This is a genomic window from Flagellimonas lutimaris (assembly GCF_051494225.1).
GTDB lineage: Bacteria > Bacteroidota > Bacteroidia > Flavobacteriales > Flavobacteriaceae > Flagellimonas > Flagellimonas lutimaris_A.
This window is the reverse complement of record NZ_JBNPYE010000008.1, coordinates 1-197,941: the sequence shown is the minus strand read 5'-3', so window position 1 is coordinate 197,941 and position 197,941 is coordinate 1. Positions and strand designations below refer to the sequence as shown.

General features: G+C 39.0%; 183 protein-coding genes and 4 pseudogenes. 95 read left to right on the top strand and 92 right to left on the bottom strand.

Translation table 11 applies throughout. The annotated features are described in order from the left end of the window. Positions 1-139: 139 nt before the first annotated feature. The 23 genes and pseudogenes from ACQQ5U_RS15235 to ACQQ5U_RS15125 form a co-directional block, all read left to right on the top strand. A pseudogene (locus ACQQ5U_RS15235) lies at positions 140-2,320 on the top strand (efflux RND transporter permease subunit); the annotation flags it as partial. 206 nt (positions 2,321-2,526) lie between these two features. Then, positions 2,527-3,108: a Crp/Fnr family transcriptional regulator gene (locus ACQQ5U_RS15230; protein WP_288977673.1), complete on the top strand. Its 582-nt coding sequence runs from the start codon at positions 2,527-2,529 to the stop codon at positions 3,106-3,108. Positions 3,109-3,175: 67 nt separating this feature from the next. Further along, positions 3,176-4,117, top strand: coding sequence for a 2-dehydropantoate 2-reductase (locus ACQQ5U_RS15225; protein ID WP_288977675.1), 942 nt, complete (start codon positions 3,176-3,178; stop codon positions 4,115-4,117). Between the two features lie 409 nt (positions 4,118-4,526). Continuing rightward, the gene (locus tag ACQQ5U_RS15220; RefSeq protein WP_288979516.1) at positions 4,527-5,114 is read left to right on the top strand and encodes a Crp/Fnr family transcriptional regulator; all 588 of its coding nucleotides are present in this window, start codon (positions 4,527-4,529) and stop codon (positions 5,112-5,114) included. Between the two features lie 99 nt (positions 5,115-5,213). Further along, positions 5,214-5,867: a peroxiredoxin-like family protein gene (locus ACQQ5U_RS15215; protein ID WP_288979514.1), complete on the top strand. Its 654-nt coding sequence runs from the start codon at positions 5,214-5,216 to the stop codon at positions 5,865-5,867. Between the two features lie 76 nt (positions 5,868-5,943). Next, positions 5,944-6,633, top strand: coding sequence for a hypothetical protein (locus ACQQ5U_RS15210; protein WP_437371290.1), 690 nt, complete (start codon positions 5,944-5,946; stop codon positions 6,631-6,633). Then, positions 6,605-7,042 (top strand): hypothetical protein, encoded by a 438-nt coding sequence (locus ACQQ5U_RS15205; protein WP_437398792.1) that lies wholly within the window; start codon positions 6,605-6,607, stop codon positions 7,040-7,042. The genes ACQQ5U_RS15210 and ACQQ5U_RS15205 overlap by 29 nt, the downstream gene beginning before the upstream one ends. Next, a complete protein-coding gene (locus ACQQ5U_RS15200) occupies positions 7,024-7,530 on the top strand; it encodes an SRPBCC family protein (RefSeq protein WP_437398791.1) in 507 nt (168 codons plus the stop codon). Before ACQQ5U_RS15205 ends, ACQQ5U_RS15200 begins: the two co-directional genes overlap by 19 nt. Beyond that, on the top strand, positions 7,520-8,356 hold the full coding sequence (locus ACQQ5U_RS15195) for an oxidoreductase (RefSeq protein WP_437398789.1): 837 nt from the start codon (positions 7,520-7,522) through the stop codon (positions 8,354-8,356). The genes ACQQ5U_RS15200 and ACQQ5U_RS15195 overlap by 11 nt, the downstream gene beginning before the upstream one ends. A gap of 125 nt (positions 8,357-8,481) precedes the next feature. After that, complete coding sequence (locus tag ACQQ5U_RS15190) at positions 8,482-8,817, top strand: GNAT family N-acetyltransferase (protein ID WP_437398787.1); 336 nt, start codon at positions 8,482-8,484, stop codon at positions 8,815-8,817. Between the two features lie 285 nt (positions 8,818-9,102). Beyond that, entirely contained in the window at positions 9,103-9,636 is a 534-nt protein-coding gene (locus ACQQ5U_RS15185; protein WP_437398785.1) for a GNAT family N-acetyltransferase, read from the top strand. 552 nt (positions 9,637-10,188) lie between these two features. Further along, positions 10,189-10,599 carry an SRPBCC family protein gene (locus tag ACQQ5U_RS15180; protein ID WP_437398783.1) on the top strand — a complete coding sequence of 137 codons (411 nt, stop codon included), beginning with the start codon at positions 10,189-10,191 and terminating at the stop codon, positions 10,597-10,599. A 4-nt stretch (positions 10,600-10,603) separates the two neighbouring features. Further along, positions 10,604-11,506, top strand: coding sequence for a YybH family protein (locus ACQQ5U_RS15175; protein WP_437398780.1), 903 nt, complete (start codon positions 10,604-10,606; stop codon positions 11,504-11,506). Further along, complete coding sequence (locus ACQQ5U_RS15170) at positions 11,503-11,922, top strand: DUF1761 domain-containing protein (protein WP_437398777.1); 420 nt, start codon at positions 11,503-11,505, stop codon at positions 11,920-11,922. The genes ACQQ5U_RS15175 and ACQQ5U_RS15170 overlap by 4 nt, the downstream gene beginning before the upstream one ends. A 56-nt stretch (positions 11,923-11,978) precedes the next feature. Then, positions 11,979-12,812: an RNA polymerase sigma factor gene (locus tag ACQQ5U_RS15165; protein WP_437398774.1), complete on the top strand. Its 834-nt coding sequence runs from the start codon at positions 11,979-11,981 to the stop codon at positions 12,810-12,812. 93 nt (positions 12,813-12,905) lie between these two features. Continuing rightward, the gene (locus tag ACQQ5U_RS15160) at positions 12,906-13,325 is read left to right on the top strand and encodes an ester cyclase (RefSeq protein WP_437398771.1); all 420 of its coding nucleotides are present in this window, start codon (positions 12,906-12,908) and stop codon (positions 13,323-13,325) included. A gap of 105 nt (positions 13,326-13,430) precedes the next feature. After that, on the top strand, positions 13,431-14,009 hold the full coding sequence (locus ACQQ5U_RS15155; RefSeq protein ID WP_437398768.1) for a TetR family transcriptional regulator C-terminal domain-containing protein: 579 nt from the start codon (positions 13,431-13,433) through the stop codon (positions 14,007-14,009). 57 nt (positions 14,010-14,066) lie between these two features. Next, positions 14,067-14,948, top strand: a complete 882-nt coding sequence (locus ACQQ5U_RS15150; RefSeq protein WP_437398766.1) for a carboxymuconolactone decarboxylase family protein — start codon at positions 14,067-14,069, stop codon at positions 14,946-14,948. Beyond that, positions 14,941-15,777, top strand: coding sequence for an acetolactate decarboxylase (budA, locus tag ACQQ5U_RS15145; RefSeq protein ID WP_437398764.1), 837 nt, complete (start codon positions 14,941-14,943; stop codon positions 15,775-15,777). Before ACQQ5U_RS15150 ends, budA begins: the two co-directional genes overlap by 8 nt. Before the next feature lie 33 nt (positions 15,778-15,810). Continuing rightward, positions 15,811-16,683, top strand: coding sequence for an SDR family oxidoreductase (locus tag ACQQ5U_RS15140; protein WP_437398762.1), 873 nt, complete (start codon positions 15,811-15,813; stop codon positions 16,681-16,683). Between the two features lie 200 nt (positions 16,684-16,883). After that, complete coding sequence (locus ACQQ5U_RS15135; protein WP_437398761.1) at positions 16,884-17,150, top strand: hypothetical protein; 267 nt, start codon at positions 16,884-16,886, stop codon at positions 17,148-17,150. A 10-nt stretch (positions 17,151-17,160) separates the two neighbouring features. Next, positions 17,161-17,598 (top strand): DUF6503 family protein, encoded by a 438-nt coding sequence (locus tag ACQQ5U_RS15130; protein WP_437398759.1) that lies wholly within the window; start codon positions 17,161-17,163, stop codon positions 17,596-17,598. Positions 17,599-17,796: 198 nt separating this feature from the next. Then, positions 17,797-18,114: a hypothetical protein gene (locus ACQQ5U_RS15125; RefSeq protein ID WP_437398758.1), complete on the top strand. Its 318-nt coding sequence runs from the start codon at positions 17,797-17,799 to the stop codon at positions 18,112-18,114. On the opposite strand, the pseudogene ACQQ5U_RS15120 reads toward ACQQ5U_RS15125, so the two are convergent. Both ACQQ5U_RS15120 and ACQQ5U_RS15115 read right to left on the bottom strand, forming a co-directional pair. Next, positions 18,057-19,238 (bottom strand): annotated as a pseudogene (locus ACQQ5U_RS15120) (IS3 family transposase). The gene ACQQ5U_RS15125 and the pseudogene ACQQ5U_RS15120 sit on opposite strands and share 58 nt — an antisense overlap. 50 nt (positions 19,239-19,288) lie before the next feature. After that, positions 19,289-19,498 (bottom strand): transposase, encoded by a 210-nt coding sequence (locus ACQQ5U_RS15115; protein WP_437398757.1) that lies wholly within the window; start codon positions 19,496-19,498, stop codon positions 19,289-19,291. A 14-nt stretch (positions 19,499-19,512) separates the two neighbouring features. Between ACQQ5U_RS15115 and ACQQ5U_RS15110 the strand changes: the two genes are divergently transcribed. Next, positions 19,513-19,938 carry a hypothetical protein gene (locus tag ACQQ5U_RS15110; protein ID WP_437398756.1) on the top strand — a complete coding sequence of 142 codons (426 nt, stop codon included), beginning with the start codon at positions 19,513-19,515 and terminating at the stop codon, positions 19,936-19,938. Positions 19,939-19,969: 31 nt separating this feature from the next. Here ACQQ5U_RS15110 and ACQQ5U_RS15105 read toward each other — a convergent pair whose 3' ends face one another. The 6 genes and pseudogenes from ACQQ5U_RS15105 to ACQQ5U_RS15080 all read right to left on the bottom strand — a co-directional run bounded on the left by ACQQ5U_RS15105 (position 19,970) and on the right by ACQQ5U_RS15080 (position 24,723). Continuing rightward, positions 19,970-20,698: a DJ-1/PfpI family protein gene (locus ACQQ5U_RS15105; RefSeq protein WP_437398807.1), complete on the bottom strand. Its 729-nt coding sequence runs from the start codon at positions 20,696-20,698 to the stop codon at positions 19,970-19,972. A 411-nt stretch (positions 20,699-21,109) separates the two neighbouring features. After that, positions 21,110-21,349 (bottom strand): annotated as a pseudogene (locus ACQQ5U_RS15100) (ATP-binding protein); the annotation flags it as partial. A 268-nt stretch (positions 21,350-21,617) separates the two neighbouring features. Continuing rightward, positions 21,618-22,007 carry a hypothetical protein gene (locus tag ACQQ5U_RS15095; RefSeq protein ID WP_437398755.1) on the bottom strand — a complete coding sequence of 130 codons (390 nt, stop codon included), beginning with the start codon at positions 22,005-22,007 and terminating at the stop codon, positions 21,618-21,620. A 211-nt stretch (positions 22,008-22,218) separates the two neighbouring features. After that, positions 22,219-22,698 (bottom strand): hypothetical protein, encoded by a 480-nt coding sequence (locus ACQQ5U_RS15090; protein ID WP_437398754.1) that lies wholly within the window; start codon positions 22,696-22,698, stop codon positions 22,219-22,221. A 335-nt stretch (positions 22,699-23,033) separates the two neighbouring features. Then, positions 23,034-23,690, bottom strand: coding sequence for a hypothetical protein (locus ACQQ5U_RS15085; RefSeq protein ID WP_437398753.1), 657 nt, complete (start codon positions 23,688-23,690; stop codon positions 23,034-23,036). A 157-nt stretch (positions 23,691-23,847) separates the two neighbouring features. Next, complete coding sequence (locus ACQQ5U_RS15080; RefSeq protein ID WP_437398752.1) at positions 23,848-24,723, bottom strand: helix-turn-helix domain-containing protein; 876 nt, start codon at positions 24,721-24,723, stop codon at positions 23,848-23,850. A 105-nt stretch (positions 24,724-24,828) separates the two neighbouring features. On the opposite strand from ACQQ5U_RS15080, the gene ACQQ5U_RS15075 reads away from it, so the two are divergent. Beyond that, positions 24,829-25,254, top strand: coding sequence for a nucleotidyl transferase AbiEii/AbiGii toxin family protein (locus tag ACQQ5U_RS15075; RefSeq protein WP_437398805.1), 426 nt, complete (start codon positions 24,829-24,831; stop codon positions 25,252-25,254). A gap of 494 nt (positions 25,255-25,748) precedes the next feature. Here the strand turns inward: ACQQ5U_RS15075 and ACQQ5U_RS15070 are convergent, their stop codons facing one another. From ACQQ5U_RS15070 to ACQQ5U_RS15010, 13 genes are all read right to left on the bottom strand, one after another. Next, complete coding sequence (locus tag ACQQ5U_RS15070) at positions 25,749-26,108, bottom strand: TfoX/Sxy family protein (protein WP_437398751.1); 360 nt, start codon at positions 26,106-26,108, stop codon at positions 25,749-25,751. Between the two features lie 3 nt (positions 26,109-26,111). After that, positions 26,112-26,783: a DUF2461 domain-containing protein gene (locus ACQQ5U_RS15065; RefSeq protein WP_437398750.1), complete on the bottom strand. Its 672-nt coding sequence runs from the start codon at positions 26,781-26,783 to the stop codon at positions 26,112-26,114. A 32-nt stretch (positions 26,784-26,815) separates the two neighbouring features. Next, positions 26,816-27,337, bottom strand: coding sequence for a dihydrofolate reductase family protein (locus ACQQ5U_RS15060; protein ID WP_437398749.1), 522 nt, complete (start codon positions 27,335-27,337; stop codon positions 26,816-26,818). A gap of 87 nt (positions 27,338-27,424) precedes the next feature. Beyond that, a complete protein-coding gene (locus ACQQ5U_RS15055) occupies positions 27,425-27,787 on the bottom strand; it encodes a nuclear transport factor 2 family protein (RefSeq protein ID WP_437398748.1) in 363 nt (120 codons plus the stop codon). An 80-nt stretch (positions 27,788-27,867) separates the two neighbouring features. After that, complete coding sequence (locus tag ACQQ5U_RS15050; RefSeq protein WP_437398747.1) at positions 27,868-28,194, bottom strand: DUF1905 domain-containing protein; 327 nt, start codon at positions 28,192-28,194, stop codon at positions 27,868-27,870. A 7-nt stretch (positions 28,195-28,201) separates the two neighbouring features. Beyond that, a complete protein-coding gene (locus ACQQ5U_RS15045) occupies positions 28,202-29,044 on the bottom strand; it encodes an RNA polymerase sigma factor (RefSeq protein WP_437398746.1) in 843 nt (280 codons plus the stop codon). A 7-nt stretch (positions 29,045-29,051) separates the two neighbouring features. Beyond that, entirely contained in the window at positions 29,052-29,480 is a 429-nt protein-coding gene (locus tag ACQQ5U_RS15040) for an SRPBCC domain-containing protein (RefSeq protein WP_437398745.1), read from the bottom strand. 241 nt (positions 29,481-29,721) lie between these two features. Continuing rightward, positions 29,722-30,447 carry a GNAT family N-acetyltransferase gene (locus tag ACQQ5U_RS15035; protein ID WP_437398744.1) on the bottom strand — a complete coding sequence of 242 codons (726 nt, stop codon included), beginning with the start codon at positions 30,445-30,447 and terminating at the stop codon, positions 29,722-29,724. Then, the gene (locus tag ACQQ5U_RS15030; protein ID WP_437398743.1) at positions 30,416-31,630 is read right to left on the bottom strand and encodes a multidrug effflux MFS transporter; all 1,215 of its coding nucleotides are present in this window, start codon (positions 31,628-31,630) and stop codon (positions 30,416-30,418) included. Before ACQQ5U_RS15030 ends, ACQQ5U_RS15035 begins: the two co-directional genes overlap by 32 nt. Positions 31,631-31,682: 52 nt before the next feature. Then, positions 31,683-32,258, bottom strand: coding sequence for a Crp/Fnr family transcriptional regulator (locus tag ACQQ5U_RS15025; RefSeq protein WP_437398742.1), 576 nt, complete (start codon positions 32,256-32,258; stop codon positions 31,683-31,685). A gap of 24 nt (positions 32,259-32,282) precedes the next feature. Then, positions 32,283-32,717 (bottom strand): DUF6624 domain-containing protein, encoded by a 435-nt coding sequence (locus ACQQ5U_RS15020; protein ID WP_437398741.1) that lies wholly within the window; start codon positions 32,715-32,717, stop codon positions 32,283-32,285. Positions 32,718-32,736: 19 nt separating this feature from the next. Further along, on the bottom strand, positions 32,737-33,270 hold the full coding sequence (locus ACQQ5U_RS15015) for a RidA family protein (RefSeq protein WP_437398740.1): 534 nt from the start codon (positions 33,268-33,270) through the stop codon (positions 32,737-32,739). Positions 33,271-34,007: 737 nt separating this feature from the next. Next, positions 34,008-35,423 (bottom strand): serine hydrolase domain-containing protein, encoded by a 1,416-nt coding sequence (locus ACQQ5U_RS15010; protein WP_437398739.1) that lies wholly within the window; start codon positions 35,421-35,423, stop codon positions 34,008-34,010. A gap of 58 nt (positions 35,424-35,481) precedes the next feature. Between ACQQ5U_RS15010 and ACQQ5U_RS15005 the strand changes: the two genes are divergently transcribed. After that, positions 35,482-35,694 (top strand): DDE-type integrase/transposase/recombinase, encoded by a 213-nt coding sequence (locus ACQQ5U_RS15005; RefSeq protein WP_437398803.1) that lies wholly within the window; start codon positions 35,482-35,484, stop codon positions 35,692-35,694. A gap of 416 nt (positions 35,695-36,110) precedes the next feature. Here the strand turns inward: ACQQ5U_RS15005 and ACQQ5U_RS15000 are convergent, their stop codons facing one another. The 10 genes from ACQQ5U_RS15000 to ACQQ5U_RS14955 form a co-directional block, all read right to left on the bottom strand. Beyond that, a complete protein-coding gene (locus ACQQ5U_RS15000) occupies positions 36,111-37,295 on the bottom strand; it encodes an alpha-hydroxy acid oxidase (RefSeq protein WP_437398738.1) in 1,185 nt (394 codons plus the stop codon). After that, positions 37,292-37,639: an L-rhamnose mutarotase gene (locus tag ACQQ5U_RS14995; RefSeq protein ID WP_437398737.1), complete on the bottom strand. Its 348-nt coding sequence runs from the start codon at positions 37,637-37,639 to the stop codon at positions 37,292-37,294. Before ACQQ5U_RS14995 ends, ACQQ5U_RS15000 begins: the two co-directional genes overlap by 4 nt. Further along, positions 37,627-38,940: an L-fucose:H+ symporter permease gene (fucP, locus tag ACQQ5U_RS14990; RefSeq protein WP_437398736.1), complete on the bottom strand. Its 1,314-nt coding sequence runs from the start codon at positions 38,938-38,940 to the stop codon at positions 37,627-37,629. Before fucP ends, ACQQ5U_RS14995 begins: the two co-directional genes overlap by 13 nt. 11 nt (positions 38,941-38,951) lie before the next feature. Next, positions 38,952-39,731: an SDR family oxidoreductase gene (locus tag ACQQ5U_RS14985; protein WP_437398735.1), complete on the bottom strand. Its 780-nt coding sequence runs from the start codon at positions 39,729-39,731 to the stop codon at positions 38,952-38,954. Positions 39,732-39,774: 43 nt separating this feature from the next. After that, a complete protein-coding gene (locus tag ACQQ5U_RS14980) occupies positions 39,775-40,608 on the bottom strand; it encodes an amidohydrolase family protein (protein WP_437398733.1) in 834 nt (277 codons plus the stop codon). A gap of 1 nt (position 40,609) precedes the next feature. Then, complete coding sequence (locus tag ACQQ5U_RS14975; protein ID WP_437398732.1) at positions 40,610-41,464, bottom strand: fumarylacetoacetate hydrolase family protein; 855 nt, start codon at positions 41,462-41,464, stop codon at positions 40,610-40,612. A 46-nt stretch (positions 41,465-41,510) separates the two neighbouring features. Further along, positions 41,511-42,290, bottom strand: coding sequence for an SDR family NAD(P)-dependent oxidoreductase (locus ACQQ5U_RS14970; RefSeq protein WP_437398730.1), 780 nt, complete (start codon positions 42,288-42,290; stop codon positions 41,511-41,513). A gap of 2 nt (positions 42,291-42,292) precedes the next feature. Next, entirely contained in the window at positions 42,293-43,630 is a 1,338-nt protein-coding gene (locus ACQQ5U_RS14965; protein WP_437398729.1) for an alpha-L-fucosidase, read from the bottom strand. Positions 43,631-43,641: 11 nt separating this feature from the next. Continuing rightward, positions 43,642-44,940 carry an L-fuconate dehydratase gene (locus tag ACQQ5U_RS14960; RefSeq protein ID WP_437398727.1) on the bottom strand — a complete coding sequence of 433 codons (1,299 nt, stop codon included), beginning with the start codon at positions 44,938-44,940 and terminating at the stop codon, positions 43,642-43,644. 92 nt (positions 44,941-45,032) lie between these two features. Further along, positions 45,033-45,908, bottom strand: a complete 876-nt coding sequence (locus ACQQ5U_RS14955; protein WP_437398726.1) for an AraC family transcriptional regulator — start codon at positions 45,906-45,908, stop codon at positions 45,033-45,035. Between the two features lie 1,097 nt (positions 45,909-47,005). Between ACQQ5U_RS14955 and ACQQ5U_RS14950 the strand changes: the two genes are divergently transcribed. From ACQQ5U_RS14950 to ACQQ5U_RS14895, 12 genes are all read left to right on the top strand, one after another. Beyond that, positions 47,006-47,230 (top strand): hypothetical protein, encoded by a 225-nt coding sequence (locus ACQQ5U_RS14950; RefSeq protein ID WP_437398724.1) that lies wholly within the window; start codon positions 47,006-47,008, stop codon positions 47,228-47,230. Between the two features lie 25 nt (positions 47,231-47,255). After that, positions 47,256-48,269, top strand: a complete 1,014-nt coding sequence (locus tag ACQQ5U_RS14945; RefSeq protein ID WP_437398723.1) for an interleukin-like EMT inducer domain-containing protein — start codon at positions 47,256-47,258, stop codon at positions 48,267-48,269. After that, positions 48,266-49,189: a hypothetical protein gene (locus ACQQ5U_RS14940; protein ID WP_437398721.1), complete on the top strand. Its 924-nt coding sequence runs from the start codon at positions 48,266-48,268 to the stop codon at positions 49,187-49,189. Before ACQQ5U_RS14945 ends, ACQQ5U_RS14940 begins: the two co-directional genes overlap by 4 nt. A gap of 9 nt (positions 49,190-49,198) precedes the next feature. Then, positions 49,199-50,290 carry a hypothetical protein gene (locus tag ACQQ5U_RS14935; RefSeq protein ID WP_437398719.1) on the top strand — a complete coding sequence of 364 codons (1,092 nt, stop codon included), beginning with the start codon at positions 49,199-49,201 and terminating at the stop codon, positions 50,288-50,290. Next, entirely contained in the window at positions 50,287-51,213 is a 927-nt protein-coding gene (locus ACQQ5U_RS14930) for a hypothetical protein (protein WP_437398718.1), read from the top strand. Before ACQQ5U_RS14935 ends, ACQQ5U_RS14930 begins: the two co-directional genes overlap by 4 nt. Position 51,214: 1 nt before the next feature. Further along, positions 51,215-52,075 (top strand): hypothetical protein, encoded by an 861-nt coding sequence (locus ACQQ5U_RS14925; RefSeq protein ID WP_437398716.1) that lies wholly within the window; start codon positions 51,215-51,217, stop codon positions 52,073-52,075. Next, entirely contained in the window at positions 52,075-52,983 is a 909-nt protein-coding gene (locus ACQQ5U_RS14920; protein ID WP_437398714.1) for a hypothetical protein, read from the top strand. The genes ACQQ5U_RS14925 and ACQQ5U_RS14920 overlap by 1 nt, the downstream gene beginning before the upstream one ends. Before the next feature lie 2 nt (positions 52,984-52,985). Next, entirely contained in the window at positions 52,986-56,297 is a 3,312-nt protein-coding gene (locus tag ACQQ5U_RS14915; RefSeq protein WP_437398713.1) for an RHS repeat domain-containing protein, read from the top strand. Between the two features lie 13 nt (positions 56,298-56,310). Beyond that, positions 56,311-60,303: a DUF6443 domain-containing protein gene (locus tag ACQQ5U_RS14910; protein ID WP_437398711.1), complete on the top strand. Its 3,993-nt coding sequence runs from the start codon at positions 56,311-56,313 to the stop codon at positions 60,301-60,303. A 1-nt stretch (position 60,304) separates the two neighbouring features. Further along, positions 60,305-61,144, top strand: coding sequence for a hypothetical protein (locus ACQQ5U_RS14905; RefSeq protein WP_437398710.1), 840 nt, complete (start codon positions 60,305-60,307; stop codon positions 61,142-61,144). Between the two features lie 168 nt (positions 61,145-61,312). Continuing rightward, positions 61,313-61,870 (top strand): REP-associated tyrosine transposase, encoded by a 558-nt coding sequence (locus ACQQ5U_RS14900; RefSeq protein ID WP_437398801.1) that lies wholly within the window; start codon positions 61,313-61,315, stop codon positions 61,868-61,870. A 181-nt stretch (positions 61,871-62,051) separates the two neighbouring features. Next, positions 62,052-62,861 (top strand): CPBP family intramembrane glutamic endopeptidase, encoded by an 810-nt coding sequence (locus ACQQ5U_RS14895; RefSeq protein WP_437398708.1) that lies wholly within the window; start codon positions 62,052-62,054, stop codon positions 62,859-62,861. A gap of 299 nt (positions 62,862-63,160) precedes the next feature. Here ACQQ5U_RS14895 and ACQQ5U_RS14890 read toward each other — a convergent pair whose 3' ends face one another. Beyond that, a complete protein-coding gene (locus ACQQ5U_RS14890; protein WP_437398706.1) occupies positions 63,161-63,301 on the bottom strand; it encodes a hypothetical protein in 141 nt (46 codons plus the stop codon). An 81-nt stretch (positions 63,302-63,382) separates the two neighbouring features. Here ACQQ5U_RS14890 and ACQQ5U_RS14885 point away from each other — a divergent pair, with 81 nt between their 5' ends. After that, positions 63,383-63,898: a DUF4348 domain-containing protein gene (locus ACQQ5U_RS14885; protein ID WP_437398704.1), complete on the top strand. Its 516-nt coding sequence runs from the start codon at positions 63,383-63,385 to the stop codon at positions 63,896-63,898. Positions 63,899-64,302: 404 nt separating this feature from the next. On the opposite strand, the gene ACQQ5U_RS14880 is transcribed toward ACQQ5U_RS14885, so the two are convergent. The 6 genes from ACQQ5U_RS14880 to ACQQ5U_RS14855 are packed head-to-tail and all read right to left on the bottom strand — an operon-like array spanning position 64,303 to position 70,561. After that, positions 64,303-64,818 carry a hypothetical protein gene (locus tag ACQQ5U_RS14880; RefSeq protein WP_437398702.1) on the bottom strand — a complete coding sequence of 172 codons (516 nt, stop codon included), beginning with the start codon at positions 64,816-64,818 and terminating at the stop codon, positions 64,303-64,305. Next, entirely contained in the window at positions 64,805-66,097 is a 1,293-nt protein-coding gene (locus ACQQ5U_RS14875) for a hypothetical protein (RefSeq protein ID WP_437398701.1), read from the bottom strand. The genes ACQQ5U_RS14880 and ACQQ5U_RS14875 overlap by 14 nt, the downstream gene beginning before the upstream one ends. Next, complete coding sequence (locus ACQQ5U_RS14870) at positions 66,019-68,223, bottom strand: type II secretion system protein GspD (RefSeq protein WP_437398699.1); 2,205 nt, start codon at positions 68,221-68,223, stop codon at positions 66,019-66,021. The genes ACQQ5U_RS14875 and ACQQ5U_RS14870 overlap by 79 nt, the downstream gene beginning before the upstream one ends. A 4-nt stretch (positions 68,224-68,227) precedes the next feature. After that, a complete protein-coding gene (locus ACQQ5U_RS14865; RefSeq protein WP_437398697.1) occupies positions 68,228-69,652 on the bottom strand; it encodes a GspE/PulE family protein in 1,425 nt (474 codons plus the stop codon). After that, positions 69,642-70,118, bottom strand: coding sequence for a hypothetical protein (locus ACQQ5U_RS14860; protein ID WP_437398696.1), 477 nt, complete (start codon positions 70,116-70,118; stop codon positions 69,642-69,644). The genes ACQQ5U_RS14865 and ACQQ5U_RS14860 overlap by 11 nt, the downstream gene beginning before the upstream one ends. Positions 70,119-70,126: 8 nt before the next feature. Further along, positions 70,127-70,561 carry a hypothetical protein gene (locus tag ACQQ5U_RS14855; RefSeq protein WP_437398694.1) on the bottom strand — a complete coding sequence of 145 codons (435 nt, stop codon included), beginning with the start codon at positions 70,559-70,561 and terminating at the stop codon, positions 70,127-70,129. A 653-nt stretch (positions 70,562-71,214) separates the two neighbouring features. Between ACQQ5U_RS14855 and ACQQ5U_RS14850 the strand changes: the two genes are divergently transcribed. The 17 genes from ACQQ5U_RS14850 to ACQQ5U_RS14770 all read left to right on the top strand — a co-directional run bounded on the left by ACQQ5U_RS14850 (position 71,215) and on the right by ACQQ5U_RS14770 (position 91,499). Beyond that, positions 71,215-72,093, top strand: coding sequence for a hypothetical protein (locus ACQQ5U_RS14850; RefSeq protein ID WP_437398693.1), 879 nt, complete (start codon positions 71,215-71,217; stop codon positions 72,091-72,093). Beyond that, positions 72,090-73,010, top strand: a complete 921-nt coding sequence (locus tag ACQQ5U_RS14845; protein WP_437398692.1) for a hypothetical protein — start codon at positions 72,090-72,092, stop codon at positions 73,008-73,010. The genes ACQQ5U_RS14850 and ACQQ5U_RS14845 overlap by 4 nt, the downstream gene beginning before the upstream one ends. Then, positions 73,007-74,002 (top strand): hypothetical protein, encoded by a 996-nt coding sequence (locus ACQQ5U_RS14840; protein ID WP_437398691.1) that lies wholly within the window; start codon positions 73,007-73,009, stop codon positions 74,000-74,002. The genes ACQQ5U_RS14845 and ACQQ5U_RS14840 overlap by 4 nt, the downstream gene beginning before the upstream one ends. Continuing rightward, positions 73,989-74,909 carry a hypothetical protein gene (locus tag ACQQ5U_RS14835; protein ID WP_437398689.1) on the top strand — a complete coding sequence of 307 codons (921 nt, stop codon included), beginning with the start codon at positions 73,989-73,991 and terminating at the stop codon, positions 74,907-74,909. Before ACQQ5U_RS14840 ends, ACQQ5U_RS14835 begins: the two co-directional genes overlap by 14 nt. A 1-nt stretch (position 74,910) precedes the next feature. Continuing rightward, on the top strand, positions 74,911-75,786 hold the full coding sequence (locus ACQQ5U_RS14830) for a hypothetical protein (RefSeq protein ID WP_437398688.1): 876 nt from the start codon (positions 74,911-74,913) through the stop codon (positions 75,784-75,786). 28 nt (positions 75,787-75,814) lie between these two features. After that, the gene (locus ACQQ5U_RS14825) at positions 75,815-76,657 is read left to right on the top strand and encodes a hypothetical protein (RefSeq protein WP_437398687.1); all 843 of its coding nucleotides are present in this window, start codon (positions 75,815-75,817) and stop codon (positions 76,655-76,657) included. A 1-nt stretch (position 76,658) separates the two neighbouring features. Beyond that, on the top strand, positions 76,659-77,786 hold the full coding sequence (locus ACQQ5U_RS14820; protein WP_437398686.1) for a hypothetical protein: 1,128 nt from the start codon (positions 76,659-76,661) through the stop codon (positions 77,784-77,786). Positions 77,787-77,792: 6 nt separating this feature from the next. After that, positions 77,793-81,674, top strand: a complete 3,882-nt coding sequence (locus ACQQ5U_RS14815) for a DUF6443 domain-containing protein (protein WP_437398685.1) — start codon at positions 77,793-77,795, stop codon at positions 81,672-81,674. After that, on the top strand, positions 81,649-82,335 hold the full coding sequence (locus ACQQ5U_RS14810; RefSeq protein ID WP_437398683.1) for a hypothetical protein: 687 nt from the start codon (positions 81,649-81,651) through the stop codon (positions 82,333-82,335). Before ACQQ5U_RS14815 ends, ACQQ5U_RS14810 begins: the two co-directional genes overlap by 26 nt. Next, positions 82,332-86,237, top strand: a complete 3,906-nt coding sequence (locus ACQQ5U_RS14805; RefSeq protein WP_437398681.1) for a SpvB/TcaC N-terminal domain-containing protein — start codon at positions 82,332-82,334, stop codon at positions 86,235-86,237. Before ACQQ5U_RS14810 ends, ACQQ5U_RS14805 begins: the two co-directional genes overlap by 4 nt. Before the next feature lie 205 nt (positions 86,238-86,442). Then, on the top strand, positions 86,443-87,171 hold the full coding sequence (locus ACQQ5U_RS14800; protein WP_437398679.1) for a hypothetical protein: 729 nt from the start codon (positions 86,443-86,445) through the stop codon (positions 87,169-87,171). Between the two features lie 3 nt (positions 87,172-87,174). Beyond that, the gene (locus tag ACQQ5U_RS14795) at positions 87,175-87,867 is read left to right on the top strand and encodes a hypothetical protein (RefSeq protein ID WP_437398677.1); all 693 of its coding nucleotides are present in this window, start codon (positions 87,175-87,177) and stop codon (positions 87,865-87,867) included. Beyond that, the gene (locus tag ACQQ5U_RS14790) at positions 87,864-88,331 is read left to right on the top strand and encodes a hypothetical protein (protein ID WP_437398675.1); all 468 of its coding nucleotides are present in this window, start codon (positions 87,864-87,866) and stop codon (positions 88,329-88,331) included. The genes ACQQ5U_RS14795 and ACQQ5U_RS14790 overlap by 4 nt, the downstream gene beginning before the upstream one ends. After that, positions 88,318-89,580, top strand: a complete 1,263-nt coding sequence (locus ACQQ5U_RS14785; RefSeq protein ID WP_437398673.1) for a hypothetical protein — start codon at positions 88,318-88,320, stop codon at positions 89,578-89,580. Before ACQQ5U_RS14790 ends, ACQQ5U_RS14785 begins: the two co-directional genes overlap by 14 nt. Continuing rightward, a complete protein-coding gene (locus ACQQ5U_RS14780; protein ID WP_437398672.1) occupies positions 89,568-89,912 on the top strand; it encodes a hypothetical protein in 345 nt (114 codons plus the stop codon). Before ACQQ5U_RS14785 ends, ACQQ5U_RS14780 begins: the two co-directional genes overlap by 13 nt. Beyond that, positions 89,890-90,360, top strand: a complete 471-nt coding sequence (locus tag ACQQ5U_RS14775) for a hypothetical protein (RefSeq protein ID WP_437398670.1) — start codon at positions 89,890-89,892, stop codon at positions 90,358-90,360. Before ACQQ5U_RS14780 ends, ACQQ5U_RS14775 begins: the two co-directional genes overlap by 23 nt. Beyond that, positions 90,360-91,499, top strand: coding sequence for a type II secretion system F family protein (locus ACQQ5U_RS14770; protein ID WP_437398668.1), 1,140 nt, complete (start codon positions 90,360-90,362; stop codon positions 91,497-91,499). The genes ACQQ5U_RS14775 and ACQQ5U_RS14770 overlap by 1 nt, the downstream gene beginning before the upstream one ends. A 499-nt stretch (positions 91,500-91,998) precedes the next feature. Here ACQQ5U_RS14770 and ACQQ5U_RS14765 read toward each other — a convergent pair whose 3' ends face one another. Together ACQQ5U_RS14765 and ACQQ5U_RS14760 are read right to left on the bottom strand one after the other, a co-directional pair. Continuing rightward, entirely contained in the window at positions 91,999-92,589 is a 591-nt protein-coding gene (locus ACQQ5U_RS14765) for a Crp/Fnr family transcriptional regulator (protein ID WP_437398667.1), read from the bottom strand. 636 nt (positions 92,590-93,225) lie between these two features. Further along, entirely contained in the window at positions 93,226-93,735 is a 510-nt protein-coding gene (locus ACQQ5U_RS14760; protein WP_437398666.1) for a DUF1440 domain-containing protein, read from the bottom strand. A gap of 581 nt (positions 93,736-94,316) precedes the next feature. Between ACQQ5U_RS14760 and ACQQ5U_RS14755 the strand changes: the two genes are divergently transcribed. Beyond that, positions 94,317-95,702, top strand: a complete 1,386-nt coding sequence (locus tag ACQQ5U_RS14755; RefSeq protein ID WP_437398665.1) for an MGH1-like glycoside hydrolase domain-containing protein — start codon at positions 94,317-94,319, stop codon at positions 95,700-95,702. Positions 95,703-96,801: 1,099 nt separating this feature from the next. Here ACQQ5U_RS14755 and ACQQ5U_RS14750 read toward each other — a convergent pair. After that, positions 96,802-97,551 carry a dienelactone hydrolase family protein gene (locus ACQQ5U_RS14750; RefSeq protein ID WP_437398663.1) on the bottom strand — a complete coding sequence of 250 codons (750 nt, stop codon included), beginning with the start codon at positions 97,549-97,551 and terminating at the stop codon, positions 96,802-96,804. Positions 97,552-98,264: 713 nt separating this feature from the next. On the opposite strand from ACQQ5U_RS14750, the gene ACQQ5U_RS14745 reads away from it, so the two are divergent. Beyond that, positions 98,265-98,852 (top strand): Crp/Fnr family transcriptional regulator, encoded by a 588-nt coding sequence (locus ACQQ5U_RS14745; RefSeq protein WP_437398661.1) that lies wholly within the window; start codon positions 98,265-98,267, stop codon positions 98,850-98,852. Between the two features lie 112 nt (positions 98,853-98,964). Next, the gene (locus tag ACQQ5U_RS14740; RefSeq protein WP_437398659.1) at positions 98,965-99,561 is read left to right on the top strand and encodes a YceI family protein; all 597 of its coding nucleotides are present in this window, start codon (positions 98,965-98,967) and stop codon (positions 99,559-99,561) included. Between the two features lie 362 nt (positions 99,562-99,923). Here the strand turns inward: ACQQ5U_RS14740 and ACQQ5U_RS14735 are convergent, their stop codons facing one another. The 5 genes and pseudogenes from ACQQ5U_RS14735 to ACQQ5U_RS14715 form a co-directional block, all read right to left on the bottom strand. After that, positions 99,924-100,175: a hypothetical protein gene (locus ACQQ5U_RS14735; RefSeq protein WP_437398657.1), complete on the bottom strand. Its 252-nt coding sequence runs from the start codon at positions 100,173-100,175 to the stop codon at positions 99,924-99,926. Between the two features lie 21 nt (positions 100,176-100,196). Further along, a pseudogene (locus tag ACQQ5U_RS14730) lies at positions 100,197-100,401 on the bottom strand (helix-turn-helix domain-containing protein). A 181-nt stretch (positions 100,402-100,582) separates the two neighbouring features. Then, entirely contained in the window at positions 100,583-100,972 is a 390-nt protein-coding gene (locus ACQQ5U_RS14725) for a response regulator (protein ID WP_437398656.1), read from the bottom strand. Further along, on the bottom strand, positions 100,944-102,359 hold the full coding sequence (locus ACQQ5U_RS14720; RefSeq protein WP_437398654.1) for a PAS domain-containing protein: 1,416 nt from the start codon (positions 102,357-102,359) through the stop codon (positions 100,944-100,946). The genes ACQQ5U_RS14725 and ACQQ5U_RS14720 overlap by 29 nt, the downstream gene beginning before the upstream one ends. Positions 102,360-102,785: 426 nt before the next feature. Further along, positions 102,786-103,034: a DUF983 domain-containing protein gene (locus tag ACQQ5U_RS14715; RefSeq protein WP_437398800.1), complete on the bottom strand. Its 249-nt coding sequence runs from the start codon at positions 103,032-103,034 to the stop codon at positions 102,786-102,788. A gap of 193 nt (positions 103,035-103,227) precedes the next feature. Between ACQQ5U_RS14715 and ACQQ5U_RS14710 the strand changes: the two genes are divergently transcribed. The 13 genes from ACQQ5U_RS14710 (at position 103,228) to ACQQ5U_RS14650 (ending at position 124,535) form a co-directional block, all read left to right on the top strand. Beyond that, positions 103,228-104,100: an AraC family transcriptional regulator gene (locus ACQQ5U_RS14710; protein WP_437398652.1), complete on the top strand. Its 873-nt coding sequence runs from the start codon at positions 103,228-103,230 to the stop codon at positions 104,098-104,100. 286 nt (positions 104,101-104,386) lie between these two features. Beyond that, positions 104,387-104,950, top strand: coding sequence for a TetR/AcrR family transcriptional regulator (locus ACQQ5U_RS14705; protein ID WP_437398650.1), 564 nt, complete (start codon positions 104,387-104,389; stop codon positions 104,948-104,950). A gap of 69 nt (positions 104,951-105,019) precedes the next feature. Beyond that, positions 105,020-105,583 (top strand): carboxymuconolactone decarboxylase family protein, encoded by a 564-nt coding sequence (locus ACQQ5U_RS14700; protein WP_437398648.1) that lies wholly within the window; start codon positions 105,020-105,022, stop codon positions 105,581-105,583. A gap of 226 nt (positions 105,584-105,809) precedes the next feature. After that, positions 105,810-106,742: a ketopantoate reductase family protein gene (locus tag ACQQ5U_RS14695; protein WP_437398647.1), complete on the top strand. Its 933-nt coding sequence runs from the start codon at positions 105,810-105,812 to the stop codon at positions 106,740-106,742. Positions 106,743-107,038: 296 nt separating this feature from the next. Next, on the top strand, positions 107,039-109,795 hold the full coding sequence (locus tag ACQQ5U_RS14690) for a Two component regulator three Y domain-containing protein (protein ID WP_437398646.1): 2,757 nt from the start codon (positions 107,039-107,041) through the stop codon (positions 109,793-109,795). A 235-nt stretch (positions 109,796-110,030) separates the two neighbouring features. Next, a complete protein-coding gene (locus ACQQ5U_RS14685; protein WP_437398644.1) occupies positions 110,031-113,069 on the top strand; it encodes a SusC/RagA family TonB-linked outer membrane protein in 3,039 nt (1,012 codons plus the stop codon). A 25-nt stretch (positions 113,070-113,094) separates the two neighbouring features. Then, on the top strand, positions 113,095-114,630 hold the full coding sequence (locus tag ACQQ5U_RS14680; protein ID WP_437398642.1) for a RagB/SusD family nutrient uptake outer membrane protein: 1,536 nt from the start codon (positions 113,095-113,097) through the stop codon (positions 114,628-114,630). A gap of 12 nt (positions 114,631-114,642) precedes the next feature. Next, positions 114,643-117,018, top strand: a complete 2,376-nt coding sequence (locus ACQQ5U_RS14675; protein ID WP_437398640.1) for a LamG-like jellyroll fold domain-containing protein — start codon at positions 114,643-114,645, stop codon at positions 117,016-117,018. Positions 117,019-117,068: 50 nt separating this feature from the next. After that, a complete protein-coding gene (locus tag ACQQ5U_RS14670; protein ID WP_437398638.1) occupies positions 117,069-118,427 on the top strand; it encodes a glucoamylase family protein in 1,359 nt (452 codons plus the stop codon). Between the two features lies 1 nt (position 118,428). Further along, positions 118,429-119,805 (top strand): glucoamylase family protein, encoded by a 1,377-nt coding sequence (locus tag ACQQ5U_RS14665; protein WP_437398636.1) that lies wholly within the window; start codon positions 118,429-118,431, stop codon positions 119,803-119,805. Position 119,806: 1 nt separating this feature from the next. After that, the gene (locus tag ACQQ5U_RS14660; RefSeq protein ID WP_437398634.1) at positions 119,807-120,601 is read left to right on the top strand and encodes a prolyl oligopeptidase family serine peptidase; all 795 of its coding nucleotides are present in this window, start codon (positions 119,807-119,809) and stop codon (positions 120,599-120,601) included. Between the two features lie 26 nt (positions 120,602-120,627). Then, entirely contained in the window at positions 120,628-122,895 is a 2,268-nt protein-coding gene (bglX, locus tag ACQQ5U_RS14655) for a beta-glucosidase BglX (RefSeq protein ID WP_437398632.1), read from the top strand. An 11-nt stretch (positions 122,896-122,906) separates the two neighbouring features. After that, the gene (locus ACQQ5U_RS14650) at positions 122,907-124,535 is read left to right on the top strand and encodes a sulfatase family protein (protein WP_437398630.1); all 1,629 of its coding nucleotides are present in this window, start codon (positions 122,907-122,909) and stop codon (positions 124,533-124,535) included. Positions 124,536-124,804: 269 nt separating this feature from the next. Here the strand turns inward: ACQQ5U_RS14650 and ACQQ5U_RS14645 are convergent, their stop codons facing one another. Continuing rightward, positions 124,805-125,935 (bottom strand): sensor histidine kinase, encoded by a 1,131-nt coding sequence (locus ACQQ5U_RS14645; RefSeq protein WP_437398628.1) that lies wholly within the window; start codon positions 125,933-125,935, stop codon positions 124,805-124,807. Between the two features lie 2 nt (positions 125,936-125,937). Continuing rightward, positions 125,938-126,714 (bottom strand): LytR/AlgR family response regulator transcription factor, encoded by a 777-nt coding sequence (locus tag ACQQ5U_RS14640; protein WP_437398626.1) that lies wholly within the window; start codon positions 126,712-126,714, stop codon positions 125,938-125,940. 376 nt (positions 126,715-127,090) lie between these two features. Between ACQQ5U_RS14640 and ACQQ5U_RS14635 the strand changes: the two genes are divergently transcribed. The 8 genes from ACQQ5U_RS14635 to ACQQ5U_RS14600 all read left to right on the top strand — a co-directional run bounded on the left by ACQQ5U_RS14635 (position 127,091) and on the right by ACQQ5U_RS14600 (position 139,674). After that, positions 127,091-130,342, top strand: coding sequence for a SusC/RagA family TonB-linked outer membrane protein (locus ACQQ5U_RS14635; RefSeq protein ID WP_437398624.1), 3,252 nt, complete (start codon positions 127,091-127,093; stop codon positions 130,340-130,342). 27 nt (positions 130,343-130,369) lie between these two features. Further along, positions 130,370-132,031, top strand: a complete 1,662-nt coding sequence (locus tag ACQQ5U_RS14630) for a SusD/RagB family nutrient-binding outer membrane lipoprotein (RefSeq protein WP_437398623.1) — start codon at positions 130,370-130,372, stop codon at positions 132,029-132,031. 18 nt (positions 132,032-132,049) lie between these two features. After that, complete coding sequence (locus ACQQ5U_RS14625) at positions 132,050-133,012, top strand: hypothetical protein (protein ID WP_437398622.1); 963 nt, start codon at positions 132,050-132,052, stop codon at positions 133,010-133,012. A 173-nt stretch (positions 133,013-133,185) separates the two neighbouring features. Beyond that, complete coding sequence (locus ACQQ5U_RS14620) at positions 133,186-133,755, top strand: hypothetical protein (RefSeq protein ID WP_437398621.1); 570 nt, start codon at positions 133,186-133,188, stop codon at positions 133,753-133,755. An 18-nt stretch (positions 133,756-133,773) separates the two neighbouring features. Further along, positions 133,774-135,540, top strand: a complete 1,767-nt coding sequence (locus ACQQ5U_RS14615) for a S41 family peptidase (protein ID WP_437398620.1) — start codon at positions 133,774-133,776, stop codon at positions 135,538-135,540. Between the two features lie 241 nt (positions 135,541-135,781). Further along, positions 135,782-136,795 (top strand): helix-turn-helix domain-containing protein, encoded by a 1,014-nt coding sequence (locus ACQQ5U_RS14610; RefSeq protein ID WP_437398618.1) that lies wholly within the window; start codon positions 135,782-135,784, stop codon positions 136,793-136,795. A gap of 1,098 nt (positions 136,796-137,893) precedes the next feature. After that, entirely contained in the window at positions 137,894-139,324 is a 1,431-nt protein-coding gene (locus ACQQ5U_RS14605; protein ID WP_437398617.1) for a hypothetical protein, read from the top strand. Between the two features lie 47 nt (positions 139,325-139,371). Further along, positions 139,372-139,674, top strand: coding sequence for a carboxymuconolactone decarboxylase family protein (locus tag ACQQ5U_RS14600; protein ID WP_437398614.1), 303 nt, complete (start codon positions 139,372-139,374; stop codon positions 139,672-139,674). Between the two features lie 113 nt (positions 139,675-139,787). Here the strand turns inward: ACQQ5U_RS14600 and ACQQ5U_RS14595 are convergent, their stop codons facing one another. Together ACQQ5U_RS14595 and ACQQ5U_RS14590 are read right to left on the bottom strand one after the other, a co-directional pair. After that, a complete protein-coding gene (locus ACQQ5U_RS14595; RefSeq protein ID WP_437398612.1) occupies positions 139,788-140,708 on the bottom strand; it encodes a lipase family protein in 921 nt (306 codons plus the stop codon). Between the two features lie 70 nt (positions 140,709-140,778). Continuing rightward, positions 140,779-141,462: a hypothetical protein gene (locus ACQQ5U_RS14590; RefSeq protein WP_437398610.1), complete on the bottom strand. Its 684-nt coding sequence runs from the start codon at positions 141,460-141,462 to the stop codon at positions 140,779-140,781. 440 nt (positions 141,463-141,902) lie between these two features. Here ACQQ5U_RS14590 and ACQQ5U_RS14585 point away from each other — a divergent pair, with 440 nt between their 5' ends. The 5 genes from ACQQ5U_RS14585 to ACQQ5U_RS14565 all read left to right on the top strand — a co-directional run bounded on the left by ACQQ5U_RS14585 (position 141,903) and on the right by ACQQ5U_RS14565 (position 147,500). Continuing rightward, entirely contained in the window at positions 141,903-142,469 is a 567-nt protein-coding gene (locus ACQQ5U_RS14585; protein WP_437398609.1) for a hypothetical protein, read from the top strand. An 88-nt stretch (positions 142,470-142,557) separates the two neighbouring features. Continuing rightward, complete coding sequence (locus tag ACQQ5U_RS14580; RefSeq protein WP_437398608.1) at positions 142,558-144,252, top strand: sensor histidine kinase; 1,695 nt, start codon at positions 142,558-142,560, stop codon at positions 144,250-144,252. Between the two features lie 12 nt (positions 144,253-144,264). Then, positions 144,265-145,023, top strand: coding sequence for a LytR/AlgR family response regulator transcription factor (locus ACQQ5U_RS14575; RefSeq protein WP_437398606.1), 759 nt, complete (start codon positions 144,265-144,267; stop codon positions 145,021-145,023). 367 nt (positions 145,024-145,390) lie between these two features. Continuing rightward, entirely contained in the window at positions 145,391-146,761 is a 1,371-nt protein-coding gene (locus ACQQ5U_RS14570) for a glycoside hydrolase family 113 (protein WP_437398604.1), read from the top strand. 244 nt (positions 146,762-147,005) lie between these two features. Next, positions 147,006-147,500 (top strand): GNAT family N-acetyltransferase, encoded by a 495-nt coding sequence (locus ACQQ5U_RS14565; protein WP_437398602.1) that lies wholly within the window; start codon positions 147,006-147,008, stop codon positions 147,498-147,500. Positions 147,501-147,744: 244 nt separating this feature from the next. Here ACQQ5U_RS14565 and ACQQ5U_RS14560 read toward each other — a convergent pair whose 3' ends face one another. The 3 genes from ACQQ5U_RS14560 to ACQQ5U_RS14550 form a co-directional block, all read right to left on the bottom strand. After that, positions 147,745-148,602 (bottom strand): hypothetical protein, encoded by an 858-nt coding sequence (locus ACQQ5U_RS14560; RefSeq protein WP_437398600.1) that lies wholly within the window; start codon positions 148,600-148,602, stop codon positions 147,745-147,747. 102 nt (positions 148,603-148,704) lie between these two features. Next, positions 148,705-149,175 (bottom strand): DM13 domain-containing protein, encoded by a 471-nt coding sequence (locus tag ACQQ5U_RS14555; RefSeq protein WP_437398598.1) that lies wholly within the window; start codon positions 149,173-149,175, stop codon positions 148,705-148,707. Between the two features lie 290 nt (positions 149,176-149,465). Next, positions 149,466-150,188 carry a DUF547 domain-containing protein gene (locus tag ACQQ5U_RS14550; protein WP_437398595.1) on the bottom strand — a complete coding sequence of 241 codons (723 nt, stop codon included), beginning with the start codon at positions 150,186-150,188 and terminating at the stop codon, positions 149,466-149,468. Between the two features lie 315 nt (positions 150,189-150,503). On the opposite strand from ACQQ5U_RS14550, the gene ACQQ5U_RS14545 reads away from it, so the two are divergent. After that, a complete protein-coding gene (locus ACQQ5U_RS14545; RefSeq protein WP_437398594.1) occupies positions 150,504-150,989 on the top strand; it encodes a toxin-antitoxin system YwqK family antitoxin in 486 nt (161 codons plus the stop codon). Between the two features lie 173 nt (positions 150,990-151,162). Here the strand turns inward: ACQQ5U_RS14545 and ACQQ5U_RS14540 are convergent, their stop codons facing one another. The 25 genes from ACQQ5U_RS14540 to ACQQ5U_RS14420 all read right to left on the bottom strand — a co-directional run bounded on the left by ACQQ5U_RS14540 (position 151,163) and on the right by ACQQ5U_RS14420 (position 172,568). Continuing rightward, a complete protein-coding gene (locus tag ACQQ5U_RS14540; RefSeq protein WP_437398592.1) occupies positions 151,163-152,590 on the bottom strand; it encodes a sensor histidine kinase in 1,428 nt (475 codons plus the stop codon). Positions 152,591-152,673: 83 nt separating this feature from the next. Beyond that, complete coding sequence (locus ACQQ5U_RS14535; protein WP_437398590.1) at positions 152,674-153,384, bottom strand: response regulator transcription factor; 711 nt, start codon at positions 153,382-153,384, stop codon at positions 152,674-152,676. A 282-nt stretch (positions 153,385-153,666) separates the two neighbouring features. Next, positions 153,667-154,782 carry a serine hydrolase domain-containing protein gene (locus ACQQ5U_RS14530; RefSeq protein WP_437398588.1) on the bottom strand — a complete coding sequence of 372 codons (1,116 nt, stop codon included), beginning with the start codon at positions 154,780-154,782 and terminating at the stop codon, positions 153,667-153,669. Between the two features lie 255 nt (positions 154,783-155,037). Beyond that, complete coding sequence (locus ACQQ5U_RS14525; RefSeq protein ID WP_437398586.1) at positions 155,038-155,418, bottom strand: nuclear transport factor 2 family protein; 381 nt, start codon at positions 155,416-155,418, stop codon at positions 155,038-155,040. Between the two features lie 14 nt (positions 155,419-155,432). Beyond that, positions 155,433-156,179, bottom strand: coding sequence for an SDR family NAD(P)-dependent oxidoreductase (locus ACQQ5U_RS14520; RefSeq protein ID WP_437398584.1), 747 nt, complete (start codon positions 156,177-156,179; stop codon positions 155,433-155,435). Between the two features lie 119 nt (positions 156,180-156,298). Further along, the gene (locus ACQQ5U_RS14515) at positions 156,299-156,862 is read right to left on the bottom strand and encodes a Crp/Fnr family transcriptional regulator (RefSeq protein WP_437398583.1); all 564 of its coding nucleotides are present in this window, start codon (positions 156,860-156,862) and stop codon (positions 156,299-156,301) included. A gap of 296 nt (positions 156,863-157,158) precedes the next feature. Then, positions 157,159-157,977, bottom strand: coding sequence for a PhzF family phenazine biosynthesis protein (locus ACQQ5U_RS14510; protein ID WP_437398581.1), 819 nt, complete (start codon positions 157,975-157,977; stop codon positions 157,159-157,161). 95 nt (positions 157,978-158,072) lie between these two features. Then, positions 158,073-158,933: an alpha/beta fold hydrolase gene (locus tag ACQQ5U_RS14505; protein ID WP_437398579.1), complete on the bottom strand. Its 861-nt coding sequence runs from the start codon at positions 158,931-158,933 to the stop codon at positions 158,073-158,075. Between the two features lie 12 nt (positions 158,934-158,945). Further along, entirely contained in the window at positions 158,946-159,149 is a 204-nt protein-coding gene (locus ACQQ5U_RS14500; RefSeq protein ID WP_437398577.1) for a tautomerase family protein, read from the bottom strand. A gap of 173 nt (positions 159,150-159,322) precedes the next feature. Then, the gene (locus ACQQ5U_RS14495) at positions 159,323-159,724 is read right to left on the bottom strand and encodes a hypothetical protein (RefSeq protein ID WP_437398576.1); all 402 of its coding nucleotides are present in this window, start codon (positions 159,722-159,724) and stop codon (positions 159,323-159,325) included. Positions 159,725-159,796: 72 nt separating this feature from the next. Beyond that, positions 159,797-160,543, bottom strand: coding sequence for an SDR family NAD(P)-dependent oxidoreductase (locus ACQQ5U_RS14490; RefSeq protein WP_437398575.1), 747 nt, complete (start codon positions 160,541-160,543; stop codon positions 159,797-159,799). Between the two features lie 98 nt (positions 160,544-160,641). Further along, positions 160,642-161,730 carry an NAD(P)H-dependent flavin oxidoreductase gene (locus ACQQ5U_RS14485; RefSeq protein WP_437398573.1) on the bottom strand — a complete coding sequence of 363 codons (1,089 nt, stop codon included), beginning with the start codon at positions 161,728-161,730 and terminating at the stop codon, positions 160,642-160,644. Positions 161,731-161,782: 52 nt separating this feature from the next. Continuing rightward, positions 161,783-162,541 carry a type 1 glutamine amidotransferase domain-containing protein gene (locus ACQQ5U_RS14480; protein ID WP_437398571.1) on the bottom strand — a complete coding sequence of 253 codons (759 nt, stop codon included), beginning with the start codon at positions 162,539-162,541 and terminating at the stop codon, positions 161,783-161,785. Positions 162,542-162,965: 424 nt separating this feature from the next. Next, positions 162,966-163,352 carry a group III truncated hemoglobin gene (locus tag ACQQ5U_RS14475; protein WP_437398570.1) on the bottom strand — a complete coding sequence of 129 codons (387 nt, stop codon included), beginning with the start codon at positions 163,350-163,352 and terminating at the stop codon, positions 162,966-162,968. A 33-nt stretch (positions 163,353-163,385) separates the two neighbouring features. Continuing rightward, entirely contained in the window at positions 163,386-163,820 is a 435-nt protein-coding gene (locus ACQQ5U_RS14470) for an RrF2 family transcriptional regulator (protein ID WP_437398798.1), read from the bottom strand. A gap of 143 nt (positions 163,821-163,963) precedes the next feature. Then, positions 163,964-165,166, bottom strand: coding sequence for a hypothetical protein (locus ACQQ5U_RS14465; protein WP_437398569.1), 1,203 nt, complete (start codon positions 165,164-165,166; stop codon positions 163,964-163,966). A gap of 22 nt (positions 165,167-165,188) precedes the next feature. Then, positions 165,189-165,971, bottom strand: a complete 783-nt coding sequence (locus tag ACQQ5U_RS14460; RefSeq protein WP_437398567.1) for an ABC transporter permease — start codon at positions 165,969-165,971, stop codon at positions 165,189-165,191. Then, positions 165,964-166,677, bottom strand: coding sequence for an ABC transporter ATP-binding protein (locus ACQQ5U_RS14455; RefSeq protein ID WP_437398565.1), 714 nt, complete (start codon positions 166,675-166,677; stop codon positions 165,964-165,966). Before ACQQ5U_RS14455 ends, ACQQ5U_RS14460 begins: the two co-directional genes overlap by 8 nt. Next, a complete protein-coding gene (locus ACQQ5U_RS14450) occupies positions 166,674-167,879 on the bottom strand; it encodes a nitrous oxide reductase family maturation protein NosD (protein ID WP_437398797.1) in 1,206 nt (401 codons plus the stop codon). Before ACQQ5U_RS14450 ends, ACQQ5U_RS14455 begins: the two co-directional genes overlap by 4 nt. A gap of 104 nt (positions 167,880-167,983) precedes the next feature. Further along, on the bottom strand, positions 167,984-168,277 hold the full coding sequence (locus ACQQ5U_RS14445; RefSeq protein WP_414458422.1) for a cupin domain-containing protein: 294 nt from the start codon (positions 168,275-168,277) through the stop codon (positions 167,984-167,986). Positions 168,278-168,303: 26 nt separating this feature from the next. Beyond that, positions 168,304-168,732, bottom strand: a complete 429-nt coding sequence (locus tag ACQQ5U_RS14440; RefSeq protein WP_437398563.1) for a nitrous oxide reductase accessory protein NosL — start codon at positions 168,730-168,732, stop codon at positions 168,304-168,306. Between the two features lie 10 nt (positions 168,733-168,742). Beyond that, positions 168,743-169,354, bottom strand: coding sequence for a hypothetical protein (locus ACQQ5U_RS14435; protein ID WP_437398562.1), 612 nt, complete (start codon positions 169,352-169,354; stop codon positions 168,743-168,745). A gap of 123 nt (positions 169,355-169,477) precedes the next feature. Further along, the gene (gene nosZ, locus ACQQ5U_RS14430) at positions 169,478-171,400 is read right to left on the bottom strand and encodes a Sec-dependent nitrous-oxide reductase (protein WP_437398795.1); all 1,923 of its coding nucleotides are present in this window, start codon (positions 171,398-171,400) and stop codon (positions 169,478-169,480) included. A gap of 68 nt (positions 171,401-171,468) precedes the next feature. Further along, entirely contained in the window at positions 171,469-172,050 is a 582-nt protein-coding gene (locus ACQQ5U_RS14425; RefSeq protein ID WP_437398560.1) for a fasciclin domain-containing protein, read from the bottom strand. A gap of 5 nt (positions 172,051-172,055) precedes the next feature. Next, positions 172,056-172,568 carry a c-type cytochrome gene (locus ACQQ5U_RS14420; RefSeq protein WP_437398558.1) on the bottom strand — a complete coding sequence of 171 codons (513 nt, stop codon included), beginning with the start codon at positions 172,566-172,568 and terminating at the stop codon, positions 172,056-172,058. A gap of 116 nt (positions 172,569-172,684) precedes the next feature. Between ACQQ5U_RS14420 and ACQQ5U_RS14415 the strand changes: the two genes are divergently transcribed. Both ACQQ5U_RS14415 and ACQQ5U_RS14410 read left to right on the top strand, forming a co-directional pair. Then, on the top strand, positions 172,685-173,116 hold the full coding sequence (locus ACQQ5U_RS14415; RefSeq protein WP_437398556.1) for an RrF2 family transcriptional regulator: 432 nt from the start codon (positions 172,685-172,687) through the stop codon (positions 173,114-173,116). A 196-nt stretch (positions 173,117-173,312) separates the two neighbouring features. Beyond that, positions 173,313-174,041, top strand: coding sequence for a nitroreductase family protein (locus ACQQ5U_RS14410; RefSeq protein WP_437398554.1), 729 nt, complete (start codon positions 173,313-173,315; stop codon positions 174,039-174,041). A gap of 190 nt (positions 174,042-174,231) precedes the next feature. On the opposite strand, the gene ACQQ5U_RS14405 is transcribed toward ACQQ5U_RS14410, so the two are convergent. From ACQQ5U_RS14405 to ACQQ5U_RS14355, 11 genes are all read right to left on the bottom strand, one after another. After that, the gene (locus ACQQ5U_RS14405; protein WP_437398553.1) at positions 174,232-175,098 is read right to left on the bottom strand and encodes an RnfABCDGE type electron transport complex subunit B; all 867 of its coding nucleotides are present in this window, start codon (positions 175,096-175,098) and stop codon (positions 174,232-174,234) included. 18 nt (positions 175,099-175,116) lie between these two features. Next, positions 175,117-175,974: a hypothetical protein gene (locus ACQQ5U_RS14400; protein ID WP_437398551.1), complete on the bottom strand. Its 858-nt coding sequence runs from the start codon at positions 175,972-175,974 to the stop codon at positions 175,117-175,119. A gap of 57 nt (positions 175,975-176,031) precedes the next feature. Next, the gene (locus tag ACQQ5U_RS14395; protein ID WP_437398550.1) at positions 176,032-176,241 is read right to left on the bottom strand and encodes a hypothetical protein; all 210 of its coding nucleotides are present in this window, start codon (positions 176,239-176,241) and stop codon (positions 176,032-176,034) included. 11 nt (positions 176,242-176,252) lie between these two features. Next, a complete protein-coding gene (locus ACQQ5U_RS14390) occupies positions 176,253-176,834 on the bottom strand; it encodes an electron transport complex protein RnfA (protein ID WP_437398548.1) in 582 nt (193 codons plus the stop codon). After that, positions 176,831-177,463, bottom strand: a complete 633-nt coding sequence (rsxE, locus tag ACQQ5U_RS14385) for an electron transport complex subunit RsxE (RefSeq protein ID WP_437398547.1) — start codon at positions 177,461-177,463, stop codon at positions 176,831-176,833. The genes ACQQ5U_RS14390 and rsxE overlap by 4 nt, the downstream gene beginning before the upstream one ends. Further along, positions 177,450-178,166: an RnfABCDGE type electron transport complex subunit G gene (locus ACQQ5U_RS14380; protein WP_437398545.1), complete on the bottom strand. Its 717-nt coding sequence runs from the start codon at positions 178,164-178,166 to the stop codon at positions 177,450-177,452. The genes rsxE and ACQQ5U_RS14380 overlap by 14 nt, the downstream gene beginning before the upstream one ends. Further along, entirely contained in the window at positions 178,163-179,182 is a 1,020-nt protein-coding gene (locus ACQQ5U_RS14375) for an RnfABCDGE type electron transport complex subunit D (protein ID WP_437398543.1), read from the bottom strand. Before ACQQ5U_RS14375 ends, ACQQ5U_RS14380 begins: the two co-directional genes overlap by 4 nt. Then, complete coding sequence (gene rsxC / locus ACQQ5U_RS14370) at positions 179,175-180,533, bottom strand: electron transport complex subunit RsxC (protein WP_437398542.1); 1,359 nt, start codon at positions 180,531-180,533, stop codon at positions 179,175-179,177. Before rsxC ends, ACQQ5U_RS14375 begins: the two co-directional genes overlap by 8 nt. A 15-nt stretch (positions 180,534-180,548) precedes the next feature. Next, on the bottom strand, positions 180,549-185,519 hold the full coding sequence (locus ACQQ5U_RS14365) for a 2-oxoacid:acceptor oxidoreductase family protein (RefSeq protein ID WP_437398540.1): 4,971 nt from the start codon (positions 185,517-185,519) through the stop codon (positions 180,549-180,551). 40 nt (positions 185,520-185,559) lie between these two features. Beyond that, entirely contained in the window at positions 185,560-185,931 is a 372-nt protein-coding gene (locus ACQQ5U_RS14360; protein WP_437398538.1) for a HEPN domain-containing protein, read from the bottom strand. A 301-nt stretch (positions 185,932-186,232) separates the two neighbouring features. Further along, the gene (locus tag ACQQ5U_RS14355) at positions 186,233-186,811 is read right to left on the bottom strand and encodes a Crp/Fnr family transcriptional regulator (protein ID WP_437398536.1); all 579 of its coding nucleotides are present in this window, start codon (positions 186,809-186,811) and stop codon (positions 186,233-186,235) included. A gap of 237 nt (positions 186,812-187,048) precedes the next feature. Between ACQQ5U_RS14355 and ACQQ5U_RS14350 the strand changes: the two genes are divergently transcribed. From ACQQ5U_RS14350 to ACQQ5U_RS14320, 7 genes are all read left to right on the top strand, one after another. Then, positions 187,049-188,053: an aldo/keto reductase gene (locus ACQQ5U_RS14350; RefSeq protein ID WP_437398534.1), complete on the top strand. Its 1,005-nt coding sequence runs from the start codon at positions 187,049-187,051 to the stop codon at positions 188,051-188,053. Between the two features lie 54 nt (positions 188,054-188,107). Beyond that, positions 188,108-188,854, top strand: coding sequence for an NIPSNAP family protein (locus ACQQ5U_RS14345; RefSeq protein WP_437398532.1), 747 nt, complete (start codon positions 188,108-188,110; stop codon positions 188,852-188,854). A 130-nt stretch (positions 188,855-188,984) separates the two neighbouring features. Then, positions 188,985-189,755 (top strand): outer membrane lipoprotein-sorting protein, encoded by a 771-nt coding sequence (locus ACQQ5U_RS14340; RefSeq protein ID WP_437398530.1) that lies wholly within the window; start codon positions 188,985-188,987, stop codon positions 189,753-189,755. Next, on the top strand, positions 189,752-190,975 hold the full coding sequence (locus ACQQ5U_RS14335; protein ID WP_437398528.1) for an ABC transporter permease: 1,224 nt from the start codon (positions 189,752-189,754) through the stop codon (positions 190,973-190,975). The genes ACQQ5U_RS14340 and ACQQ5U_RS14335 overlap by 4 nt, the downstream gene beginning before the upstream one ends. 2 nt (positions 190,976-190,977) lie before the next feature. Continuing rightward, entirely contained in the window at positions 190,978-192,195 is a 1,218-nt protein-coding gene (locus tag ACQQ5U_RS14330; protein WP_437398527.1) for an ABC transporter permease, read from the top strand. Positions 192,196-192,199: 4 nt separating this feature from the next. Next, complete coding sequence (locus ACQQ5U_RS14325; protein WP_437398525.1) at positions 192,200-192,898, top strand: ABC transporter ATP-binding protein; 699 nt, start codon at positions 192,200-192,202, stop codon at positions 192,896-192,898. Between the two features lie 5 nt (positions 192,899-192,903). Continuing rightward, positions 192,904-194,058 carry a hypothetical protein gene (locus ACQQ5U_RS14320; protein ID WP_437398523.1) on the top strand — a complete coding sequence of 385 codons (1,155 nt, stop codon included), beginning with the start codon at positions 192,904-192,906 and terminating at the stop codon, positions 194,056-194,058. Positions 194,059-194,176: 118 nt separating this feature from the next. On the opposite strand, the gene ACQQ5U_RS14315 is transcribed toward ACQQ5U_RS14320, so the two are convergent. Genes ACQQ5U_RS14315 through ACQQ5U_RS14305 form a run of 3 tightly spaced genes read right to left on the bottom strand, consistent with a single transcriptional unit; the run spans position 194,177 to position 197,660 of the window. Then, the gene (locus tag ACQQ5U_RS14315) at positions 194,177-195,874 is read right to left on the bottom strand and encodes an ABC transporter transmembrane domain-containing protein (protein WP_437398521.1); all 1,698 of its coding nucleotides are present in this window, start codon (positions 195,872-195,874) and stop codon (positions 194,177-194,179) included. Further along, positions 195,837-196,937 carry a hypothetical protein gene (locus ACQQ5U_RS14310; protein ID WP_437398519.1) on the bottom strand — a complete coding sequence of 367 codons (1,101 nt, stop codon included), beginning with the start codon at positions 196,935-196,937 and terminating at the stop codon, positions 195,837-195,839. The genes ACQQ5U_RS14315 and ACQQ5U_RS14310 overlap by 38 nt, the downstream gene beginning before the upstream one ends. Before the next feature lie 9 nt (positions 196,938-196,946). Further along, positions 196,947-197,660 (bottom strand): hypothetical protein, encoded by a 714-nt coding sequence (locus tag ACQQ5U_RS14305; protein WP_437398517.1) that lies wholly within the window; start codon positions 197,658-197,660, stop codon positions 196,947-196,949. Positions 197,661-197,941: the final 281 nt, after the last annotated feature.

Genomic DNA, 197,941 nt, shown 5'->3' with positions numbered 1-197,941 from the left:
CTAAGTTCTACAGCTTTTTCCTTAAACTCTGCAGTGTAATTTCTTTTTTCTCTTGACATTTTTCAAAGTTAATTTTAATAACTAAAACGCTCTTAACTCTATGTCCGGTTAAATATAGTAAGTCCAAAAAAAAGGTGGTAACATTTTAAAACTTTCTGAAGAGATTGGTAAAAAGGCCGACACGTTTAAAAAGTCGCTACCAAAATCTATAAAATTAGAAACACCATTTGAGCAAGCAACAGCTGTCAAATCAAGAATTAACGACTTCTTAAGCAATTTATTACAAGGTGTATTTTTGGTTGGATTAGTAGTCTTGGTTTTTCTTGGGTGGCGACCAGCTTCAATTGTCGTTACCGTTATTCCTTTATCAATACTTATTGCGATTGTCCTGCTCGATTTTACTGGGTATGCACTACACCAAATAAGCATTTCTTCTTTAGTAATTGCATTAGGTTTATTGGTTGATAATGCAATTGTAGTTGTAGAAAATATTATAAGATTTAAAAAAGAAGGCTACACTATAAGTGAAGCTGCAGCAAAGGGTACTTCAGAAGTTGGCTATGCAATTATTAGTTCTACAATAACAACTGTTTTGGCTTTTGCGCCATTAGCACTTTTAGAAAGTGGACCAGGTGCATTTTTAAGAAGTTTGCCCTTAACTGTAATATTTGTATTGATGGGTTCTTTATTATTAGCACTTGTCTTTACACCAATTTTAGCTCAAAAGCTTATTAAGAATAAAAAAGAATCTAAACCACCTGTAGTGTCCAAAGCGCTTGATGGCTTTATTGAAAATAGATATTCAAAAATCCTAACCTTCGCTTTGCGAAGAGGTTGGGCAGTTCTATTGGTAGGTGTGATAATCCTAATTGGTTCAATAATGCTATTCCCAAAAATTGGAGTAAGCTTTTTTCCAACAGCAGATAAACCAATGATTTTACTAAATATTGAGCAGCCATATTCCAGGAACATTAACCATACAGATAATACACTTCGTTATATTGAATCTGTTTTAGATACAACAGATTATGTAAAGAGCTACACCACAAATGCAGGTCACGGCAACCCGCAAGTATACTACAACAGAATTCCAGAAGAATATAAAACCTATCACGGTGAGGTATTGGTCAACTTTAAGGACTGGGAACAGGAAAAATTCTACAGAACATTAAATGCCTTCAGGAAAGTTTTCAGCAATAACCCTAACGGTAAAATTTCATTTAGGGAGTTGCAGAATGGAGCTCCCTTTGAAGCACCAATTGAAATTTTGCTCATTGGGGAAGATTTAAAAACACTTAAAAAAATCTCAAATGATATCGAAAATATTATTGCCAAAACTAAAGGCGTAATAGATGTTGAAAATCCATTAGCGAGAGCCAAAACAGATATCAAGGTGGATGTCAATAGGGATAAGGCGGCAATTTACAATGTACCATTACTTGATATTGACCAGACCGTAAGAGCAAGCTTAAATGGTTTAACAATTGATAAAGTTAAAATCAGCAAGGAGGATGAAGATTATCCGGTCGTTGTGAGGATTCCTTTCAAAGATAGACCGACAATCAATGATTTCAGCAAAGTATCAGTACCGAATGCAAATGGAGATAACATCTTGCTGAATCAATTGGCCTCTATTAACTTTGACCAAGATTATGCAAAAATAAACCATTATAACACCGATAGAAATACAGCGATTACAGCTAATGTTTTAAACCCAGAAGCTACCCGTACTGTTACAGAACAGATAATTACAGAATTGGAAGCGTACAATTGGCCCAGTGGATATACATATCACGTTGGAGGCGAATATGAATCACAATCGGAAAGTTTTGGTGATCTCGGTACACTTTTATTGGTAGCCCTAATATTAATTTTCGCGGTTTTGGTATTACAGTTTAGAAGCATAAGACAGCCGCTAATAATCTTTTCCGCTATTCCTTTGGCAATAAGTGGTTCATTCATCGCACTTTTCATTACGGGATGGTCATTTTCTTTCTTTGCTTTTGTTGGCCTTATAAGCCTAGTGGGTATTGTGGTGAACAATTCAATCATTTTGGTGGATTATACCAATCAATTAATAAAAGAAGGACACTCAAAAATAGAAGCTATTACAACAGCATCGAAAAGAAGGTTTACACCAATCGTCTTAACAACCTTGACTACAATTGTTGGATTGTTGCCACTTACAGTTTCTGGAACATCACTTTGGTCGCCTTTAGGTTGGACACTTATTGGAGGAATGATATCCTCTACACTATTAACTCTTCTAATAGTACCTCTCCTTTATAAATGGTTGACAAAAACTAAAAGAAAGTTATAGCCTAGATATATATTCAAAATAGCCAATTTATATTTAAGGTCATCAACAATTAGTATACTCAACAAGATGGACTATTTTTAAAGGTCCCGGAGATACGGCCCAGACACTCAAAACTAATATTGGAAGAAGAATGTTTTTTTATTGCTTTTCTAAAATTTAAAATAGTATGGGATGTTTGGCACAAACATTTATTAAACTACAGACTAATGGAGAAATCTTTATTAAACAATTATTTTCATTCGCTATTTCAAATAAGAGAGGGAGTCGTTAAGAAAATCACAGAAAAATTTAAACAAATCAATATAGATAAAAATATTGTTTTACTGGACAAAAATGTGATTAGCACCAAAACATATTTTTTAGAAAAAGGATATTTGCGGTCATATATACTGGATGAAGATAATCAGGAAATTACAACAAACATATATTCCGCCCCTTGCTTTGTGAACGATTTTTTATCCTTTTTTAGAAAACAGCCCACGAAGGAAATCTATCATACTTTAACTAAGTGTTCGTTTTGGGAAACAAGTATAGAAAATGTCCAGGAAAATTTTCATGCTATTTCTGAATTTAGGGAATTTAGCAGACTTTTATTCGTCATAAATTATTATGAGCTAAACGATAGAGTAATTGAAATGGCAAGTCAAAAAGCAGAAACAAGATACTTAAACCTTTTGAAACGGAAGCCCCATCTGTTTCAACATGTACCACTTAAAATAATTGCTTCTTATTTGGGAATTACTGATACTTCTTTAAGTAGAATCCGAAAAGAGATAAGTAAGATATAGTAATTTCTTGTCATATGATAAGTCCTTTAACAAATTTATAATTAGATATTAGCAGAAAATTATTAAAATGAACAAAAAGAATATTGTAATAATAGGACTTGGAGGTGTTGGAGGGTATTTTGGATTTAAAATAAACGAGACCAATAGAATTGAAAACCTCCATGAAGTTTCATTTGTCGCCCGAGGTGAAACATACCAGGTAGTAAAAGAAAAAGGGCTAACGTTAATTTCTTCTGAACATTCAGGTCAAAAAACTAGGCCAAACGCTTTATATCAAGATATATTAAACATAGCATCGCCTGATTTAGTTTTAATATGTGTAAAAGAATATGACTTGGAGCATGTATGCAAACAGTTAGTTAAAGTTATTTCAACAAGAACAATACTATTACCTTTGATGAATGGCGCAGACATTTATGAAAGAATAAGAATGGTAATTCCAAATAACACAATTTTACCTTCTTGTGTCTACGTTGCTTCACATATACAACAAAAGGGTATTGTCGAACATAAAGGAAAAAGAGGAAAACTCTTTTTAGGAAGAGATCCCGAAAATTTTTCCGAGAACATTGATTGGATTGTTGACTTTTTAAATAATTGCGGAATTGATTTTGATTTTAAGGACAGCTCCTTAACCGATATTTGGACGAAATTCATTTTTATTGCAAGTTTTGGATTGGTAACTGCAAAACATAACTCTTCCATTGGTGCAGTATGCAACGATGAAATACAGAAAAAAGAAGCCAAAGACATAATGCAAGAAATAAAGTTACTTGCAACCGCAAAAGGAATTTTATTGGACAAAAACATAATTCCCAAAACTTTTGAAAAAGCTTCTTCATTTCCACCAGAGACACCAACATCTTTACAACTTGACGTTAATTCCAAAAAGATGAATAATGAATTGGAATTATTTGCAGGTGCTATAATTACATATGGAGATAAATTAAATATCAAAACGCCTTCTACTCAAAAAATATATAAAGAAATAAGAGCTTATAATTATTAATTCGTATGGTTTGATAAGCCTCCTATCAAAACCTACAATATGAATAGTTAATTTTTAAAAAAACTCAATTATGTATTTTCAATAAAAATCTCACCTTTTTATGGTTAAAAATGTTTTTCCACCACAGTTAATTAGTAAAACACTGCCAAAATTTAAACCATATCTAAATCACTAGATTATACCAAAATGTATACAAATCAAATTTATACTAAAGTGATCATAAAAAACTAGTGAAAGTATGGAAAATTCCATCAAACGTGGTTATTAATCAATAATAAACTTTTTTTTAATCTGAAATCTTATTTTTTTAGATTAGGATAATGGTATATTTATTTCTTAATCTAGGTTAAGTTATACAGGTTAAATTAACTATACCTTTGTACAATATTTAATCTAGCCTTTATTTTTTTTGAACCAATACGAAAAAATACTACAAAATATTGATAGATATGTTTCTTTGACTTCCGAAGAGAAATATAAGCTTACCTCCATAATTCGAACAACGAAAATCAAGAAACGCCAATTTATAGACCAACCTGGTTATGTTTGTCAATATAGAAATTATGTTGAAAAGGGTGCATTTAGGTCTTATTTTATTGACAATGAAGGAAAAGAGCATACCGTACAAATTGCCATCGAAGATTGGTTTGTGAGTGACTTTTACAGTTATATAACACAAACTCCAGCTACTTTATATGTTGAAGCATTAGAAGATTCAACTATTTTTCAAATGACCTATAAAGACATTGAAGGGCTTTGTAAAGAAATCCATGGCTTGAGCGAATATTTTAGGATATCAACAGAAAAGGCCTTTGCTTTTTCACGAAAGCGAGCATTATCAAATTTAAGTATGACCGCAGAGGAAAGGTATTTAGAAATATTACAGCGTTATCCCAATATCGTTTTGCGTGTTCCACAAAAAGTAATTGCATCTTATCTAGGTATGACACCTGAATTTATGTCCAAGATAAGAAAGAATCTCTCCACACAATCTTAATCTAGTTCAAGAATATTTCTTAATACAGTTCATTTTTCAGAGCTTCAAATTACCGCAATTTTGTCTTGTCGATTTTGACGTAATTTAAAACAAAATAAAATGAATACTACATCTTATAAAGATAATCTAAAAGAGTTAAGAGAGAATTTGAAAAAAATGTTACCCGAAGATGCATTGAACGTTTTTGATAACGATGCCAAAGATTTACAATTTAAACATCAATCAGTTTTGAAGTTAAAAGTTGGTGATGAAGCACCAGACTTTGCTCTTTCAAATGCTAACGGTGAAACTGTAAAACTGTCCAATTTACTTAAAAAGGAAAGAGTTGTATTAGCTTTTTACAGAGGTACTTGGTGTCCATATTGTAATCTGCAATTAGCACATTACCAAAACGTTCTTGGTGATATTCATTCCTTGAATGCTCAACTCATAGCCGTATCTCCTCAAACTCCTGATGAGTCTTTGAATATTAAAGAGAAAAATGAACTCAAATTTGAGGTCCTTAGTGATAATGGCAACATTGTAGCAAGAAATTATACGACCGTTTTTAAAAATGGCGATATACCAGTAAATACAATGACATCTCTAGGGTTCGATTTTGACGGTCACTACTCAGATGATTCAAGAGAGTTACCAGTTCCCGCAGTTTTCATTATCGACAAAGATGGTACCATCATTTTCGCAAAAGCTGAAGGCGCTGATTATAGAAATCGAGTTGAGGCTTCTGAAATTATACAAACACTTAAGAATTAATACGATGAGAAAAATAAATTTAGTTCTTACATTTTGCATTATAACTTCATTTATGTGGGGTCAAACGGCAAAAGAAATGATTAGAGAAACAGTTGAAGCTACAGGCGGCAAGGAAAACTTTTATAAGCTAAAAAACGTTAACTACGACATTGAATATAGAACCCCACCGGGCGATAATTCGATAACTTTTGTTGGACACGAAACTTACGTATTTGACGGTGAACTTTCTTTAGGTGAATATAGTAAACAGACTATTTCGGGCGCAAGTGAAGAAGGGTATAATGGTAAAGAATTTTGGGTTAAAATTGATGGGAAAATTTCTCATAATGAACAGACGAATGGGGTGGCACGATTTTTAAGAAAGACCAACTATTATTGGTTTGCTATGTTCTTCAAATTATTGGACGAAGGTGTGGTTTATGAAAAACTTACTGGGCAAGAAGTTAACGGAAAAGTCTACGACCGCATAAAAATAACATTTGAAAATAATGTGGGCGATACACAGGATACCTATATTCTATATAGAAATAAAGAGACCAAACTGATAGACCAATTTCTATTTACTATAACAGGTTTTGGTATTACCGAACCAAATTTAATGACCTACGATTGGCAAACAATAGAGGGCATCAAAATCCCTAAGAACAGAAAGTATATTAAAGCTGATTGGGATGGTAATGTATTGGGTAAACAACATACAATTACGAATTGGACAAATATTCAATTTAACACAGATATTGATATCAGTATTTTCAATCCAAAATAAATTAGAAACTAATCTTATGAAAAATATATTTGAAAAAATAACACTATGGGCATTGGCCATAGTGATGGTCATTTTTGGACTCAATAAATTCTTTGGATTTATTCCGGTTGAACCGCCTATAGACCCAATTGCACAAAGTTTTATGGGTGCAATGTTCACATCCTACTTATTTATTGTAGTTGCCTTAGTAGAAATTGTTGGTGGAATATTATTGACAATACCAAAAACTAAGCTTTTTGGTTGGTTGATATTACTGCCCGTAATTTTCAACATCGTAGCTTTTCATTTTGCCCATGATTTTATTGGCAACGGATTTTGGCTATTGCCTACCCTTTTGTTTGTAATAATTACTTATTTCCAATTTGGAATTATCAAAAAAAGTTACAAGTTATGGATAAACATAAGATAATAATTTTATCCCTGTTCTTTGTTTCGGTATGCAACATAGGAATCGCTCAGTCGGTAGAGAAAGTCAAAGTTTTAAACAGTATTGAAATAACAGCCAATCCTGATAAAGTTTGGACGGCTATATCTAACCTATGTAATCTGGACAAACTAGTCCCTGAAATCATTGAACAAACTGAAATGGTTGGGAATGGAGAAGGCTCTATCGTTACTTTAACTCTTAAATCTAATGGTGCAAAAGTAGTTGAAAAAATTACGAATCTTGACAACAAAAAGAGGGTTTTAAGTTATGAAATGATAGAAACACCAATGCCTTTATCCTATTACAAGGCAACAATTAGTATGGTAACTCTAGATTACGACAAGTATAATATTAGTTTTGATTCTGTCTTCAAAGCAACTGAAGGGAACAATGAAATGATGACAAATACCATCGACAACTTTCAAAAAACATTTTTAACTAATGTAAAAAAAATATATAATGAAAAATAGAATTTGGTTCATTACGGGAATATCAAGCGGATTAGGAAAGGCACTCGCCGAGGGCGTTATGGCAAACGGCGATTTTGTTATTGGTACTTTTAGAAAAAAATCTCAGGTCGAGGAATTCAATCACAAATTTGCGACTACTGCCTATTCCATCCTATTGGATATATCGGAAGAAAAAAGCATTGAGGAAAATATAAAAAAGGTTATCACAAAATTTGGCCGTATCGACGTTTTAGTAAATAATGCTGGGATGGGATTTGTCGGGGCCATAGAGGAAACTTCATTAAAAGAGGTTAGAACGGTCTTTGAGGCTAATTTCTTTGGAACTCTAAAGTTGACTCAAACTGTGCTGCCTTTTATGCGAAAAGAAAATAAAGGACATATTATTCAAATCTCATCTCACGGTGGTATTAAAGCATTTGCAGGCTTTGGCATCTATAACGCTAGTAAGTTCGCTCTTGAAGGATTTAGTGAGGCCTTAGCGCAAGAAGTTGCGCCACTAGGTATTAAAGTCTCGATAGTTGAGCCAGGTCCATTCCGTACAAAATTTGCAGGTGACGGGCTTGGATTGGCAGAAAATATTATTGATGATTATTCAGAAACAGCCGGGGCTTTTAGGACCAAGCTTAAAGGTGTCGACGGAAAGCAAGAAGGTGACCCAATAAAAGCATCCAAAGCTATTATTGATTTAATAAAATCTGAAAAATCAACATTGCGTTTACCACTCGGCAAAGTTGCACTTATGACTATAGAATTAAAAATAAATAGTGTTAGAGCAGATATAGAAGCCAATAAGTCTATTGCAGAAAGTGTTGTTTTCAACCAATAGATAGCCTAAAGGCTTCCAAAAAGTATTTTATATTTAATACATTCGTTTTTTTAATGTTTCAGGAAATCTGTAAGGACTTTATTTTATAAACTACTACAAATTAAAAGAAACAGACTAACAACAATATGAAAACAATTGAATTTAAAAGACTAATTGAGGTTGATACATCAGATATTACTCTATTAATGAATCATAAATTAGTTAGGAAACAAATGCCTTTATTAACAAATATCATCTTCAATGAAAAAACTTGTGAGAAGTTTATAGACATCAAAGAATCTTTATGGATTAAGCATGGTTATGGACCTTGGGCCTTTGTGATCGATGGTAGGTTTGCAGGATGGGGTGGGTTACAGTCGGAAAATGGGGAAGCCGACTTGGCTATGGTACTACATCCAGATTTTTGGGGCATAGGCAAAACCCTATACAAAGAAATAATAAGAAGAGCTTTTATGAGATGAAATTAAGTTCAGTAACAGTTTTATTACCCCCTACGAGGACAAGAATCTCGGGTTTATTGCACCTTGGATTCAAAAAAGACAGCGAATTAGAAATAGAAAAACAACACTTTATAAAGTATCGACTAGAACAAACAGGGAAGTCTACAAAAAAGTAAAGCTACTTTGTCATTTATGAAAATTCAATCTCCTTAAGAGACAATATGTCTTACATTAAAAATCATTCAAATTTGTTCAAAAATAGATTGGCTTTGATACAGACTATAGGATACAACAGCAAATGACCAAATGAAAGTAATTAGGTTAAAAAACATTTCAAATGATTATTTCCAAATGGCTTGGAATCTTTATGAAGATGCTTTTCCTCCTGAGGAACGAAAGTCATTGAACGATCAAACCTACGTTTTACAAAATGAAAATTACCATTTTGATATTTTCTTAATGGATACAAATCAATTTATTGGATTTATCTTATGGTGGGATTTTGAATCATATATATATATCGACCACTTTGCAACGGTTAAAAAACAGAGGAACAAAGGCTTAGGAAATTTAATCTTAAATAAAATTATTGACAATAATGATAAGCCAATTCTTCTTGAAGTAGAACTACCAACATCTAGTATTAATGAGCGGAGGATAAAATTCTATAAGAGAATTGGTTTTAAAATAAATCAACATTATTATGATATCCCTATTTCAAAAAGTCACCAATCCCGACTTCAATTATTATTAATGTCATATCCAAACCTAATATCCGAAAATGAAATTGAACAATTTATCGAAAATTTTCATCCCATTATTTTCAAAACAAAAAAATGATATTGGCTCGACACTAATAAAGCTTATAAATGACATGGGATTTAGCGCTTAAAAGAAAAAACACTGTATATTAAAGTGCTGTCAATTCTTTAGGATTTAGCTTTTTGAAAAGCTAATTAAAGGCAAAAATATTATACATGAATATTTATTCAGTTTATATCAAAAAGGTAAGGTTACTGTAGCCTCATTTCGATGAATGAACATTATTTGAAACTTTTCTTCACATAAATGATTTAGTATTTTTTATTTAATAAATCATTGTTTTAAATTAAAATTTAAAACATAAAGAATTCCTTTTAAAACAGGGTAAATCCTACAAACCTAAGCATTTTATATTGACAATCAAGTAAACTAAAAAACTCAATTTGCGTTTGAGAATTGGTGGCTTACTTATATGAAAAGTTTTTTCAAGTAGAAAGGTTTTACTTTATCAATTCAAACAATAAACTGGCTAGGAAGGTTAAACCTCATTTAGAATTCCGTAAATCTTACAACTGTCACACTCATCTTTTTTCTGTGTCTAACTATAAATCATTTCAAAAATTTATAATTATGACAGAAAAAAATTATGATGTACAAAGCATCAACATTAATGCAACTCCAGAAAAAGTTTTCAAATTCTTAGCAGAACCTACGAACTTACCTAAATGGGCCATGGGCTTTTCAGAGGTAGATGAAACCTCTGCTTTAATGGAAACACCAAATGGCAAAATGAAAATTGGTTTAGTAAATATAATTAATAAGGAAGCTGGAACCATAGATTCAATTATGACCATGCCCGATGGTAGTATTGGCAAGGCATTTTCAAGAGTAACCGAAAACAATGATGGGAAATCTGCCGTTTACTCATTTGTGCTCATGGCGCCACCAGTACCACTAGAAAAGATTGAAGGCACACTAGAAATGCAAAAACAACAACTTGCTCAAGAACTGGTTCACTTAAAATCAATTTTAGAAAAATAACGGCATGAAAAATATACTTTTAACAATTTTTGTGGCAATATTCACCTTAAATTCTTTTGCTAATGATCTAAATACAACCAAGGATAATAAGATGAATGAAGAGCAAAAAAAAGTCTTGAAAGTCATCGAAAAAATGACGACTTCGGTTAAAAATAAAGATATCGAAGGGGTTATGTCCACCTATGAACCTAATGCGGTTATCTATTTTCAGCCAGAAATGCCTGTTAGTGATGATGCAACACAACGACAAATATTTCAAGGGTTATTTGCTGCAAATGCAGATTTCACCTTTTATGGACACGAAGTATATATAACAGATGATATTGCTACGCATATTAATCCTTGGTCTATGACAGCTACTGGACCAGATGGAAAACAAATGAGACAAGAAGGTCTATCCATCGCGGTACTCAGAAAGCAAAAAAACGGACAATGGCTTATGATAATAGATAATCCATACGGTACACATATTATGCAAACGCAGACAACAGGAAAAGAAACTGCCGAACAAAAGAAGGTGCAAAATAATATAAATAATATGACGGCCTCTTTTGCAAAAAAAGACTTGGATGGTATCATGGCTACCTACGAAGAAGGGGCAACCATTGTTTTTAAACCTGGCAAACCACTTACTGACGAAAAGAAAATACGTAAAATGTATAAAAAATTCTTTTCGGTGAATCCAACCTTCTCTTTTCATGGGCATGAGGTTATCATCAATGGTGATGTTTCCCTGCATTTAAATCCATGGAAAATGAAGGGTAAAATTTTCGGGATATTTAAAATAAAACAAGAAGGATTATCTGTGGTGGTATCAAGAAAGCAAGCCAATGGTGAATGGCGTATGATTTTAGATGAACCCAACGGAAATCATTTAGTTAGAAAAACAAAACTAGATATATTATGAAAAACAACGTAAAAATAAATCATTGGGCAGTTATTGGCTCAAGCGTACTCATTTTTGTATTGGCTTTTATTTGGTATGGCTCGCTTTTTGGCGATGCTTGGGCAAAAGGAGCGGAAATTGCTAATCCAGTAACGCCACCAGTTTGGGCTACCATAAGTTCATATATCGTTGGTCTATTTTCTTGCTATGGCATTTCCTATTTGTTAAAATGGACAAATCGTTCGGGGCTGAAAAATGGAATTACTATTGGTCTATTTGTGTCTATTGCCTTTCTATTACAAGTGGTTATTGGTCCTTGGCTTTTTTCTGGTAGGTTTTTACTCTTTGCTGTAAATATGCCCTATTTTACACTATCCGCAATACTAGCGGGAGCCATTATTGGTGCTACAATGAAACCAATTAACGCAGAATTATAAAATAAACTATATTGAAAGGGGTTTGGGTTTTAATCAAACTCCTTTTTAAACAAAATATGAAGGAAGATAAACAACTCATAGAAAAGAGCCTTGCAGGAGATAAAAAATCTTTGGAAGCATTAATTAAAAAGCATCAAAATTGGATTTACAATGCAGCCATTAACCTGACAAGCAATACCGAAGATGCGGCAGATTTAATGCAAGAAACACTCATTAAAATGATTACTAACTTGAGTAAATTTCAATTTAAGAGTGAGTTCAGAACTTGGCTATACCGTATATTAAAAAACACTTTTTTAAATACCATAAGAAAAAAAGAGTATCATCAAACTATTCCTTGGGAAGGGTATGCAGAGGGTTTAGATGCTATAAGAGACCAAGAGTTTGATGACGATAACAAAGCAGAAATAGTAGAAGAAGCGAAACTCAGTTGTATGAAAGGAATGTTGCTTTGTTTAACACCAGAGCAAAGGCTGGTTTATGTTTTAGGTGAACTTTTTGAACTACCAGATACCGTGGGTAGCGAAGTAATGGAAATCACCAAAGTAAATTTCAGAAAAAAATTGAGTAGAACTAGAGAGCAATTGTATGGTTTTATGAATAATAAGTGTGGTTTAATAAACACGAATAACCCTTGTCGTTGTTCTCGAAAAACAACAGGGTTTATTAAAAAAGGATATGTAAACCCAGAAAATTTACAATTTCAAAAAGAAGTTATTTCTAAAATAGATACTGTAGTCGTTGAGAAGTTAGATGTTTATGAGAACAACGGATATCGGGAATATCAAAGATTGTATCAAAACCATAATTTTCAAGAGCCAAAAGATAGATTAGCTTCCCTTAAAAAAATTCTTTCTTCTGATCACATAAAAGACACTTTTGAATTATAAAACCCGAAACAAAATTAACGTTCAAAGTTGAAAAAAATCAGCTAAGGATTCTATTGTACAAGAAAATCACAATTACGGTAAATTTATTTAAACATGAATATTTACGAAAAGCAGGTAAAAAAATTTTATTCTGAAATTTGGGATAAGAAAAACTTTGAGGAAATATCCAATATTCTTCAAAATGATTTTTCTTTTAGAGGTTCGCTCAATCAGGAAGGATGCGGTCATGAAGAATTCAAGGTTTACATAAATTATGTCCATTCAGCACTTTCATGCTATAAATGCATAATCAAAGATCTTGTTGCGCAAAATGAGAAAGTATTTGCAAAAATGATTTTTACTGGCGTTCATGACTTTGATTTTATGGGTTACCCACCAACAGGCAAACAGATATCTTGGTCAGGTGCAGCACTATTTATTTTTTCGGGCCAAAAAGTTTCTAGTTTATGGGTACTTGGTGATCTAAAGAAATTAGAAGAGGAGCTTGACGGTAAAACAAAGCTGATTACCTAACTATCTATCTAAATTAGTTCATAATTTAAAGGTGCTTTTATGAATAAATTAAATCTAATTGAAACATTATAGACGACCAGTCTATTTTTTTTATATATTTGTAATATGAAAACGGAAGTCAGGAATAGAATTTTGGATATTGGGGTAAATATTATTGCCAAGAAGGGTTATAATGGTATTGGCATACTGGAGGTTTTAAATGAAGCCAAAATACCAAAGGGGTCTTTCTACCACTATTTTAAGAATAAAGAAGATTTTGGTATTCAGGTTATAAAAAGACATTCTGAGAATTCTCTAATATATATAAATTCATTTCTTGAGGATTCGACCTTAAGTCCATTACAACGAATCTTTTCGCTTTTTGATGATGTTCAAAAAATATATGAAAAAAAAGAATTCAAGGAAGGTTGCTTGTTAGGGAATTGTAGTACGGAACTTGGGGGTCAAAAAGCCTGTTTTTCAACCGTATTGGAACTTGAATTCCTTAAAATGGAAAATGGATTTACTAAGTGTTTACAAGAAGCTAAAGATTTAGGTGAGTTTAAAACGGATGTGTCTACCAAGGAATTGACTAGCTTTATTGTAAATAGTTGGGAAGGAGCAATTATGAGAATGAAAGTTACCAAAAATTTAGAACCAATAAAAATATTTGTCAAATTTTTAAAAACACAAATACTGATATAAAAAAATTTGATCCAAAATTAGACGACCGGTCTATTAATATTAAATAATTAAAATGGAATGATCAATAAAATAACACACATTTTCCTTATTGCAATCCTCTTTATGGGAAATGCATTTGGACAAGAACAAAAGAGTAAAAACATGACTTTCATAAGCAAGGAAAAACATAAAGAGGGGATCCATAACCTAAAAATTATTGATGGTGTAGCAGGAGAAAAAGTGGTAGAATCATTAGAAGATATATCACCAGATCTAGCAACCTACATCATAGAGTTTGCCTTTGGTGAGATTTATGCACGGCCATTACTTGACCTAAAAACTAAAGAGATTGTGGTTGTAGCGGGATTAACGGCAATGGGAAATGTAGAACCACAACTCAAAGTCCATCTCAATGCGGCTTTAAATGTAGGCTGGGCCATTGTAGAAATTCAGGAAGTGATTTTACAAATGTCTGTGTATTCTGGGTTTCCATCCGCTGTTAACGGAATGAACGCTTTAAAGGAAGTGCTGGCCGAACGAAAAGAACGTGGGATAAATGACCCGAAAGGGATTAATCAACAAACTAAAATACCAAAAGACAAAACCAGATTAGATATTGGCATTGAACAGTTAGAAAAACTAAACGCGGTATCGATCGATAAACTTAATGAGGCTTATGAAAATGTTTCCCCCGATTTTATAAAGTATGTGCTAGAATATGGTTTTGCTGATATTTTGGCACGACCAGGGCTTGATTACAAAACTAGGGAAATCGTTACTATAGCAGCACTTACGTCATTAGGTATAACAAACCAACTCAAGCTTCATATTAAAGGAGCAATGACTCTTGGAGTAACAAAGGAAGAAGTCGCCGAGATAATGATACTAATGGGTGTATTCTCAGGCTTTCCTAAAGCCGTTAACGGTACTATAGTACTTAAACAAGTGATTAATGAATAGTACTACAGTCATAAAAACCATATGCCTAAAAGCACTATACCTGCTGTGTACATCCGTTTATGCTCAAAACAATATAGGTATCAATACTATTAAAAATAAAGCCATGATAGTAGATAGTATGGCCTTAGTCATTGGCCATACTATAAAGAAAGAAAGAGTTTTATTCCATTATAATTTTGTTGATGCTTTTTTAGCGGGAAATATGTATCAAAGCAATTATACCTATCAAGATTTGCTAGGCCATGGAAACTTTGGCCTCGCTGCTGCAAACAAAATAGATGGTGAAGTAACCATTTTAAATGGAACAATTTACCAATCTAAAGCAAACGGCACCACGGTTAAGGCAGGGTTAAAGGATAAAACTAGCCTGGCGTTTGTTACAAGCTTTACGGCTGATTCTTCTTGGGCTATTAATGAAATCTTATCCAAAGAAGGTTTAGAAGAATCGCTGAAAAAACATTTTAGAAGCACCAATCATATATATGCAATTATGGTAAACGGGACATTTAACGCTTTAAAAAACCGTACATATCCAATAGTGTCTTCAAAACCTTATCCAGAGTTCTCTGAAGTAGTAAAAACCCAAAAAGTTTTTGATTTACAATCTATCAAAGGAAGTTTAGTCGGTTTCTATATTCCTTCTTTTCTAAAAGGAGTGAACATTCCTGGTTTTCATTTTCATTTTGTTTCTAATGATGAAAAATATGGAGGTCATGTATTGGAATTGGAACTTGCCAATGCTAAAGTAGAGATACGCGAATTAAGTAGTTACGAAGTGAATTTTCCTGAGAATCCAGAATTTCAATTTATTGATATGAACAAAAAATAAAATTAATTATATAAACAAAGATAAAATAAGAAAATGATGAAAAAAACAGTATTAATTACAGGAGCAAGCAGAGGAATTGGCTTACTAACGACAAAAACTCTAGCAAAAGCAGGATTTCAAGTTTTAGCGGCAATTAGAGGCACAGAAGAGAGAAATGCAGCTGTTGTACAGTCGTTAAACGAATACGCAAAACAAAACAATGTGCAAATTAGTGCAATAGAAATGGACGTAACCAACGAAGTTTCTGTAAACAAAGCCATTGAGAAAATAGAACATACCAATGCTATAGATGTCGTTATAAATAATGCAGGAATCATGCCTGTGGGTTTAACCGAGGCATACACGATAGATGATTATCAAAAATGTATGGACGTAAATGTGTATGGCCCAGCACGTACTATGAGGGCTTCTCTCCCTTTTATGAGAAAGCGAAAATCAGGCTTATTTATAAATGTTAGTTCAAATGCGGGTAGAATTGCAATTCCATATTTCGGCGTTTATTGTGCCAGTAAATTTGCATTAGAGGCTTATACCGAAGCGCTTCATTATGAAGTTGAACCCTTTGGAATAGAAGCTGTTTTAATAGAGCCAGGGGGACATGGAACTGATTTGGTTTCAAATCCTCCTATCCCTTCTGATGAGAAAGTACTAACAGATTATGGTGATTTAGCACAAGGTAGAGATAAAATTTTGAGAATGTTTCAAGGAATGTTCGCACAGCAAGACGCTTCAACAGATGCTCAAAATGTGGCAAACAAAATACTTGAATTAATAGAAATGAAAAAGCAACGCCCAATGCGTACTACAGTTGGTCATAATATGGGAATCGATAAAATCAATCAAGAGAGCGACATTGCTCAAATTGGTCTTATAGATATGCTAAAACCCGTTTATTCAGGTAAATAGTAAATCTTTTGTTGAATTTAAAGCATATAGTAAGATTAAATTTTAAATAATGGAGTTCATCTCAATTCTCCCTTGGGGTGTTCTCCTTTATAAAAATTAATTAAAACCCAGTAACAATGAAAAATAAAGTTTTCAATCCGTATTTAATTTTAATTGCTATTTTCTTTTTGGTATAGCCCTTTACAAATAATAATTCCAGTTTGGATAAAAAATCGTTGGAGTTAATCCCAGCCTTAGAAAAAGTGAATGGCGGTTGGCATGCGCTATCAAAAGTGAAAGATGTAGAGTTTACTTATGATTATGATGACAAAAACAAGAAAGCAAAAGACATCTCAAAAGAACGCTTTATATTTAATGGAGAGCAGATATGGGGAGAATATAGTGAACATAAAGTAAATGTAATACCAGAAATAGAAGGCATAGTCCACCAAAGAGTTATTGACGGAAAACCTGAAGCCTCATTATAGGAAACCCCTAATGGATCAAAAGAGTATAGGAACTTCGGGTTTTTTAAGAGGAGCTAGCTATTATTGGTTCACCATGATGTACAAATTGAATGATTCTGAAACAATTCATAAATATTTAGGCACAGAAAAAGTGAACAACATTATGTATGATAAGAAAAGTCTCACTTTTGAAAACACGGGTAAAGCTTCGGATGACTCTTTTATCCTTTATTTTAATCCAAAGACACACCTTGTAGATCGTTTTTACTTTTCATTGCCCGCATTTGATGCAAACGACCCTGTTTTACCAATGGAGCTGGATTATGAAAAAATTGATGGTATTTATGTGAGCAACACGAGAAGAGGTGTTTTTCCAAATGCCAAGGGAGAATATGGACTAGCAATTGTGTTTACCTATTCAAATGTAAAATTCAATAACAGATTTACAAAAGAAGATTTGTCATTGTAAGTTTACTAAGGATGGTATATGATCGTTATTGTAACCTCTAAACAAAAGGTAAGTAAATTAAACTCTGTCCACCTTTTCAATTCCCTTGAATTATAAATATTAGGTTCATTTATTTAAGACAAAAACCAGCTATATATTACAAGTAGGTTTTTTGTAATTAAACCCCGATTCAACATTTAATTTAAAATTCATTAAAAATTGATGATAGATGATGAAACATTAGAAAAATTTGAAAGAACAATAGATATACTGGAATTTGAAGAAGTTGATATCCTCGTCAGAGCTGAAAAAGGAATTAAAATTATCAAAGAGGTTTTAAATAAAACACGAAACTCTGTAGTGAACCGCTCGTTTAAGTCCAGGCAAAAAGAAATTCATTTCTTTAAGGTAGTTAAACCAAAAGTATTTAGTAAACTCATCTTGGACTTGCAACAAAAAAGTGGACAATTAGATAAGAGTCATGCCGCTGATTTTTGGTTATACATTTCGTTTTCAAATTCCACTATGGTTTTATAACGCAATGTCGAGTGTATCCTCTTCCTATTGTACCAAGTCTCTATCCACTGGAATATCGATAGTTCCGCTTCGGACCTGAAGTTATAATTTTGATGGTACACCCATTCGACCTTCAAGCTCTTGAAGAAAGATTCCGCTACTGCATTGTCCCAGCAATTCCCTTTTCTGCTCATTGATTGTACCACTGGACCATTATGCTCTTTAAGGATATCGGTAAACTCGTAACTGGCATATTGTGAGCCCCTATCAGAATGGAAAATAAGCCTGTCCGTGATATTGTTCGACCTTACCGCCATCTTCCAAGCGGGAATTATGGTTTCTGCAGTGGCCAAGGTCTTGCCCATCGACCATCCAACGACCTTTCGATGGAACAGGTCCATGATCACCGTCAGGTACATCCACCCCCTCACCGGTCCTTATATAGGTCATGTCGGATACCCATACCTGGTTCTTCCTATGTACGGTAAAGTCACGGTCCAATATATTGGGTGCTATCGGATAATCGTGTTTGCTGTCCGTGGTGACCCTGAACTTTCTCTTTCTTTTGGCGAAAAGCCTGTTGGCCCTCATTATCCTGGCCACCCTGGGCCTTGAGGCCCTATATCCCCTTTTCAAGAGCTCCTCCCGAATCCTTGGCGCCCCGTAACTCCCAAAGCTGTCCTTGAAAATACCATGTATGGCCACCGTCAAGGCCTCGTTCTCCAACCATCTTCTGGAAGGGCCCCGGTCCAACCAGTTGTAATACCCACTTTTGCTTATCTTGAACATTTTGCACATCTTCCCGACAGGAAATTTGAACCTGTGGTGTTTTATAAACCTATATTTTTCCTGTCGCCCTAGGAGAAGATGGCTATCGCCTTTTTTAGGATATCACGCTCGATCTCCACATCCCTGAGTTTTTTCTTTAGTTCAGCTATCTCTCTTTGTTCATCGGTAAGTTTGGGGTTTCCCTTTCCAGGAAAACTGTTCTCCCCGTATTTTTTGGCCTCCCTGCGCCAGCGACCCAATACCGAGGGGTTAAGTCCCAGTTCCCTACATACCTCTGCGGCGTTGCCCCTGGCATAGCTCAGTTCGACAGCCTTTTGCTTGAACTCCGTTGTGTACTCTCTTTTTGGTTTTGACATGTTTTCAAAGTTAATTCAAACAGTCAACATGCTCCTATCTCATAGTCCAGTCAAATGTAGTAAGTCCACTCGTTGTGGGCATCCTTCTTGCCCGATTCGAACACCTGTTCGGCCCCATAGAGGAAATTGCGCTTCCATGCGCTGATCTGGGTCGGGTGTATCTCATACTTCTGGGAAAGTTCGGCAAGGCTATGCCGCTCCTTCAAGGCTTCCAGGACGGCTTTGGTCTTGAACTTCGGGGTGAATTTTCTTCGTGTCATATTCAGTAAATTTAATGATTAAACTTACTGCCCTAATTTTTGGGGTATCTACAAAAACAGGCGACCCCATTACTTTGGCCAGTGTTGAATTGTACGATGTAGAAATAGGACTTTTGGAAGCTGGAAAAACTGATGAAACAGGTTATTTTAAATTTGTCCTGCCCTGTGACAAAGAGAATAAAATGGTGTTTTTTAAACCCCGGTTTTCAAAAAAGGAAATATTCATCACCACTGGAGAAAACCCGGAGGAAGCCTCTGTCAACAATATGATTTATCTTACCCCATTTGAAAGTTTGGTCGTAAAAGATGAAGGTGTGGAAAAAATTAAAGTGAATCCCATCTATTTTGAATATGACAAATCTGATATTACACCACGAGCCGAATTTTTAAATTTGCGGTCTTCGCAAACACACATGAGCCTCTCGGAAAGCCTAAAATAGCTATGTTTTATATACGTTTTTGCCCACAATACTATTCTTTCCAATTTTGAAGTCGGTCGATATATAGATAACTTTCTACAAATTTTCTATGTTCAGGACTGGTCATTTTTTCCACTACATTCAATGCAGAAATATAACTCGCTAAATTTCCATTTGAGGAACTGAATTTTCCGTCCTCAACAAAAGTTACCAAACTATCATCTTGGACTTTTAAATTTGGATAATCTTTCTGTAATTGTTCGCCTCCACCAATCCACGTAACAATTTTGTGTCCGTCAGCAATTCCCGATTTTCCGATTAATTGCGCTCCTGCACAGTTGCTCACAGTATATTTAGTTTCCTTATTTTTCTCTTTTATAAAATCCACAATCTTTTCGTTGTGGACTTGAGCATACATATCATAAGCACTTGGTACAAAAAGAGCAGTCAGTTTTGGGCAATTTTCAAAAGTATAATCGGGAACGAAATGCATACCTTCTTCCGTTGTTATTGGATTTTCAGTTTCAGCTATTGTAATAACGTTAAAAAGTTGTTTTCCATCTTCGGCCGGTTTTGCAAAAACATCAGAAGTTGCAATTACTTCGCTTTGTAAAACTCCGTTATACATCAAAAGTCCGATTGTCGGCAATTCTGGATTAAACGATTTTAGGTGTTTTGTCAGCGTATCAATTTTCTGTTCGGTTTTTGTCAATTCTGAATTTTCTACTTTCGTTTTTGATTTGTCTGTGTTGCAACTCGTTAAAATAGTCGCAAAAATCATTGTTATAGTTCCTAATTTTCTCACTGTTTTCGGTTTTTCTTGTATTGTGGGCTAGTATATGGCAAGTAGGGCAGTAGAAAGCACTAAACTTTCAAGTTTGCATTCAGCCAAAGCGTTGTATTTTGTTTTCAATTTACTCATTCTTAAAAATCAAATCAACGATTTGGCGGTGTTTGCAAATAGGACTATACTTTCGTGAACCAATGAATGTGCTATTTGCATAGGATACTTTGTTGTGTGGCGTTTTTTCTTTGCCGATTTCAGGTTGATTCAAAACATTAAATTGAAAAAATATCATCTCCTGGGTAATGTCCAATAACTGGATGAGCCCGATAAACTGAGCCACCCGCGCCGGATTAAAGTGAGCAGTGTAAATCAACTGCTTGGATTTGACCTGTCCGTGGGTTAAACTTAGTTTTTATTTTTCAATTTTCTTCTCATTGATTCACCTTTTATGTCGATTCTGTGTGCTGTATGCATCAAACGGTCGAGTATGGCGTCGGCCAGTGTTCTCTCCCCGATGATGTCGTGCCATTTTGATACGGGCAATTGTGATGCAATTATGGTCGACCTCTGTCCGTGACAATCCTCGATGATCTCCATGAGCGTATGCCTGTTGATGGTGTCCAGTGGCTTGAGCCCGAAGTCATTCTGGGTGGTGGGATTGGTGCTCTTTTGGTTTAGCGCTCTGTTGTGAACAATTTACTTTAAGATGCATTGTAACGAAGTTGCGTAGATTAAAGTTCGCCCTTGGCGAATTGTTCACAACGGTTAGTATATGAAGAGTAGGCGATTACGGAGTACCAAACTTTCGGCTGATTACAGAGTTTGAAGCGAGCCAAAGACCTAGATTTTAGTACTATTTCGCCCATTTTTTGTATGCATTGTTAGTAGCTAGCTTATATTTTTAGGTCATTGATTAATCATCATCCTCGTCTTTTGTACTTGTAACTTCTGCTACGATTCTGTAGGATCCGTCATCCTGCAACTTCCATAGGTAGAAAAATTTACTTGAATTGTCAAAATGAAGGGAATCATATACTATAATTTCACTTTCCATATGGCCCATTTGGTGTATATATTCTCTGCTCCCGTTCACATAATCAGTCTTTAAATCAAGTTTGGAGAATTTGGCCATTTTCATTCCTTTTGAAAGGAAATTCTTTATATTTTCTTTTCCTTGAATTACCCCAAATCCATTGGGAGATGAAGAAGCTTCTTTATCATAAAAGTCCATTCGCTCTTCCAATTCACCCGAAATTAATACTTCTTGAAATTGGGCAGTTCTTTCGATTATTATTGATTCCATTTCTATTTGAGTCAGTTCTTGTTTATATGACTGACAACTAATCGTACATAAAATAATAAATGCGAGTAATGTATAATTATATTTCATAATGTTTATTTTTTCAGCTTGCCACTAACTTGTTTATATAAGCATAAAATACATCTACATACACCCAAAATGGAATATTATCAATGTATTTAATCATCTACTATTGGAATCGTTTATTTGAACTTTAATATACTGCTATTTGTTGTTTTATCTCCTTTAGTGCCTTAGTTGTTTCCTTTAAATCTACAAGGCTCCAACCTATAGTTTGATACTGTTTGAGTTTGGTTTGCCCGTTGTGTTCGATTCTCATATGATTGCTCACAAGTGAAGAAAATCCAATGCCATTTCCATAGTAATCAACTGTTAATTCGTTTACAGGAATTTGAATTGATTTTTCCACATTTTTATTGTTTAAATAGTATATTTTAAGGTCATTATCATCCAACTCAATCTTCATTAAATATTGCTGCATTGCATTGTAGTTCATGATTACAAATGTCAGGACTAGTATGATTGTTAATATCCATAGGTAAGTATTATAGAAAGACAGTACTATCAAAAATCCAAATATAAGATAAAACCATTGGGAAATTATTGACCTTTTAAATCTTGTTTTGAAGTCAATTGGCTTTCTGCTCAACATTACTTTTCTCTTACCCTTCAATATGTTTTAAAATTAATACTGACTTGATAGTTTATTCGAACTTTATAGTATGGGCCCTTTTGTTGTCTTCCTCCAAGAAAATATATTCTAAGGAAAGTCCATTGCTGTATTTGTATGGTCCAGACCCATGAAAACTTTTAAAATACCAGTGTACTTACCTAAAAAAGACCATTATCCGGCGTACCAAACTTTTCAAGAAAAGTTTTATATGTTAAAACCAAAGATTACCACCATAAGATTTTGAATGTTTAGAGAATGCCATTGCCCTTTTTATTATTCAGCACATGGAAACAATATATTGAATATAGTGCTAGTTGCCGCTCTGGTATTCAAAATTATAGCAGAATATTAAATAGAGTTTGTTTAAGAACCATAGCCACCAAAATGATAAGGTACGGTCTGAAATTCCTTCCATATTTCTTGTCAAGAAATATTAATCCCGTGAAGATTAAATAAATAATTATGAACTTAATGTTATTCATGATTTTAGGATGTATATCCAATACATAGGGACCTAACCTTCCAAATATTGGGCCAAGGAAAACCGCTGCTGTTCCAATCATATAACGCATATGTTTGGGAGTATTTTTCTTGTTGTAAATGGCCAATGAATAAAAAAGGACTAACAGCACACAATCTGAGATTGGGAGATAAGCAAGCATAGGGTGGCCCGCGTGCAATATTCTAAATATTAACGGGAAAGCAGAAAGAATCAGAAGAGGGAAAGCAAGGTAAGAAATCTTACCAATGACTCTGTGGACTTTATTTTTTCCAATTCCAATCAAGATAGGTTGAACAATAAGTAACAAAATCCACAAAAAAGCAAAAAATACATGGAGATGGTCGAATGTTGAAACTTTGCTTTGGGATAATGCGGAGGTACTTTCACTGAATTCTGGGAATTGACCAAAATATGTTTTGTAAAACGCCGCAAAAATCAATGGAACCAAAATTACCATTGTATAACCTATGTTCTTATATGTTTTTTCCATTTCCACCTGTTTTTATTTATGGCCCTGAACTTGCTCAACAATAGTTCACTGGACTTTTAAGTTGAAAACAAAGGTAGTATGGTTCGATCGATCCTATTTTTCTTAAAAGCTCATTTTTTTTTCTTTAAGGGGATTCTTGTGTTTTTTAGAAGTATTGTTATTCTGGAGCTGTCTGATTTTTTCTGAACTGTAGAGGGGATAGCCCAAATCTTTCCTTAAAAATTCTACTGAAGTGCGATGCATTTTTAAAACCAGAATTAAATACAATATCAGAAATACTTTGTTTCGTTGTATTCAACAACATACTGGCATGCTTAAGTCGTTTGTCCGTCAACCATTTTCCAGGACTTGTATGGTAATATTCAAAAAAATCTCTTTTGAATGCAGCTAGACTCCGACTTGATATATTGGCATATTCTTTTAGGGTTAGATTATAAGTGTAGTTTTTTTCCATGATCTGCCATATGGGAGGTTTGATTTCATCGTTTAGACGTAGAACGTATGCAAGTAGTTGTTTGTTCAATGGATTGGATAGAATATTTAGGAATAGTTCCTTAAATTTTAATTCAAGTAGTTTTGCTGAAGGCGGTACCTTTTGTTTAAAATAGGGAATCAAACCATAGAAGAAAGTTTTTGTTACCTCATTCAATTCTATTTTGATGAACATTTCACTAGTTGATTCAGGTAATTCCCCAATTGGTAAACTATCCATGAATTCATTTGCAAATTGTATCAGAAATTCATCGGGAACATGAAAGGCAAGTACGTGCCAATCTTGCGCATCTGGCAGCTCTTGGACATATCCAGATTTACGTTGAAAATATGAAGTTTGCGGTGTTATTTTCCATGACTTGTCACCCTGATGCAAAATCCTTTCACCTTCCAATGAAAAGGCGATAAGGTTGTAATGGTTATATAAATGTACTAACCTATCTATCTGTGGACACTTATAATATACGAAAAGTAAATCTCTGACAGAAAGTTGCTTAAAAATATCCGGATTAGCCAATCCTGCCTCATAAGTATTAATCATTACAGGTTATTCTATTTATTGAACAAGTTGGATAATCCATAATATCAAGGATATGATATTAAAGAAAAGAAAAAATATTAAATAATTTGGCCCTAAAAGAAGAATATCTCCAATATTTTTCCTGGAACGGGAAAGTCATATCTTATTGGTAAGGATAAGAACAATGCAATAAAATTGGATGTATTCCATACAGATGAATTTATCGATCAAATAAAGTTGGTGGATGACATTCGTTTGGCGTCCATCGAAGAAATCATTGCGATGAAGTTGGAAGTGATTCAGGATGAAGGCAGGAAAAAGGATTTTTGGGATATTCATGAATTGCTTTCAGCCTACAGCATTGACGATATGCTAAAATTGCATGAGAAAAGATATCCTTATGGCCATGACCGTGAACTGATAGTGGATAATTTCACTCATTTTGACAGGGCTGATGACGACTTTGATCCCATTTGTCTGAAGGGAAAGATTTGGGAGTTTATTAAAGAGGATATTGTCGAGTCCATTGAAAAGTTCAGGAAAGGCCAATAAAATATCTAATGTTTACTTCAATCCTAATCATTGGTTATGATGAGGTTTCGGTATTCAATAATGGGCTGGTTTGACAAACAGGTTCGAATCTGGGGGGCAACAACTTTTTTAGATTGATATAAAGATTGTAATGCTTAAGCTTGAAGAAGTATTTAGAGTGGATAGGACGTATAGAGAACCACTAAAAACGGATAAATTGAACCGCCTTAATTTTAGCAATAATTAAATCTGAATCGGTCACTTTTTTGTGATTTTACCATGCTCACTATTTTCCGTTTCGAGTGGTATACTACTACCACTTTTTGCACGTTTGGGACAGCGGGCCTATCTCTTCCTCCAGTTATGCCTGTTTTTTGCACTCTCGGCGCACATAAGAGTAGTAGCGGACTTTATTAGACTTACCTTTCACTTTATTACTAAATATTGAACAAGATACTATCTTTGATTTTAATACTAATACCGCTATTATTCTTATAGAGTGTTGGCAGTAGTAATTACTTTCTTTTGCTGCTTTTTGCAAACGGATTAAATTCCACTGCCAATTGCACCCAATATTCCAGGTCTTTTTCAAGGTCAAAACCTTCGGGGTCTATAAATACAAATCCCTTCATAGGCCGACCGGTAATATCCATCGGTCGGCACCCTTTCTTATTTAAAGCGTTCGGCATGGCTTCTCCTCCGATTCTTGCCATTAGACGGTTTTTGCCTGTTTTCTTGTCAATATCCAGACCAACGGTCATTTTGTCGTCTAGAAAAAAACAATAGCCGCCCATAAATTTTCTACCTTCAAAGTTTATGGATTTTTCTTTAAGGATTCTTTCTATCCGTTCTTTTTGATGTTCTGAATAGGCCATAATTTACGTTGCTTTTAATGCTTGCTTAAAAAAATCATTGAGCGGTTTTGCAATAAAATAGTATTCCATAACTTTTTCTAATAAATTCTCGCCTAACAATAATTCAGGTTCTCTTTCTGCTACAAAATACCATTGCTTGTTAAGAATCAATTTTTCCAATTCGGATATTTCTTTGAGTTCAATGGGAATACGCTTCATGGTTTCACCTTTTATGTTTCCGAATTTTTCAAAAAATGATTTGTTGGAATACAGGTTTTCAAATGCTGATAAATTTTCCGTAATATGGTCTCTGATGGCATTGATTTGTTCTTTGGATGGACAATAACACCCTCCCATAATGCCCACCATGTCAGGAGCAAAGCGAATAAATAATCCGGGAAAGCTTTTGTCCTTGCTGCCAAATGGAGTTATAAACGCATTAAGATGAAGGTTGTAAGGGGGCTTGTCTTTTGAAAAACGAATATCCCTGTTAATTCTACTAATGCATTGTTTTGCCTGAATAGTACCAAGGACTTCATGTTTGGAGATTTCTTTGGTGAGTCGTGAAACAAAATTTTCAAATGGAATTTTCACGAAGGTTTCATAGTCTTTTTTATGTGTATGAAACCAATCCTTGTTGTTGTTGAGGGACAACTGTTCAAAAAAGCGGATATACTCATGGGAAAAATAGATCATTTCAATTTTATTAATATATCGTGGTTTGGTTATTATTTATTCTCCATTTTATATAGAAGTTGAACTAATCCTGAGGAAAATGTTTTGGTATCAATCAATTCTAAATTTTGCCTGTTATGAATATCTATAAACAAGGGCTTTCCATTCCCAAGAATTAACGGATGTACCGATATCATCAATTTGTCAACAAGATTGGCATTAATCATATTCGTTGTTAAATCGGCACCTCCAAAAAGCCAAATGTCCTTTCCTTCTGATTTTGTTATTCTGTTAACTGATTCTTCGAAGTTATTTTTAATTATAGTCAGATTTTTATCAACGCTATTCAGGGTTTTGGAAAAAACTATTTTCTTTTTGTCAGCAAATGCATTGGGCATCTCCTTAATGAGCTGTTCATAGCTTTTTCGTCCAATAAAGATAGTGTCAATCCGATTAAGAAATTCTGTCATTCCATAATCCTGGTCCGTAAAGCACCAATCTATTTCTCCATTTTTCCCTTCAATGTAAAAATCCAGGCTTGTACATAAATTCAGTATTACTTTTCTTTTTTTCATAACATTTAAAGAGCTATTTAATACAACACGAACACAAATATTGTTTTTGCAAGTATTTGTGTTCGCATCTCATTTTTTTCAATTTGCTTAGCTTCCAAATTCCTTTCTAAATTCCTCAGCATCATAATACACACGAATACTTTTGATTTTTCCATCTTCAATGGTATAGACTTCTGCCATAAGTAGTTCAATTTCATTTCCTTTTGGCGTTGCTACTTTAAAAGTGCCTTCAAGACTTGCAAATTGATCGTTCCCAAAAGAATGTAAGTGTTCGTATCCTCTTACCATAGGAAAAAAGCTTTTGTTTAGTTGAATGAATGCTTCTTTTCCCTTAACCTCGTCCACAGGTCCTTTAAAGGTGATATTGTTATCAACAAGGTTTTCCCACTCGCTGGTGCCGCTGCCCATAGACATTTGAAATTTCTGCACGGTCTCTAATGCTTTGCTCATTTTTTTGCTTATTTTAATTGTTAAACATACCCTTTAGACAAATGAGCTGTAGAAAACGGACGGAAATTTTTGCTTTATTTTTATATTCTAATGGTAACGCTGGTTAATTCGTTAATTTCAATACATTCCTTTCTTCTGATTTCAGCCTTAAGAGGTAATACGTAAGCTTGGTGTTTGGTGTCGTACCAAATAGCTGTTTGCCAACATGTATTACCAATTTGAGCTTTACACTTTAGTCTGCCCCAACCTTCTTCCCATTGCTGAAACAAGTTTCTTATTTCTTTCGAAGTATCTTTTGGAACAGTTAAAAAATACCAAGAAGCTGGAGCGTTATGTTTCCAAACGTTCGCTTTGAATGAATAAGTTACTTTTCCAATTTCGTTATGTGATGTTTTTTGAGTAGCCATATTTTATTTAAAAATCACATCCGCGAATCACTTTTTGTTCATTTTCTCCAAACACTTTTTTCTGCTTTCCTTGTGTTACCCAATTGTCATTGTTCTCAAGCATATAATTGTTCAAAATTGAGTTGGGGGCACTTAAAGGGTCAATGGAAGAAGTGAGCTCAAAACGCAAGTTTAACAGATGTTCTTTATCCGGGTTATTTCCTTCTTTAACCATTTTAAGTTGAATGGCTTCTTTTTGTACATCATGCTCAGGATTGAGATTTCCCTTTAAAACCGTGCATTGGTGGCAAACCCCTTTTTTGCTTACAAAGGAACAGCGGTAGTCGAAAATGCGTATCATATTTTTTCTGCCATCTGCTATGGCATGTTTTACCTTACCTTCGGAAAGTTTGGTAATCTTCATTATTTCATTTACCTGGAAATGATAAACTTCCTTCAGCCACAAACAAATTTGTTGACGTAGCTCCAGGGTTTTAAAGATACAATTACAACAATAGGCTATATGCTCATTTATCTCGTAGGATTTATCTGGTGTTTGGGTAAAAACATCTCTCATCTTGTTCCAAAGATTTTCATCATTGGCATGAAGTTCGGCTCCGTAATCCTGAGCATTTTCAAGCCATCGGTTTTGTTTCTTCAAATGATTTTTTGAAAGATTCATGGCAATGGTATAAACCCAAGTCTTAAAAGTCGATTCTCCTTTAAAAGTATGTATGTTTTGATGAACTTTGATGTAGGTTTCCTGTACAATATCCTCAACATCTTCCTTATTTGTCAATAACCGGTACAGGAAGGATTGAAGCTCTGGTTTTAGTTGAAGGAAGCCTTGTATGTGATTATTCTGTAGCATTGTTTTTTTATTTTTCAACCAGTCGTTTAATTTTCAAGAGAGCTTCATTCCAAAATTCGTCCGAGCGACTTCTTTGTTTTTCACTCGGTATATTGTCTTCACTAATGGTCAATAAAGTTGTTCCGTTCTTTTCCGTTATATCAAAAGTCCAAGTCCGATAGTTTTCAGGTTCATCTGGTAGTCCATCGAAATGGCTCCAATGTGAGTATTGAAGTTGTGAATTGGGTTCAACATTTATAAGCACTCCTTTTTCTTCATAGTTATTTACGTTGAATTCGCCTTTAAATTTAATTGGACTTCCTACTTTCCAATCTGTCACAATTTCTGCTCCGAAGAAATATTCCTTTGCTATTTCGGGGTTAACTAAAGCTTCCCAAATTTCAGAAGAAGGAGCGTTTATGTCTATTGAAGATTTTGAAATTAATTCTTTACTCAAGTTATATTGTTTTTAATGTGTGGTAACTTCAGGGTTAAACCTGAAGATGAGAACAGATTTACTTTAAGCACGTAGTAATTAAAGTTCGCCTTTGGCGAATGTGTTCTCATCGTTTTGTATATGAGCAGTAACGGATTTTAAATCACAAAACTGTCAGATAGCAAGATACTTATTTAAAACGCAAAAACGGTTCAAGTTTGCACCTAAACCGCTATTGCTTTTATACACTGTTGTAACACGTTTACTTATTAATCGAATAGCTTTTTAAACTTCCTTGTGCTACAAACCCTAATTTAGAGTAAATATGTTCACCCGACTCTGAGGCAACTAATACCACCTGTTTACTTTTATTTTCGAACGATTCGAATAGCAACTTATTTGTCATGACTTTGCCCAAACCGAGTCCTTTGTATTCCGGAATAGTTCCAATCATGTGTAATCCCGAAATTCCTTTTTTGTCCAGTAAGACCATTCCGCAACTTACATAAAGGCCGCTATGTTTCCCGATAAATAATTTTAGTTGAGAAGAATTTATTGGAGAAATAATGGTAGATGAAAGGATTTCATAGCCGAAAGAAAGTGAAGCTATTTTGGCAAACTCTATCGCTTTTATTTCACTGTCAACTTTCTCAATAGAAGCAAAATTATTAATGAATTTGCTCTTTTCCTGCAGATCCAGACACATTCCTTTCACTGTGGATTTTAATTTGAAGTTGTGTGCCAGTAGTTGCGTTTCTAAAGATTCATTTTCAAGAATGGAAATAGACCCTGGAATGTTTCCATTCTCTACATGCTGATACAATTCCTTAAAATTTATCTCTGACTCCTTTAACCTAAAAACCGTATTTGGCCAGGAACCATTACCTGGACTTGTGTAACGGTATTGTGCTGTGTTATGCAGAAAACGGCCATTAACGCCAATGTGTTCCCATAATTCAAACAGGTTGTTGATGATATTTTTTTTCATTTTTTCGATTAACAGCGTTGAATATTAATGTAGAAATTGTCCCTACCACAAAAAAACCAATCACAATAGGTAATGTAGAGTTGTTATAAAAATTCCCTATAATAATTGATAAGGGAACAGATATAAGCGTTGATACAGCACCTACTACAGATGCACCCAGTCCGGCAATATGCCCCAAAGGCTGCATAGCCAAGGAGCTTAAGTTCCCTATTAATAATCCATAACTGAACAGCTGAACAAACATAAAAGCTACAAATGCCCAAAATGGTGGAGTGGTAAAATAATGGACAAGTAAGTAGGGTATTACCACGTATACACTACCAGTAATGGCTGATTTTGTTAGCCTTTCCATGCCTAGCCGGTTGACCAGTTTTCCATTAATAAACGAAGCTAAGCCGATACTTAAAGCTAAAAAGGCGAAATAATAAGGGTATCGTTCTTCTAAATGATATTGGAACTCGAAAATTGCTTGCGATAGATTTAAGTAGGTAATGAAAACACCAGAATAGAGGCCGAGAATAAGGATGTAGCTCAATGAGCTTCTGTTTTTAAATACTTCATTGGTTGCCTGTGTCAGATGTGTTAAGGTTAATGCTTTTTGATGTTCTTTAGCTAAGGTTTCAGGCATCCTAAACTTGAACAACAGGAATATAAACGCCCCAAAAATGATATAAATTAGAAATAGAACCCTCCAGCTTGAAGCCACGATTATTGATTTTCCCAAGATGGGCGATATGACAGGCGTAAGCACGTAAATGACCATGATAAATGACATAACCCTTGCCATCTGACGCCCATAAAATTTATCCCTGACAATGGCTACACTTATAACCCTGGGGGCCCCCAGTCCAATTCCCTGCAGGATCTGACCGGCCAATAATATACTGAGGCTGTTTGATTGATAAGAAATGATGCAGCCTAAAATAAACAGGGAAAGCCCCAAATAAATAGTCTGTTTTCGCCCAATATTATCTGAGAGCGGGCCGTAAAATAATTGACTAATTCCTAGCCCCAAATAAAGTAGAGAGACACTTAACTGTACCTGGTTTTTATCTTTTAGTTGAAAATCGTTTGTGATGTTTTGAAAAGCAGGTAATAGCATATTAATCGCAACAGATACCAGTGCCATTAACAATGCTACCAATAGTATGAATTCAATAAAACCTATTTCCTTTCCTTTCATAAGACAAAGGTCAGGATAGATTTAATCAATGTCCTTAATCTGAATTAAGAAATCATTTTTGGGTCAAATGTTTTCTGACTTTGCTGAGATGCTCAGGACTAATGTTAAGGTACGAAGCAATCATATATTGGGGAACACGGTTTTCAATCTGTCCATACTTATTTCTAAATTCTAAATAACGTTTTTCTGCTGAATCATTAAGCTGATTAAATACCCTGTTGTGCAATCTGACGTACGACTGTTCTAGCTTTAATCGAATAAAACTTTCCATTGCGGGGACTTCTTTAAAAAGCTTTTTTAAATCATTCCTGTGTATTTGAAGTAAGGTTGTGGACTCCAATACCTCTATATAATTTTCACTAGGGGATCGAGTGATATAACTATAAAGGTCATTTATCCACATGTTTTCAATTCCTATTTGTATTGTTATTTCTTTTGCTTGTTTATCAATTGTATAAACTCTAACCAGTCCATTTTGTATAAACTGCATATGATTAGATGTTTTCCTGATGGATGGAATTATATCAGATTTATTGAATGTTTTGGAGTGAAATTGCCCAATTATTTTCTCCAAATCTATATCACTTACTTCAATAGTTGCTCTTATGTCTGTTATGAGATTTTGCATTTTAATGTGTTACAACGGTCTCCTTTACTTTGAATTCATAACTTGATTAGGATTCATTTTGCCATTATTGTCCCAATCAAATTGAGTTCCATAGAGTTGGGGTTTATCTTCAAATACCGCTATTCGGTCAGCTAAATATGCAAGACTAATTGGGTCAGCTTTATTTTCTTGAACAGATTTTTTAAGCATTTCTGCCGATTTCTTCATAAATTCGGGCTGCCCGATAGAATGTTGAATAATCAACCAAGCTGCTTCACTTGCTTCTTTGCCAACTTTATCTATTGTCGGATATCCAATTTCATCAATTATTTGACTTAATTCTTTCGCATTAGCATTGTGTAATGCTTCCATTTCTTCATTATATCCATTGGAAAGTTTTTCTTTTTTTATGAGTTCATTTCTAAGTTTTAAGTCCTTGTTTTTTAAGTCAATAATCTTCTTAGCGATGACAGTGTCCATATACAGGGAAATTGTTTTATTAATTCGGATTGGTTATTTCTGCAATTAAATCTACTTCTAATTTGGCGTTTGGTTCGTATAGCCTACTAACTTGAACCCAACTGGCTGCTGGATAGTCGCCTTGATAGAAACTTTTTCTTGCATTATTGTACTTTTTCATTTCCTCAATATCAGTCGTGTAGAGTGTTTCTTTTACAACATCCTTTGGGGTCGCTCCAAAGGCGTTCAAACATTGTTCAAGAGTTTTGTATAGTTTTGTTATTCCTTCTGGACTTAAATCAGATGTTGGAACTCCCGATATATAGATTGTATTATCAACTTTTACCACTTGAGCATATCCCGCACTATCGCTTTGTTTGGCAGAATTGTCCCAATGCCATTTTTCCTTGATTATAGTATTTTTTTCAGGTTTGCCAATTACTTTCTGATGGCTATTACTTTTATCTTGACATCCAAAATTGACATTCAAAATTAGTAGAATGAAAAAGAACCATAACTTTGTTATTATACCTTTAAAGCTGATTTTGTTTTTCATTTTTTTCTTAGGTTTCATTTTATTTCAAAGGTTGGTTTAAATTGCCCCTAACGCCACGCGGATATGGCGAGTTGCGTTGGCAGCTTGCTGCCATTAGCAATGGTAGCCATTAGACGCATATTCGCTATTAGGTACAGTGGCAAAGGCAATTTAGTGAATATATGATTGGTTTGGTCCCGGAGGTGTGGCGAATGTGCAGTCGTACTGCGTGGCGTTAGGAACATTTAGTGTTTGCAGGTGGCACTTGGTGCCGCAAACACGTGCCGCAGGCATTGTTCCTAACAGAGCGCTAAACGCAGTGCTGTGATTTCTACGGAAATATAACGAAATCCGTTCAACCATGTCAAAAGAGCTTTCCTTCTTATAATCTTATGGCATGGTTTGCCAAGGAGTCCGCGTGAGCGGACGTACCCTTGTTGGATTGCGCGTTATTGGGTGTATAAATTACAGGGCCAAATTGCTTTTAGCATGAGTTGTGTACTGTTTTGGCTCGATGCCCGCACAAGGGCGATATTCTGGGTCGTGCGATTGGTGCAATTTGGTTGAGCGCTCTGTAGTGAACAATTTACTTTAAGATGCATTGCAACGAAGTTTCTCAGATTAAAGTTCGCCCTTGGCGAATTGTTCATAGCGGTTTCGGCTATAAGTTGCGTGGTTTAGCACTGAACTTTGCAAGTACACACCAAACTGAAAATCCGCAAGGATTTTCCAGATAAGCTCTGACCAAGCAATGGCTCATACGGTAGTGGCAGTAGTTATTTTTTTATAAACTCTCCAAAATCATCATAAATTAATTTTACTTTTCCTTGATTCTTCGAAATTGTAAAATGCTCTTCAATTCCAGGTGTCCACTCGATTATTATTCCATTATTTTCATTATCTAAATATGCAAAACTTTTTAGTCTGCCCAAGGAGAATGTATATCCACCACTATTTTTATCCACCATTAAATTACCATATTTTGGACTATAATATGTCCCAGTTAACTCATCTACATTTTCATAGCTGAACAATGTTCTTTCTTTTTTCGGTTTCTCATACATTGGGTCAATGAATTGACTGAACATCTGAATCTTACTGTCAGCATTTGAATCATTCGACATAATTGAATAGAAATAGGCAGAGAGCATTGCAGAAATCCTTTGCCCACCTACTCGCTCATTGACAAATACAAAAACACCTGTTTTGTTTTCGGGTTGAAATGACATTATAGACTCATAGCCATTAAAACTACCGAAGTGGAAGAATAATTTTTCTCCCATTAAAGTTCCATAAATCCAACCATTACCATATTCATCCATTGTAAATGGTCCCATACGGTTTTCTACTATAGTTCTATCACTTAAATAGTCAACTAATAATTTGGGATTAATTGATGTTTGATTTTCATCAGTAAAAATGCGTATCCATTTTCCCATATCGCCTAAAGTTGAATATAAGCCACCAGCACTGTGCAAAGTGTTTTCAGATTTTCTTGATGAAATAGGTTCAGTGGAAAAATGTTCAAAAGGCAAGGCTTCTAAACTTTGTTTAAAGTCTATATGTGCAGATGTTTCAGTCATGCCGATTGGTTTGAAAATGTTGTCAGAAACATACTCTTTCCAGTCTTGACCTGTAACTTCTTTTATGATTATGCCGCCAAGTAAATAACCAAGATTACTATATTTAAAATCATATGATAGTGTGTCATTTCTATAAACGGTAAATTTTAATAATGCTCTTAAATCATATGGAAATTCTCCCGAATAAGCAGTTCTAAAAATCATTGGGTCGTTGGATAAGCCGTGTGTATGTTGCATTAAATTCCGAACGGTTATTTTATCGACTTCAATTTTTTCTGGAAAATAAGAGGATGGAATATATTTTGAAATTGGGTATGAATAATCAATTTTCTTTTCAATTGCCAATTTTGATAGCGCCAGACCAACAAATGCTTTGGTGTTAGAAGCGATGTATATTTTTGTTGAATCGGAAAAATTAATGGTTTGGTTCGTTTTCCCAAAAGAGTTTTGATAAATAACCTTATTGTTTTGTACGCCTACAATGCCAATACCTTGCAAATTGTACTTTTCAATTAAGTGAGCACTTAATGAGTCAATTTTTTTATAATTCTGTGATTTACCAATTATTGTGGTTGAAAGTAGAATTAGAGTTATTATAGTTCTGTTCATTGTCCATAAATTTTTATGTTTATTGTAAGACGACAATTTTGGCTTTAAGGTTACAAGGATTAAGATTCGACAATGTAAGTATCTGAACAATATAGTGGACCAGGACCACCGTAGTATCAAGCGACGTATCATCATTAGTTGTGGGTTTAAAGAATTGGAATCCGCACATCGGACGTTGGCGGGCAAGGGAGTTGTGAACATGATCAGGAAGGGTCAAATCATAGATTCTAAATTGACGGTGTTTAAAACATTATGTTCATTGGCAGCTTAATGCAAAAATTCTATTGAATTAATAGAATTGTAATGGATTCATGCAACAGAACCACTTTTTTCCGTTTCGAGTGGTATACTACTACCACTTTTTGCACGTTTGGGACAGCGGGCCTACCATGAACCCCTGTATCTCGGCTGGTAAGATATGGATGCCATGATTTCAGGTTGATACCAAAAAGCACATCCCCTTGGTTCTTCCAAGGGGATGCTTTATATTATATAGTCATTCCACCCACTATAAATCCGGTTTATTGATAAAGGAAGGATAACAGTTAGGGTTGTTTTTCTGAAGTGCTTGGGCATCGGATATGATCTTGCCGGTTTGGACCATGATAGGGGTAACGATGGTTTTGTCCGGTATCACGAAATAGGCACCGGTTTTATTGGACTTGCAAGAAAAAGTCGGACAGTTTTTTACCGCTTCATCCGTGGACTTCCATTGTTTTTCTTGAAATCGGGGAGTTGGTCGATACGTTCACAACCCAACTGTTCCATAATTTGGGATAGCTGCAACTTCAACAATGAAATGGTATGGTCTCCGCCAGTATTGCCCAAAGCCGCAGTGCCGTACATAAATGGGCGTCCCATAAAGGTAAATTGGGCACCACTTGCCAAAACCCTCGCAATATCTGGTCCTGAACGTATACCACTGTCCATCATCACAGTTATCCGACCTCCATAGTTTTCCACAATGCGTTGTAAGGGTTTGACGGTGGATTCCCCAGCGTCCAGTTGTCGCCCACCATGGTTGGAGACTATGAGGCCATCCAATCCCAATGAGATTGCCTTTTCAGCATCGGGTTCTGTTACGACTCCCTTCAGTACGAGTTTTCCTTTCCACATATCCCGTATGGATGCAATTTTGTCCATATCCATCCTCTTACTGAAGGTTTGGTCCATAAAATATCCTAGTTGCTTTAGATTTAAACCTTTGGGCATGTATGGTTTCAATACTTCAAAATTTGGTTGGCCATGACGTAAGGTTTCAAATGCCCATTGGGGTTTGCCCAAAATTTGTAGTATGTTGTTCAAGTTCATTTTTGGGGGCATGGACAGTCCATTCCTTATTTCTTTGGGTCGAAAACCAAAAACAGGTGTATCGCAGAGCAATACCAATACTGGACATCTGGCAGCTTCGGCACGTTTGATCAAATCATTGCGGACGGATTCCTCCGTGGGGTGGTAAAGTTGAAACCAGGCATTACCTTCGGTTATTTCACTGATGCGTTCTATGCTCGAAGTTGTTACCGTACTAAGGATAAAGGGAACGTTATGGTCAAATGCAGCTTTGGCCAATATCTCTGGGGAGTTGGGCCACATAAGGCCCTGTAATCCAACAGGAGCTATTCCAAAAGGGGCGTCATAGGTCATGCCGAAAAGCTCGGTAGTGGGATTGGCACCTAGGTAGCTGTCCAGATAGCGGGGAAGGAGTTCCACTTCTCGTATTTCCGAGGTGTTTTTTCTGATGCAAACCTCTTCATTGCATCCCCCATCCAAATACTCAAAGGCAAATTTTGGGATGCGTTTCCGTGCTTTTTCCCTTAAATCCTCTATAGAAGGGTATTTTGGGTTGAACTGTATTTGTTTTTGATTTCTCATACGGTGGGTAAATCGAAAATTTTATCCATGAGAGCCCATTTTTCACCCAGTTTGGCAAAAGGCAATGCCTGTTGATATTTCCACATGAGTTTCTCCCATTCCTGCACTTTGGGATTTTGGACATCGGCCTGCTGCTTACTTTCAAAAGAGAATGAAGCATCCACTTCCATAATCATAAACATTCTATTTCCTATCCTGTAAATTTCCATTTCTTGAATACCAGATTCCTTAATACTCTCCACTATTTCAGGCCATACTTTTTTATGGTGGGCTTCATAAGCCTTGATGCTCTCCTCATCATCCACCAAATCCAAGGCCAAACAGTATCTTCTTAGATTTCCCATTCTTGTCCTTCAAATTGATTTTTTGTCTTTAACCCAAACCATGCGATGTAGACAAAGCAACATAGCGGTAGCAAAAAAGAAAAATTCACCTCAGAAACACCTAAAAGTTTGGTGTCAGCTACGCCATTGCCTCCTACATCTATGATCATCCCCTGTATCTTGGGCATCAAAGCGCCTCCCACAATGGCCATGACTAGTCCTGCCGCGCCCAATTTTGATTCTTCTTCGGTCAAACCATGTAGGGAGATACCATAGATGGTAGGGAACATGAGCGACATGAAGAATGATATGCCCACAAGCGAATAAAGTCCCAAGTGCCCTTCAATAAAAATGGTACCCAAAGCACAGGCCCCTGCCAGTACGGCAAACCACATCAATAGTTTCCCCGGACTAATGAACCGTAGCATGTATGTACCGATGGCCCTGCCCACCAAAAAGAAGACAAAGGCCACAAATTGGTAGTTTGCCGCGGTATCACTTGTCATACCAATAGCCTCTGCATATTGGTATATGTAAGTCCAGCACATGATCTGTGCCCCAACATACAGAACTTGTGCCAATACACCTAACACATACTTAGGCTTATGAAAAAGGGCGTTGCTTGTCTCTTTTAAGGAGGGTATTTTACCATCGCCTTTGGCTTGGGGCATTTTGTTGACCAATATCAGCACAAATACCGCTATAATTACCAACCCTAAAATTACATAGGGATCTCGTATGACCATAAGGTCCGATGTGCGGATCAAGGCTTTTTTGGCAGTATCCAATGCGGCGTAATCCAAAATATCATCAGACTGTAGATTCTTTAGCACAAATTGTTGGGCAATCAATAGCCCTAATAACAATCCCACCGGATTAAACACTTGGGCAAGATTCAAACGTTGTGTGGCAGTTTCTTGAGAGCCCATGGCAAGGATATATGGGTTGGCCGTTGTTTCCAAAAAGGCAAGTCCAAAAGTGAGGACATATAAACCTAAACAGAAAAACCAGAATTTTTCGGTAATAGCAGCAGGATAGAACATGAGGGCCCCACCAGCATATAAGGCCAATCCAATCAAAACACCGGTTTTGTAGGAATATTTCCGAACAAAAAGGGCTGCGGGTAAAGCCATACAGCAATATCCGCCATAAAAGGCCATCTGAACCCAAGCGGCTTGGGAATTGGAAAGTTCCAGCACCTTTTTGAAAGCCTGCACCATGGGGTCGGTCACGGCATTCGCAAAGCCCCAAAGGGCAAAAAGAGAGGTAATCAGAATAAAGGGTAAAAGAACTTTTTTAGATACAATTTTTTGTTCAGCCATATGCATATTTGTTATAGAGAACGGTCTAAATGAGTATAGCCTCCGTCTACAAAAATCAGTTGACCAGTGGTATGACTGGATTTTTCTGAAAGGAGAAAGGCTACGGTATTGGCAATCTCTTCCGTGGTTGTCATTCTTTTTTCCAAAGGGATGTTGTCCGTGATTTCCTTGAGTTTTTCCTCTGGATTGTCAAATGTTTTGATCCATCGCTTGTACAAGGGGGTGAAAGATTCTGCGACGATTACGGCATTCACTCGAATGGAGTATGGTAGAAGCTCCACCGCCCATTCCCGGGTAAGAGCGTTTCTGGCACCATTGGCCGCAGCATAACCCGAGGTGTTGCCTTGCCCTGTCACTGAGGTCTTGGAGCCAATATTGACAATACTTCCTTTGCTTTTCTTCAGTTGGGGCAGCGCATAATGGGCCATCACGTAATAATGTCCCACATTTCGCTCTAAGGAACGTTTAAAATCCTGATAGTTTCCATGTTCCAGTCCAATACCATCATTGACTCCGGCATTGTTCACCAATCCATCTATTCTTCCATATTCCCTTATCACTCTTTCAATAGCTTTTCTACATTGCTCATGGTCCGTCAGCTCTGCTAGGGCATAAAAAGCCTTACCTCCTTTTTTGGTAATTTCCTCAACAGCGGCAAGTACATCTTTTTCCTTTCTCCCTATGATCACGGGTACCGCCCCTTCTTCCGCAAGAACATTGCTAATGCTATTCCCGATGCCTTTATCACCCCCGGTGACCAATACTACTTTATTTTTTAGTCCTAGATTCATGTTTGGTTGAATTCAAAGAGGGTAACTATCCCATGGGTTCATGTTAAACGGTTAAATTATAAAATGAAATGGCATTTTGCCCCATAATTTTACGGCGAATATCCTTATTGTATTTTGAAAGATACGTTTGGACTATATCCAAAACATTTTGGTATTCACCCGACAATAGGCACACGGGCCAATCGGAACCAAACATAATCCTTTCAGGAACAAAAGATTCAAACACTATATCCAAATAGGGTACGAAATCGGTTTTATACCATTTACCCCAAGTGGCCTCGGTCACCATACCTGAGATTTTGCAATATACGTTGTCTTGTTGCCCTAATTCCTTTATATAATGTGCCCAACAGTCATCAACAGCTCCATCTATTTTAGGTTTGGCAATATGATCTAATACAAAGGATTGGTTTGGAAATGTTTTTACAAGTTCCAATGTAGAGGATAATTGCTTCGGATAAATAAGGATATCATAAGTAAGACTGTATTTTTCCAATAGCGAAATCCCTCTTCTAAATTCAGGTCGGAGCATAAAGTACTCATCCGGTTCATCCTGTACAATATGCCGGAGTCCTTTGAGCATGGGATACTGCGAATATTCTTGGAGCTTCTCGTCCAAATCTTCAGCGCATATATCCAACCACCCTACCACTCCCTTTATGAATGGATGTTCTTTGGCGCATTCCAATAAAAAATCGGTTTCCTGTTCAGATTGGTCTGCCTGTACTGCAACACAGCCATCAATTTTGTTGTTTTGGAGCAACGGAGCTAAATCCGAAGGCATGAAATCTTTTTTAAGGATTTTCATGGAATCGTTGATCCAAGCGTGGGTGCTGGGATGGTATTTCCAAAAATGTTGATGGCTGTCGATGGTCATATCATTCAAATGCCTTTACATGTTGCTTGGAACTGCCCAGTCCATCAATACCCAACTCCACAACATCACCGGGCTTTAAGTAGCGGGGTGGGGTAAGACCTAATCCCACTCCAAAAGGAGTTCCTGTAGATATAATATCTCCGGGTAACAAGGTCATAAATTGACTGATGTAACTGACCAGTTTGGGAATACCGAACACAAAATCCGAAGTATTGCTATCCTGCATGGTCTCCCCGTTCAATTTGAGCCATAGGTTGAGGTTGTGTGGGTCTTTGATTTCATCCTTGGTCGCCAAAAAAGGGCCTAAAGGCGCAAAGGTGTCGCAACTTTTTCCTTTTACCCATTGGCCTTCCCGCTCCAATTGAAACTCCCGTTCGCTATAATCGTTGTGGAGTACATAGCCCGCCACATGGTCCATAGCCGAGGCTTCCTCCACGTAAGATGCTTTTTTTCCAATGACAAAGGCCAATTCCACTTCCCAATCGGTTTTTGCACTGCCCTTGGGAATGATCACATCGTCATTGGGCCCTACAATGGCCGAAGTGGCCTTAAAGAACAGCACAGGTTCTTTAGGAATGTCCATTCCGCTCTCTTGTGCGTGTTTTGCATAATTAAGGCCCACACAAACTATTTTGGAAGGACGTGCCAAAGGAGTTCCCAAACGCGTACCACGATCAATCACAGGACAATCCTGGCCATTTTCCATCAGCCATTCCTTAAGTTCGGCAATGCCATTGCCTCCAAAGAAGGCTTCGTCATAATCCTTTCCAAACTTACTGACGTCCATACGGGTGCCATTATCAAGTTCCACACCTGGTCTTTCTTCATTTACTGACCCAAATCGTATTAGTTTCATTACTTGTTCTTATTTTATTATCTACTTTTTATTATGCTGTTCTGCTCTAACCGTTCAGCTTAATGAAGCCCCCGTCTATGGGGAAATCGGTTCCAGTGATAAAAGATGCTTCATCGGAACATAGATAAAGAGCCAGTTGGGCTACTTCATCCGGTTTTCCCATACGGCCAATAGGTTGGGTTTTGGACAATTTTTCAAACATTTCTGCTTCATTACCTGGATAGTTTTTGGCAATGAAACCATCCACAAATGGGGTATGCACCCGTGCAGGTGATATGCTATTGCAGCGTATGCCATCACCAATATAGTCTTTGGCCACCGAATAGGTCATGGTCAATACCGCTCCCTTGGTCATGGAGTAGGCAAACCTGTCCGAAATGCCCACAGAAGAGGCTATGGATGCCATATTGAGAATGACTCCCGAGCCTTGTTCCTTCATTTTTCCGATAGCGACATGGATACAGTTATAGACTCCTTTGATGTTCACCTCGTAAAGTCGGTCCAAATCAGCCTCCGCTGTGCCCTCAATGTTTCCTACATGGGCAATGCCAGCATTGTTGATGAGCACGTCCAAGGTATGCTTGGCCGCAATATCGTTGATAACTTCCTTGACCTGTTCATGCTTGGAAACGTCGCATTGGTGTGCTTGTGCCTTATGACCTGCATTGGTGATTTCCTCAACAACTTGTTCTGCTTTTTCCAGTTGATAGTCCAAAATATGGACGTTGGCCCCGTTGAGAGCGAACTGTTTGGAAAGGGCTTCGCCTATTCCGCTGCCACCTCCTGTGATCAGCACGGTTTTATTACTGTAATTGAATGTCGCCATTTTTATTTTAGGGTTATTTCCACAATGGTGTCCACAGAATCCACTTTATCCTTTGGAACTTGTACCAGCAACCCAAATCCATTTTTTTGATGTTTCAAGGTAGATTTATCCTTGAAGAGCTTTACATTTTTTACAGTAAGATCAAAGTCTTTTATGAATACTTTGTCGCTTTGATCGAGTATGTGCAGATACAATTTTTTACCTTTTTGGGTGAATGCTATTTTTTCCGTTGGATGAACCGGCCCCGCAGAAGTGCCATAAATGGTTTCCCCGTTTTCACGCATCCAATTGCCCATTTGCTTCAGAGACTCCTTATGCTCCTCTTGAATTTTTCCATTGGGCATAGGGCCCACGTTGAGCAAAAGATTGCTACCGTACCCGGCGGCCTTCACCATATAGTGTATAAGCTCTTTTTCTGACTTGTGTTTTCTGTCCTGAAGATTGAACCCCCATGAACCATTGATGGTCTCGCATACCTCCATGGGTAATTGACCAATATCTGAAGCGGAGGTGCCAAAACCAGTGGTATTCTTTCCGGGGAGGTCTTTTTCGAACATTTGAAAATCCTCACCTTCAATAGGGGCCAGGTGGTGGTTGTTGCCTATAAGGCAGTGGGGCTGCAGGTCGTGAATCAATTGATAGATTTCATCATAATGCCAATCTACTTGTAGCTTTCCAAATTTTTTGCCGTCCCATTGTTTTTGGTCCCAATGACCATCGAACCAAATGCCGGCAATGTCCCCATAATTGGTCAAAAGCTCGGTGAGCTGGGTCTTCATAAAATCGATATACTTGTCCCAGTCACCATTGCCTCTTCCTGGGATGTCCTTCCCAGTCCTTCCCCTTGGGAAATAATCATCATGGTGCCAATCCAATAAGGAGTAATAGAAAAACAACTTAATGTCTTCTTTTCTACAGGCTTCGGCCAATTGTTTTAGTACATCTTTCCCATAGGGAGTACTGTCCACAATATCATAAGCGTTGGCTTTGGTATCGAACATGGAAAAGCCATCGTGGTGCCTGCTGGTAATGGTAATGTATTTCATTCCAGCGTCTTTAACCATTTTCACCCATTCATTTGCATCAAATCCAATGGGATTGAAAAAAGCGGGTAATTTTTCATAGGCGTCTATAGGGATATTTTGGTTGTTCATGACCCATTCGCCATCACCCAATATGCTATAGACGCCCCAGTGCACGAACAGTCCAAACTTGGCTTCTTTGAACCATTCTCTGGCTTCTTGGTTTTCTGGGGTTGGCTTGTAGCTTTTCTGTCCTTGACCATAGGTAAATATGCTGCAGAGCAAGGATAGGGCAATTAATGTTGATTTAAATTTCATGACATGGTTGTTTAGCTGTTTTTCCATATTTCTCCGTTGGGGAAGCTGTAATCTTGAATCGACCTTGGTTGCATTTGAATGCTGTATCCAGGCATGCTCGGAGGCATATAGGCCCCATTTTTAATAATCACAGGATCCAAAAAATGCTCGTGAAGGTGGTCCACATACTCAATAACTCGGTCCTCCATAATGCCACTTATACAAATATAGTCGACCATGGATAGATGCTGCACATATTCGCAAAGGCCAACGCCTCCGGCATGCGGGCATACGGGAATGTTGAACTTGGCTGCCATCAGCATAATGGCGAGGTTTTCATTTACACCGCCCACACGGCAACTATCAATTTGGCAAACTTGAAACGCATTGGTTTGCATCAATTGCTTAAAAATGACTCGGTTTTGACAATGCTCCCCAGTAGCCACCATGATTGGGGCAATGGCCTCTGCGATTTTGGCGTGCCCTATGATGTCATCTGGACTTGTGGGTTCCTCAATCCACCAAGGGTTGAATTTTTTCAATTTTGCCATGTTCTCAATGGCCTCTTGCACATCCCATTTTTGGTTGGCATCCATCATCAGTTTAAAATCGCTACCTATTTCTTCTCGAATTATGGCGGCTCTACGCATGTCATCTCCTAAATCGGAGCCCACCTTCATTTTAAGATGTTTAAAACCTGCTTCTTTGGCCTCACGGCACAGTCGCCTCACTTTTGCATCGGAATAGCCCAACCATCCAGCTGAGGTGGTGTAAGCTGGGTAGCCATTTTTTAAGAGGTAATCAATACGTTGCTGCTTGGTCTTCTCCTGTTTTTTCAAAAGTTCCATAGCTTCATTCGGAGTAATGGCATCCGTAATATAGGTAAAGTCGATACAGGACACCAGTTCCTCGGGTGTCATATCTGCCAAGAGTTTCCACAGGGGCTTTTCTTCCACTTTGGCATAAAGATCCCATATGGCATTCACCATTGCTCCCGTGGCCAAATGGATAACGCCTTTTTCCGGACCAAGCCAACGCAATTGACTGTCTCCCGTAATCATTCTCCAAAAGCCTGCCATATCCGATGTGAGGCTTTTCAAGCTCTTTCCCTCAATTAGGTGTGACATGGACTTTATGGCGGTGGCACATATTTCGTTCCCGCGACCTATGGTAAATGTGAGTCCATGTCCTTCATGCCCATCCGGTGAATCCGTTTCTAGGATAACATAGGCGGCAGAATAATCGGGATCGGGATTCATGGCATCGGAACCGTCCAAGGTCCTGCTAGTCGGGAACCGTATATCTTTTATAATGGCTTTGGTGATTGTCATAAAGGGGCTAGCTATTCAATTTTGTTAAAATTATGGGTATTGATGAACAACCCCCACCTGTTTTCTTACCTATTTCAATACTTTTTTTGCAGTTAGGCCCTAATGTTTCTATTGAAACGCTTTGAGAAGGATTTTGGGCTTTCCCCTTTGATCAACTTGAATTGCCTATTAAAATTGGATATGTTGTTAAAGCCACATGCATACCCTATGGAGGTGATGCTTTCCTGGTTTTCAAGTAAAAGTTTGCAGGCGTAGCCTATCCTTATTTCATTCAGAAACCTTGTGAATGGTTTTCTGTGGACACGTTTAAAATATCGGCTAAAGGCTGATGGGTTCATGTTTGTCAATTTAGACATATCCCTTGAGCTGATGGGATCATAAAAGTTTTGGAACACAAACTCGTATATAAGATTTAACCTTTGGTCCTCAGTTTGGTGAAATTTATTGAGAAAGACCCTGCTGGATAGCAGTTCATAATTCTTGACCTTTGTTAGTTGGACAAGGATTTCAAGTGTCTTAATTATTTTATAATCAGGGTCCAAAGTGTCTAAGTTTTCAAATATTTTTGTGGTTTTTGAGGGAACATTTGAAAATATGATGCCTTGTGACGCGGTATTGAACAGATGGACCAACGGCCGCATTTCGGAGAGGGTTAAAAATTCTTTTCCCATAAAGGATTCTTTAAAGTGAACGGCAATTGCTTCGGCTCTCAGACAACTGTCGTTTTGGAAATAGATATCGTCATTGAGCCACATATGGGGCAGATTTTTGCCCAAAAGGATGATTTCGCCTGATTGGAATTTTCCAATGTGATCTCCGACGAACCGTGTGCCCGTACTTTCAATTATTTGAACCAATTCCAACTCTTCATGAAAATGCCATACTTTCAAAAAGCTTTTTCCCTTGTTACGGGATACCGTTATCGAAGTATTGTCGGGGCTAGATCTGTTTAACCGATGCAGTTTCATTTTTGGAAGTCATTACGATAATTAGCAATGTATAAAAAGTATTGGAAATGTACAGTGAAGTTTTTTGAAATACGGTTGTTTTGGGAAATTTGCATTTTGTTACTGCTACTTTGATCTATGCACGGGTCCATATTCTTCTCAGTGTTTGTTTTGGTGTAAGGGAGTAAACCAAGGACACGGGAACGCCCAAGGTCGATTTGTTGAAACTCAGCCATCTCGAACAATTGAAGGTCAAATGTGCTGAGGTGGATAGGATGGATAATGAGAGCCACTTATGATGGATAATTTGACGCATTTATGTGTTTATTATAAATTAATGATAATAAGTGATTTATATGTAGTTTCACCATGCCCTCTTTTTTCCGTTTTGGGTGATATGATATGGACGTATATTTACACCCAGTTTCTAAAATATTATTTGGTATCTTCAATTTCTATAAAGCCATAATTGACTGAAAAAAAGACCAAAAAGGTGACCAAGTCTCACTATTTAATTGTAAATCACTGATTAACAGTTGAATATTTAGTGTTGTCGCACTCTGCCACCCCGACTTTAATATCTAAAGACCAATAATCAACGATTATTGGTCTTTTTTGTTTTTAGGCTAAAGGTCAAATAGTGGCAAATACAATTAAATTATGATGTGACCTAAAAGGCGACCTGTCCTTGGTCTGTTGGATGCAAAGGTTTTTACGGTCAATGGATTTGCTCTTCAGGTTCGAATCTGGGGGGGCGGTATGGTTGGATAGTGGCTTGTGACGATGGCAGCGCTTATCGATAGTCGAGATCGATTATTTCTCGGATTTGTACCTGGGTGGAATCTTGTCTTAAATAGCTAATATCTTGAATGTTGTGATTCGAACATTGGTTTTATTGTGGAAAAACCCCAGTTTTTTTAAGGTTTTAGTGTAATCGGATTAAAAAAATAAAGCCTATTTTTCCTACAAAAAACAACTACCATTGACTTTTGAATATTGTATTTACTTCTAGTAATAGTTATTTTTTCCTGTTAAAAGTACCTGCGTGGATTTTTTCAAAATCCTTTCAAAACTTCCGTTGGGAACACATTTTTGGGATTGGCGGGCCAATGGCGCCCATGAATGGCCATTTGCTGGCCCTTACCTCTGACCCCTCAAGCAATTCGTATTGGTTCAATTGGCCATCAACCCTTTATGATCCTCAATTGGCATCCAAGATAGACATTGAGGTCACTTCGAATGAGACGGACAGCACATCATTTTCATATAGGACCTTCAACATATTTTTTATCCAAGTATATGGTGGCAAAACAGCTTTGGGGAAAGGCCTTCGTATAAAATAATTGATGTTTCAAAAATTTAAGACAAATGAAAAATTTTTCCATTTCGATGTTCCTTTTTTTTATGGTGCTCAGCACCAACGCCCAAACCAGTCTATATGTGCGGGGTACAGGTTATAATTATTCCGGGAACAGGCAGGTGAAATTGGGCTCTGTATATGTGGTCAACGGCAGTGGCCGGGGATTGTGTCTGACCATCATCGACGCTGCTACCCACCAGCATGTGTCTTCCACGGTATACGACACCTACGGGAACGCATCGGCTTCAGATATCTTGGCCAATGCGTTGAATGGCTTAAAAAGATCACAGATTGGAGTGCTTTCTTCCTATGATGCATGGGAGGCAAACGTTACCCCTTCGTTACAGACTGCTGCCAGAAGGCTTGGGCTTTATAAGTTGGGAGGGGGCTTGAGTTCGGGGTCTAGGAGGCCCTATGCCGCTATTTTTAGGGGGTCGGGGACTTCTACCTCCAATGTGGTCCCCAATCACATTGCCTACGAGGTCATGCAGTCCCGGGATGCCAATTCGGAGCGTGCCATCATTGGAACATGGTTGATAGAGGACGCCTTTGTGGGCAACAATCTGACCAATGCCCTGATAAGTGGCGATGGGGAGGCCACGGGAGCTTCCCTGATGGTCGACCATTTGGGCAATCTCGGTGTTGGAACGTCAACCCCTGATTCCAAACTCACGGTCAAGGGAAAGATACATGCCGAGGAGGTCAAGGTCGATCTTTCCGTTCCAGGTCCTGATTATGTGTTTGAGGAAGGCTATGGGCTCCTATCCCTGGAACAGGTTGACGATTATATCCAGATCCATGGGCATTTGCCCAATATCCCATCGGCTGAACTCATGGAAAAGGAGGGCATAGATCTGGGGTCAATGGATATGAAACTCCTCGAGAAGATTGAGGAACTCACAATTTATATGATTGAAATTAAAAAGGAGAACAATCTTCTCAAATCAATGCTAACTGAATTGATGTTCCAAAATAGGGATATCAAAGAAAGCACATCCCATAATTTAAAACACGAAAAATGAAATTCAAAACTGCACTTTTACTTTTTGGCATTAACTTCTCTCTAGCTGCGCAGACCAATTCATTTCCAACAACGGGAAATGTCGGCGTGGGGACCACGAACCCAAGCAGTCCACTTGAAGTTTGGAGCTCCAATAATAATCGATTGCTCTTCAATCAATCCGCTACGCCATCCGTAAGTTTTCTTCCCAATAATGGAAATACGATTTTTCATTTATCCCACACCATGGACAATCGACTCACGATCTCCCAGGGAAGTTCGGTCAGCAGTGCAACGAGGATTTTGACGATAAGGAATACAGGTCAGATAGGGATAGGAACCCTCACGCCTGAGGAGAAGTTACATGTCAGTGGGACCGCGACCATTGTTGGTGATATTGGCGTTCCCACTGGCTCTTATTGGCAAACGGGAAGGCATACATTGGAACTTCAAAATCTCGATGCGGGGGATGTTGTCCTTTCATTCCATAGGGCTGGTTATACCAATGCTTCCATTCGGCATACCTCTCTAGGGGGATTGATATTATCAGGTACCGGCACCCCGGACCTTTATGTTGGCCAATCTGGCAGGGTTGGCATTGGCACATCGTCCCCAGATACCGAGCTTTCGGTAAAAGGAACTGTCCATGCCGAGGAAGTAAAGGTAGATCTTTCAGTTCCCGGGCCTGATTATGTATTTAAGGAGGGGTATGACCTGCAATCCCTACAGGAAGTTCAAAACTATATCAAGGCCCATGGGCATTTGCCCAATATCCCATCCGCCATGGATATGGAAGCGAACGGCATTGAACTTGGGGAGATGAACATGAAGTTGTTGGAAAAGATTGAGGAATTGACCTTGTACATACTTCAGTTGGAGGAGAAGTACAAAAAATTAGAAGATTTTGAAGCACGCCTTAAAAAAATGGAAAACAAATTCTAAAACAATTCAATGAAACAAAAACTTCTCCTTTCGTTCGTGGTAATAGCATTTTTGGGACTTTGTTCCGGGAATGCGCAGAATTATAATCCCGTCTCCTATTATTTCAATGGAACCCCAACCAATGGTATCAAAATCAAGACGAATTTACCCTTTCAAAATGGTTTGGGCATGCCTACCGTTATGCTGGAAGGCTATGAATATGGTGGGGCCAACACCATTGATATCAAGATCAACTGGTACATCTATAATAATCTTTTTCATATGTCCAATGCCAGTTCAGCTGGATCTTACAGTCCTCCAATAAAGCTGGCCAATGAAAATGGTTTGGTGGTCATTTTCATTGATGACCGTAAATACTACACCAGGTTCAATGTTCGGGTCTATGCCAATGGAAAGGGCGAAACTTCAACCATGTTCGATGGTTGGACCGTGGTGGATGAGGCATTGAACGGAACAGGTGTAAAGGATGTGGGCTACAAGACCAGCCTACCCGGTATGATTGTGGGGAATGTAGGGATCGGTACCGCCAATCCCACAAGTCCGTTGGATGTCAGGGGGGTAATTGCATCCACACATACTTTGGGGAACAAGATGGCCCTATTCACTTCCGGTGACGGTAATGGGTATTTGAATTACACAGGAGGCTCCCCATCTTCTCGAATAGGGTTCCAGATCGATGGCAGCAGCAAATTGTCAATTTACAACAATGGCAGCGTCGCTATCGGCACCAGTAGCACGGGATCCCATAAGTTGGCCGTGGAAGGTTCCATCGGTGCACGTGAGATTAAGGTCGAGGTAGGCACTTGGAGTGACTATGTCTTTGCCAAAGATTATGATTTGCCCACCTTGGAGGAGGTGGAACTTCATATCCGGGAGAAAGGACATTTGATCAATATCCCCTCGGCCAAGGAAGTCGAAGCCAATGGGATTGCCCTAGGGGATATGAACCGATTGTTGTTGGAAAAAATTGAGGAGCTTACCCTCTATGTCATTGCCTTGAAAAAGGAGAACGGTCAAATAGCAGAACTGAAGCGCGAGTTGATGCAGCAGAAAAAGGAAATGAAAAATCTTCAGATAGTTTTAAATAATCAGGAACGATGAAAAATTGTATACCCATTTTATTGTTTACAGCCACTTCCACCCTATTGGGACAGACCAATAATTTCCCGAGCAATGGCAATGTGACCATCAACGATGGACATTTAATACAAACAGGGGCATCCAATTTTATGTCCACACAGGGTCCCATAAAAATTAAAAATTATTTGTTGTTGGACAGTGACGGTGATTTTACCGGTGGGAACTACTTTACAATTCAGGATGACCCTACGGGCAATTTTCTTAGACTCGGGTATGGTTTTGCCAACAATCTTACTATAAGTCCATCAGGTAATGTTGGAATAAATACCAACTCTCCCAGTTCCAAACTCGATGTAAATGGAATTTTGAAATCACAGGCTTTGAGCATTAGCGGCTATAATCCAATTTCCTCCGTCAATGGATTTAGAAATAAAATTGAGGTTTTTGGAAGCAACGGGGCCATTGTATTTAATCCAGGACTATCGGATGAATTGATGTTTGGTATGCACAGCAATGGAAATTTCTATTGGGGAACTGGAGGAGCAAATGCCTCCAACCCCAATTATTATTCAATGTACCTAAATGGCAACAATGGAAATCTAGGAATCAGAGGTAAGCTAACGTCAAATGAAGTAATGGTGAAAGTTGGGGGCTGGGCCGATTATGTTTTTGAGGAAGGATATGACCTCCCCACTTTGGAGGAAGTGGAAAAACATATCAAGGAAAAAGGCCATCTCATCAATATCCCCTCGGCCAAGGAAGTAGAGGAAAATGGGATACAATTGGGGGAGATGAACAAACGGCTCTTGGAGAAGATCGAGGAACTGACCCTTTATATTTTGGAACAGGAAGAAAGGCTTAAAGAAATGAACAAGTTGAAAATGACAGTTGCTCGACAAGAAAAGCGGCTCAAAAAATTGGAACAACTTTTAAATCACAAATAAAATGAATAGAACACTGTGGACTTTTTTGACCTTATTGGTTTTTCCCTTGGGAATTTATTCCCAGAACCCTGCCTACTTTATCGCAGAAAAGACAGATTCTACAGCGGCGTACCTTAATTTGAAAAACACAAATGGGTTTTGGCATCTGAGTGGTCCCCGGTCCTATGAGGCTAATAACAAATTCTCCATTTTTTGGAACAATGGGACCTATCATAGATACTTTTCCATATTGGATGACGGTAAGATTGGCATAGGTACGGATAGTCCTTTGACACAATTTCATGTTAATGGAAGAGGAATTACACTAAATAGGGACGATTCCCAATATGGACAGTTCATTGATTTCACGCGTAATGGCATTTTGGCATGGCAGATTCATGCAGGTATTAACATCGACGAGTCTTTCAATATCAGGAATGGTACATCATCTTCTAAATTAACCATACTTCAGTCTGGTAATGTAGGCATCGGCACCACTTCACCAGATGCAAAACTTACCGTAAATGGCACTATCCATTCTAAAGAAGTAAAGGTGGATCTTTCCGTTCCCGGCCCAGATTATGTGTTCAAGGAAGGATATGACCTCAAATCCCTGGAAGAAGTCCAAAACTATGTCAAAGAATTTGGTCACTTGCCAAACATCCCTTCCGCCGAGGATATGGAAAAGAACGGTGTGGAATTGGGCGTAATGAACATGAAGCTATTGGAGAAGATCGAGGAATTGACCCTTTACACCTTGCAGTTGAACCGGGAAAACAAGGAACTGGCAAACTCCCTTGAACTCGAAAGGGGCAAAGTGGAAAAACTGGGCAAAAGATTGGAAAAATTAGAACAAGATATAATTATAAACCGAAACAAATAATGAGAACAAAACTATGTGCTGTATGGATGGCACTTGTTGTGGGAACTGCCATTGCACAAACCGTAAACACGAACTATTTAAACCCCAATTTTATCGATGCCAACTTTAAATACCTGCGCTTCGGTGATGCCACGAACTTTTATGCAGGGTTCATGTGGAACGATAACAGTTCGTTGTACGGTGATGGCGATGACTTCACAATCCTAACGTATGGTGGACGTGATATCACCTTTAGGCCGGGTTCGGGAAATGTCATTTTTTTTCCAAGTTCTGGAGGAAACGTTGGGATTGGGAATACCAATCCCTTGTCAAAACTCCACATATTCAATGGAGCTTCCGGTCAAAATCCCCACGGCTACGCTGACCTGGCCATAGAAGATGATGACGATGCCATGATTACATTGATGACTTATAATACAAAAAACGGATACTACGGTTTTGCGGACACCGACGATGGTTTTGTAGGAGGAATCCAATACAATCATCCCACTGATATGATGTACTTCAGGGTCAATAACCATGTTTCCGATATGGTCATCAATAAGGATGGCCATGTGGGTATAGGTACCACAACCCCCGGAATTTACAAACTGGCGGTGCTGGGCAAGATCAGAGCGGAAGAAATCAAAGTGGAAACCGGCTGGGCCGATTATGTTTTTGAGGAAGGATATGACCTCCCCACTTTGGAGGAAGTGGAAAAACATATCAAGGAAAAAGGCCATCTCATCAATATCCCCTCGGCCAAGGAAGTAGAGGAAAATGGGATAAAATTGGGGGAGATGAACAAACTGCTTTTGGAGAAGATAGAAGAGTTGACATTGTATGTCATCCAGTTGAAAAATCAAGTTGAAGAACAAGAAAAACGAATTAAGAAACAAGAAAGCGAACTAACCATAATTAAAAATTAAAGATGAAAAAGAAGCATATTCTGGCAGCCATTGGTCTTTTGACCTGTCTTAATATTTGGGCGCAGTTTACAATAACCTATCAGGCTCCTAAAACTCCGGAGGTAACCCAATTTGAAAGATATGGGAATGTCGCAATATCCATTTATAACGGCCGGATCAATTTCAATATCCCACTTCATACCATTAATTATGGGGATATCCAAATACCATTGAGCATATCCTATAACTCCAATGGGATTAGGGTGAACGAAGAAGCTTCTGAAGTGGGTCTGGGTTGGTATTTTGGGTCTGGGTTGATTACCCAAACCATTCAGGGAAAGGATGATCTACGACTAAACCATGATTTTAAATTTCCAGATTATTATGATACCCCATATGCGCAATATGTGTTTAATCCCCAGCCAGACTGGTATAACTCATGGGTCTATTACGATCAGTACAAGGCAGAAGACCCCTATGATACAGATAGGATTTTACTTAGCCCTACGATACCTACTAATGATACGTATTCAATGGTTCAAGCTGGCTCTGAAGGTGGTTTCGGAGGTAATATCGATGTCATGTTTCCCTACAATGGTAATCTGGAGCATTTCTATAAAGAGGATTTGACCATTACTAATCCAACCGTAGGTGATGATACGGAGAGGGACATTTTTAAGGCCAATTTTTTTGGACATAGCATTTCATTTTACAAGGCTGGTGAGGTATATAGAATAATAGATGATGATCGATACAAGATCAATCATTCGGTTGTGGAAACCACCGACGAGTTGAGTCATAAATGGGAAATCATAGCTCCTGATGGAATCACCTACGTTTTTGAGGAAGAATTGATATCAAGTTCACAAATACCTTTAAATGTTGGGACATCATCGGTTATTGATAGGGATAATGAATATGAGACTGGTACAGTAACCGCTACAATATTGCCAAAGTATAACAACAACCCCTATTGGCGTTATAGTAGGTCGTGGAAAATCACCAAGATTATAGACACAAAAGGGCATGAAGTTATTTTTCATTATGGAACGCTCTCCAATATTGAATCTAGATCATCTACCAGTGGTAAGGCGGAATTTATAGACTTAAACATTAATATATCCTCGCGACAGGGAGGATTCACAAGTACTGCCGATGGACCAATTAGTGACTCTTCTGGGGGATATAGTCAAGAGGGACCCATGGCTATATTTTCTAGACATAGCTCTCAGCTAACTACTGAAAGATCTAAACTAACTGAAATTGAATTTTCCAATTCAAAACTTGTTTTTGAACATACAACTAGGGATGATATTCCAGGAGGAACTAAAATATCCGGAATAAATCTTTATGAAGGCACGAGTTTGGTCCGGGAAATAGATTTTCAATATTCCTATTTTAATCCAAATCACACCGAAGCAATACAAAAAAGGTTGAAACTGGATGGAATACAAATAGCGGACAAAAGCTATCAATTCTTATATCATGGAAATACACTCCCGGATAAAAATTCCAATGATTTTGACTATTGGGGTTTTTACAATGGAATGTCCAATACGAGTGACTTAAATGATCCTTTTAGGCTTTTTGAAAATTCTAGCGCGATACCTTCTTGGGTAAATGGCCTAGTTGGTCAAATTAGTGGAAAGGCTAACAGATCGGCCCATCCAGACCATTCCAAAGCAGGAATCTTGGAAAAGATCATTTACCCCACAGGAGGTAGTACAGAAATTGTTTATGAGTTAAATGAGTTTGACAATTTCTTTTTTCCCAATCACGACAATAAATTAAATTTTAATGGAACTATCTATTTGACAGATTACGCACAGAGTACTAGCAAAGGCTATGGACTGCGGGTGAAAGAACTTATTGATAAAGTGGACAACGAAATTGCAAAACGAACAAGATATACATACACAGGAGGGAAACATATTGCTCCTTATATTCCCTATTATCAGGAACCTTTTAGAGATATAAAGTTTAGTGTTGGGGTTGATGGGGGCGGAAAATATGCCTATAAAACAGTGTCATCTGGATCCTGCGTTACGGCAAATTTTTCGAACATATATCAATCCAATCTTTTGGGAAATGGCGAAGGAGTAGGATATGACCAGGTCACCATTGAAACCATTGACCCAATCAATAGCTCAAACAATGGAAAAACAATCAACTTTTTCACTAATGTTCCAGATGCAAATGCAAGGACTAAATTTGGGCTTGGGGGTACAGTGCCATCTAGTTATAATGATCTGTTTGGTCAGGCCATACGCAATACCGATGAGGACAATGGATTGTTGACTACGAAAGTTGTATTGGATAGTAGTAATGATACGATACAAAAAACGGAATTTGAGTATAACTCCATTGTTCCTGAAATCAACTATACCTTAGGATCGCAAAGCTCATATAACTTTAATGTAAAAGTGGTCAGTATTGGTAAATGGGCCAATGCGGAATTAGGTAGTGGAACAAGTCCTATCTATCGTGAATTTGATCGCTATTTGTTTTTCTATTATCCCTTAAAGCAGACAAAGACGTTGACAAAAAGTAGAAAAGTGACCAACTATTTTGCTGAAGGTACGGTAGAGATTTCGGAGAACTATTTTTATGACGATGCCTATCGAAAAGTAAGGGAATATTCCTATAATTCTAAAGAGGGATATACCGAACGGGTGGAGGTCCAGACGAGTTATTTTAATTCCACTACTTTTTCCGCACCTTATGGAAATATGTTCCTACCAAGTATTGTTACAGATTATAGAGGTACAGATGAGATTGGTTATAAACAATATTTATATAGCTACCCAAATCCAGGGGGTAATTACATACAGCTTAATGAGGTAATATCCTGTAAGGATAATCCCAATACCACCAATTTGACTATTGCTGATTGTTCCCATCTGGAGTACACTGAATATGATGACAAGGGAAATCTAATAGAGTTCAGGGCCAATGATGGTGCTTATACCACAATTATTTGGGGATATGACCAACGATTTCCTATCGCCAAGATAGAAAATGCCAGTTATTCATCTGTACAGACCGCCTTGGGATCCAATAGTTCGAGTATTGCTACTCTACAGGCACTGTCAGATGCGGATGATTCCATTCCCGATGAAGATGCATTAAGATCCGCTCTGAATAATTTGAGGGATTACTTGCCATCAGCCATGATAACTACCTATACCCACGACCCTTTAATTGGGGTTACAAGTGTTACGGATCCCCGGGGTGATACCACATATTATGAATACGATGCCTTTAATAGGCTTGAATATGTAAGGGATGCCGATAACAATTTATTGACAGAAAATAAATACCACTATAAAAACTGATAAAAGAAGAAACATGAAAAAGTATCTATACACTTTAATGATAGTAGTGGTGGTTTATTTTGACGGCAATGCCCAAGCCACGAATGTTGTAATTGAAAACCAGACCATAACGGGCACCTTTTCGGTGGAGGCGACCAATTCCATAACCATAAAGCCTACAACACTCATACAGGCAGGAAGTAGTTTCAGCGCTCAGATCATTAATGGTTTGGAAGCAAGACCTGAGTTTCCTGCATACGCTCCGATTACCCTGAGCAATGAAAATTATGTGTTTACCCGTTCTTTTCAAGACGCCATGTCCAGTTTTTCAAGTGGTACTGCCGATGAGGATGATGTAATTGAGAATATTGTTTATTACGATGGGTTAGGGAGACCTATGCAACAGATTGCGGTCAAGTCCAGTGTCAATTACGAGGATATGGTCACCCATGTGGGGTATGATGGATATGGTAGGCAAGATAAGGAATGGTTGCCCTACGAGGAAACCACGGGAAGCTTGGGGGCCTATCGAGGAGATGTTTCGGCCAATGCACAGAGTTTCTATAAGAACAAATATCCAACAGACTTTCCAAATCTTACAGGAACTAATGTAAACGCCTATTCCCAAAAAGAATTTGAACCATCTCCCCTGAACCGTATATTATTACAAGGGGCACCGGGAGAGTCGTGGAAAGTTGGTGAAGATCATGAAATTGGATTTGGTTATGCAACCAATAGTGCCGATGAGGTTATGAACTTTAAGGTGGATGTGACATTGTCCAGCAATACCTATACCCCCACACTGATTGAAAACGGGTTCTATGGCCAAGGGATACTGTACAAAAATATCACCAAGGATGAAAACCATGATGGTAGTGCTTCCAAACTGCACACCACTGAAGAGTTTGTGGACAAGCAGGGACGAGTAGTCTTAAAACGGACCTATGCCCCTTTCGACCTGACCGGCGACGGGGATACCTTGGATGCAGGGGAAGCAGAGGTGAAACATGATACCTATTATATTTATGATGATTTTGGGAACTTGACCTACGTAATCCCACCAAAAGCCTCAACAACCACTACGACCACCACCCCATATCTGTATTCGCAATCCATTTATTTTTCTGATTTTGTATTCAGCGAACAAGGAAATCCAGTTCAAGGTGGGGGGAGCTTAACAATTAAGATAGAGAACTCCACTTTAAAGGTTATTTTTAGTGCTAGTTTTCAAGAGGGGATTATAGACGTTTCAAAAACGTATCCGATCAACGCCATTAGTCCTGTGCCCAACATGACGGTGGGATATTTGGATGTGGCTGGATCTACCAATAGATACACCATCTATGTGGAAAATGATGAACTCAAATTTTTGGACAATATCCCCACTGCTCCGGCATTTACGAGTTTTAGCCAAACATTGACCGCCGCATTGAACAGCAGTATTTTTGGAGATACCGTAGTAGAGGAGATGGATCTTTCCGCTACCAATAAGGAAAATCTATGGTATCAGTATGTGTATGATCATCGCAACCGATTGGTGGAAAAGAAGATTCCTGGCAAGGGCTGGGAGTATATTGTATACAATAAATTGGATCAGCCAATCATGGTACAGGATGCCATACAGGATGTGGCCAATGAATGGTTGTTTACCCAATATGATGCCTTTGGGCGGGTGGCCTATACCGGTATTGATACGGGGAATACAAGTACGAGAAGTACTTTGCAAACATCCGCGAATAGTACGGCGAACCAATATGTATCCAGAACTACATCAGCTAACAGCTATGCCGGAACCACAGTTTATTACACAAAGAATGCATACCCTACAAGTTTTGATCAAGTATATACGATCAATTATTATGATAGCTATGTGGACACGGATGGGTTAGCGGTGCCAACTATGGTGTTGGGACAACCAACCTCAAGTGCTACCCAGGGTTTGCCAACGGTAAACAAAGTAAGGGTATTGGGCACCAACGATTGGATAACCACCGTTACAGGATACGATGCCAAGGGAAGGACCATTTATTTGGCTACCAAGAACAATTACCTGAACACTACGGATGTGGTGGAAACCGAACTTGATTTTGGAGGAAAAATACTCCAGGTTAAAACCACACATCAAAGAACGGGAGATTCTGATATTGTGACCGTGGATTTTTTCACCTATGATCATGAAGGAAGGTTGGTATCGCAACAGCAGTCTATTGATGAGGGTAGTTATACTACCTTAATGGAGAATACCTACGATAATATTGGGCAACTGGCTTCCAAGGACGTTGGCGAGGGACTCCAAAATGTGGATTACACCTATAACGTAAGAGGATGGTTAAAACAGATCAACAATCCATCTAGTCTGGGCAGTGATCTTTTTGCCTTTGGCATCAATTACAATACGCAAGACCACGGTGGGGCAACCTTGTTCAATGGTAATATAGCTGAGACTGAATGGAAGACGGCCAATGACAACACTCTGCGTTGGTACAAATATGGGTACGACCCCTTGAACCGGATCACCTCCGCAACGGCCAGTAGTGCCAACTACCACCTGAACAGTGTGTCCTACGATAAGAACGGGAACATTATGACCCTGAGCAGAAAGGGGCATACCAACAGTGGGGCCACAACCTTTGGCACCATGGATAACCTGATATACACCTACGACAGTGGCAATAAATTGTTAAAGGTACTGGATAACGGCAATGACACTTATGGTTTTAAGGATGGCGTGGACCAAACCACGGAATATACCTATGATGCCAACGGCAACATGACCTCCGATGCCAACAAGGGGATCACGGGCATTACCTATAACCATCTCAACATGCCTACGGCTATTACCACGGCCCAAGGGACTATTTCGTATATTTATGATGCCGCGGGCACCAAGTTGCAAAAGACCGTGGGAGGTTCTGTGACACAATATGCGGGCAACTATATTTACCAAGATGGTAATTTGGAGTTCTTCACCCACCCAGAGGGATATGCTTACCCCAATGGCAATGGAGGTTATGACTATGTGTACCAGTACAAGGACCATTTGGGTAACATTCGGTTGAGCTATGTGGATAACAGTGGTACCTTGGAAATCGTAGAGGAAAACAACTACTACCCTTTCGGCCTTAAGCACAAAGGGTACAACGAGGTGGTGTCTTCCTTCGGCAACAGTGTGGCGCAGAAGTGGAAGTTTGGTGGTAAGGAGTACCAAGAAGAGTTTGATTTGAATTGGTATGATGTAACTGCTAGGAACTATGATCCTGCTTTGGGTAGATGGATGAATATTGATCCGTTGGCGGAGCAGATGAGAAGGCATAGTCCGTATAATTATGCGTTTGATAATCCGGTGTTCTTTATTGATCCGGATGGGATGGCGCCGTTTGAGAATGATGGTATATATGTGGATACAGATGGAAACAAAGTTGGCGAAGATTCGAAAGGAGCATCCGATGGCAAGGTATATGTTGTTGACGGATCTTCTAAAAGACAAGTTCAAAAAGCTACTGATCAAGGAAAAACTATAGAGAGAAATGAAATTGAGGAATCCTTTGAGCTACCATCAAATAGTGTTAAAAAAGAACATGCAACAATGGTAGCAAAAGCGAAAAGTGATGATACTAAAGAATTTTCTTCAACAAATATTGAGCAAAAGGATGGAACAACGTACAATCATAATGTAGAGGGGCCAGAATATGTCCCTGGAGAAAATGCACATGTTGATCCATTATCCAATTTGCCGAGTGATAAAAAAGGTATTGTTAAAGTTGTGGCACATACACACAATGTAGACCCAAGCAAAAATGATACGGAGGAAACTACTTATTCGGCTGGGAATAAACCTAGCCCAAATGATTATAATATAGCGGCATCATCACCTTATGCTATTAATGTTGTCATAAATACTCGAAAAGATCAAGTTTATGTGATAAAAGCAAATAGTAAAAGGATTAAGAGAGGGAAAACCAAAATCGTCAACAAGAGGTTCGTAAAATTGAAAAGCAGTACATATTTTAAAAAAACATATAACTAAAATGAAACCGGATAAATTGATACCATTATTAATATGTCATATATGTTTATTAATCACCTCTGGTGCTAATGGGCAAGAGCAATTAAATCTTGATTACCATTCTTATATTAAGAATCAAATCGAAGAATTTCAAGATACTAAAAGTTACTACATCGGTAATATATTAAATCATGAAATACAACAGGAGGACGTCACCAAGCTAATCATCACTAATAAAAAAGAAATTGATTTTTTATTGGAAAATGCAGCTAGTTTTACCAACCTTGTAAATCTCCATATTTATAGAGTCAAATTATTGGACTTTGATTTTTTAAATGTTCTTGGAAAGTTGAAAATTTTATCACTTGCTCAAAATCGTAAAATTAATTTTAACTCATTAACAAATTGTCTTAACAAGCATCCTAGTATAAAACATTTAAGTATAGCCAATCGGAATATATGCGAGTTTCCAACACAAATTAATCAACTGAATCATTTAAAATCTTTAAGGATTACTGACACAAAAATTGAAAATATTGAAATCTTATTACATCTACATTATCTAGATTTATCCACTAATAAAAAGATGAATATTTCACTGTTAAAGGCTCCAAATGTTGAAATAATCAATTTAAAGGCTAATGAGATAAATAAATTCCCTACTAATCTGGGAACTTCAGAAGTTTTAAGGGCATTAATATTAGGAGGTCCTTCCCTGTATGATATTGATTGCCCAATAAAAGGTTTTCCAAATTTGGAAATATTGGATGTCTTCGGTACTAGGGTAAGAGACTTGAAGACTTCTTGTTTCGTTGATTCAAATAAATTAGAAATTATACAACAATTTGATAGTAATCGGTAGCCCCCCTACCGCTAGTCTGCTACTAGTGGCGGTAGGAGTGAGTGACAACAACAATGAATATAAAAACAAAAGCCATGGCCGTTAGTTCGGTTGTGGCTTTTGTATGACCAAAACAGGCATTTGTCAATTGGCGATTCAGGAAAAGGGGGCAATGGTTATCTTTTTTGGATGAGCCGTAACTATAAGTTCCATAATCCAAATGGCATCTATTTTGTTTCTTTTGCCACGGTACATTGGGTGGATGTCTTTGTAAGGGAGGAATATTTTAAAGTGCTAGCGAAAAGTGTGGAACATTGCAGAAAGGAAAAGGGCATGGAACTCTTTGCCTATTGCTTTATGCCAAGCCATGTACATTTTATATTTCGTTCCAAATTGGGTGATCCGTCGGGACTGTTACGCGATTTTAAAAAGTATACTTCAAAAGTGTTGGTCAATGCAATACATCAAAATCCACAGGAAAGCAGAAAAGAGTGGTTGCTTCCCATGTTTCAACAAGCCGGGACCGATAAGGAAAACATTGTCTATTATCAATTTTGGCAACACCACAATAAACCAATAGAGCTCTGGAGTACTTCCGTAATCAAACAAAAACAAGATTATATTCATAAGAATCCTGTATTAAGTGGTTTTGTGACTAGTCCAGAAGATTGGAAGTACAGCAGTGCTAGGAATTTAAATGGAGACCATACTGTTTTGGAATTGGATGAACTAGGTTTTTTCGAATAGTCTATTTTAGTACTACAAGATGCAATCTTGCGGTAGCGGGGGAACAAGGTTTTTTCGAATAGTCTATTTTAGTACCACAAGATGCAATCTTGCGGTAGCGGGGGAATAAGATAGGTAATCGAAGAAATCCTAATTCCAGAAGGAACATACTCAAGTCTAGTATTAATAGGTACAAACAATAATGGGTGTTTATATCAAGGGACTAGTTCTAACTATAGTATATATTTTAAGCTATAATTTAATAGATTCTCTAATTGTTTTCTGCACCTATAACTTATTAGGTGCAGAATATTTAATGATAGCTGCTCCAATTTCTAACATAATCATTCTTACCATTCTAATTTTTGTTTGTAAGAGGTTTTTTAAAACAGGAAATGAATTTATAGGATTGGCAAGCATTTCAATGAATGAATTACTTGTTTTGACAATAATAGCAGTATGCACAATAATAGTTCAAGATCCTATTTTTAATTTATTCGAGATTTTGGGTGAAAATAGTTTGCCTGAAATTGGAGAGCTTGAATCTTCTCTTGAAATACGTTATCAGCTAGGGAATTTTATATCTACAGTTTTATTAATTCCGGTAGTGGAAGAACTTTTTTTTAGAGGAATAGTTTTATCAAGTCTTCTAAACAAAAAGAAGTCTTTCTATTCAGGAGTATTATTTAGTTCAATGTTATTTTCGTTGATACATTTTAATCCTTGGGACATACAAAGCTCCATACCTATTGTTTTAAGTAGCCTTCTTTTAGGTATTATATTGGGTGGGATTTTTGTTTTTAAAAGAAATATATTTCAAGTAATTTTTTTACATGTAATTTTCAATTTGTTTGCATTTATTCTTAAAATAAATTATCCAAACTACATCGCTATTTTAAAATCACTAGATTTTGGACTTATATATTGGTTACTCTTCTTAGTGTTCCTATTGATTCTATTAATAACATTATACCTATTTATATTGCCTATTTCCAAAAAGAAAAAGAAATAAGGTAATGTGGTAAAGTAGTAAAATAGTTGTTTTACCAATACAATGATTCAACAGCAACTCTTTTTGGGTTGCTGGTTTGTTTTTACAGGCTTTATTCCTTTAAGTATTGTTATCCCCCCCCCGCTACCGCTAGTCTGTGACTAGTGGCGGTAGGAGTGAGCAAAATATGCTGACCAGCTCTCTTTTCAGGAGCTGGTTTTGTTTTTAAAAGTATTGTTGCATTTTTGGGTGCCACAAGATGCAATCTTGCGGTAGCGGGGCATATTTGACGTTCCATTTTTAGCATCAGGTCAGGAAACTCAAAGCGGTAGTTCTGATTCTGGTTCTTCCAGCAGCAATGGCAGTTCAACAACAAGAGACCCTATTTCTCCTGTTCCTGTTACACCACAACCTATTACGCCATTACCAGACACCCCACCATCAGGAGGTACGGTAATCATACCCCCAGTAACACCTGCACCTCTACCAGTAATAATTCCCCCACGTCCACCGGACAGTGGATTTTAATTATATTTATGATCATGAAAAACATAGTGTTGATTTCCTTGGCAATCTGTTGTACTGTCTCTTGTAAACAGAAAGCTTCCAAAAATAAAGAGCAAACCATGGACTCAATTGATTCTGTAAAGACTGTGCTGGTCAATGAGTCAGAAAAGCAAGTGGAAACGGTACCTCAAGTAATGGCTAAAGATTGTAATCAGACTTTTGATACTTTTTTTGAAAAGTTTGCAAAAGATAAAATCTTTCAAAAGAATAGGATAAAATATCCATTGAAATCGATTTATTACACAGATGTCATAGATGATGAACCTGAAGTGGAATATATTGATTACGAATCATTTGATTATATTGATTTTACCAAGGATAAGGAAGCTATTAATAACGAATTTGACAAATATGAAGTACAAACTGAAGTAAATGAAAATAATAGCCTTTATAAATGGTTGGGAATTGATAACGGCATACATGTTACCTATAAGTTCAATTTGATAGATGATTGTTGGTATATGGTAGAGATATTGGATGAGTCCACTTAACAGATTTAGTTTGAACCGAATAAAAAGAAAACCACCCATTAAGGCGGTTTTTTTATGCCTTGGAGTAGGCCTTTTTGGTCTTGTGGTAGCTGATGGTAATGTAGTAAAATAATTTTCTTATTAATCCTATAATTCAACAGCAAATCTTTTTGGGTTGCTGTTTTGTTTTTACAAGCTTTATTCCTTTGTGCGTTGTTATTTGGAAGCGTTTGTTTCGTTTGGGTATTCCCGTGCTACTGCTGATTTAGTGATGTTTTCTGATAGGAGTAATGAAAATAACCAATTTGGACTTAAAAATTTGGAATGTAGCAGTATAACAGATTGTTATATAAGGGCTTTAGCATTTTAATGTTAGGTGAAGTCCAGTTGATTATGTTCAAGCATTGTGTTTCAGGAATCATGATTCATTCCAACTTTTGGATCAAAACGGTCGCCTCCAAGTAGTTTTGTGATGTGCGGTAATTCCTTTGTTTGACAAATTCAATATGGGTCACCTCTCCAAAACTGCCCTGCTGCTCAATGGCCTGTACGGCCTTTAGGATATCCAGAAAGGTTCCCCGAAGCACCAAATTGAACGTTTTGTAAACGGTTCCGTTGTCGTTGTACACATGTGGTGGATTGAAATCAATTACTTTAAGTTGGTGCTTTTCGGCTTCTTGGTTTACTCTGCGCAGCAAATTGTTCTCCATGGACGTATTGCCCAAGTTGAGACTTTGGAGGGTGGAATCCAGATAGTGTTCCTTTTTACGCAAGAGAAACAGTTGTTGTGATAGGTTGTTGAACTGTTGTTCTTCCCGTTGCAGGGCCACATACTCCCTTTTGGTCTCCAGGGTCTTGGATATGGCCAGGACATAGCTCAGATAGAGCACGAGCAAAAAGCCGATCACAAGGATGCTGTTTTTATTTTTAAGGTACTGCAAGATAGAGTTGTAGCTTAAATTCGGAACTGTTGTTATTGCTGTAATCGTAATCCTTGGTCTCCACGGTTTCTACCCAATCCATGGCCTCCATCTGGGTAATCCAGTCCGAGAAATCCGCACTGTTCTTACTGGAGCCCATCACCAGAATCGTATTGCGTTCCAGCGCAATGGGTTTGTTGTCCTGCACGGGTCGCACCAAGGGCTGGTACTGTATTTCCGAGAGTAGGATGCTCTGCGGGATAGTAGCTGCCAGTCGATCCAAATAATAGGTGCTTCTGGAATTGGATTGTGAAATCAGTGCATCCACCTTTTTCTCCTTTTCGTGGACCCGATCCCGTATCAAGGTCAGGTTTTTTTTGTTCTCGCTATCCAGGGCCAAATTGGTCCGTATCCGTTCCACACCTTCAAAATATCGGTTGAACACCAAAAAATTGACCAACAGAATGCCCAATAGGATCACAATAAAAGACCGAAGCAGTAAAGTAAAGGTCCGGTTTGTGGTAAAATTGTTTCGCAATCCTTCAACGGTATGCCCAAAATTGGAGTCCACCCTATTGCCATCGGACAGAAAATCCACTATGCCCCCAAAACCGAGCACATCAGTATGGTCCACGGCCAAACCGTTGAGGTCATAAGTGGTCGGCTGTGGTTTTTCTTGTCTTGCAATGGTAATACTGTTGTTGTTGGCATCCTCCAAGGCAATGGTTTCGGAATTGGTGGTAATGGATGCCCCCTGCAAAAAATCGATAATCGAATGGAGTGGGCCAGGACCGAGGGAGGCGCCTACCAATTGGATTTTATGGCTTTTTAGCATTTCCATTAGGTCTTCCAGCTCCTTTTTTTTGCAAATACTGACCAATAAGCAATTCCTTACCGGTGCGATTTGGTACAGAAAATCTTCAAAATTAAGTCCGGGGAACAAGTTTTCCACCAAAGCCCTCTGTTTTAATGCGGATGACTTTTCTATGGTCTTGGTAATCACACTGGCCGTGTTGTATACCAAGTAAACAGGTAACTGAGGCTTCAGCTCCTTGGCCATGGCTTCCAAATTCCCAAAATTGGTGCTTCGTACTATGTTCAGTTCCCCTTTCTTTCGGGCGACTTCCGTAATATGATATTGGGTCGCCCCATCGGACTGAAAGACTTCTAATCCATAAAAGGTTGTTCCCTTGGCCAGATATGTTTTTAGTCGCTCAAACACTAATAAATCACCGTTGGTTTGATAAGGATGGTCAACTTCTGTTTGGAGTCCTCCCTTTTGCGCTGGCTGAATAGCCATTTGATCACGGGTATACGGGCCAAAAAGGGAACTCCGCTCCCGGAATCGTTCTTTACTTTTTCCTCCAATCCCCCTAAAATGGCCAGGTCCTGATTCTGCATCCGAATGATCGAACTGAATTCACGGGAGGTCAGGCCCGGAGGGGCATCCGCCTCGATACGATCACTGCTGAAATCGGATTGGATCACATTGATGTCCAAGGTCACCTGCCCGTTACCGGAAACAAGGGGTTTGATGCTCACGGCCAATTCGGCATCTATGGGCAGATAGTTCCGTATCTCAGAGGTGCTTGGGATCTGTGATCCGTAAAAACTCTGGCTGGTGACCACATAGTAGGTGGTTTCCCCAATGGACAGGTTCGCCCGATGTCCGTTGAGGGTCGACAGTTTGGGTGTGGAACGGATCTTGATGTTGCCGTTGGCCTCCATCGCCTTGATCGTGGCGAAAAATTCGGGGACCACTTTACCAATGTTGAAGGAACCGAACCCATCAAACCCCCCAATGATTTTATTTACGGTCTTTGCTCCCAATGTTATGTCCGTTTGGGGGAAGATCGCTCCCGATGTTTCCACAGGTTCCTCGCCCAGTCCCCAACTGATACCCGTTTCCACGGTGGCCGATTTCCGTACCTCTATGATCATGACCTCGATCAGGACCACGGGCACCGGTTTGTCGATTTCCTGGATGAATTTTTTGAACCGGTTGATATTGGCCGCAGGCCCACTGACCAAAAAACTGTTGAGCTCAAAATCGATCTTGATGTCAAGATCGGCAACGACCTCATCGGGCAATATGCTCACAATGGCCTCTGCTGTGGAGGTGAAATCATTGAATTGGCCCATACCGGTGTTGATATTACGGGCATTGCCCACGTTCTGTGCAAAGTTTCCCTGAGTATTGGGAAAGCCATTCGATCCGTTCTGTAACCCACCATTGCCAAAATAGTTGACCCCGCCGGGATTGGTGCGTCCTGCCGATCTTCGGTAGCCACTGGACTGTGTGGGGTCTCCCAATAACTGGACCGAGCGGTGCATCATTTGCACCACTTCCAGATTGCGTACACTCAGTTGGTCCATAGTACCAAAGAAATACAGGTCCCCCTCTTTTTTGAAGGTAAAGTCCATGGAGATCCGATTGGGTGCCGAATTTTGGATGGTCCCATTTCTATCCCGAGAAGGATTGGGCTGCACATTTGGGTCGATGTTGTTGGTGTTGGCCGGTTGGGTGCGGTTTTCGAACATTTTTATCAAAAGGTCATCAAAGAAAATGTCCTTTGCCTTGATCGTAACATTGCCTGCCTGTTCCAAGGGTGTGGCCACATAGATGTTCAGATTCAGGTCGAGACCGATCTCATGGATGATGTTGGCTATGGGCACATTAACAAAATCCACGTTCAACTGCTTGTTCAAGGTATCCAATACCTTGTACTCAAAACCATTGCCCCCCATACTCATGGCCCTTGTTGGGTTCGATCCATCCTTGTTTTGGATTTGGCTGAAAAGGTAGAACCCATCCCTTGATTTGGAGTAGGCCAACCCATTGGTCTCTGCCAGTTTTTCCAGGGCAACCTCCACAGGAACATTTTTCAGGTATAGGGTCAACGGAATTTGTTCCATTCCTTCATTATAGAGCAGGTTTTGGCCAGTTACATCAATGATCTTGCGGAATACTTTGCCCAATGGATCGTTCTTGAGGTCCAGACTGATTACATCGTTCAGGGCATCAAATGCCAATTGGATCTCCTTTTCCGGTATGATCTCTGGTGGCGGCTGAAATTTGTGTATGGACAGGATGTTTCCTGTAAAGCTGATATCCAGATCGTACTGTTTGCACAAAAAGACCAAAAGGTCCGACACGGTGACATTGGAAAAATTATTGACAATGTTAATGCCCTGTAGACTGGGATCGATGTTGATGTTCACCTGATGGACTTGGGATACGGCCAATAAAAAGTTCGACAAGGGTACGCTATTGACATTGATGTCCAGTTTGAGGTTTTCCGAAAGCCCGGGATTATCCACTGCAATGGCCTCGAGATGGTTCTGTATGTTCTGGATACGGCCTTCCTCTTGCCCGAAAACAACGAAAAAGGAAATCAACAGAAAGGGCAACAATAGGTTTTTCATATGATTATTGGGTTAGTAGAGGATAGACTTCCTCTATGGAGGTGATGCCTTCCTTGACCAGGCTTAGGGCATTGTCCCGCAGTGTTTGGATGTTGTTGGCTTTCAAATAATCATCCACATCCAAGCTATTCTCCTTGATATGGGGTACCAATTCCTTGGTGATCGGGATGATTTCATAAAGGGCCTTTCTGCCCCGGTACCCGGTGTGGTGACAGCTTTGACAACCACTGGGCACATAATGATGGGTCAGCCCATGGGCAAGGTTGGTATTTTTTGGCAAAACGTCCGGTGTAAGTACAACCTTGGCCTTACAGGTTCCACACAGTTTTCGGACCAAGCGCTGGGCCACACTGATGTTAAGTGTGCTGGCGATCAAAAAAGGGGGAATGCCCATATCGATCAATCGGGAAATGGTGGCCCAGGCCGAATTGGTGTGAATGGTGGAAAGCACCAAATGTCCGGTCAATGCCGCCCGAATAGCCATGTTTGCCGTTTTTACATCGCGGATCTCCCCGACCATGATGATATCCGGGTCCTGTCTTAGGAACGTACGAAGGGCACTGGAAAAATCTAGACCGATATTTTCCTTCAATTGGACCTGATTGACCCCTTCAAGGGTATATTCTATTGGGTCCTCTATGGTCAGGATATTGGTTTTGGAATCGTTCAAGAGCCTTAGGGTGGCATAAAGGGTAGTGGTCTTTCCCGAGCCGGTCGGCCCCGATATCAAAATGATGCCGTTGGGGTTTTTCACACCTTCCTTATAGCGTTCCAATTCCTGGGCATTGAACCCCAGATCTTCCAAAGTGATGGATTTGGAGTCCTTGTTCAGGATCCGCAGCACTATTTTCTCACCAAACAGGGTGGGCAAGGTGGATACCCGAATGTCAAATTCATTGCCTTGAGCCATTTTCAGGGTGATTCGGCCATCTTGGGGCAATCGTTTTTCCGCGATGTCCAGACCGGCACGTATCTTGATCTTATTGATGATGGCGGGATATTCCTCGATAGGGATGGTATATTGTTCCAAGAGTTTGCCATCCAATCGAAAGCGGATCCTGCAATGCGTCTCATAGGGTTCAAAATGGATATCACTGCTACCTATGGCCTTGGCATCCAAAATGATCTTTTCCAAAAAATCTGGGGTATAATGGAACTCGACACTTGATTCGGACCTCGTCTGTCTATAGTTGGCCGTAAGATGGTCCTGCAAGACTTCACTGGAAATGGGCTCAAGGGCCACGGGAAATCCAAGGACGACCTGCAATTCGGACAGCAGGCCACCGATCTGTTGGTGGTCAGTCCAAAAGGTTACCTTTCCTTCCTGTTCCTCTTTGGGAACAATCCGATAAAAGAAAGCCTGCTCCGCTGTAATGCGCTGCGCCAGCGTTTTGGGAATGTTATATTTGTCCTGGATATCAATAGCCATAGAGCAATGTTGCTTTGAAAATTTCACTGAATCCCAAGACTGCGATCAAAAAGAGCCCCATGAATCCGGCCAAGGGAACGGTCTGCGATTGCATCTTGTGTTTCAATACCAAAAAAGAAAGCAGCGAGAACAAAATGGAGGTCGCCAACAGCACCACAAAAACCGTAGTGCCGAAACCTGTTCCAAAGGCATAGAAGAATAGGATATCGCCCAATCCCATACTGTGTCCCAAAAAGGGAATTTTGGCGATCAGTTTGGTATAGGTATACAAAACAAGGATGACGCAGGTCACCAACAACCAATTGGTCGCAATTTCCCATAGGAGTATTAATCCGCTGTCCAGTTGGATATAATGCAATAGGGTAAATAGTATGGCCAGCATAGGAAAGAACAGCCAAAGCACTTGTCTTTCCTTTACATCCTGAAAAGCGATGAAGCCCAGATTGGCCATTAAAAAAAGTTTCAATAAAAAGATCAATCTTTTATGATTTGTTTGGGGTTCCCGTTTTCATCGATTTCCCACACATTAAAAATCCCATCACCATCAAAATCGGTGATGGCCTCCGCCCTTGCCGTAAAGGAAGCGTTATCCGCGCTAATGATCTGGTACACATAGTTCGCGGTCCCATTTTCCTTCACTGTTCTGGGTGCCTCGAAATCCAGCTCCTCCATGATGCTCGTGTACTTGCTGTACATATACCTGTGGGTGGTCTGCGCATTGTACAGTGCCTTGAGCTGTACTTGTGCTTCCACACTTTTGGCCTTGGCAATCAGGGGCATGAGGTTGGGAAGGGCAAGCAGGAGCAAAATGCCTATGATGGCCAATACAATAAGGGTTTCCTGTAGGTTGATGGCAGCGACTTTTTGCTTCAAAAATGTCGCTTTGAAATTATGGTCAGTGTGGTGCATAGTGTTGTTTTCAAGATGAAGAAAGGGAGTTTTTCAGAAAAATACAAATTATATCCTACGAATTGTATAAATGTATTCCGATATGTTTTGAGTTTCATTCCTCGTACGATACTTGGATTAAATTAGTGTTAATAATAAAGAAAATTCTTAAAAAATTAACATATTAGTAATCAGTTAGTTGAAACCTTCTTTTATGATAGTATTCGAAAATGTGAATTACTTTTTTAAAATTAAATAAAAAACCTACATAAAAAATTATTATTTTTCTGTCAGATAACCATTAACTTTAAAATCTCAATTGAAAAATTCCTTCAGAAAAACCATTAGTTGTCATCTTTTAACAAAGTAATATTTATTGTTTCTGCTATGTTAAAAGTTGATTTCCATGAAAGTGCCTGTGCGATGTTCATTTCGTATTATTTAAGAGTGGGCGTACAGGGCAAACCTTCCGATCAATTTCTGGATGTGTAGGGAATGATGTCAGGGTCATTTGATATTTTCTTCTTTCCATGGGTTTATATGAGCATTGATAAGTACCGGTTGTTAGCACTAAATACAGGGATTCCATTCGACATGGTATTGTCGTGGAGTGTATCCAATATTTGGTTTTTGAAAATTAACGGTAGGTTATGGAATCATGTAAAAGTTGTACAGTGAGGTATTGGTTGTGTCGGTTTTCGGCCACATTTCTTTTTTTCTTCCATTTAACAATTGTATCGGGCCAGCAGGTCGATCATTATGAGGCGAAGTTCAGTTTGGGAAGTTCCTCTGTTGGCTGGTACAAATTGGCAACCTTTGATCTGAACGGCTATGGAAGTTATAATTCAATCGTTGTTGAAGCTACCATAAATTATATCAAGACAAGTGAGTTGGGCTACACGGCCAAGGCACATCTTTATATAAGGGAGGGTAGTACTTCCAATGGAAAGTGGCACTATGAGATTTCCGGCACCCAGATTGGTGATTACCTAGCCTATAAAAAAGTAAATACTACCACCTATGAACTGTATGGATATTCCAACGGCAATTATGGGCATATGTCCGTCCGATTGGCTGTAACCAAAGAGGCCCCATTGTTGATCAGTATCCCTACAAATGCCACTTTGGTCGCAGACCCTAATGTTTATGCCGATGTTCCCAAAGTAGGTAACATGAGTCATTTTATAGACAAAGTTGGCATCGGAACCATAACACCGGATGCCAAACTTACGGTAAAGGGGAACATCCATGCCGAGGAGGTGAAGGTGGACCTTTCCGTACCAGGACCGGATTATGTCTTTAAGGAGGGCTATGACCTAAAATCATTGGTTGAAATCAAAAAGTATATACAAGAACATGGTCACTTGCCCAATATTCCCTCGGCCCAGGAAATGAAAGAAAACGGAATCCGGTTGGGAGAGATGAACATGAAATTGTTGGAAAAGATAGAGGAGCTCACTTTGTATGTCTTGGAAATTAAACAGGAGCAGGATTTGCTCAAAACGGAAAACAAAAAACTTAAAAACCAATTAATCAAAGCAAATAATAAATGAGAAGAATATTTTTTGTCATAACTGTTTGTTTGTCTTTTACACTTACGGCCCAATATCAATTTTCGGAAAATGAAGTTGTAAATAATCAACCGTCTGGGGTCTATTACCAAATGGGCCCGGGCAGCAACAATGGCACCTTAAATTGGTCCTATCCCTATGGTACAAAGTTGACCGTGCTGGGTGCGGAACATCGTAACTACGAGTTGTTGGTCACCCATTATCCATATGGGGAATTAAAGTTAAGGCAATGGGACCCCACAAATGATGTATGGGTAGGATGGAGAAATATTGTGGTTCAGGACATCAACGGTAATTATGGATTTGGTACATCATCGGCCTCTGCATTTTTCGAGGTCAACAAGTCCACCAACAATTCATGGACAGCAAAAATCTATAATGGTGATGGCGACGGACAAGGATTATTGGTTCAAAGTGGCTATGGTGGATCTCAATCATCAAATAACCCAACCATCCTGAGATTGGAAGATGGCAATGGGAATCTTAGAATGAAGGTGCAAAGCAATGGAAAGGTAGGTATAGGTACTGCATCACCGGATGCCAAACTTACGGTAAAGGGGGACATCCATGCCGAGGAGGTGAAGGTGGACCTTTCCGTACCAGGACCGGATTATGTTTTTAAAGAGGACTATGATTTAAAATCCCTTGCTGAGGTCAAAAAATATATTGAGGAACATGGGCACTTGCCCAATATTCCCTCGGCCCAAGAAATGGAAGAGAACGGAATTCACTTAGGTGAGATGAACATGAAATTGTTGGAGAAGATCGAGGAGTTGACGCTGTACACACTCCAACAGGAACAAAGATTAAAAGAAATGGAAGAGCTACAGGCGGAACTGAAGTCCCAAAAAAGGCAGATAGAAGAGCTCAAAGCACTAATAATAAAACTACTGGAATGAAACTTATAATCTCTTTTCTGGTCTGTTGTCTTGCTATAAAATCAGTGGCACAGACCAATTCTTTTCCCAATGATGGGAATGTTGGTGTCGGGACGCTTTCGCCCCAAGCTAAACTTCAGGTGAATAGCACGGGTACCATTGGTGGCTATTGGAACCCACCCAATAGTTATTTCACGCTCTTTGATGGGAGTGGACAACATTTGATCATGGATACCAACGAGATATATGGCTCCCACACATTGCACATAGGTTCAATGGGGTCGGATGTTGTCCGGTTTCGAACCATTTTTTCTTCTGGTCTGGCTGAGGATAAAATGATAATTAAAAACAATGGCTTTGTAGGTGTCGGTACAAATTTCCCGTTAGGCATGCTCCATGTCACCAGTGGAACGTCCGGAGATGCCGTATTTAGACTGGAAGCGGACACGGATAACAACAATGAATCCGATAATCCAATCATTCAATTAAGACAGGATGGTGACATTATCGGGATTGACCTAGGTTTTTCAGAGAATTTTGGAGAGAACAAGTTTGGTATCGCACCATGGAATTCCACTCAAGGGGGCAATAGATGGGATGCTTTTGTCATGGATACTGGGACAGGAAATATAGGGATAGGCACATCATCACCAGGTTCATGGAGGTTGGCGGTGAAGGGCAAGATCAGGGCCGAGGAAATCAAAGTGGAGACAGGCTGGGCCGATTATGTGTTCGAGAAAGATTATGACCTGCCCACTTTGGATGAGGTCGAAAGACATATCAGGGAAAAAGGTCACCTGATCAACATCCCCACAGCGGAAGAGGTGGAAGCAAATGGGGTTGAATTAGGGGAAATGAATAGGCTGTTACTTGAAAAGGTAGAGGAGCTTACTCTATACATTTTGGAACAACAACGGCAAATCGAAGATTTGGAAGCTTCAAATAGAAGAATTGATCTATTGGAAGAAAAAATGAACTTGTTATTAAACCATTCTGGGAATGAAAAAAATTAAAGTGATGATGATGGTCTTGGCAATCAGCTACGCCACACATGCACAATGGGATACAACCACCATTAGCAATGAAGTGAGTACAACGGATGAGATAGTCGGGCCTGTTTTGCGCATCAGCAATGAGATACGGATACCCAATACCTTTATTCCCACCGACCCGACCATTGGCACCTTGGACAATTCGCATTATGGTATCAACCTGAACAAGACCAATGGAATCGGATTTGCATTCAATGGTATCCACCAGATGGTGTTCAAACCCAATGGGGATACCGGTATTGGTACAGCATCGCCCATGGGTAGATTGCATGTTTCAACGGGAACCTCAGGTGATGCCATTTTAAGGTTGGAAGCCGATACGGACAACAACAACGAGTCGGACAACCCATTGATTCAATTGAGACAGGATGGAGGGCAAGTAGGAGTGAACATTGGCTTTTCCGAAGGGGACTTTGGAGGAAACATATTTGGAATTGGGACGCGATACACCAATATAAACAGTTGGGATGCCCTTTCCATAAACACATCCAATGGTAATGTTGGAATAGGGACCAAGAATGCGGGTGCATGGAAGCTGGCCGTAAAGGGAAAGATTAGGGCCGAGGAAATCAAAGTGGAGACTGGCTGGGCCGATTATGTGTTCGAGAAAGATTATGACCTGCCCACTTTGGAGGAGGTGGAAAGACACATTAGGGAAAAGGGCTATCTGATCAATATCCCCACAGCGGAGGAGGTGGAAGCCAATGGTGTAGAACTGGGCCAGATGAACAAACTGCTTTTGGAAAAGATTGAGGAGCTTACCCTATATACCCTTCAACAGGAGGGAAAACTAAAACGAATGACAATGCTTGAAAAAGAGGTGAGTGAGCTTAGAAGAATCATCAACGAATTGGTTAAAAACAACTGATATGAAAAAAACAGTATTGCTTATTGTGGGGTTATTGCTAAGCAATGGATTATTTGCCACCGAGAAGTTATTAGGTTTCACGGGAACCGGTCGATGGGTGAAAGTGGCCCGGATCCAAAATGCGAACCCGATCAATGGTGGCGAGTGTTCAACTTTTTCAGGGAGTGTCAATGTCCAAACGGATTATGGTCAAACAGGCCATGAACAGTACTATGCCATCTTTTCATTTGGTAGCAGGGGTGGGGTGAAACCCCTGTTACAAGAATTTGGGGATGCGGCAAACAGATCGGTCGGCGATCTGAGCAGGATCGAGTGGCGAGTGTATACCGATGCACAGGGATGGCATTACCTGTGGTTCTGGCAGAGCAACTATTCCCGATTCGCAAATTTTGATTATGCCCAGACGTGTGGTACAGAATACTGGACCTTTGAGGATCCACCTGCCACTTACACCCAAGTGTCGAGCAGTATGGGAGGAGATAGACAATATTCCAAACAGACGTTCCAAAAATTATCGGTAAATGAAAGTATCGGTATTGGTACTTCTGATCCAGGGGCCTATAAATTGGCCGTTAACGGAAACATTCACGCTAAAGAGGTCAAGGTAGATCTTACGGGTTGGCCAGACTATGTTTTTGAAGAAAATTATTCCCTGCCCACGTTGGAAGAAGTGGAAAAGCACATTCAAGAAAAAGGTCACCTTATCAATATACCTTCTGCAAAGGAAGTGGAAGAAAATGGGGTTGCATTGGGGGAGATGAACAAACTATTGTTGGAGAAGATAGAGGAACAAATGCTTTACATATTGCAGTTACGCGATCAATTGGAAAAGCAAAAAAATGAATTGGAGAAACTTAGAGCAGTAATTGGAAATTAAAATTGAAATAACAAATAAAACAACTCACATGAATAGATCACTTGTATTGTTCCTGATATTCCCATTAACACTGATTGCCCAAGAAACCCAATCCATTGATTTTGCAAATTCGGAAAAGGCGAATTTTTCGGCCACCGATGGTTTAATATACTACGATATGAATTTTTATCCAGATCATTCTGAATTCAGCACGGATGGTGGTGGACTGAGTGTTTATAGTGGAGATGATGGATGGGGAGCCATTTTTGATACCAACAATATGAAATGGTTGACCCCAACTTTTGAAGGGTTGGATATAACAAGCTCAAACAATAATAAGGTAAGGTTTAACTCTAATGATACTCCGTCAATAAGCTTTATCCCAAATAATGGAAACTCCCATTTCCATATTTCACATACCCTAGATAATAGGCTTACCATTTCTCAAGGTGGCTATGTCGGTGCTAGTATACTTGTCACCATTGTCAACAATGGCGATGTTGGTATAGGTACCTCTTCACCAGATTCCAGACTAGCGGTCAATGGCATGGTCCATGCCAAAGAGGTGAAGGTGGATTTAACCGGTTGGCCTGATTATGTCTTCACCGATAACCATGACTTGCCAACCTTGGATGAAGTAGAAAGACACATTAAGGAAAAGGGTCACCTGAGCAATATGCCTTCTGCAAAGGAAGTGGAGGCAAATGGTATTCAATTGGGTGAAATGAACAAGCTGCTCTTGGAAAAGATTGAGGAGTTGACCCTCTATATCCTGGCACAGGACAAGGAGATTAAATCCCTGAAAGCAAATAACCAAAAAATTGATGAACTGAAAAAAGAAATGGCAGCCATGAAAAAAGTTATCGTGGCCTTGAATCAAAACCAACCATAAAATGAAAAAACTATTACATTGCTTAATCCTTGCGCTTACCTCCAACCTGGCCTTGGCACAAACCACAACCTTTGACAACCTCAATGCCAATCCATTGTCCGGTAAAGCCATCACATGGACCTCGTCCAACTTTGGCAACGGTTTTGGACATCGGATCGTGAATGCGGATCCCGGGGGGTTCACGTTGTTAAAATTCCAAGGTAGACACAACAGTACCACTTGGTCGGATATTTTAAGCCTGACAACACAGGGCAATATTGGGATAGGGACCAACAATCCCTTGTCCAAACTTCATCTGTACAAAGGTGCATCCAACCATGTGCCTCACAGCTTTTCAGATTTTTCCGTGGAGGATGACGATCATGTGATGATCTCATTGATGACCAACAATACCAAAAGTGCCTATTATGCTTTTGCGGATTCGGATGACGATTTTGTAGGGGGAATCCAATATGATCATACAAACGACAAGATGCTTTTCAGGGTGAACAATCGCGAGGCCGATTTGGTAATAGATTCTAATGGCAGGGTAGCCGTAGGAAAGACATCAGCATTGGCAAAATTTGATGTGGAGGGTGGTATTCGAAGCTCTGATGGCAGTGATAATGTGACCCTGAGGAGTGTAGATGCAAATTCCTATTCTGAAATAATATGGGGAGATGATGTCAATGATCGGTTCAGGTTTTACTACAACTATTGGAATGGTACGGCCAGTGATAAAGAAGTTATGACGTTGTTGGCCAATGGTAATGTGGGAATCGGTACCCCTTCCCCTGATTCCAAATTGGCGGTCAATGGTGTGGTGCATGCCAAAGAAGTGAAAGTGGATCTGACAGGTTGGCCAGATTATGTTTTTAAGGGGAACTATACGCTACCCACTTTGAATGAAGTAGAAAAACATATTAATGAAAATGGGCGCCTCATCAATATTCCCTCAGCAGCAGAGGTGGAAAATAAAGGGGTGGAACTTGGGGAGATGAACAAATTGCTTTTGGAGAAGATAGAGGAGTTGACCTTGTATATCCTGCAGCAGCAGAAGCTGTTGGATGAGCAGGTAAAAGAGAATAATAATTTGGAAAAAAGGATAAAAATCCTGGAGAAAATAGTAACCACAACGTTAAACCCTTAATATGTTATGAAAAAATTAATTGTGCTATTTGTGTTGTTGGCCTGTGTAAAGGTTAGTGGTCAGACATACACTGAAAATTTCACCAAAAGCTATGAGCCTAAATCAGCCTATAGTGTCTCTGAGCTTACTAATTTGGTAGGGGATGCCAATACAGAGCCGAGCTTTACAATGAATACGGCAATTAGCTCCGGAACTTATGAGGCAAAGAAAAGTATAACCCTTTCAAATGGTTTTCATGCAACCGGGACAGTTCATATTCGGATTGTGGATTCCCATCCGGAAATTTTGGAACGCATCACCTATATGGATGGACTGGGTAGGCGCTTACAAGACATTGCAAGGGAACAGAGCCCTGCCGGTTTTGATATTGTCAGCTTTATGGAATATGACCAATATGGAAGGGAAGCAAAAAAATACCTGCCGTACCCTACCACCCAAAAGAACGGGGAACTGGTATCAAACCCATCAACGGCACAAACCAGTTACTATCAAAACCAATATGGGGACAGTTATGGTTACAGTCTGACAATTTTTGACGATTCTCCGTTGAACCGAATGCTGGAGGCATCCTCACCTGGCTACGATTGGAGGATCATTACAGGTAGTGACAGCGATCATACCGTAAAAAGGGAATATGGCACAAACGCAGCCAATTCCGGGGTTTTTAAATTTTTAATTGATGACTCCGGAAGTACACCTGTCGTCACGAGATACCTTTACCCGGCAAAAGAACTATTGCGTAACGTGGTAAAAAATGAGAACTGGCAACCCGCAGATGGCCTATTGAATACGGTTGAGACCTATTCCGATAAAAGTGGAAAGATCATAGCCAGGGTCATATATGAAGATGTTTCAGGAACAGTCACAAAACGGATTACACAAAATGTTTACGATTCCCAAGGGAGATTGCGTTTTATTCTTCCTCCAAAGGCATTGGAGGGTCTTGGAAAACCGTTGGGGTCCAATCTGTACACTATCAATGACGATCTGGTCTATCAGTACCAATACGACGATTTCAACAGGCAAATTGCACAAAGGGTACCAGGTAGGGATTGGCAATATTTGGTCTACGATAGATTGGATCGACCCATTTTGACGCAGGATGCCAATTTGGGCAACAACAACCAATGGTTGTTCACCAAGTATGATGCATTTGGTAGACCCATCTATTCCGGTATTTATTCATCAACGAAAACAAGGGCCCAGTTACAGTCCGATGTCGACAATTACATAAATGGCAATACAGGTAATGGGTCCAATATTGAAGAAAGGACCACCGGTACAACAATGGTTGGTGGAATTGCCATGAACTATACCAATGATGCTTTTCCAATAAGCGGCATATTGGAAGTACTTTCGGTCAACTATTATGACAATTACAGTTTTACTGATACCGATAGACCGACCACCCCCACCACGGTGCAAGGACAGACCGTGACGACAAGAACCCAAGGATTGCAAACAGCAAATTTCTCTAAGACCATAGGACAATCAAGTTGGAGCAAACTATACACCTATTATGATGAAAAGGGGCGAGAGATCCGGATATATAACAAAAATCATTTGGGAGGGTATACCATTACTGACAGTCAAGTGGATTTTAGGGGCAAGACCGATTTGGCCGTAACCAAACACAAACGCACCAACGGTTCCACCGAATTGACCATCAATGATCGCTTTACATATGATTATGCCGAACGCCAGTTGGGGCATTTTCAGCAAATCAATGGCCAAACCGAGGAAAGGATTTCCGAAAACGTTTATGATGATCTGGGAATGCTAGTTAATCAAAAGGTTGGTGGAAGCTCTGCAGCAAGTTCTCCGTTACAAGAAATTGTTTATGAGTACAATATTAAAGGGCAGCTGAAGATGCTCAACGATGTGGGCGCCATGGGTGACAAGCTATTTGCGTACAAGATAAATTACAATTCGGCGGCCGAAGGCAACTCTGCTGCCCCAGCAAGGTATGACGGGAGTATTTCTCAGACCATTTGGCAATCTGCCCATGACAATACCAAAAGGAGTTATGCCTATCTGTATGACGACCTTAACCGATTGTCCGAAGGCAAGTACCAATACAATGCCAGTTTAAACGGTAATACGGGATCCTATTTTAATACCCAATATACCTATGATACACATGGCAATCTATCGACCTTGTCAAGAAGAAATGGAACAGGTTCGGTCATCGATCAATTGACCTACGATTATGGTGCTTCCAATGGCAACCAGTTGCTATCCGTATCAGATTCGGGAATATCTGCTGGATTTATCGATGGCAACACCAGCGGAAATGACTATGCTTATGACCCGAATGGAAATATGACCAAAGATCTCAACAAAAGCATTGGTCAAATTACCTATAACCATTTGGATTTGGTAAAAACAGTATCACTGCCCGGCAATAAGAGTCTAGAATTTCAATACGATGCCAGTGGCACCAAACTGCAGAGAAAATACAAAAATGGTTCCACCACCTTAAGTACGGTGGATTATTTGGGCGGGTTCCAATATACTGATGGAAACTTACAGTTTTTCCCCACCCCCGGTGGATATGTGTACAAATCTGGGAGTACCTATAAATACATGTATCTCTATACGGACCACTTGGGGAATACCCGGTTGAGCTATTCGGATAGTAATGGAAATGGCACCATTGAGGGTTCTGAAGTGGCAAGTAACCGCAATTATTATCCCTTTGGAGGAGTCCACAGTGGTGCATATGTGGATGGTCTGGCAGCTGTCTATAAATATACCTTCCAAGGCAAGGAGTATCAGGATGAGGATGGGTTGAACTGGAACGATTTTGGATCTCGAATGTATGACCCGGCATTGGGGCGATGGATGGCAAGCGATCCCCAAAACCAATTCGGAAGCCCTTATTTGGCCTTTGGCAACAACCCGGTCCTGATGATCGATCCCAATGGTGAATGGGCACTGGTCGATGATATCATTGCGGCAGTTGTCGGTGGTGTGGTGAATGTTGTCGCCAATTGGAACAACATTGAGGATTTTGGTGATGGGGCTGCCTATTTTGGGATTGGTGCCGGTGCGGGCCTAGCCACGATTTATGGTACGCCGGTTGCAGGAGGAGCGGTACTTGCTTTAGGGAACAGTGCCTACACTCAATATAATAAAACGGGACAAATCGCTCCGGAACAGCTAATTGCAGATGGTATAATAGGTACCGTAACGGCAGGCATCGGTTCCAAGATTTCTCCCTTTATTTCTTCCCATACGACCCAACTCTTTGGTGGGGCCAATTCCCTGTTTTCTAAGTATGCTGCGGATGCCGTTTCAAATGTGGCTTCCGGGATTTTCATTGAAACCACTGTTGGACTGGCACAGACTGGCGATCTAAAAACCTCTTTTGAACAAAGCATCAGCTTTGAAAGTCTTGCTAGGTCGGTGGCCATTAGTGCCATTGGTACAACGGGCACCTATTACCAAAATAAACATTATGCCACCCAAAAACTCAAACAGGGACTTCAAGAGGAATCCCTGATGAGTTACGATAATCTTACAAATGAACAATTGGTGCAGGAAGCAGCTCGATTTTCTGAACAAACTTTCAATAGTACACGAAATGATCTGACACCTAGATTGGAAGGCACTTTAAAACATTCGGCGGCCAAACAGTTTTTGGAACTCCACGATGCGGGTGCAAGGGGATTGTTGTTGGAAAACAGCTTTAGTCCCAATGGTAGGTTCAATGGAGGAAGGCTGGATGTCAGGGATACCCAAAATAATGTCATTTATGACTTCAAGTTCAGCAAACATCAAAATATTAATATGGGCACCTATCAATTTCAAAAGTATAGGTTTAACTTCCCTACATATCAGATTAAGTTAATTGATAAAAATGGGGGGATTTACATCAAGTTTTAGTAAGGATTGGGAAAATTATTTTGTTGACCTAAAAAAAACAGGTACAAACAATTTTTATCAAATTCTTGGGCCGTTTATTGTGGGAATACGGTTGTCGGAAATTGGTAGTCTGAATTCCTATCGTCCAAGTTTGGTAATTATTGGTCTCTGGGAGGACTTAAAGCAAAATATTGGTTCTTTTTCAAGACAAGGGTTTATGTTCGAGGACTTTGGGTACTCCATTGGTGTCAGACAATTGAGTGTGAAAAATGAAAATCATGCTGACGAATGGTCCAGGGTTGCCAAAATTGTTGACAAGGAAAAAAAAATCTCCTTCGGCAGGGATGTTTCTGTTGGTGAGTTTTTGGACTGTTTTGATTTTTGGACCAACATTGAAGATCCTAAAAAGGAAAGACACAGTTTTCATGCCAAAGTTTTGACATACAAGTTGAAATTGGCTGTTTATCTGGATGATATAGATTTTCAAGAAAGAATATTGGGTCAAATTTTGCAAGAAAAGGAAGGATGGGATTTAGAGGTGTTTGAGCTTGGGTTTGGACCTTTTGAAACTTGGTTCAATGCATTGAAAAAAATATCCGTTCAGGATGTAAGGAATAAAATCGAAACGAATAAGAGAAATAAGAATTTTTCAAAACTTCAAAATTTCAAAATGTTATTATGAAAAATGATAGTAAAAACATAAAAAGGGTGCTCATACTGTTTGCCTTTTTAACGAACAGCTGGCTGTTTGGGCAGAGCGTTCAAAAGGAGGATGTCCAAACCCCAGAAATCTCACCATTCTCAATCGGCCAAGAAGATCTTCAAGGAGCTGTTGCCAGCTCCATAAAGGAAGTGAACGGCAAGGTTAATTTTTCCGTGCCAATTGCCAACATAAACTCAAGAACGGTTTCCTATCCGGTAACTTTGGCCTACAACGGTGACAACGTTTTTGAACAGGCACAGTTTTTGAACAGGTTCGGCTCCCAAGGGGCAATGGGCGTGGGATGGTCTTTGAACCATCCAAGGATAGTGGTCGACCACAAGGGCACCGGCACCAGGGAGGACGATGAGTTTTACTTGATAGATGGGACCAACAACACCCGTTTGATAAACACGGACAAACAACTTGTTCAAATACCTGGGACTGGTGACAGTTATATGGATTTTGAATTGGAAAAATATGCGCCATATAAAGTTCGCTACAAAATTGAAAATGCTGATTTTATCTATGGCAATTATACCATAACGGATTTGGATTATTGGCAAATCACGGATGATAAGGGTATCACCTACATCTATGGAAATACCGACAATAGCAGGGAAAATGTGTTGGCTTGGGGCAATTGGATTGGGGATTCAAAAAATACTTCGGGCACATCCAAGCATACCACTGTTTGGAACTTGTCCAAAATCCAAGATCAATGGGGCAATAATCTTTCATTTACCTATTTGAAGATAGAAGGTGGGATAACAGCCTCAAGTATAAAACATACCGAAGCTGCCTATTTATCACAAATTACATCATCCACTGGGGGAAAGATAGTCTTTTCATATGGAAGTAAAACAACTTCGGAATACTATGAGCCCCATAAAGAAACCAATGAGCCAGATGCATATCAGGAGCGGTTGGGGACAAAGTATTTGGATGCGATTTCGGTTTATGATTTTTCAGATCAGTTGGTCTTCACCTATGAAATGGGTTATAGTCTCGTATATAAAGCAGCCAGTTCAAACAGTGACCGCAATAGGTATCTGATCAGTATTACACAAAAGGACAATGGAGGGATTGGTTTGCCCCCACAGGAATTTCAATACCATACCAGTGGTAATTTTGAAGGTGGGATTAAAAAGATCATTTATCCCACAGGGGGTTCGATCACCTATAATTACACGGAAAAAACCATTTTTGACAGTACAAATCCAACAACAGTGGTGGATGGTTCCATAACTTCTGGATACTACAGGCAAGGGAGTTATGTGGGGGATGATTTTGCTGTTGAATTGATGAGTCTTGGTAATTTTACACATACTGGCAGACAGAACTATACCTTCAAATTGTTGAACCATTTTTGGATTGGCGAAAAATGGAAAAAAAGTGAATTTATCCTGCCGGGAACAATTGGTGTTGAAAGAGACCAGAACGGACCCACCTACGAGGTTGACATTGATAATTTTCGATTTGTCTCCGGGAAGGACTTCTACGCCCTATTGACCTTCAACAGAAATACGGATAAAGGAAGTCTGTTTTTATTTCACAAAAATTTGGATGGACTATCATGGAAGATAACCCAATACACAAATTTCAATCTACAATCAAACAATAATGACAATGATGATTTTCCCTATAAGGACCCAACATTGATGGTCGGTGAGGATTTTGTGGCAGTGGGGGAAAATGAATCCACTTATGGTAGATTGTATACCTATGTTTGGAATGGGAACGGATGGAACACGAAGACAATAAATCAAGGTATAGGCACCTATTATTACGGGGCCTCAAATAATTTTGTCATTTCGTTGGATGAGAATGGGAACGGAACCGATATGATTACAGGAGCTACACATCCGGATTATTACTACATCCATTATCTCGATGCTGAAAAAGAATGGCAAACCAAATCGTGGTCATCCGTAATTGATTATTCATATACCTTTGTTTCGGCAACTAACGCCCCCAGTTATTTGTATCCTTCCAACAACATGGTTGGTTTTATGGCGGACAATAATCCAGAATACGTTATCAGATGGAATACCCAATATGATATTGTTGCAGTGGACAATGTTTTTGGCAGTTACGACGACTCCTATCCTTTACTGCCTCTGGGCAACAATAATTTTAGCGTGTTCAAACCTGACATTAACACTGAATCTCCTGCAAGATTTGAAAAAATGGCAGCATTTAATGGATCAACTTGGGTAACAACAGCCTTGACCAATAATTTTGGCCAGGGTTCGGGAAAAAATAATATGCTTTCAGGGATTTACAGTGGTACCACCAATATTAATAGATGGTATAAGTATAATCCAAACAATCATTCATGGTCCTATGCTACCGTTAGCTCCTACGGTGCTTCGGGCACTTCAATCCTAAGGGAGAGTTATTCGGCAAATGAGGATATGATGCTTGTCGGATTGCAAGCACACCAAATATCCAATACCGGTTCACTTTCATCCCTCGGTTCGGTATTGTCCGGAGTTACCTATGGATCGTATGTTTTGAATACGAGCCTGACCAATGGAAGGGAAACCTTTGTCGAATATAAGCCTGATTATTTGAATAACATAGGATCATCAAATTATACACGATCCTTCCTGCTGGCTGTTAATAGATACAATAACACGTTGATGACACAAATGATAGCAAGTGGGAACATTGACCAGAGCACAATCCTTAATACCATCAATTCAGTTTCCAAACAAATGGGGGGGGAGTTGCCTATATTGAGCAATAATATCTTGAATACAAATACGGGGTTCAAACGGATCATTGATGGCCAAATAAATAAAGTCGTGAAGGATATAGTGGTTTCCCGTATTGATATGGACAATGGTGCCGGGGATATCAGAAAAATTGTTTATACGTATAACAATGACCGTTTGCTGCCAAATGACAGGTCTGTTTTTTATGGCGAAGTATTGGTCAAGAACAGTGGCTCGGGATCCGGTAATATCGGTGTGACCAAGAAGTATTTCAACGTTGGGGAGGATGATGTAAATATGGCAGGATTACCTACTTTGGTCAAGGTTGAGGATAAAAATGGTGTCCTTCTAAGTGAGACTGAAACCGTTTGGAAAATGTTCACCAAAAACTTGATCAATTCAAACTACAAAACTGTTGGTCTTGGTTATTATATAAGACCGGAAACTACTATAGAAAAACTTACTTTTGGAACCGATGAGGTCATCACCGAAACGGATTATTATTATAATTCATTGGGTCTTTTGACCAGTACCTCAAAAGTAAACAGTAATGGGGAGACCGTCTCATCCTCAATCCAATATGCTTATCAAAACTACACCTTTCTGAACGATCGGAACATGATTGCGTTCCCATATGAGACCAGGACGAATATCGGAAGTGATTATTTGGCAATTGAACAGTCCATCTGGAAACTTGAGAATGGTAAAGTGTTTGTTTACCAGAACAAATCAGGAACTGATTACAGTAATTTACGCCTCAACAATGAAATAACCAAAGTGGATGCTTACGGCAATATTTTGGAAAGCAATAATGGACAGGGCATTTATAAAACGGTTCTTTATGGCCATGGTAACCTTTTTCCAGTTGCCACAATTTCAAATGCTACCTATGCGGCAACAACAGCCCAATTGGACGTTACCTATTCCCAATTACAGAACTTAACTTCCACCTTGGAATCTGAGCTTGTGAAATTACATACTCGATTACCAAAGAGTATGGTGAACATAAGCCTTTTTGATGATCAAGGCAGGATTGTACGTCGACTTGATGAGCGAAAGGAGGCCGTCAATTTCCTATTTGATTCTTTTGGCAGATTGGAGTATACAACAGATTCCAATAATAAGGTCATAGAGCGAAAGGAATATAACTATGGAGGCAATTAAGCATATAGTAAAAGAGTAGTAAGGGATCGATAAATATGAAAGCGGAAATGTAAGTCAAGTCCATGGGTCCGGTCCATAGACTTGATTTCCGTTTTTTAGGAGGTTGTTTTAAGAGAGAAATCTTTATCCGTAACTGGAAAAATCATAGGATTTTAAAACTGTTTTAAGGAGTATTTTCTGTATTTTTAATTTCAAATCAAATGGGATGAAACATATCGGACGAACCATTATGTGGTTACTGGCCCCACTTTTACTCAATAGCTGTAGTTCCTACAAAGCGCATAAACAGGAAGCCTTATTGAGTTTCCCTGAACTGGGTACCGTCATCAAGACCCAAGGTGATCTCTGGTACAGTGCTGCAGAACAAATCGGGGCACCTGATTGGTCTGTACTCAAGGTAGAGGTACAACGACTGCCCTTCAACAAAGTAAGATACACCGATTATGCCAAAACTGTGCAGCGTGCAGGGAAGATCAATAGCATTGCATACAACGATTCATTGCCCTACAAACCCAAATACCTTCGGTTGCAATTGTTGGACAAGTTGGGGCTCACCCAACTACTCAATAACAAAGCCAACAATGGGCTACGGTCGTATGTCTCCAAGGATGACGGTTACAAGCTGGTCACCGGGTTGGATGTGACCGTTCCCGAGACCGAAATGCCCACGTTTACCCAGGCAGAAGCGGTACAACTCCAAAAGGATGAATTTGGGAACATTGTACTCGTAGTCATCAATGGTGAATTTGAAAAGCAGTATTTTTTCTCGGAGCTTCAGGTGTTCGGTTACCATTACAACAGTTTTTGCTGGGGAGAGGACCGGTATCACAATTTGATTATCGAAAATTTGATCTCCGAAGGGGAAAAATGCCCCAAGGGAACCTATTTAAAGGCTTCCAAAGTGAATGGGGACAAAGCCTATCTAAAATTTTAATACATGAGGAAGAAAATTTTCTGGATCTGTGGTCTTGTTTTGTTGGGATGGGGTTGTGAGGATATCTTGGAGGTACCTGACATTTCCAACGCCACTGTGGTTATTTTGGCTCCTATGGACAGTAGTGTGTTGACCACCAATGTTGTCGGTTTCAATTGGGAAAAAGTGGAGGAGGCCACTGCATACCGAGTGCAGATTGCCACCCCCGATTTTGAAAATACGGTCCAAATAGTCTTGGACAGCATTGTGGTAGAGGATACCTTGGGCAATGTGGTCACCCGAATTGACCAGGAATTGCTCAACGGGACATATGCATGGCGGGTAAGGGCCCAGAACAGTGATTACGAAACAGGATATTCCGTGAGTAGTTTTCAGGTAGATGGGGACGATGAACTGGATGTGATTCCGCCCAATACACCACAATTGGCCGCTCCGGCCAATGGAGCCTCCCTATCCCAATCTTCGGTGAGTTTTTCATGGACCCGTGAGGATATAACGGGTACCACGGAGCGGGACAGTATCTATATTTTTTCAGATGAAAGTTTGACCAACTTGACCACCAAGGCATTGGGAGCCAACAAAACCTACACAACCAGTTTGGCTGCGGGTACCTTTTATTGGTACGTTAGGGCCTTTGATGCCGCTGGCAACCAAAGTGACCCAAGTTCTACCTTTAATTTTACCATATCCAATTGAGCAAGAACACCAAAACATATGTGTTGTTGACCCTGGTTCTGGTGATTTGGGGGATTATCGGATACAAGGTGTTCAGTGCCTTTTCACCCGATCCTGAACCTGTCACGATCATGGCCCCGGTGGATTTTAACCCCAAGGATAGGGTACAAAAGGATACGTTCAGTCTTTTGGCGGATTATAGAGATCCCTTTTTAGGAACTTGGAACACGGCCAGAAAAAAGAAAGAACAACCCAAAGCAAGAAAGCAAAGTGTTCAATTCCCGGCCATTGCCTATACAGGACTGGTTTCCGGCACGCAGACCAAGGACCATATCTATTTTGTGACGATAGGGGGTAACCAATACCTTATGAAAAAAGGAAATCAGCAAGATGGAGTGACTTTGATCAGTGGTACTTCCAACAACATTAAGGTTGCTTACAAGGGGGTAGTAAAAACCATAACCTTGGCCCATGAGACTCCGTAAAAAAGTCAAGGCAGGGGCGTTACAGTTTGTATTGTTCATGGGGGCAGTTATCGCCGTATTGTTGATGACCTTTGTGCTGCTCCATAACATCCACCAACTTTTTGACAAAAAGACCACCAAGGTAGTTGAGGTAGTAAAAAAGGCGGATATGGGCATTCAATACGCTATGGGACAAAACCTCCAAAACAATGTGCCCACTACATTGGGATTGGGCCTGGATGACGGTATTGAAGTCACGATGACAAAATCCTATTGGGGCATCTTTGAAACATATAGGGCGGAATCCAAGTTTAAGAAAATCCAGTTTTCCAAAGTTGCTTTGGTCGGAGGCCGTTTGGAAAATGATTTTCCAGCATTGTATCTAAAAGATAATGATAGGCCCATGATCATTGCAGGAAGTGCAAAGATTACCGGATCGGCCTATTTGCCCAAACAGGGCATTAGACCAGGTGGAATTAGTGGGCGGTTTTATCAATTTCAGACACCGGTGTATGGCAGTACCCACGAAAGTAGCAAGACATTGCCCCAAGTTGATGGTGGTTTCAAGACGAATTTAAAGCAAATGATGATGGATGATAAAGTCAACTCATCCGTTGAGCAACTTCGATTTAAACCCAACTTGGTCGCTGCCAACTCATTTGAATCTCCAACCCAATTTATGTATGGGGATGTGCTTCGGTTTTCCGAAGGGGAATTGAAAGGAAACATTGTGGTAAAGGCCCGCGGTTCCATAACCATTGGGAAAGGATGTGCTATCCAGGATGTGGTTTTTGTGGCTCCCAAGATTATGGTGGAAGATGGATTTACGGGTAGGTTGCAAGCATTGGCCACAGAAGAAATACAGGTAGGAAAAAAAGCTTATTTGAGGTATCCGTCCGCGTTGGTTGTAGACAGGGGGGATGAACCCAATCCCAAAAATAGGAGGATACCACATATTTTAATCCAAGATGGTGCTATTATTAATGGAGTGGTGGGTTATTTTGGCACCCATGAAGATAATGTTCTTTATCCGCAAATTAAGGTGTCCGAAAAAGCTTTAATCCAAGGTGAGGTGTATTGCGAAAAAGCTTTGGAATTGAAAGGTACGGTATTGGGCAAGGTGGCTACGGATAGTTTTATTGCCATGGAGAATGGGAGTATCTATCAAAACCATCTGTTCAATGGGAACATAGATGCCACAAAACTGACTGCGGAATATGGAGGCCTATTGTTGAATTCTGATAAAACAGTGGTAAAGTGGATGTATTAAAAAAAATAAAGGCTTCCACGTTAATGGAGACCATGGTGGCAACAGTATTGATCATTGTCATATTCATGCTGTCCAGCCTTATCATGAATTCGTTGTTTGCAACCCAAATGGGCGAAAACCATACAGCTTTGGATAGTCATTTGGACAAATTGGAATATTTACAGGGCAATGGAAAAATAATCCTTCCTCATTATGAGGAATGGGATGGTTGGAAAATAACCCTTCAAAATCCAGATGAACATGGAAAAATCAGAGTGGAGGCAATCAAAGAGCAGGAATCCGGAATAAGAACCATTGAGTATTTCTTTTATGTCGAAAAAGAACAGCGATAAAATCAAGGCGTTCACTTTGAGTGAAATGTTGGTGGTCCTACTGCTGACGGTCATTGTTGTGGGCCTTGCTTTTGCCATATTGAACTTGGTCCAAAAACAGATGTGGGGGATTCAGGACGTGTATGGACAAAAGACGGTCAATAATCAATTGAAACAGGCGCTTTGGATTGATTTTAATTCCCATCCACAAATTTACTGGGTCGCACAACGTGGAGAACTGAAATTTGAAAGTGAATTGGAGAACACCTCATATCAATTTGCTGAAGGATATGTTCTAAGGGAGAAGGATACATTTTATACGGACCTCATTATCAAAGATTTATATTTCAATGGAAATTTGGTGAATGAAGGGGCAGTGGATGCCTTGGAACTTACCACTTCCATTGAATCGTTCAATGCTGATTTCTTTGTTTTCAAGCGAAATGCAGCTTCAAATTTTATGTACTGATGGGGTTTAAGATAGAGGACATAAACAAACCTGTTTCTTACGACAAGAAATCCAAAGAAGATAAGACCCCGCTTCTGGAAAGAGAACTGAACTGGTTTGGTAATTCCTTTTCCAATAAAAAAAAGGAGGATTTCTACACCGAACTCAGTGTGCTTTTAAAAGCAGGGATTACATTGAAAGAAGCCTTAAAACTCATAGAGGAAGGTCAAAAAAAGGAATCGCAACGGAAAATTTTTGTCGATTTAGGGGAAGATCTATTGTCGGGACTCAGTTTTTCCGAAGCGGTCGGGAACAAAAAGGAATTTACCGATTATGAGTACCATTCCATAAAAATAGGGGAAGAATCCGGAACGTTGGAGGCCATTACCAAGGAACTGGGATTGTTCTATGCCAAAAAGAACGAGCAACGAAGGAACCTAATCAATGCCCTTACCTATCCGATCATCATTCTGGTTACGGCAATATTGGTTGTAGTGTTCATGTTGCGCATGGTGGTCCCCATGTTTCAGGATATTTTCAAACAAAACCAAGTTGAACTGCCCTGGATCACAAGGTTCATTGTTTCCCTTTCGGATATGATCAAGGATCACGGATGGTGGATAACCGCGGCTGTAATTGGCTTTATCGCGGTGCGAAGAACGTTGTTGGGCAATTCGATCTTCAAACGAAGATGGGACTACTTTCAATTGCGTATACCGTATATCGGCAGTTTTTTAAAGGCGGTTTACCTGAGCCAATTTACAAGGGCCATCAGTTTGCTGTCCGCTTCCAAGGTTCCCATTTTGAACAGTATCGAGCTTGCTGGCAAGATGATCGATTTCCATCCGCTGAACGATGCCTTGAAAACAGTTTCCGATAAGATTGTACAAGGGGAAAGCCTGAGCGACTGTCTCAGGGGAAACCCCATGTTCAGCAACAAGATGATATCCATGGTCAAAGTAGCCGAGGAAACCAACCAGACCGAATTTATGTTCGAAAGGCTCAACCATCAGTATTCCATTGAAGTCGATCAGAGATCCAAACTTTTGAGCACGTTGATGGAACCGATGATCATTCTTGTTGTTGGCATCTGTGTGGGGGTGATCTTGGTGGCGATGTACCTGCCGATGTTCAAGTTGAGTACTGTTTTGGGTGGATAAAGGTTTAGTTGATAATATTTAGTACTGTTTGAATTTGAAAAAGATATATTTGAATATAGAAAGCCTACAATATTAAAAAAGAGACCAAAAAGGCGACCAATCTTAAAATACAGTATTTAAATTGTTGATTTTGAGAATTATAGCTATATTTTCTGCATTCTGCCACCCCGACATTTATGGTTTTATTGGCAACAATGGAAACCATAATTAATTGAAAGTCAAAAAACTAATATTTTCTGGCTTTTTTTGTACCAAATTTAACCTAAGGGAAAAGATGTCCTATTTTTATTTGATATCCCCGGAACTTTTGATCATTGTGGTCATCGATTTTTTTGTAGGGGCCATATTGGTGTCGATGTATTTGCCGATGTCCAGGCTGAGCAGTGTTCTGGGGGGGATAGTTAACTTCTATTGATTCTTTTTTAATAAACATTCAACTAAAAAATGCTTCCTCCCAGATGCTCTAGCAGAGTTATTTATACTTGCTATCTTGGACAGTTCAGTTTTTTTGATTGGATACCAATTGGTTTCGTATTTCACTTAAATATTGCTTAGAGATTCCTAAATAGGAAGCTATCATATACTGAGGTATCCTCTGTTCAAATTCCTGATATTCTTCTTTGAACAAAAGATACTTTTCTTTAGCGGATAAGCTCAAATTAGTAATAATTCGTTTTTCCAGAGTAATGGAAACTCTTTGAAAAAGGAGGCGAAAAAAATGTTCTAAAGAAGGAATATTTAGATATAGTTCTTCAATATCCTTTTTAGAAATTTGAATTACTTGTGTATTTACCAAACACTGAATATTTGTGTTTGCTGTAACTTGATCAGTAAAGCTGGGCAAATCTGTAGCCCACCAGTTTTCAATCGCAAATCGAAAAATATATTCATTGCCTTCTGGATCTATGTGGAATGTCCTTGTTGCACCAGAGATTATGAAGTTTAAAAAATTGCAAATATCCCCTTGTTGTAATATGTATTGGCCTTTTAAATACTTTCTATGCTTTATTTTGGATACTAGAAATAGCTCTTCTTTTTTGGATAAAGGAATAGCATTTTTAATATGGCCTAAAAAAGCAGAGATGTTCATTTCGAAGGTTGCATTTGTGGTGTTTATCTGGGAATATTTGCTAGTACAAGAACTAATTTACTAAATCAGAACAAACCAAAGAGAATTCCATAAGCTATTTCGAATAAACAAATGCAAATAATAATCCTTGCCTGGGTCGGTAGTTTGTTGGATTTAAATAATCAGTTCTTAACTATATTTGAAAAACGTGTGCAACCATAAAAAGTTAAACCTGCTGAAATTCTGTTTTCACAAAATTTTGGATACTGTCTATCAATGAACCACAATATTTCTTTTTTTGAATATTGCGCAGAATGGCTTGCGATTTCCATTGAAGTCCATTTTCGATTCGATGTAGAATTCAGACCTAAAAGCCAAGTCTTATCACCTGTCGGCAACCTGTCCTTTATTCTTTCAAGTTTATGGTGATTAAGGCAGTTGCTTATTTAATACTACTTTTAACTTTAGGTATAGTCTTGATCTCTAGAGATTGATGATAGTTGTATTGATATTCCTATAAATGTTGATGGATTGGTTACTAATGTAGATTTGATTTCTTAACTCATTTTACTTAAAATAAAAAAGTACTTTTGAATAAATCAAAGGCACTTTTTTACATCATGTGATTCGTAAATCTTGGTCAAACACTTTCCTAATTTAATTCCTGTTATTGGAAAAATATTTAGATGTTATTATGGCAATGGGTAATCCTACTAAAGTCATATGCCAAATAATACCAATAATGGCTAGGTTCATATCAAAAGGACCTTTAGGAATGTTAGATAACGGTAATACCAATAAATTCATCACCAACCAAATACCCAAACCAAATAATAGTCCCATTACCGCTATTTTATTTCTTAAGATCGCAAGTCTTGGGTAAAGGAAAAAATAAACAATAGCACAAGCATAAGCTATAATAAAATGATATATAGTTCCTGCTATGATCATAGGTATTCCACCATTCATGGCTTCAGGTCCATGTATTCCGGTAGCAATAAATTGCAAAACCTGAAAAGGACTAAATTTAAAAAAGATAAAATAAACTATAACCCCTGCTATTGCATCTAATATTCCGGCTATTAATCCAGACCAGAGTATTGTTTTTGTTGCGCTCGATGATTTAGTAAAATCAAACAACGATTTTTGTGTATGCTCTTTCATCATTTTTAAATTTTTGGTGCGTCGAATTTAATTTTTGAATTCATTTTCTTTATTTTTTATTAGAGCACAAAGTTTGGAGTTAAAGAAGTTTTATGAATTCAGCTATCTGAAGAAATTTGGTTCGTATAGTTGAACATTTTTGTTTAGAAACTAACTTATTTAGTATTTCACTTGAACATTGTTTGTAAATACCTAAGTAAAAAGCTATGATATATTACTGTATTCTTTGTTCAAATTCAAGAAATTCCTTTGGCGACCTGTTCTCTAATTACTATTAGGTAGATCTGTGCAGTATTCTGCAAAACATAGTACAGGAAATTGAACCAATGTTCATCGAGTATATTCTCAATCTTTAACCTGTTCAGGTATTATGTAAGTGTTTTTTACGGGGCATTTACAGTGGCCCAAAGCCCAAAAAGCAAAATGAACAATGTCTTTGAGATGATGATTCTATGCAACAACATAGGTGTCATCCGATATAGTTTCTTTCGGTTTCCAACTTGACTTTTTTACAAAGTTTTGAATATTGTAGCTATTGAATTAAGAATTTATAACTTGGGTGGCCATAGAAATCAATAACTTAAATGAAACGAAGAAAATTTTACAAAACACTGGGTATTGCCGGGTTAGGAGCAACTACACTTCCGATATCATGCGCGGACACTTCAAAAAAAGAAAGTGATACCAGTGTGCCGGATGAAAACAGATATGATGTTCCGGAAGATGTATCCAAACGAATGTATGATAAGGCCATTGAAATAACGAAAGCAAAAATAAGAGGAGGAGATTCAGAAAAGTACTTTAAAAAGCCATTTATTGATGCCGCCTTCTCCCAAAATATATTTTTGTGGGATACCTGTTTTATGGCCTGTTATGCCAAGTATCATATTGATGAACTTCCGGTATACCAGGCGCTGGATAATTTTTATGAGCAAATGGAAGATGATGGGTTTATATGTAGGGAATACCGTTTTGATGGACGTCCCCTTTGGTCCAAAGATCACCCGGTATCCGTTAACCCGCCCTTACTGGCATTCGCTGAAACCGAGATGTATGCGGTAAGTAACGATAAGGCGCGATTAGAGGAAGTATACCCGAAGCTCAAGAAAAATTTTGAATTTCTGGTAAGCCGATACCAAGGTGATGATAAACTATTTTGGGGAGACACCTTGGGTATGGGTATGGATAATTTACGACGTTACCCAAAAGATTGGAAGCCTACGGAAGGTAGTGGATTAACGCATCATGAGCTAGGGGAGATCCGTGAAAAAAAATACGGGAATGTTACTGAAGAGAGCATCGATTTTTTTGTAAAGGAATACGTAAACACCTTACAGGGAATTTGGAACGATGAAGGTCGGATCGTTGATTTTACAAGCCAGATGGCAGCTTATGCCTTACAGCTAAAGCAGATAGCCAAGGAAATAGGCAGCGATAACGACATATCAAATTATGAGTTGTTTCATAAGGAGGTCAAAGCGGCGCTCAACACCAAATGTTGGAGTGAAGAGGATGCATTTTATTACGACTTGGGTTTCGATAAACCTATTAAGCGCAAACACATTGGTATGTATTGGGCCCTATTGGGAGACTTGGTTCCCGAAGATCGTTTGCAGGGATTCATAGCGCATCTGACCAATCCGGAAGAATTTTTCCGAAAAATGCCATTGTGTTCGTTATCGGCCGATGATCCAGACTATAAGGGATGGGGAGATTACTGGCTTGGAGGTGTTTGGCCACCGACCAGTTATATGGTCATCAAAGGTCTGTCCAACGTGGGTGAGCACGAATTGGCCAAACACTTGGCAAAGATTACTTATCACGGCGTTGCCCAAGTATTTGAAGCTACGGATACCTTTTGGGAAAACTACGCTCCGGATTTGATCGCATACGGGATGCCTTCTAAAAAGGATTTTTGCGGTTGGACCGCATTGGTTCCAATAGCACTATATAAGGAATATATTGTGTAGTGGCTCCACAAATAGGTGAATACTCTGTTGTGCTGTGCTACCAAGTATTTAAAAACCTTTAAAAATGAAAAGGCCTGTAATTTGATTACGGGCTTTTTGGATATTCCATGAAGTAAATAGGAACCTTATATTTTAAGTGTTTGCTTTACTTTGGGTGGTGCCACTAACCCGTGGTTGTATTACCTCCATAATACGGGTATAGCGGTGTTGTATTTGTATTCTATGCTCTTTGTTCGGGGTGTCGATCACAAATTTCAGGAACAGTTACTCTGTATCCAGTTGTAGGTTGCCATGTTGGGCAACAGAAATTCAAAAGAAAATTGAAAGACCAAGTTGTCCAAGACTTCCGTATGGATCAACCCTTGTTGCTTTTGGGGATGGATACGGATTTTGCCCCAGATTTGGTAAGCACATGTAGTAACTAGCCATTAAGAAAAGAGTGGATTTCCAAGTAGAAAATTTTGCCTGCCCCTTAAAGGATGGATATGATTTCCATAGCTGTAGAACAATTTCTTGAAATTGATCCTTTCTATGGTCTTCATTGTGTAGCCTTACCCCTTTTGTAACCTTCCCTAAAAATAGGACAGTTTAAAATTCGGATTTTCTGACATTAAATTTTAACTGTCACATAAAAAAAGCAAGTTTACCGAGTGCTATATCATCAGGGCACTGAAATGAGAATAAACAAAGGGGGCGTTGGGGACATATCCATCAACAAGAGTGCCTTCTATTATTGACACAAGAAGTATGTGGGCATGGAAGTGGACTTGCAGAACTGATATATGGAACGCCTGAACAGGTTTTATAGGGAGGATGTACCCGATGCCTATTGGTTCAACGATTTATACCAAATCGGGACATGGCCCAAAAATGGATGAAGGATTATAATACAGGGCATCTCCATTCATTGATAGGGGATATGGTGTCAAGGTAATATAAGAACCGTTTCGGGGAAGAATTCTTCCCCGAAACGGACAGCATTAATGATAATTTTATGAATTTAGCGATGTCCTAAAAAGGGTAGGGCTACATATACTCCGAAAGGTAGAACAGAAGTTTTATCTTCATGTCTGTCAAATCAACCTAATGGTATTTGGAATTAATTTAGGTTTCTTTTTAAGAATTCCTCCATCAATAACCAAGTCATACGAGTAGCTTCATAATTATAATTTTTACCTTGATTGAACAATGGTTGGGCATAGCCGTGGTCGGCTCCTGAGATAACAAAAAGATTAAATTGTTTATCCTTTTGATTAGCTAAGAAGTTTTGGGCCGAATCCATCGGCCATTTATCCAACGCACCTGTTATTGCCAATACGGGACTTGAAAGTTTATTTAATTTTTCTTCTTCGATTTGATCATAATCACCCCCATATACAAACACTGAAGCATTGAACAATTCAGGTGCAAGTAAATTTACCTTCATTGCGTCTACGGCGCCAGCACTAAAACCAACTGAGGCAATTTTTCTTCCTGGTCTCTTTAAATAATCAATTGTGGCCTGTAGTATGTTTTGTGTTCGGTCTTCCTTCTTCTTTTTTGCTTGCATCAGTGCTACAGCGGAATCATTTGTGGTTGCTACTTCCCCATTGTACAGATCAACACCGATTACCCTGTAGCCAAAGGAAGCAAGTTTTTCGACATAATGCTTGGAAGCTGGGGACAACCCAAAATAATCATGTACAAAAATTATAGCGGATTCTGCGTCTTCAGAACCTGCGGCAAATACTTTGTACTCTCCGCCCATATTACTTTTAATGGTAATAAAATTGCCTTGTTGCGCTTCGATAGAATTTTGAAAAAATACAATTAAGGTCAATAACAATAAATAATTTTTAAAAAAAGACATACTTTTTAGTTTATTAGTGATGAAACAATTTGTTTTGATTTTAACAGATGGTAGGGATTTCCTTTGACTGTATCATTTTTATTGATGATTTGGTCCATGTCAATGGCATTATTTCCTTGTTGATGGAATAAATGGGAAATCACGGTAAAAATCTTTTGTTTAGGGACATTTGTTGTTTTCCTTGTTAGACAACCCCATTGTTTATAACCTATGATCAATTTCATTTTTGGATTCATCTAAAATCGAGATTACGGTATTCTATGCTACATTAATTTTTATGACATGAGCAGCATAACTCATTTCTCTTTTATCTCCATTTTTCAAATTGGATTCCTTCATTATCATCGATGGACCAAAGGCATTATATGCTAAACTGTCTGTTTTGATGGCCAAACCTTACGGAAAATTGTTCCCAAAGCTCGGTATGTTTAAAATGGAAACCGTACGCTGGATTTTTCTAGATCTTTTGAAACCTTCACTAAAATTAACGCAGGTTCATATCGAGATGCTATATTTTTGGTAAGTGTTGATCGTGCAAGCGTATCGTATCAAAAATTAAGTGAATTTATATTGTCTTATAAAGCAATGGCCCTATTCAAAAAGGAGATAACATTATGTTTTGTGAGGTAGATTTTAGGCTTTGCCATCCATCGTTCGGGAGTCCACTGGTCCATACTGTTCACTCCATAATACATATTATATAGCAAGGTTATATGAATGACAAGGATATAGCTCCATTATTGGAATACATTGATAATTATGTCAAACTTACCGAAGGTGAAAAAAAGTTGATAGAGCTACATGTCTCCAAGCGAAAATACTTAAAGGGCCAGTACATTGTGCAACAAGGTGATATTTGTGATTATGAGTGTTTTGTTATAAATGGATGTACCAGGACCTTTTACCTTGATGCCTCCGGTTCGGAACATACCGTAATGTTTGCCATTAAAAACTGGTGGACGTCCGACCTTGGAAGCTTTACCACACGGACTCCCGCCATTTACAATGTCCAGTGCCTTGATAATACGGAGGTCTTGCAATTTACTTATGAAACCTTGGAGTTTTTATATGATCAAATCCCGAAACTTGAACGGTTTTTTAGATTGATCATAGAAAGGGCATTTGTCGCATCCGAAAAAAGAATTGTTTCCAATTTTTCCCTAACAGCCAAAGAAAAGTATGTTAAGTTTCAATCACAATATCCTGAAATAGAACAGAAGGTCCCACAATACATGATTGCTTCATACCTGGGCATTACCAAAGAATTTTTGAGCAAAATTCGAAGAGAAATGAAAAAATAGCAGGTAAAAAAGTTAATCTAGTTTAATCTATTTTTTAAACATAGTTTATTTTTCTTGACAAGAATTTCATTCAATTTTGATCCTGAAAAAGATTTTAAAATTGTTAAATGAAATGAAGAAAAAATTGCTAAAAAGTGTATTGTTTTTATTGGTTATAAATGTGGCTAGTGTAAGTTTTGGTCAAGAAACCGTTTGGAAAATAGACCCATCACACTCGACCATGGGTTTTTCCATTGATCATTTGGTTGTTTCGGAAACTGTGGGCGAGTTTAAAGATTATACGGTTACAATTATATCCGACAAGGAGGATTTTACCGATGCAAAGATCAATGTTATAATTCAAACTTCCAGTATCGATACCGAGGACAACGATAGGGACAAGCATTTGAAAAGCAAGGATTTTTTTAATGTAGAGAAATATCCTCAAATTGAATTCAAATCCATGGAATTCACCAAAAAGCCAAATGGTGAATACATACTTGTCGGAACATTGCAAATGCATGGAATTACTAAAAAAGTCACATTGAATGCTAAATTTGGCGGAATCATAAAAGATCTATGGGGCGGTACGCGAGCCGGACTTAAAATTTGGGGTGCGTTGGATAGATATGAATATGGCCTTAAATATAATTCCCAAATGGAAGCGGGAGGTCTTTCTATTGGAAGGGAAGTTAGGATTGAATGTCGAGTTGAACTAATAAAGGGGTAGTTTGTTCTTTGATTTGTGACATCAATCACTTTTAAAATGTGACCTGTGTCCTTTTATTGCCAATAACTTTCATTAATCTTTGTATTAAATCTGTAAAAAAATTGATTACCCTTTTTTTGTATGCTAGGGTTAAATCAAAATAAAATTAATTTGTTTTTAGATATGTTGAGGTTGCTTTGTGTTAATGGTTAGTGTGTAAATAGTTGCTCTCTTCCAAAAGCAAATTAATGCTGATTGTACTTAAATTTTGATTGATGATAGTGCATTGAAATGGAGCGGTTTGATTGATTATTCTTTCAAACCGCTTCTATTTTAAATTTTTTGGTCGATGGTCATACTATCTGTTAATCAATAAGGCGAGTTTAAGATTCATTCTTTAAAATATTCTTCGGATTGCTAATCGAGTAAATCCTAAATTTTTTAAGAAGTTCACCATATTGATATGTACTTATTTTGATCCATATCTTGTATGGATTTATGCAATCCTTTTGTTTGGATGTTATCAAAATCTTATGGTCGAATATTCCATTGTTGATTTCTAGATTTAAGGCTGTAAGAGCCTTGTACCCTTTGCTATACACAAGGGATACATTATCAATTTTTAATGTGTTCATTGTTTATATATGTTGGAAGTACTACGCTATATAGTCAATAATACCTCCGGGTTTACAGTCTAGGGCCTTACAAATGGCCTCAAGGGTTTCGAAGCGGACACCTTTTGACTTTCCATTTTTAAGTATGGATAAATTAGCCGGTGCAATACCAATCTCCTCCGCTAGATCCTTGCTCTTTATTTTTCGCTTGGCAAGCATTACATCTATTATTTAAAATAATCGGCATAATTTAAATGTATAGGTCTTGTTCGGTCTGTAATGGCAGGCCTTGATTGAAAATCTCGGAAATGATAAATATGAAGATTCCCAAAATCTGATGCAGGGCTATAATAATGAATATACCTTTTTCAATGGCAATGAAAAATGATGAAAAGGAGACCAACGCTATAGGTAAAATAGCTTATAATTTATGGGTACTTTTTAATTTTATCTGTCAGTAAATTATCCAACACAGATTCATTCAATGGTTTTGCCATAAATGAACTCACCAAGGGAAATTTCGTTGCATTTTGTTTATCTCTTGGGTCAATGGATGAGGTGAGGACATGAATCTCAATATGCAACCCATCTTTCTGGGTTTCCATGGTATTCAAAAATTCCCATCCACTCATAATGGGCATATTTAAATCTAAAAAGACAAGAAAATGTTTGGTTGGATTTTCCAAAATGTACTGCATTGCCTTTGCTCCGTTAAAGAATAACTTAATTGGAACTCCCGGGAATTTTGACTCCATGATAGTCTGATTGACAAAATTCGTGACGGCATCATCATCTACCAGTAATATTTCTTTGTCCATTGGGGTTATTGTCATTAGTTATTTTTATGATTTTATGTAGTTCAGTGTCGATTTCGCCTACAGCTTCATCAATCAACTGTATCAGTCTATCTATCGACAGGATATCTTCTCCCTTAGATCGATAAAGGTTTGACAAGGCCATTATTCTGGTCAGTGGCGCCCGAATAGCATGGGATTGTAACCATGCAATATCACTCAATGCCTTGTTCTGATCTTTTATTCTTTCCAATTGTTTTCTGGTTAAGGTAACATCGGTCATAGAACCAATTGTACGGATAGGTTCGCCTTGACTCCCCCGTTGCACATAATAGGTGTCGATTACATACCCAACCTCTCCATTTTTTAATAGTATACTATATTCCAGTTTTCCCTGAGATCTTTCCGTATCGCTTAATTGTTTGCCAAAGGATTCCCAGACCCTATCAATGTCATCTGGATGGATTTTGCTAAACCAGGAACTTTCTTTTGTAAAGGATTCTTTGACTATTTGTTCTTGTCCATCACCGATAATTATGCTGTGAAGAATAGTATTGTTAGCATGGTCCAGTTCCCAAATTTTTTGATTACTGGCCAACATGGCCAGTGAAAATCGTTCATTGCTACTTTCTAATTGCTGTTCATGTTCTTTTCTATCTGTTATATCCTGAATTATTCCCTCCAGGTACATAGGGGTTCCTTTGGAACATTTGACCAATTGAATTTCTTGATGTACCCAACTCAGTGTATCCTTCCCCCTTCGTATTCGATGTTCAAAACTGGTCAATTTGCCCGATCGAATACGATCTAATAGTTCTTTGGTCAAAAGTTGATAATCTTCCGGATGGAATGCCTTGATCATATTTTTCATGGTTGGTTCGATTGTTTGAGGTCCATATCCAAAAATTCGATAGGTTTCATCGCTCCATTCCATAATGTTTGACTCTAGATTTCGTCGCCAATAACCTAATTTGGCAATTCTTTGAGCTCTATTGAGTCTGTTATTGCTCAGTATTAATAAATCTTCGGATTTTTTTGGTTCAGTGATATCAATGGCGATTACCAGTTCAAGGGTCTTATCCTTATGAGGAATCAAATTGGATTTTATATGTACCGGGAAAACGGTTCCATCCTTTTTTTTATGTCTAATAAGGCGTTTTTTGAAATAGCCGTCATCCCTTTGGTATATATCTTTGATGGCAGTTGTAAGGATGGGAATGTCCTCTTTAGGTCGAATGGATTCCAATGTTAGGGACAGAAATTCTTTTTTAGTGTATCCATAAAGCCGGACAGCTTCCTGATTGACCTTAAGAAATTTTAAGGTTTTTACATCGTAAATCCACATCGGATGTGGGGAGAAGTCAAAGATACAGTCTTCAGAGAGATCGAAACTGGGTGGTTTGGGGAACATTTAAATTGGTTTGGTCAAATCGGTTTGTTGTTCCGATAAAATTAACGGTCAATCATGTACATCACTCAGCCGTTGTAGATTGATCCAACGCCCATAAAAACAATGATAGGGCAAAGCCCATAACTATTATTGCCAAAAGACAAAAATGCTTCTATGATACGTAATTTGGGTAGTTTCATTATAAATTAGGAATGCTGGAACATTCACTTCAAATATATTTTTTTAACTCTTTTTTCCTACATTAAACATTTGTAAAATTAAAGCTGCTTCTATTATATTCTTTAAGGTCCTTAATTTTATCGGAAAATCACCTTATTTGGTGGCTCAATGATGCAACAAGCTTTTAGTTGGCCGTTGCATAAGATTCAAGCCAAAAATATCCTTCAGATAACCTTGGAAATCCGTTTTTTTCATGGAGGTGATGGTTCAATCCCTATAGAAAAAGTATATCCAAATCGATCTTGACAGTTTAAAATTTAAGGAACTTAGCGTCGCGGCCATAATGGCAATAATGATAAAAACGTTTAGTGGGGATAAACCGATCAAATACCAAAAAATGACCAAACACGCTACCATTTGCGCTGCAGCCAGTGCGTAACTGACAAACATGGCTCCAAAAAAGAAACCTGTTTCCCTTTCAAATTTATAATTACACTGTGGGCATCTCCCATACATTTTGGGAATCCGAAATGGAAGTGTTACACCATGGTTTTGAAAAATATCTCCATTTTTACATTTAGGACATTTACACCGTAAGACATTGTCTATTTTTCCCATTAGAAATACTATTAGTCTAACAAAATTGGTATTTTAAATAGTATTTTTATGTGTAGTATATTCGCATATATTTGTAATATTAGGACATTTTATGAAAATCCCAGTTTTGCATATTCAGCAGTTCCGTGAATCAAAACGTCTTAACGAGGTATATTTCAATTCTTTTTCTCACCATATGACTTTGAACAGGGAGCTTATTGATAAACCCCATAGTCATGATTTTTACCTATGTGTCCTTTTTTTGGAGGGCCAAGGAATCCATGAAATTGATTTTGAAACCTATAGCATAAGCCCAGGGAGTATTTTCTTTTTGAAACCGGGCCAAACTCATTTTTGGAAGTTTGAAACACAGCCCGAAGGATTTATATTTTTCCATTCGAAAGCTTTTTATGATTTGTATTTTTTGGGACATAAGCTCTCCGTTTTTCCATTTTATTGTTCGCAACAAAATCCCCCAGTATTGGAAGCACCCCCCGAAGAATTGATTTCTTTGAGGCAAAAGTTTCAAGAGGCATGTTTGGAATACCGTGAAAATAGTATGTTACGGGAAATGAAAATCCTCAACTTAATCAATGGAATTTACATTGAACTTTCTAGGATCTACACCGCCCGAATCGATTTGGACAAATACGGTTCACCAAGTTATTCAACTTTATTTGACCGTTTGGAAGATTTAATACAGAAAAATTTTCGGGAAGAAAAGTTTCCCAAGTTTTATGCGGACCAATTGAATATCACCACCAAACATCTCAATAGAGTAGTAAAAAAAACCATTAATAAAACGACAAGCGAATTGATTTCCGATAGGGTTGTGCTGGAAGCAAAACGATTAATTGTGCATTCTCCCGGTAATTTGGCGGAAGTGGCCTATGCACTGGAGTTCTCGGACTATGCTTATTTCTCTAAATTTTTTAAAACCAAAACGGGAATCACCCCTGCGGCATTTCAAAAAACGTATTTATAATTTTAGAGTACTGTGATATCGGTCAATCCATTAAATATTCCAGAGGTATTTATTTGCTTTGATTTATTCTTAACGGAACTTGTTGAAAATCCTTCACCCAACTTACATACAATGTTCTTTAGTATCTTGTTTCGTGATAGGTAGCTTATTGGTGTTAGTATTGTTGATTTCTTTAGAAGTAATGAAACGGAAAATCATTTTTTTTAAACAGGAATTTCACAAAACAAAGTTAAAACTATCATTATTTCTAACCGAATGTTTAGTTTTGTGGTCTAATTAATATTTGATGCCACGTAAGAAGCAATATAACGAGCAAGAAGTTATCGAAAAAGCGATGCAATTATTTTGGCGAAATGGTTATGAAACTACTTCGATGCATATGCTGGAAAAGGAAATGGGAATCAATAAATTCTCGATATATGCTAGTTTTGGTAGTAAGGAAGGAGTTTTTTTGGAAAGCATCAAATGCTATAGGCAGCGATTGAACAAGCTTATTGAGAAACTTAGAAAGAGCCCCAGTGGCATTGGAAGCATAAAGGAATACTTTCATGATTTTTTGGAATTCTCAAAGGAAAATGAGTATGGGAAAGGGTGTTTGATCACAAATACTGCCAACGAGATTGGTCAAGATTCGGATAAACAAATCAAAAGGGTCTTGACGGACTTTATGGAACATTTAAGAACGGTATTTGCGGAAGTACTCGAACAGGATAGGACTAGGGACCGGGCAACGATAGTACAACAAGCGGACTATTTGATTATTTCCATGTTTGGACTTTCCTCCGCTTCAAGGGTGTTCAATGCAGCTCAAATGGAAAATTACATTGAAAATATCTTTAAAAACATCTAATACTTTTTTTTGACCATAAACTAACCGAATGGTTAGATATAATTATTAATTTTTAAAACAAATATTATTATGAGTACAACAACAGGAAGTACATTACAGATTCACACCTATGAAACTGCCCCTGAAGCCAGCAAGCCATTATTGGAAAAATCAAAAAAGTCTTTTGGGTATGTACCGAATTTACATGGGGCATTGGCCGAGGCACCAGGTCTATTGGATGCTTATCAAACCATTCACAAACTATTTTTGAACTCTTCGTTCGACAAAGATGAACTTACAGTTGTTTGGCTGACAATCAATGTGGAACATGAATGCCATTATTGTGTTCCTGCGCATACGGCAATAGCCAAGGCTATGAAGGTGGATGATACAATTATTGAGGCTTTACGAAATAAAACAACGCTTCCCACTCCAAAATTGGAAGCCTTGCGATCCATGACTTTGGCGGTATTAAGAAATAGGGGAGTTGTTTCCCACGAGGAAATAGCATCTTTTTACGCAGCCGGTTTTAATCAAAGGCACCTTTTGGATATCATTCTTGGACTTTCCCAGAAGATAATCAGCAACTATACCAATCATATTGCGGAAACACCCTTGGATGAAGCATTCAAGAGATACGATTGGAATAAATAAGCATGAAGCATAAAAGTGTTGGCATATTATGTCAGCACTTTTATTTTCTCTTTTTCAATGCCAATAAGTGAAGAGGCTCAATGCTATTCAATGCAATTGTCATGTATTTCCAAGATTGGTGTCCTTGTCTTAATACTGTTAAAAAAGCTTCTTGATTGTTAGGTAAGAACGTTAATTACGGCTTATATGTAAGACAAATATTCACTTACAATTTATTTAGGGACTTATGAACATTGGAATTTTGGGCATGGGTGGAGTAGGAAGCTTTATTGGTGCGAAACTTGCTGACCACTATCGAAACGATAAGGAAACCAATATCATCTTTATTTGTAGGAATGAAACCAAGGAAGCAATTAACCGCGATGGGCTTTGCCTGCTATCTGGCGATAAAACAATAATAGCAAGGCCTTATATGGCATCTGATGATCCAAAGAAAATAGGGTTGCTGGATATTTTGTTTGTTGCCACCAAGTCATTTTCTTTAGATCAAGCGATTAATCAATATCAGGAGTGTATCACAGAGAACACCATCATTATACCATTGCTAAATGGTGTGGATACGAAACAGATATTGGAAAAAAGCATTGATTTGGATGGGTCAAGAATATTGGAGGGTTGTATCTATGTAGCTTCAAATATTAAAAAACCGGGAGTTGTTCAACATGTTGGAGGACCTGGGAAAATTTACTTTGGAAGTTCCGATGAACTAAATTATGTTGGAATTGAAGATATTCTGATCAGAGGTGGTTTGGATGTTGTGTATACCAATGAAATAAAAAAAATATTGTGGAAAAAGTATCTTTTTGTCTCCCCTTTGGCAACAATGACCACAGCGTTGAATATAACTTTTGGGGAGGTGGCCCAAGAAGTTGTGCATATGGAAAAGCTTGAAGCCATGATGTTGGAAGTTCAGGCATTGTCCCAAAAATTTGATGTGCTGTTGACAACGAAGGACATCCAGGATTCATTGGATATGATTTCTAAATTTCCTTTTGAATCCAAATCTTCACTACAACTGGATTTTGAAAACAAAAACAGCAAAACCGAAAAGGAAAGCTTCGTGGATTTCGTAATAAACAATGGTAAAATGTTAGGAATACCTGTTGGCCATTATGAAGAAATGAACCAAAAAATAATAGGTAGGAGCAAAAACCGTTAATGTCGATTATTCGAACTTTTCATTGTCCAATGCAGTTAGGGAAATCATCACTTTAGATTCCTTATTGCAACAAGGAAAGGTAGTACTTGCTTTTTATAGAGGTACTTAGTGTCCGTACTGTAATTTGCAATTAAGTCAATATCAAAGTATTGGTAGAAATAAAATCATTGGGAGCAAATTTGGTTGCTGTTCCAGCGCAAACACCAGATGAGTCTTTCAATTCCAGATAAAAATAGTTTCTGATGGTTTTGTATATTCAAAGTTTCAGAAGACCTTTATCTATCAATCAATACGGCATGTTATTTAGGATTTTATCCACTATTTTATTTATTACTTGTTTTTCGGTTTCTGGACAACAATTGTTGCCACCGATTCAGAACTATCAACTGTTGGATTATAAAGGAGGTAGTAAGAACTGGGATGTTTCGGTAAATGACAATGGGGAGCTTTTTGTGGCCAATAACAAAGGTTTGCTCCATTACAATGGAGAGAAATGGACCTTGAACAAATTGCCCAACAATACGATTATACGTTCTGTGGAGAGTATTGGAGAGAGGATATATACAGGGTCTTACGAGGAGTTTGGGTATTGGACCAAAAATGAATTTGGGGAACTGGACTATACTTCACTAACCCGGTTGATCGTGGACCATACCTTTACCAGCGAGGAATTTTGGGAAATTTTTCCATCCACGGATGGAAAGGTGATGTTTCGTTCCTTTTCTGCGATTTACGCCTATGCCGACAATAAAATAACTGTGGTTGATCCACCTGATGTGGTTTCTGATTTTATTGAATTCAAAGACCAACTAGTTGTAGCAGGAGGTTCAGTAGGTTTATTTGAGGTAATGGATGAAGAGTTGGTTCCAATACCCGACCAAGACCTGTTGAAGGGAAAGACGGTTAATGATATGGCCCTTTTTAATGGTGAACTTTTAATTGGTACTAAATTGCATGGTTGTTTTCTATATGATGGAAAAACAATTTCACCATGGTCCGCACCAATTAATGAAGAGCTAAAACAGCATCAATTAAACAAGATTACAATCTTGGATAATGGTCTTTTGGGTTTCGGAACAATCAAAAATGGAATGTATCTCTACGATTCAGTTTCCAAATCCTATAGGGTATTGAACAGGGAGTCTGGCCTTCAAAATAATACGGTACTTTCAATATTACTGTTCAACGACCAGCTATGGTTGGGTCTGGACAATGGGATTGCACGAGTTCGACTCAACAATCCAACATCTTACTATACCGATTATACAGGAACCTTGGGCATGGTGTATGATATAGCCTGGTACAATGAAACCTTGTTTTTAGGTAGTAATACAGGGGTGTTTTATTTTGAAGGGAATGTATTGAAGTTTATTGAAGGGTCACAAGGACATGTCTGGGATTTGGAAGTGGTTGAGGGCGATTTGCTTTGCGGACATAACACCGGAACTTATAAAGTTACTAAAGACACTTTTGAGCTTGTTAGTGAAGTTGCGGGCGGTTATCAAATGATAAAAGTTCCGGGCCAAAACTCCACCTATGTTCAGGGAACGTACAATGGATTGGCCAGATTCCAAAAATTGGAAAACGGCGAGTGGGACGTGAAAAGAATAGAAGGTTTCGATGCACCGGTTAAAGAACTGTGTTTTGAGACCCCGAATATGCTATGGGTGGTGCATCCTTATAAAGGATTTTTTAGGATTCATTTTGAAAAGGGGGCATACGAAAAGCTCGACAATATCCAATCATTTGAGCATGAAGGTGCTCCAAGTGAATACAATGTGAAGCTGTACAATATCAAAAACAATATTGTACTGAACAGCGAGGGTATATGGTATAGTTATAACCCTATTGGTGATCGCATTGAAAGGTTCGATGAGTTTTCGGATTATCAGAATAAGGAATTGTTGTTTTTTGATGAACAGTATTTTTGGTTTGTTGATGATGAACAACAAAAGACAATAATTCATACCAATTTAAAGGGTGATAGTCTTATGGTTACCGATTTACCGTTACGTGAACGATTGGCGCCAGACTCCCGGCATGTGGTCCAGGTCAACGATAGTATATCCTACATTACCTTAACGGATGGCTTTGCCAAAATCAACGATGCTGGGCTAAAAAGTATTTCTGAGTTCCAGGAGATTCCAATACCCAGCTTTGTAGTGGTAAAAGATCAAGAAAAAAAACACTCGGTTCTGGAAGGCGTTTTGGAAGTACCTTATAGATATTCGCAATCCATCACCGTTGAGGTGGCATCCCCTGAATATATATCTCCACAGTACTTTTATGAGCTGAAAGGACCAAAAAAATACTCCGAATACTCGGAAAATGGGTTCATTAATTTTCAAAATCTACCTTTTGGCGAGTATACCCTTGAGGTTGCCACATTGGGAATGGGCAATACAATTTCTGATTTCAATACGCTGAATTTTCAAATAGCGCCACCATGGTATTTCTCCTGGGGCAGCTTCTTCCTTTATGCCGCATTGGCTTTGTTGGTAATTTTTATGGTAAGACGATATAATAGAAGAAAATTGGATCGGAAGCAAAGAGAGTTGGAAGAGCGTATGAGACATGAGCAACAAGAAAGGATAGCTAATCTCGAAAAGGAAGAATTGGCCAAAGAAATAAGATTAAAACAAAATGAATTGGCCAGTACTACCTTGAACATAGCCCGAAAAAATGAAATGATCTTGGAACTGAAGAACATGCTGGTGATGAACAAGGATAAGTTTTCAAACTCCCAACGGTATCGATCGTTCATTAAAAAATTGAATAGCTCCATTGAAGATACCGAGGACTGGAAACGTTTTGAGATGAACTTTAAGGAACTGCATGAAGATTTCTTTGAAAGATTGCTCAAATCATACCCCTCTTTGACACCAAAAGATTTGAAACTGTGCGCTTACCTAAAGATGAATCTCTCCACCAAGGAAATTGCACCACTGATGGGGATAACCGTTAGAGGGGTCGAAATACATCGATACCGACTTAGAAAGAAACTCGATATGGGCAGTTCCGAAAACCTTTCTAATTTCCTAATCACCTTTTAAAATGCAAGAATAGGGAAGATTAAACGGCCATAAGGAAGATTTTTAGATTACATCAATACTACATCACTATGTTAATTCTTTTTACATCATCGCATTGGCATACTACTGCATGCATGATGAAACAAGGGCTTTCAAGGGTTGTTAATGTGATGTATTTTTTATGTATTCCACATACTCTTTAAACCCTCCATACTTTGTTAATTTAGTAAAAATCTAACTCTATTTTTGCACAATTATGAAAATTAAAAGCAAATTATTGACAATTTCATTTATGTTGTTTCAGGCACTGCTTTTTGCCCAAAACAATATGACCGTCTCGGGAACGGTTACTGATGATCAGGGACAGCCATTGCCTGGGGCTAGTGTTATTTTAATGGGTACTACAAATGGTGTTCAAACAGATTTCGATGGAAATTATACTTTGGACGATGTTTCAAGTAACGGAACACTCGCGTTCAGTTACGTTGGTTTTGCTACCAAAGAAATTCCAATCAATGGGCAAACAACAATTAATGCATCACTTCAGGAAGATACCCAAAGCCTGGATGAAGTGGTCGTTGTCGGTTATGGTACTCAAAAGAAAGCTGATTTGACGGGTTCAATCGCAACTGTTAAATCTGAGGACATAACCCGAACGCCTTCCGGTGCGGCCATGCAGGCCCTTCAAGGAAAGGTGGCAGGTCTGCAGGTAGTGAGCAGTGGTGCCCCCGGTACCGGTCCTACCATTAGGGTAAGGGGTATTGGTTCCTATGTGGGCGGGGCTTCGAATCCTTTATATGTAGTCGATGGGACCTTTTTTGATGACATTGACTTTCTCAACCCAGAAGATATTGAAAGTATTTCAGTGTTGAAAGATGCTTCGGCAGCTGCCATTTATGGGGTGCGTGCCGCAAATGGTGTGGTATTGATAGAAACCAAGTCTGGAAGAAAAAATCAAAAACCGCAAATCACCTATAATGGATATCAAGGGGTTCAAATCGCTCAAAATTTGGTGACGCTTTCCAATGCGGAACAATTTGCCACACTAGCCAGAGAATCTGGTTCGGCGGCGGAAGCCCAGTTTATTGAGAATGCCATCCAACGTTACGGAAGAAGTAGAGTGAACCCTAATGTACCAAACGTTAATACGGATTGGTACGATTTGATTCTAAGACATGCCCTACAACAAAACCATAGTTTCGGGGTTACCGGAGGCTCTGAGAATATAGCCTATTCGGTAGGGCTCAACTATTTTGAGCAAGAAGGGATTCTTAAAATGAAGAATGACTTTGAGCGTCTCAATGTTCGGAGCAAATTGAGCTTTGATATCAGCGATCGTCTTAATGTGGGAGTGTCCACACTTTTCAGCAATGCTACCAGGTATAGACCAGAAGATACCGCTTTTGCACTGGCATACTTTGCAGTACCTGTTATGCCAGTTCTGGACCCATCTAAAACGGATGCGTTTCCAAGACCTTATGCCAATGCGCAAGATTTGGGATACAGGGGCACCCAAAACCCTTTCCCAATATTGGAAAACACTGAAAATAGGAACAAAACACGGAATACGTTGATGACCATCGATTTGAGTTATCAGCTGGTTCCTGATAAATTAACTTTCAAGACTGCATATTATCACAATTTTGAAACCTTGGAGGTACGGGAAGTAAGACTTCCATTCTTTTTCGGAAATGGAAATGCTTTTAGGGAGAATGCGGAGTTGATCAAAAGGACTGAAACTTTTTCAGAACAGACTTGGGACAATACCTTGACCTATAATGACAATTTTGGGAAACATAATCTAACGGTTTTGGCAGGTACAGCATTTAGGGATAGGTCTTTTGAACTTTTAGAGGCAAAAGGACTGAATTTTCCCAATGGCCCTGGAATAGGGGATGAATCTTATTTTTTGGACTTATCCAAAACCATAGACGTTGATGGTGTTGGAGATGATGGAAGTAGACAATACTTTTTCTCCTACTTTGGAAGGGTTGCTTACAATTTTGATGACCGATACCTTTTATATGGTACATTCCGTGCAGATGGAACGAGCAAATATCAAGAAAAATGGGGTTATTTTCCAACCATTGGCGCTGGATGGGTCATTTCGGAAGAATCCTTCTTTCCAGATACCGACGCCATTAATTTTCTAAAGTTTAGAGGTAGCTGGGGCGAATTGGGGAATGCCAATGTGGCTTCAAGTACCGGAGGTATAACCTCAGAAGAAGTCGATGCAGCTTTTGGAGATACGAGATTTCCAGGATTGGTCACCAGTAGTGACTTTGAGGCCTTGAAATGGGAAGTTACGGCAGAGACCAATGTGGGTATAACCGCTAGACTGTTCAACAATCAATTGTCCTTGGATGCCGATTATTTTAAAAGGGACACTAGGGATGCAGTAATTCCAGTATCCAGATTATTGGTCCCTGGAACAACCAGACAAAATGTTGGAAAGATCAGAAACACTGGATTTGAAATAGTCTTGAACTGGAACAAACAGGTTTCCGATAATTTCAGGTACAACATCGGGGCGAACTTTTCAACCCTCAACAACGAAGTGTTGGATTTAAAAGGACAGGAAAACTTGACCAGTGGTGGTGATCTTGCCCAAAGAACCGTGGTTGGAGGTACCATAAACCCATTCTTCGGACTGGAAGTAGAAGGAGTGTATCAAACACCTGAAGAAATCCAATCGGATCCTGCTGCACAGGCAGCCATTGGAAATGGTCTTACGGTGGAACCCGGAGATTTTAGGTTTGTGGACCAGAATGGCGACATGTTGATAGATGCCCAAGATAGGGTAGATTTAGGGTCTTATTTGCCAACATATACCTTCGGATTCAATTTAGGGCTTAACTATAAATCTTGGGATTTTGCATTAAATGTCATTGGACAAGGAGGGAATGTTATTGCCAATCAAAAGCGATTCGCAATTCGTCAAACTCCCGATCCAAACATAGATAGAGACTTTGCAATAAACCGCTGGAACGGACCTGGCTCAACCAATTCCTATCCTTCCGCTAGGGGAATCAGAAACCCATGGAGCAATCAATTTCTCAACAGCTTTTTTGTTGAAAAGGGCGATTTTGTCAGATTACAAAATGTGACCTTGGGTTACACCTTGCCAGAATTAACGGGAAAATTTAACCCTGAAATACGGTTTTATATAACCGCTGAGAGACCTTTGACCTTATTTGATTACAATGGTTTTACCCCAGAGGTGCCAGATGGACGGGACAATCAGACGTATCCGATACCAGGAGTATATACTATAGGTGTTAATGTTAAAATCTAAAATGATCGCTATGAAATTTATAAAAATGAACAAATTTTTTGCACTCTTGGCATTCCTGGGCATCTTGATTTCAAGCTGTTCCAGCGAACTTGAGCAACCAGAACTCAATAACAACTTTGCTGGTGGTACCGACTTTTCAAAGACGGATGATATGATATTCTCCCTAGTGGGTGTTTACCAGACAGTTAATGACAGAGGTTGGGAACAACCTTTGGTGGTAGCAACACGAGGAGATGATGTAAATGCGGCCGGAGACCAACAAGGTTTAAAAAATCAGGACAGATACGTATATGACAACTCCTTTTTTGGTTCCAGAACCCTATGGGAAACCTATTACGGTGATATCATTGCGGCACATACGGGAATGGAACAGATCGGCAGGTATATGGAATTAGCCGATGAGGATGGAATTGCCCTTGGAAATCAATATATAGCCGAGTCTAAGGTTCTGAGATCAATTTTGCTTTTTCAATTGTCTCAGGTTTATGGAGCAGTATTTATTCCTGAGTCCTCGGATCTTAGTGCTTTTGAAAATGTGACCTCAGTGCCAACCAAGGAAGAGGTGATGCAACATATTTCCGATCAAATGGATGAAGCCTTACCGTACTTGCCAAACATGCGTCCCAATGAGCGTACTGATTTGCCCGGAGGCGTAACCCGGTATACCGCATTGATGATAAAAGCATTGGCAAACCAAGAGTTGGAAAACTATCAAGCCGTGGCAGATGCAGCAGGTGCAATAATCAGCTCGGGCAAGTTCAGTTTGATGTCAGATTATTATGAATTGTTTAAAACACCTGGAAAGCTCAGTGATGAAAGCCTGTTCGAATTCCAATATTCTGACTTTAATTCAGGTTCTGGAGATCGTGTAGGTCACCTATATGCCCCCTACGGACCGAATGGATGGACTCCAGCAGTGGCGGGGTCATCAGGTGGTTGGGGCTTTTTTGAGCCAAGTATGAAGTATGTAACCTTTATGTTGGACAGGGGCGAAACCGAACGCTTGGAAACAACGGTGTTGTTTACGCAAAATGGTATAGACAGTATCATTAACACCACAGATTACACTGCAGAAACCTTACCCGATTTTGTTTCTCCCGAAACACGATATGGGGATGTGCTTTTGGATAACGAAAGAGCCATATTCTGTAGTGGAAAACACTATCTCCCCAGTAGCCAGCTTATTCCTGGCCGGACCGAATATGGAAGTAATAAGGACTATATCGTGTATAGATATGCCGAAACCTTATTGATTTATGCCGAAGCCTTGTTGCATGGAGCCTCTGGTACTGCAATGAGTGCGGACCAAGCCGTGAATATGGTAAGGGAGAGAGCAGGACTTCCACCCCTTACGGGCGTTACTATGGACCAACTTGTGGATGAAAAATATGCCGAATTGGCTATGGAATGGGGCAAGCGTTTTTTAGACATGGTACGGTTGGGCAGATATGAGGAGCTCAGTTTCGAAGGAAGAACATTTACGGCAGACAAAGCCTTTGTTACCTATCATCAAGATCAAATTGATGAATTCCCCATTTTGGGAGACATAATTAACAACTAACACAACGCAAAGATGAAAACCATAAGATTAATACTGGTCAATTGTCTGGCAATCCTTTTCTTTTATGGATGCGACCAAGGAATTGACCCAATTACGGAAGTAGACCTGGGAGCAGATGTGACAGCTCCACAGATTACCATAAATTACCCCACCGAGGGAACCCAAATACAAGTTTTTGAAGAGGAAACAAGTCTGGATATTGATATTGAGGTCACGGACGATATAGAGGTAAAAAATATCAAGGTGATGTTGAACGGTACACAAATAGCCAGTTTCAATTCGTTCCTGGATTATCGTGTGGTACTCAAAGAGTTTTCCTATGACAATCTAAGGGATGGGGACCACAAACTTACCGTTGCAGCTACGGATCTCGAAGGGAAAACGTCCACGGAGGAAGTCAATTTCTCCAAGTCACCACCTTACGAAGCCATGTTTGACGGTGAGGTAATGTATATGCCTTTTGACGGTCAATTCATGGACCTCATAAGTTTTCAAGAAGCAGGTGAGGTAGGTAATCCTGGCTTTGCTGGAGAAGCCTTCTTGGGCGCTGATGCGTTCCAAGGTGCCGTAGATTCATATCTTACTTTCCCTATGGATAACTTGAAGAGCACCGAATTCAGTGCAGCATTTTGGTACAAGGTCAATCCAACACCGGATAGGGCGGGAATATTGGTAGTGGGCGATGATGCAGATGATAGAAACCAAGGATTCCGATTGTTTCGCGAAGGTGATGCCAACGAACAGCGCATTAAGGTTAATGTGGGTACAGGTGGTGCGGAAAGTTGGAACGATGGCAGCGTAATCGATGTAACTGCAGGCGAATGGGTGCACGTAGCTGTGTCTATTTCACAAACCCAGAGTACAATATACTTTAATGGTGTTGAAATGTTCACCGCCGATTTACCCGCACCAATTGATTGGACAGGTTGCGAGGAATTGCATATTGGTGCAGGAGGTCCAACTTTTGACTATTGGGGCCATGGCTATGATGCCAGTCAAATGGACGAACTTCGCATATTCGACAAAGCATTGACACAGAACGATGTTCAAATTATGATGAATGCTGCCAATCCGTACATCCCTCAGTACGATGGCGAATCCCTATACATGCCTTTTGATGGAGATTATATTGATTTGATTGGAAGCAAAGCAGCAAGCCAAGTAGGTTCACCAAGCTTTACCGATGAGAGTAAAGTAGGGGGGCAAGCCTATTTAGGAGCAACCGATTCGTATATAAATTATCCAGCAGAAGGATTGATGACTTCAGAATTCAGTGGATCGTTCTGGTACAAAGTAGATGCCACTCCGGATAGAGCAGGAATTATCACTATAGGTGATGATGCAGCCGATCGTTTCCAAGGGTTCCGATTGTTCCGAGAAGGAAATGCCAACGAACAGCGCATCAAATTAAATGTAGGAACAGGAGCTGGAGAAAGCTGGAACGATGGTGATGTTATCGATGTTGCCGCTGGGGAATGGGTCCATGTTGCCTTTACCATATCAAACAGCGAAAATATCATCTATTTAAATGGAACCGAAGTACTGTCATCAGCCATGTCGGCGCCGATTGATTGGACTGGCTGCGATACCTTCACCATTGGTGCAGGTGGACCAACCTTCGATTACTGGGGCCATGCTTCAGATAATAGTATCATCGATGATTTAAGGTTCTACACGAAAGCATTATCTCCAGAAGAAGTAGCCGAAGTTTATGGAGGAGAGGTTGCACCAATAAACTATGGTTCCACACTATACATGCCTTTTGACGGATCTAATATTGATGACAACTCGGGCGAAGAGGCCACGGTGGTAGGTTCTCCAAGTTTTGCTGGGGAAAGTGCTGTAGGTAGTGATGCTTACGCAGGTGCGGCAGATTCGTATCTCACCTTCCCAATTGATGGATTGTTCAATAATCAATTTAGTGGAGCTTTCTGGTACAAGGTCAATTCCGACCCCGATAGAGCAGGGATTTTAATAGTAAGCCCCCCAATGAACGGAACAGATAACGATCTTTCCGCAGGCTTTAGGCTCATTAGGGAAGGAAGTGCCGACGAGCAGCGTATCAAACTGCATCTAGGTACAGATGCAGGTGATGTTTGGAACGATGGCGATGTTATCGATGCGACTTTAGATGAGTGGGTGCACGTAGCCTTTACCGTTACAGAAACCCAAACACTTATTTATTTGAACGGAGAACCCGTGGTAAATACCGGCGACATGGATGGAAAAACCATAAGTTGGGAAAACTGCTCTATCCTGTCGATCGGTTCGGGAGCACCCAATTTTATGGGATGGAACCACTTGTCCGATCTAAGTTATATCGATGATTTATATCTATTTGATAGAACATTGACACAAGAGGAGATTCAAGAAATCATGAATAATTAATGTGCTTTAAGGTAGCACTTTAGAATATTTGAGTTAGTTAGTTTAGTTATATGAAGTTAATTTTAATTCCATTGGCCATTGCCACTTTACTTGTAGGGTGCAATGGCCAAAAAACTAAAGAAGAGGCCAAAAAATCAACCGGGATAGATACGGATAGTCTTGCTATTGCCGATGAGGCACTATTGGACTCCGTGCAGTACCAAACCTTCAATTATTTTTGGGAAGGAGCAGAACCTCTGTCAGGATTGGCCAGGGAACGTATACATTTGGATGGGGTGTATCCCAACCACGATAAAGACATTATAACCACTGGAGGCTCTGGGTTTGGACTTATGGCTATTCTAGTAGGTGTGGAAAGAGGGTTTATCTCTCGTGAGCAAGCCTTGGAGCGCTACGAACGCATTGTCAATTTTTTGGAGAATGCAGATCGTTTTCATGGAGCATGGCCACATTGGTTGTTGCCCTCAGGTGAAGTAACTCCGTTCAGTGCCAAAGATAATGGTGGTGATTTGGTGGAAACTGCTTTTTTGGTTCAAGGATTGTTGACCGTCCAAGCCTATTTTCAAGATGGAAATGAGCGCGAACAGCAACTGGCGGAAAAAATCCAAAAACTTTGGGAAGGCGTAGAATGGGACTGGTACACCAAAAATGGTGAAGATGTCTTGTACTGGCATTGGAGCCCTGAGTACCAATGGGAAATGAATTTTCCAGTAGGCGGCTATAACGAAGCACTCATTATGTACGTTTTGGCTGCAGCTTCGCCAACACATTCCATTGATAAGTCCGTTTACGAAATAGGTTGGGCCGGTAAGGGTGAAATTTCCCAAGACACCACCTATTACGGACTGGAAACAGAACTCAATCACTATGAGCATAGCGATGCGCCCGTAGGACCATTATTTTGGGCACATTATTCCTATTTGGGATTAAATCCAAAAGGTCTTAAAGATCAATTTGGGGATTATTGGAAGTTGAACCGTAACCACGCCATGATTCATTATAAATACTGTGTCGATAATCCAAAGGATTACGAAGGGTATGGCGAAGATTGCTGGGGCTTGACCTCTAGCTATTCCATCAAGGGATATGCCGGGCATCGCCCAGAAGCGGATTTAGGGGTTATCTCCCCTACCGCAGCACTGTCTTCCATGCCCTATACTCCAGAGGAGAGCAAACAGTTTTTGAGGTACATGTACAACGAACAGGATAGCCTAATTGGCAAATATGGTCCTTACGATGCGTTCAGTTTACAGGACAACTGGTATTTGCCCAGATATTTGGCCATAGATGAAGGCCCTATTCCCGTAATGATTGAAAATTACAGAAGCGGTCTACTGTGGAAATTGTTCATGGCCAATACAGATGTAAAGAATGGTTTGGAAAAGCTAGGATTTAAAACCCAAGAATAACATGCTAAAAAATAGAGTTGGATGTTTTTTGCTTTTTACATTTTTCTTGCTTTCATGCTCTGATGATGGAAAAGGCCCTACTGGACTTTCAGAATTGCCTACCGGCGATAAGGTTCCCATTGAGGAAGAGGAACCGGAGGTTACCGATGAAGAACTCATGGACCTGACCCAAGCTGAAACTTTTAAATATTTCTGGAACTTTGCCGATGCCAGTTCAGGCGGGGCGAGAGAAAGGTATCACCCCAATGATCCTGGGAATAGTGAAGGAGTTGTGACCACTGGAGGCACCGGGTTTGGACTCATGGCGATTTTGGTAGGAATCGAAAGAGGGTTTGTTTCAAGGACAGAAGGTGTGGAACGCTTGAACACCTTGCTGGATTTCTTGGAAAATGCCGATCGTTTCCATGGAGCCTGGTCACATTGGATCAATGGTTCAACAGGTACCGTGATTCCTTTTAGCGATTTGGATGATGGTGGTGACTTGGTAGAAACTGCTTTTTTGACCCAAGGATTGATTTGTGTAAAAGAATACTTCAAGAATGGAAGTGCTTCAGAACAAACACTGGCTCAACAAGCGGATGACCTCTGGAAAGGTGTTGAATGGGATTGGTACACTCAAAATCAAAATGTCCTGTACTGGCATTGGAGTCCAAACTTTGGATTCGACATTAATTTTCAGCTCAGGGGATATAACGAAGTGCTGATTACCTACATCATGGCTGCAGCTTCCCCTGATTATGGTATTACCAAAGAAGTATATACAAGTGGTTGGGCTTCAGATGGCAGTATTGTTTCGACCAATACCCAATACGGTTATCCGCTTTTGGTGAAGCATAATGGATCGGAGCAATTTGGAGGTCCTTTATTTTGGGCGCATTATTCCTATTTGGGATTGGACCCACGTAACCTATCCGACGATTATGTCGATTATTGGGACGTTAACGTAAACCATACCATGATCAATTATGAATACTGTGTTGCTAATCCAGACAGTTTTCAAGATTATGGTGAAGATTGCTGGGGGTTAACGGCCAGCTATTCTCGAAACAACGATGGAACAATAGGTTACAATGCCCATAGCCCGAGTAATGATACTGGCGTAATATCACCAACGGCAGCGATAAGTTCTATTCCCTATACACCAGAGGAGTCTTTGGATGCAATGCATTATTTTTATAGGAATAGAGATGATTTGTTGGGTCCGGCAGGGTTTTATGATGCCTTTAGCCCAGAATACGATTGGGTAGCTGAGGCGTATTTGGCCATAGATCAAGGACCGCAGATCATCATGATTGAAAACTATCGGACCGGTTTGCTTTGGAACTTGTTTATGGGTAACGAAGATGTTCAAGCTGGTTTGACCAAACTAGGATTTTGAAATGAAAAAACAGTTGACTTTTATCTTAATGTTTTTAGCCTGTGCCATGGTTTCTGCACAATGGCAATCAAAGTATGAAGCTGAAATGCTTATTGATGGAAACGATACCTTACGATATCGCATCATGTACCCCAAGAATTTTAAAGAAGATGGAAACTATCCCGTGGTGCTTTTTCTCCATGGAGCTGGTGAGCGCGGAAATGACAACGAAAAACAATTGTGGAACGGAGGCAAATTGTTTGCTACCGATTATTTACAGGAGCGATACCCGGCAATTGTGATATTTCCCCAGTGCCCAAGAGACAGTTATTGGGCAAGTGTGGATGTGGATAGAAGTTCGTATCCAATCAATTTGGATTTTAAATACAACCAAGGGCCTACAAAACCCTTGGAAATGGTAATGGATCTGCTCGAAACTACTATTGAAGAACCGTATACCAAAGACGATCAAGTCTATTTGCTGGGGCTTTCCATGGGAGGCATGGGAACCTTTGAATTATTAAGCAGAAAACCGGACACCTTTGCTGCAGCAATACCGATTTGTGGGGGAGGGGAACCTGAATCTGTTTCCGTTTACGCAAAAAATACACCATTATGGGTATTTCATGGCGCGCAGGATAATGTTGTGCACCCATTACAGTCAGTGGAAATGGTTTCGGCTTTGTTGAAAGAGGGTGTGCATCCCAAATTTACGATGTATGATTTCGCCAATCATAATAGTTGGGACCCTGCCTTCGCTGAACCGGATTTGTTACCATGGTTATTTTCCCACAAGAAGAAAACAACATCAGAATAGAATATCAAAGTCAAAACAACCTGACCATGTACTATAAAAAATTACTTATCGCTTTTATGGGATTAGCTTTTTTCGGAGCCAATGCCCAAAAGCGAATACCCCAAGTGGAGCAACTGCTGGAAAAAATGACCATTGAGGAAAAAATTGGTCAACTGAACTTGTTGACACCAGGCGGCGGAGTTGCTACGGGCGAAGTAGTGAGTGAAAATGTAGGGGCCAAAGTCAAGTCGGGACAAGTAGGTGGACTTTTTGGGGTCGCCGGCCCAGATAGGGTGCGAAAAGCCCAGGAATTGGCAGTAAAGGAAAGTCGATTGGGTATCCCTTTGTTAATTGGTTCCGATGTAATCCATGGATACAAGACAACCTATCCCATTCCATTGGGCCTATCGTCCAGTTGGGATATGGAATTGGTAAAACAAGCCGCTCAAATGGCGGCAAGGGAAGCCACCGCAGATGGAATCAATTGGAACTTTTCCCCAATGGTAGATATTGCCCGTGACCCTCGATGGGGCCGTATCGCTGAAGGGTCAGGTGAGGATCCGTATCTAGGTTCCAAAATTGCCGAGGCGATGGTAAAAGGATATCAGGGTAAAGATTTGGCCGCAGCCCATACCATGTTGGCCTGTGTAAAGCACTTTGCACTATATGGCGCAGTCGAAGCAGGTCGTGACTATCACACCGTGGATATGAGCAAAATCAAAATGTTCAATCAATATATGCAACCGTATAAGGCAGCCATAGATGCGGGGGCAGCTAGCGTTATGAGCTCTTTTAACGATATTGATGGGGTGCCGGCAACGGGAAACAAATGGTTGTTAACCGATGTGCTTCGGACACAATGGGGATTTGATGGTTTCGTGGTTTCGGATTATACCTCGCTCAACGAAATGATTCCTCACGGACTGGGAGACCTTCAAGCGGTTTCTGCACTGGCGTTAAAAGCAGGTTTGGATATGGATATGGTGGGTGAAGGCTTTTTGACCACTTTGAAGAAGTCCCTGGAAGAAGGAAAAGTCACGGAGGAGGATATTACCAAAGCCTGTAGACGTGTGTTGGAAGCCAAATACATTTCTGGCCTTTTGGATGACCCATACCTGTATTTGGACTCCAAGCGTCCTAAAAAAGATATTTTGACAGGGGAGAATAGAGTGTTATCGCGCAAATTGGCCACCCGCTCCTTCGTATTGCTGAAAAATCATAATAACACACTGCCTTTGGAAAAGAAAGGAAAGATTGCCTTGATCGGTCCATTGGCCGATAGCAGGGAGAACATGTTGGGAACTTGGGCGCCAACAGGAGATTTTAACCTTGCAGTAACCATTTTGGAGGGCTTTAGAAGTGTAGCATCAACTGCCAATATTAACTATGCAAAAGGAGCCAATATTTCTGATGATTCGGATTTTGCCAAGAATGTAAATGCGCTGGGAAAAAGAATAGTCATTGATGAGCGTTCTCCAGAAGCAATGTTGAAAGAAGCCGTGGACTTGGCCAAAACATCGGATGTTGTAGTGGCTGTTGTTGGAGAAGCTACGGAAATGAGCGGCGAATCGTCCAGCCGAACGGATATTTCAATTCCAGAAAGTCAAAAGAAATTAATTAGGGCCTTGGTGGAAACAGGAAAACCAGTTGCCCTGGTGTTGATGAGCGGTAGACCATTGACCATTCCTGAAGAGTTTGATATGCCTGTGTCTATTTTACAAGTGTGGTACCCAGGTGTTGAAGCAGGTAATGCCATAGCCGATGTAGTTTTTGGGGATTACAATCCAGCAGGGAAATTAACAGCTACGTGGCCTGTGAATGTGGGGCAGATTCCTGTGTACCATAGCGTAAAAGTTACTGGAAGACCTGCACCCGAGAGCGGTGAGTTCCAAAAGTTCCGATCTAATTATTTGGATGCGCCCAATGCGCCATTGTTGCCGTTTGGCTACGGGTTGAGCTATACCAGTTTCGATTATTCCGATTTAAAGTTGAGCAAAAAGGAAATCAACCAAGGTGAAGAAATTACCGCTACCGTAACTGTTTCAAACACCGGTGATTATGATGGTGAAGAAGTGGTGCAATTGTACCTGAGAGATGTGGTAAGGAGTATTACACCTCCAAAACGTCAGTTAAAAGGTTTCCAAAAAATCATGCTAAAGAAAGGGGAGAGCATGGAGGTGAACATCACATTGTCTCCACATGATTTGAAATTCTACAACGCACAACTTGAATTTGTTTCCGAAGCTGGGGAATTTGAAGTGTTTGTCGGTACCAACTCCGACACTGAACTATCAGAAACATTCACACTAAGATAAAATCAAACGACATGCGCGTAGGATTAACACTTCTTGGTTTACTCTTCCTTGTTTCATGCAAACAACAGGTAAAATCAAAAGAAGAAGTGGCACAAGGTCCCCCGAACATCATTTTTATTATGTCGGACGATCATGCCTATCAAGCTATTAGTTCTTATAACCATGAATTGGGGAAGTTGGCACCGACCCCGAATATTGATCGGATTGCCAAGAATGGAGCCATTTTTCAGAATAATTTTTGCACCAATTCTATTTGTGGACCCAGTAGAGCGGTGATTTTAACGGGAAAGCATAGTCACATTAACGGTTTTCGTATGAATGGAGAGCGGTTTGATAACAGCCAGCCAACTTTACCGAAACATTTGAGAAAACTGGGATATGAAACAGCTATTGTTGGTAAGTGGCATTTACACGGAGAACCCACAGGATTTGATTATTGGGATATCCTCAACGATCAAGGAAATTACTATAATCCTGAGCTTATCCAAGGGCAGGATACCACGGTTGTCGAGGGTTATGCTACTGATTTGATTACGGACAAAAGCTTAGAATGGTTAAAAGAAAGGAACGGCAACAAAAAACCTTTTTACTTGATGGTGCACCATAAGGCGCCCCACCGAAACTGGATGCCCGCTTTACGCCATTTGAACGTCTATGATTCCATTACCTTTCCTTTGCCCGACACCTATTTTCCTGAATTCGAAGATCAAACCGCTGCTGCCGAGCAACAACAGACGATTTATAAGGATATGTACGAAGGGCATGACCTAAAAATGAGCGATGGTTACGGGAGTACCGATTTGGCCCATAACCCCTGGACCACGGATTTTGATCGTATGACCCCTGAGCAGCGAAGAATTTGGGACGAAGCCTATCTTCTAAAGAACAATGCTTTTTACGAAGCCGATCTGCATGGTAAAGAATTGGCAGAATGGAAAGGGCAGAGGTATCTACATGAATATTTGGCCACGGTAAAATCGGTTGATGAAGGTATCGGTAGAATTTTGGACTATTTGGAAGAAACTGGTTTGGACGAGAATACTTTGGTGGTCTATACTTCGGATCAAGGATTTTATTTGGGAGAACATGGATGGTTCGATAAGCGCTTTATGTACGAAGAATCCATGAAAATGCCTTTGCTGATGCAATTACCAGGGGTAATCGAGCCAGGAACCAATATTGATGCCTTGGTACAAAATCTGGATTTCGCCCCTACCTTTTTGGATTTAGCAGGAGGACAGGAATATGCCACCAATATGCAGGGAGAATCTTTCAAAGGGCTTTTGGAAGGTACACAGGATGATTTCAAGGATGCCGTCTACTATCATTATTACGATTTCCCCGCCTTCCACATGGTCAAAAGACAATATGGTGTCAGGACCGATAGATACAAGCTCATCCATTTTTACGATGATGTCGATGAGTGGGAGTTTTACGATTTGAAAAAGGATCCCAAGGAATTGCACAATGCTATCAACGATGAAGAATATAAAGATATCGTAACCTTTATGCACAAAAAATTGGATAGCTTACAATCCTATTACAAAGTAACCGATAAGGAATTTGATACTACTCCAAAGGAAAAAGTGGACCGAACTTACGAGGCCTTTGAAAAACTTAGAGGAACACCGATACAATAAATGTTACACCATGAAATAGGTGTATGATTTAGTAACTATGCATAACGTAAAATGACCAAGGCACTACCCTTGGCCATTTTTTGGCTAATTCAAATAATCTGAAACAATGAAAAAGGTTCTACCAAACCCTATGTTGTCTTAAAGATTATAAGGCTAAATTATGGCTTGTGTTACTTGCTACTTTAGAAATGAACTAAGGGAGTCGGTATTTGATCTGAACGCGGTATATGCTGCGGTGGTTGACAATTTTGCTAAAAAGTGCGATATGACTATAAATCACTGTTGAGCGGCTCATAAATAATCGATTCTGCAATTTTAAAGGGAGTAACAATTTTGGTAACCACTCCTTTTTCCTCTTTCAAGTTTTTAAAACTAAATTGAAAGTTGGAACCGAAAAGGGTTTTTAGTCTCTCAATAACATTTGATATGCCCTTTCCGCTAGAGTTTTTCATGTTATATGACTCTTCGATAGGTTTTCCGTTATTCATAATTTCAACAATTAAACTTTCTTTATTCTTGAAAATACAAATGTGGAGTACCAAATTGGTGTTGTGATAGGAAAACCCATGCTTAAATGTGTTTTCAACAATGGGTTGTAACAACATACTGGGTATTAATGCATCATGAGTTTCTCTTTTCACATCCATTTTTATGGTAAGGTGATCCGAGAATCGGATTTGAATAATATCGAGGTATTTTTTTAACAACTTGATTTCTTGCTCAACAGTTATCAAGTTGTCGGTTTTTAAATCCAATATAGCCCTCAGCAAATCACTTAGATCAGCCAAAGTGTTTTGGGCCTGCTTGGTGTTGGATGATATTAGGGAAGAGATGGTATTTAAAGTGTTGAACAAAAAATGAGGGTGTAACTGCGACTTTAGGGTATTCATTTTGCTTATTGTCAATTGATTGGATAAAAGCGCCTTTTGCATTTCAACGTTCTTAACCCTTTCTAAGTAATAGTAGATGTGTATGATGCCGGCCATAACAAAATAAGCAGTAAAGTAATAATCAATACTGAACATGAAGTGATCCAAGGATAGACCCTTGATTCCATTAACAATTGTTGTTCTTCCCATCAGATATAGTACAACGGCGGCAAATAGGAATATAAACCAATCAATAACGAAGGACAGGATCAAGTGGACTAAAACTATAATGACAGGTTTGGTATTTGCAACAATCATTTTTTTGGTAATGATTGTCACCAGGATCATAAATAGCATTACCAAGATCCAGTCCAGTATGGTTCTAGAGAAGATCAAATCGAACCAATTGAACCCACCATCCCTAGGTCGACTAAAAACAAAGTAAAGTCTTTTTATAAAAGTGATAAATACAATAATTGCATAAAAAAGGGAGAGGATTTTGATCAATTTTATGTCAAGGTACTTTTTCATTCTTAAATACCTATTTTTTGAATAAACTCCTTTTTATATCCCTTACTGATTCTAAAAAGTTCCCCATCTACCATTTTTACATCCACCTCACCATAATTCGAACTTATCAATTCTGCGATATATTTTAGATTGATAATTGTTGATCGGTGTATCCTTATAAAATCCGAATGATTGAGGCCGTTCATCAGGTTGGTCAATGACTCTCGAAGCAGGTGTTTTTTTTCATTTGTATGAATTTCCGCATAGTAACCGGATGCCGTAACATATTTGATTTCATCCGTAACAATAAAATAAATTTTATTACCTGTTTTAATGGGCAATTTGTTTTTGTAGATGGCTTTGATCTCATTTTTGGGTTCTTGCATCAACTGTAGTAGACCTTCTATTTTTTTCTCGAAAAGGGAGTGATTATCATGTTTTAAAACGTCTATGGCTTTTTGGGCAGACTGGAAGAACCTTTCATCCTTGAATGGCTTCAATAGATAATCGAAAGCATAATAATCGAAAGCTTTTAAAGCATATTCATCATATGCGGTTACAAATATGACCAAGGGTGTTTTTTTTACATCAATTTGTTCTAGGACATTGAACCCTGTCATGTCTTTCATTTGGATATCCAAAAAAACCAGGTCTGGTTCGAGTGCTTCAATTTTTTTTATAGCGTCTTTTCCTGTTTTGCAACTGGCAAGTAAGTTGATTTCGGGTATATCGGTTACCAAGTTCTCCAACCGTTGTCTTGCCAAAGGCTCATCATCTATTATTAATGTCGCTATTTGCATTGGATTTTCTATTGTACTGGAAATTTACATCTTATATCCAAACCAAGGGAAATAAAAGATTTCATTTAAATCGATAATAAAACGTATCAAATCAAGATAACGATAATACAAATCAAAAACAGGGCAATTCACATCATTCAAAAAAAAACATTGGATTTTGTTTAAATGTTATTGAAGTGTCACAGAATGTCCTATTTCCTTGATTCTAGGGGGCATTTTGCCCATTTATGAAGTTTTTTATAATGTCTATTTTGGCGAATCGCCGTCAAATATGGTTGCTCAAATCAATTTATGATGGCTTGGGTTCAATAGTAAATGGAGGACTTCCAATCCATACTACATTCGCCTCATAACTAACTCTAAAATCTTAGAATTTATGAAATGTAAGATTAGCTATTTGCTTTTCTTTCTTGGTGTATTTGTCACGTTTTTGACGCATGCCCAAGAGAGAACTATTTCCGGTAAAGTTGAGGATAATACCGGACCATTACCAGGTGTGAATGTTATAATCAAAGGCACTGCTATTGGTGTACAAACAGATTTTAATGGAGTTTACACTTTAAGTGCGGATACTGGAGATGTTCTCCAGTTTAGCTATTTGGGGATGGCGACCCAAGAGGTTGTTGTTGGCCCCTCCGACCAAATCAATATAACGATGCAAGAATCCAGTAATGAATTGGAGGAAGTGGTAGTTACCGCACAAGGAATCAAGAGGGAACAACGCTCTTTGGGATATTCCGTTAGTAAGATTAAGAATGAGGAAATCGAAGATAATCCAGATGGAGATTTGGGCCGAGTATTAAGAGGTAAAGCAGCAGGGATAAACATTACGGCCACCAATGGGATTTCTGGATCGGGCACCAATATCATCATAAGGGGATATAGTTCGTTGACCGGGAGCAATCAGCCCTTGTTTATTGTAAACGGTGTTCCTTTTGATGGTGGTTCAAACCAACAGAATACGTTTTTTGATAACCAAACTGAATCAAGTAGGTTTTTGGATATTGACCCCAATAGTATTGAGTCGGTCAATGTTTTAAAAGGATTGAGTGCATCTGTACTATATGGTGAACGAGGTAGGAACGGTGTAATTTTGATAACTACCAAGGGGGGCAGCAGAATGAATGCCAATAAAAAGCTGGAGGTTTCCCTGTCTCAGTCCTATTTCTTTTCAGAGGCTATTTTGCCAAAATATCAAAACGAGTATGGTGGCGGATTCCACCAAAATTTCGGATACTTTTTTAGTAATCACGGGGCGGCATTTGACCCAAATGTGTTGAGTAATCAAATTTTAGAAACTTCCAATGGTCTCTTTATTGGAAGGGGAGCCGATGGTACAGCTTTGTTAATGAGCCCTTTGACTCAATTGAACGATCAAACCTTGATTGCTGGGTATGAGGATTTGGCAAATTCCCCATATCCCTACAAACCATACAACAGTGTTGATGATTTCTTCAGAACTGGAGGCGTGGCAACAACCTCAGTGAACATTAGGGGAGGAGGAGAAAAAGGAAGTTTTAATCTTAACTATGGACATTTAAACGATAAGGGTTTTACTCCTGGCAATGGTTTGATTAGAAATACTTTTGGTGTTGGCGGTAATGCTACTTTGAGCAATGGTTTTACGGTAAATGGCTCCCTGAATTTCACAAAAAGTGATTATAGCACCCCACCGGTTGCAGCTTCTACGGGTAGCGGTGTGGTAAGTAGCGGTAGTTCCGTTTTTGGAGATGTTTTGTATACACCCAGAAGTGTTGACCTGTATGGTCTGCCATTTCAGGCTTCCGACGGGCGCAGTGTTTATTATAGATCAAGTAACGATATACAAAATCCAAGATGGACAGTTGCAAATTCCAAGACCACTCAAGTAACGGATAGGGTCTTCGGAAATATTGGATTGAACTATCAATTAAATGATTGGTTGGGGATTGCTTATAGATTGGGTATTGACACCTATACGGAGTTTAATACCTATGGCCAGAACAAAGGTGGTGTTGATGGGGACAGGACCGGTATATATCGTACAATTTTTGCCAAAAACACCATTTGGGACCACAACTTTACTTTTAGCGCCGATAAAGATTTGACCGAAGACCTAAATTTAAAAGTTGTTTTAGGAGGGAATATGCGTCGCGACCTTTATAATCAAGAAGGTGTGGAGAGTACAGGACAGCTAGCTTTTGGAGTTTTACAGCATTATAATTTTATAAACCACTCTACCGTAGGTAGCTTTTTTAGCGGAACAAATCTTGGATCTATTTCCGAGGTGAATACCTTGGGGGCATATTCCGATGTCACTTTAGGGTATAAGGATTTCCTCTATCTGAATGGAGCTGTCCGTAATGATTGGAGTTCAACATTGGAAAAAGAAAACCAATCAATTTTTTATCCAGGAGGAAGTCTGTCCTTTATACCTACATCTGCTTTTGAAAGCATTACTTCAAATGGTGGTCTTAACTATTTGAAATTGCGCTTGGGCTATGGGACCTCTGCAGGTTTTCCATTGGCCTATGGTACACGAAACACTTTGGCCTTAACTTCTAGACTCCTTGTGGACAATTCAGGGAATGTACTTTCCGGAAATGGGGTGAATGATCGTCTGGGCAACCCTAACCTTAAGCCTGAAACAGTTTCAGAGTTCGAGCTAGGGATGGATAGTAAATTCTTTAACAACAGGTTAGGTCTTAATGTTAGTGTATATAAGAGAAAGTCGAAAGATTTAATAACCGATCAAAACTTAGATCCGTCATCCGGCTATACCGTAACCAGGATCAATGCGGGGGAGTTGGAATCCCAGGGTATTGAAATTGACTTGGATGTTAATGTGCTACGAGATTCAGAGGGGTTGAATTGGAATGTATCTGGAAACTTTTTTGCGGATGAAAGTACTGTAACAAAACTTCCGGAAGGAGTGACCAGAATACCATTAACAGGTAGAATCGGAGGCACAGTTGCCAATTATGCGGTAGAGGGGCAACCCTATGGCGTATTAATGGGAAATGCTGTACTGCGCACGAATGGGGAGCGGACAGTAAATAGTTCAGGTGATTATATTCTAAATACAGGATTGAATGATATTGTAGGTGATCCCAATCCGGATTTCACTACTTCATTGAACAACCTGATCACTTATAGAGGCTTTTCCTTTAATATGAACTGGCAGTACCGTCATGGAGGTGATATTTTTTCACAGACAACGGGATCATTGGTCGGCAGAGGTGTTGTAGATGCCGATAGGCCTTTGAATCGCGAAAGGTCCTATGTGTTGCCGGGAGTGAAGCAAGATGGTACAGTAAATGACATTCAGACAACCACAACAAGAATATACTTCAACAACTTAGGTTTTGGAGCAGATGAGTTCTTGGTTTATGATGGTACTACCCTAAGGTTGAACGAAGTTAGCTTCGGATATGCGTTTCCCAAAAAATTTCTTGAAAAAACACCTTTTGGAACCCTGTCATTCACTGTTTCAGGATCCAATATGTGGTATAAGGCTTTCAATTTTCCAGATAATGTAAGATTCGATACGAACAACCTGAGTACGGGTGTGGGTAATGGTCAGGGAATTGATTTTATATCAGGGCCTAGCTCGCGTAGATATGGGTTGACTGTAAAAGCGACCTTTTAACCTTGTCTAAATTTTAAACAAAATATTATGAACAAAAAATATATAAATAACTATCTCAAGGGGTTACTGGTCATATTAACTGTGGTCCTTGGATCTTGCGAAAGTACGGAACTGGAGATTTTAAACGACCCCAATGCATTGAACGCAGATCAATCAGATATTGATTTCTTCATGAATAGTATTCAGTATGATGTATCAAGGTTGGTCCAAGGAGACCCATTGACCCCATTTGGGCTATCTGAAGCTGGGATGGAGATTACCAGAATTACTCATATGTTCGGACCGGATTATAGATCGGCATATGGCGGAACAGCGTTTGATCCACAATGGCGGGCGGTATATTCATCTGCATTGCCGGACATTAGAACGATGATACCTCTTGCAGAAGAACAGGGGTTGTACATGCACGTAGGAATGGCCAAGGTTTTAGAGGCCTATATGATGATGGACATGGTAGATTTTTTTGGCGATGTTCCCTATTCCGAAGCTACTCAAGGTGTTGAGTTCCCAAATCCGAATGTGGATTCAGGAGCCGATATTTATGTCGCTTTGGAAAGTCTTTTAAACGAGGCCATAATGGAATTTGGTAAGACCGAGACCTCAAAGCCTACCAATGATATCTATTATGGTGGGGATAAATCCAAATGGATAAAATTGGCCAATACACTTAAACTGAAAATGTATGTTCAAAGTAGATTGGTAGATAGTTCCGTAAAGGCCAAAATAGATGCTTTGATTGCTCAGGGTGATATTATTTCTTCTGCTGATGAGGATTTTGTTTTTCAATATTCCGCAACAGATTCGAACCCGGACAGCAGACATCCTGAATTTTCCGCGAATTTTGATGCTGGTACAGGAGAATATATGTCCACTTCTTATATGTACGACCTTGTGAAAAGGAAAAATGTAGAAGATCCTAGATGGAGGTATTACATATATAGACAGTCCGCAACAAATACCACAGATGTCAACGAGCAAAGCTGTATTACCCAGAACAGGCCCATACATTATGTGCCCAGTGATATTTGGTGCAATTTTTCGGATGAAGGATTTTGGGGCAGGGTACACGGAGATGGTGATGGTATTCCCCCGGATAACGGAAAAAGAACAACTTATGGACTTTATCCTGTTGGTGGTTTGTTCGATAACGATTCCTTCATTTCCATTACCGGAAGAAATATAAGTACCAAAGGTTCGGGAATATTGCCTTTGATGTTGTCATCCTATGTGGATTTTATGCTAGCTGAATCAGCTTTGACCATGGGTACATCGGGAAATGCCAGAACCTATCTGGAAAGCGGTATCAGAAAGTCCATTAGTAAGGTAATGAACTTTAGCCCAGAAAATGTTGATGAAGCTTTTGTGCCATCAACTGCGGCAATTGACAACTATGTTGATATAGTTCTTTCCATGTATGATGGAGCGTCCTCAGACGATGAAAGATTGGATGTGATTGTCAAGGAATACTTTTTGGCTTTGTTCGGAAATGGTATTGAGGCCTACAATACTTATAGGAGAACCGGTAAACCCTCCAACTTACAATCCACTAAGATTTCTGCCCCCGGCGATTTTATACGGTCATTTTTCTATCCACAAACTTTTGTGAGTCAGAATTCCAACGTGGGTCAAAAGGTAGACCAAAGTGTACAAGTATTTTGGGACAACAACCCAGCAGGATTCATAAAATAATATTTAAAGTAATAGCAAATGAAAAATATATTGAAGATACTTTCCTTATGTGCTACTGTGTTCGTTTTGATCGCATCATGTAAGGAAGACGATAAATTGATTTTTGAGTCCATAACCGATATCGCCACACCGGCAGGAGGATTAAGGACAATAAACATTATTTCGCCAACCATTAATTTGAGTGATATTTCCAATTCGAGTTATGAAGTAGAGGTAGAGGAATGGGATGATCAGGATGGTGCATTATTGGAGTCTGTTGATGTATTTGTACAGTTTTTTGACAATACCCCCAATAACGGTGATAGCTCCGAAGGTGAATTGTTATTGAAGACAATACCTGCTTCGGATTTCTCCAATGGACCAGCTAACCTGCCAAGGACAACTATTAAAGTTGAGGGTCAGGAAGCTGTGGATCTTTTTGGTCTCGATGTTGCCACCGAAATCGACGGAGGTGATATTTTCAGTATCCGTTTATCATTGAATCTGACAAATGGAACTGTATATACCTCTACCAATCTAGAGGGTAATATTACCGGGGTTTTCTTTAATTCACCTTTTTTGTACCCAGCCAATGTGGTTTGCGAATATGATGCCTCCATTTTTACGGGGCAATACCAATTGGATTTTGTTTCGGGTACATTCTCCGCCTTTGGAGGATCGGATGCATACGGCAGTGGACCGGTGACAATTACTGCCAATTCGGGTACACAACGGGTTATACAGAATGCCACCTATCTACCAAGTTTAGGCCCTTTTGGAGTTCCCATTACTTTCGACCTTATTTGTGGTCGAATGATTGTTCCCTTGCAAAATGTTGTAGGTGTTGCTTGTGTCAATAATATTCAAATGCAAACAGGAACCAACGCGGCTACATTTGATCCTGAAGATGATAGTGAGTTCTTCCTTATTTTTAATGACGAGGTAACCAGTGATTGTGGTGTTCCTCCTTATGAAGTTGTATTGAAATTTACCAAACTATAATGTTGGTGTTTCGTTATAATATTATTTTCAAAACTATTTTTTAGTCAATCTAGAGCCAGATGTCTTGTACATTCTGGCTCTTTGATTTTATATGCAGGTAATATTCAATTGAAGATTTCCCGAGAATGCGATTGGTCAAATAGATAATTGGCCGACCTAATAAAATAGAACATATGAAAAATTTGATTTTAACCTTATTGTTAACGATTACATGTGGTTCGAATGCACAGGAACCTAACTCCCATAAGGAGGATATAGAAAAGGATATTTATGGAATTAGGGTGGATGCCCCGAAAGGAGTTAAACAATATGCCTTTCGTATTGGGGAGTGGGAAACTATTTCCAAAACATTAAAAACCAGATACGAATGGATTACCGAAATAGGGAGGTTTCGGGTATATGTTGCCGATAATGGGCTCACATTCATTGAAGAAATACTGGATGCAGAAGGAAAAGTAAGATATAAAACTACGTATGACTATATCCAATCAAGCGATAGTTGGGAGAACATCTACAAAAATGTGGAGACCGGGGAAATTGTGAAATTTTCTTCCAAACTGGTTGATGGTTCAATGGTGGAAACTATTAAAAGAACAGACAATGAAAACAATAACACATATACGATCATCAGTGACAATGTTGTACTTTATACTGCAAATCGTATATATAAGAATGGGTTTTCACTTATTACCCATGTAGGCATAGCAACAAAAATTACAACCAAACAAAAAAATATTGAATAATCGTTAGAATGGAATAATATGAAAAAGCTATGGTTTGATGCATTTGCCTTATTGTTTTTTGTACTTGGAACTTTTGGAAATATCTGGGTCGAGGAGAAACGAAATGGCTATAGTATTGTATATACCTCAATGGACAGCGTAAACATCAAGGATTACGATGATTACTTCAAAAAGGGGATTGGTGAGGTTGTCAATTTTTTTAATACACCGTACAAAAATAACTTTAGTATTTACATACATCCAAATCGTAAATCGCTAGATAGTACTTGGCAAAAGGATTGGGGCCTGCCGGATTTTAAATCACAATGTTGGATGGTAGCAAGTGGTATTTCTGAAAAATTGGACATTATATCACCTAAGACTTGGGATAGCCTTTCTTGTGAACATCATTATGCCGATACAATTGGAACTTACCAGTTGATCAAACACGAGCTTGTACATGTATTCCATGGACAAAGAAACAAAAGTCCTGATTTTAGTACTACCAATGGTATTGATTGGTTGGTCGAAGGTTTGGCAACTTATGCCTCTGGACAATGCGATAGTACAAGAATCAGTGAAGTAAAAAAAGTAATATCAAGTAAGGAATATCCACAAAATCTCAATGAATTTTGGAAGGGAAATTCAAAATACGGCCTTTCAGGAACTATGGTGATGTACATCGATGATGAATTCGGTAGGACAAAACTTTTGAGTTTGTTACGATACAACCATCTAATGGATGTACTAAATGAACTAGAAATCACGGAAGAGGAGTTGATTGGTAATTGGAAATATTTTGTGGAACAACTTAATGTTGAATTGAAAACTGTTGCAGATAGTATATCCGGTTTAATGTCAAAACACCATTACAATCCTGAAGAGCTTGCCTCTGAAGCATATATTGAACTGGAAGGAAAGGTTCAAGAACTTGCTAAAAAGCCACAAACCAAGCAGGAGTTTGTCGATGGTTACAACAAGCTTTGGACAGAAGGTCCTTTTTCGCATGTGAGACTGGCAAAAATGGAACAGCCTGCGGAGGAAATTGCCAATTATATTGATTCATTGAGAGTCGGCGACCAAAGTGTTTCCTTGGAATGGATAAACAAAACCGCAATGCTTACGGTAAATACGATGATGGGCGTGGATACACAAGAACACGTATTTGAAGCCTACCGACAGATTGCTGAAAAAAGGACGGATACCCTGATTATAGACCTTCGAAACAATGAGGGCGGTACATTTGCAGGAATTCCTTTAATTGGACATTTGGTAAAAGATACAACTGATATTGGAATGTTTGTTTCCCAAAAATGGTGGAGAAACAATACAAACGAGCCCACGATTGATGATATCAAAAACTTACAACCTTGGAAAGGTTGGTCTATTAAGACATTCTGGAAAGATGTACAGGACAATCCGCTTACCCGTGTTCAGATTGTACCCATGTACCCGCACTTTGAGGGACCTGTTTATGTCCTGATAGGAAACAAAACGGCAAGTGCAGCCGAGTTAACGACCGATGCATTGGCACAATTGGAGAATACTACGACTATAGGTCAGACCACGGCGGGGAAAATGCTTTCCCAAAAAATGTTCGATTTGCCCTATGATCTTCAATTGTCGCTCCCTATAGCGGATTATTTTTCAACACGAATCGGAAGAATTGAAGGCAAGGGCGTAAATCCCAATATAACAATAGATCAAAGTGCCGCTAAAGAACTTTCCTTAGCTTTGATAAAAGGCGAGAAATTGGAAGATGCCTTGGCAAAGGTTCAAGAAAAGTTGTCCAATAAGGAAAAATAACCATTCGAAGGCGCGAGAAGCATGCTTGAGCAAAGACCATAAATTTCCCAAGATCTATCATGAAAATGTATGAGGTGAAGAAATTGCTATTGGAGTGTAACAATGAGCATGTTATAAACAAAATGTTTGCAAACCTTAGAGAATCTGGTTCCCCTCAATATAAATTAATGCCATTTGATAAAAGAAAGTATATTTATGAACGACTGGCTATTGGGGAGCCGTATACCTAAACTATAACTAATTGCAAAGTATAGTACAAATATTAAGTGTTTTGGGGCTTGCGAATAGTTTTGTTCTGGTAATCTATGCTTTAAAGACAAAAAAGGGCAGTAAAATTGGTAATTTCTTTTTTGCAATTCTCATAGTATCAATAACACTTCGAGTTTCACATTCGGTTATTGTAACATTTTATTCAGATTTAAATGACTTTTATCTTATTGCTGGATTAGTAGGTTTTCTATCTATTGGCCCTTCTTACTTTTATTTTATAGAATCGATCATTGATAAAAAATTTAATAGAAAAAAGGTCAACCTTGCTCATTTTTCCCCAGCATTTATTGTACTATTTTCTTTTCCTATAATTAATGTTTTTAGAGAAAATGAAATTTTGTGGCAAATATTTAATAGAACAGTTTTGTTGCAGTACATCATTTACTTGACTTTCTCTTCAAGAAAAATAATTTTCTCCCCAATATTGGATTCAAGTTTAAGAAGACAATTAAAATTCATAGGTATTTTATTGCTAAGCATATGGTTGGTATATCTTATAAATGATGTGTCCGGCATACCTTATATATCTGGCGCAATACTTTATAGCATACTGGTATATTTTTCACTGATAGTTGTATTTAATAAAGGATATATAGTTGACTATTCTAGGGTTAAATATGAAAAAAGTGGACTAAGTAAATCCGAGGAAAATAGAATTCTCAATGAATTAAATACCACTTTGATTGAAAAGAAATTGTTCACAAACAACACTCTTTCTTTGTCGGCCTTGGCAAACAAAATCAATACCAATAATCATGCTTTGTCCGAGGTTATTAATAAAACTAAAAAAAGAACCTTTTATGAACTCATTAGAGAACTTCGAATTGAGGAAGCAAAGAAAATTATGAAGGAAGATAAAATTATTGGCATATCCGATGTTGCTTATAAAGTCGGGTATAATTCAATATCTTCATTCAACAAAGCATTTAAAATGGAAACAGGAGGATTAACACCTTCAAAATATAGAGATGAAGTCAAAATATGAACGCCAATTTATAGTTCTTTTAGTTACAATTTTGATTTATGGAATCATAATCTACAATAGGGTCTATAATTGGAATTTTGAGCTAGACTATATTTATTTTAAATATTTACCATATACGATCATCTGCATTTTATCTGTGATTTTGATCGATGGGAATATTTTAAAAAACAATGTAAAATTTTACAATTCGGGTAAAGGCGATTCCCTATATGATATTATTGTATCTTTTTTAATACTTGCTATTTACTATGAAATAGTGATAATTTATTTTTACCTGTTCGATTTTGTCTTTGAAATCAAATCTGACTATTCTGCGGTTTACTCAATGTTTAGGGATATGGTTTCCGAACCAACAAAATCAATTTTCTATCTTGGCCCTTATATTTTGATTACCCAAGGGTTTATTTCATTAATGTCTATTTTTTATCTACAAAATTTTTGGTCCGTATCGGACAAAAGAAGAAACCATTGGATGGTTTTATTTTCTTTTGCTGTGTTTTCATCTTTCCTAAATATATATTATGGATATAAAGGGGTCTTGTTATACTTTTTGATACACACTATTGCTTTTATTGCTTACTATAAGTACAGAAGAATCCTTCCTATTCTGATTTATTACACTCTGGCCGAATATTTGGACATTTTTGGTGCAATAGATTACTTGTCCCATCATTGATTTTATAGACATTAATAAAGGAGTTTTTGGACAAAGTTTCTGTTTGGGTCTTTAAAAGATGTATCGACCACGGCCATAAAAAGTTCTATTGGTACATGTCCCCCTATAAGGTGCTCATGATTTTTTAACACCTCCCCCTAATTTTGAAAGTAGAAAAGCAAGGTGTTATGATCAATCCGGTAAGACAATTATTTTTTGGGATTTGTTGTTTAATTTTCTTTTCCAGTGCCTATGCCCAGGAGTTAACTACCGAGCAATGGTTGGAAGATTTGGATTATGTCGTTTCGAATTTAAAGAAACATCATCCAAATTTATATTATAGGGTTTCAGAAGATACTTTTGGGAAGGCAATTGACGACGCTAAAGATGATGTTGAAAATTCCAAGACCGATTTGGAGGCTTTTATGTCCTTAAAGAAACTTGTGGCCTTTGTGCAAGATGGTCATACACAATTATGGGATAATGGTTTTTTAGGGATAAGCAATTTACGCTTTCCTTTAAGGGTCGATCAATTTAGCGATGGCATTTTTATTACTGTAATTGAAAAGGAGTATAAAAACTATCTCGGGTCGGAAGTTATCGCAATAAATAAGATGCCTATTAAAGATGTTTTAAGGTTAACAGCTTTAAAAACTAATATGGATACTGAATTTGGTCGTATTAGACCATCTTTTCAAGACATAACGTTTCCAAAAACTTTACTTGGGCTGGGTATAATTGATGATGAGAAACAGATGACTCTCACTATTAAAAATAAAAAAGAAGAAATTGAGAATTTGGTAATCCACGCCAAAGAAGACAGTAGTCCGGTTTTATGGTCAAACAGATTAAATCAAGCCCCTGCTTTTGGTGACTACGTAAGCATTGAAGATTTACTTGGGGATGATGGATTACCACTCCACTTAAAGAAACAAGGAGATAATGTTGAGTTTTTTTGGTTTGAAAAGATCAAAGGGTCCAACACCGTTTATTTTCAATACAATCAAGTATATGAACAAAGAAACCATTTTGAATCTTGGAACCAATTTAGCGATAGATTTTGGGAGTATGTGGATTCCAATCACATCGATAAAATCATCATTGATATAAGGTACAATGACGGTGGAAATGCTAGAATGGCAATTCCGTTTGTAAACCAGATAATTAAGAGGGATATATTTAGAAGAGGGGACAATTTATTTCTGTTAGTAGGTAACAGAACGTATAGTGCTTCGGTAATTTTTATGACAGAGCTAGAAGCGCATACCGATGCAATATTTGTAGGTTCTCCTCCAGCCAGCCCCTTCAATTTTTTTAGTGATATGGTCAGGGTGGGTAACTTGCCCAATAGTGGTGCCGGTTTAGGTATAGCCTCTCGACAGGTGGATAATTCTTGGCATCCGCAAACAGAATATTTTTCTCCGGATATAGCTGCGACAATATCCAGTGAGGAATATTTCTCTGGTAAAGATCCTGTACTGGAAGCAGCATTGGCCAATAAAATTGTTCCGGTTCCAAAATATGCCATAAAACATGGGGCCAACAAAGCATTTGAATATTATAAACAGCTTAAAGCAAATTATGGGCATTTGGATTGGTGGTTGCAAATAAAATCAGCTTTTTTAGAGAGATCTATAAATAGTTATGGCTATCGCATGATGAATCAGGGTAAACAAAAAGAAGCATTTGAATTGTTTTATTTGAATACAATGCTGTTCCAGGATTCTTCAAATGTTTGGGACAGTTTTGGTGAATGGCATTTAATGAACAAAAAAAATGATTTAGCTAAAAAGTATTACAAACAAAGCATCAAGCTAAATCCAAAGAATCTAAATGCAATTGAGATGTTGAGTAAAATTTCTTCTCAAAATTGAGCAAGTAGCTTTAAATTGAGTCATTAATCATCAATAAGGTAAATATTATGAAAAACCCATTGGAAACATTTCAAAAAGAGTGCCCAGAATTACAAAAAGCTTATGCTGGGGTAATCGATGCCTTAATCCAATCCAAAGGAATCGATGCAAAAACAAAACAACTCATCTATATTGCGATGAAGGTTGTTACCGATGATATGAATGCGGTCAGATATCACGTTCCAATGGCCAAAGCAGCTGGAGCAACACGGGATGAGATAAAAGATGCAATTGCCTTGACCGTAACTGTTAATGGGTTAAAGGGCGTTAGTACTTTTTTGCCTCAAGCTTTGGAAATATTTGATAATTGAAAGCCAGAAAATATGCATTCTCTGGCCTTTTTTGTTTTCACCTGAAATCAAGGGTGACGACGTTTTATTTTTGTCGGGGGTATTTCATTAACATGTATTCCCTGATTCGATTTTTAGTGCTCTACAATCCGCTTCCTATTTAAGAAAACATTGTTTTGCTTGTTAGCAGCGGCATTTTCAATATAATCACCAATGGCATGGTGTATAGGGTTCCAACCCAACAACTCCCTTTGTGGTAGATCTATTGCGCGCTCACTTCCCAGGTCTCCAGTCGTTTCGATAACATATTTGGCGCCAATGGTTGGAGCAAAAAGATAGAACAACCCTTCGTGATAATAAAATCGCAGGCCGTAAAATACCGGAACATACGGAACTGGATCCATATTATTGATGTTTCGATAGATTTTACTCAAGTTGGAAGGTGGGGAGCTGTTCAAATGTAAATTGAAATGTTTGGTCAATCCCCAGTCCCCAATTTTGGGTTCTCCAAAAGTGTAAACATTGGCAAAAGTTTCCAACTCAGAATAAACAAAAGCGGTTAAAATGGCCTGTGCTGCTCCTAGGCTATGTCCTGTCAGGTATATTTTTTGATTGTTCTTTTGATGGTTCGACACTATTTTTTCCAACTTGGAACCCATATCGAGTACACTTTGGTAAAATCCTTGGTGTACCAATAGATCTTGATTGTTTTGAAAAGGGACCAGGGCAATATCAAAGTCACTCAACCAATTTTTCATGTTCTGGGTCCCTCGGAATACTACGATAAGAAATATATCGTTGGAAACAACCATAAAGCGGTTACTATCTATATCCTCGATGGTCAGTTTCAGTTTTAGGGAAGGTGTTTTTTTGTTCCATTTATTTACTTGCAGGCTGATTTCTTCCTCGGTATCATAAACCAACCCACAGAGTTGGGCCATTAAATAATTGTTCATGGGGTCATAATGGTCCGTAGCTTTAAAATCAAAGGTTTTGGTATAATCCCCATCATATTTGAATATATGCTGAAGCTCTATTTTGGATGCTGCTTTCATGATTTCTAATTGTTTAAAAAAAGGGCCCCATATAGTTTTTACCCAACAAGGCCCGATGCAAGTATTAATATTATAAAATGGCAGATACGAATGGTACCGCAACTTTGGCAATACTTCCGATTATACCAAGGATTCCCTCTTCTCCATTGGAATCGTCGGCAACTGTGTTCGAGCTGCTTGTAACTTCCTTATAAATGGAAAGGCCTGTTTCGGCCAATACGGGAATAGCTTTTGCCACTCCTTTTAGCAAACTGCCCCAGTTGATTTCAGGAGCTAGTTCAAACCCCATTGCTTTTATTTCTGCATCTGTAAAGGGTTCGCCCATACCTACAGTGCCTGGGCCAACGATAATAGGAAGTACATTAAAGTTGCCTTCCCCATCATGTAATAATTTCACATCACCGTTGATTTCGGTATCTTCGGACGATTCCTGAACATGGAGTCCCATTTGCATTGGCCTATTTGGGATTGGCACAAAACTGAAACGTCTGGTATACGATGTCTCATTATTGCTCAAAGTTTTGGCAATCATACTTTCTACGTTACCCTTTTTGTTCATTGGGGTTACAAAACCAACATTTCCAGGCTTTAGATTGTTGGATACTACAGCTCCAGCAAGTACTTTTCCCTTAGGTTTTTTTCCTGCATGATATGCCACCAAACTTTTTTCGGTCGCATAAAATTGCTGTGGAATGGCATTGGTATGTGCCAATACCTCTGCGGTTGTCTGAATTTTTTTACCTAGTTCACTCATGATTCAATGTTTTAAGTGTTATACAAAATTTTAGTTTTTGCAATCGGATTTTTCAGAGAAACGGTTGTCATTTATAGGAGGCCCCAAAGTCTATTTGCAACGCCGTAAAGCTGATACATCATTTTGCAGTCCATCAAATATGTCCAGTATGTTTTTAGAATAAAAAACATATGAGTGGACGGTACTTAAATCTTAGTGGAGCTATCTGAAAATTGAGTGAATGGTTTGCCGGAATGTTTGATTTGTTACCTTTTCGAGCGGTGTATATAATTTGTAGTGTTCTTGATACGTGCCAAAATTTCGGGTTTTCCATCTCTTTGACATGGCATTGGGCGCTCCCTTTATCAAAAAGACAATGAGTCAAAAAAAATCAGTAAATTCAATTGGATTTGTAAGATGAATCCTTTGCACAATCATAACCAACTTTAAAAATTGAACCTATGAACATTTCCATTCAACTTATCGACAACGATAATCCAACCAATCCAACATCGTATCCCTTTCCCATAGATGTGGAAGCATTACAGGAGGCCGTACAATACACTGCTATTGGGCCTGGAACCATGACAGAACCTATTGCAATAGATGATTTTATAACCTCTGTCAAGAACAAGCTGCCCCAAATAGGGTTCAATACTACTGTAAAGGCAAGTTTTGAGTTGTTGGAGGGTGAGGAAGGATCAAATGCAACTCCAATGGTTTGTTGCAAAGTTCAAAATATAGGTAAAACAAATCCCGATTTTATGGATTGGGAAAAGGTCTTTGACTGTGATGGCCAATATGTTCGGAAAGCTCCCGATGGTACACTGTACGTTACCCCACAGGATATATCTGGTTTTCAATCCTATTGTGAGATAAAAACTTTAAAACAATCAGGGAACTCACCAAAATCTGTTTACATCCTATATAGCATTTTATTCAAACTTATCATCGACGATGCTGAAGGGAACCATATGACCTGTTATTGCGAGTTTGATCCCTTGGCCAAGATCAGCTCAAATGTATAGAGGTAGGTTTCGTGGGGGCATTTGTTTTTTGTTTTTTTTCTTATCCGTTCATAGTTTTTGCTTTTCACAGCAAAAGAATCCGGACAGCTTGATCCATATATTGAGGACTCAAGACCTTACGAAAAAGGAAAGGTCCAAGTTGTTGAGTTTGGCATCCCACTACCATAGGAACATTGATTCTGCCCTCCATATGGCTAAACAGTCGCTCCAATTGGCACAAAACATCGAGGAACCCTTATTACAAGCAGAAGCTTTGGAAGAAATCAGTCATTTGGAACGAAGGCTTGGAAATAACACCAAATCGTTCAAGGCATCTTTCGAGGCATTGGAAATATATGAATCCATGGAACTTCCTGAGCGACAGGCGGCATCCTTTACCCAGTTGGCAAGTAATTATATAAGTGATGGGGATTATACACCGGGTATCAATTACCTAACGAAGGCCATGGAAATATACGCTACCTCGGATAAGGCAACAAATTATGCATTAACCGTTCTAAACCTTGGGGAGGCATACCGTATGAATGGTCAATTGGACAGTGCTTTATTCTATTTTGAAGAGGCCTTGGAATTGAATGAAACTTTGGATAATGACGTTTTATTGGGATATTCCAAAGGTAACCTTGGAATGGTCCAATCGGCCCAACACAAAATTGAGCTGGCACAGCATAATCTGACCGAAGCCGTTGATGTATTGAAAAAGCTTGGAGACTCTTACTCTACCTCAGTATATCTTGCCGAATTGGGAAAGGTGCATGAAGTAAATCAGGAGCACAGACTTGCAGAGGAATTTTTTTTGGAGGCTCTTAAAATTGCGCAAAAAGAGGGGTTTAAAGAGCAAATAAGGGATATTGGCATCTTACTGTCGAAGTTTTATGAAGACCAGTCCCAATATCGAAAAGCCTTGCAGTATGAACGGATGTACTCCATATATCAAGATAGTTTGGTGAACAAAAAAAAAATCCAAGATATAGAAGGCATAAAAGCAAGTTATGAAATTGATAAAAGGGAGTCTGAAATCGTATTGCTGAATAAAATCAATGAGACCCAGAAATATGTACTGTACTTAGTGATGTTGGGATTTGTGTCATTGTTAATATTTGCTTACATACTCCGTAGAGGCAATAAACGGATTAAGAAAGCCAATGCCGTTCTTGCCGAGCAACGAGATCTTATCGCCAAAAAAGAACGGGAGAAAGCTTTATTGCTGAGGGAACTCAATCATCGTATCAAGAACAATCTTCAAATGATTTCAAGTTTATTGAGCCTCCAAGGTCATCAGCTTGAGGGCCATCCTGCACAAGAAGCCCTCCTGGAAGGAAAATCACGGGTGGAGGCACTTTCATTAGTACATAGAAAACTCTATCAAGATGGGGTAGATACCCGTATTAAGGTCAAGGAATATGTGGAGGAACTGATATTTGGACTTTTTCATGGATATGGGGCTACTTTTAAACCCCGTTTGGATATAACTGATATTAGTATCACTATAGATAGAGCCATTCCATTGGCCTTGATTATCAATGAAATTATTATAAATGCTCTCAAATATGCATATGTCAATATTGATAAACCTACCATGATGGTAGTTCTTAAAAGAACCCGTGGGGATATGGTAAATATACAAGTGGTCGATAATGGTATTGGATATGCACCTAAATGTGTAAATGAAAACTCTTTTGGTATTAGACTTATACATTCATTGGTGGAACAGCTTGAAGGGAGCTTAAGTATTAAAGCCGAAAAAGGGACATGTTGGAGCATAACAATGAGATTGTTATAACCTAATCAAGTTATGGAAAAGGTTAAAATCCTTATTGTGGAGGATGAGATATTGGTGGCCAAGGATATATCAAATAGACTTGGAAAGATAGGTTATGACATTATTGGTACTGCATTATCCGCCAAGAGGGCATTGGGTTTTATGGAAGAGCACCGTTCCATAGATATTATTTTATTGGATATCATCCTAAATGGAACTCTCGACGGCATAGAATTGGCCAGAATCATTAATGAAAAATATCAAATACCTTTTATTTTTTTGACATCCCATGCAGACCAAAATCTGGTCGCAAGGGCCAAAAGCGTAAAACCTTACGCCTATATATTGAAACCATTTAATGACCGTCAACTGAGCGTTGCCATCGAGCTGGCCTTGATGAATTATTCTCATGGTAACTCAGAATCAGATTTATTGGGAACACATGACTTTGATGAGACCGATAATCAAGTAATGCAGATCATGGATAGTTTGTTTCTAAAAAAGAAACATCACTTTGAGCGGGTTCCCCTGGATGAAATTCTTTTTTTACAGGCTGACAGTAATTATTCCGTGATATACACTAAAAAGGAAAGTTTTGTTTACTCAACAGTATTAAAAAATATTGAGCTTCAGCTTCCTGTGGACAAATTTTTAAGGATTCACCGGAGCTATGTGATCAATGTCCACAAAGTGAAGGGGTATGAGGGCAACACCCTTTTTATCGGGGATAAAAAAATCCCGGTAAGTAAAACATACAAGCACGAAGTCTTCAAATTATTTAAAACCCTATGAATATTACTGTAAGTGCTGTCATACCTAAATACAAGATAAACTTAAGTTATTCTCTTAAAATTTGATAGTAAGGTTGATGGCCCTATTGCACTTTGAGAATAAATAAGCTGCTGGGAAGTTAAATATGGTCTATGTTAGTGAAAGTATTCCTCGGAAAAGGCTCACATTTAGATTTTTATATAGCAATTGATTCTACTTTTTTATTGGGACATGGATGAAATTTATTTCATGTTTTCTCGTCAAATAATTATACATGAAAATGATAATTCATTGTATTTAATTTGTTTAGGACGATGTCCTTAATCCCATTATTGTTCTAGACAACCCTAATTAAGTATCTTTTTAAACCTTTTATACACCAAACTCAATGAATTTTAGACCAAAGCGATTTCTATTTAAGTTACTGTTCAGTTTTGTTTTTGGCAATTTTTTGGTTTCATTGGCCATACTCTTGTTTGGGGATGTGTCACTAGATCAATTCAAGAGTTCGATATGGGATATCCTGCAAAAGTTGATTGTAGTATGGCAGTTTTGGGTGTTCATCATGCTCATTTTTGGTTTGGTAGAACTTGTTTTACTCTTTACCAATATTTACAAAAAAAGTGGATTCAAAAGGTTGATCAACCGTTTTGTCTTGTTTGTTATCATACCCTTGTTAGGTGTGGTAGGGCTTTTCAAGATATCACAATTTTATGTGAACGGAGAGGTCTATGACTATACATGGAACCATCGGGTGGAAAACAAATCGGAATGTGCTTCCAATTTTTATGCAGAAGATGGCAAACAGCGTGGTGTCCATGTATTCGGAAAAATAGATGAACGTTCATTACGATCTTTGATTCAAAACAATTTTGAATGGATTACGTTCACCCCATATATAGGACAGGACCATTTTGATGGCACATTGAATAAATTATCGTTTTCTCCGCGACAGAAATCTAGGGACTCCATACTGACAGAAAAAATTGCTTTAGCACATAATCGGGGTCTAAAAGTGTTTTTGAAGCCACATATCTGGTTATCCTCCAGGGAGAATGGAAAATGGAGGTCTGACATATTTCCCAAAAATGAATCTACATGGAGGGAGTGGTCAAGCAATTACCGGGAACACTTGCTACATTTCGCAAAAATAGCAGAAGAGAATAATGTGGAATTACTATGTATTGGCACAGAATTATCGTTGCTCACAATTAAAAAACCGAACTTTTGGAAACAAATGATCACGGAAGTCAAATCCGTTTATTCCGGACAATTGACCTATGGTGCCAATTGGGATGAAGAATATGACAGCATCACTTTTTGGGAAGATTTGGATTTTATTGGAATCCAAGCTTACTTTCCTCTTGTACAAAAAGGCAATGCCAGCTTGGAAGCCATGGAGGAGGGTTGGAAAGCTCCGTTAAAAAAAATGAGAAGTGTTTCCCAAATGTTTGGAAAACCGGTAATCTTTACGGAGTTAGGATATAAAAGTACATTGGATGCCGCTAGCAGACCCTGGCGATGGATCACGTTTTATGATAGGTTGTTCACAAAGGCCTCATTAAAAACCCAAGCTAATGCATATAGAGCATTTTTTAATACTATTTGGAAAGAGGAATGGTTTTACGGGGTACATGTATGGAAATGGCAAACAAACAACTCAAGCGGAATATTTGAGAAAGATCATAGTTTTACAATTCAGGATAAGCCCGGTCAAAATATTATTGCCATAGGTTTTGCTCCAAAAAATGACAAGTGAAAGTGTAAGAATCGACGGAAAGTGGCCAATTCTTATGCTTTAGATAAATCATATTCCATTTCCATACTGTAAGAGTTGTTTCTAATTCAATAGTTTCCTAAAAAATCTCATAACGATACTTGAAAATGGTGAAATACAAGTGGTATTCTGCTGTTCAAAAAAATGATAATCGGGGAATTGCATTAAGAATGTTGTACTCAGTACGACTATAAGTTCAACTGTTGTATACAATATGAGTGGAACCATGAACATTCAATTCCAAAGATTGACCGAAGTAAAAAAATCAGAAATTATTGCATTAATGAACAATCATTTGGTTAGGCGTCAAATGCCCTTATTGAAAGGGGATTTTGACGAAGGTATCTGTGATGCGTTCATAGAGGCTAAAGAACAGCTATGGAATAAATATGGTTATGGGCCATGGGCCATCATAATTAATAAAAAATTTGTCGGTTGGGGTGGATTGCAACCGGAACATGGTGAGGCTGATTTGGCTTTGGTGTTACATCCAGATTACTGGGGACTTGGTAAAGTATTGTATAAACATATTATGGCCAAGGCCTTTGGTGAAATGAAATTGGAGTCGGTGACGGTATTGTTCCCGCCCAGTAGGACACGTATAAAGGGTTTGTTAAAATTAGGATTCAAAAAGGACAAGGAGCTAATGATTGGTGAAGAGAAATTTTTTAGATTCCGTTTGATAAAATCCAAGTTTCTTGAAAAAAATACTTTGTCGTAGATAAAATAGGCTTCAATATACCTGTAAGCATTTACAAGTACTTCGATAAAATATCATTGAGGATATAAATATCCAAAATAGTAAATGTTTTATCAATCGAAAGTCAGTTGTCGGAAAGCCAAGTTAAAGGAGTAAGTACAATAGGCAAAGTTCAATTCAAAAAATGAATCACAAAACGAGTAATTCTTGGGTTTGTTGAAAGATAATTGGCGCAGCATCTTGATCGAGCTGCGCCTTTTTTTTGTTAATATTCGAACGAGACACCCAATGAAAATGTGGCTCCATCATAAATATTTTTTCTATCTACCAAGAAACCTGCATAATCGGAATATGAAGTAACCAAACTCATATGTTCCCCAAGTTTGTAGATGGCATTAAAACCGAAGGAAGTGAATGTAGTTCCTTCTCCATATAGAAAAGAACCACCTTGGTTACCTTCCCCAGAAGAAAGTTTTTCCAATATTCTCAATTTTCCAATCAAGTATAACTTATCGAAAAATAAGTGCCCCAACTCGGCGCCAGCATGGAATTGATTGCTAAATGATTCTGTCCTAAAATTAATCCCGGTGTAAAGACTTCCATAGGTTTTTCCGTTACCAAAGGAGTGGGAACCTATTATATTCGTCCAAACATTGAATTCGCCATCTGATGTTGGCAAGTTGATTTGATCAAAAGTACCTAAGGCGTTTGGGTTGTTCGAGGTGGCTAAATTTGTCCCGTCATCGGTAGGAATTTCAAAATCAGCTTGTACCGCAATAGGAAGGTTGTTAAATAACCTGTATTTCAATCCCAGTTTTACACTACCGACACCTGCAACCGTTTCAGTGGAACTAAAACTGTTCAGTTGGACAATAGGTACATCCAAAATGGCTGTAAAGCGATCGGTTACACCATATTCACCATATAGGATGAGAGCACTACTATTAAATCTGCTTCCTGAATCGGAAAGGTTCCCTTCGGTAGTATAATAATCCCGTGATGAATAGTAGGATGCTGAACTTTGTAGATAAAAGCTTTGAGCTTTCCTTGTCCAACCACTTTGGGCCTGACTTTGGAATATCATTAATGTAAAAACGATAAGGGTATACCAATACTTTTTCATTGAATTTGTTTTTTTTGATTAAAAAAGCCTTCGAAAAAATGGATAGGATCAAATTATCCAATTATCCACTCCTTCGAAGGCAGTGTTTGTTATGAAATTAAACTATTGGAGTTCGGCATTACCAAAAGGAATGGACGCCGTTGCGCACCATAAGATGATATGGGTGAATTTGCTTTCCGGTGCCTGATCCAGTTTAATAAACATTTCACCATTGCTGGATACATTGCCAATCAAACGAAGGTCTGGGTTACCATTGGCAGGGTCGGCAGTATAAACTTCAGATGTGGATAAAAATATTGCCACGGTACCGGTTCCAAGCTCGGTGGTAAAATCATCTGAAAAACGTACAAAGTTCGTTCCTTGTGAATCTTCGCCCAATTGAACTGTTCCTTGTGTTGGTGTTCCGCTTTCGGCAACAAGAGTTCCTTCCCTGCTTACTGCAAAAGTACCTACAGGAGCAGATGAGTCAACAGTTATGATTTCAGTATTATCATCATCATCATCTGAACAACTGGTCAGAACCAAGGAAAATGCTGCAAAAATACTAGCTAATACAATTTTTTTTCTTTTCATCAAAGTAAGTTTTTAATTATGTTGAAATTGTTTTTTTGAAAGCCTTTATGCCTTGTTTTTTTGGTCATAAAGAATTTCAGGAGCAAACCTAGGCTTAACCTATCACGAAAAATTCACGGTTGTATAACAAAAGAATTCAAGGATGCTTTTTAAGTTTTTGGAGTGGGCAAGGCATATTGGCGGAGGGTAAATCTATGGTAAGAAAAACACTGTTTGAATAGAGAGTAGCCAGTCTATTTAATCTATTTGATTCCCAGAACGAGCGACTGTGTGGAATCTTGGACAGTTGCTTACTCTATTCTGTTCAGAGACCAATCGTAAGGATAAAAAGAAACTTCTAAGTTGGTGTCAATTTTCTCTTTGCGGTATGCATTGATAAACTCCACAAAATTTCTCCCATTTCGTTTGAAATCATCTTCGTACCATTCAAATATTTGGGATAATTCAACCTTACTTTCCTGTATTCGAATAAACTTGGGGTTATTGAGGGAGAATACGGTCTGTCTTTGTAGTTGCGTACCCAAGGTACTTGGCAGATAGGCTTTGTTTATTATTGGAGGACATCCCAAACCTGCACAGACCAAGGCAAAGTGAAAACGAGCTTCATTGGGGAAATTTGAGCGTAATATTTTGTTTTCGATTTCATTTAGGGTTCTGTTTTTACCACCAATGGGATAAGTGATTTTATCAAAAAAACCGGAAACATCCAATGGGGAATTAATAGGGTAGTGATTTACAACACCCTTTATTACGAGAAGGTTGTAGGCGTTTATCCAAAAAGCTTTATAGACTGCTGGATTATCTATGGAAACAGTGTACTTATTTGCCAAATCCAAAACGCTGTCGAGTTTATCTGGGTTTGCATGAATTTTATCATAATCTACCCTTCCGTCTTTTACATATTGGCCAAAAAATGCATCTGCATTCTCAAAGAAAAGTGATACTTCTTGTGCTGTTCCGGAAATGGAAATTGTTAACAGGAAAATGATGATCAATAAGTTACGGGTTTTCATTTTTATAGTTGTTTTTATGTGTAATTATTTTTTTGACGCCTACATCTATACAAAAATGTTACAGGTAGTTTGTCGTTCTTACGTTTACAAAACAATATTTAATTTGTCCCATAGGTATCACAAAAACATCAAAACTTATTACGTGCGCAAAGCGGGCTTTGTTTTCTTTTGATTATCCCCGGTTTTAACGTTCCTTATATAATTTGGTGATTATTCCGTGATATTTGGAGCTTTATTTTGTGTTTAATGTATTGTTGATATCTACAACTGATCCCAATCGACAATAAGTAATAATTGGCCAACAAAATCTAAGTTTTGAAATCACTTTTGATCGCACTTTTTTATTTCCTTTCCGTGACCACTGAAAATGGGGCCGCATCTAAAGAGTATATTAAGATTTACTACCCCAATGGAGTACTTAAATCGGAAGGATGGGTCGATGGAAAAAGTAAAGTGGATTATTGGAAATATTATTTTCCCAATGGAGTTGTCATGAAAAAAGGACATTACGATAATGACATAAAAGAGGGGTATTGGTATTTCTATCGGACAAACGGAGTTTTGAAAATGGAAGGGCATTTTATGAAAGGCGAGATGGGATTATGGTGGTTGTTCTATGATCAAAAGGGGAATGTTGACCACAAATGCCAACTAAAAAATGGAGTCAAGGATGGATATTGCCTTAAATACAAGGACAGCAAGCTAACTTCTGCGGAAAAATATCAAGATGGAGTAAGAATCAAGAAATGGTTCGATTTTGCGAGTTTTAAAAAAGAAAATGACCTGTCGGATCTTAGATAGACTTTTTCTGATCTCAAAATAATAGACCTAAGCAAAAGGGGAAGGGCTATAATCAATCTATTTTGAATATTGGAACCTTGATATTGCAATGCAAATTGATTTTTGAGCGAATGGAATTTGAAAGAACCTAAATGGTTCTGGATAGGAAACAAGTTTTAAACGATTTTCGAATCTTAAAAGGTGCCGCCATATATTGGCAAGGCAAAGCTAAACGCTGTTCCTTCATTGGGATTGCTCAATACCGTTATCTTACTGTCGTGGATGTCCATAATTTTTCGAACGATGGCCAGTCCCAATCCGGCACCCTCTTTTTCTTGACCGGTATTGGCTTGTTTGTACCGTTCAAAAATTAGGGGCTGATTCTCTTTTTTGATACCTGGCCCGGAATCTTGAATCACAATTTTGACCTGTGTTTCCATCGTTTCTATTTTCACTATAATTTCTCCGTTTTCAGGCGTAAACTTTACAGCATTGTCCATGAGATTTTGAATGGCCCTTTCCACTAGGGAGATATCTGCAAAAACCAACGGGATATCATCAGACATTGATAATTTTAAATCAATGTTCTTTTTCATGGTCAATATAGAATAATTCCTATGGATGTCATTGGCCAATTCACTTATCAGAAATGGTTCTTTTTCCGGTTGTATTTGGTTGGATTCCAGTTTGGAATATTCAAAAAGTTGTGAAATCAATTTGGCCAACCGTTCACTGCCAGAGGATATTACTCTTAAATAATTTTCCTGCTCCTCGGCCGATAGTTCCGAATTTTTCATGTGCAAGGTTTCCGTATATCCTTGGATAATGGCAAGCGGTGTTCTTAAATCGTGTGAAATATTGGCAATCAGTTCCTTTCTTAATTCATCGATGGACTTTATTTTTTCAATATCTGAGAGAATGGTGTCCGCCATGTGGTTATATGTTGTGGCTACATTGGCCAGATCTGTTTGGTCGGCATTTTTAATACGATATTTTAAATCCCCTTCCTGAAATCGTTTTGCAGCAAATATAATCTCCCTAAGACTACGAGTTAAATGCCATATGGCCAATATACCCAACAAAGTTGAAAAGAAAAGGGTTAGTAAAGAGCCCCCTAACCCTATATGCATTAAATAGCCGTTTAACAGATCACTTCTTGTTGCCAAAAAATCTTTTCCTGCAAGTACAATATAAATGTATCCTTCATGTCCATGTCTGTTAAATTTGGCCGCGGAAAAAATGGTACGATTGTCCAAATTTTTTGGATCTTCCCCCAGAACATAATCTTTTCCTTCACTATTAATAAACTTATGAACTGGTGCAAGGTCGATTTTTCTTTGTTTGGTGTCAGGAACATTATGGTCCAGTACAACCGAGTATTGCACATATCCTTTGTCATCCAACAAGTAAATTTCTATGGCCCTGTTTACGGCCATCATATTATGCATGATATCACCAAAAAGAGCTTTGTTTACATTTCCTGTAGAATCGAAAGGATGGTTGTCAATAAATTTTTCCTTGATAAGGTCTTCGGCAAGGCCTGCATTTAAACGCTGGGTTGTTTGATAAAAGTATTGATTTGAAAAATAGATGGAAGTAATGGTATATCCAATTCCTGCCATCAAAATGGTGGTAAAAAAAGTTAATATGAGCTTTATAACAAACTTTGTGGTAAGTACTTTACTTTTTCCCATTTAAAAAGAAATCAGGCTTTTACAAGCTCTTCATTAAATTTATATCCAACTCCCCAAGTTGTTAAAATATACTTGGGCTTGCCCATATCTGGTTCGATTTTTGATCTAAGACGATTGATGTGGGAATTTACCGTATGCTCATAACCATGGAAGTCATAACCCCAAATCAAGTTCAGTAATTTAGAGCGATCATAACTTTTGCCAGGGTTGGATGACAATAACACCAACAATTCAAATTCCTTGGGGGAAAGTTCAACCTTTTCTCCCTCTAAGAGTACTTTGCGCATTTCAATATCGATGTGTAATGCATCGAATTGCAATGTTGTGCTATTGTCCATGGAGTGTTCAAGGTTATCCATTTTCTGCCGTCTAAAAATAGCTTTTACCCGTGCTATAAATTCTCGGACACTGAAAGGCTTTGTCAAGTAATCATCCGCTCCAACTTCAAGCCCGAGGACTTTATCTATCTCTTCAGAACGTGAAGTGACCATCATAATCGGAGAGGAAACATTGTTGGCCCTTATTTTTTGGCATAGCTCAATACCGTCCATTCCTGGTAGCATTACATCTAAAATTATAAGATCGTAGTCTTCATTTAAGGCTCTGTTAAGCCCAACAGAACCATTGGTCTCGGTAAAGACTTCACAACCCAAATCTTTTAAATGAATTTGTAATAAATGAACAATTTCAAGGTCATCCTCTACAATAAGAACACGCTTCATGTCTTAACAGTTTTTTGGGTTAGATCACAATTACGTACGGTTAATAAATTGCATTTCGTAAGAATCTTGTATGTACAGTCTTGTTTCCATGAAATTCTTTACAAGATTTTTAGGTTTTAACATACTTATGGTCGAATAAATATGGATGACAGCAACTTTTATATCTATTTAAGTTCTTGTGGAATCAAGTGTTGATTACGGGCAAAGTAAAGTGCTATGCACTTTCTATGCTTAGGATAATTAAAACCGATAATATTGAAATGAAAAGACGAAAGGGAAGAATTAATTGCTGTGTGTCAACATCATTTTTGCGATTGGCATTAGAATCTCTTGCCTAAAATCTTCATGGTAGTCACAATTAGCCAGCAGAACAAGGCCCATATTCTTTGCAGGGAACATGATCAGGAAACTTCTAAACCCCTTGTCCCCGCCATAATGGCCTATTGCCTTGTTTCCTTCAAAACTATATAACTGAAATCCCAGACCAATTTTATTATATTGGTCAAAAGAAGGTATCGTCATTAAATTATAAATGGAATTGGAATCTTTATCATTGATTATTTCGAGAAATTGAATCATCCATTTACTTAAATCTTTACTTGAGGCATTTAGTGTGCTGCTTGGAGAATGCTCTCTTGTATAGGGATAGACCTTTCTAGCATATCTATTTTTTGTGATAAATGTTTTGGAATGCGGGGATGTTCTTAAGAGATCAGGGATTTTAAAATACCTAAAATCACTATTATGCATCCCATTTGGGTTCATGATATTTTTCTTTACATAGTCTTCAAATGTACTGCCAGAAATTTTTTCCACTATATAGCCCAATATATCGTAACCAAGGTTACTGTAATGGTATTCTGAAGACGGCTGAGCGGATAGTTTCAAGTTGAGTCCCAAGATATATTCCTCTAAGCAATTTTCGGATTGACAGTTGTTTTCCCAATGATAGTTATTGATATCGGGTAGTCCTGATGTATGGTTCAAGAGCTCCTTAATGGTTACATCTTTTGCTCTTTTATCTTTGAAGTTCAACTCAGGAACAATGTCAACCAATTTACAGTCAAAAGAAGTCAAGTTCTTATCTATGAGCTGCACAATTGCCATGGCAGTGAACAGTTTACTGATTGAAGCGGTGTGAAAAATGGAATTTTCACTTACTTGATCATTACCTCCAGTCTTTTTAATCCCAAAGCCTTTTGCATACAGTATGGAACTATTTTTCACCAAACCGATTGAAAGCCCTGGAATATCATATTCATCCATTTTATGGTTGACTATTGAATCTACTTTTTCGTGAAATTTTGATGAAACCAAGGACAAATCCATTTTTTGACCGAAAGAAACAGGTGCTTTTATAAAGAGAAAAAACAACAGGAACACATAATGTATTTTCATTTTTATAATTATTAATAGGTTCTGTTCGGTCAATAGATTTTTAATATTGGGAAGGCCGTACAAATTGCATGGTTAACCTGTTCGGTAAAAGCTATCAGGATTGATAGAGCTCAATTTTAGTTGGACAAAAAAGTAGAAAACAATATTTAAAGTAATCTAATTGAAATTATAATTATTGAAATTAGTCCGTTCCCAACTGGGAACGGACTAATTTACCATTAATGAACAACAATACTAAATTAAGCATGCGAATCTTTAAATTTCTTTATCAGATACATGAGTAAAAAGTTTGTTTACAATTTTCCATTCACCATTAATCATGGTCAATGAGAGGAAGTCATAATAATTAAAACCCAACATGGGCACATGTAATTTGGCGATTGCCACATGGCCTAAAATTTCCACTGCGAGAATATCCATTTTAAAAGGTTCATTTAACTCACTTGGGCTTTTTCTGTTTCCAACACCTTCCAAATAGTCATCAAGTGACTTATTATAAGGTTCACCCTTAATATCTCCAAACAAATAGGATTTTGGGGCAAAAGCTTTTCTGAGTTTATCTGTATCACCTTGGAAGAGGCCATCCATATAAATTTTTATGACCTCTTTGATCTTATCTTCTTTATCGCTAAACATACAATTATGAATGATTAGATTGCGTGACCTACAGCATGTCCACCTCCAACATGCAATGTATCGCCAGTTACAAAATCTGCGTATGCCAAATAATGTGCGGCATGAGCAATTTCTTCTGGTTCGCCAATTCTGTTCAACAAGTGAAGTCCTGCCAAGCTATCAGCATCTTCAACACCTATTTTCCCTTGCAAAGGACTTCTTATGATACCAGGAGCTATAGTGTTCACTTTAATGTTGTCTTTTCCAAATTCAGCGGCCAAATGTCTGGTCAATGTGTGGATAGCTGCTTTACTTGCCAAAGGAGCTGAACAAGGAAAACCTGCTATGGCGTGGTCTACAAGTACCGTTCCATTATTGATGATAGAACCACCATTACCTTGTTTCAACATTTGTCTGATTGCTGCTTGGGAAGTGAAGTAAGTTCCTTTGAAGTTGACATCCATGTATTTGTCAATATCAGTTTCATCTACATCCAGAAAAGGTTTTGGAGCAAAAACACCTGCATTGTTGATCAGTACATCCAAAGAGCCAAAAGAGTCAATAGCGGCTTGTACAAGTTTTTCACCAACCTCTTTGTTGCTTACATCACCTGCGACCATTACTGCATTTTCAGGAGCTCCAAACTCTTCAAATGTTGTTTTCAATCTATCTTCATTTGCTGAGTTCATTACAACGTTGTTTCCTTTTTCGATAAACAACTTTGCGATGGCCTTACCAATACCGGTCGATGCTCCAGTAATTATTACTGTTTTGTTTTTCATGTTTTATTGTTTAAAAAATTTATAGGGCAAAGGTGACTTGAAACAGAAAATTTAGGAAGGAGGCATATCACTTTTTAAATGTGATATGAATCACGTAACAACATAGAAAAGTATGATTTTCAAGAATTTAATCTGCTCAGTGTTTCTCTTGAAACACCCAGATAGGAGGCAATCAATTTTTTTGGAACGCGTTGAAAAAGTTGGGGATATTGCTCTAAGAGCAAATCATAACGTTCTTTTACCGAATTTTTTAAAAGGGATAGAATTCTATTTTGAAGTGCTATCCGGCCCAATTTGCTCTTTTTAGCCCAAAATCTTTCCATTTTGTGCATTTTAGCGGTTAGGTTTTCCCGGTCTTCATATGTGATATAAAGTAATTCACAATCCTCCAGGCAATCGATTGAGATTTTGGATGGGTTTTTTTTGATGAAGGATTCATAATCAGTGATCCACCAATTTTCCATTCCAAATTGAAGAATATGCTCCTTGCCACTATCATCAAAAAAATAACTCTTTAGGCACCCCTTCACTATCCAATACTCTTTATCAACATATTCACCTTCTTGGATGATATATTGGTGCTTACGTCGGTTGATTCGTCCAAAATGACTTAAAATAAAATCGAATTCATCGTCTGTAATCTCGATTATTTCTTCGATATGTTGTCTAAGGGGATGTTTCATTGCAGCAAATAAAAATTAAACAGCTACTACACCTATTTTTTGAAAATGGAACACTGCTAGGATAAGGATTGATTTCAACCCTTGATTTTGGCGCCAAATTTTCTCGAAGGTTTAGCCAACCATATCACAATTTACGGTTTTTCCATATTCAAAGTCAATTAATCCATCTTTGTTCCTGTTACTTTTCAATTTGTGATGTACCCTTTTTAATGCAATTCACAAATCAGCCCAAATTGATCCTCAAAACATGGATGGGAGCTAGAAATACAGCTCCTTTTTAACTTGGTCGTAGATTTTTATAATGTTAATTTACCCTTAAGCACAATTGTGGCCGTGCTTTCGATGATGAGCTTGTGTGGATTCACGAGTTCCAATTTCATGTACCCCGTTCTTTTGGAACACTGAAATGAGTTTAAGGTTTTCTTGCCCAATCGTTTACCCCAATAGTTTGCTAAAAAAGTGTGGGTTGCACCGGTAACAGGATCTTCATTTGTGCCACTCCATGGCCAAAAGTATCGGGATTCAAAATCAAAACCTATTTTATTGGATACAGCTGTAACAAGCACACCATTTATTGTGCTATGCGATTGATATAATGCATTGAAATCAGGTTTCATTGTTCTTAGCTGCTCACAATCATCGATATGGATCAACAAAATTTTTGTTTCCTCGTTGTATTCAACATTATGGGTTTTGTTTAATCCAAGGGCATTGAGCAGTGCTTTTGGGGCTATTTCGGGTTTGGTACCATAAACCGGAAATTCCATTTGTATCGACTCACCAACACGTTGGATATGTAAATCTATTTGTTCAATATTTACAAGATGAAGATGGTTCGTTGACTCCATTTTGTCGAAAAGCACCTTTGAGGCAGCCAAAGTAGCGTGTCCACATAATGGAATTTCCATTTTAGGGGAGAAAAAGCGTATTGAATAGCTGTCCGAATTGTCCATTTTATGGACGAATGAGGTTTCGGAGAATCCCAATTCGGCTGCAATTGAAAGCATTTGCGTTTCACTTAACGTTTTTTCGGGTAGACAAACTCCCGCAGGGTTTCCACTGAAGGGCTTATCTGTAAATGCATCCACTATATAAATTTCCGACCTCTCGTCCATTTTGTTTCGATTAAGAATAAAAACGAGCAAAGATAAGGGGCGGGCCTACCGGAATTTTAATTATTCCGAAAACTACCATCCCGTCCCTAACTTGATCATATAGATTTCATAAATGAACGGATGTTCGCTATGATGTTGGTTCCTTCCTCCTCTAGGGCAAAATGTCCGGTGTCATAAATATGATAATCAACCAAGTTTAAATCTCGTTTGTAGGCTTCCGCCCCTGATTCCGGAAAAAACATATCGTTTTTACCCCATACCACCAAGACCGGTGGTTGATGGTCCCGTAAGTATTGTTGCCACTTGGGATAGACTTTCAGATTGTTTTTATAATCATAGAAAAGATCCAAATTGGCCCTGTGGGAATTGGGTCTGGATAATCGTAAAAAATCCAGGTTCCAACAATCGGGGTTTACCATTTCGGGATTTCGGGTTCCGTGTGTATAGATCCATTGTAGCCCTTCAATTTCAAAATAGGGCAAAAGAGCATTTTCGGTTTCTTCGTTTCGATTGGCCCAAAGTTCCCTGATTCCGGCCCAACCATCTCCCAGACCTTCTTCATACGCATTTCCATTTTGGGTTATGATGGCGGTTATTTTTTCTGGATGGGCGGTAGCGATCCTAAACCCGATGGGTGCTCCGTAATCCTGCATCATTATGGAAAAATTGTCCAAGTCAAAGCTATCGATAAAAGCATCCATGACCCTTGCCAAATTGTCAAAGGAATATGTGAAAGTACTTGGGTCGGGAAAATCACTTTCGCCAAACCCTGGGTAGTCGGGTGCAATGAGATGATACTCATTGGAAAGTCCATCAAGAACTTTTCTATACATGTGGGATGATGCGGGGAAACCATGCAATAGTATGATGGTCTTGTTTTTGGGATCCCCTGTCTCTCGATAAGCTATATTTATTCCTTCGATTTCTTTACTCAAATATGCTGTGCTAGTGCGCATTTCCTCAATCTTTTAATTTCCTAAGTTTTTAATTTCTGAATACATTTTTCCTTGAACTCCCCAATTATCAATTGGTATTTCCTCAATTACAACATGTGTGGTTTCGGGATCTTTTTTAAGTACATCAACAAGCAATTGCGTTGTGCCTGCTATGAGCTGTTTTTTTTGCTCTTTGGTTACTCCTTCATCGGTAATTTTGATATTGATATAAGGCATAATTTTTTCTTTTAAGTTTTTAATAATGAAACAAAATTGCTATGAATTAACGCAAATGGAAAGGATCCAAATCACTTAAAAAAAGTGATTTGGATCACAAAATTTAAACATGAATTTCTTAAAGAGTAATAAAGTTGTAAGCTATTAGAAACCAAATCTATTGATCGAGCTGGTCAAGCATTCTTTTTTTTATTCTCTCCTATAAAAGAAACTATCAGCATTAGTATAAATGCAATCCCAAATCCCAATACACCAATATTGATTCCCAAAAGTGTTTTTTCACTTCCATCCAAGTATTTCATGGATCCACCATAAAATTCCTTGAGACCAAAGGATAACAGAAACCCACCCATCACCATTGTACATAAAATTGAACTGATTTTGGTATCGTTTTTAATCCAAACCAGCCAAAGACACAATATACCAATGCTTGAATTGGTAAATAATTGCCAAACTTCATGGATTTTACTGTGGGGAGTCCAATCGGGGTTGAAAACGTGGGTTGCATTGATTTCCAAAATAGGAACAACAATGGCAAAGAGAATAACACTTAATGTAATTGCAGATTTTTTCATTTGCTATTATTTAAACTGTAATTGGTTTCACCTATATGGAAGATCTGTCCTGCCTGAATTCTGATTGCGAGGTTAGTTCCGTCCCGCCATAACTCCTCCATCAACATCCCATATGGCACCCGTTACCCACGATGTTTTTTCGGATAACAAGAACATAATACTGTTTGCAATGTCATTTGGAGAACCGTTTCTTCCAACGGGGTGAAAGCCATTGAAACTTTCCAATGCCTTTTCCGCCTCGTCCTTTCCTCCAAATACTGCATGATATACAGGGGTTTTTACAACTGCCGGTGAAACGGCATTGACCCTTATATTGTAATCTGCCAATTCCATTGCCAAATGCTGGGTCAAAGAGTGCAATCCTGCTTTTTGCATGGAATAAGCCGAAGAAGGTGTTGCCTTTACCGCTTGTTTTGCCCACATGGAACCGACATTTACGATGGAACCACCCTTATTCTCCTTCATTTTTGATGCCACTGCTTGGGTTAAAAAGAAAAATCCCTTGTTCAAATCTAAATATGAGTTATAGTCTTCCTTGGTGTGTTCCAAGAACGGCTTTGGGAGGAATATACCCGAGGCATTTACCAAGTAATCGATTTTGTCCAACGAGCCAATCGTTGCTATCAATTTATCCAATTGATCATTATCGGTGATATCAAATTGGTGTTTGATGAGATTTTGGTGATCGTGAACTTTTCCCGTATTGCGGCCCACGACATGCACAAATGCACCTTTTGAAAGTAATTGTTCACATGTGGACATTCCTATACCGCTTGTGCCACCAACAATGATGGCTACTTTATCTTTGAAATTTTCCATTTTCTATAATTTGTTTTTGTTGTTTGTACTGTTTGATTTGGTTTAATGCTCTGTCACAATTGCATCGTTTGCATAGTGTTGTTGATGATAGGTGTCTTCTAGGCGATATCGGCCATTTCATTGAAAACACTTTCTGTTTCCATTTTAAGAGCGGTAAAAAATCCTTTGGCGGTTTTGCTTTTGATCAAAGGAGCGGACTGTCCGCACCAAAAAGAAATTAATTCCAGTCTATTATTTTGAAGCGCTGCATTTCGAAGGGATCGCATAAACTGCCCTTGAATGGGATATGGCGCCAGCTTGGATGCATCCTGTAAAGTTTCGCGGGCCAATGTACTGTCCGTTCCCCTTGCCAAACGACCTGTAAAGGACTTGGTGAGAACGGTTTTTTCCGCTTTTTGCGAGAACAACACCTTTTTGTGTGCAATAGAGGCATTGGATTCCTGACAGGCCAAAAAAGCAGTTCCGATTTGTACCCCTTTTGCCCCAAGAACCATGGCGGCTGCAATCCCTCTTCCATCAGCTATCCCTCCGGCGGCAATTACCGGGGTTTTAACGGCATCAACAACCCGGGGAATCAAAGAAATGTTACCGATCAAATTGTTTTCAGGTTCATCTTCAAAGGCCACCCTATGTCCCCCTGCCTCAAACCCGGTAGCTACTATGGCATCCACCTTGGCATCCTCGAGTAAAACGGCCTCTTCTACCGTAGTGGCCGTTCCCAATGTTAAAATGCCACGTTTTTTACATTCCTTGATAATGGATTCGTCAGGTACGCCGAATACAAAACTGAATACGGGCGGTTTTGTTTTCAAAATGGCTTCCAACTGATTATCGAAGGAATGGCCCTCGGTCAAGACAGGTTTGTCGGGAACGGGGATATTCAACTCTTCAAAGTAGGGTTTGAAAATAGCCTTTGTCTTTTCAAAATCTTGATTGGAAAAATCTTTATAATTATCATTTTTAACCCAAAGATTTATGGCGTAGGTTCCCTTACAATTTGTTTTTAGTTGATTGTCCAGGGTTAAAATTTCATCGTGGCTCAAATGATGGGCCCCAAAGGAACCCATACCCCCCAAATTGGTTACCGCTGCCGATAAAGATATGGATGAATACCCACCTCCAAAAGGCCCTTGAATTATGGGGTAGGAGATTTTCAATATCTGGGTTAAATCATTTTTCCAATTCATTTGACTTGTTTTAATCAAGTATTTATAGCCTCTTGTGATAGGTGTAAACCAATCAATGCCCTGCTTCCAGAATCATTTTATATAGTAGTTCGGCTGCTTCTTTCGACGACTGTGGATTTTGACCTGTAATAAGATTTCCTTCTTTTACCACAAATGAAGACCAATCAGGACCTTTTTCATAGATGCCCCCATTTTCAGTTAACATATCCTCCACTAAAAACGGAATGACCTTTGTAAGTTTTACGGCTTCTTCCTCCGAATTACTAAAACCAGCCACTCTTTTACCTTTAACAAGGAGGTTCCCGTTTTCTCCTTTTACATATTTGAGTGCACTTGGAGCATGGCATATCAATGCCATAGGTTTTTTACTTCTATTAAAAGATTCCAAAAGAGCAATGGAATGCTTATCGTTGGCCAAATCCCAAAGTGGTCCATGCCCACCGGGATAAAAAACGGCATCGTATTTATTCTCGTTTACCGAAGATAGTTTAACAGTGTTTTTTATCTGTTTTTGAGCTTCGGTGTCTTCAAAATATCGTTTGGTGGCATCAGTTTGAAAGGAAGGGTCATTGCTTTTCGGATCTATTGGAGCTTGTCCACCTTTAGGTGTGGCAATCGTAATATTGACTCCCTTATCTTTTAAAAAGTAATATGGTGTGGCAAATTCTTCAATCCAAAAACCAGTTTTCTTACCTGTTTCACCTAGTTTGTCATGTGATGTAAGAACCATTAGCACTTTTATGTTTTCTTGGGCTGAAACTTTTGCGATACTAAAGACCAATAATGCCAGAATAGTGATTAAATTTTTCATGGGATGAGATAATTTTTTTGTTTTAAAAATTGTATTGCAAAGATTCTTTGAACCTAAAGAAGCAGGAAGGATGTAAATCACTTTTTAGATGTGATTTAGGTCACAAAACCTATTGTGGAAAACTAACTCCCAAGAAGATTTCTCACACTTTTACACCCATATTTTATGGGGTCAAATGAAATTGGCATTAACCAAAAGAAAAAGAAATCCAACCCTTAGCAATTGGTGGAAAAATGGGCTCGTTATATGACGAAGAACTATCTAATAAAATTGGCCTCGCATTAATATGGGCGCCAAAGGGATAAAATGGATTGCTTTGCATGTTCTCATGCTCCACAGGGATTAACATTAAAAATTAGGGCAAACGTTTTGCAAAATCCGTTTTTGATATGCAAGGTTAATAAAGCTTCTTAATATTGGATGTTTAGATGCTTTTATTATTTTGAAAATATGCAATCTTATATTGGAACATCTCAGCCATTTTTGTGGCCCGGAACTTGGCCTCTGTTGCTTTATCGCCTGAGAAATTTTCATCAATGGTCTCGAAAAAGAGTTGCTTCCAACGATTAAAGTGCTCTTGTTTGACGGGGAGTTTGGCATGGGGAGCAAAGGGACTTCCATTATAGGTGTGTTCAGGCAATAGAACTGTTTGCCAAAAGCGGTACATTTTTTCTAAGTGGGCGGGCCAATTATCCTGTATCACTTCATTAAAAATATCGGCCAATAAGGGATCCTTGCGCACTTTTCCATAGAAAAGGTCTACCATTTGCTTAATATCCTCGAGACTTAATATTTCCTTTGTATTTGTCATTGCCTTTTAGGATTCGTTAAGTTTTTCATCTCTTTAACGCTTTAAATAGGTCAATCCAACCTCCAAACCTGTGGCCAGTTCAAATAAACTGGTACTTTTCAACATATTTCGGAGATCGGTTCGTATATCAAGAAACTTATCATGCAGGGGGCAGGGTTTTTGGGCGTTACATTCCTTAAGTCCTAGACCACATCCGGTATATACCTTATCGCCATCAATGGCCTTAACGATCATGCTCAACTTAACTGTATGCATATCTTCCCGTTCAATCTCGAACCCGCCCGTAGGCCCCTTTACAGAATGGATGATGTTATTTCTAGTGAGTTGCTGTAAAATTTTGGCGGTGAAGGCTATTGGGGAATCGATTTCTTTTGCTATTTCATTTACACTGACACGTCTTTCTTCCAAAGATTGCAATGCAATATAAACCGCTGCACGAATGCCATATTCACAGGCTTTTGAAAACATCATATGGGGAACTTATTTACGCGCAAAGATACGATTAAAACATTTAAGATAAAATTGTCCTTTACTTATCTTAAGTAGGCATTGATTAATTGGATTTCGGATATATAAACGTAGGATGGTATAATCAAATTGAAGAAGAGAATCTAAAATCTGGAACGGTTTTGTATCAAAATGATGGCTAAACTCAATGGAATCAAAACATAACTTAGAGCCAATATTTCGGCATATCCATTAAATGCTGCGATTCCCTGCCATGCAAAAAGCCCTTTATAAAAAATAAGGACTTCAGAAAGTATGAATCCCGATAGATAACATAAAAAGGCTTTCTTGGATATTTGGAACAAACCAAAATGGTTCATGAAAAAGAAGATACCCATACTGATGACCCCCAAAAAGGTCAAGTGCAAGTAACCTATGGTCAAGTCGAGATATATTGTGGCCATTCTGGAAAAATAGGGTATAACGGTCAATAGCTGTAAGTTAAGTTTGATCAACCCTAAAATTATAATTGATTTAAGGATAAGATGTTGGGTGTTGGATAGGGATAACAGTGAAACCCCATTCTTGGTAAGGGACCACAAATATCCAAAGGCGAAGAGTTGTGCCACAGCACCCAATCCTGCCATTACATATATTCCTAAAGGTGGTTCAGTCCATAGAGTGGATAAGAAAAAGGTGAGTATTATGCCCGTGTTAAGGGTAAGGAAAAATCGGGTAAAACTTGTTCTGGGAAGTTCCAGGCCACGGAGTTCCATCGAGTAAATAAACAATCCGATTAGGGCAAGTATCATCCAACCGTTGTATTGAAAGTGGAGATAAAAGTAAATGGACAGGCGATACCAAATAGATTGGCCCCCCAAGGTATTCATAATTATTCCCAAGGCCCAAGGCCCCAAACTGGAAATCACCATATAAACAAGCGCCGCTTTTACACATGTTAGGCCTTTACTTTCTTTATATTTTGGGTCAATGTTTTTCCAGAAATAGTAGGTGTAGATATAGGATACAACCAGAAAAAAGGTCGAGAAAATAATAGAAAATAGGGCATACCCTTGAAACGGAAAGGTCAACAACATACCGATTAAGGTGCCTTGTGTACCAATAAAAATGTACGTATACCTTTTACTGGATGTGTTCCTGTCCACAAAACAATAATGGAGCAAAGTGGTCAACCCCACGTATACCCAACCCAATAATGCAATGTGCGAATGGGCATGGACCATATATTTATAGTTGAACCCAAAGGAAAAGATGGAATAGGAGCGAAGTAGTATACCCAATACAGTAGCGATACCAAAATAGATAACGGCAATTCGAAGATGTTGTCGGTATACGTTTTCCTTCATACGCTGTTGCGAATGCTACCTGTTAAAAATCCTTTCTTTTTGCTTTGTACCGCAATCCCAATATGGGCAATATGGTCCATACCAACAGAATGGCCATGGAGACCAGAAAACCCAAATCGGTCCCAAAGAATTTTTTAAAAATGGCACCAGTATATCCCAAGAGGGCCGAGATGTCCAATTTGAGCAATATCAATATCCTTGAAAGATCTATGGGGTTGAGCGCGGTGACCACCAATGAAAAAGTATCCAAAGGATATTCCTCAAACATGATGAGGGACATAAGGAACAAGCCATCATAGACCACGGCCAAGAAAAGCCATAGCAATACGGCATATCCAAATCCCTTGATTTTATTTTCGTTGGATATTGCAATTACAAAGGAAAGTCCCACGAATATAAAAGTCAGAAAAGCTCCTGTGACCAATAAGAGGGAGAAATCAAAAATAGCATCGCTCCTTAGCAGGCCATATAATAGAAAAGGGATTCCAAGGCCCAATACCAAACTAAGGGTCAACGAACCCGCCACACCAAAATACTGCCCCATAAAAATGGAACTACGTTTGATGGGCTGCGCCAATAAAAGTTCAGTGAATTCTCGGGAATTGTAATAGTACATCACCCCGAAAATGGTGCCTATCAATGGAATCAGGATAATGATCACGTTCATTAAGGTAATCACAGCCTTGGAGACATCATTGTTCAGGAACAACAACACAAAGCCAAGAGCGAGGTAAAACAGAAAGTAAACGTAGCTCCAACGGCTGCGTATAAGATCATAAAAACTGTATTTCAATATTTTAAGCATGGCTTTCCGTTGTGGTTATGGCCGCAATGGCGTGTTCAAAATTGGATTGATCGGTCTGTTCCAAAAGTTTTTCGATACTCCCCTTAAAATAAATCTCCCCTTCCAGCAAATAGAGTATCTCATCGGCCATTTCTTCCACAAACTGCATAATGTGCGTGGTAATCAAAATGGTTTTTCCCTGGGTTTTCTCTTTTTGGATCAATTCCTTTAAACGAATCAAGGCCTTTGGATCCAAGCCTGTGGTGGGTTCATCCAGGATGATCAAGGGACTGTCGAACATAAAGGTCAGTACAATGTTCACCTTTTGTTTGGTACCCCCGGAAAGGGTTGACAGTTTTTTGTCCAAGAAGGGGCCCAGTCCAAATAGCTCGATAAGCTCTTTCTCAGCACTGGGGCTGTTCCTTAGGTCCTTGATCATGTGAATCAATTCCTTGACCTTGATGTTGGGAGGAAAATTGGCGATCTGGGGGAGATAGTCAATTTTTTTGCGGTATTTCCAGTCCTTTTTGATGGCCCTGTCCAGTACGGTGATACTACCTTTATCGGGAATTACCATGCCTAAGATACTCTTGATTAAAGTAGTCTTGCCCGAACCGTTGGGTCCAAGAATGGCATAAATATGGCCTTCGTCAATGGATAGATCTACTCCTTTCAATACTTGGTTTTTTCCAAATCGCTTATGAAGATTGTTTATTGCAATGGTCATGATCGTATTTTCATTAAAGGTTGGGCATCTTTTAAATTATCAGGCGTGAAGACAGGGGAGACCCGTTCGGAGAAATCAATAATATCCATGAAAAGGCTCCGCAACAAAACAATGGTTTCCGGGGTTCGATTTACTACATAGGAAAACAATTTCACGGGACGATAAGGTACATCACCAGTACCATCCTTGTCGAGATCATAACCGGTATAACTGCTCCAAAAGTTTCCTTCGAATACATTGTCGTTCAGTTTGCTGTTGTAAGAAATGTCGAAGGAATTGTAAAGGAAATTGTTGCCCTTAAAACTATTGGTGTAGCAAGCTCCAATAACACGAATGGCCCAACCATTGCCAATAAAATCGTTATCGGTATACTTGATTCGGTTAGATCCTTCGATATTTATACCAATGGTATTTTCTTCAAAAGTATTTTCGCTGATTTCCGCGTCGTTGATTTCTTTTAACAACATACCATAGGCTGCTGTGCCCCAATTCTTTCGAAACGTATTTTTCTTCATGGTGATGAACTTTGAGAACATAACTGCCACTCCGGCACCATTGTTCTCAAAAGTATTGTGGGTATAGACATCATGGTCGGAAAACATGAAATGGAGTCCGTATCGAAGATTGTCCCTGCTCACATTATCTGTAATTGTGATTTGATCGGAGAACTCCAAATAGATACCATCCCGGGTTCCCTGAACGTGGTTTTTACTTACCTCTACATCCGAGGAATACCAAAGTTGGATTCCGTTCCCCGAATTGTATTCGTCCACGGCTTCTCCGATGATTCTATTATGGTATACTTTGCCATGGGATGATTTTTCTAAATAGATACCGAAAAATAATTGTTCCAGTACCATATTTTGGATGAGAAAATTTTTACTTCTGATTACCCGGATGGCTGCATTGTCCTTTGTGTAGCTGACTCCTACATTGATAATGAATAGACCATCCAGGGTCACACCGTCCGATTGAACCCTAAAGATCTCGCCCCTTTTTTCTCCGTCGATAATGGGATAATCGACTCCTTTGATGACCAAGGGCCTGTCCACCAGAATTTCAAATTCTCTATAGGTTCCTTTTTGAACCAACAAAGTGTCATTGGCATTGGCCTGTTGAATCGTCTCCTTGATGGAACTATGCTCACAGGTTGGGCAGACGGTCCAGGTCTTGGCCCATACCAATGGTCCCAACAGAAGCATGATCAATCCTAGGATATATTTGTGATGTGGATTGTTGAATATCATGGTGTCTTTGTAATTAAAGTGCTCAGTGGCACCTTTTTAAAATGAAAACAAAGCAATTTTTATCTGATGATCAAAAACTTGGTGTCTTCCTTGGCCGTTACCCAATGCTCCACTTCTTTGGAAAAACCAAAATGTTGTTGTGCTGTTAAATTAACAATTTGGTTCTCAATATGAAAATTGATGGAACCTTCCAAGACGATCAAATGGGCATCTTTTGGGGATGTGTGATTTGGAAATACCGCATTTTTGGCCAAGCTGATGCTCAAGATTTCCAAGGATGGGTTTTTGACCAATTGTTCTATCTGTAGACCATCAAAAGGTTGTTGGGTAATTGTATTGTCAATATCGATCATATACATGGGTTTAAACTTTTACTTTGTTATTTATATTCTTGTTTTAATTCGGTCCAGGATAGGAGTTTCCCACCATTGTCATCCAATGTGTTTTGGGCAGCCTTTTGCTCGGAAAATGCACTTAGAAAGGCACCCATAGGACTGGGAATATTCTCGCTGATCAAATAGGTGGCATTTTTGGCATCCACCAGTTCACCGGGTCGGTCAAAATCATTGACCAAAAACAGGGCCATCTCGGTTTGATCGTCCTTTAATTGGTTCAACATACATTCCACGGCGTCAAAATTGAATACCTTGCCTTTGGTGGTGACGAGCTGTGCTGCGTGTTGTTTGTCAACAATGGTCATACTACAATAATGACAACCAACATGACCGTAATCAATGGGTTTTGGACTTACGGAGCAGCCCATAACACAACCAAAGATTACAAGAAATAAGATAATGGATGGTTTCATAATGAATATTTTATTGTTTTTTAGTGTTTTTCCACCCCAAAAATCCTGCGGCCAAGGTAAGCATCATGCCAACGAACATGAGCCAACCTCCAGATGCAGGCATGGAGGTTACATCAAAATTCAACATCTTTACATGTCCCAATAACGGAGGTTTATAGGTCATCGCTGTTCCGTCGGGATTGGTCAATTTCATGATGGCATTGGGGTCCAGATTCGTACCATAGTCCACCAACCATTCATTGAAATCGTACATGCCCAATATACCCATAATGGACATCAGTACGAACCAACCAAGAAACCATTTGTAGCTAACCTTGTTGAAGTAACCCAATAACCCGATCAACACCCCAAGGGCCACCATGATTCCGATAACCATCGGAAAGGTGCTAAATTCCCACATGTCTTCAGCTTTTGGGAGCGTGTGCATTCCTATATAGTGGTTCAGGCCATCAATGTTTTGGATGTCAAATTCGCTTACTCCCTTTAGACCGTTGATATGGATGTTCAATCCCAAGGGATCAGGATATTGTGGAGCACCCAACATAATGTTCCAAAGTGGGAAAATGTATAATCCCAATAGGAAGAGCGGGCCAAAGATCATTAATATACTAGCCTTTTTCATTTCTTTTAATTTATAGGTTACAAACTGAGTGCGGTTTTTTGGTCGATGGTAGTTTGTCAATTTGTAAAAAAGCGGGCAGGTCGTGGACGCAGCCCGCTTCATTCATTGGTGAGTCAATCCGAATTATTCACCAAGTGACCATTTCAATTCTGTGTTGGAATTGGCAGGGGAGACCCTGACATATCCTTGCATTTCTTGGTGCAGGGCCGAACAGAAGTCTGTACAGTAGAATGGCCATACCCCAACTTGTTTGGGCTCCCAGACCGATGTCTTGGTTTGTCCTGGCATCACTAAAAGTTCGGAGGAGTTTTGACCCAAGATGGCAAAGCCATGGGGCACATCAAAATCCTGCTCGTGGTTGGTGATATGGAAATATACCTTATCACCGACCTTGATACCCTCAATATTGTCCGGGGTAAAGTGACTGCGAATTGTGGACATGTATACATGTACCTCGTTACCATCACGAACTACCTTTGAACCATCAGCGGTTGTTACGGCGTAGGGGTGCTGGTTTTCATCCAATCGATAGATTTTCTGTGATTTCGGGGCCAACAACTCAGCTGGGCATCCCGCAGCGTAGTGGGGCTCGCCGTGTGTTGGGAAGTCATAGATCAATTCCATTTTGTCCCCTGATATGTCATAGATCTGTGCAGAGTGTTCCATTTCCGGACCAGTGGGCAAGTATCGGTCCTTGGTAATTTTGTTCATAGCCACTACGTATTGACCAAATGGTTTTCTCGAGTTACCTCCAGGAATCATAAGGTGACCCACGGAGTAGTACGTTGGTTTTCTGTCAATGACCTCCCAAGTGCCCAATTTCCATTTGACCACTTCCGAGGAAATAAAGAAGGTGGTATAGGCATTTCCTTTACCGTCAAATTCGGTATGTAGTGGACCGAGGCCTCCACTTTTTACTTGTCCTGCCAATACATCTTCAAATTTTAGGATTGGGATTCCATAGGCTTCCCCATCGAATTTCTCACCTTCAATGGCGGCAATCATTTTATCAAAGGAGTGTACGGTTAAATCAGCAGATAGTTTTCCGTTACCGATAATGTATTCTCCTGATGGATCAACATCACATCCGTGAGGGGATTTAGGTGTTGGCAAAAAGTAAACTGCTCCAGGTACTTTTGTTGGATCAACGGTGAGTACCTCCTTACGCATTGTGGATGTGCCTGTGTGCGAATGCTCATCATATACATTGTGTGCATAGTTGGCCGGCATTTTAGTTCCCCCGCCATTGTTCACATACTCTTCGATTTTTTTCCAGTTGATGGCTGCAATGAAATCTTTGTCATTTTGAGAGGCATTTACTTCCAATAGAGTATTGGCCTCTTCGGTATTATAAGTGGTAAAGAAGAACCATCCATGGGATTTTCCCCTACCTGGGTGTGAAAGATCATAGTTGAACCCGGGCATCAACAATTGAAACTTGATGGCCATATGTCCATGTTCAGGATCCACACTTATAAAAGTCAGGGCACCTTTGAAGTTTCCTTTGTATTCACTGATGGACATATCCCTTTGGGGTACGGGTACGGCAAAACGGGTACCGGCCACAACATATTCTGTATTCTCCGTAATAAAGGACGAACTGTGGTTCCCGGCACTGTTGGGTACCTCAATGATCTCAGCTGTTTCAAATGTGCTCAAATCGACTCTTGCAATACGGGGGGTGTTGTTTCCGTTCACAAAGATCCATCTACCGTCCAACTCCCCATTGGTCTGGGAAATATCTGGGTGGTGAAGGTCGTCCCAAGGCACAAATCCATGGGAGGTGTTCAACATAGGGACAGTTTCTTCGGAATAGCCATACCCGGAAGTCGGGAATTGGGAGAATACTGGTATTTCTTTGAACATTCTACCTGATGGTAAACCATACACGGTAAGGTTACCACTATATCCTCCAGATAAAAAGGCGTAAAACTCATCTTGTTCCCCTGGGGCAACATATACTTTTTCGGCAGCACTGGATGACAATGCCCCGTTCGAACTTTGGTTTTGTTGGCCGCAGGAGACCAGCATCAGGGCTGCTCCCATGGTCATTATAAAATGATTATGAATTTTCATTGTTTTAGGGTTTATTCGTTTTTTTGGTTTTATATTGTTTATTGAGCAGGAGGTAGGATGACCTTGTCCACGACATGTACGATTCCATTTCCTGCGGGTACACTACCAATTATCTTGGCACCCCCGATAAAGACATCATCACCTTTAACTTCCACGGAAACATTTTGGTTATTGGCCTGTCCCAGTTTTTTGAATTTTTTTAAAAAGTCCTTGGAATAGTTGCCTGGGGTTACATGGTATTTGAGGATGTTTGCCAGGGCATCCTTGTTTTCAGGCTTCAATAGGTCTTCTACGGTTCCTTCTGGCAACGCATCAAAAGCGGCATTGGTCGGCGCGAACACCATTAGGGGTCCGGCATTTACCAAAACATTCTCCAGTTCAGCGGCCTGTACGGCTGCGACCAAGGTGGTATGATCAGCTGATCCTATGGCTATTTGTAGCACATTGGGTGTGGACTCATCATCTTCTATAAAGGCCTGTCCTTTATTGTTTTCCAATATAGCCTCGGATGCGTTTTGGTCGGAAACCGTGGTTTGGTTCTGGGCCCTATCCTTACAACTGCTGTTGAGCGCTAGTAGTAGAAATAGTCCCATGGTACTGAGTTTAATGGTTGATCTCATACAATTTATTTTAAGGTTCTAAAGTATTCGAGAATAGCTCTGGCCTGATCTTCCGTTAACCCTTGGTTGGACATTGGCGATCCATTGAATTCTTGGAGTAGATCTTTGGCCAAAGGATCTTGTTGTACCATTTCTTGGGGGTTCAAGATCATGTTCATAACCCATTCAGGGGTTCTTCGTTCCAATACTCCATTGGGAGGGGGACCAATAAATTTTTTACCAATTCTATGGCAAGCTAAACACATTTGATCATAAACCTCTTTTCCATTTGCGACCATGGCTTGATCAATATCTGGCCCCAGTTCAACGGATTTGATCGGACCAACCCCTATCGTGGTCATGTCCACACGTTCGGAGGCCTTTACCTCATTGGTCGCATTGGTTTCTGTAGGCTGTTCTGTGGGAGCCTTTTTACGTTGTACGCTAAAGCCTTCCTCTTTTTCCTTTTCATTCTTTCCTCCACATCCTATCATGACCATGGCAAAGAGCAGGGCTATTCCTTTTATTATAGTCTTCATGTATTAAATGGTTTTAAAATTTGATTCAAATGTATATAGTGACAAATAGGTATAACATGATATTAATCATAAAAAGGATAAAAATGTCTTTTAATCTTTGTTTAACATTTTAAGCCATGCTTTCCAATTCTTCCAAATATGCCATAAAAGGGGTTCTTTATCTAGCATTGAACTCCAATGCTGACCATAAGATCTTGGTCCGGGACATTTATGAGACCGTACATGTGCCGGAAGCCTATTTGGCAAAATTGTTACAGGAACTTTCCCGCCATGATATCATTTCATCCACTAGGGGCCCCAAGGGTGGTTTCTACTTAAGTGAAAATGACCGTCAACATACGCTAATGGAAATCGTTAAAGTCATTGATGGTGAGAAAAGAGTAAATTCATGTGTAATGGGTATTCGGAATTGTAATATGGACAATCCTTGTGTACTTCATAAACTAGTAGGGGCCAATAAGTCAAAATTTATCAAAGTCCTTGAGAACACCACCATTTTAGATTTGATTGAGGGAAAAGAGGATGTAGAGGAGTTTTTTCCATTGTGACATGAATATTCTTTTTTTTTATTGCCTTCTTTTCCAGCTGGCTTTGAACTCTTCGATTTTCCAACCTTGATACAAACCTCTATCAACAGCGATTCACTTTCAGTATTACTTCTTATTGATAGGCCTTTGAACAAGGTTTTTGTTTTAAAAAGATAACTTAGATGCAACAAAACTTTAAAAAGACAAATTGATAACTATGGACTTGGAAGGTGTTTTAAATTACAGACGTTCGGTCAGGGTTTATGATAAAGCTAAAAAGGTTGATACTAGAAAAGTAAAACATGGTCTGGAACTGGCGACATTGGCACCCAATAGTTCCAATATGCAATTGTGGGAGTTTTATCATATTACAGAACCGGATACTTTAACAAAGCTCTCGAAAGCTTGTTTGGGTCAAACGGCTGTCTCCACAGCATCTGAGGCTGTTGTTTTCGTAACAAGACAGGATTTATATAAAAAACGCTCAAAATTTGTTCTCGAATTTGAAAAGGGAAACATCCAACGCAATACTCCTGAAGAGCGACAGGAGAAACGTATTAAGGATAGGGAACTGTATTATGGTAGGATAATGCCACTATTATATGCAAGATTTTTTGGTATTGTGGGGTTATTTAGGGTTTTATTGACCAAAACCATTGGTGTTTTCCGCCCCATAACCAGGGAAGTATCTGAAAGTGATATGCGTGTTGTGGTCCACAAATCATGTGCATTGGCCGCACAGACTTTTATGATTGCAATGGCAAACGAGGGATATGATACCTGCCCATTGGAAGGATTTGACAGTAAACTGGTTAAGAAGCTTTTGAAATTGCCACGCGGGGCCGAGATAAACATGGTAGTCTCCGTAGGAATCAGAAAAGGAAATTCGGGTATTTGGGGCGAGCGGTGCAGGGTACCTTTTGATGAGGTTTACCGTAAACTATAGACTTATAAATTGTTATATAATATTAATACGGCCGAACTTGCCATCAGGTAGATTGAAGAAAGGCCATATCCGAATGGTCTTATGATTTCCAATTGGTGTAGGTAACTAAAAACGGATGGGCTTTCAAGGCGAAGTGTCCTATTTTATGCCAAAAAGGATTACTTGGATGCTAATAATGGAAATGATTGAGTTACGAGCTTCCCATGGACCTGCTTCCTTTGCGAATAATTTTCTTGCTTTCTTTCCCTTTGATGGCTACTCCGTCATCATCAAGCCATACAATGGCTCCAGTTGGGCATCGCTGAATAGGCACTTGGGTATTATGATTTTCAGTGTAATTAATGACAGGTAAATTATTTTTCATCGTAATCAAATCGCTAGGGGCATCCATAGCGCATTTACCACAGGCGGTACAGCCCACTTGGCAATCCTCCAGAACGGCCTCGCCATGTTCAAGGTTTTTACATGCCACCCACAGATGGTGACTAACAGGTTGCAAGGAAAATAAATCTTTGGGACAAGCTTCTACACAGTCACCACAGGCGGTACATTTTTCTTGGTCCACAATGGGCAGACCATGTTCGTTCATGGTGATAGCATCAAAATCACATACAACTTCACAATCACCATGCCCCAGACACCCCCAGAAACAGCCTTTACCACCGCCGGATACCAGGGCCGCTGCCTGGCAGCTTTGAACACCCACATATTGGGCACGGTTTATCGCCACATTCGTCCCGCCGGCACAAGCGAGACGTGCGACTTTTTTTTCTTCCGCTCCCATATCAACTCCAAGAAATCCTGCAATGGCCTGTCTGCCTTCATCCGTACTGACCGTACATTTTCCGGGTAAGGCTTTTCCGTGAACCAATGCTTCGGCAAAAGGTCTGCAGCCTGGGAACCCGCAAGCCCCACAATTGGCATGGGGCAACATGTCTTCCACTGTATCAATACGGGGGTCTTCATATACAAAGAGCTTTTTGTTTGCAACAATCAGCATAATTGCAAGGAGTAAGGTTAACCCTCCGAGTGCGGCTACTGCAATAATGATAGACATATCAATTCACGAATTAATTTAAAAAATAATTTCGGCCCACTTTCTACCAGCAATCAATTCAGCTTTACGAAGTCGCCACGCTTCTTCTGAACCCAAAATCTTGGAAAACGCTTTGTTGAGTTTGTCCAAGATGTTTTCATATCCGGCGACGTAGATATACGTGTTGGACATGGAAAGCAATTCTTTTAGTTCCTTGGTTTGTCCCTCAAGTGCTTTTTCCAGTTCAATGGGGTCGGCCCAATAGGGTCTTGGACTCAATGCATGAAAAGCTTCGAAGGTATCTTCGTCATAATAATTGGTAAGGTCACCATCCTTGTCATTCAAGTACAGTAATTCCAAACCGCTACGTGCCCCATAGAATAATCGGATTTTCCCTTTCCAATCTTTGACATTTTTATAAATATGTTTGATGAAAGCCCGGAAGGGGGCAATACCTGTGCCCATTCCAATGAGTATTAAATTAGCAGTCTTGTCCTCTGGAACCCTAAAGGGCAACTGAAAAGGACCAGTAACCGTAATTTCGTCTCCTTTTTTTCTATCGCATAAATAATTGGAAGAGATACCTTCATATTCTTCTCCACTGAACTCATCAACATACGAACAGCGTTTCACCAACATGGTGACCTGTGGGTTTCCCTTAACATGCTTTGGTAAATCGGCCACGCTATAAAGCCTGTGGTGCATAGTGTTTCCAAATTCTCCATTGGATTTTACCAATACGCCGAAACTTTGATCTACTTCGCAGTCAAATTCCGGATTCTTTACTTCAAGTACGATTTCACGCACTTCATCGGTGTCCGGTGGTGTTAGCCGCACTGTATTTTTTACGACCGCCTTATACCGTTTTTCGGTATTAAAATCTGATAAATGTGCCATGTTCTTTAATTATAGTTGTTATGTGTATTATTATTGATAATCAATTGATTATATATGTTAAAGCACTTTTTTTGTCTCTCCTTTCCCTCCATCTTTTCTTTCGCAAAAGCCGGTACATCCACAATTTGAGCAGCTTCTTCGACCGGCCAAAACATCATCTTCGGAGTATTCCTCCCGAAATACATTTTTCCACAAGGTTTGTACAAGCGCCCAAGCCAGTACAATGGTTACGGTTAATCCAATTCCTATGATGAGTGATTTAATCATTTTCTTTCTTTTTAAGCACCAAGACCTGCAAAGCCCATGAAACAAAGGGATAATATTCCTGCGATAAACAAGGTCAGCGCTGTTCCTTTAGAAATATTTGGTACCTCCGCAAAATTCATTTGTTCGCGTATTCCTGCGATCAATACCAATGCCAACATAAATCCAGCTCCAGCTCCTAGGGAATAGACAATACTTTGCAAAAAGCCATATCCTTTACTGGTCTGGAACAAGGCTACACCCAAAATGGCACAGTTTGTTGTAATCAATGGGAGAAAAATACCCAATGATTTAAATAATGCTGGACTAATTTTCTTGATAAACATTTCCACCAATTGGACCGTGGATGCAATTACGACGATATAACTGATCAACTGAAGGAAAGGCGCATCAATACTTACCAAAAATGCATGAATACCGTATGCACTCATGGAACTGATCAACATAACAAACATTACGGCTCCCCCCATTTTGGTGGCCGTTTCCATTTTCCCCGATACGCCCAAGAATGGACAAATACCAAGAAAATAGGCCAAAACAAAGTTGTTTACCAAGGCGGCATTGAGAAAAATCGAACCTAAGGACTCTGTATTCATGATTTTGCTTTTCTTGTTTGTAATGCATTAATAATTAGTAACCAGAGCGCTAGGGTAAAAAATCCCCCAGCAGGTAATATCATTACGATCCAACTCTGGAAACCTTCTGAAAAAATGGGAATATTAAAAATGGATCCGTTCCCAAGCATTTCCCTTACCGCGCCCAGACAAAAAAGGGCAAGCGTAAATCCCAATCCCATGCCCAAGGCATCAAGAATGGATCTTCCAATTGTATTTTTTGATGCAAATGCTTCGGCCCGACTTAAAATCAAGCAGTTCACTACAATTAGGGAGATAAATGCGCCCAAGCTCTTGTGAAGCTCAACACTGATGGCCTGAATGCCATAATCGGTTACGGTAACAAATGTGGCGATGATAAGAATGTACGAGGCTATGCGTACCTGTTTGGGAACAAAATTCCGCAATAGGGAAACCAAGATATTTGACATCAACAGGACAAAAGCCGTGGCCAACCCCATGGCAAGTGCATTTTCCGCGGTATTGGATACGGCCAGCGTAGGGCACATACCCAATACTTGTACAAATACCGGATTATCGCGCCATAACCCTTTGATGAATTCATCTGTTGAGGTCACTTTTTGCTTAGATGTAGAATTATCGTTGCTCATCGCTTTCCATTTGTTTTTGACCTTGTTTTGTTTCGCCCTTGTTGTACTGATTATATAATACAGGAACAATTTCTGTTGTACTCGTGCCCACAATATTCCCTATTGCCCTGGAAGAAATTGTTGCCCCGGTAATTCCGTCAATTTCCCAAGGGTTTTGTTTTTTGCCATTTTTCACGGTAATTACCTGATTTATAAGCTTACCATCTTCGGATACACTCACATCAAGTGCTTTGAAATTGTTGAGAAACCCTTCGTCCTTTTCAATTTTATCTCCGAGTCCAGGGGTTTCTTTGCTTTCCAGAACTTGAAATCCAATGAGTTTTTGCTGTTCGGGGTCATACCCATAAATTATTCTGATAATATCGGCATACCCTTGACCAGCTGCTTCAATTGCATATCCCACAAGCTTTTCATCCTTGTCATAGCCAGCATATATGGTGGTTTCAGTCTTGTCGCCTTTTTCGATTTTGACCAACTCATTATTGGTACTTACACCAAAAGCTTGCGTACGAACCGTTCCCGGAAGTACTTCAAAAATTGCTTTTTCCAAGGCTTCTGCTTTTAATCGCTGTACCCGTGGCAGTGTCAATTCATATGACATTACAATTAGAAATGCGCTGATAATGCCAATACCCACCATGGCCATTAGCATTTTTTTGCTACTCGCCGGATTATGCGTTTCTATGTTGGGAGTTTGACTCATGCAGCTTTGATTTTTCGTTTTGTTCCGTATACTCGATTTTTGATGACCGTATCAATATGAGGAGAGATGGCGTTGGCCAGCAGTATGGAATACATAACACCTTCCGATAAACCACCCCAAATTCGAATCACAATGGTTAAAATGCCTATGATTCCTCCATAAATCCAAAGACCAAGTGGTGTAATAGGGGAGGAGACCATGTCCGTGGCCATAAATACGGCCCCGAGCATCAAACCACCAGAGAAAAGCATAAACCAAGGTGATGGATACACTTCACTATTGATTAAATAAAATACTCCGCTCAATACAAATGCACTTAATAAAACAGCAGCTGGAATCCTCCAATTCATCATATTCCGAGCTATCAGGTAAAGACCTCCCAATACAATAATCACTGCACAGGTTTCACCGGCCGAACCACTTATTTGACCAAAAGCCAATTCTGCCGTGGATGTAGTAACACCATCAAATTTAAATGCTGAAAGTGGGGTCGCCCCTGAAACAGCATCAAATGTAGGCTCCATAAAAGGCCAAGTGAATACCGAACTTGAAATTGTTGAAAATCGATCGGGTAAAAAGGCAGGATGCCAAGTAGTGATAGCCACAGGAAAGGCGGCCTGTAAAACAGCTCTCGCTACGAGTGCCGGATTGAATACATTATATCCCAATCCTCCAAAAATATATTTACCCAGGGCAATCCCTATAACCCCACCTATAAAAGCCATCCATAATGGAAAACTTGGAGGTAAGGTAAGTCCCAATAATAGGCCTGTAATCACGGCTGAATAATCTCCAACAGTGGTTTCTTTTTTGGAAAGTCTACATAAAACATGCTCGGTCAATACACTGGCAATTGTTGCCATGGCAATGACCAACAAAGCATTCAACCCAAAGGAATACACAGAGAATAATACAACGGGCAACAATGCCCAAACCACATTTTTCATGATTTGATTGGTGCTGCTCCCTTTATAAATATGGGGCGATGAGCTGATATCTAAGGTTTTTTTAAGCATGTTCCTCTTCTTTTTTTTCTGCTTCCCGCTTTCTAACAATTCGTTTTGACAATCTAAAATATTGGACCAATGGAATATGGGACGGGCATACATAGGAGCATGATCCACATTCAAAACAATCCATGAGATTAAAATCTGAAGCCATTTCATTATAGGCTTCAAATTTTGCCAGTATTCCTAGTTTGGACGGGTTCAATAAAATGGGACAAGCGTCCACGCAAGCACCACATTTAATGCAAGGATAAATTGTTGATGATCGACCGACATCTTTCTTGGTAAATACTAAAATGCCCGAAGTACCTTTTACAATGGAAATGTTGAGGTTGGAAACCGCTACGCCCATCATGGGACCACCCATATAAACTTCACTGATTTCTTCGTCAACTCCCACTTGTTCCAAAACAAAGCGTAAAGGAGTACCTACGGGAATAAGATAATTACCTTTCTTTTTTACCCCGGGTCCCGTAATGGTAATCACACGCTCTTGTATGCCTCGACCATGGGGCAGTAACCTTCCTATTTCTGCCGTTGTAGCAATATTTACCACAACAACTCCAGCTTCGATGGGTAGTTTTCCCGAAGGTATTTCTTTACCCATGATGGAAGTGATCAACATTTTCTCTGCTCCCTGAGGATACTTTACAGGAAGTACTTGCACGGAAACAGGCAAATCTTTTGGTATATGTTTCTCCAAGTGATCGGCAGCATCTTGCTTGTTGGCTTCAATGCCGACAATGGCCTTTTGCGCTCCTGTGGCTTTCAATAGATATTTAATCCCTGTAAAAATGTCATTTTCCTGTTCCAACATTACCCGATGGTCCGTTGTTAGATAGGGTTCGCATTCCACACCATTAATGATCAGGGTATCACATTTTTTCCCCTCTGGAATTTTTAACTTGACATGCGTTGGAAAGGCGGCCCCTCCCAATCCTACAATTCCGGCATCTTGGATTCCCTGTAGAATTTCTTCCGGTGTAGCCGTTTCGGGATCTATCGGTTTGCCTTCGAGTACTTCTTGGGTGGAAGAAGGGAAGGCTTCCAAATAAATACCAGTGGACATTTTTCCAGAGATGGTGGGGACATTGGCTATTTTTCGAACTGTTCCGGAAACCGGGGCGTGCATGGGCACGGAAACATAGCCATTGGCCTTTGCCAATAATTGACCTCTTTGTACTTCCTGCCCTTCGCGCACCACAATTTGTGATGGCGCACCAATATGTTGCGCCATCGGTAAAATAATGACAGGAGCAAATGGAAATTGCCTTATGGGCAGACCATTGGTCTCGTCCTTACTTTCAGGAGGGTGAATACCGTGTTTAAAGGTATTTTTATGAAGATTGAAAAGCGCCATTATGCCATTTGTACATTAATTATACTTTTCACCTCTGCTAATCCATTTTTCAATATCCTTTGCAGATTTTTCAGCCGGTAATCCAGGGTGTATTACTCCCGCGGTACATTTTTCCGCCGCTTTGACCAAGTCTTCATAAGGTCCAGCCTTCGGATTTTTTATGTATGCTTTGTTATCTTCATTATAGGCGAAAATGTTTGGGTTCAGTTTAATACACTCGTCACAGGAACTACATTCATCTGTTTCCAGCCACGGTGCCATATACTCTCCATTTGACGGTGTTTCTTCAACTAAAACATCGTCCGTCTTTGTAGGATTTTCCAAGGCCATTTTTAGAAGACCATTGCCATCGCCATTACCACCAGCGAGTTGCATAAGACCTTGGGCGATATTCCCAACAACCTCGTTTCTTATTTTTTCTTCGAGGTTTTCTTCCTGTGGTTTTTCTGTTTCTACTCCTGCTATATCACGTAACATCAACCAGAAGTCCCGTCGTTCTTCACAAGACTCTACAATTGGTTTTGCAACCAATACACGATTGAGTTTTTGATTTCTGTCAACCGCCCAGATATACGGGAATTTGCCTTCACGTTCGCTTTCTTCAAGTTCTAAAAACTCTGCCAAAAGCAACATGTTATCATTCCAGGCGCTGCGCGGTACTTTCCTAAAGTGTTTTCTAAATCGCGCCTCTGTTAATGCAAAGTCGGCAAATGTCATTGGTAGCTCCATGGTGCGTTCCTGACCATATTCCAGATATTTTAGTTGGTACGTCGGCCAAATCTGATCCATGGCTGGATTTCCTGCTAAATCAAAGGCTTCCCTAGCTTTTATTCCATGATCCGGATTGTATTTGAATAGGGGATATGCCCTGGATTCCACAGCTAATTTTGCTTGGTGTGCACCTTTATCGTCACCTACGCCGTGTTCCGGTTGGCATGTCGTATACAGGTTAAATAAAGCAGGTCGTTTGGTCATCAAGCCGTCAATGAATCCTTCGATCATTTGACTTGTATTGGCCAATGTGGCTTGCATTACATAGGTGTTTCTATGTGCCATGGCAATAAGGCCAATCTCTTTCCGAGGTTCGCTTTTTCCTTTCCATACCTTACCGTATTGGGCCATATCGGAAACTTGTCCGATAAATCCGGAAGTACATGCTTGCCCTCCCGTGTTGGAATATACCTGCGTATCAAGAACAATTACTTTAATCGGTTTTCCGGAAGCCATCATACGTGAGAGGTTTTGGAAGCCGATATCGTACATGGCGCCATCACCACCGAGTGTTACTACCGGTGGACAAAGCAGCCACTCTTCATCGGTGAACTGTTTCCAGGTAAAATAGGTAAAGAAGTCGTCATGTTCGGACGCATTGTATTTCCCCTCGAGCTCCAATTCTGCTTTACGGATGGCTCTAAACCCATCGGCCATCTTGGCCATATGTCCTTCGAAGACTCCCATCGCCATAGATGGTGAATCCTGGAACAAGTGATTGGCCCAAGGGAATGGGTATGGGTTGAATGGCCAAGTACTGCCCCAAACCGAGGAACAACCAGTGGAGTTAAGAATACCCATGTTGGATCTACCTTTACCCGTTGTTCCATTGGTATATTTCCATTGTAGTTTTTTCAATTGAGCGAGCAGTTGGGTTACATGGCGCAACCAATCTTGGTCAATAGGTTCGCCTCCTTGTTCAGATTCCAATCTGCGGGTAATTTCCGCCATGGTCAAATCTGAATTCTGCATTTCTGACATGATTTTGGACATAGTATCCGAATCGGTCAAATTCACCCGTTTCATCAACTTGGTTTGGATGTGTTTTTCCAGTTTGTCCGTCAACTCATCCAAATATGCCATATGTTTTTCAATACGGGGCTGCATGAGTGATTCCACGGTGGCCGTAAAAATATGTACCACTGATTTTTCGGAACAACCCAAACAGGCACCATCACCACTGGCAAAATTCAAGTAAGCATCTTTATTCAATAGTATGGTTTCCAGCGGACCAATTTTTTCTTCAAGGTCATCGATACGATTGAATTTTGGAGGAGTGTTCGGTAAGTCCAACCAGAAATCCCATTCTTTGTTCAACTTGGCAATGGACCCTTCGGTTTGTGGTATTTTGATCAATGCATCATCATTACAAACGGCCACACACTCCATACATCCCTTACATGTATTTGGATTAATGGTTATGCTGAACAATCCTCCGCTGTTTTCTTCTTTTTTCTCATGCAAATCATAATAAGGACGGGTCAAAGCGAAGTTAAATTCACCCAATTCATCCTTGAACCAACCAAGTTCTTGGGCAACGTCCTTGTTCTTATCGAACTCATCGAGTGTCATGTCGATGGCATGCTGCATGAAATCATTGACAGTTGCTCCATTTTTTGAAGCTGCAAACATTTTTCGAACATGTCCTTCCATTTTACGGACAGCTTTGGGCAAATGTTCCACTTTTCCGTGATTCTTTTTGACACGTTTCACAATGGTATCGAAAACATCGGACACTTCACTGACCAATCCGGGGATGGCGGTATCGGGGCAGACAGTATAACAGCTTCCGCAGGCGGTACAGTTGTTCGGAATCCACTCGGGGTGTTCAAAACGGATACCGGTCATATTTCGGAACACGGATGAAACAGCTGGCATTACACTCAAACCAATAAATGGATCGGTGAGGTTATCATTCCCCATACCTTGGAGATAGAAATTACCGGTTTGTTCCCAAAAACGGTGGATGTCGCTGAGCTGTGATTCGCTCTGAGGGATGTCTTTCATCATCTGTGGAATGGGAAGACTTGCCTTAACACTACCATTGACATTGTTTTTGGCTCCCAATACTTTATTGGTGATTTCGTGTACTTCATCAAAGCCACGTTTTACAACGCGCATGTTATCATCTACCACACGTTGGCCCTTAGAACCAAATTTATGTTGCAATTGGTCTTCAATGGCTTTCAATAATTTTTCTTCGGATAATCCAGATTTACTCATCAATGGAGATGCGGCAAAGAATGCTCCTTGAAAGGCAATCCCCTGCATACGCAATTGCAATTCGGGATCGGTAGCTTCTTCACGTGCAATTTTGAATCCATCAATATAGAACACATGGATATCGTTTTTGATGATGATTTTTTGATAATGTTCAGGAATCTCGGCCCAAACCTCATCCGGTGTATTTTTATCACTTTGAATAATGAAGTTCCCACCTTTTTTTAAACCGGCCAATGCGTTGGTATGCTTAAATACATTGGGGTCGGGGGATAAAACAACATCTACAAAGTAGTATTCACAGTTTATCCGGATAGGTTCCGAAGAGGCGGCGAGATAATAGGTGGTGGGTTGTCCTTTTTTCTCCGAACCGTATTTTGGATTTGCTTTAATATTATATCCCAATAACTCATACAAGGTCATGGCGAGGTTTTTACCCGTGGTAATTGCACCCCAGCCACCAATGGAATGAAAACGGACCGTGATGGCGTCTTTTGGCATAAGGTTAGGGTTCTCTGAACCTCTAACGGCCAACTCCTTAACCATTGGATAGGACTCTTGAATACTTTCTTGATACGCTTTTTGTTTTGGGGAATGAGGTATTTCCCGAATAAAATCTATGGAGAGATAAAATTGTTTTTTGTGTTTACCATCGGGCAACATATTCTCTACCGCCCCAATAATACCTTCAGGTTGTAGGTCTCGGCTACCCATACCAAATGACCCAGAGTACAATGCGGGCATATCGGATATGGAATAAGAAGTCAATTCTGGATAGGCTTTCTGTTTTTTGTTCATGCCATTTTCGACACACTTGTTCAAAACAGACCGTACTTCACGGGCAATCGGGGAATCGACAGCTAATGGTTGGTCCAACCGTTCCAAAATAGTGATTGCCTTTTTCCCTTTCAATATTTCTGCGAGCATATCCGATGGAAATGGCCTAAACATAACAAGGTCAACTACCCCCACCTTAATGCCACGTGTTTCACGAAGGTAATCCACAACAACTTCTGCACTGGGCACCAAGCTGCCTTGACCTAAAATGAGATAATCGGCATCTTCTGCCTTGTAGGTCATTACACGCTGATATCTTCTTCCTGTAAACTGATAATATTCGTCAAATGCGCGATCGGTCAATTCTTTAATATGATCAAAGAAGAATGGGCGTTGGGCAGCAACACTCTGCATGTAAGAATCCTGATTTTGAACGATACCTGCCATAACAGGGTTGTCCACATCCCACAATTCGGGGATCCGGCGACGTGTTTCACCATAAATAATGCGTTGGGCCGGTGTTGGTGTTTTAATGATATCGTCTGGTCGGCCCAGATATTCTTTAATGAGTTCCCGTTCGGGCAAAAGAAACGATTCAATCAAGTGCGTGGTCAAAAATCCATCTTGGGCAATGATACCTGGAGTAAGCGCCAATTCTGCAATGCGGTGAGCAATTATATTAAGGTCGGCTACATGCTGGGCCTTTTTAGCGAACATTTGGAAAAAGCCCGTGTCATCTACAGCATGGTAATCATCGTGCCCCGCATGTACGTTCAAAGTAGATTTTGTCATTGCCCGAGCACCAATATTCAATACATAGGTAAGGCGTTTACCCACTGCGGCATAGAGCGACTCGTGCATATAAGCAATCCCCTGACCGGATGAAAAGTTGGCTGCACGCAAACCGGTCATGGACAAACCTGCAGTTACCGCTGCAGCCGCGTGTTCCCCTTCGGGTTCAATAAATATTAAAGGTTTGTCCGAAATATTCAAATGTCCTTTGGCAGCCGCATCGGCCCAATATTCACCCATTTGGGTAGAAGGTGTAATAGGGAATGCCCCGGCAGCGTCGGTAGATTCCCGTTCGCACATAATTGCGGCCGTATTTCCGTCCATTGCAACCGGCTTGCCCGGATATTTGTATTTGGAGTTTTTCTTGTTCTTATCCGTGGATACTTTTTTTGACCGGCTTATTTTTTGCAATATTGACTCGCTCATAATAGGAGAATTATGGATGTTAAATTTTATGGGTGTGTGCTCAAATACTATGGTTTATTCTATTGACTAGTTGTTTGGTGTATGTGGCCAAATCAATGCAGTTTTGCATCTCATTAAATTCAGCGCTGTACTCATCATCCCTTTTAAATTTTAAGGGACTCAAATCAAAATCGTTGAATTCACTATTAATGGTTTGACATTTATTCAATAATATTTCTACGGTATCCTCTTCATTGAATTCGGTTCCATGTTTTAAGAGAAATCCTTTTAAATAATGGGATATGGATTTTCGTGTGCTTCTACATACCATATAGGGTACGACATCTTCTGCTGGTCGATTTAACTCACTTTGGGCCGCATCAAGAAACTGATCAGCCTGCTCGAATTTGGTTTTGATTTGATTGGTGTCCATATTAAATGTTTTTACTTGGCCATAGAGAACCAAGGCACTTGTTAGGAATTGTCACTAAAATTATTGAAAGTAATGTGTTCATTTAATGACTTTTATCAGTAACCGAACTAAATTTGAAGAAGCAATCTGGCCGGAAAAACCTATTGATATGGTTAGGGTATTATTGTTTGAGGCAAGTTGAACGAATGGGATACCCAGTATTTTCACGAAAATGGAAGTCAAAAAAAATTATAAAATGGAGTAAAAAGAGGGATTTTGCCCATCTCGTGAACAATGTTCCAAGATATTCCGCACCCTTTTTTTACAAATCCATGTTCCTCTTTCTCAATTTGCTCAAGAATTCTTGGGAGATTCCCAAATAGGACGCTATGTGATATTGTGGGACCCGCTGTACAACTGTAGGATATTGTTCCAAGAACATTTTATATCTGTCCATGGCATTTCTGGACATATTTTGAAGCAATCGTTTTTTAAGGGCATGTACATGGCGTTGCATCATGATTCTGAACATCCTTTCTAAGGCCGGGATTGCTTCAAGCAGTTGTTTTTTTGACTCTAAGGATAACATCAACATTTCAGTTTCCTCCAAGGTCTCAATACTTACTTGACTAGGTACTTGGTTTTCAAAACTATTGATTTCACTAATCCACCAATCTTCAATGGCAAATTCAACCGTGTGCTCGTTTCCCTTATGATCTGTGAAAAATTCCCGAGCACAACCTTGCTTAATATAGGCTTCAAAATTACAGATGTCTCCCGAGCGCAAAATGAGTGTGTTTTTTGGAAATTTTTGATATTCAAAGAACTCCAGTGCCATCTCCGCTTCATTATCAGATAATTTAATAAAACGTTCCAAGTATTTTTTCAATTCATTTTTCATAAATCGGTATCGGGGCTGTAATGGTGATTTCTTGTCCTAGTTCAATGAAAAGGGATAAAAAACCCAATAAATTTGTTACGACAATGTATCAAAGAATTTTGAAAAAGACATGTATTGAATAGTTGATATCATGTTTTTGATAAATCAGGCACCAGAGAAGTTGGTGTGAAACATCAATAGCCCATATCCTAAAGTTGTTCTATTTATGGGAGATGAAATGAACCTTAATTTACACTTATGAATTACCGACCAAACAAGAATAGATATAACGAAATGACTTATAATCGTTGTGGCACTAGCGGTTTGTTGCTACCTGCTTTTTCCCTTGGCCTCTGGCATAATTTTGGTGAAATGGACAATTTTCATACTGCCCGTACAATAGTGCGCAATGCATTTGATGCCGGAATTACCCATTTTGACCTTGCAAACAATTATGGTCCCCCACCTGGTTCGGCCGAATCTACTTTTGGTAAAATACTAAAATCGGATTTGGCCCAATACCGGGATGAAATAATTGTGAGCACCAAAGCAGGGTGGAAGATGTGGGATGGTCCTTATGGTGATTTTGGTTCCAAAAAATACTTGGTTTCCAGTTTGGACCAGAGCCTAAAAAGAATGGGGCTGGATTATGTTGATATTTACTATCACCACCGCCCGGACCCATCCACACCTTTGGAGGAAACCATGGGCGCTTTGGATTTAATAGTTCGACAAGGAAAAGCACTTTATGTTGGAATATCCAGCTACAATGCTGAGGAGACAAGGGCTGCCATAAAAATGCTAAAAGAAATGGGAACCCCATGTTTGATTCATCAACCCCGTTATTCCATGTTTGATAGGTGGATTGAAGATGGGTTGTTGGATGTACTAGGGGATGAAGGCGTTGGAAGTATTGTGTTTTCACCCTTGGAACAAGGTTTGTTGACCAACAAATATCTTCATGGAATCCCAGAATCATCAAGAGCTGCTTCCGGACGTGGGAACGGTGCTTTGGAAGCCGACCAAATCACCCCAGAAAAACTGGAGATTGTAGCAAGATTGAATAAGGTGGCAAAAGATAGGGGGCAGACCCTGGCCCAAATGGCACTTTTATGGGTAAAGCGAGACCCAAGGGTTACGTCAGTTCTGCTGGGGGTAAGCAGGCCCGAGCAATTAGAGGACTCGTTACAGGCTTTGCAAAGACCAGGATTTGACGATGGGGAGTTGAGTGCGATTGAAAATATCCTCGCAGGGAAAGTATAAATGGTATAACATGCCTTTGATCATGGTATTATAAAAGTTAACTAAACAATTAAAATGATGAAAAGAGTTTTTTCCATACTTTTTATATTGATGCTGCACTTCCATTTGGTAGCACAGGAGCAGGTATATGAACTGAGAACATATGAATTGGAGTTTGGTAGACCGGAACAGGTGCTTCATGATTATTTAGAAGATGCGTTCATTCCAGCCATGAACCGACAAGGGGTGAAAAATATTGGGGTGTTTGAAGAGGTAGGGGAACGTTTGCCCAGAAAACTATATGTGGTTATCCCTTATAATAACATAGCTGAGTTTCAAAAAAGTAACGAGTTATTGATTCAGGACGGTAAATATATAGAGGATGCAAGCCCATACCTTAAAATATCCGAAGACTTGATTCCGTATAGTAGAATTACCACTGATCTTATTCAATCCACGACGGGTTTCCCTAGCCTTCAGAAGCCGATGGATGATGCTAACTTTTTTGAGCTCAGAATTTACGAAAGTTACAATGAGGATGCCCTAAGAAGAAAAGTAAAAATGTTCAATGACAGTGAATTTGGCATTTTTGAAGATGTTGGCCTTCCCACCGTATTTTTTGGATCTAACATTGCTGGGACCAATATGCCATGCCTCACCTATATGTTGGCATTTAAAGATAAGGAAGCCCACACGGAAGCATGGGGCAAGTTTGGTCCGCACCCGGAATGGAAGCGAATCTCAAATATGGAAGAATATGCAAATGCCATGAACAATATCATCCGGGTATTTTTAAGGCCACTTCCATATTCTCAGTTGTAGTGTGCAACAAGGTTAAAAAGGTCCCTTCTTCTTGGTTTACCATGTTTCTGTTCAAAAAGCGATTGTTAGTCGGATTGATTCAGTGATTTATATCATTGTCTAAGGCTATTTATTGAGCTAGTTTCAAACTATGAAAATAGCTCTGACTTTGGTTCGATATTTAGCTTTTGGCCTGAGTATTTTGCTTCTTGCTGCCATAAAGCCCACTCAAGATTTATCTGCGAAGGAGATTGTTAAAAGGGCTGATGACAATATTAGGGGAAATACGTCCCAAGCAGATATTACCATCCAAATTATACGTCCATCTTGGCAAAGGGAAATGGAAATGAAAGCTTGGACCAAAGGGGATGACTATACCTTGATTCTTGTACAGGCTCCTGCCAAGGAAAAGGGTATTATTTTTCTTAAACGCACAAAAGAAGTTTGGAACTGGATACCAGCCATTGAACGCACCATTAAACTGCCTCCTTCGATGATGTCGCAGAGTTGGATGGGCACGGACTTTACCAATGATGATTTGGTTAAGGAAGCCTCATCGGTCAAAGACTATGATCACAAACATTTGGGCAAGGAATCTATTGAAGGCAAAGAATGCTACAAAATTGAAATGATACCGAAACCTTCAGCTGCCATTGTTTGGGAAAAGGTAATCGTATGGATAGACACCCAGGATTTTCTTCAGATCAAGGCAGAGTTTTATGATGAAGACGGTGAACTGGTCAACATCATGAATTCAAGTGATGTCAAAATCTTTGGTTCAAGAAAAGTGACCACACGGATAGAAATGATTCCTACGGACAAGGAAGGGTACAAAACCGTAATCAGGTACAATCATCTCCTATATGATGAGGAGATTCCCGACAGTTTTTTCACTACACGAAACATGATGCAATTGAAATGATGTTCCTAAAATTGGCATGGTTGAATATTTGGCGCAACAGGCGAAGAACACTGATTACCGTTGCCTCAGTTTTCTTTGCCGTGCTTTTGGCCATTACCTTTCGCTCGGTTACCGATGGAGTTTATGAAAACATGATTCATAATGTGGTCAGCTACTCATCGGGTTATCTTCAAATCCATAAGAAAGGCTATTGGGATGAACAATCGATAGACCACTCTTTTGAAGCCGATGAACAGCTTTCTAAAAAATTACTTAACAATCCCAAGATCACCTACCTTATGCCTCGGTTGGAAACCTTTGCCCTGTCATCGTTTGCCGATAAAACCAAAGGAGTGATGGTATTGGGGATAGATCCTGTGAGTGAAAAAGAAGTAAACCGCCTCAATGAAAAGATTATTGAAGGGCAATATTTTGAAAGTAACAATGTGGACCATATCCTTATTGGCAGTGGGTTGGCAGAACAACTTAACACCAAGGTAAACGACACTCTTGTTTTGATTGGACAAGGGTACCACGCAAGTAGTGCCGCGGGTAAATTCAAAATCGATGGTATTTTAAAGCTGGGGTCTCCCGAGCTGAACAGTAATGTCATCTACATGCCATTGCAAGCATCCCAATATCTGTACGGTGCAGAAAACCGATTGACATCATTGTCCATAATGCTCGGTAAAACTTCGGATTTGGAAAGTTCCAAAAGAGCTGTAGAAAATACCATTGACATTGAGGCTTATGAAGTGATGACATGGAAACAAATGATGCCTGAGATGGATCAGTTTATTGAAGCGGACAGTGCGGGGCATTATATTATCATCGGAATTCTCTACTTCATCATATCCTTTGGATTGTTTGGTACTTTATTGATGATGACCTTTGAACGAAATCGGGAATTTGGTATTCTGATTGCCATCGGTATGAAAAAACGTCTATTGGCCTATGTAGTACTGTTGGAATCAATCATGATTTCATTGATGGGCTGTTTGATGGGTGTGTTAGCGGGCATATTGATTGTTCATTTGTTCACGGAAAACCCTGTCCAATTTAGTGGATCGCTAAGGGAGGTATATGAAGATTATGGTTTTGAGCCCATTATTTATTTTTCGGGTCATATCCGAATTTTCATTACTCAAACCTTGATTATATTGGTATTGGCCATTTTATTGGCCCTTTACCCTGGATTTAAAATATTAAGGCTTAAGCCTGTAGATGCCATAAATAGTTGATTATGTTGGTTCAAATAGCTTGGCGGAACATTTGGCGCAACAAAACACGAAGTTTTGTGGTGATTGGCTCCATTGTAATTGGTCTGTGGGCCAGCGTATTCATTTTGGCCTTTGCTTGGGGGCTTTACAAAAACAACATTGATGAATCTGTAAACAGGCAACTATCCCATATCCAGATACATCATCCTGAATTTACCAATCAACAGGAATCCAAATATGTCATCAAAAATTCCGATTCCATTCTTTCAATACTTCAAAAAGAAGACCTGGTTCAAGCCGCAAGTGCACGCTCCATTACCCAAGGGATGATTACATCCCCTACAACCGTTGCTGGTGTCACAATTTATGGCATATCCCCAAAAGCTGAAATAAAACAAATTGGCCTAAACCAAAATTTGATAGCGGGAGATTACTTTGCTTCGGGAAAAGGCAATGAAATCTTTATAGGAGAAAAACTGACCAAAAAACTCAAGATTAAATTACGAAGTAAGGTCGTGGTTACTTTTACAGATATCAATTCCAATATAGTTTCTGCCGCATTTCGAGTTGGTGGAATCTATAAATCCAAGAACCTTTCCTTGGATGAAGTGAATGTCTATGTTCAAAAACAATCCTTGGACAAACTCTTGGATTTACAGCCTTCGGAAAGTAATGAATTGGCCATTTTATTGAAAGATGAAGCAACATTGGAAAGTTATAAAACTGGTGTTCAACAGTTGGCTCCCAACGGAAAAGTGGAAGATTGGAAGGACCTTTCCCCTCATCTGGAGATGGTAATAGAATCTTTCAATCTATACACCTATATCATTACTGGCATTATTCTTTTAGCGCTCACTTTTGGTATTGTGAATACCATGCTCATGTCCGTTTTGGAACGAATTAGGGAACTGGGTATGCTGATGGCCATTGGATTCAACAAGAGAAAGATATTTTCCATGATTATGTTGGAAACCTTTTTTCTAACATTGATCGGATGCCCCCTTGGACTTTTTATCGGATGGTTGAGTATTCTTATTTTAGGAACCTACGGTATCAATATCGCCATTTTCTCCGAAGGATTGGCCAGTTACGGATTTAGTTCCATCATCTATCCTGAATTGGATGATCAAATCTATTGGATCGTGGCTATTATGTGTCTGATTACAGCACTGTTATCGGCCATATACCCCGCGTACAGGGCTTTACAATTAAATCCTGCAGAATCAATTCGAAAAATCTAGCACCATGGGAAAAACAATCATTGATGCACATAACGTTAGTAAGACATATCAAGAAACAATGATTCCTGTAAAGGCATTACAAGATGTGCATCTACATATAGAAGAAGGAGAATTTGTTGCTTTGGTGGGGCCATCGGGCTCTGGTAAATCCACCCTTTTGAACATGATAGGTGGCCTTGACGAGCCCACTTCGGGAACCGTGTTTGTAGATGGTGTGGAAATTACTAAACTATCAGAAAACAAAATGATTGATTTTAGGCTTCAAAATATTGGTTTTGTATTTCAGTCCTTTAACCTGATACCTGTGCTTACTTCTAGGGAAAACATTGGATTTGTGCTCCAATTGCAAAAAGTCCCCAAAAAAGATAGGGAAAAAAGGGTCTTGGAACTGCTTCGGGAAGTAGGTCTGGAGGAGAAGGTCAATAGTAGACCGGGAGAACTTTCAGGAGGACAACAACAAAGGGTCGCGGTGGCCCGGGCCTTGGCTTCCAAGCCCAAAATAATTTTGGCCGACGAGCCAACGGCCAATCTGGATTCAAAATCAGCAGGCAATTTACTGGACATCATGGCCAAATTGAACCAAGAGGAAAAAATTACCTTCCTGTTTTCCACTCACGACCAAAGAGTAATCGAAAAAGCCAGAAGAGTAATTACTTTGGTTGATGGTAAGGTGGATTCTGATGTTGTGCAAACTCCTACTTGAGCATCATGAAACTTTCACCGATCATAGGGTTCATTATTGTACTGCTCATGCCCATTTGGATGTTGGGACAGGAAAAGGAACATAAACTGATGCTAAGCGGGTATGTCAAAAACCTACACCAAATACAGTTTGTGGATAACTTGGACCAACTACAATGGACCACATTGGTACATAATAGGCTGAATTTTGCCTATGCACCCTCAAAGGGCATTACCATGCGATTGGAATTTCGAAACCGAATTTTTTATGGTGATGCAGTGTCGAATATTCCTGGGTTTTCTGACCTAATGGGAATGGATAATGGATGGGTTGACCTGACCTGGAATTTGGGAGAATCGGAGCATATGCTATTTACTTCAACAATCGATAGGGCATCCATTAAGTATAGTAAAGGAGATTGGGATATTACAGTGGGAAGGCAAAGGGTTAATTGGGGACGGAACTTGATATGGAACCCAAACGATATTTTCAACACCTATAATTTTCTAGATTTTGATTATGAAGAGCGCCCTGGAAGTGATGCAATACGAATCCAGTACTATACCGGTGATTTTAGTAAAGTGGAACTGGCCTCAAAAAAAGGTAGGGTAAAGGATGACCATATCATTGCCCTTTTGTACGGTTTTAATAAATGGTCTTATGATTTTCAATTGATTGCCGGTATCTATCAGAACGATTGGGTAATGGGGACAGGATGGTCGGGCAACTTGAAAAACATGGGGTTCAAGGGCGAGGTGTCCTATTTTGTGCCACGCAAGGATTACATGGAATCCAATAATGTTTGGAGTGCTTCGATATCTCTTGATTATGGTTTTAAAAACGGGCTTTACCTATATGGATCGGCACTGTATAATGAAAGTGCCTCCGATTTTGAGGGCGGTGTTGAAAATATGACCCTGAGTGAAATCACGGCCAAAGATTTAATGCCCTTTGAGTTTTCCAGTTATTTGCAATTGGTAAAGGAGTTCTCGCCAATCCTTTCGGCGTCGTTTGGTGCCGTATATTCCCCAACCAATCATTCGCTCATAGCAATACCTACATTTACGTATTCCCTTGCCACTAACTGGGAAATGGATCTAATTTCCCAATCCTTTTTTGAATTCGAGAAGTACCGATCTTTAGGACATAATATTTTTTTTAGGATTCGATGGAGTTTTTAAAAGACTTCATATGGATAGGTTTTTTCTTAATTATGCATGCTTAGTCACTGCCAAGATGCCCAAAATGAGGGGAGTCCAACTTACATCATTATCGGAGTAACCTAAACTTGGTGAAGTTTTAAAGCTGTTTAATAAATTGATTTTCCTTTATAAAATAGCTGTTATCCGTATCCAATCCATCAATCGGATTTTTATCCAGTATTATTATTGTTTTTTTACCCTTCATCCCATTCAATAGGGATTTTATGTAGTCCTCTGTCTCAGGGTTTAATTCTTCAAAAGGTTCATCAATTAGCAATATTGGTTTGTTGGTCAATAGTGCTCGGCAATACATCAATATTTTCTTTTGACTGCCCGTCAAAATATTTCCCAAGTCTCCAATTCTATCATCAAGAGTCAAAATATCTTTTGGATGTTCAAACTGCTGAAGGTCCTTTAAAAGAGCCACTGACTTATGTTTTTTATGCTTTTTTCTGGAATAGACAATAGCTTCATAAACATCTTTTCCATAAAGTGGAAAATCTTTGGAAACAACGGCAATATTCTTACGGATGGACTTTTCGGATAGTTGGTCTATGGTATTTTTTCCATAGGTTATATTTCCTTTTTTTGGAGGATACATCTTAAGCAAAAGACCCACAAAAGCACTTTTGCCCGCTCCTGAGTTGCCAATGATAGCAGTTGTACTCTTTGGTTTTATTTTAAAAGAAGTGTTTTTAAATACTTCTCGATTGGAGTTGGGGTAACTAAATGTAATATCCTTGAAGGCTATTTCCTTGTCTTTCACGTCCAAACTTTGAAAGGCCAAGGAGTTTTCTGCCTTGAGGGAAAGTATTTTAATTAGTTTTTCGAAGGAAATATTTCCCAATTTCCAAACAATGCTCACACGCAAAATCCTTCTAAATATGGGAAGGAAAGAAATTATTAAAAGGATCAATATCAATAAAACCGATTGATCCACAGTGCTATCGTTGGCGTTATTCGAATAATACACGTAGGACATTAAAATACCGAGCATGACATATGTCAAAGCAGGAATGAGCGCCTGTATGGAACTGGCCACTTTTTGATACTTCTTTCCTATTTCCAAAAGTTCACCGGAACGTTTTCTATACCGTTTCTCCTCTGGAGTATATTTATTGAAAGCCTTTATGGTGTGAATACCCCTTAAGCGGGTATTGATAAAGGACAATATTTGAGATCGTTTATTTCGGCGCTTCACGGAAATTGTGTACAGCAATTTATTGATAAAGAACAGGATAAGCGAGAATATAATAATCGACCCACTTAAGATAAGTCCCAAGTTGATATCAATATAAGCAATGGTAACCAAAAGAATGGCAATCAAAAACACATCCTGCAGGAATCGTAACAACCCTCTGGAGATATAATTTTGGATGCTTTTTAGGTCACCGCTGTACCGTAGCAAATATTTTCCGATACCTTTTTGGTCATATACTTCTGTAGCAACTTGTAACTGATGGGCAAATAATTTTTCCCGTAGATCCTTTGCAAATTTTTCACAGATAAGAGCAATAAGGTATTTATTGATGTATTCGAATACAAAGCGAATCCCCACAATGCAGAAAAAGAAAACCAGAAATTCCGTAAAAACCTGAGTATTGATAAACGGAACCGATTTAATAATCTGTAATCGGTGTGAGGAAAAGCCAAAATTGAATTCGTAGAATCTCCCAATACTTATTGGAATCAACAGTGTGAGTATATTGTACAAAAGACCACTTAAAAAAGTGGTCAGGAACAAGTAACTGTTGGTTTTAGCAAATTCCGTTATTAGCTGCCATTTTGTTTTCAAAAACTTCTGTTTTTTTACTTTGCTCTAAAGTATCGATTATTTCTTTTGACATTAATTCCTCTCCTAACAAAACTTTGTAACCAGAGGTATTCCTTACTTCATCAACCATCAAAGGGCTGGTAGTGAAAAGTCCTGTAACCCCAATGACATTGTAATTAAGTCCTTTCAGCATATTGGCGCCAGAGATGGCACTCATACTATCAGTTGCTGAAAACAATACTCCAAAAACATTTTGGGCAAAAACACTATCATTGAGCAATGCGGAAGTTTCTCTTTGCAACAACCCATCGGCTATTTCAACAACAATTACATCAGGAGCAATGCTTTTTGCTTTGTCGAATAAGTATTTGTATAATATCAAAAGTTCTCGTGTGGAACACATATATGTGGATGGAAAGCCGAAATCTGAAAAATCCAGGGACATTTTAGCTCCATAATCCCGTACCATGGCCCTATCCTTTGTATAGGCAGTACCGGTTAGTTTAATATAGGCCACTTTCTTCTTTGCCAATTTAAGACCTCTCGTTAAAAAGGCGGCGGAGGTAGTTTTTCCACTATCCATACCAGTCCCAAGGGAAAGAATTACTTTAGGTGCCTGCGTTGTGGATGGAGAAATAAGTTCCAAAGGCGCCTCATGGTTCAAGTATTTTGTGTTGATTACTTGACCTGTTTCATCCACAACGTAGCCGACCAAGCTTACCGTAGTTGGACCAACCAACTCGAATTTACTGTGAATGGAGGCCATTGTCCCTATAACACCCCCTTGACCAAGTATTTGATAGTTTGTACGGTATTCCTTGGGCAAATAACCCTCAAGTTGTTCTGTTGCATATCTATTGCCGAATGTTGCCATGATCAGATCCCCGGGAAGAATATATCTGTTATTTCCATTTATGGTCTGCACACGGGTATGTTTGCCTACTTCCTTTATTCGAAATATCGCCACATCGCCAGCTTTTGGAAGATGAGTTCGTTTAATAAATTTATTGACCAATGTACTAGAGACATTTCTACAAATAATTGTTTTCTTAAAGTTGGAAGGTTTTATTTTATGAAGTTTCATAATCAAGGATTATTTTAAGGTGAATGAAAGATGGAATCCCAAAACATTGTAATTGTTTTCGGGTAAGAAATCTGTGTTGAACTCTTTTTGAATGATATAATAGATACTGACTCCCATTGGAAAATCTTCGAACGGTTTAAAGTTTACGCCCGGCTTTAGGCGGTATCGTTTTATACCGCTACTTATATCACCTCCAGCGTAATAGAAAAATTGATTTTCCAAATAGGGAGCCAAACTGGACCTTCTCACATTATAGATCAACCTAGCTGCATAGAGTCCTCGTACTTGGTATTTCTCCAACGAATTGAAGAAGTATTGTATCTCCGGTTCATGCCTTAGTGAAAGTCTTTTAACAATATCATGCCTATAGGAAAAATTCCCGTAAACACGTCCGATTGCCAATTTTCCAAACATAAGGGTATTGACTCCTTGGTCCCGTAATGACCTTGAATCATTGAACAAGCCATTTACATAACCGGCCTCTACATAGGTCCTTCTTTTTATCTTGTATTTAAAAGCCAATTTGGTCTGAGAAAAACTATATCCAGCTGGATTAACATTGTAGCTGAACATTTGGCCGAATATTGCGTCAAGTTTTTCTGTGATTCCATATTTCAGGCCGACGCCGGACCAGACCTTTAAATTTTCCGTTAAGTCTTGGGAACGGACTACATATCCCATCATTATAAAAATAATGATAAGCCCTTTTTTAGATAAGTTCATTGAGAATGGGGTTAAAGATTTGAATTATTGAGGTTTTATTTAAAACAACTCACATTTCAAAACCCCTACCTGGGAATAGGTTTTTATTTAAAGTTTCACGTCCAGAACTTATGGTTATTGATGGTAGCGAATTTATACTCTTTACGTATAATCAAAAAAAGCCTCCAATCTTGGAGGCTTTTAAATTTTATGGATGAACAAAGTCTACAGCGACCAAGCTTTCCCACCGGTCAATGTTTGCAAATCGCCACAGGGAACGTACTCCCCGGGAATCGGCAAAT

Coding starts and splice junctions, on each gene's coding strand:
- ACQQ5U_RS15230 (WP_288977673.1), top strand. CDS start 2,527: ATGGAGAAATCTTTATTAAACAATTATTTTCATTCGCTATTTCAAATA.
- ACQQ5U_RS15225 (WP_288977675.1), top strand. CDS start 3,176: ATGAACAAAAAGAATATTGTAATAATAGGACTTGGAGGTGTTGGAGGG.
- ACQQ5U_RS15215 (WP_288979514.1), top strand. CDS start 5,214: ATGAATACTACATCTTATAAAGATAATCTAAAAGAGTTAAGAGAGAAT.
- ACQQ5U_RS15210 (WP_437371290.1), top strand. CDS start 5,944: ATGATTAGAGAAACAGTTGAAGCTACAGGCGGCAAGGAAAACTTTTAT.
- ACQQ5U_RS15200 (WP_437398791.1), top strand. CDS start 7,024: ATGGATAAACATAAGATAATAATTTTATCCCTGTTCTTTGTTTCGGTA.
- ACQQ5U_RS15195 (WP_437398789.1), top strand. CDS start 7,520: ATGAAAAATAGAATTTGGTTCATTACGGGAATATCAAGCGGATTAGGA.
- ACQQ5U_RS15190 (WP_437398787.1), top strand. CDS start 8,482: ATGAAAACAATTGAATTTAAAAGACTAATTGAGGTTGATACATCAGAT.
- ACQQ5U_RS15185 (WP_437398785.1), top strand. CDS start 9,103: ATGAAAGTAATTAGGTTAAAAAACATTTCAAATGATTATTTCCAAATG.
- ACQQ5U_RS15180 (WP_437398783.1), top strand. CDS start 10,189: ATGACAGAAAAAAATTATGATGTACAAAGCATCAACATTAATGCAACT.
- ACQQ5U_RS15175 (WP_437398780.1), top strand. CDS start 10,604: ATGAAAAATATACTTTTAACAATTTTTGTGGCAATATTCACCTTAAAT.
- ACQQ5U_RS15170 (WP_437398777.1), top strand. CDS start 11,503: ATGAAAAACAACGTAAAAATAAATCATTGGGCAGTTATTGGCTCAAGC.
- ACQQ5U_RS15165 (WP_437398774.1), top strand. CDS start 11,979: ATGAAGGAAGATAAACAACTCATAGAAAAGAGCCTTGCAGGAGATAAA.
- ACQQ5U_RS15160 (WP_437398771.1), top strand. CDS start 12,906: ATGAATATTTACGAAAAGCAGGTAAAAAAATTTTATTCTGAAATTTGG.
- ACQQ5U_RS15155 (WP_437398768.1), top strand. CDS start 13,431: ATGAAAACGGAAGTCAGGAATAGAATTTTGGATATTGGGGTAAATATT.
- ACQQ5U_RS15150 (WP_437398766.1), top strand. CDS start 14,067: ATGATCAATAAAATAACACACATTTTCCTTATTGCAATCCTCTTTATG.
- budA (WP_437398764.1), top strand. CDS start 14,941: ATGAATAGTACTACAGTCATAAAAACCATATGCCTAAAAGCACTATAC.
- ACQQ5U_RS15140 (WP_437398762.1), top strand. CDS start 15,811: ATGATGAAAAAAACAGTATTAATTACAGGAGCAAGCAGAGGAATTGGC.
- ACQQ5U_RS15130 (WP_437398759.1), top strand. CDS start 17,161: ATGGATCAAAAGAGTATAGGAACTTCGGGTTTTTTAAGAGGAGCTAGC.
- ACQQ5U_RS15115 (WP_437398757.1), bottom strand. CDS start 19,498: ATGACACGAAGAAAATTCACCCCGAAGTTCAAGACCAAAGCCGTCCTG.
- ACQQ5U_RS15110 (WP_437398756.1), top strand. CDS start 19,513: ATGATTAAACTTACTGCCCTAATTTTTGGGGTATCTACAAAAACAGGC.
- ACQQ5U_RS15105 (WP_437398807.1), bottom strand. CDS start 20,698: ATGATTTTTGCGACTATTTTAACGAGTTGCAACACAGACAAATCAAAA.
- ACQQ5U_RS15095 (WP_437398755.1), bottom strand. CDS start 22,007: ATGGAATCAATAATAATCGAAAGAACTGCCCAATTTCAAGAAGTATTA.
- ACQQ5U_RS15085 (WP_437398753.1), bottom strand. CDS start 23,690: ATGGAAAAAACATATAAGAACATAGGTTATACAATGGTAATTTTGGTT.
- ACQQ5U_RS15080 (WP_437398752.1), bottom strand. CDS start 24,723: ATGATTAATACTTATGAGGCAGGATTGGCTAATCCGGATATTTTTAAG.
- ACQQ5U_RS15070 (WP_437398751.1), bottom strand. CDS start 26,108: ATGGCCTATTCAGAACATCAAAAAGAACGGATAGAAAGAATCCTTAAA.
- ACQQ5U_RS15065 (WP_437398750.1), bottom strand. CDS start 26,783: ATGATCTATTTTTCCCATGAGTATATCCGCTTTTTTGAACAGTTGTCC.
- ACQQ5U_RS15060 (WP_437398749.1), bottom strand. CDS start 27,337: ATGAAAAAAAGAAAAGTAATACTGAATTTATGTACAAGCCTGGATTTT.
- ACQQ5U_RS15055 (WP_437398748.1), bottom strand. CDS start 27,787: ATGAGCAAAGCATTAGAGACCGTGCAGAAATTTCAAATGTCTATGGGC.
- ACQQ5U_RS15050 (WP_437398747.1), bottom strand. CDS start 28,194: ATGGCTACTCAAAAAACATCACATAACGAAATTGGAAAAGTAACTTAT.
- ACQQ5U_RS15045 (WP_437398746.1), bottom strand. CDS start 29,044: ATGCTACAGAATAATCACATACAAGGCTTCCTTCAACTAAAACCAGAG.
- ACQQ5U_RS15035 (WP_437398744.1), bottom strand. CDS start 30,447: ATGAAAAAAAATATCATCAACAACCTGTTTGAATTATGGGAACACATT.
- ACQQ5U_RS15030 (WP_437398743.1), bottom strand. CDS start 31,630: ATGAAAGGAAAGGAAATAGGTTTTATTGAATTCATACTATTGGTAGCA.
- ACQQ5U_RS15025 (WP_437398742.1), bottom strand. CDS start 32,258: ATGCAAAATCTCATAACAGACATAAGAGCAACTATTGAAGTAAGTGAT.
- ACQQ5U_RS15020 (WP_437398741.1), bottom strand. CDS start 32,717: ATGGACACTGTCATCGCTAAGAAGATTATTGACTTAAAAAACAAGGAC.
- ACQQ5U_RS15015 (WP_437398740.1), bottom strand. CDS start 33,270: ATGAAACCTAAGAAAAAAATGAAAAACAAAATCAGCTTTAAAGGTATA.
- ACQQ5U_RS15010 (WP_437398739.1), bottom strand. CDS start 35,423: ATGAACAGAACTATAATAACTCTAATTCTACTTTCAACCACAATAATT.
- ACQQ5U_RS15000 (WP_437398738.1), bottom strand. CDS start 37,295: ATGAGAAATCAAAAACAAATACAGTTCAACCCAAAATACCCTTCTATA.
- ACQQ5U_RS14995 (WP_437398737.1), bottom strand. CDS start 37,639: ATGGGAAATCTAAGAAGATACTGTTTGGCCTTGGATTTGGTGGATGAT.
- fucP (WP_437398736.1), bottom strand. CDS start 38,940: ATGGCTGAACAAAAAATTGTATCTAAAAAAGTTCTTTTACCCTTTATT.
- ACQQ5U_RS14985 (WP_437398735.1), bottom strand. CDS start 39,731: ATGAATCTAGGACTAAAAAATAAAGTAGTATTGGTCACCGGGGGTGAT.
- ACQQ5U_RS14980 (WP_437398733.1), bottom strand. CDS start 40,608: ATGACCATCGACAGCCATCAACATTTTTGGAAATACCATCCCAGCACC.
- ACQQ5U_RS14975 (WP_437398732.1), bottom strand. CDS start 41,464: ATGAAACTAATACGATTTGGGTCAGTAAATGAAGAAAGACCAGGTGTG.
- ACQQ5U_RS14970 (WP_437398730.1), bottom strand. CDS start 42,290: ATGGCGACATTCAATTACAGTAATAAAACCGTGCTGATCACAGGAGGT.
- ACQQ5U_RS14965 (WP_437398729.1), bottom strand. CDS start 43,630: ATGAAATTTAAATCAACATTAATTGCCCTATCCTTGCTCTGCAGCATA.
- ACQQ5U_RS14960 (WP_437398727.1), bottom strand. CDS start 44,940: ATGACAATCACCAAAGCCATTATAAAAGATATACGGTTCCCGACTAGC.
- ACQQ5U_RS14955 (WP_437398726.1), bottom strand. CDS start 45,908: ATGAAACTGCATCGGTTAAACAGATCTAGCCCCGACAATACTTCGATA.
- ACQQ5U_RS14950 (WP_437398724.1), top strand. CDS start 47,006: ATGAATGGCCATTTGCTGGCCCTTACCTCTGACCCCTCAAGCAATTCG.
- ACQQ5U_RS14945 (WP_437398723.1), top strand. CDS start 47,256: ATGAAAAATTTTTCCATTTCGATGTTCCTTTTTTTTATGGTGCTCAGC.
- ACQQ5U_RS14940 (WP_437398721.1), top strand. CDS start 48,266: ATGAAATTCAAAACTGCACTTTTACTTTTTGGCATTAACTTCTCTCTA.
- ACQQ5U_RS14935 (WP_437398719.1), top strand. CDS start 49,199: ATGAAACAAAAACTTCTCCTTTCGTTCGTGGTAATAGCATTTTTGGGA.
- ACQQ5U_RS14930 (WP_437398718.1), top strand. CDS start 50,287: ATGAAAAATTGTATACCCATTTTATTGTTTACAGCCACTTCCACCCTA.
- ACQQ5U_RS14925 (WP_437398716.1), top strand. CDS start 51,215: ATGAATAGAACACTGTGGACTTTTTTGACCTTATTGGTTTTTCCCTTG.
- ACQQ5U_RS14920 (WP_437398714.1), top strand. CDS start 52,075: ATGAGAACAAAACTATGTGCTGTATGGATGGCACTTGTTGTGGGAACT.
- ACQQ5U_RS14915 (WP_437398713.1), top strand. CDS start 52,986: ATGAAAAAGAAGCATATTCTGGCAGCCATTGGTCTTTTGACCTGTCTT.
- ACQQ5U_RS14910 (WP_437398711.1), top strand. CDS start 56,311: ATGAAAAAGTATCTATACACTTTAATGATAGTAGTGGTGGTTTATTTT.
- ACQQ5U_RS14905 (WP_437398710.1), top strand. CDS start 60,305: ATGAAACCGGATAAATTGATACCATTATTAATATGTCATATATGTTTA.
- ACQQ5U_RS14900 (WP_437398801.1), top strand. CDS start 61,313: ATGAGCCGTAACTATAAGTTCCATAATCCAAATGGCATCTATTTTGTT.
- ACQQ5U_RS14895 (WP_437398708.1), top strand. CDS start 62,052: ATGGGTGTTTATATCAAGGGACTAGTTCTAACTATAGTATATATTTTA.
- ACQQ5U_RS14890 (WP_437398706.1), bottom strand. CDS start 63,301: ATGATTACCGTACCTCCTGATGGTGGGGTGTCTGGTAATGGCGTAATA.
- ACQQ5U_RS14885 (WP_437398704.1), top strand. CDS start 63,383: ATGAAAAACATAGTGTTGATTTCCTTGGCAATCTGTTGTACTGTCTCT.
- ACQQ5U_RS14875 (WP_437398701.1), bottom strand. CDS start 66,097: ATGGCTATTCAGCCAGCGCAAAAGGGAGGACTCCAAACAGAAGTTGAC.
- ACQQ5U_RS14870 (WP_437398699.1), bottom strand. CDS start 68,223: ATGAAAAACCTATTGTTGCCCTTTCTGTTGATTTCCTTTTTCGTTGTT.
- ACQQ5U_RS14865 (WP_437398697.1), bottom strand. CDS start 69,652: ATGGCTATTGATATCCAGGACAAATATAACATTCCCAAAACGCTGGCG.
- ACQQ5U_RS14855 (WP_437398694.1), bottom strand. CDS start 70,561: ATGCACCACACTGACCATAATTTCAAAGCGACATTTTTGAAGCAAAAA.
- ACQQ5U_RS14845 (WP_437398692.1), top strand. CDS start 72,090: ATGAGAAGAATATTTTTTGTCATAACTGTTTGTTTGTCTTTTACACTT.
- ACQQ5U_RS14840 (WP_437398691.1), top strand. CDS start 73,007: ATGAAACTTATAATCTCTTTTCTGGTCTGTTGTCTTGCTATAAAATCA.
- ACQQ5U_RS14835 (WP_437398689.1), top strand. CDS start 73,989: ATGAAAAAAATTAAAGTGATGATGATGGTCTTGGCAATCAGCTACGCC.
- ACQQ5U_RS14830 (WP_437398688.1), top strand. CDS start 74,911: ATGAAAAAAACAGTATTGCTTATTGTGGGGTTATTGCTAAGCAATGGA.
- ACQQ5U_RS14825 (WP_437398687.1), top strand. CDS start 75,815: ATGAATAGATCACTTGTATTGTTCCTGATATTCCCATTAACACTGATT.
- ACQQ5U_RS14820 (WP_437398686.1), top strand. CDS start 76,659: ATGAAAAAACTATTACATTGCTTAATCCTTGCGCTTACCTCCAACCTG.
- ACQQ5U_RS14815 (WP_437398685.1), top strand. CDS start 77,793: ATGAAAAAATTAATTGTGCTATTTGTGTTGTTGGCCTGTGTAAAGGTT.
- ACQQ5U_RS14810 (WP_437398683.1), top strand. CDS start 81,649: ATGGGGGGATTTACATCAAGTTTTAGTAAGGATTGGGAAAATTATTTT.
- ACQQ5U_RS14805 (WP_437398681.1), top strand. CDS start 82,332: ATGAAAAATGATAGTAAAAACATAAAAAGGGTGCTCATACTGTTTGCC.
- ACQQ5U_RS14800 (WP_437398679.1), top strand. CDS start 86,443: ATGAAACATATCGGACGAACCATTATGTGGTTACTGGCCCCACTTTTA.
- ACQQ5U_RS14795 (WP_437398677.1), top strand. CDS start 87,175: ATGAGGAAGAAAATTTTCTGGATCTGTGGTCTTGTTTTGTTGGGATGG.
- ACQQ5U_RS14785 (WP_437398673.1), top strand. CDS start 88,318: ATGAGACTCCGTAAAAAAGTCAAGGCAGGGGCGTTACAGTTTGTATTG.
- ACQQ5U_RS14775 (WP_437398670.1), top strand. CDS start 89,890: ATGTCGAAAAAGAACAGCGATAAAATCAAGGCGTTCACTTTGAGTGAA.
- ACQQ5U_RS14770 (WP_437398668.1), top strand. CDS start 90,360: ATGGGGTTTAAGATAGAGGACATAAACAAACCTGTTTCTTACGACAAG.
- ACQQ5U_RS14765 (WP_437398667.1), bottom strand. CDS start 92,589: ATGAACATCTCTGCTTTTTTAGGCCATATTAAAAATGCTATTCCTTTA.
- ACQQ5U_RS14760 (WP_437398666.1), bottom strand. CDS start 93,735: ATGATGAAAGAGCATACACAAAAATCGTTGTTTGATTTTACTAAATCA.
- ACQQ5U_RS14755 (WP_437398665.1), top strand. CDS start 94,317: ATGAAACGAAGAAAATTTTACAAAACACTGGGTATTGCCGGGTTAGGA.
- ACQQ5U_RS14750 (WP_437398663.1), bottom strand. CDS start 97,551: ATGTCTTTTTTTAAAAATTATTTATTGTTATTGACCTTAATTGTATTT.
- ACQQ5U_RS14745 (WP_437398661.1), top strand. CDS start 98,265: ATGAATGACAAGGATATAGCTCCATTATTGGAATACATTGATAATTAT.
- ACQQ5U_RS14740 (WP_437398659.1), top strand. CDS start 98,965: ATGAAGAAAAAATTGCTAAAAAGTGTATTGTTTTTATTGGTTATAAAT.
- ACQQ5U_RS14735 (WP_437398657.1), bottom strand. CDS start 100,175: ATGAACACATTAAAAATTGATAATGTATCCCTTGTGTATAGCAAAGGG.
- ACQQ5U_RS14725 (WP_437398656.1), bottom strand. CDS start 100,972: ATGGACAAAGAAATATTACTGGTAGATGATGATGCCGTCACGAATTTT.
- ACQQ5U_RS14720 (WP_437398654.1), bottom strand. CDS start 102,359: ATGTTCCCCAAACCACCCAGTTTCGATCTCTCTGAAGACTGTATCTTT.
- ACQQ5U_RS14715 (WP_437398800.1), bottom strand. CDS start 103,034: ATGTATGGGAGATGCCCACAGTGTAATTATAAATTTGAAAGGGAAACA.
- ACQQ5U_RS14710 (WP_437398652.1), top strand. CDS start 103,228: ATGAAAATCCCAGTTTTGCATATTCAGCAGTTCCGTGAATCAAAACGT.
- ACQQ5U_RS14705 (WP_437398650.1), top strand. CDS start 104,387: ATGCCACGTAAGAAGCAATATAACGAGCAAGAAGTTATCGAAAAAGCG.
- ACQQ5U_RS14700 (WP_437398648.1), top strand. CDS start 105,020: ATGAGTACAACAACAGGAAGTACATTACAGATTCACACCTATGAAACT.
- ACQQ5U_RS14695 (WP_437398647.1), top strand. CDS start 105,810: ATGAACATTGGAATTTTGGGCATGGGTGGAGTAGGAAGCTTTATTGGT.
- ACQQ5U_RS14690 (WP_437398646.1), top strand. CDS start 107,039: ATGTTATTTAGGATTTTATCCACTATTTTATTTATTACTTGTTTTTCG.
- ACQQ5U_RS14685 (WP_437398644.1), top strand. CDS start 110,031: ATGAAAATTAAAAGCAAATTATTGACAATTTCATTTATGTTGTTTCAG.
- ACQQ5U_RS14680 (WP_437398642.1), top strand. CDS start 113,095: ATGAACAAATTTTTTGCACTCTTGGCATTCCTGGGCATCTTGATTTCA.
- ACQQ5U_RS14675 (WP_437398640.1), top strand. CDS start 114,643: ATGAAAACCATAAGATTAATACTGGTCAATTGTCTGGCAATCCTTTTC.
- ACQQ5U_RS14670 (WP_437398638.1), top strand. CDS start 117,069: ATGAAGTTAATTTTAATTCCATTGGCCATTGCCACTTTACTTGTAGGG.
- ACQQ5U_RS14665 (WP_437398636.1), top strand. CDS start 118,429: ATGCTAAAAAATAGAGTTGGATGTTTTTTGCTTTTTACATTTTTCTTG.
- ACQQ5U_RS14660 (WP_437398634.1), top strand. CDS start 119,807: ATGAAAAAACAGTTGACTTTTATCTTAATGTTTTTAGCCTGTGCCATG.
- bglX (WP_437398632.1), top strand. CDS start 120,628: ATGTACTATAAAAAATTACTTATCGCTTTTATGGGATTAGCTTTTTTC.
- ACQQ5U_RS14650 (WP_437398630.1), top strand. CDS start 122,907: ATGCGCGTAGGATTAACACTTCTTGGTTTACTCTTCCTTGTTTCATGC.
- ACQQ5U_RS14645 (WP_437398628.1), bottom strand. CDS start 125,935: ATGAAAAAGTACCTTGACATAAAATTGATCAAAATCCTCTCCCTTTTT.
- ACQQ5U_RS14640 (WP_437398626.1), bottom strand. CDS start 126,714: ATGCAAATAGCGACATTAATAATAGATGATGAGCCTTTGGCAAGACAA.
- ACQQ5U_RS14635 (WP_437398624.1), top strand. CDS start 127,091: ATGAAATGTAAGATTAGCTATTTGCTTTTCTTTCTTGGTGTATTTGTC.
- ACQQ5U_RS14630 (WP_437398623.1), top strand. CDS start 130,370: ATGAACAAAAAATATATAAATAACTATCTCAAGGGGTTACTGGTCATA.
- ACQQ5U_RS14625 (WP_437398622.1), top strand. CDS start 132,050: ATGAAAAATATATTGAAGATACTTTCCTTATGTGCTACTGTGTTCGTT.
- ACQQ5U_RS14620 (WP_437398621.1), top strand. CDS start 133,186: ATGAAAAATTTGATTTTAACCTTATTGTTAACGATTACATGTGGTTCG.
- ACQQ5U_RS14615 (WP_437398620.1), top strand. CDS start 133,774: ATGAAAAAGCTATGGTTTGATGCATTTGCCTTATTGTTTTTTGTACTT.
- ACQQ5U_RS14600 (WP_437398614.1), top strand. CDS start 139,372: ATGAAAAACCCATTGGAAACATTTCAAAAAGAGTGCCCAGAATTACAA.
- ACQQ5U_RS14595 (WP_437398612.1), bottom strand. CDS start 140,708: ATGAAAGCAGCATCCAAAATAGAGCTTCAGCATATATTCAAATATGAT.
- ACQQ5U_RS14590 (WP_437398610.1), bottom strand. CDS start 141,462: ATGAGTGAACTAGGTAAAAAAATTCAGACAACCGCAGAGGTATTGGCA.
- ACQQ5U_RS14585 (WP_437398609.1), top strand. CDS start 141,903: ATGAACATTTCCATTCAACTTATCGACAACGATAATCCAACCAATCCA.
- ACQQ5U_RS14575 (WP_437398606.1), top strand. CDS start 144,265: ATGGAAAAGGTTAAAATCCTTATTGTGGAGGATGAGATATTGGTGGCC.
- ACQQ5U_RS14570 (WP_437398604.1), top strand. CDS start 145,391: ATGAATTTTAGACCAAAGCGATTTCTATTTAAGTTACTGTTCAGTTTT.
- ACQQ5U_RS14565 (WP_437398602.1), top strand. CDS start 147,006: ATGAACATTCAATTCCAAAGATTGACCGAAGTAAAAAAATCAGAAATT.
- ACQQ5U_RS14560 (WP_437398600.1), bottom strand. CDS start 148,602: ATGAAAAAGTATTGGTATACCCTTATCGTTTTTACATTAATGATATTC.
- ACQQ5U_RS14555 (WP_437398598.1), bottom strand. CDS start 149,175: ATGAAAAGAAAAAAAATTGTATTAGCTAGTATTTTTGCAGCATTTTCC.
- ACQQ5U_RS14550 (WP_437398595.1), bottom strand. CDS start 150,188: ATGAAAACCCGTAACTTATTGATCATCATTTTCCTGTTAACAATTTCC.
- ACQQ5U_RS14540 (WP_437398592.1), bottom strand. CDS start 152,590: ATGGCAGGAATTGGATATACCATTACTTCCATCTATTTTTCAAATCAA.
- ACQQ5U_RS14535 (WP_437398590.1), bottom strand. CDS start 153,384: ATGAAGCGTGTTCTTATTGTAGAGGATGACCTTGAAATTGTTCATTTA.
- ACQQ5U_RS14530 (WP_437398588.1), bottom strand. CDS start 154,782: ATGAAAATACATTATGTGTTCCTGTTGTTTTTTCTCTTTATAAAAGCA.
- ACQQ5U_RS14525 (WP_437398586.1), bottom strand. CDS start 155,418: ATGTTTAGCGATAAAGAAGATAAGATCAAAGAGGTCATAAAAATTTAT.
- ACQQ5U_RS14520 (WP_437398584.1), bottom strand. CDS start 156,179: ATGAAAAACAAAACAGTAATAATTACTGGAGCATCGACCGGTATTGGT.
- ACQQ5U_RS14515 (WP_437398583.1), bottom strand. CDS start 156,862: ATGAAACATCCCCTTAGACAACATATCGAAGAAATAATCGAGATTACA.
- ACQQ5U_RS14510 (WP_437398581.1), bottom strand. CDS start 157,977: ATGGACGAGAGGTCGGAAATTTATATAGTGGATGCATTTACAGATAAG.
- ACQQ5U_RS14505 (WP_437398579.1), bottom strand. CDS start 158,933: ATGCGCACTAGCACAGCATATTTGAGTAAAGAAATCGAAGGAATAAAT.
- ACQQ5U_RS14500 (WP_437398577.1), bottom strand. CDS start 159,149: ATGCCTTATATCAATATCAAAATTACCGATGAAGGAGTAACCAAAGAG.
- ACQQ5U_RS14495 (WP_437398576.1), bottom strand. CDS start 159,724: ATGAAAAAATCTGCAATTACATTAAGTGTTATTCTCTTTGCCATTGTT.
- ACQQ5U_RS14490 (WP_437398575.1), bottom strand. CDS start 160,543: ATGGAAAATTTCAAAGATAAAGTAGCCATCATTGTTGGTGGCACAAGC.
- ACQQ5U_RS14485 (WP_437398573.1), bottom strand. CDS start 161,730: ATGAATTGGAAAAATGATTTAACCCAGATATTGAAAATCTCCTACCCC.
- ACQQ5U_RS14480 (WP_437398571.1), bottom strand. CDS start 162,541: ATGAAAAATTTAATCACTATTCTGGCATTATTGGTCTTTAGTATCGCA.
- ACQQ5U_RS14475 (WP_437398570.1), bottom strand. CDS start 163,352: ATGACAAATACAAAGGAAATATTAAGTCTCGAGGATATTAAGCAAATG.
- ACQQ5U_RS14470 (WP_437398798.1), bottom strand. CDS start 163,820: ATGTTTTCAAAAGCCTGTGAATATGGCATTCGTGCAGCGGTTTATATT.
- ACQQ5U_RS14465 (WP_437398569.1), bottom strand. CDS start 165,166: ATGAAGGAAAACGTATACCGACAACATCTTCGAATTGCCGTTATCTAT.
- ACQQ5U_RS14460 (WP_437398567.1), bottom strand. CDS start 165,971: ATGCTTAAAATATTGAAATACAGTTTTTATGATCTTATACGCAGCCGT.
- ACQQ5U_RS14455 (WP_437398565.1), bottom strand. CDS start 166,677: ATGACCATTGCAATAAACAATCTTCATAAGCGATTTGGAAAAAACCAA.
- ACQQ5U_RS14450 (WP_437398797.1), bottom strand. CDS start 167,879: ATGCTTCTGTTGGGACCATTGGTATGGGCCAAGACCTGGACCGTCTGC.
- ACQQ5U_RS14445 (WP_414458422.1), bottom strand. CDS start 168,277: ATGATCGATATTGACAATACAATTACCCAACAACCTTTTGATGGTCTA.
- ACQQ5U_RS14440 (WP_437398563.1), bottom strand. CDS start 168,732: ATGAAACCATCCATTATCTTATTTCTTGTAATCTTTGGTTGTGTTATG.
- ACQQ5U_RS14435 (WP_437398562.1), bottom strand. CDS start 169,354: ATGAAAAAGGCTAGTATATTAATGATCTTTGGCCCGCTCTTCCTATTG.
- nosZ (WP_437398795.1), bottom strand. CDS start 171,400: ATGGGAGCAGCCCTGATGCTGGTCTCCTGCGGCCAACAAAACCAAAGT.
- ACQQ5U_RS14425 (WP_437398560.1), bottom strand. CDS start 172,050: ATGAGATCAACCATTAAACTCAGTACCATGGGACTATTTCTACTACTA.
- ACQQ5U_RS14420 (WP_437398558.1), bottom strand. CDS start 172,568: ATGAAGACTATAATAAAAGGAATAGCCCTGCTCTTTGCCATGGTCATG.
- ACQQ5U_RS14415 (WP_437398556.1), top strand. CDS start 172,685: ATGCTTTCCAATTCTTCCAAATATGCCATAAAAGGGGTTCTTTATCTA.
- ACQQ5U_RS14410 (WP_437398554.1), top strand. CDS start 173,313: ATGGACTTGGAAGGTGTTTTAAATTACAGACGTTCGGTCAGGGTTTAT.
- ACQQ5U_RS14405 (WP_437398553.1), bottom strand. CDS start 175,098: ATGTCTATCATTATTGCAGTAGCCGCACTCGGAGGGTTAACCTTACTC.
- ACQQ5U_RS14400 (WP_437398551.1), bottom strand. CDS start 175,974: ATGGCACATTTATCAGATTTTAATACCGAAAAACGGTATAAGGCGGTC.
- ACQQ5U_RS14395 (WP_437398550.1), bottom strand. CDS start 176,241: ATGATTAAATCACTCATCATAGGAATTGGATTAACCGTAACCATTGTA.
- ACQQ5U_RS14390 (WP_437398548.1), bottom strand. CDS start 176,834: ATGAATACAGAGTCCTTAGGTTCGATTTTTCTCAATGCCGCCTTGGTA.
- rsxE (WP_437398547.1), bottom strand. CDS start 177,463: ATGAGCAACGATAATTCTACATCTAAGCAAAAAGTGACCTCAACAGAT.
- ACQQ5U_RS14380 (WP_437398545.1), bottom strand. CDS start 178,166: ATGAGTCAAACTCCCAACATAGAAACGCATAATCCGGCGAGTAGCAAA.
- ACQQ5U_RS14375 (WP_437398543.1), bottom strand. CDS start 179,182: ATGCTTAAAAAAACCTTAGATATCAGCTCATCGCCCCATATTTATAAA.
- rsxC (WP_437398542.1), bottom strand. CDS start 180,533: ATGGCGCTTTTCAATCTTCATAAAAATACCTTTAAACACGGTATTCAC.
- ACQQ5U_RS14365 (WP_437398540.1), bottom strand. CDS start 185,519: ATGAGCGAGTCAATATTGCAAAAAATAAGCCGGTCAAAAAAAGTATCC.
- ACQQ5U_RS14360 (WP_437398538.1), bottom strand. CDS start 185,931: ATGGACACCAATCAAATCAAAACCAAATTCGAGCAGGCTGATCAGTTT.
- ACQQ5U_RS14355 (WP_437398536.1), bottom strand. CDS start 186,811: ATGAAAAATGAATTGAAAAAATACTTGGAACGTTTTATTAAATTATCT.
- ACQQ5U_RS14350 (WP_437398534.1), top strand. CDS start 187,049: ATGAATTACCGACCAAACAAGAATAGATATAACGAAATGACTTATAAT.
- ACQQ5U_RS14345 (WP_437398532.1), top strand. CDS start 188,108: ATGATGAAAAGAGTTTTTTCCATACTTTTTATATTGATGCTGCACTTC.
- ACQQ5U_RS14340 (WP_437398530.1), top strand. CDS start 188,985: ATGAAAATAGCTCTGACTTTGGTTCGATATTTAGCTTTTGGCCTGAGT.
- ACQQ5U_RS14335 (WP_437398528.1), top strand. CDS start 189,752: ATGATGTTCCTAAAATTGGCATGGTTGAATATTTGGCGCAACAGGCGA.
- ACQQ5U_RS14330 (WP_437398527.1), top strand. CDS start 190,978: ATGTTGGTTCAAATAGCTTGGCGGAACATTTGGCGCAACAAAACACGA.
- ACQQ5U_RS14325 (WP_437398525.1), top strand. CDS start 192,200: ATGGGAAAAACAATCATTGATGCACATAACGTTAGTAAGACATATCAA.
- ACQQ5U_RS14320 (WP_437398523.1), top strand. CDS start 192,904: ATGAAACTTTCACCGATCATAGGGTTCATTATTGTACTGCTCATGCCC.
- ACQQ5U_RS14310 (WP_437398519.1), bottom strand. CDS start 196,937: ATGAAACTTCATAAAATAAAACCTTCCAACTTTAAGAAAACAATTATT.
- ACQQ5U_RS14305 (WP_437398517.1), bottom strand. CDS start 197,660: ATGAACTTATCTAAAAAAGGGCTTATCATTATTTTTATAATGATGGGA.